Annotated in this window: 212 protein-coding genes, 4 tRNA genes, 6 rRNA genes and 2 pseudogenes (1 of these 224 running past the window's edge); 96 read left to right on the top strand and 128 right to left on the bottom strand. The window is 62.3% G+C overall.

Annotation, left to right across the window (positions count from 1 at the left end):
- On the bottom strand, window positions 1-571 hold the 5' portion of the coding sequence (locus tag AC6I99_RS01120; RefSeq protein ID WP_497959838.1) for a helix-turn-helix transcriptional regulator. The gene continues 314 nt to the left of window position 1, outside the view; the window shows 571 of its 885 coding nt (coding positions 1-571); the start codon lies at window positions 569-571; its stop codon lies beyond the left edge, outside the window.
- 231 nt (window positions 572-802) lie between these two features.
- Between AC6I99_RS01120 and AC6I99_RS01115 the strand changes: the two genes are divergently transcribed.
- From AC6I99_RS01115 to AC6I99_RS01095, 5 genes are all read left to right on the top strand, one after another.
- A complete protein-coding gene (locus AC6I99_RS01115) occupies window positions 803-1,624 on the top strand; it encodes an aldo/keto reductase (RefSeq protein WP_497959836.1) in 822 nt (273 codons plus the stop codon).
- Between the two features lie 37 nt (window positions 1,625-1,661).
- Window positions 1,662-2,633, top strand: a complete 972-nt coding sequence (locus tag AC6I99_RS01110; RefSeq protein WP_497959833.1) for an aldo/keto reductase — start codon at window positions 1,662-1,664, stop codon at window positions 2,631-2,633.
- Window positions 2,630-3,664 carry an NAD-dependent epimerase/dehydratase family protein gene (locus AC6I99_RS01105; protein ID WP_497959831.1) on the top strand — a complete coding sequence of 345 codons (1,035 nt, stop codon included), beginning with the start codon at window positions 2,630-2,632 and terminating at the stop codon, window positions 3,662-3,664. The genes AC6I99_RS01110 and AC6I99_RS01105 overlap by 4 nt, the downstream gene beginning before the upstream one ends.
- A 131-nt stretch (window positions 3,665-3,795) precedes the next feature.
- Complete coding sequence (locus tag AC6I99_RS01100; RefSeq protein ID WP_497959829.1) at window positions 3,796-4,626, top strand: aldo/keto reductase; 831 nt, start codon at window positions 3,796-3,798, stop codon at window positions 4,624-4,626.
- Between the two features lie 33 nt (window positions 4,627-4,659).
- Window positions 4,660-5,709 (top strand): lactonase family protein, encoded by a 1,050-nt coding sequence (locus tag AC6I99_RS01095; RefSeq protein ID WP_497959825.1) that lies wholly within the window; start codon window positions 4,660-4,662, stop codon window positions 5,707-5,709.
- Here AC6I99_RS01095 and AC6I99_RS01090 read toward each other — a convergent pair.
- Window positions 5,706-5,936 (bottom strand): hypothetical protein, encoded by a 231-nt coding sequence (locus tag AC6I99_RS01090; protein ID WP_224166046.1) that lies wholly within the window; start codon window positions 5,934-5,936, stop codon window positions 5,706-5,708. The two genes, AC6I99_RS01095 and AC6I99_RS01090, sit on opposite strands and share 4 nt — an antisense overlap.
- Complete coding sequence (locus AC6I99_RS01085) at window positions 5,933-6,130, bottom strand: hypothetical protein (protein WP_497959821.1); 198 nt, start codon at window positions 6,128-6,130, stop codon at window positions 5,933-5,935. Before AC6I99_RS01085 ends, AC6I99_RS01090 begins: the two co-directional genes overlap by 4 nt.
- A gap of 321 nt (window positions 6,131-6,451) precedes the next feature.
- Between AC6I99_RS01085 and AC6I99_RS01080 the strand changes: the two genes are divergently transcribed.
- A complete protein-coding gene (locus AC6I99_RS01080) occupies window positions 6,452-9,217 on the top strand; it encodes an alpha-amylase family glycosyl hydrolase (RefSeq protein ID WP_497959819.1) in 2,766 nt (921 codons plus the stop codon).
- Window positions 9,218-9,284: 67 nt separating this feature from the next.
- Here AC6I99_RS01080 and AC6I99_RS01075 read toward each other — a convergent pair whose 3' ends face one another.
- Both AC6I99_RS01075 and AC6I99_RS01070 read right to left on the bottom strand, forming a co-directional pair.
- Window positions 9,285-10,283 carry a hypothetical protein gene (locus AC6I99_RS01075; protein ID WP_497959817.1) on the bottom strand — a complete coding sequence of 333 codons (999 nt, stop codon included), beginning with the start codon at window positions 10,281-10,283 and terminating at the stop codon, window positions 9,285-9,287.
- Window position 10,284: 1 nt separating this feature from the next.
- Window positions 10,285-10,794 (bottom strand): RNA polymerase sigma factor, encoded by a 510-nt coding sequence (locus AC6I99_RS01070; protein ID WP_309931705.1) that lies wholly within the window; start codon window positions 10,792-10,794, stop codon window positions 10,285-10,287.
- A 137-nt stretch (window positions 10,795-10,931) separates the two neighbouring features.
- Here AC6I99_RS01070 and AC6I99_RS01065 point away from each other — a divergent pair, with 137 nt between their 5' ends.
- Window positions 10,932-11,909: a serine hydrolase domain-containing protein gene (locus AC6I99_RS01065; protein WP_497959814.1), complete on the top strand. Its 978-nt coding sequence runs from the start codon at window positions 10,932-10,934 to the stop codon at window positions 11,907-11,909.
- Here the strand turns inward: AC6I99_RS01065 and AC6I99_RS01060 are convergent.
- The 9 genes from AC6I99_RS01060 to AC6I99_RS01020 form a co-directional block, all read right to left on the bottom strand.
- Entirely contained in the window at window positions 11,887-12,996 is a 1,110-nt protein-coding gene (locus AC6I99_RS01060; RefSeq protein WP_497943852.1) for a HoxN/HupN/NixA family nickel/cobalt transporter, read from the bottom strand. The two genes, AC6I99_RS01065 and AC6I99_RS01060, sit on opposite strands and share 23 nt — an antisense overlap.
- On the bottom strand, window positions 12,996-13,979 hold the full coding sequence (locus tag AC6I99_RS01055) for an urease accessory protein UreD (RefSeq protein WP_497943853.1): 984 nt from the start codon (window positions 13,977-13,979) through the stop codon (window positions 12,996-12,998). The genes AC6I99_RS01060 and AC6I99_RS01055 overlap by 1 nt, the downstream gene beginning before the upstream one ends.
- Window positions 13,976-14,593 carry an urease accessory protein UreG gene (ureG, locus tag AC6I99_RS01050; RefSeq protein WP_497943854.1) on the bottom strand — a complete coding sequence of 206 codons (618 nt, stop codon included), beginning with the start codon at window positions 14,591-14,593 and terminating at the stop codon, window positions 13,976-13,978. Before ureG ends, AC6I99_RS01055 begins: the two co-directional genes overlap by 4 nt.
- Before the next feature lie 12 nt (window positions 14,594-14,605).
- On the bottom strand, window positions 14,606-15,277 hold the full coding sequence (locus tag AC6I99_RS01045) for an urease accessory protein UreF (RefSeq protein ID WP_497943855.1): 672 nt from the start codon (window positions 15,275-15,277) through the stop codon (window positions 14,606-14,608).
- A gap of 141 nt (window positions 15,278-15,418) precedes the next feature.
- Complete coding sequence (ureE, locus tag AC6I99_RS01040) at window positions 15,419-15,892, bottom strand: urease accessory protein UreE (RefSeq protein WP_497943856.1); 474 nt, start codon at window positions 15,890-15,892, stop codon at window positions 15,419-15,421.
- A 7-nt stretch (window positions 15,893-15,899) separates the two neighbouring features.
- Window positions 15,900-17,630, bottom strand: coding sequence for an urease subunit alpha (ureC, locus tag AC6I99_RS01035; RefSeq protein ID WP_497943857.1), 1,731 nt, complete (start codon window positions 17,628-17,630; stop codon window positions 15,900-15,902).
- Entirely contained in the window at window positions 17,627-17,995 is a 369-nt protein-coding gene (locus AC6I99_RS01030) for an urease subunit beta (protein WP_224094672.1), read from the bottom strand. The genes ureC and AC6I99_RS01030 overlap by 4 nt, the downstream gene beginning before the upstream one ends.
- A gap of 9 nt (window positions 17,996-18,004) precedes the next feature.
- On the bottom strand, window positions 18,005-18,307 hold the full coding sequence (locus AC6I99_RS01025) for an urease subunit gamma (RefSeq protein ID WP_224094669.1): 303 nt from the start codon (window positions 18,305-18,307) through the stop codon (window positions 18,005-18,007).
- 95 nt (window positions 18,308-18,402) lie between these two features.
- Window positions 18,403-19,023, bottom strand: coding sequence for a DedA family protein (locus AC6I99_RS01020; protein ID WP_224094667.1), 621 nt, complete (start codon window positions 19,021-19,023; stop codon window positions 18,403-18,405).
- Window positions 19,024-19,180: 157 nt separating this feature from the next.
- Here AC6I99_RS01020 and AC6I99_RS01015 point away from each other — a divergent pair, with 157 nt between their 5' ends.
- On the top strand, window positions 19,181-20,380 hold the full coding sequence (locus tag AC6I99_RS01015) for a pyridoxal phosphate-dependent aminotransferase (protein WP_224094666.1): 1,200 nt from the start codon (window positions 19,181-19,183) through the stop codon (window positions 20,378-20,380).
- Window positions 20,377-21,336 carry a 2-hydroxyacid dehydrogenase gene (locus tag AC6I99_RS01010; RefSeq protein ID WP_497943858.1) on the top strand — a complete coding sequence of 320 codons (960 nt, stop codon included), beginning with the start codon at window positions 20,377-20,379 and terminating at the stop codon, window positions 21,334-21,336. Before AC6I99_RS01015 ends, AC6I99_RS01010 begins: the two co-directional genes overlap by 4 nt.
- A 66-nt stretch (window positions 21,337-21,402) precedes the next feature.
- On the opposite strand, the gene AC6I99_RS01005 is transcribed toward AC6I99_RS01010, so the two are convergent.
- Window positions 21,403-22,506, bottom strand: a complete 1,104-nt coding sequence (locus AC6I99_RS01005; RefSeq protein ID WP_497943859.1) for a D-TA family PLP-dependent enzyme — start codon at window positions 22,504-22,506, stop codon at window positions 21,403-21,405.
- Between the two features lie 229 nt (window positions 22,507-22,735).
- On the opposite strand from AC6I99_RS01005, the gene AC6I99_RS01000 reads away from it, so the two are divergent.
- The 6 genes from AC6I99_RS01000 (at window position 22,736) to AC6I99_RS00975 (ending at window position 26,257) form a co-directional block, all read left to right on the top strand.
- Window positions 22,736-23,455: a GAF and ANTAR domain-containing protein gene (locus AC6I99_RS01000; RefSeq protein WP_497943860.1), complete on the top strand. Its 720-nt coding sequence runs from the start codon at window positions 22,736-22,738 to the stop codon at window positions 23,453-23,455.
- A 5-nt stretch (window positions 23,456-23,460) separates the two neighbouring features.
- Window positions 23,461-23,757, top strand: coding sequence for a hypothetical protein (locus AC6I99_RS00995; protein WP_224166032.1), 297 nt, complete (start codon window positions 23,461-23,463; stop codon window positions 23,755-23,757).
- A complete protein-coding gene (locus tag AC6I99_RS00990; RefSeq protein ID WP_497943861.1) occupies window positions 23,750-24,544 on the top strand; it encodes an ANTAR domain-containing protein in 795 nt (264 codons plus the stop codon). The genes AC6I99_RS00995 and AC6I99_RS00990 overlap by 8 nt, the downstream gene beginning before the upstream one ends.
- A gap of 127 nt (window positions 24,545-24,671) precedes the next feature.
- A complete protein-coding gene (locus AC6I99_RS00985) occupies window positions 24,672-25,394 on the top strand; it encodes a GAF and ANTAR domain-containing protein (protein ID WP_497943862.1) in 723 nt (240 codons plus the stop codon).
- An 11-nt stretch (window positions 25,395-25,405) separates the two neighbouring features.
- Entirely contained in the window at window positions 25,406-25,756 is a 351-nt protein-coding gene (locus AC6I99_RS00980) for a hypothetical protein (protein ID WP_497943863.1), read from the top strand.
- 111 nt (window positions 25,757-25,867) lie between these two features.
- Window positions 25,868-26,257: a hypothetical protein gene (locus AC6I99_RS00975; RefSeq protein ID WP_224166028.1), complete on the top strand. Its 390-nt coding sequence runs from the start codon at window positions 25,868-25,870 to the stop codon at window positions 26,255-26,257.
- 88 nt (window positions 26,258-26,345) lie between these two features.
- On the opposite strand, the gene AC6I99_RS00970 is transcribed toward AC6I99_RS00975, so the two are convergent.
- Window positions 26,346-26,418 (bottom strand) — tRNA-Lys (locus AC6I99_RS00970).
- A 239-nt stretch (window positions 26,419-26,657) separates the two neighbouring features.
- Between AC6I99_RS00970 and AC6I99_RS00965 the strand changes: the two genes are divergently transcribed.
- The 3 genes from AC6I99_RS00965 to AC6I99_RS00955 all read left to right on the top strand — a co-directional run bounded on the left by AC6I99_RS00965 (window position 26,658) and on the right by AC6I99_RS00955 (window position 29,286).
- Window positions 26,658-27,317: a hypothetical protein gene (locus AC6I99_RS00965; protein WP_216922681.1), complete on the top strand. Its 660-nt coding sequence runs from the start codon at window positions 26,658-26,660 to the stop codon at window positions 27,315-27,317.
- Window positions 27,318-27,650: 333 nt separating this feature from the next.
- The gene (locus tag AC6I99_RS00960) at window positions 27,651-28,268 is read left to right on the top strand and encodes a DUF47 domain-containing protein (protein WP_224166027.1); all 618 of its coding nucleotides are present in this window, start codon (window positions 27,651-27,653) and stop codon (window positions 28,266-28,268) included.
- A gap of 1 nt (window position 28,269) precedes the next feature.
- Window positions 28,270-29,286 (top strand): inorganic phosphate transporter, encoded by a 1,017-nt coding sequence (locus AC6I99_RS00955; protein WP_497943864.1) that lies wholly within the window; start codon window positions 28,270-28,272, stop codon window positions 29,284-29,286.
- A 151-nt stretch (window positions 29,287-29,437) separates the two neighbouring features.
- Here AC6I99_RS00955 and pstB read toward each other — a convergent pair whose 3' ends face one another.
- The 4 genes from pstB to pstS all read right to left on the bottom strand — a co-directional run bounded on the left by pstB (window position 29,438) and on the right by pstS (window position 33,574).
- Entirely contained in the window at window positions 29,438-30,217 is a 780-nt protein-coding gene (gene pstB, locus AC6I99_RS00950) for a phosphate ABC transporter ATP-binding protein PstB (protein WP_224094655.1), read from the bottom strand.
- A gap of 62 nt (window positions 30,218-30,279) precedes the next feature.
- Window positions 30,280-31,383 carry a phosphate ABC transporter permease PstA gene (pstA, locus tag AC6I99_RS00945; protein ID WP_497943865.1) on the bottom strand — a complete coding sequence of 368 codons (1,104 nt, stop codon included), beginning with the start codon at window positions 31,381-31,383 and terminating at the stop codon, window positions 30,280-30,282.
- Complete coding sequence (gene pstC, locus AC6I99_RS00940; protein ID WP_497943866.1) at window positions 31,384-32,316, bottom strand: phosphate ABC transporter permease subunit PstC; 933 nt, start codon at window positions 32,314-32,316, stop codon at window positions 31,384-31,386. It lies immediately after the preceding gene.
- A gap of 136 nt (window positions 32,317-32,452) precedes the next feature.
- Window positions 32,453-33,574 (bottom strand): phosphate ABC transporter substrate-binding protein PstS, encoded by a 1,122-nt coding sequence (pstS, locus tag AC6I99_RS00935; RefSeq protein WP_497943867.1) that lies wholly within the window; start codon window positions 33,572-33,574, stop codon window positions 32,453-32,455.
- Between the two features lie 236 nt (window positions 33,575-33,810).
- Between pstS and AC6I99_RS00930 the strand changes: the two genes are divergently transcribed.
- The 4 genes from AC6I99_RS00930 (at window position 33,811) to disA (ending at window position 38,438) form a co-directional block, all read left to right on the top strand.
- Window positions 33,811-34,938: an FUSC family protein gene (locus tag AC6I99_RS00930; protein WP_224167431.1), complete on the top strand. Its 1,128-nt coding sequence runs from the start codon at window positions 33,811-33,813 to the stop codon at window positions 34,936-34,938.
- A 107-nt stretch (window positions 34,939-35,045) separates the two neighbouring features.
- Entirely contained in the window at window positions 35,046-36,419 is a 1,374-nt protein-coding gene (gene radA / locus AC6I99_RS00925) for a DNA repair protein RadA (protein ID WP_017197019.1), read from the top strand.
- A gap of 54 nt (window positions 36,420-36,473) precedes the next feature.
- Window positions 36,474-37,097 (top strand): Pr6Pr family membrane protein, encoded by a 624-nt coding sequence (locus tag AC6I99_RS00920; protein WP_497943868.1) that lies wholly within the window; start codon window positions 36,474-36,476, stop codon window positions 37,095-37,097.
- Between the two features lie 264 nt (window positions 37,098-37,361).
- Window positions 37,362-38,438 (top strand): DNA integrity scanning diadenylate cyclase DisA, encoded by a 1,077-nt coding sequence (gene disA / locus AC6I99_RS00915; RefSeq protein WP_216922711.1) that lies wholly within the window; start codon window positions 37,362-37,364, stop codon window positions 38,436-38,438.
- Between the two features lie 48 nt (window positions 38,439-38,486).
- On the opposite strand, the gene AC6I99_RS00910 is transcribed toward disA, so the two are convergent.
- Window positions 38,487-39,206 carry a hypothetical protein gene (locus AC6I99_RS00910; protein WP_497943869.1) on the bottom strand — a complete coding sequence of 240 codons (720 nt, stop codon included), beginning with the start codon at window positions 39,204-39,206 and terminating at the stop codon, window positions 38,487-38,489.
- Between the two features lie 179 nt (window positions 39,207-39,385).
- On the opposite strand from AC6I99_RS00910, the gene AC6I99_RS00905 reads away from it, so the two are divergent.
- Both AC6I99_RS00905 and AC6I99_RS00900 read left to right on the top strand, forming a co-directional pair.
- A complete protein-coding gene (locus tag AC6I99_RS00905) occupies window positions 39,386-40,372 on the top strand; it encodes an iron-sulfur binding domain-containing protein (protein ID WP_497959810.1) in 987 nt (328 codons plus the stop codon).
- A gap of 115 nt (window positions 40,373-40,487) precedes the next feature.
- Window positions 40,488-40,973: a hypothetical protein gene (locus tag AC6I99_RS00900; RefSeq protein WP_497943871.1), complete on the top strand. Its 486-nt coding sequence runs from the start codon at window positions 40,488-40,490 to the stop codon at window positions 40,971-40,973.
- 16 nt (window positions 40,974-40,989) lie between these two features.
- On the opposite strand, the gene AC6I99_RS00895 is transcribed toward AC6I99_RS00900, so the two are convergent.
- The 6 genes from AC6I99_RS00895 to AC6I99_RS00870 all read right to left on the bottom strand — a co-directional run bounded on the left by AC6I99_RS00895 (window position 40,990) and on the right by AC6I99_RS00870 (window position 47,649).
- The gene (locus AC6I99_RS00895; RefSeq protein WP_497943872.1) at window positions 40,990-41,976 is read right to left on the bottom strand and encodes a cyclase family protein; all 987 of its coding nucleotides are present in this window, start codon (window positions 41,974-41,976) and stop codon (window positions 40,990-40,992) included.
- Window positions 41,977-42,049: 73 nt separating this feature from the next.
- Entirely contained in the window at window positions 42,050-43,039 is a 990-nt protein-coding gene (locus AC6I99_RS00890) for an ABC transporter ATP-binding protein (protein WP_497943873.1), read from the bottom strand.
- A complete protein-coding gene (locus AC6I99_RS00885) occupies window positions 43,020-44,027 on the bottom strand; it encodes an ABC transporter ATP-binding protein (RefSeq protein ID WP_497943874.1) in 1,008 nt (335 codons plus the stop codon). The genes AC6I99_RS00890 and AC6I99_RS00885 overlap by 20 nt, the downstream gene beginning before the upstream one ends.
- A 76-nt stretch (window positions 44,028-44,103) precedes the next feature.
- Window positions 44,104-45,657, bottom strand: a complete 1,554-nt coding sequence (locus tag AC6I99_RS00880) for an ABC transporter substrate-binding protein (RefSeq protein ID WP_497943875.1) — start codon at window positions 45,655-45,657, stop codon at window positions 44,104-44,106.
- Between the two features lie 73 nt (window positions 45,658-45,730).
- The gene (locus AC6I99_RS00875) at window positions 45,731-46,645 is read right to left on the bottom strand and encodes an ABC transporter permease (protein WP_497943876.1); all 915 of its coding nucleotides are present in this window, start codon (window positions 46,643-46,645) and stop codon (window positions 45,731-45,733) included.
- Window positions 46,642-47,649: an ABC transporter permease gene (locus AC6I99_RS00870; RefSeq protein WP_309931541.1), complete on the bottom strand. Its 1,008-nt coding sequence runs from the start codon at window positions 47,647-47,649 to the stop codon at window positions 46,642-46,644. Before AC6I99_RS00870 ends, AC6I99_RS00875 begins: the two co-directional genes overlap by 4 nt.
- Before the next feature lie 331 nt (window positions 47,650-47,980).
- Between AC6I99_RS00870 and AC6I99_RS00865 the strand changes: the two genes are divergently transcribed.
- From AC6I99_RS00865 to AC6I99_RS00845, 5 genes are read left to right on the top strand one after another with little or no spacing between them, the layout of a single operon-like run.
- Window positions 47,981-49,270, top strand: coding sequence for a cytochrome P450 (locus tag AC6I99_RS00865; protein WP_497943877.1), 1,290 nt, complete (start codon window positions 47,981-47,983; stop codon window positions 49,268-49,270).
- A complete protein-coding gene (locus tag AC6I99_RS00860; RefSeq protein ID WP_497943878.1) occupies window positions 49,267-49,485 on the top strand; it encodes a ferredoxin in 219 nt (72 codons plus the stop codon). The genes AC6I99_RS00865 and AC6I99_RS00860 overlap by 4 nt, the downstream gene beginning before the upstream one ends.
- Complete coding sequence (locus AC6I99_RS00855; protein ID WP_497943879.1) at window positions 49,482-49,883, top strand: Zn-ribbon domain-containing OB-fold protein; 402 nt, start codon at window positions 49,482-49,484, stop codon at window positions 49,881-49,883. Before AC6I99_RS00860 ends, AC6I99_RS00855 begins: the two co-directional genes overlap by 4 nt.
- A 1-nt stretch (window position 49,884) precedes the next feature.
- On the top strand, window positions 49,885-51,033 hold the full coding sequence (locus AC6I99_RS00850; RefSeq protein ID WP_309931548.1) for a thiolase family protein: 1,149 nt from the start codon (window positions 49,885-49,887) through the stop codon (window positions 51,031-51,033).
- Window positions 51,030-52,247: a CaiB/BaiF CoA transferase family protein gene (locus tag AC6I99_RS00845; protein ID WP_497943880.1), complete on the top strand. Its 1,218-nt coding sequence runs from the start codon at window positions 51,030-51,032 to the stop codon at window positions 52,245-52,247. The genes AC6I99_RS00850 and AC6I99_RS00845 overlap by 4 nt, the downstream gene beginning before the upstream one ends.
- Window positions 52,248-52,295: 48 nt before the next feature.
- Here the strand turns inward: AC6I99_RS00845 and AC6I99_RS00840 are convergent, their stop codons facing one another.
- From AC6I99_RS00840 to AC6I99_RS00815, 6 genes are all read right to left on the bottom strand, one after another.
- Window positions 52,296-54,455, bottom strand: a complete 2,160-nt coding sequence (locus tag AC6I99_RS00840; protein WP_497943881.1) for an amylo-alpha-1,6-glucosidase — start codon at window positions 54,453-54,455, stop codon at window positions 52,296-52,298.
- Window positions 54,456-54,621: 166 nt separating this feature from the next.
- Window positions 54,622-55,785 carry an Mrp/NBP35 family ATP-binding protein gene (locus AC6I99_RS00835; RefSeq protein ID WP_497943882.1) on the bottom strand — a complete coding sequence of 388 codons (1,164 nt, stop codon included), beginning with the start codon at window positions 55,783-55,785 and terminating at the stop codon, window positions 54,622-54,624.
- Between the two features lie 14 nt (window positions 55,786-55,799).
- The gene (locus AC6I99_RS00830; RefSeq protein ID WP_309931556.1) at window positions 55,800-57,134 is read right to left on the bottom strand and encodes an FAD-dependent oxidoreductase; all 1,335 of its coding nucleotides are present in this window, start codon (window positions 57,132-57,134) and stop codon (window positions 55,800-55,802) included.
- Window positions 57,135-57,136: 2 nt separating this feature from the next.
- Window positions 57,137-57,460 carry a ferredoxin gene (fdxA, locus tag AC6I99_RS00825; RefSeq protein WP_309931559.1) on the bottom strand — a complete coding sequence of 108 codons (324 nt, stop codon included), beginning with the start codon at window positions 57,458-57,460 and terminating at the stop codon, window positions 57,137-57,139.
- A 36-nt stretch (window positions 57,461-57,496) separates the two neighbouring features.
- Entirely contained in the window at window positions 57,497-58,726 is a 1,230-nt protein-coding gene (locus AC6I99_RS00820) for an NAD(P)/FAD-dependent oxidoreductase (RefSeq protein ID WP_497943883.1), read from the bottom strand.
- A gap of 158 nt (window positions 58,727-58,884) precedes the next feature.
- Window positions 58,885-59,718, bottom strand: a complete 834-nt coding sequence (locus AC6I99_RS00815; protein ID WP_497943884.1) for an IclR family transcriptional regulator — start codon at window positions 59,716-59,718, stop codon at window positions 58,885-58,887.
- Between the two features lie 238 nt (window positions 59,719-59,956).
- Between AC6I99_RS00815 and AC6I99_RS00810 the strand changes: the two genes are divergently transcribed.
- The 4 genes from AC6I99_RS00810 to AC6I99_RS00795 are packed head-to-tail and all read left to right on the top strand — an operon-like array spanning window position 59,957 to window position 62,518.
- Window positions 59,957-60,712 (top strand): SDR family NAD(P)-dependent oxidoreductase, encoded by a 756-nt coding sequence (locus AC6I99_RS00810; RefSeq protein ID WP_309931564.1) that lies wholly within the window; start codon window positions 59,957-59,959, stop codon window positions 60,710-60,712.
- A gap of 17 nt (window positions 60,713-60,729) precedes the next feature.
- Window positions 60,730-61,353 carry a carboxymuconolactone decarboxylase family protein gene (locus tag AC6I99_RS00805; protein WP_497943885.1) on the top strand — a complete coding sequence of 208 codons (624 nt, stop codon included), beginning with the start codon at window positions 60,730-60,732 and terminating at the stop codon, window positions 61,351-61,353.
- A complete protein-coding gene (locus AC6I99_RS00800) occupies window positions 61,350-61,838 on the top strand; it encodes an HtaA domain-containing protein (RefSeq protein WP_497943886.1) in 489 nt (162 codons plus the stop codon). Before AC6I99_RS00805 ends, AC6I99_RS00800 begins: the two co-directional genes overlap by 4 nt.
- A gap of 2 nt (window positions 61,839-61,840) precedes the next feature.
- Entirely contained in the window at window positions 61,841-62,518 is a 678-nt protein-coding gene (locus tag AC6I99_RS00795; RefSeq protein ID WP_497943887.1) for a TetR/AcrR family transcriptional regulator, read from the top strand.
- Window positions 62,519-62,561: 43 nt separating this feature from the next.
- Here the strand turns inward: AC6I99_RS00795 and AC6I99_RS00790 are convergent, their stop codons facing one another.
- Window positions 62,562-63,503, bottom strand: coding sequence for an SDR family NAD(P)-dependent oxidoreductase (locus tag AC6I99_RS00790; protein WP_309931570.1), 942 nt, complete (start codon window positions 63,501-63,503; stop codon window positions 62,562-62,564).
- Window positions 63,504-63,681: 178 nt separating this feature from the next.
- Here AC6I99_RS00790 and AC6I99_RS00785 point away from each other — a divergent pair, with 178 nt between their 5' ends.
- The 6 genes from AC6I99_RS00785 to AC6I99_RS00760 all read left to right on the top strand — a co-directional run bounded on the left by AC6I99_RS00785 (window position 63,682) and on the right by AC6I99_RS00760 (window position 70,847).
- Window positions 63,682-65,325, top strand: coding sequence for a flavin-containing monooxygenase (locus tag AC6I99_RS00785; RefSeq protein ID WP_497943888.1), 1,644 nt, complete (start codon window positions 63,682-63,684; stop codon window positions 65,323-65,325).
- The gene (locus AC6I99_RS00780; RefSeq protein ID WP_497943889.1) at window positions 65,322-65,690 is read left to right on the top strand and encodes a hypothetical protein; all 369 of its coding nucleotides are present in this window, start codon (window positions 65,322-65,324) and stop codon (window positions 65,688-65,690) included. The genes AC6I99_RS00785 and AC6I99_RS00780 overlap by 4 nt, the downstream gene beginning before the upstream one ends.
- Window positions 65,691-65,868: 178 nt before the next feature.
- The gene (locus AC6I99_RS00775) at window positions 65,869-67,353 is read left to right on the top strand and encodes an MFS transporter (protein WP_497943890.1); all 1,485 of its coding nucleotides are present in this window, start codon (window positions 65,869-65,871) and stop codon (window positions 67,351-67,353) included.
- 133 nt (window positions 67,354-67,486) lie between these two features.
- Window positions 67,487-68,386 carry an IclR family transcriptional regulator gene (locus tag AC6I99_RS00770; protein ID WP_309931578.1) on the top strand — a complete coding sequence of 300 codons (900 nt, stop codon included), beginning with the start codon at window positions 67,487-67,489 and terminating at the stop codon, window positions 68,384-68,386.
- An 840-nt stretch (window positions 68,387-69,226) separates the two neighbouring features.
- Window positions 69,227-70,579, top strand: coding sequence for a cation:dicarboxylate symporter family transporter (locus AC6I99_RS00765; protein WP_497959806.1), 1,353 nt, complete (start codon window positions 69,227-69,229; stop codon window positions 70,577-70,579).
- Between the two features lie 112 nt (window positions 70,580-70,691).
- Window positions 70,692-70,847, top strand: coding sequence for a hypothetical protein (locus AC6I99_RS00760; RefSeq protein ID WP_309931582.1), 156 nt, complete (start codon window positions 70,692-70,694; stop codon window positions 70,845-70,847).
- Here the strand turns inward: AC6I99_RS00760 and AC6I99_RS00755 are convergent.
- On the bottom strand, window positions 70,844-71,629 hold the full coding sequence (locus AC6I99_RS00755) for a helix-turn-helix transcriptional regulator (protein ID WP_309931584.1): 786 nt from the start codon (window positions 71,627-71,629) through the stop codon (window positions 70,844-70,846). The genes AC6I99_RS00760 and AC6I99_RS00755 overlap by 4 nt on opposite strands.
- A gap of 73 nt (window positions 71,630-71,702) precedes the next feature.
- Here AC6I99_RS00755 and AC6I99_RS00750 point away from each other — a divergent pair, with 73 nt between their 5' ends.
- Window positions 71,703-72,215, top strand: a complete 513-nt coding sequence (locus tag AC6I99_RS00750) for a VOC family protein (RefSeq protein WP_497943892.1) — start codon at window positions 71,703-71,705, stop codon at window positions 72,213-72,215.
- 15 nt (window positions 72,216-72,230) lie between these two features.
- On the opposite strand, the gene AC6I99_RS00745 is transcribed toward AC6I99_RS00750, so the two are convergent.
- The 8 genes from AC6I99_RS00745 to AC6I99_RS00710 all read right to left on the bottom strand — a co-directional run bounded on the left by AC6I99_RS00745 (window position 72,231) and on the right by AC6I99_RS00710 (window position 78,079).
- A complete protein-coding gene (locus AC6I99_RS00745) occupies window positions 72,231-72,590 on the bottom strand; it encodes a VOC family protein (protein WP_309931589.1) in 360 nt (119 codons plus the stop codon).
- A 4-nt stretch (window positions 72,591-72,594) separates the two neighbouring features.
- Window positions 72,595-72,855 carry a DUF4235 domain-containing protein gene (locus AC6I99_RS00740; protein WP_224094636.1) on the bottom strand — a complete coding sequence of 87 codons (261 nt, stop codon included), beginning with the start codon at window positions 72,853-72,855 and terminating at the stop codon, window positions 72,595-72,597.
- Between the two features lie 91 nt (window positions 72,856-72,946).
- Window positions 72,947-73,123, bottom strand: a complete 177-nt coding sequence (locus AC6I99_RS00735; RefSeq protein WP_224094634.1) for a CsbD family protein — start codon at window positions 73,121-73,123, stop codon at window positions 72,947-72,949.
- A gap of 88 nt (window positions 73,124-73,211) precedes the next feature.
- Window positions 73,212-73,901 (bottom strand): dihydroxyacetone kinase phosphoryl donor subunit DhaM, encoded by a 690-nt coding sequence (dhaM, locus tag AC6I99_RS00730; RefSeq protein ID WP_497943893.1) that lies wholly within the window; start codon window positions 73,899-73,901, stop codon window positions 73,212-73,214.
- Window positions 73,898-74,560: a dihydroxyacetone kinase subunit DhaL gene (dhaL, locus tag AC6I99_RS00725; RefSeq protein WP_497943894.1), complete on the bottom strand. Its 663-nt coding sequence runs from the start codon at window positions 74,558-74,560 to the stop codon at window positions 73,898-73,900. Before dhaL ends, dhaM begins: the two co-directional genes overlap by 4 nt.
- Window positions 74,561-74,562: 2 nt before the next feature.
- A complete protein-coding gene (dhaK, locus tag AC6I99_RS00720; protein ID WP_497959804.1) occupies window positions 74,563-75,564 on the bottom strand; it encodes a dihydroxyacetone kinase subunit DhaK in 1,002 nt (333 codons plus the stop codon).
- Window positions 75,565-75,946: 382 nt separating this feature from the next.
- On the bottom strand, window positions 75,947-77,422 hold the full coding sequence (locus AC6I99_RS00715; protein ID WP_497943895.1) for an FAD-binding oxidoreductase: 1,476 nt from the start codon (window positions 77,420-77,422) through the stop codon (window positions 75,947-75,949).
- 147 nt (window positions 77,423-77,569) lie between these two features.
- Window positions 77,570-78,079, bottom strand: a complete 510-nt coding sequence (locus tag AC6I99_RS00710; protein ID WP_497943896.1) for an amino-acid N-acetyltransferase — start codon at window positions 78,077-78,079, stop codon at window positions 77,570-77,572.
- Window positions 78,080-78,262: 183 nt separating this feature from the next.
- Here AC6I99_RS00710 and AC6I99_RS00705 point away from each other — a divergent pair, with 183 nt between their 5' ends.
- The gene (locus tag AC6I99_RS00705; protein ID WP_497943897.1) at window positions 78,263-79,501 is read left to right on the top strand and encodes a Fic family protein; all 1,239 of its coding nucleotides are present in this window, start codon (window positions 78,263-78,265) and stop codon (window positions 79,499-79,501) included.
- A 23-nt stretch (window positions 79,502-79,524) separates the two neighbouring features.
- On the opposite strand, the gene AC6I99_RS00700 is transcribed toward AC6I99_RS00705, so the two are convergent.
- The 7 genes from AC6I99_RS00700 to lysS form a co-directional block, all read right to left on the bottom strand.
- The gene (locus AC6I99_RS00700; protein ID WP_497943898.1) at window positions 79,525-81,636 is read right to left on the bottom strand and encodes a S9 family peptidase; all 2,112 of its coding nucleotides are present in this window, start codon (window positions 81,634-81,636) and stop codon (window positions 79,525-79,527) included.
- A 182-nt stretch (window positions 81,637-81,818) separates the two neighbouring features.
- Window positions 81,819-83,108, bottom strand: a complete 1,290-nt coding sequence (locus tag AC6I99_RS00695; protein WP_497943955.1) for a DDE-type integrase/transposase/recombinase — start codon at window positions 83,106-83,108, stop codon at window positions 81,819-81,821.
- A 113-nt stretch (window positions 83,109-83,221) separates the two neighbouring features.
- Window positions 83,222-84,457, bottom strand: coding sequence for a glycosyltransferase (locus tag AC6I99_RS00690; protein WP_497959800.1), 1,236 nt, complete (start codon window positions 84,455-84,457; stop codon window positions 83,222-83,224).
- 186 nt (window positions 84,458-84,643) lie between these two features.
- The gene (locus tag AC6I99_RS00685) at window positions 84,644-87,136 is read right to left on the bottom strand and encodes an ATP-dependent Clp protease ATP-binding subunit (RefSeq protein ID WP_224094623.1); all 2,493 of its coding nucleotides are present in this window, start codon (window positions 87,134-87,136) and stop codon (window positions 84,644-84,646) included.
- Window positions 87,137-87,623: 487 nt separating this feature from the next.
- Entirely contained in the window at window positions 87,624-87,950 is a 327-nt protein-coding gene (locus AC6I99_RS00680; RefSeq protein ID WP_223947524.1) for a histone-like nucleoid-structuring protein Lsr2, read from the bottom strand.
- 129 nt (window positions 87,951-88,079) lie between these two features.
- The gene (locus AC6I99_RS00675; protein WP_497959797.1) at window positions 88,080-88,253 is read right to left on the bottom strand and encodes a hypothetical protein; all 174 of its coding nucleotides are present in this window, start codon (window positions 88,251-88,253) and stop codon (window positions 88,080-88,082) included.
- Window positions 88,254-88,255: 2 nt separating this feature from the next.
- Window positions 88,256-89,785 (bottom strand): lysine--tRNA ligase, encoded by a 1,530-nt coding sequence (lysS, locus tag AC6I99_RS00670; RefSeq protein ID WP_497959793.1) that lies wholly within the window; start codon window positions 89,783-89,785, stop codon window positions 88,256-88,258.
- Window positions 89,786-89,842: 57 nt separating this feature from the next.
- Here lysS and AC6I99_RS00665 point away from each other — a divergent pair, with 57 nt between their 5' ends.
- The 3 genes from AC6I99_RS00665 (at window position 89,843) to AC6I99_RS00655 (ending at window position 92,492) form a co-directional block, all read left to right on the top strand.
- Complete coding sequence (locus AC6I99_RS00665) at window positions 89,843-90,745, top strand: alpha/beta fold hydrolase (protein ID WP_497959790.1); 903 nt, start codon at window positions 89,843-89,845, stop codon at window positions 90,743-90,745.
- A complete protein-coding gene (locus AC6I99_RS00660) occupies window positions 90,742-91,596 on the top strand; it encodes an alpha/beta fold hydrolase (RefSeq protein ID WP_497959787.1) in 855 nt (284 codons plus the stop codon). Before AC6I99_RS00665 ends, AC6I99_RS00660 begins: the two co-directional genes overlap by 4 nt.
- A gap of 62 nt (window positions 91,597-91,658) precedes the next feature.
- A complete protein-coding gene (locus AC6I99_RS00655) occupies window positions 91,659-92,492 on the top strand; it encodes an alpha/beta fold hydrolase (RefSeq protein WP_224094620.1) in 834 nt (277 codons plus the stop codon).
- A gap of 101 nt (window positions 92,493-92,593) precedes the next feature.
- On the opposite strand, the gene rrf (AC6I99_RS00650) is transcribed toward AC6I99_RS00655, so the two are convergent.
- The 3 genes from rrf (AC6I99_RS00650) to AC6I99_RS00640 form a co-directional block, all read right to left on the bottom strand.
- Window positions 92,594-92,710: ribosomal RNA gene (rrf, locus tag AC6I99_RS00650) — 5S ribosomal RNA — on the bottom strand.
- A gap of 147 nt (window positions 92,711-92,857) precedes the next feature.
- Window positions 92,858-96,011, bottom strand: a 23S ribosomal RNA gene (locus tag AC6I99_RS00645).
- Window positions 96,012-96,571: 560 nt separating this feature from the next.
- Window positions 96,572-98,094 (bottom strand): 16S ribosomal RNA (locus AC6I99_RS00640).
- The 16S, 23S and 5S rRNA genes sit together here, the layout of an rRNA operon.
- A 497-nt stretch (window positions 98,095-98,591) precedes the next feature.
- On the opposite strand from AC6I99_RS00640, the gene AC6I99_RS00635 reads away from it, so the two are divergent.
- Both AC6I99_RS00635 and AC6I99_RS00630 read left to right on the top strand, forming a co-directional pair.
- Window positions 98,592-99,185, top strand: a complete 594-nt coding sequence (locus tag AC6I99_RS00635; protein WP_497943903.1) for an HhH-GPD-type base excision DNA repair protein — start codon at window positions 98,592-98,594, stop codon at window positions 99,183-99,185.
- Window positions 99,186-99,308: 123 nt separating this feature from the next.
- Window positions 99,309-99,723, top strand: a pseudogene (locus tag AC6I99_RS00630) (HNH endonuclease); the annotation flags it as partial.
- 406 nt (window positions 99,724-100,129) lie between these two features.
- On the opposite strand, the gene rrf (AC6I99_RS00625) reads toward AC6I99_RS00630, so the two are convergent.
- The 19 genes from rrf (AC6I99_RS00625) to dacB all read right to left on the bottom strand — a co-directional run bounded on the left by rrf (AC6I99_RS00625) (window position 100,130) and on the right by dacB (window position 122,718).
- Window positions 100,130-100,246, bottom strand: a 5S ribosomal RNA gene (gene rrf / locus AC6I99_RS00625).
- Between the two features lie 147 nt (window positions 100,247-100,393).
- A 23S ribosomal RNA gene (locus AC6I99_RS00620) occupies window positions 100,394-103,549 on the bottom strand.
- Window positions 103,550-104,124: 575 nt separating this feature from the next.
- Window positions 104,125-105,647 (bottom strand): 16S ribosomal RNA (locus AC6I99_RS00615).
- 916 nt (window positions 105,648-106,563) lie between these two features.
- Window positions 106,564-108,048, bottom strand: coding sequence for an MDR family MFS transporter (locus AC6I99_RS00610; protein WP_497943904.1), 1,485 nt, complete (start codon window positions 108,046-108,048; stop codon window positions 106,564-106,566).
- A gap of 116 nt (window positions 108,049-108,164) precedes the next feature.
- Window positions 108,165-109,067, bottom strand: a complete 903-nt coding sequence (gene panC / locus AC6I99_RS00605) for a pantoate--beta-alanine ligase (protein WP_497943905.1) — start codon at window positions 109,065-109,067, stop codon at window positions 108,165-108,167.
- Window positions 109,068-109,072: 5 nt separating this feature from the next.
- On the bottom strand, window positions 109,073-109,981 hold the full coding sequence (locus AC6I99_RS00600) for a Rossmann-like and DUF2520 domain-containing protein (RefSeq protein WP_224166001.1): 909 nt from the start codon (window positions 109,979-109,981) through the stop codon (window positions 109,073-109,075).
- Window positions 109,974-111,500: a PH domain-containing protein gene (locus AC6I99_RS00595; protein WP_497943906.1), complete on the bottom strand. Its 1,527-nt coding sequence runs from the start codon at window positions 111,498-111,500 to the stop codon at window positions 109,974-109,976. The genes AC6I99_RS00600 and AC6I99_RS00595 overlap by 8 nt, the downstream gene beginning before the upstream one ends.
- Window positions 111,497-112,009, bottom strand: coding sequence for a PH domain-containing protein (locus AC6I99_RS00590; protein ID WP_497943907.1), 513 nt, complete (start codon window positions 112,007-112,009; stop codon window positions 111,497-111,499). Before AC6I99_RS00590 ends, AC6I99_RS00595 begins: the two co-directional genes overlap by 4 nt.
- Window positions 111,990-112,511, bottom strand: coding sequence for a DUF3180 domain-containing protein (locus AC6I99_RS00585; RefSeq protein ID WP_224166000.1), 522 nt, complete (start codon window positions 112,509-112,511; stop codon window positions 111,990-111,992). The genes AC6I99_RS00590 and AC6I99_RS00585 overlap by 20 nt, the downstream gene beginning before the upstream one ends.
- A gap of 2 nt (window positions 112,512-112,513) precedes the next feature.
- Window positions 112,514-113,053, bottom strand: a complete 540-nt coding sequence (folK, locus tag AC6I99_RS00580) for a 2-amino-4-hydroxy-6-hydroxymethyldihydropteridine diphosphokinase (protein WP_497943908.1) — start codon at window positions 113,051-113,053, stop codon at window positions 112,514-112,516.
- The gene (gene folB, locus AC6I99_RS00575; protein ID WP_224094611.1) at window positions 113,050-113,409 is read right to left on the bottom strand and encodes a dihydroneopterin aldolase; all 360 of its coding nucleotides are present in this window, start codon (window positions 113,407-113,409) and stop codon (window positions 113,050-113,052) included. The genes folK and folB overlap by 4 nt, the downstream gene beginning before the upstream one ends.
- Before the next feature lie 12 nt (window positions 113,410-113,421).
- Window positions 113,422-114,327, bottom strand: coding sequence for a dihydropteroate synthase (folP, locus tag AC6I99_RS00570; RefSeq protein ID WP_224094609.1), 906 nt, complete (start codon window positions 114,325-114,327; stop codon window positions 113,422-113,424).
- A 7-nt stretch (window positions 114,328-114,334) separates the two neighbouring features.
- A complete protein-coding gene (gene folE, locus AC6I99_RS00565) occupies window positions 114,335-114,967 on the bottom strand; it encodes a GTP cyclohydrolase I FolE (protein ID WP_224094607.1) in 633 nt (210 codons plus the stop codon).
- 10 nt (window positions 114,968-114,977) lie between these two features.
- Window positions 114,978-117,047 (bottom strand): ATP-dependent zinc metalloprotease FtsH, encoded by a 2,070-nt coding sequence (gene ftsH / locus AC6I99_RS00560; RefSeq protein ID WP_224094605.1) that lies wholly within the window; start codon window positions 117,045-117,047, stop codon window positions 114,978-114,980.
- Window positions 117,048-117,213: 166 nt separating this feature from the next.
- Window positions 117,214-118,266 carry a LacI family DNA-binding transcriptional regulator gene (locus AC6I99_RS00555; protein WP_497943909.1) on the bottom strand — a complete coding sequence of 351 codons (1,053 nt, stop codon included), beginning with the start codon at window positions 118,264-118,266 and terminating at the stop codon, window positions 117,214-117,216.
- Window positions 118,267-118,314: 48 nt separating this feature from the next.
- Window positions 118,315-118,866: a hypoxanthine phosphoribosyltransferase gene (hpt, locus tag AC6I99_RS00550; protein ID WP_216924216.1), complete on the bottom strand. Its 552-nt coding sequence runs from the start codon at window positions 118,864-118,866 to the stop codon at window positions 118,315-118,317.
- 31 nt (window positions 118,867-118,897) lie between these two features.
- Window positions 118,898-119,968, bottom strand: coding sequence for a tRNA lysidine(34) synthetase TilS (gene tilS, locus AC6I99_RS00545; protein WP_497946864.1), 1,071 nt, complete (start codon window positions 119,966-119,968; stop codon window positions 118,898-118,900).
- A 92-nt stretch (window positions 119,969-120,060) separates the two neighbouring features.
- Window positions 120,061-121,182 carry a zinc-dependent metalloprotease gene (locus AC6I99_RS00540; protein WP_309930270.1) on the bottom strand — a complete coding sequence of 374 codons (1,122 nt, stop codon included), beginning with the start codon at window positions 121,180-121,182 and terminating at the stop codon, window positions 120,061-120,063.
- 87 nt (window positions 121,183-121,269) lie between these two features.
- The gene (gene dacB / locus AC6I99_RS00535) at window positions 121,270-122,718 is read right to left on the bottom strand and encodes a D-alanyl-D-alanine carboxypeptidase/D-alanyl-D-alanine endopeptidase (RefSeq protein ID WP_497946869.1); all 1,449 of its coding nucleotides are present in this window, start codon (window positions 122,716-122,718) and stop codon (window positions 121,270-121,272) included.
- A 148-nt stretch (window positions 122,719-122,866) separates the two neighbouring features.
- Here dacB and AC6I99_RS00530 point away from each other — a divergent pair, with 148 nt between their 5' ends.
- The 5 genes from AC6I99_RS00530 to AC6I99_RS00510 all read left to right on the top strand — a co-directional run bounded on the left by AC6I99_RS00530 (window position 122,867) and on the right by AC6I99_RS00510 (window position 126,575).
- The gene (locus AC6I99_RS00530; protein WP_144663396.1) at window positions 122,867-123,355 is read left to right on the top strand and encodes an inorganic diphosphatase; all 489 of its coding nucleotides are present in this window, start codon (window positions 122,867-122,869) and stop codon (window positions 123,353-123,355) included.
- Window positions 123,356-123,573: 218 nt separating this feature from the next.
- Window positions 123,574-124,554 carry a hypothetical protein gene (locus AC6I99_RS00525; protein WP_497943910.1) on the top strand — a complete coding sequence of 327 codons (981 nt, stop codon included), beginning with the start codon at window positions 123,574-123,576 and terminating at the stop codon, window positions 124,552-124,554.
- Window positions 124,551-125,327, top strand: a complete 777-nt coding sequence (locus AC6I99_RS00520; protein ID WP_224165998.1) for a hypothetical protein — start codon at window positions 124,551-124,553, stop codon at window positions 125,325-125,327. Before AC6I99_RS00525 ends, AC6I99_RS00520 begins: the two co-directional genes overlap by 4 nt.
- Window positions 125,328-125,330: 3 nt before the next feature.
- Window positions 125,331-125,924 (top strand): RDD family protein, encoded by a 594-nt coding sequence (locus AC6I99_RS00515; protein ID WP_497943911.1) that lies wholly within the window; start codon window positions 125,331-125,333, stop codon window positions 125,922-125,924.
- 51 nt (window positions 125,925-125,975) lie between these two features.
- The gene (locus AC6I99_RS00510; protein ID WP_224094599.1) at window positions 125,976-126,575 is read left to right on the top strand and encodes a hypothetical protein; all 600 of its coding nucleotides are present in this window, start codon (window positions 125,976-125,978) and stop codon (window positions 126,573-126,575) included.
- A gap of 4 nt (window positions 126,576-126,579) precedes the next feature.
- On the opposite strand, the gene AC6I99_RS00505 is transcribed toward AC6I99_RS00510, so the two are convergent.
- Entirely contained in the window at window positions 126,580-126,984 is a 405-nt protein-coding gene (locus tag AC6I99_RS00505; RefSeq protein ID WP_497943912.1) for a hypothetical protein, read from the bottom strand.
- A 142-nt stretch (window positions 126,985-127,126) separates the two neighbouring features.
- On the opposite strand from AC6I99_RS00505, the gene AC6I99_RS00500 reads away from it, so the two are divergent.
- A complete protein-coding gene (locus AC6I99_RS00500) occupies window positions 127,127-127,513 on the top strand; it encodes a hypothetical protein (protein ID WP_497943913.1) in 387 nt (128 codons plus the stop codon).
- 602 nt (window positions 127,514-128,115) lie between these two features.
- Here the strand turns inward: AC6I99_RS00500 and AC6I99_RS00495 are convergent.
- The 3 genes from AC6I99_RS00495 to AC6I99_RS00485 are packed head-to-tail and all read right to left on the bottom strand — an operon-like array spanning window position 128,116 to window position 130,147.
- Window positions 128,116-128,691 carry a DUF3618 domain-containing protein gene (locus AC6I99_RS00495; RefSeq protein ID WP_224094596.1) on the bottom strand — a complete coding sequence of 192 codons (576 nt, stop codon included), beginning with the start codon at window positions 128,689-128,691 and terminating at the stop codon, window positions 128,116-128,118.
- Window positions 128,688-129,119 carry a phage holin family protein gene (locus tag AC6I99_RS00490; RefSeq protein WP_224165994.1) on the bottom strand — a complete coding sequence of 144 codons (432 nt, stop codon included), beginning with the start codon at window positions 129,117-129,119 and terminating at the stop codon, window positions 128,688-128,690. The genes AC6I99_RS00495 and AC6I99_RS00490 overlap by 4 nt, the downstream gene beginning before the upstream one ends.
- Window positions 129,116-130,147 carry a hypothetical protein gene (locus tag AC6I99_RS00485; RefSeq protein WP_497943914.1) on the bottom strand — a complete coding sequence of 344 codons (1,032 nt, stop codon included), beginning with the start codon at window positions 130,145-130,147 and terminating at the stop codon, window positions 129,116-129,118. The genes AC6I99_RS00490 and AC6I99_RS00485 overlap by 4 nt, the downstream gene beginning before the upstream one ends.
- A 161-nt stretch (window positions 130,148-130,308) precedes the next feature.
- Here AC6I99_RS00485 and AC6I99_RS00480 point away from each other — a divergent pair, with 161 nt between their 5' ends.
- A complete protein-coding gene (locus tag AC6I99_RS00480; protein ID WP_497943915.1) occupies window positions 130,309-131,391 on the top strand; it encodes an FUSC family protein in 1,083 nt (360 codons plus the stop codon).
- Window positions 131,392-131,409: 18 nt separating this feature from the next.
- On the opposite strand, the gene AC6I99_RS00475 is transcribed toward AC6I99_RS00480, so the two are convergent.
- Both AC6I99_RS00475 and rfaE2 read right to left on the bottom strand, forming a co-directional pair.
- Window positions 131,410-132,444, bottom strand: coding sequence for an NAD-dependent epimerase/dehydratase family protein (locus AC6I99_RS00475; protein WP_497943916.1), 1,035 nt, complete (start codon window positions 132,442-132,444; stop codon window positions 131,410-131,412).
- Window positions 132,445-132,477: 33 nt separating this feature from the next.
- Complete coding sequence (rfaE2, locus tag AC6I99_RS00470; protein WP_497959784.1) at window positions 132,478-134,055, bottom strand: D-glycero-beta-D-manno-heptose 1-phosphate adenylyltransferase; 1,578 nt, start codon at window positions 134,053-134,055, stop codon at window positions 132,478-132,480.
- A 114-nt stretch (window positions 134,056-134,169) separates the two neighbouring features.
- On the opposite strand from rfaE2, the gene AC6I99_RS00465 reads away from it, so the two are divergent.
- Window positions 134,170-135,333, top strand: coding sequence for a glycosyltransferase family 9 protein (locus tag AC6I99_RS00465; protein WP_497959782.1), 1,164 nt, complete (start codon window positions 134,170-134,172; stop codon window positions 135,331-135,333).
- Here the strand turns inward: AC6I99_RS00465 and AC6I99_RS00460 are convergent.
- Genes AC6I99_RS00460 through AC6I99_RS00430 form a run of 7 tightly spaced genes read right to left on the bottom strand, consistent with a single transcriptional unit; the run spans window position 135,299 to window position 142,252 of the window.
- Window positions 135,299-135,994, bottom strand: a complete 696-nt coding sequence (locus AC6I99_RS00460) for an SDR family oxidoreductase (protein ID WP_223947500.1) — start codon at window positions 135,992-135,994, stop codon at window positions 135,299-135,301. The genes AC6I99_RS00465 and AC6I99_RS00460 overlap by 35 nt on opposite strands.
- A gap of 41 nt (window positions 135,995-136,035) precedes the next feature.
- Window positions 136,036-137,484, bottom strand: coding sequence for a PfkB family carbohydrate kinase (locus AC6I99_RS00455; protein WP_497959779.1), 1,449 nt, complete (start codon window positions 137,482-137,484; stop codon window positions 136,036-136,038).
- Window positions 137,481-138,200: a D-sedoheptulose-7-phosphate isomerase gene (locus tag AC6I99_RS00450; protein ID WP_497959777.1), complete on the bottom strand. Its 720-nt coding sequence runs from the start codon at window positions 138,198-138,200 to the stop codon at window positions 137,481-137,483. The genes AC6I99_RS00455 and AC6I99_RS00450 overlap by 4 nt, the downstream gene beginning before the upstream one ends.
- Window positions 138,197-139,465: a glycosyltransferase gene (locus AC6I99_RS00445; RefSeq protein WP_497943922.1), complete on the bottom strand. Its 1,269-nt coding sequence runs from the start codon at window positions 139,463-139,465 to the stop codon at window positions 138,197-138,199. The genes AC6I99_RS00450 and AC6I99_RS00445 overlap by 4 nt, the downstream gene beginning before the upstream one ends.
- Entirely contained in the window at window positions 139,462-140,583 is a 1,122-nt protein-coding gene (locus AC6I99_RS00440; protein ID WP_497959775.1) for a glycosyltransferase, read from the bottom strand. The genes AC6I99_RS00445 and AC6I99_RS00440 overlap by 4 nt, the downstream gene beginning before the upstream one ends.
- Window positions 140,580-141,668: a glycosyltransferase family 9 protein gene (locus tag AC6I99_RS00435; protein ID WP_497959772.1), complete on the bottom strand. Its 1,089-nt coding sequence runs from the start codon at window positions 141,666-141,668 to the stop codon at window positions 140,580-140,582. Before AC6I99_RS00435 ends, AC6I99_RS00440 begins: the two co-directional genes overlap by 4 nt.
- Window positions 141,665-142,252: a D-glycero-alpha-D-manno-heptose-1,7-bisphosphate 7-phosphatase gene (locus AC6I99_RS00430; protein WP_497959771.1), complete on the bottom strand. Its 588-nt coding sequence runs from the start codon at window positions 142,250-142,252 to the stop codon at window positions 141,665-141,667. The genes AC6I99_RS00435 and AC6I99_RS00430 overlap by 4 nt, the downstream gene beginning before the upstream one ends.
- A gap of 108 nt (window positions 142,253-142,360) precedes the next feature.
- Here AC6I99_RS00430 and AC6I99_RS00425 point away from each other — a divergent pair, with 108 nt between their 5' ends.
- A complete protein-coding gene (locus AC6I99_RS00425) occupies window positions 142,361-143,311 on the top strand; it encodes a glycosyltransferase family 9 protein (RefSeq protein WP_497959769.1) in 951 nt (316 codons plus the stop codon).
- 40 nt (window positions 143,312-143,351) lie between these two features.
- Here AC6I99_RS00425 and AC6I99_RS00420 read toward each other — a convergent pair whose 3' ends face one another.
- The gene (locus tag AC6I99_RS00420; RefSeq protein ID WP_224094577.1) at window positions 143,352-144,122 is read right to left on the bottom strand and encodes a sigma-70 family RNA polymerase sigma factor; all 771 of its coding nucleotides are present in this window, start codon (window positions 144,120-144,122) and stop codon (window positions 143,352-143,354) included.
- A gap of 142 nt (window positions 144,123-144,264) precedes the next feature.
- On the opposite strand from AC6I99_RS00420, the gene AC6I99_RS00415 reads away from it, so the two are divergent.
- Together AC6I99_RS00415 and AC6I99_RS00410 are read left to right on the top strand one after the other, a co-directional pair.
- Complete coding sequence (locus tag AC6I99_RS00415; protein WP_224165983.1) at window positions 144,265-145,005, top strand: GAF and ANTAR domain-containing protein; 741 nt, start codon at window positions 144,265-144,267, stop codon at window positions 145,003-145,005.
- Window positions 145,006-145,046: 41 nt separating this feature from the next.
- Window positions 145,047-145,496: an SRPBCC family protein gene (locus AC6I99_RS00410; RefSeq protein WP_224094576.1), complete on the top strand. Its 450-nt coding sequence runs from the start codon at window positions 145,047-145,049 to the stop codon at window positions 145,494-145,496.
- Between the two features lie 33 nt (window positions 145,497-145,529).
- Here the strand turns inward: AC6I99_RS00410 and AC6I99_RS00405 are convergent, their stop codons facing one another.
- Entirely contained in the window at window positions 145,530-146,375 is an 846-nt protein-coding gene (locus tag AC6I99_RS00405) for an HAD family hydrolase (protein WP_497959767.1), read from the bottom strand.
- 246 nt (window positions 146,376-146,621) lie between these two features.
- Here AC6I99_RS00405 and AC6I99_RS00400 point away from each other — a divergent pair, with 246 nt between their 5' ends.
- A complete protein-coding gene (locus AC6I99_RS00400; protein WP_497959765.1) occupies window positions 146,622-147,650 on the top strand; it encodes a hypothetical protein in 1,029 nt (342 codons plus the stop codon).
- A 32-nt stretch (window positions 147,651-147,682) separates the two neighbouring features.
- On the opposite strand, the gene serS is transcribed toward AC6I99_RS00400, so the two are convergent.
- A complete protein-coding gene (gene serS / locus AC6I99_RS00395) occupies window positions 147,683-148,963 on the bottom strand; it encodes a serine--tRNA ligase (RefSeq protein ID WP_497959763.1) in 1,281 nt (426 codons plus the stop codon).
- Window positions 148,964-149,018: 55 nt separating this feature from the next.
- On the opposite strand from serS, the gene AC6I99_RS00390 reads away from it, so the two are divergent.
- Window positions 149,019-150,080, top strand: a complete 1,062-nt coding sequence (locus AC6I99_RS00390) for a diacylglycerol/lipid kinase family protein (RefSeq protein WP_224094573.1) — start codon at window positions 149,019-149,021, stop codon at window positions 150,078-150,080.
- On the opposite strand, the gene AC6I99_RS00385 is transcribed toward AC6I99_RS00390, so the two are convergent.
- The 3 genes from AC6I99_RS00385 to AC6I99_RS00375 all read right to left on the bottom strand — a co-directional run bounded on the left by AC6I99_RS00385 (window position 150,077) and on the right by AC6I99_RS00375 (window position 151,728).
- On the bottom strand, window positions 150,077-150,307 hold the full coding sequence (locus AC6I99_RS00385; RefSeq protein ID WP_216924263.1) for a hypothetical protein: 231 nt from the start codon (window positions 150,305-150,307) through the stop codon (window positions 150,077-150,079). The genes AC6I99_RS00390 and AC6I99_RS00385 overlap by 4 nt on opposite strands.
- A gap of 119 nt (window positions 150,308-150,426) precedes the next feature.
- The gene (gene pheA, locus AC6I99_RS00380; RefSeq protein ID WP_224165981.1) at window positions 150,427-151,356 is read right to left on the bottom strand and encodes a prephenate dehydratase; all 930 of its coding nucleotides are present in this window, start codon (window positions 151,354-151,356) and stop codon (window positions 150,427-150,429) included.
- A gap of 45 nt (window positions 151,357-151,401) precedes the next feature.
- Complete coding sequence (locus AC6I99_RS00375) at window positions 151,402-151,728, bottom strand: rhodanese-like domain-containing protein (RefSeq protein ID WP_224094571.1); 327 nt, start codon at window positions 151,726-151,728, stop codon at window positions 151,402-151,404.
- A 141-nt stretch (window positions 151,729-151,869) separates the two neighbouring features.
- On the opposite strand from AC6I99_RS00375, the gene AC6I99_RS00370 reads away from it, so the two are divergent.
- The 3 genes from AC6I99_RS00370 to AC6I99_RS00360 all read left to right on the top strand — a co-directional run bounded on the left by AC6I99_RS00370 (window position 151,870) and on the right by AC6I99_RS00360 (window position 155,599).
- On the top strand, window positions 151,870-152,613 hold the full coding sequence (locus AC6I99_RS00370; RefSeq protein ID WP_497959761.1) for a Type 1 glutamine amidotransferase-like domain-containing protein: 744 nt from the start codon (window positions 151,870-151,872) through the stop codon (window positions 152,611-152,613).
- Window positions 152,606-154,036 carry an amidase gene (locus tag AC6I99_RS00365; protein WP_497959759.1) on the top strand — a complete coding sequence of 477 codons (1,431 nt, stop codon included), beginning with the start codon at window positions 152,606-152,608 and terminating at the stop codon, window positions 154,034-154,036. The genes AC6I99_RS00370 and AC6I99_RS00365 overlap by 8 nt, the downstream gene beginning before the upstream one ends.
- Before the next feature lie 63 nt (window positions 154,037-154,099).
- Complete coding sequence (locus tag AC6I99_RS00360) at window positions 154,100-155,599, top strand: peptide MFS transporter (RefSeq protein ID WP_224167605.1); 1,500 nt, start codon at window positions 154,100-154,102, stop codon at window positions 155,597-155,599.
- A 139-nt stretch (window positions 155,600-155,738) separates the two neighbouring features.
- Here the strand turns inward: AC6I99_RS00360 and AC6I99_RS00355 are convergent, their stop codons facing one another.
- Entirely contained in the window at window positions 155,739-156,407 is a 669-nt protein-coding gene (locus AC6I99_RS00355) for a DUF4190 domain-containing protein (RefSeq protein WP_497959758.1), read from the bottom strand.
- A 277-nt stretch (window positions 156,408-156,684) separates the two neighbouring features.
- Here AC6I99_RS00355 and pgm point away from each other — a divergent pair, with 277 nt between their 5' ends.
- Complete coding sequence (pgm, locus tag AC6I99_RS00350; protein ID WP_224094566.1) at window positions 156,685-158,346, top strand: phosphoglucomutase (alpha-D-glucose-1,6-bisphosphate-dependent); 1,662 nt, start codon at window positions 156,685-156,687, stop codon at window positions 158,344-158,346.
- Window positions 158,347-158,405: 59 nt separating this feature from the next.
- Here pgm and AC6I99_RS00345 read toward each other — a convergent pair whose 3' ends face one another.
- The 3 genes from AC6I99_RS00345 to AC6I99_RS00335 form a co-directional block, all read right to left on the bottom strand.
- Complete coding sequence (locus AC6I99_RS00345; RefSeq protein ID WP_497943933.1) at window positions 158,406-159,536, bottom strand: IS1249 family transposase; 1,131 nt, start codon at window positions 159,534-159,536, stop codon at window positions 158,406-158,408.
- A 124-nt stretch (window positions 159,537-159,660) separates the two neighbouring features.
- Window positions 159,661-160,179 carry a 2'-5' RNA ligase family protein gene (locus AC6I99_RS00340; RefSeq protein WP_224094564.1) on the bottom strand — a complete coding sequence of 173 codons (519 nt, stop codon included), beginning with the start codon at window positions 160,177-160,179 and terminating at the stop codon, window positions 159,661-159,663.
- A 181-nt stretch (window positions 160,180-160,360) separates the two neighbouring features.
- The gene (locus tag AC6I99_RS00335) at window positions 160,361-160,966 is read right to left on the bottom strand and encodes a malonic semialdehyde reductase (RefSeq protein WP_224094562.1); all 606 of its coding nucleotides are present in this window, start codon (window positions 160,964-160,966) and stop codon (window positions 160,361-160,363) included.
- Window positions 160,967-161,224: 258 nt separating this feature from the next.
- Here AC6I99_RS00335 and AC6I99_RS00330 point away from each other — a divergent pair, with 258 nt between their 5' ends.
- A complete protein-coding gene (locus tag AC6I99_RS00330; protein ID WP_497959755.1) occupies window positions 161,225-162,577 on the top strand; it encodes a uracil-xanthine permease family protein in 1,353 nt (450 codons plus the stop codon).
- A gap of 4 nt (window positions 162,578-162,581) precedes the next feature.
- Here AC6I99_RS00330 and AC6I99_RS00325 read toward each other — a convergent pair whose 3' ends face one another.
- Both AC6I99_RS00325 and AC6I99_RS00320 read right to left on the bottom strand, forming a co-directional pair.
- Entirely contained in the window at window positions 162,582-162,812 is a 231-nt protein-coding gene (locus AC6I99_RS00325; RefSeq protein WP_224165974.1) for a helix-turn-helix domain-containing protein, read from the bottom strand.
- Window positions 162,812-163,303: a DUF2975 domain-containing protein gene (locus tag AC6I99_RS00320; RefSeq protein ID WP_497959754.1), complete on the bottom strand. Its 492-nt coding sequence runs from the start codon at window positions 163,301-163,303 to the stop codon at window positions 162,812-162,814. Before AC6I99_RS00320 ends, AC6I99_RS00325 begins: the two co-directional genes overlap by 1 nt.
- Window positions 163,304-163,495: 192 nt before the next feature.
- Between AC6I99_RS00320 and AC6I99_RS00315 the strand changes: the two genes are divergently transcribed.
- Together AC6I99_RS00315 and AC6I99_RS00310 are read left to right on the top strand one after the other, a co-directional pair.
- The gene (locus AC6I99_RS00315) at window positions 163,496-164,062 is read left to right on the top strand and encodes a type 1 glutamine amidotransferase domain-containing protein (protein WP_224094558.1); all 567 of its coding nucleotides are present in this window, start codon (window positions 163,496-163,498) and stop codon (window positions 164,060-164,062) included.
- 75 nt (window positions 164,063-164,137) lie between these two features.
- Window positions 164,138-164,689, top strand: a complete 552-nt coding sequence (locus AC6I99_RS00310; protein ID WP_224165972.1) for a dihydrofolate reductase family protein — start codon at window positions 164,138-164,140, stop codon at window positions 164,687-164,689.
- A gap of 66 nt (window positions 164,690-164,755) precedes the next feature.
- On the opposite strand, the gene AC6I99_RS00305 is transcribed toward AC6I99_RS00310, so the two are convergent.
- The 4 genes from AC6I99_RS00305 to AC6I99_RS00290 all read right to left on the bottom strand — a co-directional run bounded on the left by AC6I99_RS00305 (window position 164,756) and on the right by AC6I99_RS00290 (window position 169,222).
- Window positions 164,756-166,066 (bottom strand): MFS transporter, encoded by a 1,311-nt coding sequence (locus tag AC6I99_RS00305; protein ID WP_497959752.1) that lies wholly within the window; start codon window positions 166,064-166,066, stop codon window positions 164,756-164,758.
- Window positions 166,063-167,148: a sugar phosphate isomerase/epimerase family protein gene (locus AC6I99_RS00300; RefSeq protein WP_497959751.1), complete on the bottom strand. Its 1,086-nt coding sequence runs from the start codon at window positions 167,146-167,148 to the stop codon at window positions 166,063-166,065. Before AC6I99_RS00300 ends, AC6I99_RS00305 begins: the two co-directional genes overlap by 4 nt.
- Before the next feature lie 111 nt (window positions 167,149-167,259).
- Window positions 167,260-168,756 carry a MocR-like pyridoxine biosynthesis transcription factor PdxR gene (gene pdxR / locus AC6I99_RS00295; protein WP_497943939.1) on the bottom strand — a complete coding sequence of 499 codons (1,497 nt, stop codon included), beginning with the start codon at window positions 168,754-168,756 and terminating at the stop codon, window positions 167,260-167,262.
- 22 nt (window positions 168,757-168,778) lie between these two features.
- Window positions 168,779-169,222 carry a YdeI/OmpD-associated family protein gene (locus AC6I99_RS00290; protein WP_497943940.1) on the bottom strand — a complete coding sequence of 148 codons (444 nt, stop codon included), beginning with the start codon at window positions 169,220-169,222 and terminating at the stop codon, window positions 168,779-168,781.
- 95 nt (window positions 169,223-169,317) lie between these two features.
- On the opposite strand from AC6I99_RS00290, the gene AC6I99_RS00285 reads away from it, so the two are divergent.
- A complete protein-coding gene (locus tag AC6I99_RS00285) occupies window positions 169,318-169,575 on the top strand; it encodes a DUF2630 family protein (protein WP_224094554.1) in 258 nt (85 codons plus the stop codon).
- A gap of 20 nt (window positions 169,576-169,595) precedes the next feature.
- On the opposite strand, the gene AC6I99_RS00280 is transcribed toward AC6I99_RS00285, so the two are convergent.
- Both AC6I99_RS00280 and AC6I99_RS00275 read right to left on the bottom strand, forming a co-directional pair.
- On the bottom strand, window positions 169,596-170,738 hold the full coding sequence (locus tag AC6I99_RS00280) for a glycerate kinase (protein WP_224094553.1): 1,143 nt from the start codon (window positions 170,736-170,738) through the stop codon (window positions 169,596-169,598).
- Window positions 170,739-170,792: 54 nt separating this feature from the next.
- Window positions 170,793-171,755 (bottom strand): D-2-hydroxyacid dehydrogenase family protein, encoded by a 963-nt coding sequence (locus tag AC6I99_RS00275; RefSeq protein WP_497959750.1) that lies wholly within the window; start codon window positions 171,753-171,755, stop codon window positions 170,793-170,795.
- Between the two features lie 140 nt (window positions 171,756-171,895).
- Between AC6I99_RS00275 and AC6I99_RS00270 the strand changes: the two genes are divergently transcribed.
- Window positions 171,896-173,734: a glycoside hydrolase family 2 protein gene (locus AC6I99_RS00270; RefSeq protein WP_497961905.1), complete on the top strand. Its 1,839-nt coding sequence runs from the start codon at window positions 171,896-171,898 to the stop codon at window positions 173,732-173,734.
- A gap of 57 nt (window positions 173,735-173,791) precedes the next feature.
- Here AC6I99_RS00270 and AC6I99_RS00265 read toward each other — a convergent pair whose 3' ends face one another.
- Window positions 173,792-174,589 (bottom strand): glycerophosphodiester phosphodiesterase family protein, encoded by a 798-nt coding sequence (locus AC6I99_RS00265; protein ID WP_497959748.1) that lies wholly within the window; start codon window positions 174,587-174,589, stop codon window positions 173,792-173,794.
- Between the two features lie 13 nt (window positions 174,590-174,602).
- Window positions 174,603-174,872 carry a hypothetical protein gene (locus AC6I99_RS00260; protein ID WP_224165965.1) on the bottom strand — a complete coding sequence of 90 codons (270 nt, stop codon included), beginning with the start codon at window positions 174,870-174,872 and terminating at the stop codon, window positions 174,603-174,605.
- A gap of 132 nt (window positions 174,873-175,004) precedes the next feature.
- Here AC6I99_RS00260 and AC6I99_RS00255 point away from each other — a divergent pair, with 132 nt between their 5' ends.
- A complete protein-coding gene (locus tag AC6I99_RS00255; RefSeq protein WP_497959746.1) occupies window positions 175,005-175,865 on the top strand; it encodes an SDR family oxidoreductase in 861 nt (286 codons plus the stop codon).
- A gap of 31 nt (window positions 175,866-175,896) precedes the next feature.
- On the opposite strand, the gene AC6I99_RS00250 is transcribed toward AC6I99_RS00255, so the two are convergent.
- Genes AC6I99_RS00250 through AC6I99_RS00235 form a run of 4 tightly spaced genes read right to left on the bottom strand, consistent with a single transcriptional unit; the run spans window position 175,897 to window position 179,107 of the window.
- A complete protein-coding gene (locus AC6I99_RS00250; protein WP_497959744.1) occupies window positions 175,897-176,706 on the bottom strand; it encodes an HAD family hydrolase in 810 nt (269 codons plus the stop codon).
- 41 nt (window positions 176,707-176,747) lie between these two features.
- Window positions 176,748-177,248, bottom strand: a complete 501-nt coding sequence (locus AC6I99_RS00245; RefSeq protein WP_497959742.1) for a YbhB/YbcL family Raf kinase inhibitor-like protein — start codon at window positions 177,246-177,248, stop codon at window positions 176,748-176,750.
- A gap of 54 nt (window positions 177,249-177,302) precedes the next feature.
- Window positions 177,303-178,244, bottom strand: coding sequence for a carbohydrate kinase family protein (locus tag AC6I99_RS00240; protein WP_309930349.1), 942 nt, complete (start codon window positions 178,242-178,244; stop codon window positions 177,303-177,305).
- 41 nt (window positions 178,245-178,285) lie between these two features.
- Window positions 178,286-179,107 carry an alpha/beta hydrolase gene (locus tag AC6I99_RS00235; protein ID WP_224094542.1) on the bottom strand — a complete coding sequence of 274 codons (822 nt, stop codon included), beginning with the start codon at window positions 179,105-179,107 and terminating at the stop codon, window positions 178,286-178,288.
- A gap of 109 nt (window positions 179,108-179,216) precedes the next feature.
- Here AC6I99_RS00235 and AC6I99_RS00230 point away from each other — a divergent pair, with 109 nt between their 5' ends.
- The 4 genes from AC6I99_RS00230 to AC6I99_RS00215 all read left to right on the top strand — a co-directional run bounded on the left by AC6I99_RS00230 (window position 179,217) and on the right by AC6I99_RS00215 (window position 184,318).
- Complete coding sequence (locus tag AC6I99_RS00230) at window positions 179,217-180,323, top strand: GTP pyrophosphokinase (protein WP_216924310.1); 1,107 nt, start codon at window positions 179,217-179,219, stop codon at window positions 180,321-180,323.
- 7 nt (window positions 180,324-180,330) lie between these two features.
- Entirely contained in the window at window positions 180,331-181,827 is a 1,497-nt protein-coding gene (locus tag AC6I99_RS00225) for a SulP family inorganic anion transporter (protein ID WP_497959739.1), read from the top strand.
- 94 nt (window positions 181,828-181,921) lie between these two features.
- Window positions 181,922-182,917: a bile acid:sodium symporter family protein gene (locus AC6I99_RS00220; protein WP_497959736.1), complete on the top strand. Its 996-nt coding sequence runs from the start codon at window positions 181,922-181,924 to the stop codon at window positions 182,915-182,917.
- A 144-nt stretch (window positions 182,918-183,061) separates the two neighbouring features.
- Window positions 183,062-184,318, top strand: a complete 1,257-nt coding sequence (locus AC6I99_RS00215; RefSeq protein ID WP_497959735.1) for a D-arabinono-1,4-lactone oxidase — start codon at window positions 183,062-183,064, stop codon at window positions 184,316-184,318.
- Window positions 184,319-184,446: 128 nt separating this feature from the next.
- On the opposite strand, the gene AC6I99_RS00210 is transcribed toward AC6I99_RS00215, so the two are convergent.
- The 4 genes from AC6I99_RS00210 to AC6I99_RS00195 are packed head-to-tail and all read right to left on the bottom strand — an operon-like array spanning window position 184,447 to window position 190,079.
- Window positions 184,447-186,222, bottom strand: coding sequence for an acetyl/propionyl/methylcrotonyl-CoA carboxylase subunit alpha (locus tag AC6I99_RS00210; protein WP_497959734.1), 1,776 nt, complete (start codon window positions 186,220-186,222; stop codon window positions 184,447-184,449).
- Between the two features lie 7 nt (window positions 186,223-186,229).
- A complete protein-coding gene (locus AC6I99_RS00205; RefSeq protein ID WP_497959733.1) occupies window positions 186,230-187,903 on the bottom strand; it encodes a 5-oxoprolinase subunit B/C family protein in 1,674 nt (557 codons plus the stop codon).
- Between the two features lie 30 nt (window positions 187,904-187,933).
- On the bottom strand, window positions 187,934-189,268 hold the full coding sequence (locus AC6I99_RS00200) for an MFS transporter (protein WP_497959732.1): 1,335 nt from the start codon (window positions 189,266-189,268) through the stop codon (window positions 187,934-187,936).
- A gap of 52 nt (window positions 189,269-189,320) precedes the next feature.
- Entirely contained in the window at window positions 189,321-190,079 is a 759-nt protein-coding gene (locus tag AC6I99_RS00195; RefSeq protein ID WP_497959730.1) for a LamB/YcsF family protein, read from the bottom strand.
- 109 nt (window positions 190,080-190,188) lie between these two features.
- Between AC6I99_RS00195 and AC6I99_RS00190 the strand changes: the two genes are divergently transcribed.
- The gene (locus tag AC6I99_RS00190) at window positions 190,189-190,887 is read left to right on the top strand and encodes a GntR family transcriptional regulator (RefSeq protein ID WP_497959729.1); all 699 of its coding nucleotides are present in this window, start codon (window positions 190,189-190,191) and stop codon (window positions 190,885-190,887) included.
- A gap of 105 nt (window positions 190,888-190,992) precedes the next feature.
- On the opposite strand, the gene AC6I99_RS00185 is transcribed toward AC6I99_RS00190, so the two are convergent.
- Entirely contained in the window at window positions 190,993-191,718 is a 726-nt protein-coding gene (locus AC6I99_RS00185) for a LysR family transcriptional regulator substrate-binding protein (protein ID WP_497959727.1), read from the bottom strand.
- Window positions 191,719-191,751: 33 nt separating this feature from the next.
- Here AC6I99_RS00185 and AC6I99_RS00180 point away from each other — a divergent pair, with 33 nt between their 5' ends.
- On the top strand, window positions 191,752-192,201 hold the full coding sequence (locus tag AC6I99_RS00180) for a DUF5997 family protein (RefSeq protein ID WP_497959726.1): 450 nt from the start codon (window positions 191,752-191,754) through the stop codon (window positions 192,199-192,201).
- A 50-nt stretch (window positions 192,202-192,251) separates the two neighbouring features.
- Here the strand turns inward: AC6I99_RS00180 and AC6I99_RS00175 are convergent, their stop codons facing one another.
- The gene (locus AC6I99_RS00175; RefSeq protein ID WP_224094531.1) at window positions 192,252-192,644 is read right to left on the bottom strand and encodes a VOC family protein; all 393 of its coding nucleotides are present in this window, start codon (window positions 192,642-192,644) and stop codon (window positions 192,252-192,254) included.
- Window positions 192,645-192,744: 100 nt separating this feature from the next.
- Here AC6I99_RS00175 and AC6I99_RS00170 point away from each other — a divergent pair, with 100 nt between their 5' ends.
- Window positions 192,745-193,308 carry a hypothetical protein gene (locus tag AC6I99_RS00170; RefSeq protein ID WP_309930366.1) on the top strand — a complete coding sequence of 188 codons (564 nt, stop codon included), beginning with the start codon at window positions 192,745-192,747 and terminating at the stop codon, window positions 193,306-193,308.
- Window positions 193,309-193,379: 71 nt separating this feature from the next.
- On the opposite strand, the gene AC6I99_RS00165 is transcribed toward AC6I99_RS00170, so the two are convergent.
- Window positions 193,380-194,756, bottom strand: coding sequence for a flavin monoamine oxidase family protein (locus AC6I99_RS00165; RefSeq protein WP_497961903.1), 1,377 nt, complete (start codon window positions 194,754-194,756; stop codon window positions 193,380-193,382).
- A gap of 107 nt (window positions 194,757-194,863) precedes the next feature.
- On the opposite strand from AC6I99_RS00165, the gene AC6I99_RS00160 reads away from it, so the two are divergent.
- The gene (locus AC6I99_RS00160; RefSeq protein ID WP_224094527.1) at window positions 194,864-195,598 is read left to right on the top strand and encodes a TetR/AcrR family transcriptional regulator; all 735 of its coding nucleotides are present in this window, start codon (window positions 194,864-194,866) and stop codon (window positions 195,596-195,598) included.
- 54 nt (window positions 195,599-195,652) lie between these two features.
- Here AC6I99_RS00160 and AC6I99_RS00155 read toward each other — a convergent pair whose 3' ends face one another.
- Window positions 195,653-196,645, bottom strand: coding sequence for an SMP-30/gluconolactonase/LRE family protein (locus AC6I99_RS00155; protein WP_497959719.1), 993 nt, complete (start codon window positions 196,643-196,645; stop codon window positions 195,653-195,655).
- A gap of 187 nt (window positions 196,646-196,832) precedes the next feature.
- Between AC6I99_RS00155 and AC6I99_RS00150 the strand changes: the two genes are divergently transcribed.
- Both AC6I99_RS00150 and AC6I99_RS00145 read left to right on the top strand, forming a co-directional pair.
- Window positions 196,833-197,960, top strand: coding sequence for an L-talarate/galactarate dehydratase (locus AC6I99_RS00150; RefSeq protein WP_497959718.1), 1,128 nt, complete (start codon window positions 196,833-196,835; stop codon window positions 197,958-197,960).
- Window positions 197,961-197,970: 10 nt separating this feature from the next.
- Window positions 197,971-198,669 (top strand): FadR/GntR family transcriptional regulator, encoded by a 699-nt coding sequence (locus AC6I99_RS00145; protein ID WP_497959716.1) that lies wholly within the window; start codon window positions 197,971-197,973, stop codon window positions 198,667-198,669.
- Between the two features lie 131 nt (window positions 198,670-198,800).
- On the opposite strand, the gene AC6I99_RS00140 is transcribed toward AC6I99_RS00145, so the two are convergent.
- Window positions 198,801-198,883, bottom strand: a tRNA-Leu gene (locus AC6I99_RS00140).
- 386 nt (window positions 198,884-199,269) lie between these two features.
- Here AC6I99_RS00140 and AC6I99_RS00135 point away from each other — a divergent pair.
- The 7 genes from AC6I99_RS00135 to pknB are packed head-to-tail and all read left to right on the top strand — an operon-like array spanning window position 199,270 to window position 208,874.
- Window positions 199,270-200,019 (top strand): FHA domain-containing protein, encoded by a 750-nt coding sequence (locus AC6I99_RS00135; RefSeq protein ID WP_216924342.1) that lies wholly within the window; start codon window positions 199,270-199,272, stop codon window positions 200,017-200,019.
- A 5-nt stretch (window positions 200,020-200,024) separates the two neighbouring features.
- On the top strand, window positions 200,025-200,504 hold the full coding sequence (locus tag AC6I99_RS00130; RefSeq protein WP_224095160.1) for an FHA domain-containing protein FhaB/FipA: 480 nt from the start codon (window positions 200,025-200,027) through the stop codon (window positions 200,502-200,504).
- 3 nt (window positions 200,505-200,507) lie between these two features.
- On the top strand, window positions 200,508-202,235 hold the full coding sequence (locus tag AC6I99_RS00125; protein ID WP_497959714.1) for a PP2C family protein-serine/threonine phosphatase: 1,728 nt from the start codon (window positions 200,508-200,510) through the stop codon (window positions 202,233-202,235).
- The gene (locus tag AC6I99_RS00120) at window positions 202,232-203,662 is read left to right on the top strand and encodes an FtsW/RodA/SpoVE family cell cycle protein (protein ID WP_224165946.1); all 1,431 of its coding nucleotides are present in this window, start codon (window positions 202,232-202,234) and stop codon (window positions 203,660-203,662) included. Before AC6I99_RS00125 ends, AC6I99_RS00120 begins: the two co-directional genes overlap by 4 nt.
- The gene (locus AC6I99_RS00115; RefSeq protein ID WP_497959712.1) at window positions 203,659-205,116 is read left to right on the top strand and encodes a penicillin-binding transpeptidase domain-containing protein; all 1,458 of its coding nucleotides are present in this window, start codon (window positions 203,659-203,661) and stop codon (window positions 205,114-205,116) included. The genes AC6I99_RS00120 and AC6I99_RS00115 overlap by 4 nt, the downstream gene beginning before the upstream one ends.
- A complete protein-coding gene (locus AC6I99_RS00110; protein WP_224094523.1) occupies window positions 205,113-206,963 on the top strand; it encodes a protein kinase domain-containing protein in 1,851 nt (616 codons plus the stop codon). Before AC6I99_RS00115 ends, AC6I99_RS00110 begins: the two co-directional genes overlap by 4 nt.
- A gap of 9 nt (window positions 206,964-206,972) precedes the next feature.
- Entirely contained in the window at window positions 206,973-208,874 is a 1,902-nt protein-coding gene (pknB, locus tag AC6I99_RS00105) for a Stk1 family PASTA domain-containing Ser/Thr kinase (protein ID WP_309930382.1), read from the top strand.
- Between the two features lie 31 nt (window positions 208,875-208,905).
- On the opposite strand, the gene AC6I99_RS00100 is transcribed toward pknB, so the two are convergent.
- Window positions 208,906-209,547 (bottom strand): aminodeoxychorismate/anthranilate synthase component II, encoded by a 642-nt coding sequence (locus AC6I99_RS00100; protein WP_224094520.1) that lies wholly within the window; start codon window positions 209,545-209,547, stop codon window positions 208,906-208,908.
- Between the two features lie 170 nt (window positions 209,548-209,717).
- Entirely contained in the window at window positions 209,718-210,527 is an 810-nt protein-coding gene (locus AC6I99_RS00095) for a class E sortase (protein ID WP_396133560.1), read from the bottom strand.
- Between the two features lie 173 nt (window positions 210,528-210,700).
- Here AC6I99_RS00095 and AC6I99_RS00090 point away from each other — a divergent pair, with 173 nt between their 5' ends.
- The 7 genes and pseudogenes from AC6I99_RS00090 to AC6I99_RS00060 all read left to right on the top strand — a co-directional run bounded on the left by AC6I99_RS00090 (window position 210,701) and on the right by AC6I99_RS00060 (window position 215,540).
- Window positions 210,701-210,955, top strand: a complete 255-nt coding sequence (locus AC6I99_RS00090) for a cell division protein CrgA (protein ID WP_224094519.1) — start codon at window positions 210,701-210,703, stop codon at window positions 210,953-210,955.
- A 45-nt stretch (window positions 210,956-211,000) separates the two neighbouring features.
- Complete coding sequence (locus AC6I99_RS00085; RefSeq protein WP_497959710.1) at window positions 211,001-211,510, top strand: methylated-DNA--[protein]-cysteine S-methyltransferase; 510 nt, start codon at window positions 211,001-211,003, stop codon at window positions 211,508-211,510.
- A complete protein-coding gene (locus AC6I99_RS00080; protein ID WP_497959709.1) occupies window positions 211,510-212,085 on the top strand; it encodes an RNA polymerase sigma factor in 576 nt (191 codons plus the stop codon). The genes AC6I99_RS00085 and AC6I99_RS00080 overlap by 1 nt, the downstream gene beginning before the upstream one ends.
- Window positions 212,082-212,711: a methylated-DNA--[protein]-cysteine S-methyltransferase gene (locus tag AC6I99_RS00075; protein ID WP_497959707.1), complete on the top strand. Its 630-nt coding sequence runs from the start codon at window positions 212,082-212,084 to the stop codon at window positions 212,709-212,711. The genes AC6I99_RS00080 and AC6I99_RS00075 overlap by 4 nt, the downstream gene beginning before the upstream one ends.
- On the top strand, window positions 212,708-213,424 hold the full coding sequence (locus AC6I99_RS00070; protein WP_497959706.1) for an alpha-ketoglutarate-dependent dioxygenase AlkB family protein: 717 nt from the start codon (window positions 212,708-212,710) through the stop codon (window positions 213,422-213,424). The genes AC6I99_RS00075 and AC6I99_RS00070 overlap by 4 nt, the downstream gene beginning before the upstream one ends.
- A 102-nt stretch (window positions 213,425-213,526) precedes the next feature.
- Window positions 213,527-214,144, top strand: coding sequence for a DNA-3-methyladenine glycosylase I (locus AC6I99_RS00065; protein ID WP_497959704.1), 618 nt, complete (start codon window positions 213,527-213,529; stop codon window positions 214,142-214,144).
- Between the two features lie 756 nt (window positions 214,145-214,900).
- Window positions 214,901-215,540, top strand: a pseudogene (locus AC6I99_RS00060) (GyrI-like domain-containing protein).
- On the opposite strand, the gene AC6I99_RS00055 reads toward AC6I99_RS00060, so the two are convergent.
- Both AC6I99_RS00055 and AC6I99_RS00050 read right to left on the bottom strand, forming a co-directional pair.
- Window positions 215,527-216,381: a rhomboid family intramembrane serine protease gene (locus tag AC6I99_RS00055; protein WP_497959703.1), complete on the bottom strand. Its 855-nt coding sequence runs from the start codon at window positions 216,379-216,381 to the stop codon at window positions 215,527-215,529. The pseudogene AC6I99_RS00060 and the gene AC6I99_RS00055 sit on opposite strands and share 14 nt — an antisense overlap.
- Window positions 216,382-216,390: 9 nt before the next feature.
- A complete protein-coding gene (locus AC6I99_RS00050) occupies window positions 216,391-216,933 on the bottom strand; it encodes a peptidylprolyl isomerase (protein WP_216924370.1) in 543 nt (180 codons plus the stop codon).
- Between the two features lie 153 nt (window positions 216,934-217,086).
- Here AC6I99_RS00050 and AC6I99_RS00045 point away from each other — a divergent pair, with 153 nt between their 5' ends.
- Both AC6I99_RS00045 and AC6I99_RS00040 read left to right on the top strand, forming a co-directional pair.
- Window positions 217,087-218,052, top strand: coding sequence for a hypothetical protein (locus AC6I99_RS00045; protein ID WP_497943957.1), 966 nt, complete (start codon window positions 217,087-217,089; stop codon window positions 218,050-218,052).
- Between the two features lie 144 nt (window positions 218,053-218,196).
- Window positions 218,197-219,072: a glycosyltransferase family 2 protein gene (locus tag AC6I99_RS00040; protein WP_224094509.1), complete on the top strand. Its 876-nt coding sequence runs from the start codon at window positions 218,197-218,199 to the stop codon at window positions 219,070-219,072.
- A gap of 95 nt (window positions 219,073-219,167) precedes the next feature.
- On the opposite strand, the gene AC6I99_RS00035 is transcribed toward AC6I99_RS00040, so the two are convergent.
- Window positions 219,168-220,076: a DMT family transporter gene (locus AC6I99_RS00035; RefSeq protein WP_224094507.1), complete on the bottom strand. Its 909-nt coding sequence runs from the start codon at window positions 220,074-220,076 to the stop codon at window positions 219,168-219,170.
- A 119-nt stretch (window positions 220,077-220,195) separates the two neighbouring features.
- On the opposite strand from AC6I99_RS00035, the gene AC6I99_RS00030 reads away from it, so the two are divergent.
- Window positions 220,196-222,196: a glycoside hydrolase family 84 protein gene (locus AC6I99_RS00030; RefSeq protein WP_497943958.1), complete on the top strand. Its 2,001-nt coding sequence runs from the start codon at window positions 220,196-220,198 to the stop codon at window positions 222,194-222,196.
- A 104-nt stretch (window positions 222,197-222,300) separates the two neighbouring features.
- Here the strand turns inward: AC6I99_RS00030 and AC6I99_RS00025 are convergent.
- The 5 genes from AC6I99_RS00025 to AC6I99_RS00005 form a co-directional block, all read right to left on the bottom strand.
- Window positions 222,301-222,376 (bottom strand) — tRNA-Ala (locus tag AC6I99_RS00025).
- A 71-nt stretch (window positions 222,377-222,447) separates the two neighbouring features.
- Window positions 222,448-222,567: a DLW-39 family protein gene (locus AC6I99_RS00020; protein WP_216924378.1), complete on the bottom strand. Its 120-nt coding sequence runs from the start codon at window positions 222,565-222,567 to the stop codon at window positions 222,448-222,450.
- 46 nt (window positions 222,568-222,613) lie between these two features.
- Window positions 222,614-222,687 (bottom strand) — tRNA-Ile (locus AC6I99_RS00015).
- A 113-nt stretch (window positions 222,688-222,800) separates the two neighbouring features.
- Window positions 222,801-223,460 carry a DUF3566 domain-containing protein gene (locus AC6I99_RS00010; RefSeq protein WP_497943959.1) on the bottom strand — a complete coding sequence of 220 codons (660 nt, stop codon included), beginning with the start codon at window positions 223,458-223,460 and terminating at the stop codon, window positions 222,801-222,803.
- Window positions 223,457-224,519: DNA gyrase C-terminal beta-propeller domain-containing protein (locus tag AC6I99_RS00005; RefSeq protein WP_497959701.1), on the bottom strand; the 1,063-nt coding region annotated here is incomplete at its 5' end. The genes AC6I99_RS00010 and AC6I99_RS00005, both read right to left, overlap by 4 nt.

The raw sequence follows: 224,519 nt of genomic DNA, 5'->3' as shown, positions 1-224,519 counted from the left end.
GGTGCCTGCCCACGTCCATCCGCAAGGCGCCCACTGCCTCGGCGGCAACGGTTTTCCAGTCCCTGAACAGGTCCTTGGCCGCAGGATCCAGAATGATCCAGCGGGTCAGGTTCCGTTCGGCCGCGGGCAGTGCTGTGAAATCCGTGAACAGCAGATGCGCCATCCGGTTTCCGGCCAAAACGTCAGCGCGTCGCCCCAGGACCATTGAGGGAACATCCCCGACGGCGTCCAGCAGCTGCCGCAAGGCAGGGCGCACCTTTTGGGCGGGGCCCGGATTGCCGGCCGAACTGGCGCAGTGCTCCAGCAGGTCCAACATGTGCGCATGCTCCCCCGCGTCCAGGCGCAACGCCCGTGCAACGGAATCGAGGACGGCCTTGGACGGATGGATGTTCCGGCCCTGCTCCAGGCGTGTGTAGTAGTCGGTGCTCACGCCGGAGAGCCTCGCCACCTCTTCGCGGCGGAGGCCCGGAACCCTGCGGGAGCCGTTGGACTGCGGAGCCCCGGCGTCCTCGGGCGAGAGGCGGGCACGCATGACTTTGAGGAATTTTCCGAACTCGGCGCTTTGACCCATCCGTCCATTCTGCCGTTATCGCAGCTGGCAGGACCAGAGCACGACCACCATTTTGGGTAGGACTACCAGACCTAGGAAAAACAGGATCAGTCTGGATTGCTGACTCTGCGACGAAAACTGAATAGGCTCGGTACAGAGCCTCCCGAAAACGCTTTCTGGCAACCGGCGCAGCAGCCGAACCCACAGGAAGCAGCGGCCAGGCCCAGAAATATCTACCTCGAAGGAGACCTCATGCCAGAGCTGACCCTAAACAACGGCGTCACCATTCCCCAGCTCGGATTCGGTGTTTTCCAGGTGCCTCCGGAAGAAACACAGAAGGTGGTGGAAGACGCCTTGGAGGCAGGGTACCGGCACATCGATACCGCAGCTGCCTACCGTAACGAGGCAGGCGTGGGTGCTGCCATCGCCGCCTCGGGCCTTCCCAGGGAAGACCTCTTCATCACCACCAAGCTCCGCAACGGCGAGCAGGGTGAAGCGTACGACGCCTTCCAGCGCAGCCGCGATGCCCTTGGCCTGGAAGCAGTTGACCTGTACCTGATCCACTGGCCAGTACCTTCGCAAGGGCTGTACACCCAGGCTTGGAAGGAGATGGAGAAGCTCTACCAGGACAAGCAGATCCGGGCCATCGGCGTCTCCAACTTCCTCACAGACCATCTGGATACCTTGCTGCGGGAAGCGGACATAGTGCCGGCCGTAAACCAGATCGAGCTGCACCCCACGTACCAGCAAGGCGATCTGGCAAACAAGTGCCGCGATCTCGGCATCGCAGTGGAGGCCTACAGCCCGCTGGGACAGGGCAAGGACCTGAACGCCGAGGTAGTGGCCTTGGTGGCCGCTGCACATGAAACAACTCCGGCACAGGTAATTCTGGCGTGGCACCTCGCGCAGGGAACCATCGTGATCCCCAAGTCCGCCGACTCTGCCAGGATGCGGGAAAACCTCGGCGCCGCCGATCTCGCCCTTACCCAATCCGAACTGGCTGCCATCACCGCCCTGGAGGCCGGAGCCCGCATAGGTTCCGATCCCGCCGTCGCGGCTTTTACCCAGTTCTAAACAGACACCGTAGTTCTAAACAAAAGGACACAACAGCATGCAGTACACCGACCTTGGCCGTTCCGGCCTGAAAGTTTCACGCCTCTGCCTCGGCACCATGAACTTCGGTCCCCAGACGGACGAAGCCACCGCGCACTCGATCATGGATTCCGCACTGGATTCCGGCATCAACTTCTTCGATACCGCCAACGTTTATGGCGGCTCGGGCCACCGGGGATGGACCGAAGAAATCATCGGGCGCTGGTTCGCAAAGGGCGGCGAGCGCCGGGAACGGACAGTGCTGGCTACCAAGCTGTACGGCACCATGACGGATCGCCCCAATGAGTCCAAGCTCTCCGCCCTGAACATCCGTCGCGCCCTGGATGCCAGCTTGAAGCGGTTGCAGACGGACTACATCGACATCTACCAGTTCCATCACATCGACCGCCAGACACCGTGGGATGAGATTTGGCAGGCAATCGAGGTTGCCGTGCAGCAGGGCAAGATCCTGTATTCGGGCAGCAGCAACTTTGCCGGCTGGCACATTGCCCAGGCCCAGGAAGCCGCCCGCAGGCGCAACTACACCGGCCTGGTCAGCGAGCAGTCCATCTACAACCTCTTCCGGCGCGAGCTGGAGCTTGAAGTCATTCCCGCGGCGCAACAGTACGGGCTCGGCTTGATCCCGTGGTCTCCGCTGCAGGGCGGCCTGCTGGGTGGCGTCCTGAAGAAGGAGGAGCAGGGCGTCCGCCGCACGGAAGGCCGTGCGCTGGAGACGCTGCGCAAGCATGAGGACCAGATCCGCCAGTACGAGGATTTCGCGGACGAACTCGGGCAGAAGCCCGGGGACGTTGCCCTGGCTTGGCTTCTTCATCAGCCTGCCGTGACGGCGCCCATCGTTGGGCCACGCACCCAGGAGCAACTGGACGCCGCAATCCGGGCGTTGGATGTGACCCTCAACGAGGATGCCCTCAAACGGCTGGATGACATTTTCCCGGGACACCGCCCCGCCCCGGAGGACTACGCCTGGTGAGCAGCCTCCTCCCCGTCGGTCCCGGAACGGCGGACACGGTCTCGCCGCGGAACATCCTGTTCATCGGCGGGACCGGGGTCATTAGTGCGGCGGCGGCTGACCGCGCCGTTGCGCTGGGCCACCGGCTGACCATCCTCAACAGGGGACGGTCAGCCGGTCGGCCGGTTCCCGAGGGCGCTGAGGTGCTCCATGCAGACATCCGTGACAGCGGGGCTGTGCGGGAGGTGCTTCGGGGAAAGGAGTACGACGCCGTAGCGGACTTCATCTCGTTCACTCCGGCTCATGCGCGGGCCGGCTTGCAGATGTTCCGGGGGAAAACGGGCCAGTACGTGTTCATTAGTTCCGCCTCGGCGTACCAAAAGCCACCCAGCACCCTGCCCATTAGGGAATCGACTCCTTTGAAGAACCCCTTTTGGAAGTACTCGCAGGACAAGATTGCCTGTGAAGAGTTGTTGTTTGAGGCCTACCGCGAGCAGGACTTCCCTGTGACTGTGGTCCGGCCGTCCCACACCTACGACCGGACCAAGATCGCGCTGGTGGGCGGTTGGACTGACATTCACCGGATGCGCGCCGGAATGCCCGTGTTGGTTCATGGGGACGGAACCTCCCTGTGGACGCTGACGCACAGCCGTGATTTCGCCAAGGCCTTCGTTGGGCTCTTGGGAAGGCCACAGGCTGTCGGTGAGAGCTACACCATTACTTCCGACGAGTTCCTGCCATGGAACCAGATCTACCGTCTCTTCGCCCGGGCAGCCGGGGTTCCTGAGCCCGAGCTGTTCCATGTTTCCTCCGACACCATCGCCGCCCACAGCAAAGAGCTTGGCCCCAACCTTTTGGGGGACCGCTCGCACTCCGTGGTGTTCGACAACTCCAAGATCAAGGCACTCGTGCCGGATTACCAGGCAACCATCCCTTTCGCGGACGGTGCGAGGGAGATCATCGACTGGCACGATCAGCATCCCGGGCTGCAGGTAGTTGCGGAAGACTTCATGGAACTGAGCGATCGGCTCTATGAGTGGACGGCAGGATGAGTGGTCTGCTCGATGAGTGGTCTGCTCGATGAGTGGTCTCGGCGGCAGCTGTTGCCAAGCAGCCAGTGGCCAGCGTAGAACAGCAAAGAGACCCGCCGGTCGAGATTCAAGCATAAGAGGAGATCATGCTCATGACACTTGCCCCGCTCATTGAACTCAACGACGGCTACAAGATCCCGCAACTGGGCTTGGGTACGTGGCCCCTGGATGATGCCCAGGTTGCCGATGCCGTGGTGGAAGCTGTTTCCTGCGGCTACCGACACATTGATACGGCGGTCAAATATGGGAATGAGGAAGGAGTCGGCAATGGTATCCGTGCCTGCGGTGTGGACCGGAGCGAGCTCTTCATCACTACCAAGCTCGACGGCGGGTTCCAAGGCTCGGGCAAGGCAGCCGCTGGGCTCGATGGCTCGCTGCAACGACTCGGGCTGGACTACGTTGACCTGCTGCTGATCCATTGGCCGCTCCCCCGCCGCGGCGAGTTCGTTTCCACGTGGAAGACGTTCGAGGAACTGCAGGCCTCGGGCAAGGTACGATCCATCGGCGTTTCCAATTTCAAGCCTTCGCACCTTGACCGGCTGTTCCGGGAAACGGATGTTGTTCCAGCGGTCAACCAGATCCAGGTCAATCCCGCCATCCCGCGTCCTGTTGCCATCGCGTTCAACGAGCAGCACGGGATTGTCACGGAATCGTACAGTCCACTGGGCGCCAGCAGCGACCTCCTGAATGCCCCGGTTCTGGCGAGCATCGGCAACAAGCATGGAAAGACGCCCGGCCAGGTGGTCCTGCGTTGGCATGTCCAGCAGGGCCTGGTTGCCATCCCGAAGACCGCCAACCCGCAAAGGATGCGGGAGAACCTTGACGTCTTCGGCTTCGAGCTGGACCAGGATGACCTTAGAAGGCTACAAACCCTCGACGCCGGTCCTGATGCCGGCGTCGACTCGGACGTTCAGGGACACTAGGGGACGGGAACACTAGACGTGGGGGAACTGAATATGGAAACAGCAAACGCAGAAACATTGATCTGGACCGGGTCCTACACTGCGGACCGGAATGGAAATGGCGAAGGTATCGGCGCCATCACCGTGGATGCGGACGGGAACCTTACTTCGCTTGGCTTGGCTGCGGCAGCGAACTCGCCGTCCTTCCTCGCCATTCATCCAACCCTCCCTGTGCTCTATGCCGTTGCCGAGGAAGGCAAGATGGTACGGGCGTACCGCCATACCGGCACCGCTGAGCTGGAAGAGATGGGTGAACCATGGCCGGCAGGGGAGGCTGCTTGCCACGTCGCAACGGATCCACAGGGACGTTTCATTGTGGTCACCTGCTGGGGTGATGGCCAGGTCATTCTCTACGAACTGGACCACGACGGCGCCATCACCTCGCGGACCAGCGCGGAAGCCGCCGTCGACCCCCATCAGACCGGACCCACCGATGAGCCGCGTCCAAGCCGCGCACATTCAAGCCTCATGCTTCCCGATGGTCGGGTGATGACCACGGACCTCGGGCACGATCTTGTGAGGGTTTGGCGGTACGAGCCGGGCCAGGGTCTGTTGCCCGACCACCACGTGATCCTGCCCAAGGACTCCGGCCCGCGTCATATGGTGCGGCATCCCAGCGGTACGGTTTTCATCGATACGGAATACTCGATTGAGGTTGCAGCTGTCAGGGCCGAACCCCAGGGGGTCTACGAACTCACGGCCGTGGTTCCCGCCAGTGTCAACAAAGCGTTCGACGGCGACTCCGCCGCGGAGATTGCAATGTCCGCTGACGGTCGGTTCGTCTATGTGGGCGTCCGGGGCTCCAACCGGATCTGCGTCCTGAAGGTGGGCGCCCAGGGCACGGACGTCACTCCCCTGGCCGATTTGCCAAGCGGGGGCGACTGGCCACGGCACCACCTGGTCCACGACGGCTGGCTCTTGGTGGCCCATGAAGGTTCCAATGACGTTCTGACTTTCAGGCTCGACCCCGAAACCGGCCTGCCCGACGGACCCGTAGGCCGGCTGGCGACAGGGTCCCCGAGCGTGCTGGTTCCGGCGGGTTAGGCCGCCCAGACCTGGACGTCGTCCGTTCCGCAGAACAGCTTGCGGCCCGTGGGTTCAAGGACCACCCACAGCAGTTCCTGATGGTGGGAAACGTCGTCGACACGGCCCGTGCCGGCACCCCAGGCGACGTCGTAGATCCAGACGCGATCGCCGACGCTGAGCTCAGTCCACTGCGCTGCCGGCACGTGCCGGTAGTCGCTGGGCCGGTTCAGAATGGAGCTGGTCATTTTGTGATGTCGCCAGCGGTCCGGCGCCGCCAGACAGTGGGCACTCCGTTGTGCGCCGGTAGGACGTGACCTTCCGCGAACACCTGGACGGCGTCAGGCTCAGAGTCCGGGCTCCACAAACCCGAGGCCGGGCAGTGGGAACCGGTGGGCATGACACGGGTGGCTCGTTCGCGCAGGAGGGCGATGCTCTTCATCGTTGAAACTCATCCTTGGGTAGTCCAGGGCGCTGCATGCTGTGAAGCAGGGCCTGGTGTGAAGCAGATCTCCTCAACCCTATGCAAGTCATGGACGGTTCGTTATAGGCAATTGCATAGCATTTCCGCACAGTGTCATGCAGGCGAACAATAGGATTTTGGCTCAATCTGGACTAAAAGTCCTGCAAGCGCTTCCAGTATTGAACCCGCAACAGTGCTTCACTCTCAGAAAAACATCTATTTCTATGGATCAAATCCGCGCAAGCGCTTACAGTTGTGAGTTGCCACACAGCAGAGTCGCTTAGCGGAAGGTTTCATCACTTGCTATCTCGCAGCTATAGATCCATTGTCCCCGCCGTCGTACTCGCCACCGCAGTGGTGACGGCTTCCACCGTTCTTCCCGCGAGCGCCGCCACCACCAAGAAAACGCCGCCTGATCCCGCCGGCCAACACTCAGTCCGCGGCGGCGTCAGTGATCAGAACTTCTACTTCGTCATGGCTGACCGCTTCAACAACGGCACAAAAGCCAACGACGACGGCGGGCTGGGTGCGGATCCGATGGTGTCCGGCTACGACCCCACCCGCAAGGGCTTCTACAACGGTGGTGACCTGAAAGGCCTCCAGGACCGTCTGGACTACATCCAGGGTTTGGGAACGAATGCCCTCTGGCTTACACCGAGCTTCAAGAACAAGGCCGTCCAAGGTGACGGGTCAGTGGAGAACAGCTCCGCGGGTTACCACGGGTACTGGGTCACGGATTTCACGCAGATCGATCCCCATCTGGGCACGAATGCTGAACTGAAGACGCTGATCGATGCCGCCCATGCACGCGGCATGAAGGTCTATTTCGACATCATCACCAACCACACGGCGGACGTGATCCAGTATCAGGAGTCCGAGTCAGCGCCGTACATTTCCAAGGAAACAGAGCCGTACCGCACGGCAGCGGGCGAGGCCTTCGATGACCACGACTACGCCGGCACACAGGACTTTCCTGCACTGGATCCATCAACGTCCTTCCCCTACACGCCGGTGGTCCCCGAAGCCGAGAAGGACGTCAAGGTTCCCGCGTGGCTCAACGACTCCACGCTGTATCACAACCGTGGCAACACCACCTTTTCCGGCGAGGACGCGCTCTACGGCGACTTCTTCGGCTTGGACGATCTGTTCACGGAGAATCCCCGCGTGGTCAACGGATTTGTTGATATCTACAAGAGTTGGATCCGCGACTTCGGGATCGACGGCTTCCGCATCGACACCATGAAGCACGTCAACGATGAATTCTGGCAGCAGTTTGGCCCGCAGGTCCTGAGCTACGCCAAGGAGCAGGGCAAGGACGAATTCTTCATGTTTGGCGAGGTCTTCGATACCTCCAAGAGCGTCACGTCCAAGTTCACCACCAAAAACAAGATGCAGGCTGTTCTCGACTTCGGTTTCCAGGGAGCTGCACGCAGCTTCGCTTCCCAGAGCAGCAAGGCCAGTGGTTTGGCCGAGTTCTTCAATGGAGATGACTGGTACACCGACGCCGACTCCAACGTGTACCAACTGCCCACCTTCCTGGGGAACCACGACATGGGCCGTATCGGAACGTTCATCGCCCAGGACAACGCCGGGGCGTCAGACGCCGAACTCGTCGAGCGTGATGAACTCGCCCACGAGCTGATGTACTTCTCGCGCGGCAACCCGGTTGTCTACTACGGCGACGAGCAAGGATTCACGGGGGCAGGTGGGGACCAGGACTCACGGCAATCCATGTTCGCCAGCCAGGTTCAGGAATACCTTGATGACGACCTTCTGGGCACAAGCGCGACGCATGCAGCAGACAACTTCGATACCGGGCACCCGCTGTACAGGAAGATCAGCGAACTTGCTGCACTCACCGCCGAGCACCCCACCCTCCGCAGCGGCGCGCAGCAGAACCGCTACGCCGCCGACGCCCCGGGGATTTACGCCTTCTCGCGTATCGACGCCAAAGAGCAACGTGAGTACGTGGTTGCCGTGAACAACAGCGAGAGTGCGCAAACAGCGGAGATCCCCACGTACGAAGCGAAGCAGCCGTTCAACCTCGTTTACGGCGACGCTGCAGCCGACGCAAAGACTGACACGCAGGCGAAACTGACCGTTTCAGTTCCGCCTCTTTCCACCGTGGTGTACCAGGCAGCGGGGCGACTCGCGCAATCCAAGGCGGCACCCGGCGTCGTTCTCAAGAAGCCGGTCACCGCTGCTGGTGACGCCACGCGCATGAAGGTAACGGCCGACGTCGACGGTAATTCTTTCTATGAAGTCACTTTCCAGGCGCGGACCGCGGGCGGGGAATGGGAGTCGATCGGCACAGACGATAACGCGCCGTACCAGGTCTTCCACGATGTGTCCGCGATGCAGTCCGGCGCGTCGGTGGAGTACCGTGCCGTGGTGCTGGACAACGCGGGCCACACGTCGGCGAGTGAGCCGCGCAGCGGTGTGGTGGGCGAGCCGGCCCAGCCCGAAACCGTCACCGTGGCCGGCAGCCTCAACACCGAGCTTGGCTGCACGGAAGACTGGCAGCCGTCGTGCGAGCAAGCGTCGATGACTTACGAACCAACGCACCGTCTGTGGCAGCTGAACGTCCCGAACCTGCCGGCCGGAACGTACGGGTTCAAGGCCGCGCTCAACGGCACGTGGGACGAGAACTACGGAGCGGATGGCGTTCCGAACGGTCCCAATGTGGTGTTCACTCACAGCGGCGGCGCCGTCACGTTCCTCTACGACCACACAACCAACGTGATCAGCGCCGTGACCGCCGGCACGCAACCCGCCGCCGTATCCGTTCCCGGTAGCCTGAACTCCGAGCTCGGTTGTGCCGGCGATTGGATGCCTGATTGCCCTCAGGCCCAGCTAGCCTTGGACCCTGTGGATGGTATCTGGAAGCTATCCGTGCCGGACCTGGCAGCGGGTAGCTACGAGTTCAAGGCCGCGATCAACGGCTCCTGGGCTGAGAACTACGGTTTGGGCGGCGCCCCGAACGGCAGCAACATAGCCCTGAACCACGACGGCGGACCGGTCACCTTCCGGTACGACCCCGCCAGCCATCTACTCACCACCCGCTAGCCCAAGTAGGTAGCAGCAGTGCGCGTTTTGAGCGCTCAAAACGCGCACTGCTGCTACTCAGATGGGCCTAGTTGTAGCTCACGCTCAGGAGCATGGCCTTCAGCTGTGAGTACTGTTCGCTACCCATCCACGCCTTCGCTGCTTCAGGGGTGGCGAACGTGGGCTGCTTGTCGAGATCAAATTTCACGTATGCGATCATGAACCCGTTGGGCATCCTGATCTGGTTTGTGCCGGATGAGGTCTGCCCGGATTGAAGCTCGGAGGACAGCCGGATGTCCATGACGTAGACCGGAGGAGAGTCGGAACGCCCACTAGCCGTGGGCATCCCCCCGTTACCGGAGTTGTAGTCGATGTTCATGATGTAGTTCAGGGAGAAACCGAATTCCACCTGGTTTCCTGCTGTATCCGTTACTCCAGGAACCACGGCACGGTCCAGAACTGTCCGGTCCACCAGCCCGGCAGTACCGTCGCCGTAGAAACCGCTGCTCATAAAGGCGACTTCAGCGCCCGTGCTGTCCAGAACGGTGACTCCGTCGGAAGGACCTTGTTCCGGTCGAACAGTCCAACCGGCGGGGTACCTGAACGAGACGTGCCCATCAGGGAAGGTGAATGTCTGGATCGTGGGCACCTGGACCGGCGGCGCCACGGGTGCAGTGGTGGTCGCAGCTGGTGCGGTGGGGGTCGGCGCCTGACTGGCATCCGGCGTCGGAGTCGCAGTTGGCGTTGCTATTGGCGAAGGAGTGGCGGACACGCTTGGCGTTGGCGTTGGCGTTGGCTCAGGGGTGGTGACGGTGACTGCCGGCGCCGGCGTTGAGCTTATTGGCCCGAAGTTGGCCGCCACGAGGACACCGGCAGTGACAGCGGCAGCTCCCAGCAACAACGCTCCGGCAATCCGGACCCTCCGGTTCCTGCGCTCTTGGAGCGAGCTGACTCCAGCCGGCACAGTGTCACTGAAAACCCGAGGACCTGTCAGCATACGGGCCAAGGCTTCTTCGCCGTTGATTTCGGCCTCTGGTTCGTGGGCAAGAGGGTCGATCGAGGAAATCTGGCTCTTGATCTGGTCCATCTCAGACTCCCATCTTGTGTGTAGTCGTTTCGACACCTGCAGGCATCTGTTTCCGGAAAGCACCACGTGCGCGGTGCAAGCGGACCTTCGCTGCGGATTCACTGCAGTTGAGTACGCGCGCAATTTCGGTGGAACCCAAACCGTCCCAATACGCCAGCTGGAGGATGTCCCGATCCTGTTCGCGGAGCCGGGCCATGGCATCCTGTACCACGACGTTCTCGGAGTCGTCCCCGAAACGCTCCACCGCCGTCGTGCGTAGCTTTTCCTGCAGTGCCTGTTGGCGGTCACGGCTCCTGTAGGCATTGCCGACGAGATTGCGCGCAACAGTGAGCAGGTACGGGACATCGGGTTGGGAGTTGTCGTCCCATTTTTGCCACACGACGCGGAAAACGTCCGCCGCGATTTCTTCGGCAATTTCCGCCGATTCCACCCTGCGGCGGACAAATCTGAAAACGGATGGATAGCTGTTTTTGTGAATGGCGATAAACGCCAGTTCGCGCTCGGAAAGCACGATTTTCCCCCTGAAAGTAGTGTCCTGAACTGCAGGATACTTCTATAGTTTCCGGCCGACGTCCCACGGTTACACGCGGCTTGGAGAATTTTCGATAGATTCGTCCCACCGAACCCGAGCGAAAGCGTGGAAGTCACATGGTGGAATCAGGTCCCGCAGCAGACTGGGCCCGCAAACAGGTGGATCAGGGGCGCGTGCCGGTGGCCGTGCTGGGAATTGGATCGAGCCACGGCATCTCCGACGTTGTCGCCTTTGGGCACGACGACGGCCGGAAGGCAACCACCGATGACCACTTTGCCCTGTTCTCAGTCACGAAACCCATCAGCGCACTGACGGTGATGCGCCAGGTGGAGCTGGGGAAATTGTCGCTCGGCAATTCATTGACGGACGCGCTCCCCGGCTTCGGCGCCGGCCGCACGGACACTGTGACCCTCGAACACCTGTTAAGTCACCGCTCGGGAATCATGGATACACAGCTCGACGGCGGCACTCGCCTCCGCGAAGACCTCACCACGGCGGAGCAAGCCTTCTATGCGGGATCGTTGGTCCAGTACTGCAATGTGGCTTTTGAGGGTGCTGCGGCGATGGCTGAATGGGCCGATGGTCGCCCGTTCGAAGAGCAGCTCAGTTCATTGGCCAACGACACCGGCGCGAAAGGCCTCACGTTCCACACGGACTGCAATCCGCACACAGTCCGTGGCGCAGAGGAGCAGGGGCTGGACGTTGAGGGGATGTACAAGAAGAAGCACCCCGGCGCCGGGCTGTTCGGCACCGCCACGGATCTGCTCAATCTCGGCACCGAGTTGCTGCGCAATTCCGGCAAGGCCGTGCGGCCCGCCACGCTTGCGGCCATGCGCCGGCCAAGAACCACCGGGGTTTCCCACATCAGTGTCCGGCCCAAGCCCTTGCGGCACACCGGCCTTGGTTTCCAGATGCCAGCCAACGAATCCGAGCTGCTTGCCCAGGGGATCTACGGTCACCCCGGGTGGTCGGGCACGGAATGGTGGATGTTCCCGGAGCAGGACCGGTGCGTCGTGTTCCTGACGAATGTCCTGGACACACCGGACCTTGGCGTGGACACCAATGAGCTTTTCAACGCGGTGGCTGCCTCCTGAGCCCTGGCTCCAACTGTCCTGGTTCCAAGCGCGCGCTTCGAGCTGAGCGGGCACGCCACGCGGAAACAGCCCATGCGATCAGGAACAGGCCCACAAGGAACAGGCCTGCGTCGCCAAGGTCGATCCCTCCAAGCCACGTAGTCAGCGGGTCTTCGAGTTCAAACGCCGCGTTGACGAATCTCCCGAGCGTGATCACGGAGATGAACAGCGCCGACACAGCCGAAATTCCGGTGATCACCACGTTGAAGCCGAGCTTGCGCTGGGGGTCGTTGATGGCGGAGTTGTACATTTTCATCATGGCCACGCCGTTGATGGAATCGCACAATGTCATGGCCGCGGCGAACGCGAACGGCAGCGCCATCAAGGCGAGCGGTGAGACTCCGGCGATTGACGCCGTCGTGGTGATAACCAGTAGTCCGATGGTGGTGGCCGTATCGAAGCCGAGCCCGAAGAGGAAACCGATCACGTAGATGTTCCGCGGCCGCTCCACCTTTGACAGGGGCTTGGCCAGCAAACGGGCAACAAATCCTTTGGCCTCGAGGTCTTCTGCACTGATCGCCGCACCGGCCTTGACGCTCCAGTACACCTGCGTGGCACGCATGAATGCCGAACCGTTGAAGAGCCCCATCCCCAGGAGGAACAAACCGGACACTCCGCTTCCGATCAGGCCCAGCACCTTGTTGCCCGCCGTGCCGTCCTCCATGAATTGGCCTATCAACGTTGCGCCCGCCACCACGAGGAGCCCCGCCAGGATCACCACGGAACTGTGGCCCAGGCTGAATGCGAAGCCGACGCTCACCGGATCCTTGTGCTGCGCGACGAACTTGCGCGTTGAGTTATCGATCGCAGCGATGTGGTCCCAGTCGTAGCTGTGCTTGATTCCGGCCACGTACGCGGTAATCACCAAGCCGAACGCAAGCGGCTGGGCCGCCACCAAACCCTGCGGTGAAAGCGAACCCAGCAGCAAAAGCACGACGGCGGCAATGTGTAGGGCGGCGACCGCGCCGAACGTGAAAAGCAGCCGGGTGCGCAATGGCAACTTCTCCCGGTCCCGGTACATGGCGGCGAACCCGGTCAGCGCAGTCATTAATACTTCCTCAGGTTCAAGGGCTCCTGCCCGTGCCAGCGTTTACGGAGAACGCCGGTGCAAGAGCCCAGCAGATGATTGAGTTCGTCGGTGCTGTTTGACAAGGATCTCAGCACAAGCCCCGTAGTGCCGCCAACACTTTTGGTCAGGGAAACGCCCGTGTAGGCGTCGAGGTGGCGGGTGAGCTCGTGCAGCTCATCGGCAAGCTCCTGATCCACTTTCTGATCCACCACGATCAACGACCCCAGGTGACTGAAGCCCTCCATGAACCCCATGCCTGCCACATCGTTGACGGGTGGGAGAATCAGGAGGTTGTCGAGAGCCAGCAGTTTCGCTCCGTTTTCGTCTTCGATCCAGATCTCGTTCCGCAGTCGCAGTTCTTCGTACTTGAAGGATGCGCCGTCCGGCGACCACCCTGGCGTGATGACCTCAGCCATGACAAGGCTCGACGTCGGGTGGAGGCTGATGCGCGAATTCTGCCGATAACTCGCCTCCCGATAAGCAATCAACTGGTCGGGCACGAACTCCAACCGCGCCCCCTCCCCCAGCCGCACACTCATCCGCTGCTCAGCAAACGAGCCCGGAGTCCGATAAACCTTGGTGGCAGACTGCGTAGTCAACAACAGCTCCGCCCCCTCTTGCACGTGAACATCTACGAGGAACAGATCGCCCCCAAGATAAGCCCCGCCAGGATTCACGATGACGTAGCAAACCTGCCCGGACCCATCCAAGTAATGAGGCCGCAAAACCCGCAAGGCGCCCTCATGAAACTGATGGATGGCAACGGATCGCCCAGCCCGCTCGGCGACGCGCAATTGGAGTTCGCCCCTCGGCGTCCTAAACGCTGAGGCGGCTGAGCCGGATTTGGGGGCCGCGGCGTGGTGGGCACCGCGGAGCGGGCACGGCCCCAAATCCGGCGAAGCCGCCGGACTCGACCCGGGCGCCGCCCCTGGTGAGATGAGAGTGGACTTGGGCGGGGTCATACGGCCAGGTCGAGCATCAGGACATCTCGGCGGATCCACTCCAGGACGGCGTCCAACCCTTCGTCGGTCTTCAGGTTGGTGAAGCAGAAGGGTTTGTTGCCGCGGAATTCCTTGGAGTCCCGCTCCATTACCGCGAGGTCCGCCCCCACAAACGGCGCGAGGTCCGTTTTGTTGATGATGAAGAGGTCGGATTTGATCATGCCTTGGCCGGCTTTGCGGGGGATCTTTTCGCCTTGGGCTACGTCGATGATGTAGATCGAGAAGTCTACGAGTTCGGGGCTGAATGTGGCTGAGAGGTTGTCGCCGCCGGATTCGACGAAGATGACCTGCAGGTCCGGATGGCGCCTCTTGAGTTCTTCGATGGCTGCTGTGTTCATGGAGGTGTCTTCACGGATGGCGGTGTGGGGGCAGCCGCCGGTTTCGACTCCGATGATGCGGTCTTCGGGCAGGATGCCGTTGGCTGCGAGGATTTTGGCGTCTTCGATGGTGTAGATGTCGTTGGTGATGGCGGCCATGGAAATGTCGCGGCTCATGTGGCGCGTGATGCGCTCGACGAGTTGCGTCTTGCCGGCGCCGACCGGCCCGCCGACGCCGATTTTGATGGGTTCAGACATGTGTCCTCCTGATTAGCTCATGAACATGCGGGCGCGTTGCCGTTCGTGCCGCATTTGTGAAATTTCAAGTCCGGGGCTGACGGCCCCAAAGTCGTCCCAGCACAGTTGTGCTATATCCCGGACGGCGGCAGCGACGGCGTCGTGCGCGTGCCGAAGTACCCGCTGCCCTGCGTTCTGCCCAAGCGGTATGGCGCGCACGGCGTTCTGGGTCAGGGACGTGACGGTGGCAAACAAATACGCAGAAACAGCCTCCTCGTACGGAACCTGCAGTGACCGAGCAATCACCCCAAAAGCCAACGGTTGGTGCCCCCCAGCGTCCCCCTCACGAACCAGCTCCCGATAAGCATCCAACTCCCCCGACGGGAACACCTCCCCGCCAATCTCGAGCAACCGCCCACCCATCTTCAAAGAAGCCTCCCGCACTTCCCGAGCCAACAACTGGGAAGAAAGAACAGCATCCAACAAGCCAACATCCACCCCCTCATACAAGAACCGCACGGCCAACCCATCCGAATAGGTCAACTGCTGCCCAACAAAAGCAGAAAGCCAAACCCCGAACGACCCCTCATCACCAACAAGCCCGCGGTGGATGTAGCTCTCAAACCCCAAAGAATGAGCAAACGCTCCCGTAGGCAACGCAGAGTCGACCAACTGCTGAAGAGCCAGCTGATATGTCGCACTCAAAGCGCACCGCCCGAGGTGAGGGCTGCGCGCTGGAGCGGAGCTGGGAAGGGGGCCGCGGCGTGGCGGGCATCGCGGAGCGGGCACGGCCCCCTTCCCAGTGGAGCGCAAGCGCGCGCACCCAACCTGACGCAGCGCAGCGCTTTAGTGCGAATGCTCAGCATGGCGGAAGGGCACCGGCATGACCCGCTCTTGCCTGTCGTAGGGAACACCGACGCTCTTCAGGTAGTCCTCGACCGTGTGGTCATACTGGCAGACCATGACGTCGGCCCCGTATTCGGATGAGGTGTCGAAGAATTGCGCCTGCAGATGCCGGTTGCCGAGGGAGTGTGCGACGACCCCCATTTCGTGGATGCTGCGCGGAGCTATGACGAGGACGTCTGTTGGCAGCACGGAGATGACGATGAGGTTGGTGTCGTCGGCGGCGAGGATGTCGCCGTCGCGCAGGTCGCCGGATCCGGTGGGGAGCCGTATGCCGAGTTCTTTGCCGTGGTCGGTGGTGACGCGTTGGATGCGTTTGACGAGCAGGGCGCTGGGTAGGATCACTTTTTCTTTGTGGCGGCCGGCGTAGGCGTCGGGCTGTTCGTGGAGGTTGCCCAGGATTTTTTCGATGATCATGTGGGTCCTAGAAGAGGTGGTAGCGCTGCGCCATGGGCAGCACGTCGGAGGGTTCGCAGGTGGCTTCGACGCCGTCAACTGTCACCTTGTAGGTTTCGGGGTCGACGACGATGTCGGGGGTTTCGCCGTTGAACTTGAGGTCGGCTTTGCGCAGGTTCCTGATGCCGGTGACGGGCCGGATGAGGCGTTCGAGGCCAAGCTCGGCCGGCACACCGGCGTCGATCGCGGCTTTGGAGAGGAACGTGATGGACGTGTGTTGGAGTGCTCTTCCGTAGGTGGCGAACATGGGCCGCATGGTGCGGGGCTGCGGCGTGGGAATGGAGGCGTTGGAGTCGCCCATGAGTGCGTAGGCGATCTGTCCGCCTTTGATGACGAGCTCGGGTTTCACTCCGAAGAAGGCGGGGTCCCACAACACCAGGTCCGCGAATTTTCCTTCTTCGACGGAGCCAATGACGTCTGCCATGCCCTGTGCGATGGCGGGGTTGATGGTGTATTTGGCTATGTAGCGTTTGAGCCGGAAGTTGTCGCTTTCTGCTGAGCCGTGCGGGGCACCGGTTGGGTCCTTCAGCATGCCGCGCTGCCGTTTCATGGCATCGGCCACTTGCCAGGTCCGGGTGATCACCTCGCCTACGCGGCCCATTGCCTGGGAGTCCGAGGACGTGATGGCGAAGATGCCGAGATCGTGCAGGACGTCCTCGGCGGCGATGGTTTCGGCACGGATGCGGGAGTCGGCGAAGGCCACGTCTTCCGGGATGTCCGGGTTGAGGTGGTGGCAGACCATGAGCATGTCCAGGTGCTCTTCTATGGTGTTTTTGGTGTACGGAAGCGTGGGGTTGGTGGAGGCGGGTAGCACGTTGGGCAGCCCGGCGATCTTGATGATGTCCGGGGCGTGACCGCCGCCGGCGCCCTCTGTGTGGAAGGTGTGGATGACCCGGCCGTCGATTGCGTTGATGGTGTCCTCCACGAAGCCGCATTCGTTGAGGGTGTCTGTGTGGATAGCGACCTGGATGTCGTATTCGTCGGCCACCCGCAGGGACATGTCTATGGAGGACGTGGTGGAGCCCCAGTCCTCATGGACTTTCAGGCCTACGGCACCGGCGCGGATCTGCTCCGCGAGGGGCTCGACGGCGGACGCGTGGCCTTTGCCCAGCAGGCCGATATTGATGGGGAGCCCTTCGGCAGCCTGGAGCATGCGGGAGATGTGCCAGGATCCGGGGGTGATGGTGGTGGCTTTGGTTCCTTCCGCAGGTCCCGTGCCCCCGCCCACCATTGTGGTCACGCCGCTGCAGAGTGCAGTGGGAACCTGTTCGGGGGAAATGAAATGGATGTGTGTGTCGACGCCACCGGCTGTGAGGATTTTGCGTTCCCCGGCGACTATCTCGGTGCTGGCGCCGATCACGATGTCCACGCCGTCCATGATCTGCGGGTTGCCGGCTTTGCCGATCTTGAAAATGTGCCCGTCCTTCAGGGCTACATCGGCCTTGTAGATGCCCGAGTAGTCCAGGACGATGACGTTGGTGATGACAGTGTCGGGGATGTCCTCGGAGCGCGTCGCCTGGCCGTTTTGGCCCATGCCGTCGCGGATGACTTTGCCGCCCCCGAAGACCACTTCTTCGCCGTAGACGGTGTAGTCGTTCTCAATTTCGAGGAACAGTTCCGTGTCCGCCAGGCGGATTGCGTCACCTGTCGTTGGGCCGTACAGCTCGGCGTATTGCCGGCGGGGAAGCTCGAAGCTCACTTCGCATCTCCTTCCATAGCAACACCCGGGCGAGCGGTCCCGCCGGGGCGGGTGCCGCCGTCGAGCATTCCATTGACGGCGTTACTCAGGCCGAAAACTTCGCGGGAACCTGCCAGCTCCACCAGGTGCACGGTCTTCTTGTCGCCCGGTTCAAAGCGGGCTGCTGTGCCGGCGGGGATGTCCAAGCGGCGGCCGTACGCGGCTTCACGGTCGAACTCCAGGGCACGGTTGGCCTCCGCGAAGTGGTAGTGCGAACCGATCTGGACTGGACGGTCGCCTCGATTGACAACCTCGACGGCGATCGCCTCACGGCCGTTGTTGCACGCGATTGGCTCGGGGCGCAGCCTGTATTCACCGGGGATCATGGGTGGCTCCTATCGGATGGGGTTGTGGACTGTGACGAGCTTTGTGCCATCGGTGAAGGTGGCTTCGATTTGGACGTCGTGGATCATCTCCGGCACGCCTTCCATCACGTCCTCGCGGCTCAGCAACGTGGTTCCGTAACTCATGAGCTCCGCGACGGATTTGCCGTCCCGCGCGCCCTCGATGAGCTCGTAGCTGATGATCGCTATGGCTTCCGGGTAGTTCAGCTTCAATCCGCGCGCCTGCCTTCGCCTGGCCAGATCGGCAGCCACCACGATCATGAGTTTTTCCTGCTCACGGGGCAAAAGATGCATCAATTCTCCTCAAAAGCCGCTACCTGGGTGCACACTAAGGGACAGTTTGTGATCAGCGTAAGGACTGGACGTTTCCGCCACGTTTCCAGAGGGTCTCAGTCAGCTGTGGGTTTTGCCGCCGTTCGATGCTTTCGGACCTGCCACACGCCGAGCATGACAACCACGACGACGCCCACCACCACTGCGGCACCGCGCCCCACTGCATGGGCTAGTTCTTCGTAGGAGTTCCCGGCGATGAATCCCAGGGTCACGAACAGTGCACCCCAGATGATGCCACCTGTGAAGTTCCAGATGGCGAAGCGGCGGTAGGGCATCCGGCTGAGCCCGGCGAGCGCCGGCATGACGGCGCGGAAAAAGGCGGTGAAGCGGCCGAGGAATACGGCGAGGCCGCCACGGCGGGCGAGGAAATCCTCGGCTTTCTGCAGCTGGGCCCGTCTCTTATCCAGGAGTTTCAGGGCCATAATCCGTGGACCCAGGTGTTTGCCGATCTCGTAGCCCACAGTGTCACCCAGGATGGCTGCCGAGATGACGATCATGATCATGCTCCACAGCGGAAGGTCACCACGGCTGGCAAAGACTCCCCCCACCACGGCCGCCGTTTCGCCTGGGATCACGAAGCCGATAAACAACGCGTCCTCGGCAAAGACCAGTGCGAACACGATGCACATCACTACCAGCGGGCTGGCGTGAAGGAGTCCGTCGAACAACGACTGCATGGGCTTGAGTGTGTCAGGTCAGCGGGTCCGGCGGGAGTCGTTTTCGCGCTCTGTTTTTAGTGACGGCTTATCCATAGACAGTCTAATACATCACTAATATACTAGTTGAGTACTTCACGTGAGACCGTGATCAGCTCGATGAGGAGTTAAACAGCAGATGCAGAAACTCGCACACCGGCTCGAACGTCTGGGCACCGAAACTGCTTTCAGCGTCGCGCAGGCCGCTGCCGCTTGGAAGTCGAAGGGAAACCTGGTGTATCCCTTCCACCTCGGCGATATCAATATCCCGACGGCCCCGCACATCGTTGAGGCCATGAACAAGGCCATTGCCGACGGGTACACGGGCTACTGCCCGGGTCCTGGCATCCCCCAGCTCCGGGAAGCCCTGGCCGAGGACCTAGGGTCACGGCGTGGCATGGAGTTCTCTCCGGAGAACGTTGTGGTGATGACCGGCGGCAAGCCAGTGATCACCAAGTTCCTGCAGGCGGTCATGAACCCCGGCCAGGAAGTGCTCTACCCCAATCCCGGCTTCCCGATCTACGAGTCGCAGATCGAATACCTCGGCGGGACGGCCGTCCCGTACCGTTACGTGCCCACGAGCAAGGGCTTCGCGATCGACCTTGACCAGGTCCGTGCGTCCATCACTCCGAACACGGCCGCGATCATCTACAACGACCTGCAGAACCCCATCTCTGCCGAGTCCACGGCGGCCGAACGTGAAGCCATCGCCCAAATCGCGATCGAGCACGACCTCTGGGTCCTATCCGACGAAGCGTATTTCGAAACCCGCTACGAAGGTGTCTCCAGCTCGATTGCTTCCCTTCCGGGCATGGCCGAACGCACCGTGATCCTGTACACGTTCAGCAAGAAGTTCGCCATGACCGGCTCACGCCTTGGCTGTGCTGTGGCCCCGCGCGAGATCGCGCAGGTGCTCAGCACCCTGAACACCAACGATGAATCGTGCACCACGCACTACGTGCAGTGGGCCGGCATCGAAGCACTCCGCGGCCCCCAGGAACCGGTGCAGCAGATGCTGGACATCCTGAAGGAACGCCGGGACGCCGCGTGCGACATTGTCAACGCCATCCCCGGCATGAGCGTGGCCGTGCCCCAGTCCACGTTCTACCTGTTCCCCGACGTCACCGAAGCCATGCAGCGGCTGGGCTACACCGCCGTCGGCGACTTCGCTTCCGACGCCCTATACAAGACGGGCGTTTCCTTCTGCACCCGTGAACACTTCGGCCGGCGACTGCCAGGCGAGGAACGGCAGTACATCCGCCTGGCCTACTCCGGCATCGAAGCGGACGCCATCCGTGAGGGCCTGGGCCGCCTGCGCGAATGGATCGAGGCAGCATGAGCCGCGTAGTCGTCACAGGACGCGTGCCCCAGCCGGCACTCGAAAAGCTCCGCGCTTCCCACGACGTTGACGCCTGGGAAGGCTCCGAATCAATCAGCCGCGAGGAACTCCTGCGGCGGGTGGCCGGAGCTGACGCGATCGTCAGCCTGCTCACCGAACGCATCGACGCTGAACTGCTCGACGCCGCCGGTCCGCAGCTGAAGGTCGTCTCCAACGTCGCCGTGGGTTACGACAACATCGACGTCCCTGCCTGCACGGAACGCGGCATCACCGCCACCAACACCCCGGGCGTGCTTACCGAAGCCACAGCCGACATCGCGTTCGGACTCATCCTCATGGCCACCCGTCGGCTCGGCGAGGGCGAACGGCTCATCCGGGCCGGTCAGCCATGGAAATGGGGCATGTTCTTCCTGCTCGGCTCCAGCCTGCAGGGCAAGACCCTGGGCATCGTCGGAATGGGTGGCATCGGACAAGCCACAGCCCGCCGGGCCAAGGCCTTCGGCATGGAGATCGTCTACCAGTCCCGCAGCGAAATCGACCCCGCCATCGCCGCAGAACTCGGCGCACGGCGGGTGGAGCTCGACGAACTGCTTGCGATCTCCGACGTCGTCTCACTGCACTGCCCGTACGGGCCGGGCACGCACCACCTGATCGGCGCCGAGCAACTCAGCACGATGAAGGACTCCGCCTACCTCGTCAACACGGCCCGCGGACCCATCATCGACGAATCCGCACTCGCCCTGGCCCTCCGCGAAGGACAGATCGCAGGCGCAGGCCTTGATGTGTTTGAACAAGAGCCCAAGGTGCACCCGTGGCTGCTGGAGCTGGAAAACGTGACGCTGGTGCCGCACCTCGGCTCCGCCACCGTAGAAACGCGCACTGCCATGGCAGTACTCGCGGCGGATAACACGCTCGCCGTGCTCGGGGGGAAACAACCGCCGACTCCCATCGGCTAAGGGACGCCGCGACAGTTGCTGTGACGGCGGGTAAATTTCCCCCGCCGTCACAGCCCCATACCCCAACTAGTTATTCTTGCCGCGCGCTGCGACCTTCCATGTGTCCACCACTGCCCCCTCACGAACCACAGCGACCTCGTCCACGAGGTTCATGGCCAGGCAAACGTGGTTGGGGATCAGCCTGAGCCGCGTGCCTAGCGCCGGAAGCTCCTCAGAGTCCGGCCAAACAACTGTGGCGTGGTGTTCGGAGAGCGCCGTAATCCTGGCCTCCCGGTATTCCGGCAGGCGCCCGTATCCGGTGGCCCAGTCGGGGCGGTCGCTGCCCAGGATCTTGCTGCCCGCGTCCACAACCACCCGCCGGACATTCCCGCCGTCGGACTCGTGGCGGCTGACCACAGTCGCAGCGACAGTCAGCGCAATGTCATCCCACGTGCTCCGTTCGAGTTCAAGCTGCTGGGCGTCTCCGAAAACATATACGCCCGGGCGGAGCTCAGTGGCCAGGGTTTCGGCGTCGAGCAATGCGGTCGGGGTAGAGCCGCCGCTGACGGTTCGGACCTCAAAACCGGCGTGCTCCAATGCGGCAGAAGCACGGCCAAGGGCCTCATTCTCGTTACTCGCTGCATCCCTTGGCATTCCCGGTTTGTAACTGTGTCCGGGGAATGTGAAGACGCCCGCAATGTTCAAGCCGTTTGCCGAAGCCGCCCGCGCAACCTCCACCACTTCTCCGGGCAGGACCCCGCTGCGGTGATGCCCGCTGTCCACTTCGATCAGGACATCGATGCTTCTGGCGTCGGCGCCCAACTGGCGTCCCATCGCCGTCGCGCTTTCCGCTGAATCGGTGCCGACCGCGATGCTGCACGTCCTGGCAAGCTTCCGCAGCCGCTCAGCGTGGTGCGCCTCAACCCACAGCGGGTAGGCGATGAAGATATCCGTGGCGCCGCCGGCTGCGAAGACTTCGGCTTCCCCGATCGTCGCAACCGTCAGCCCAACTGCTCCAGCCGCGAGCTGCTTGGCTGCGATCTCCAGGGTCTTGTGTGTCTTCACATGCGGGCGGAGCCTCAGTCCCCTGCTCAGCATGCTCGATGCCATGCGTTGAATATTCCGGTCGAGGATATCGACGTCGATCATGATGGCTGGTGTGACGATTCCGTCCGGGACTGCGTGATTCATTCTTAGAACAGTAACGTCCTACGGCCTGCATCCGCTCGCCGGGTTGCTGGAATACATCGTTGCAGACCATGCGGCACTGTTGCGCCGGATGGCCCAGGCGTAGTGTCGGTAGTAGGAGATTTCGGGTGTGGCAAATGGTCCGGAGTTAACTATCCGGGTTGTGCGCGAACTCGAGCGCACTGCCGCCAGCCGGAGTCAATCGCTCTGGCATTGCCTGGAATGAGGCCGAATGGCCCAGAACGATGCAGTACCCACAGCGGAACAGTTGCAGGACCTGCTGTTGGAGAGCCCCGGATTCACGGAATTCCTCCTTGGTTTGACCACTATTTCGGCTTCCTTGTTGGGCGGGGATGTCCCCATGCTGTGTGCCATTACCGTAGAACGGGACGCGGGCCCGTCCACGGTGGCGAGCAGCACAGAGGCGGCTCAGCGCCTGGACGAGAAACAGTACGAGTTCGACGACGGCCCATGCCTTACCGCGCTCCGGCAACGGCAGACCGTCTTGGTTGAGGACCTTCAGGCCAACGTCCGCTGGCAGCACTACGCCGACGCTGTTTCGCAGGAAGCTATCACGACCATGTTGGCGGTTCCGATCCCTACCGACGACGACTCAAGGGCCGCGCTGAACTGCTACTCCACCGAAGCAGGAACGTTCGATCCAGAGACCGTGGCATCCATTGTGAAGCACGCAGAATCCTTGTCCAGGATTCTCCGGCTCGCCCTGCGCCTGCACACACCGGATCCATATCCTGTGCACCTGCGTTCCGCGTTGGAATCGCGGGCGATAGTGGATGCGGCTATTTCCCTCATCATGATGCAGAACCGTTGCAGCCGGGACGCTGCCGTCAGGCTCATACAGTTGGCGTCGCGCAACAGCGATAAGCGGCTGCACGAAATTGCCGAAGACATCCTGAAACGGGCCGGTCACGAGGATAAGGAGGGTAGGTAGGCTCTATGAACTCCGAACCCTGGGGGGCACCGGAAAACGACAATGAATATGACCAGCGCATGCACGCCGCCGATAGATTCCGAAACGGAACAGTAAGCCTCAACAGTCTGTGGATCTACTATTTCGGGATTGGCGGGGATGCCGATGAGCTGGCGCTGGACGCTTACCTCAACGGACTTCTGGTTCTTGCCCCAGGCCAGATGGAACTCGTAGATACTGCTTTCAGGGAGCTCACATCAGACGGCCGGATAGAACCGGCGGGCAATAGTGCCGATGAATATCAAAGGAACGGTAATGACTGAAACCCAGCCATCGCGCCACATCGCAAGTCCTCCCAGTTATCTTGGTCATTATGAGGACAGGCTGGATCTGACGGACTTCGTTGAACATCTGCAGGATCTCTTGGTGGAAAATGCCGATATCCGTGAATTCCTCCAGGACCTCGCTGAGTTGATCGCGCAGAAGCTCACAAGGAACGGAAACACGATTGCCTGCGGAGTCACCGTCATTCGGCAGAAGAAACCCGTGGCCGTGGCTGATAGCGATCCCCTGGCACGCAAACTGGACGAGATCCAGAACAGTTTCGGCGATGGCCCTTGCCTATCGGCCCTTCGCACACGAACGATCAGCCACGTCCCGAACGTTTATGAGGAAGATCGCTGGCCTGAGTACATGCGGGCCGCAGCGGCTTCCAACGTGGGCTCCATCCTGGCCTTTCCCATGGAATTGAACAGCACGGCGGAGGCCGTGGTGAATCTCTACTCCGAGCGCCCCCATGGCTTCTCCCACGAGGACTTATTGTCGGCAGAGCGCGTTACTGCAACTGCGGCCAAAGCCCTCCATCTGGCCTTGAAGATCGCCCAGTTGCGGGACGCGCGCGAGAACCTCACCGCCGCTCTCGAATCCCGCACGACCATAGACACCGCCGTCGGAATCATCATGGCGCAGAACCGCTGCAGCCGGGACGCGGCCTTCCAAATCCTCGTCAGCGCGTCCAGCCACCGCAACATCAAACTCCGGGCAGTGGCCCAGGGGATCATCGCCCAGATTGCCGGGGATCGGAGGATCTCAGCACCTTTTGAGGAATAGGAAGCAGCCTGACTACATGCGGTTTTTCTGGTCCAAAACCCATTAGGCTGGATTTGGAACACGGGAGTCCAGCGATTCAAAGATTGTTTCAGTCGGCCAGCCGACCTGAACGGCCGGGAAGAAGATCATGACCAAGAAGCACCTTCCTCTGGACGAACTCTCGGGCGCCATCGGCCGGATTCTTGGCCTCCTGTTGACCGAGGAAAAGGTTGACCAAGCCGTTCAAAGCCTGTCGCTGGCCATCAAGGAGTCCGTACCCGGCACACTTGGCGCAGGCGTCTCCATCCTGGATTCGCAGGCACGGAGGACCAGCACTGGATTCACCGACAACATCGTGGAGCAGGCGGACTTCCTACAATATGATCTGGGCCAGGGTCCCTGCCTGACGGCGTGGGCCTCGGAAGAAAGCGTGCTGATCGAAGACCTAGGCACGGACACGCGCTGGCCGGAATGGCGTACTGCCGTCAGCTCCCTTCCCATCAGGTCAGTGGTCAGCGCACCCCTGATAGCAAACGGACGCAGCATTGGCGCTATTAAGATCTACGCGCCGGAACCTGCCGTCTTTGATGCAGGCACAGTCACGCTGATGGAGCTCTTCGCTTCCCCTGCTGCCACCCTTCTTTCCCACATTCAAAGCACTGAGACACCCAAGCGCATCAGTGAGGGACTGCAGGCCGCCCTGCACAGCCGCGATTTGGTCAACCGGGCCTGCGGGATATTGATGGAACGCCACAAGATCACTCACGAACGGGCACTGCAGCAACTGATAGGGAACGCCCGCGACCAAAGCAGAACCCTGCAGGAAGTCAGCGCCGAGCTTGTAGCCGGGATCCCGGCAGACAACAACTAAGGCCGCAGGATATGGGCTTCGAACGTAAAGAACCCGAGCAACGCCGAAGGCTCCTGGAAGCCCTCTCCGCTGCGCGGATCAGCACGGGCGCGCTGTGGCTGCAGTACTTCAGCATCGGCGGGTCCGTGGGTGAGTACGAGGTGGAGGCGTACCTGCAGGGAATGCTGTCCGTTCCGGAACTGGAAAGGGACCTCCTGGCAATGGCGGCAAACGAGCTCCTGAATAACCAACCCGGTCCCCACGCACCGTACGCTGACGAGCTTCCCAACTCGGATTCGAACGGTTCCGAGCCTGGCTCCGACCCGGCTCCAGGGACGGGTTCCGGCATGGACGCTCCAGGCGACGAAGCCGATCCCCACTAGCTGTCACACAGCGCTCATCCGCCTGCAACGCCCCTGCAACATGAATGCGAAAGGCTGGAGCCACAAGGCCAACCGGCCAAAGATGGCAACAGCCGGCTGAGGGGAGCAAACATGAGCACTGCAAACAGGGATCTATTCCAGGCGCTGAAAACGCAGGCCAGCCTGGCGCAGGCCTTTGGCACCTTGCCGGGCAGCAAGGAGGAGCCACACGCTCTCAGCCCAGGCGAATACATAGAGGCGTGGCACAACGGCCGCCTTTACCACCGGGGCACGGTGCTCAAGACAATCGCGGGTACCGATCTGTTCTGGCTCCAGGATGCAGAAACCGGGAGCCGACGACTGCTGGATATGGAATCACTGGAAATCGTCGCCGCCGGGCAACCGGCTCCTACGCCAGCAACAAAGGCGCCAGAGCCTTTCCACGACGCTCCGTCAGAGGAGACGGTCACACCTATTTCGCTGTATCCGATCTTCCAGGACGGATCACAGGCAATCGCCTAGGAAGCCCGGCATCGTGGGCTCAACACGGAACCCCACGCCGGGAACAAAAACAGGCCGGAGACTCAACGTCTCCGGCCTGCAGAAAGGGTGGGCCCTGTGGGGATCGAACCCACGACCCACGGATTAAAAGTCCGATGCTCTACCAACTGAGCTAAAGGCCCCTCCAGCTGTTGAAACAGCCATGAATACTGTACCTCAACGTCAAGCCAGTCGAGGAACGGGGCCTGCAACGCGGCGTCGTGACCTCTTTTGAGCGAAGAGCCGACGACGGCGCGCGGCGGCAGCGGCGCGTCGGCCCACCTCCAGCGGCAAAGTAGGTCGGGAAGGCGCACAGGCAGCAAGAAAGCAGCCAAAGAAACCGTTACTCGACCCCATCAGGGCACAGGAGTACGGTGAACTCATGAGCGAACAGCCAGGATCACGTGCGTACGGCGGAGCGAACAGGCACCACAAGCCCAAGCCCTTCGCGCCCATCGACTTCGAACCGTTCGCCGGTGGGGCAGATCCCGCCCGCGTCTCCGAGGCTGCCCACCTGGCCGCCCAGGCGCTCGTAAAACGTGGCCGTGACAGCGACGACCCCAAAGTCACCCGTCGCCTGGTGAAGCTGGCCGACGAGCAGGGCCTCGAAGCCATCGCCGAGATGTGGGCCGAAAGCCCCGCCCGTTCCCTGCCCGGTGCTTTGTGGAGGCTCTACGCCCTCCGCGCCGCCACCATCCAGAACCCCGAGCGCATTTCTGTTTACTTCAGGGCAGGCCGCGACACCGCCCAGGTATCCAACGTGGTTGCAGGGGCAGCGGAGCCACCCGGAGCCGACGAAATGAAGACCATGGCAGATGCCATTTTGTCCGGAGCGTTCGACGGCGATTTCGACGTCGCGCTGGAACGTTCCGCTGCGTTCTGCCGGGTTGTGGCGCTCGGCCAGGCAACCCTGGCGGACGGGGCGGAGCACAGCAATGAAAGCCATGCAAGCAAGCTCACACGCAACTCGCACCAGCTGGTAAAGACCGCCGAGGACCTCGAGCACGCAGCCAATGCATGGCGCTTGGGGGAGCTGGATTAGGGCCCAAAAACCCCTGAATTTACCCACGTCGGGCCTTGCCTGTCAATGTTGACTTAGCCGCACCGACGTAGAACACTGAAACTGGTGCCGAACCGCGAAACCCCCGGGCTTCAACTTATAGCCGCTCCGAGCGGCCTACCGCCGAGAGGCGTATCCGGTTCGGCACCATTTTTATGCCCAGGCCCGGATCAGGGCTAGCCACCCCTGAATGTGAGCCGCTGCCACACCCGCAGACTTAGCGGTGGCCGTCGTCGTACAGGTAAAGTTGGGGCCGAAGCGGGAAGCGTCAAGTCAAGCGGCCCGCAGCCCATCCGTCCCCGGCCCGGAAGCGAAATGAAGCTGCGCCTTTTCCCCCAGGAACCTGCCGGGCTCGTACTGCTCGCGCAGATGGCAGGCGTCATTGTGGCCGCCACCGGAACGCTCTCAGAGATCCTCGGCGCCCAGGCCAGTGAGCACGCACGCCTGACCGAGGAACTCCACGAGCACGAGTCGAAATCCCTGGACCTGCACTTTGCGCTCCTGACGCACATGCGCACCAGCTTCGTGAACCCGCTCCCCCGCGAGGACATGTACACGCTGTCCCGGCACCTCAACGAGGCCATGGAGAAGCTCGACGCCGCGGGCGAGTTGGTTGCGCTCTACAAGCTGGAACGCCTGCCCAAGCGCGCGGCCGACCAACTGGAGATCATCAGCCGCCAAGCCGAACTGACGGTGGACGCCATGCGAAAGCTTGAGGACCTCGACGAACTCGAAGACTACTGGATTGAGATCCTCAGGCTGGCGAAACGTGCAGAGCGAACCCACCGCACATGGGTGGCCGAGATGCTGAAGGATATGAAATCCACGCAGTACGCCCGGCACAGGGACATCGCCAACCAGTTGGTGGAAGTCACCAAGGACATGCGGAAGATCGCCACGCAGGTAGGCAGCATCATCGTCAAGGAATCATGACGTGATCGTTGCATTCCTGGTCCTCGTGGTGGGTTTGGCTTCAGGATTCGCTTTCCTCAACGGCTTCCGTGACGTCTCCAATGCCGTAGCACTTTCCACGAGGACACGAGCCCTCACGCCATCCGTGGCGGTCCTCCTGGCTGCTGTTTTCAACTTCATCGGCGCCATGCTCAGCGGCAGCTTCGTCCTGGCATTTACGCAGTCCTGGATCATCCTGCCCAACGGCATTGGCGGGCTAACAATGCTGACGTCTGCCCTCGCCGCATCCATCATCTGGGGCGTATACGCGTGGTGGCGGGGCATCCCGTTGTCTTCCACCAACTCACTCGTGGGCGGATTGATCGGCGCAGGCGCTGCGAGCGTGCTGGTGGGCGGGCACTCGATCAACGGGGTGGACAACGTCCTCCTGACCCAGGTCGCTTTGCCCTTGGTCCTGTCACCTGTGATCGCTTTTGTGGCTGCCTATTTGCTCGTTTGGCCGGTGACCTGGGCTGCGCGCTATACGCAGCCGAATGTCATCAACAGGCGTTTCCGCCGGGCGCAAGCTGTCTCTGCTGCGGCCGTGGCTTTTGGCCATGGGCTCCAGGATGGGCAGCGTACCGCGGCCGTTCTCCTGTTGGCGTTGGTAGCGGCGGGACTGTCCAGTGGGGGCGAATTGCCCCTGTGGATCCTCATTCTGACCGCGATCATGCTCACAGCGGGCACCATGTTTGGTGGCTGGAGGATCTCGCACACGCTGGGTCACAAGTTGATCCGCGTTGACCCTCTGCGAGGGTTTGTGGCCCAAACCCTGACTTCCATGATGCTCTTCATTGGCGCCATCGGCCTGCAGCTACCACTGTCCACAACCCATACGCTGACCGCATCCGTACTGGGAGCAGGCACCAACCAGCGCTTCGCCATCACCAACAGGCGTCTTGTTCGCAGGATTCTCCTGTTTTGGGTTGCCACGCCGCTCGTCACGGCCGCAATGGCCTTCGTCCTTGAGTTGGCATTCTCGCCCCTGGCAGACCTCTGACCCGTCTGAGTCGCACTTAAGAGCGTTTTGAGGGCTCAAAACGCGCACAATTGCGACTTACTTGGGTACAAAAAGTGACGGCGGCCGTACCCCCAAGGCGACGGCCGCCGTCGTTCATTGCCGGCTCCCCAAAGCCGGAACCTGCAAACCCTTATCCGAAGCGGCCGGAGACGTAGTCTTCCGTGGCCTTCTGGGATGGGTTGTTGAAGATGCTGGTGGTGTCAGCGAACTCGATGAGCTTGCCGGGCTTGCCGGTGCCGGCGATGTTGAAGAACGCAGTCTTGTCGGACACACGGGCAGCCTGCTGCATGTTGTGGGTAACGATCACCACGGTGTACTGGTCCTTGAGCTCATTGATGAGGTCCTCGACCGCCAGCGTGGAGATGGGGTCCAGAGCCGAGCAAGGCTCGTCCATGAGGATCACCTGGGGCTCAACAGCAATTGCGCGGGCGATGCAGAGGCGCTGCTGCTGGCCGCCCGAAAGGCCGGAACCTGGCTTGTCCAAGCGGTCCTTGACCTCATTCCACAGGTTGGCTCCGATCAAGGACTTCTCCACCAGGGCATCTGCTTCGCCCTTGGAGATCTTCTTGTTGTTCAGCTTCACGCCGGCCAGGACATTGTCCCGGATCGACATCGTGGGGAACGGGTTGGGGCGCTGGAAAACCATGCCGACCTGCGTGCGGACGGTCACCGGGTCAACGCCGGGGTCGTAGAGGTTGTCGCCGTCGAGCAGGACCTCACCCTCGACGCGAGCACCGGGAAGGACCTCGTGCATGCGGTTCAGCGTTCGGAGGAAGGTGGACTTGCCACAACCGGACGGGCCAATGAAGGCCGTGACGGACTTGGCTTCAATGTTGATGTTGACGTCCTCGACAGCCAGGAAGCTGCCGTAGTAGACATTCAAGTCTTTGACGTCGATGCGCTTGGACATGGTGTTCCTTATTCCTTGGGGGTTTATGGAAGTGTTGGTTGGGGCCGAAAAACCGTCGCGGCCTAGCGTCCCGTTTTGGGAGCGAACAGGCGGGCGATGAGGCGGGCTCCGAAGTTCAGGAGCATCACCAGGATGATCAGCACCAAAGCGGCGCCCCATGCCCGCTGGTCCGAGGGGCCAGGGTTGGACGGCGACGTCGGGTTCAGGATCTGGGTGTAGATGAACGTGGGCAGCGAGGCCATCCAACCGCCAAAGACGTTGTTGTTGATGGTGGTCGCGAAGCCTGCAGTGACCAGGATGGGAGCGGTCTCGCCGATAACCCGGGCGATCGCCAGGGTAACGCCGGACGCAATGCCGGAGATCGCCGTCGGAATAACCACCTTGGTGATGGTGCGCCATTTACGCACGCCGAGGGCGTAGGAGGCTTCGCGGAGCTCGTTCGGGACGATCTTGAGCATTTCCTCGCTGGAGCGGACCACTACCGGGATCATCAGGACGGAAAGCGCGACGGCGGCTACCGCACCGGTCTTGGTGCCGGGGCCGACAACCGCGAAGAAAAATGCTGCCGCGAAGAGGCCGGCAACGATGGAGGGAATGCCGGTCATGACATCCACGAAGAACGTAATGGCGCGGGCAAGGGGACGGTCATTGCCGTATTCCACCAGGTAGATGGCGGTCAGCAGGCCGACCGGCACGGAGATGACCGTGGCAAGGAGCGTGATCTGGAGGGTGCCCAGCAGTGCGTGGTAAATGCCGCCGAGGACTTTGCCGCCTTCTTCCGCAGCCTTGTTGTCGAACGCACCGGTGACGCCGTTCATGGACGTACCCAGGAATCCGGGAGTTACCAGGCCGGGAATGCCGTTCACCAGCACAGTCCAGATGACGGAGATCAGCGGCAGGAGGGCAATCAGGAAAGCCCCGACAATCAGGCAGGTTGCCAGCTTGTCCTTGGCCTTGCGGGCGCCTTCAACGGCTCCACTCCATGCCACCAGGCCGAGGGTGAACAGGACCGCGCTGACAAGTCCCCAGCCGAAGGCGTTGAAGCCGATGAGGGCCAGGATGGCTGCGCCCACGATCAGCGCGACTGCCAGGACGATGTAGGGCGCGAACTTGGGCAGTTGGCCCTTGGTGAGCGCCGAGCGCTTGCGGACTACGGTGGCGGTCATTTAGTTGGCTCCCGAGAATTCTTTGTGCTTGGTGATGATCCAGCGGGCAATCATGTTCACGCCAAGGGTGATGACGAACAGCACCAGGCCTGCGGCGATCAACGTATTGACCTTGAGCCCGCTGGCTTCCGGGAAGTTCAGCGCAATTTCGGCGGCGATGGTCTGATTGCCGGACTGGATGAGGCTTGCAGTCAAGACTCCCGAGGACAGCACCAGTGCAACCGCCATTGTCTCGCCAAGGGCACGGCCCAGGCCCAGCATGATGGCGCTCACGATTCCCGGACGACCAAACGGAAGTACGGCCATGCGGATCATTTCCCAGCGGGTGGCTCCCAATGCGAGCGCAGCTTCTTCGTGCAGCTTGGGGGTCTGCAGGAAGATTTCGCGGGACAGGGAGGTGATGATGGGCAGGACCATGACGGACAGGACGATGCCGGCGGTGAGGATGGTCTTGCCGGTGGCGGATGCCGGTCCCTGGAAGATCGGGATCCAGCCGAGGTTGTTGGCGAGCCAGTCGTAGGCCGGGGAAATTTCCTTGGCCAGGATAGCCGCGCCCCACGCACCGTAGACGACGGAGGGGATGGCGGCCAGCAGGTCCACAACGTAGCCGAGCCCCGAAGCCAGCCGGCGCGGGGCGTAGTGCGAGATGAACAGGGCCACCCCGATTGCCACGGGGGTCGCGATGACGAGTGCGATCACGGCGGCGATGAGCGTGCCCACCACGATCGGGGCGATGTAGGCGAAGAAGCCGTGGCCGCCCTGGATGTCCGCAGGCGGTGCGACGAGTGCGGGGATTGCCTGCACCACGAGGAACAGGGCGACTCCGAAGAGAACCGCGAGAATCAGGCACCCTGCGGCCATGGCGGCACCGGAGAAAACCTTGTCCCCTGCGCGTCCTGCGCCTTGGGAGGTTGTCAGGGAGTTGGTGGTCACTTCACGATCCTTCAGTCTCAGTGAACTGGTCTTACATGGCTAAGTTCCCTATCCCGCGCGAACGGCCTTTCAGCCACTCCGCGCAGGACAGGGAACTTCAGTGTTTAGCCGGGTTCAGGCAAACCCGCCGGAAATCCTAGGCCTTGGCCTTGATGGTTTCGATGGCGGCCTTGGCCTTGTCCTGCAGCGTCTTGGAGAGCGGTGCGGACTTGGCAGCGTCAGCGGCGGTCTTCTGTCCTTCGTCTGAAACTACGTAGTTTTCGAAGGCCTTGACCAGGTCAGCGACTGCCTTGGTCTCGTACGTGGTGCATACGACGTGGTAGGAAACGAGCACTACCGGGTAGGCGCCGGAGACGGTGGTCTTGCGGTCCAGCTTGATGGCAACGTCGTTGGCGGCGCGGCCGTCAACGGGCTTGCCGGCTTCGACGGCCTTGGAAGCAGCGTCAGCGGAGATCTTGACGAATTCCTCGCCGACCTTGATGGATGCGGTGCCCAGCTTGCCGGAGACAGCGGAGTCATCGGCGTAGGTCACGGCGCCCGGGGTGTCGGTGACGGTCTTGACGACGCCGGAGGTGCCCTTGGCGTTCTCGCCCTTCAGGCTTGCCGGCCAGATGCCTGCGGCCTTGTCCGTCCAGACCTCGGGAGCAGCAGCTGCGAGGTAGTCGGTGAAGTTGGTGGTGGTTCCGGAATCGTCAGAGCGGTTCACCGGGGTGACTTTGAGGTCCGGCAGGGTAACGCCGGCGTTCAGGGCCGCGATTGCGGGGTCATTCCAGTTGGCGATTTCGCCGCGGAAAATCTTGGCGACAGTCGCGGCGTCGAGCTTAAGGTCAGTGACGCCCGGAACGTTGAAAGCGACGGCGATCGGGGAGATGTACACCGGGATGTTGATGGCGCCTTCAGGGCCGCACTTGGCCTTGGAGCTCTCGAGCTCTTCGTCCTTCAGGTAAGCGTCCGAGCCGGCGAACTGTGCCGAGCCGTCGATGATGGCCTTGCGGCCTGCGCCGGAACCGTCCGGGGAGTACTGCACGGTCGCGCCCTGGTTTGCACTGGCGAAGCCGGCCTTCCAGGCGTCCATGGCTGCGCCGGTGGAGGATGCGCCGATGCCGGTGAGGGTGCCGGTGACCTTGGTGCCCGATGCTGCTGACGGCGTGCCAGCGGCGGTGCCCGTTGCGTTGTCTGAACCGCAAGCGGTGAGCGCGAGAGCGCCAGCTGCGATGACCGCGATTGCCGCGTTGCGGCCGAAGCGAGTTGCCTTCACTTGGATGTACCCCTTCCAGGGATTCTCTGATGCGGGCCGAACGGAGATTTCGGCGTGCGTGAGCTATGGACCTTTTGTGCCTTTACTGAAGGTAAGCAGCGCAGGTAACGGGATCTGACGTGGAAGGTGAACGCAAAGTGAACGACGGCGGACCATTGGGTTATGTGGCGCGTGCCACCTTGAGTGGGGGCTGGGTTCCCGTCTTTGGCGGCCGTTGGGCAAATAGACTGGAGGACATGGCTGCCGCGAAGGGATTTTCTGCAAGCAAGAGGTTCCTGCGTGCCAGAGTCCGGACGGGATTGGTCCGTAGCCGGAACTCGCTGACGCCCGCTATTCAAATGACGGTGTGCGCAGTGGGGGCCTATGCTTTCGCGGAATACGTACTGGGTCACCAGGGGCCCTTGTTCGCGGCCACTTCTTCGCTGATTGCGCTCGGCTTCTCCCGTGATCCGCGCTTGCGCCGTGTTATTGAGGTCGGTCTGGGCTGCACGCTCGGCATCGTGGTGGGTGACCTGCTGCTCCACTGGCTGGGCGCTGGGATCCTGCAGGCCGCCGTCGTGCTTCTTTTCTCTATCCTGCTGGCCAGGTTCCTGGACAGCGGGACTATTTTCACCACCCAGCTGGGGCTCCAGTCGCTGCTGGTGGTGCTGCTGCCTGCGCCGGCCGGCGGGCCGTTCACGCGAAGCCTGGATGCGGTGGTGGGTGGGGTGTTCGCTCTGCTGGTGACCATTTTGGTGCCGAAGGACCCGCGCCGGGAGCCGCGAAAGGATGTCCAAAAAATCCTGCACGAACTCGCCGAAGTGCTGCGCGAGTGCGCCAAGGCCATGGTCGAAAGTGACTCCACCATCGCCTGGCACGCGCTGATTCGCGGCCGTAACTGCCAGCCACTGGTGGACCGGATGCGGCAGACCCTGCGGGCGTCCGGCGAAGTTGCAACGCTCGCCCCGGCGCACCGGAGGCACCGCGACGAGCTAGCCAGCCTGGAGCACTCGCTGGAATACATCGACCTCGCGCTCCGTAACAGCCGCGTTTTTGCCCGCAGGCTCACCAGCGCAATCAACCATGCTGCGCTGTCCGACGAAGCAATTGAAAGCATTTCCGAGGTGCTGCAGGAAACTGCCGCCGCAATCGATGAACTGACCATCGGCCTGGCGGAGCAGAGCGAAGGAACCCGCCGCGTTCATCTGCGTCACGCACGCAACGAGCTGACCGACATCGCCTCGCGCCTGCACCCCAAAATGCTGGACGTTCAGAAGCTTGAGGGCGAAACCGTGGTGATGTTGTTCCGCCCCCTCATGGTGGATTTGCTGGAAGCGAGCGGTTTGGAACCCGACGAGGCCCGGGACGTGCTGCCGGCTCTGTAGGCCGCTCCCGCCGAGATGGCATTTAATGACAATCCGCCGGCCGAACATTGGCATCAAATGCCATCTCGCGGCTAATACTGTCAGCCCCCGCGGCTAACCTTGAACCCATGGCTTCCAAGACCTCCCGCGCATCCAAGACACCCGCCTACAAATGCGCCGAATGCGGCTGGACGGCCATCAAGTGGGTGGGCAGGTGCGGTGAGTGCCAGGCGTGGGGAACCGTTGAGGAGTACGGCGCCACTGTTGCGCGTACGACGGCGGCCGCAACAGTTTTGGAGCCGGCCCGCCGGATCGCTGAGGTGGATGGGACAACGGCGGCATTCCTGCCCACGGGTGTGGACGAGTTGGACCGCGTCCTTGGAGGAGGGCTCGTTCCCGGTGCCGTCATCCTGCTGGCTGGGGAACCCGGCGTCGGGAAGTCCACCCTGCTGCTGGACGTCGCCGCGAAATTCGCCCGCACAGGGCAGGATGTCCTGTACATTACCGGCGAGGAATCCGCAGCACAGGTGAAACTCCGGGCGGAGCGGATCGACGCCGTCGCGCACACTTTGTATCTGTCCGCCGAGACCGACCTTGGGCAGGCATTGGGCCAAGTAGAGAAGCTCGAGCCCAAGCTGCTGATCGTGGACTCTGTGCAGACGCTCAGCAGCGCCGACGTCGAAGGAAGCGCCGGTGGTGTCTCGCAGGTACGCGAGGTTGCGGCGTCCATCATCTCTGCGGCCAAGCGACGCAACATGACAACGTTGCTGGTTGGCCATGTGACCAAGGAAGGCACCATCGCAGGGCCGCGTTTGCTGGAACACCTTGTGGATGTCGTATGCCAGTTCGAAGGCGAGCGCCACTCCCGTCTGCGGCTGCTGCGGGCCGTAAAAAACCGCTATGGCGCCACGGACGACGTCGGTTGCTTTGATCTTAACGAGGCCGGCATCGAGGGGTTGGCCGATCCCAGCGGGTTGTTCGTTTCGCGGACCCGGGAGCCCGTCTCCGGAACCTGCATCACAGTGACCATGGAGGGTCGCAGGCCGCTGCTGGCGGAGGTTCAGTCCCTTCTCGCCGAGAGCGCCAATTCCCAGCCCCGGCGTGCCACCAGCGGGTTGGAAAGTTCCAGGGTGGCCATGTTGCTCGCAGTGCTTCAGCAGCGTGCCGGCTGCATGCTCCATAAGGACGATTCCTATGTGGCAACCGTGGGCGGAGTGAAACTCACGGAGCCGGCCACAGACTTGGCAGTTGCGTTGGCCGTCGCATCGGCCAAATCCCGCAAGGCACTACCCCAACGGCTCATTGCGTTCGGCGAAGTGGGCCTGGCTGGCGAAGTACGTCCCGTTCCCGGGATTAACCAGCGCATCCAGGAAGCCCACCGGCTAGGGTTCACGCACGCGATCGTTCCAGCTAGCCCGGCAGGCGCCGGCGTCATCCCGGACGGCTTCTCGGTGCGGGAAGTTGGCCACCTGGCCGAAGCGCTGGAACTGCTGATCACGTAATTCCGCCGGGGTGTCGGGAGCCCGCTGAGCTGCGGTTTCGGCAAGGATTGGGCCATGACCAAAAGAACTGTGCTTATTGGGGGACGCTTTTTCTTTGGCCTTTTGACCCTGGTGGCAGTGGGAACGCAGCTGACGGTTCATTTAGGCATGGGGTACGACGTCTGGAACTTCTTCAGCTACTTCACCAACTTGTCCAATATCTTCGCGGCCGTGGTGCTGCTCATCAGCGGATACAGGGTCCTGGTCCGGAAACGACCCAGTGAGATCGATGACGCCACCCGCGGCACGGCGACCATCGCCATGGCCGTAGTTGGACTGGTATTCGGAGCTTTGCTTGCCGGCGAGGACCTTGGCTCCCTGCTTCCGTGGGTCAACTTTGTGGTCCACTACCTGATCCCTGTGGTGATGGTGGTGGACTGGCTGTTCCAACCGCCGCGGGCAACGTTGACTGCCCGCCATATCTGGTACTGGCTGCTCTACCCGGTGGGCTACCTGGTCTATAGCCTGATACGCGGCGCTTTCCTGAACTGGTATCCGTACTGGTTCATCGATCCCGCCCGGGCAGGTGGCTGGGGCGGTGTGGTGGTTTTTGCCGCAGCGATTTCCGTCGGCTTCCTCCTGGTGAGCCTGGCGATGCTGTGGCTCGGTAACAAGCTGAAGCGGCAGGTGGATTACTAGAATATCTACACCAATTTGTTATATCGAAGCACGTCAACCGCCCAATAGGCCCAAACCGCCCTTGCCGGTGCGGCAAGAAAACGCACCTTCCAGCCATCCCCGCACATAACGAAATGACCCACTTTGGGGCTTGCTGGTGCGGTTAACGGTGCCCGGAAGCCATATCATGGTGCTAGTCGTCATCAGGGCATTTTTCGAAGCGCCCGCAGATGCCGGATTCAGCTTGTCTGTGAGCCATGGCTTGCACCTTCGAAGGGAAACCCTATGGCCCGGAGCCCGGAAGAGTCGCTCAAGGCGACTCTGGCCAGAGTCGCACCCGGAACTCCTTTACGGGACGGCTTGGAGCGCATCCTTCGCGGACGCACCGGCGCCTTGATCGTGTTGGGCTCGGACCGCACCATCGACTCCATCTGTTCCGGCGGATTCGATATCGGCATCGAGTTCTCGCCCACGCGCCTGCGTGAGCTCGCCAAGATGGACGGCGCCATCATCTGCGACAAGGACGCCAGCAACATCGTCCGTGCCGCTGTGCAGCTCGTTCCGGACTCAAGCATCGAGACTCAGGAATCCGGGACCCGGCACCGCACAGCCGAGCGCGTCGCCATCCAGACCGGTGTTCCCGTTATTTCCGTCAGCCAGTCGATGCAGATCATCGCGCTGTACGTGAACGGCCTGCGGCACGTCCTGGAGGGCTCGGAGAAGGTCCTCGCGCGGGCCAACCAGGCCCTGGCAACGTTGGAGCGTTACAGTGCCAGGCTGGACCAAGTCACCAGTTCCCTTTCAGCACTGGAGATTGAAGCACTGGTCACGGTCAGGGATGTGGCCGTCACCCTGCAACGCCAGGAAATGGTCCGGCGGATTTCCGAGGAGATCGCTCAGTACGTGCTGGAACTTGGTGAAGACGGCCGCCTGCTGTCCCTCCAGGTGGAGGAGCTCACCATGGGCCGCGGCCCGGGCAGCGATGTCATCATCCGCGACTACGCAGACCCCGACGCCACTCCCGAGGATATTGAAGAAGCCGTCCAGGCGCTCCTCAACCTCGGCCCCACTGAACTGATTGACTTGAGCAGGATTGCCGGAATCATCGGCTTCGCGGGTGGCGTTGAGCAGCTGGACGCTGTGGTCCAGCCCCGCGGCTACCGACTCCTGTCCGGCCTTAAGTCCGTGCCGAAGGCCGTCGCCGATCGCCTGGTGGACTACTTCGGCGGCTTGCAGAACCTCATGGCAGCCACCATCGATGACCTCATGACTGTTGACGGCATCGGCGACCAGCGCGCACGCACGGTCCGCGAGGGTTTGAGCCGCATGGCCGAAGCAAGCTTGCTGGACCGTTTCCTCTAGAAGTCGATTGCCGACGTCGGACGCTTTCCGGCCACTCTCCTCCGGCCATCAGTTCAGCTGAAACACTGCCTTGGTGCTGGACTTGTTCCCCAGCCGGGCCTCGAACGTGTAGTAGGCGCCGCCCGCGCCGGGCTTGGCGTCGATCGCAGCGCAGCCCTCCAGCGTCCGGTTGCGTTGCCAGGGGAAATTGGCGGTCTCGCTCTTGCCTGGCTGGATGGTCTTGACCATGTCTTCACTTCCGGCCTGGCAATCCTTGGAGGAAAAGATCCTGTCCGAGCCACTCATCACCACGTACTCCATCTGCGACGTGCCAACGTTGACCTCGCAAGGCGCCGTCCCGCCATTGGTGATGGTCATGGTGAGCAGCGGCTTCTCCTCAGCCGAGTAGGCCGGCTTGTCAGTAGCCGCGGCGACGGTCACCAGGTTCAGGTCGCACACGGGCGTGGGCTTTGCGGACGGGGAAGCAGTGGCCGCTGTGGGCGCATTCCCTTGCGTGGGCACCAGGGACGCTTCCGGCGTGCTGACAGCTTGCGGCTCCGACTTACTTGCGAGCGCGCCGGTGATTGCCACGACGCCAGCCACTACGAGGGCGATCACCAGCAGCAAAGCACCGAAAACAAACTGCCGACGACGGCGGAAGACGGCCGGGCTTGGACGTCGCCTGGGCGTCGGGGTGCCAGGGCGGGCGGAACCACCTGAACTACGGGCAGCACCCTTCGCCGGCGCTGATGTGCGCGCGGACGACTGGTTCTTACCCTGATTGGCCATGTTTCTAGGCTAGGCGGGCCCACTCCGCAGCACGCCACCACCACGCCGCCGGACGCCAAACCCGCCCTGTGTGACGTGCACCGCACGAGCATTGCCGTTCCGGTTTCCACTACAGTAGAGGGCAGAATTCCAGCGCTTCGGCGCAAGCCTAAACTTCAACAGTCCGGGAGATCTGACGCATGGCACTTCCCGGTACGGACCACAGTACGGACCACAGTACGGACCCCGGTGCCCACCACCTCGATGGCCTCCATCACGCCCTGGACCAGTGGTTCGGCGAGACGGCAAGGGACCTTCCGTGGCGCGAGCCCGACTGCAGCGCCTGGGGGATCCTGGTCAGCGAAGTCATGCTCCAGCAGACGCCGGTGGTGCGCGTGCTGCCGGTCTGGCGGGAATGGATGGAACGCTGGCCCACTCCCGCCCACCTTGCCGACGAGCCTTCAGGGGAAGCCGTGCGCCATTGGGGGCGTCTGGGCTATCCGCGCCGGGCGCTGCGACTGCACGCGGCCGCCGTCGCAATCCGGGACGAGCACGGAGGCGACGTCCCGGACACCTATCCCGAGCTCTTGAGCCTGCCGGGCGTCGGCAGTTACACAGCTGCCGCCGTCGCCGCCTTTGCTTTCGGGCGCCGCGAAACAGTGGTGGACACCAACATCCGCCGCGTCCATGCGCGCCTCATCTCCGGTCTCGCCCTGCCCGCTCCGACGCTCACCGCAGCCGAGATGCGCCTTGCCGACGCCTTGCTGCCCGAAGACCGGCACCTGTCCGTGCGGTGGAACGCCTCCGTCATGGAACTGGGTGCGATGGTGTGCACGGCGCGCACCCCCAAGTGCGTCGAGTGTCCTGTGCGCTCAAGCTGCGCCTGGCTCGCGGCAGGTGAGCCACCGCCGTCGTACACGCCCAAGGGCCAGTCCTGGCACGGCACGGACCGGCAAGTCCGCGGCGCCGTGATGGCCGTCCTCCGCGAAGCTGCTGCCCCGGTTCCGCGCGAAATGTTTGAACAGGCTCCCGCCGACCTCGGGTTCGTGCCCTCCGGCGTCGGGATTCCGCTGGCAGCACTGCACCGGCTCAACTCAGCCCCCGAGCAGCTGGAACGGGCACTCGACGGGCTGCTGCTCGACGGCCTGGCGGAATTGCACGACGGCGGATTGCGGCTCCCAGCGTAAGCGGCAATTGGGGCGTGATGTCGGTTCGGCAACGGGCCAGTGTGAGCCGTAACGATGCGGGTGCCTTTTGCCTGGGCTCCGGGTGCAGGAACCCGGGCCCGGCTTACGCTGAATCATGGGCAAGATCGGATTGGCTTGGACCCTCGCGGCGATGACCTCGCTGATTCCGGGTTGCTATCCGGAATCGCCACCCCCGTGCCCAGCCATCGCGATGGCGCCGGTGGTGTCCCTGACCATTCAGGCCAGCTACGTGCACGAGGTTAAGTCCATTCGCATGAAGGCGTGCCAAGACGGCGCCTGCACAGAAGCGGACCTGGAGCTGTTTCCCGGAAGCATCTCCGTAGATCAGGGCTGCGCACCCGAGGGCGTTTGCTCGGCAACGTCCTCCCCGGACGGCACCCTGCACGGCAACCTCTTCCTGCCCAACCTGACGGAATCCCCCATCGAGGCAACCGTGTCCGGCACGTCCCCATCCGGGACCGCTTTGCCTGTTCGGACGCTGACGTTCACGCCCAAGGCCGACTACCCGTTTGGCGAGCAGTGCGGTCGGTTCATCACCGCCAATCTGGTGTTGGACGCCGACGGGCTTCGGCAAGAGTGAAGCTGGCGGTCGCGAGCTAGTACAAGAGAAGCGGGTTGATCAGAACACCAGTCGACCGGTGGATGGCAGGGGGTGCGGCGACGAGCAGGCCCGTGGATGTGCCTGCTTGCTTGAGCGCTGCTGCTGCAGGGCCGAGCAGGCAGTTGTCAACGAGACAGAGCCCGATCGCCCAGATGAGGCTGTGTACTTCCAGCGATCCGGTCGGGGTGTTCCGGGCGTCGTGGAAGTCCCACAAGACGAGTCCAGGGTCCTTCCCGGCGATCCACTTCGCGCCGTCCTCACCAATCCCGGGCCGTTTTACCGCAGCGGCCCCGCTGGGGTAGATGTGCCCGGCGGCCTCGTACCTGTCGCGGCCTTGGTAGATGATGAGCGCGTCACCGGGTTCAGGGTCGACGCCGGTTGCCTCAAGGGCCGCGTCGAGCTCAGCTGCGGTGACGGGCTCCTCTGCCGTGACCCACTCAGTACCGCGTACGGCGGGGATGTCGAGCAACACGCCACGCGTCGCGATGCCGTGCTGTGCCCAGTTGACCATCGTGTCTTCATCGGTTTCAGAGGACCGCGCGGGGATCGGGCCGTGCCATGTGGCATCCGCTCCGATGTGGGCAAGCCCGTCGAGGTGGGTGTTATGGACACCGTGAGCGTCATATTTAATGACGTCGCCTCCGTGGGCGGAACGGCCGTGAATGCCGATCTGCACCTCAAGTTCGACGCCGCCGTGGCCGTGGGGCATTTCGGACAAACCCAGTTTCTGCCATTGCTCTTTCTCACTCTCGGCAGCTTCCTGGCTGGCCATGAGGCGCTCGGGCCGGGTCTCGATCTCCTTTTCGAGTGAGATCGCTTTGCCCAGCATCACCTCTCCGGCGCCACGCAACCGGGCCGCCTGGTCAATGAGTGCAACTGAGCCGCGGCATTGCACGCCTTCGATGTGGCGGGCCGCGTCGTGTTTGGCCGCTATTTCCCGCACCCAAGGTGCGAGGGGGTCGGGTCCGAGTTCTTCAGACATCTGAGACTCCATTTCTCCGGGGACGTGCCCGGGTTTCCTAGATAAGATTTGGCTCGTGCGTTTGCAAAGTTTGCTAATCGAGCGGGAAGTGGCAGGCGGCGTATTGGCCCGGCCTCACCTCGCGCATCTCCGGTTCTTCCACTGCGCAGCGTGCCTGGGCAGCCGGGCAACGGGCACGGAAGCGACAACCTGACGGAGGGTTGAGCGGGGACGGGATGTCGCCCTTCAGCGAGGGGCCGGCGAAGCCGCCCTCTGAATCCGGTGAGGGAACCGAGTCCAGAAGCGCGCGGGTGTAAGGGTGCGCCGGCCTGTCGTACACCTCCACAGAGTCGCCGAATTCACAGGTCTTGCCGAGATACATCACGAGGACTTTGTCACTGAAGCTCCGTACGACACCGAGGTCGTGGGCGATGAACACGATCGTGAGATCGTATTTGGTCTTCAGGTCTTCGAGCAGGTTGAGGATCTGGGCCTGCACCGATACGTCGAGGGCCGAGACCGGTTCGTCGCAGATGAGCAGCCCAGGGCGGACGGCCAGGGCGCGGCCAATCGCCACCCGCTGGGCCTGGCCGCCCGAGAGCTGCCGTGGCATCATTTCGGCGAAGCGCTCGCTCGGAAGCCCTACTTGCGTCAGCATTTCGGGGGCTTGGTCATCGCGTTCCTTCTGGGAAACGCCCTGAATCGCAAGCCCCTCCATCACCAGGTCCTTGACCTGGCGCCTCGGGTTCAGGGAACTGATCGGATCCTGGAAGATCATCTGCATGTCCCTCCGAAGCTCGCGCAGCCGTTGCGGCGAAGCCGACTCGATCGGTTCCTCCCTGTAGCGGATGTTTCCGCCCGCGATATGGTCCAGCCGCAGCACGGCGCGCCCAGTGGTGGACTTGCCGCACCCGGACTCTCCGACGATGCCGAGGGACTCGCCCTTCAGCAGGTCGAAGCTCACTCCTGCCACCGCTTTGAAGCTTCCCCGCGACGTGTGGTACTCGACCTCAAGATCCCGGACGGAGAGGACCGCCTCGTCTCCGCGTAGATGCGCGCTTCCACTACCGGCCAACGAGCTCACCTTCCTTTGCATTCGTGGTCACAGGGTGGAAGCACGCGACTGCATGATCCCGCCCGATATTCGTAATTGGCGGCTGCGCCTCGCCGCAGCCAGGCGTCGCCGCGGAGCAACGTGGCGCGAACCGGCAGCCACTGGGCGGATCCGTCGGGGACGGAAGCGAACCGGGAATGACATTGAGCGGAGCATGCCGCTCGTGCTCAATAGTGGGTGTCGCGGCGAGCAGGGCGTTGGTGTACTGGTGCTGGGGATCGTCAAACACTTCGCGGCTCGCTCCGACCTCGGCGAGGCGTCCGGCGTACATCACGGCCACCCTGTCGGTATTACCCGCTACGACGTGCAGGTCATGCGAGATCAGCATCAGCGACATCTTGCGCTCAATCTGGATACGGCGAAGCAGATCCAGCACTTGACGCTGGATCGTCACGTCGAGCGCGGTGGTGGGCTCGTCTGCGATGAGCAGGTCTGGTTCACAGGCAAGCGCGACGGCGAGCATCACCCGTTGGCGCATGCCGCCGGACAGCTCGTGGGGGTAGGCCCTCAGACGGCGTTCGGGGTCGGGCACGCCGACTTCCTTGAGAAGCCCGAGCGCGCGGCTGTGTGCCTCTGACTTCGAGACTCCCAAGTGTTTCCGCATGCCCTCGGTGAGCTGCCGCTCAATGCGCACCACCGGGTTCAGCGATCGCCCGGGATCCTGGAAAACCATGGCGATCTTGTTGCCCCAAATCTCCTGCAGGTCCTTGCGCCCCAGTGAAAGCAGGTCCCGCCCTTCGAACCATACCTCTCCGGTACGGGCAGATCTTGGGGGCATCAGGCCCATGACCGCGCGGGCAGTAATGGACTTGCCGGAGCCTGACTCGCCCACGATGCCGAGGGCCTCGCCGCGGCGCAGGTTGAAGCTGACACCATCAACAGCTTTGACAATGCCCCGGGGAGAGCCGATGTATGCGTGAAGATCCCGGATCTCCAGCAGCATTTCTTCGCCGCTCATGTGTTTCGCCTTCCTTCGATGCTTTGAAACGGGGTTGTGTGGTGCTGCACGGTGTCGGCCTGCAGCACCACCTTTCTCAGGGCTGAAGCCAGAGAGTGTCCGGGGCGAGCGAGCCCATCCCGTACAAGTGGATTCCGTGGACTTTGCTGCTCTCTACGGTGCCGAAGTACGCAACATTCGTAAGGATCATTGGAACGAGCTCTTGGAACCTCTCCGCGACCTTCTTGTAGGCGGCCGCGCGCTCTTCGACAGTCTTTCCGTCCCGCCCAGCGTTGAGTGCTGCGTTCATCCCGGCGTCATTGAGCCGGCTGTAGTTCGAGCTTCCGGCCTCCCCGTTAAGGGCGAGCCAGATGCGTGGATCGGGATCATTGAACACGATCGCCGAGTTGAGAAGCTGGAAATCACCCTTGGCAGGAAGGGAGCCCTGTTCGGACTGGTCGCGCTGGTTGGCCGTGATCGTGACGTTGTCGTACTGGCTCAACTGGGCCTGCACAGCCTCAAACATGGCGGTCGAACCAGGGAAGACGGCCATGGTGAAGTTCAAGGGCTTGCCCTCGGCAGCGAGCTCATTGAACAGTTTCTGAGCCTTGTCCTTATCAAAGGTATGAACGGGCACGTCGGCGAAGAGCGGCGAGTCGGACTTGAACAGTGTCTTGGGGAGTTCACCAAATCCGCCATAGACCGATTCGTTGAGCTTCTCCATGTCCAGCGCATATGACACTGCTTGGCGGGCGCGCACGTCATCGAACGGCGCCTTGGACGTGTTCATGATCAGGCCGTTGCCGCCGCCAAGTATGTAGGGCGTAGCGGCCTGTCCGGAGTCCTGGGCGTTGGCCGCATTCTCCTGGGTGGAGGTCGCAATAACGTCGGCTTGGCCGCTCGCAAGCGCGTTGTAGGCAAGGGACGGATCGGCGATGCCGCGAACCTCAACACCGTCCAGATACGGCAGCTCGGGAACGTAGTAGTTTTGGTTCTTTTTGAGTTTCAGCACGTCTCCCTGCGTCCACTTCTCAAGCACAAACGGGCCGGCCCCGATCGGGTTGGCATTGAACGCCGCGGCTCCGGCCTGAAGCGCAGCTGGTGAGCCGATCCAGTTCATCTGGGTGAAGAGCACCGCGCTGGGAAAGTGGGGTGTCGGCTTCGTCATGGTGACCGTTGCCGTCAGTTCATCCACTACCTTGATGTTGTCGATCAACGCGGCCGTACCGATCACCGAGGAGGCCGTCGCGGGAAGCTTGATGCGGTCCCAGCCGAACTTGACGGCATCCGCGGTGAAGGGTGTCCCGTCGGAGAACTTGACTCCTTCCCGAACACGAACGGCGAACGTCTTTCCGCCGTCGCTGGTGGCGAACTCCTCAAGGAGCCCCATCTTGATCTCGCCTGTTACAGGATCGTCCGTGACCAGCTGGCCGTAGAGCGAATTGCCCGTGACAGGCATGCGTGGGCCGGTGTTCTGCAGCAGCGCCGGGTCCAGGCTGGTGGGCGTACCTGCCTCGACGACTCTGGCGATGCCCCCTGAAACCGGGTCTGCGGCGGGCGCTGAGTCTGACGATGTCCCTCCGCCTGCGCAGCCGCTGAGGGCAAGTGCGGCGGCCACCACGAGGGCGGCTGCCGTTGTGGACTTCTTCATTGAAATCACGATGGCCTTTCTGATTTTTCCGGAGATTGGAAATTCGTGTGGGTTGGATCTTCTGGTGGGTGCCTTAGCCCTGCATGCTGCGATCGAACTTGCCGCGCAGGTGGTCCCCCACTTGGTTCAGTGAGAACACCGTCAGGAAAAGCGCGATCGCGGGGACGAACACGATGTGGGGGGCTCGTTGCAGCACTTCGCTTGCGCCGTTGATCATTCCTCCCCAGCTGGGAGTGGGTGGTGGCACGCCGAGGCCAAGGAAACTGAGTGACCCCTCCGCCACGATGAGTCCGGCAACGACGATGGGGAGGAACGAGGAAAGCGTCGGCAAAAGGTTTGGAAGGATTTCCCGCGTGAGGATGCGAAAGTCTCCCGCCCCCATGTTTTTGGCGGCCCGTACGAACTCCCGGCTCGCCCAGGACATCGTGCTTGCCCTGGCCAGGCGCATGAAGGTTGGAATGCTTGCCACGGTCAGCCCGATGACAAGGGTCGGGATGCTCGGGGAGAAGATCGCAGTGATGGCGAGGAGCAGGATCAGCACCGGGAACGCAAGCAGAACATCTGCGACCAACGTGATGACCCAGTCCACTTTCTTGCGGTAATACCCGGCAATCAAGCCCAGGACTGTGCCAAGGAATGCTCCCGAGAGACCTGCCACTGTGCCCACCACAAGCGAGATCTGGGCGCCCCAGATGGTTCGCGCAAGGATCGAACGGCCCGCCTTGTCCGTGCCGAGGAGAAGATCGAGATCTCCTGGCTTCGGCGGCGTCCGCGGGCTGCCAACGGGGGCGTCGTAGGGCGCGAGAGGGAGAACCCAAGCGAAAGTTGCCAACAGGATGATGATTGCCAGCCAGAAGTAAGCGAACCAGACGGTAACTGACCTCTGCTTCTTTACTGGTGGGACATGGGGGATTCCCGGGCCGCCAGAGCCCGGGCGGGTGGTGTTTGGTGTCTTCACCGTGGACTTGGTCGTCGTCGTAATACTCATGCCTGAACGGCCTTCCTTGGGATCCTCGATGCGGCCGTGGTCTTCTTCTTCGCCGCCCGCTCAGCCTTCCGGACCCGCGGGTCGATCAAGCCGTAGCTGATGTCAACGAGCATGTTCACGATCACGAACACGACCGCGATGAACGTCACCACGCCCTGAACTGTGATCACATCGCGCTGCATGATCGCGTTGGAGACAAGCTGCCCAAGCCCCGGGAGGCCGAAAAGCGTCTCCACCACGATCGTTCCTCCGATGAGCCGGGCGAGATTGATGCCGGCAACGGTCAGCAGCGAGAACGAGGACGGGCGAAATGCGTGACGGAACATCACATATGCCTTGCCCATGCCCTTTGCACGCGCTGCAGCCACGTAGTCCTCCCGCAGGGTGCTGACGAGGTCAGTGCGCAGCACCCGCTGGAACGAGGCAATCTCCATGAAAGCCACCGAGAGCGCGGGAAGGAACGCGTTTCTCAGGTTCGGGCCGAGCCCTGCTTCCAAGGGTGACCAGCCCACCGATGGGAAGGCATGCATACCCACCGCGAAAATGAAGATGAGCAGTGGTCCTGAGACGAACGGCGGAACGGAGATAAACACCGACGTGAGGACGTTGATGCCCCGGTCCACAGCGCTGCCGGGCATGGCCGCCGAGATAACGCCGAGAATGACGGCGATGGCGAGCGCGATTGCCAAACCCAGAAATGCGATTTCCAGGGTGACCGGCAGCCTTTGCATGATTGCCGTCATCACCGGGACGTGGGTGATGGGGGATGCGCCCAGGTCACCTTGGAGAGCATGACCCAACCAGTTGAGATACTGCTGCCACATCGGCAGGTCAAGCCCAAGCTGCGCCTTGAGCGTGGCGATGTTCTCCGGAGTGGCGCCTTCGCCAAGAATGACCTCGGCAACGGAGCCTGGAGCAAAGCTGAGGAGCAGAGTGGTGCCCACTGTGACCAGGACGATCACAAGGAGGGCGTATCCCACACGCTGCAAGATGTTTAACGGCATGACGCCCGCTCCCGCCTCAAATTAGGGGATTGATGATGCATCAAGGGACCTGGCTGCACTCGCCGACTCCTTCGTCGTGGGTTTATTCGTAAGAGACTGGCCTGACGCCGTGTTCCTTCAACGGAACAGCTGAACCTTTCAACGAATCTCGACTAAATGTGGCATGACTCACCATTCGGTGTCAAGGACGGCGCATTCTTTGGTTTTGAAGCTTCCGCGATAAGCGGGCTTGACATTGCCCCATACGAGATCCATGCTTTGAAAAGCGCCTAACAGGACATCTGTTCTGTTGAATAAAACAAACGCATGAGCCGAAGGGAAAGGGACTCAGATGACCACCGTCGATATCGATCCCACCAGGATTGACTTCTTCACCGATCCGGAAACAGCGAAGACGGCAGAGCCGTACTTCGACCACATGCTTGCCAACCATCCGGTGTGGCGGGAGCCAAAGTACGGCGTAGTGATCGTCACGGGATATGAAGAAGCACTGCAGGTGTACCACCAGCCTGAGGTCTATTCTTCGATCAACCGCACGGGCGGGCCTGTTCTCGACATCCCCGTCGAACTCGTTGGAGATGACCTGAGTGATCTTCTCGAGAAGCACCGGGAGTACTTCCCGAACAATGACCAGATCGTCACCTTCGATCCACCGGTTCACACAGACCATCGCACGCTCCTGATGGGCCTCATAACGCCGAAGCGACTCAAGGAGAACGAGGACTTCCTCAAGCGCACGGCAGACCACTTCCTGGACCGGATCATCCAGCGAGGCCACTGCGACTTCATCTGGGACTACGCCAAGGGCTACACCATCCTGGCCGTCGCGGACTTGCTCGGCGTGCCCGAGGAGGACCACCCGATGCTCCTTGAGCTGCTCGCCTCGGCTCCAGGTCCCGTGCTTGGCAACCTTGAGCTCCAGGCCAACCATCACAGCAGCATTGAGCGGCTCTACGACTACTTCGTCGCGAAGATCGAGGAGCGCCGCAATGATCCGAAGGACGACGTGATCACCGGCATGGCACTGGCCACCTTCCCCGACGGCTCCCTGCCCGAGCCACTTGAGGTCGCCCGGATCGCTTCCAATATGTTTGCTGCCGGCCAGGAGACCACCGTGCAGCTGATGGGCATCGCCCTGCAGCGAATCGCCGAAGACCAGGACCTGCAGGACCTGCTGCGCCGTGAGCCCTCGCTGATTCCCAAGTTCATCGAGGAAACGCTCCGCATCGAAGCGCCCATCAAGGGCTCTTTCCGGCTCACCAAAGTCGCCACCAGCATCGGCGGCCTCGACCTCGCCCCCGGCACCGTCGTGATGTTGCTGCACGGCGCTTCGGGCCGCGATCCCCGCCTCTTCGATAATCCGGCCGAGTTCGACATCCAACGTGCGAACGCCAGGCAGCACCTCGCCTTCGGCCGTGGCATCCACACATGCCCTGGCGCCCCGCTGGCACGCGCCGAAGCGGTCTTCTCGATCCAGCGCTTCCTCGAACGCACCGACCGCATGTGGATCAGCGAGGAGCACCACGGTTCAAATGGCGCCCGCGAGTGGGATCTGATCCGCAGCTACAAGTTCCGTGGCCACAACCAGCTCTACCTTGAGTACACGCCGAAGGGGGCATGATGTCTGAAAACCTCACCGTCGACCGCGACCGCTGCATGGGATCCGGGCAGTGTACGTTCTACGCCCCGAACACCTTTGATCTCGACGATCTCAGCATCGCAATCGTCACCGACGAACTCGGTGACCCCGAAGACAAGATCCAGATGGCCATCAATGTTTGCCCCACGCGGGCCATCGCCTTGGCGGCCGCAGCCAACAAGGAAGGCGCGCAATGACTGCGACTACCGAGGCCCCAGCCTCCCTGCCCATTGCAGACATGGAGGCAGACAGCCTCATCGGTAGCTTTCCCGAAGGGCAGCGCCTGGTCGGCAGCCAGTGCAACGCATGTGGCTGCACGATGATCGGCAGCCGGGTGGTCTGCAGTTCCTGCATCAGCCGCGATGTAAGCCGTGTGGCCCTGCCAACTACCGGTGTGCTCTACTCCTTCACCCGCATTCATGTCGGCAACGAAGGCATCCGCCCCCTTGGCTACGTCGACCTGGACAACGGCGTACGCACCCTGGCCGACATCCACGAGGGCGACATTCCGCTTCGCCCCGACATGCGGGTGGAGCTTGGTGTCGATGACGACTGGTTCTTCGTGCCGGCGACCGGCGAAAAACGAAAGGTTTAACATGAGTGAGAACGTCTTTGTGATTTCGGCGGCGATGATCCCGTTCGGGAAGTACCGCACGTCGTCGTACGTCGGCCTCGCTGTCTCTCCGCTCATCGATGCGATCCGCGACGCTGGAATTGAAAAGTCGGACGTCGACGCCGTTTATGTCGGCCACTCCTACGGTGGCATGATGACCGGGCAGCGCATCTGCAAAGAGATCGGGCTCGGCACTGTTCCCACAGTCAACGTCGACAACGCCTGCTCAAGCGGCGCCACCGCCGTACACGAAGCGTGGCAGGCCATCTCGCAGGGCCTCATCGATGTCGCAGTAGTCATCGGCGTCGAGAAACTGACGCAGTTCGGCGGCGGCACGCTGCCGCTTTCTCCAGAGGATCGCGAAGTCAAACAGGGCATCATCATGCCTGCCGTCTACGCCATGCGCGCCACCCGCTACCTGCACGACACCGAGGCGACGCCGGAGGACCTCGCGCTGGTCAGCGTCAAGGCCCGCAAACACGGCGCACTGAACCCCTTCGCACAGTTCCGCAAGGAAATCACCGTCGAAGAGGTTCTCAACGCCCGCCCCATTGCGGACCCGCTGACCCTGCCCATGTGCTGTCCCACAGGTGACGGTGCCGCCGTCGTCGTTCTTGCCTCCGAGCGCGCACGCAAGCGGCTCGAATCCAAGCCGGCCATCCGCGTGGCCGCCTCAGTGCTGCACTCCGGCCACGTTGCCGAGGGCTTCCGCGACATGACCAAGCCCGACATTACCTACGACTCGGCCCGTGACGCCTATGCCTTGGCCGGCATCGGTCCCAAGGACCTGGACATGATCGAACTGCACGACGCATTCTCGATCGCCGAACTCATCTACTACGAGGCCTTCGGCCTCGCCGAGCCTGGGCACGCAGTCGATCTTCTTCGCGACGGCAAGACCACCTTTGGTGGCGACGTCGTAGTGAATCCCAGCGGAGGCCTGCTCGCAAAGGGCCACCCGGTCGGCGCCAGCGGTGTAGCGCAGATCGCCGAGGCATTCTGGCAGCTCACCGATCAGGCCGGGGCACGGCAGATCGATGACGCTCGCTGGGCGATGACGCACGTCACCGGCGGCGGCACCGCCGGACTCGACCACGGTGCCTGCACCATCCACATCTTCGAGGCGGCATGACCGGGATCCAGCGCCCACCACTGGAGGGTATCCGCGTCATCGATCTCACCACCTTCCTCTCAGGCCCTTCGGCAACGCAGTTGCTCGGCGACCTCGGCGCAGACGTCATCAAGGTTGAATCGCTGAGTGGCGACTCAAGCCGCGCCATCGCTGGCCCCGAGATCGACGACGTCAGCGCGTACTACCTGGCGAACAACCGCAACAAGCGCAGCATCGCGATCGATCTGAAGGCTCCGCGGGGTATCGAGGTCATGAAGCGCCTGATCGCGGACGCCGACGTGGTCATCGAGAACTTCCGGCCCGGAGTGACCGCCCGGCTGGGACTCTCACCAGAGACAATTCTCGAGGCCCAGCCCTCGCTCATCTGGGCGTCCATCAGCGGCTTCGGCCAGGAGGGCCCGCTCCGCGACCGCCCGGCCTACGACATGGTGGTGCAGGCGCTCAGCGGGGTGATGAGCCTTACCGGCCACCCAAACGCCCCGGCTGCCCGGTTGGGTATCCCTGCCGGTGACGTCGTAGCTGGACTGTACGCCGTGATCGGGATCCTGGCTGCTCTTCGAGCACAGCGTGAGACGGGCCGGGGTCGCATCGTCGATGTCTCGATGCTGCGGGGCCAGCTGGCAATGCTGTCCTACCAAGCCCTGTACACCTCCGTTAATAACACCGCACCGCAGCCGCAAGGAGCGGGCCACGACTCCATCGCCACCTATCGTTCCTTCCGGGGAGGCGACGGCCGGGAATTCGTGGTCACCGCCAATACCCCCCGAATGTGGGAGGGCCTGTGCCAAGTACTCGGGGCCAACGAACTGGTCAGCGACCACCGCTTCATTGATGCCGCCAGTCGGCTGCTGAACAAAGAGGAACTATGGGAGATCCTCGAAAAGCGTTTCACCGAGAGGCCCGCCGGGGAATGGGTGAAGCTCCTGGCAGACGCGTCGGTTCCCGTCGCGCCGGTGAAGAACGTCCTCGAGGCCCTCGAGGACGCACGCGAAGCCCAGGATGGTTCACTGCTTACCCTCAGGAAAGGCGCCACCTCGTTCGAGAATGTGGCAACACCGATCCGCTTTGTCGACACCGTCGACGTCGAACCGGCCTACCCGCCGGCTCTCGGCGCAGACACGCTGGGCATCCTCACAGGCGAGCTTGGGATGTCCGGAGCAGAGGTCGCTGAATTGCTGGCCGACGGGGTAGTTCTTGCGGGCGAAGAGCAATAACTCGCTGCTGTGAAGGACTTCGCCACCCCGAAGCTGTTGGTCCCGGCACTACTTGTCCAGGGGCGGTTTGGGTTCTTCCATGAGTTCGGCCAGCCACGGACGGCGCCCTCGGTGGAACGTCATCCCCTCGGGCAAGCCACGGACAGATGCGCTTGAACCGGCAACATCGATGGTGATCCGTCCACCAGCCAAGGGGGCATTGGTGATGTGCAGGTCGCCGAAGGACTCCGGGAATTCAGGATCCATCCACAAGCTTCCGCGGGAAACATAGGCGTCATACCGCATCAGACTCGTTACCAGTCGGATTGGGGTGGTGGCCGCCCAGGCCTGCGGTGAGCAGGCGGTGGGGTACGGAACCGGCTTGGCCACCACCTCGTCCCTGGTAAAGCCGCAGAACAACTCCGGGAGCCGGCCATCGGAAAACCCGGCCGCCTCAAGCAGGGCCATGGCGATCCGCTGCGCCTCGACGACGAAGCCATAACGCACCAAGCCAGCGGCGATGATCGCATTATCGTGCGGCCAGACCGATCCGTTGTGGTAACTGGCGGGATTGTAGGCGCCCATGTCGCTGGCCAGCGTTCGCACGCCCCAGCCGCTGAACATTTCCGGGGACATCAGGCGCTCAGCCACGAGCGGCGCCTTGTCGTCATCGACGATGCCGGGCCATAGGCACTGGCCCATGTTGGACGCGCAGGCATCCACTTGGCGCTTCTTACCGTCCAGTGCGATGGCGTAGTAGCCGCGCTCAGGCATCCAGAACTGCTCGTTGAACTGTTTCTTCAATCGGGCGGCACGATCAATGAACTCGGTCGCCAAGTTCGCGTCGCCTGCTTCACTCGCCATCCATGCGCGCGCTATATAGGCGGCATAAACGTAAGCCTGGACCTCGCACAGTGCGATGGGGCCCTCGGCCATCGTGCCGTCCGCGAAGTTGATCCCGTCCCACGAGTCCTTCCAGCCCTGGTTGATCAGCCCGTGATCGTTGAGACGTTCATACTCGACGAATCCGTCGCCGTCCTTGTCACCATAATCCCGGATCCACTCCAACGCGCGGTCGGCGTGGGGCAGCAGGGCCGCAATGGCGTCCGCTGCGAATCCCCAGCGGCTAACAGACGCAAGCACAATCACGAACAGCGGAGTCGCGTCCACACTGCCGTAGTAGATGGATTTGCCTCCTAAAGACAGCCCGCTGGAGACATCGAGCCTGACTTCGTGCAGGATCTTGCCCGGTTCCTCCTCACTTATTGGATCCACTTCAGTGCCTTGGCGGTCAGCCAGTGTCTGCAAGGTGCCCAGTGCCAAGGACGGGTCCACCGGCAGGGACATTTCCGAGGCCCACAACGAGTCGCGACCGAACAGCGTCATGAACCAAGGAGCCCCCGCGGCGACTACGACGCGCTCGGGATAGTTGGGGTCTTCGATGCGAAGGGCGCCCAAGTCATCGTAACTTCGCCGCAACGTCCGTTCGATGGATCGGTTTCCCATCTCTACTACCGGGATCTTGGCCACCCACTCCTGGTGGCGCCGGTCCCGCAGGGACAATCCGTTTCCGTCACGATGGACGAACGGCCTCGCGGGGCCAGCCCCTTCGGTGACGGGTACTACGGTCAGGATCGTGCTCCAGTGACCATGTGGCGCGATGGACATACGGTATTCACAGGCCTCGGGCGATAAGTCGGCCCCGGGAGCCTGAACAAGAATGCCCTTCCGGACGTTTTGCCAAACAGCCTGGATAGTCAACGAATCACCGTCAGCTTGACGTGTTTGGTCCCACCGCCGCTGGATCCGCGCCTCCTTGACCTCAAAGAGGTCAGCGAAATCTGCTTCAATCCGCACGGATATGACACATGCGGCAGCTTCCGCTGAGTAGTTTCGAATGGTGACCTGTTCCTGGATCCCTGCACCCACTTCGCGTAGGCGCTCCACAATCAGCGTGCTGTCCGCATACCCGTCTGTTCGGGGAACGCGGCTCACAAATTGTGCCCGGTACGGTTCCTTCGTCTCTGCCGCCAACGGCTCCAAAGGCTGGCCGTTGACGGTGATGCTCCAGCCAGACAGGATGCGGGTGTCCTGAAAGAAAACACCGTGGGACAGTTCGGGATGGATGTTTCCGTTCGGCAGGGAGATGCAGAAGGACGATCCCTCAACCAAGGTGATAGTCCCGGTCCCTAGCGGCCCGGCCGCAGTGTCAGCATTCCATCCAGCCATCCCGGCCCCTGCTCGAATTGACCCGACAAGCCGCTGCCGGATACGTGTGCCAGCCCCAAGGTTCGTCGTTGAAACCGACACTACGCCGGCTGCTCTCCACCTGCCATAGCGCGCTTGCAGCCAGGAGGACCCCGCCTTGTGCGGAAGCAGCGAAATCCGCTCGATGTCAGGGAGTGGACGCGGGTGAGACCGGCAGCCTGCGTCCGGGCAGCCCGCGGGGACGCACGGCGAGCCTTTCGGCGAGTTCGGTGAAGGCACGTGCCGCGGGATCTTCGGGAGCGGCTGCGATTATTGGAACTCCCGTATCCCCGCCCGAGCGCAGGCCCGTGCTGAAGGGGATCGAGGCGAGCAGAGGCACGCTGGAGCCAACGGCGGAGAGCTTCGTCGCCGCCGCCGCCCCGCCGCCGGCTCCAAACGGCTCGAAGGAGCTGCCGTCGGCGAGCAGCATGGGAGACATTGTTTCGACCACCCCAATGACCCGCTGGTCGAACTCGCGGGCCAGGATGCCGCTCCGGACCGCAACCCCAGAGGCGGCCGGCTGCGGCGTCGTTACGACGATCACTTCCGCGTGTGGCAGGATCTGCCCCACCGAGATTGCGATGTCGCCGGTTCCGGGCGGCAAGTCGATGAGAAGCACGTCGAGGTCCCCAAAGTAGACATCATTGAGGAACTGCTCCATAGTGCGGTGCAGCATGGGACCACGCCATGACACAGCTGTGTCCTCGGCACCCTCGGGCAGGAACATGCCGATCGACACTGCCTTAATACCGTGCGCAACGGGCGGAAGCACAAGGTGGTCGATGCGGGTGGGCCTGATGACTTTGCCCTGACTGTCGAAAAGTCCCAGGAGCCCGGGGACCGAGAACCCGTAAACATCGGCGTCGATGATTCCGACGCTCAACCCGCGCGCAGCCATCGCGGCGGCCAGATTCGTGGTGACGGTTGACTTGCCCACGCCGCCCTTGCCGCTGGAGACGGCGATAACGCGGGTGAGCGATTCTTTGGTGAACGGCAGGCTTGACCGGCTGCGTCCCTCGCGAAGCTTGGCGGTGAGTGCCGCGCGCTGCTCCGGGGTCATGACGCCGACGTCGATGCGTACCTCTTTAACACCGTCGACGGCGGTTGCCGCCGCGTGGACGTCCCGCTCAATGCGGGCGGCGGCGGGGCATGTCGAGATGGTCAGCGTGATGCCGACGACGGCGACACCGCCCGTGACCTCGACTCCCTTGATCATGTCGAGTTCAGCAAGGGGGCGCCGCAGTTCGGGATCGCTCACCCGCCCCACTGCCTCGCGGACCGCGGCTGCGATGCCCGCTGGGAAACCATCCATGGTGGCGTTGCTCCTCAGCCGACCACGACGCCTGCGGCGCGGAGCATCTCGGCACGGTCGTGCAGCTTGACGCGTTCGCGACCCACCGCCTCACCCGCCGCGTACTCAGCCTGCTCAAGAGACTGCCAGCCGGTCCAGTCGACCACCCGTACGCCGCGGGAGCGCAATAGCTCATCGACGGCGGCAGCAGGGGTGGCCGTCGACGTCCAGCCTGGCGCGGCGACGTCCGCGAGGATGGAAGTCACCGTCTCCAAGGCGCAGCGGCGGTTGGTGCCAACCACACCCGAGGGGCCGCGCTTGATCCAGCCGGCCACATACACGCCGGGCAATACTTTTCCGTCGTCGGCGACGCGCGAATCGAGGTGCGCGATGGTGCCGGACCTCTCGTCAAAGGGCAGGCCATCGATGGCTGCGCCCCGGTAACCGACCGAGCGGAGTACGAGCTCGGTTTCCATGATTTCCGTGACGTTGGGATCGCTTGTCCTTGCCAGACGAATGGCCGAAGCTGATTCCTCGCCCATCAATTCCATCGGCGTGCGGTCGAACAGGAAACGGATGGCCGTGTTGCGCCCCAGCACGCCCCGCTCGGCGGCCTTCGCGAAGGTGGCGAGCAACCGCCTGGCTGCCGGGTCGGCGTCAGCGTGTTCCTGCTGCTGGGCGTCGAGCTCCAAGTCTGCGGGATCGATGATGACGTCGCAGCTCTCCACTTCCAGCAGCTCGATGAACTCCTTGTTCGTGAACTTTGCGAATGCGGGGCCACGGCGGCCGATCACCACAACCTCGCGGTACGTGCTCGTCGCAAAGGTGTCAACGACGTGCTCGGGCACGTCCGTGGCGCGGAGTGCCTCGGGGGTGTGGGCGAGCATGCGTGCTGCGTCGAGCGCCACATTGCCGACGCCGATGATGACCGCGCGGTTTCCCTTGAGGGCGAAGGCATCGGTCTTGGTGTCAGGGTGGCCCTGGTACCAGGACACGAATTCGCGTACCCCGTGCACACCGGCCAGGTCCTCGCCCTGGATGCCGAGATTCCGGTCCACCTGTGCACCACTGGCGAACACCACGGCATCGTAATTCGTGCGGAGCTCATCGATTGTAATGTCGCTTCCCACCTGCACGTTGCCGAGGAAGCGCACACCCGGGGTCTCATCGAACACTTCGGCAAACGAGGTAGTTATCGACTTTACCCGGGGGTGGTCGGGCGCGACGCCGTAGCGAACCAGGCCGAACGGTGCCGGCAGGCGCTCAAAGACATCCACCTCCACCGGTGACCCGGACTCCTCCGTGAGAAGCTGGGCGCAATAGGCACCCGACGGACCGGAACCGACCACCGCGACGCGCAAGGCATTCATGCTCAGGCTCCTGTTCGCGGTGGAAGAGCGGCAATAACGTCGACGTCGTAGTCGATCTTGCCGGCCTTCCGGCCGCTCTTCGGCGTCTCTACCTCTTCGAAGAAGCGCTCGTTGATTCCGACGTACTCCTCCTTGTCGGCCGGAAGTTCGGCGTCGTAGAAGACAGCATCCACTGGACAGGCCGTCATGCAGGCCCCACAGTCAATGCAGAGGTCGGGGTTGATGTAGGTCATCCGTCCCCCCTCGAAGATGCAGTCGGCAGGGCACTCCTGCATGCAACTCTTGTCCTGAATGTCGACGCATGCGTCAGCGATTACATAGACCATGGTTCGTTTCCTCTCTACACTCTGGCAGCGCGGCCGTCAGGCCAGCTGCCCAAGTTTTTCGACGATTGTCTGTGCGGACTCCCCGGTGGCGAAGAGCCTGCGGGCCAGGTTGAGTCCGCGTACCCAGTTCACGGTGACCGCACCACACACGTCTCCCTTCGCGTCGCTGTGAATTACCGCGGTTTTCCCGCTCTCGGCCAGGTCGCCGACGATGGTGGAACTGCCTTCGGGGTGGCGCCAGCCGATGGTGTGGACCTTCCAGTCGTACTGGTGCGACCACACGTAATCGGTGGAGTCATAGGGCTCTTCGACCCCCTGGGTGATGGCGGCAGCAACATACCGCGCCTGGTCGCTGGCATTGGTCCAGTGCTCGGCGCGAACCTGCATGCCGCGGCCGGGGTGGGGCCAGCGTGCTACGTCGCCGATCGCGTAGACGTCATCGGCTCCTGTTGCGCGCAGGAAACCGTCGGTCATTACGCCGTTATCGAGCGTGAGACCGGAAGCCGCGAGCCATTCGGTCGATGCGATCGAGCCGATGCCGACTACCGCCGTCGAGGTCTCAAGGCGAGTGCCGTCGTCGAGGATAACTGTTAGTTGGCCGTCCTGGCCCTGGATGTCGGCGACGCCGACACCGAAGCGGGTTTGAGCCCCGTGCCGGTGATGCAGTTCGACGAGGCTGCGGGCGATCTCCGGGCCGACGATTCGCGCCATTGGCTCGGAAACGGGGTCCACCACTGTGACATCGCAGCCATAGCCGACGGCGGCCGCAGCGATCTCCGTGCCGATGAAGCCGCCACCAACCACGACGACGGGCTCGCCGAGCCTCAGGCGGGCGGCTATGGCGCGAGAGTCTTCAAGCGTTCTGAGTTGGTAAACGCCGGTCCCTGGACGCCAAGGTGAGGGCCGCGCGGCTGCCCCGGTCGCGATGACCACGACGTCGTAGGCGACGGTAGTGCCATCGGCGAGGATCACGCGGCGATTGGTGGTGTCCAGTCCCGTGGCGGCGACGCCGAGCTTGAGCTCGATACCGGCTCCTTCGAGGCCGGTTTTGGTGGCCAGGCGAAACGACTCGACTGACTCATCGGACCAGTCGGACGTGAGCAGTTCTTTGGACAGGGGCGGTCGGTCGTACGGCAACTCCGGCTCGGCCCCGATGAGCGTGATGCGGCCGGCGTGTCCAAGGTGCCGCAGCCCCTCGGCCGCGCGTGTTCCGGCCAACGACGCACCCACAATGACTACGTGGCGGTCGGCGCTTGCTTGGGTCATCGTTGATCCTCGGTGTAGTCAGGGATCGCGAAGGATTTTGGCTGGCCCTTCGCGGTACTTCTCGTAAAACTGAAATTCGTTGAACAGAACAGATGGTTCTTACAACGCAACAGGATCAGTATGAGCTCAGCTCTGAATCCATGTCAAGGCCGCCTTGACTACTTCCGCGCGATGCCGGTACGTGGGTCCCTGGCGCCAGTGAGATAGTCGGTGATCTGGCGCGCGGACTGCTTGACCAGGCCCGCGAGCGAGGACGTGTGCGCGGCGTTGAAGCGCGCTTCAGGCAGGGAGATGCCGGCCGAACCGACCACGTTGCCAGAGGGCCCGAAGACCGGCGAGGCTATTGCGATCGCCCCTTCAATACGCTCGCCGTGCGTAATCGCATACCCGTCGCTCCTGATAATGGCCAGCCTGTCGAGCAGGCTCTCCGGCCGAACCAAGGTGCGATCGGTGGCCGGGTGCAGCCTGCCATGCGCAATGCCGGCCTGGATCTGCGCTGGCAGAAACGCGAGGATCGCCAAACCGCTGGCGCCGGCGTGGAGCGGGAGTTGCTGACGCAAGGGAAGCGTGTAGCGCAGTGGATGCGATGACTCCACGACGAGCGCAAACATCATCCTCAGCCGCTGCTCGCCGAAGACGGCGAAGAATGACGACTCACCACTCTGCTCCGTCAACTCCTGCAGCGTATCCCTCGACACTTCCTGGATCGGATACCGTTCCGTCGTCGTCCAAGCAAGGCGCAGGTATTCAAGGCCCAGCCGATACGAGCCGTTGGCAGTGCGGCTGACAAGCCCCAGCTTTTCAAGGTCCGCAATGAGGCGGTGCGCGGTGCTTGGGCTTACCTCAAGCCGCCCCGCCAATTCCCGCACCCCATGAACATCCTGGTCGCTGTCAGTCATGAGCGTGAGCAATTCAATGCCACGGGCCAAAGGATGCCTGCGGCGCAGCCCGTCGTCGGCCTCTCGTTCGCTCTTCCCTGCCGCACTACCCATCGCTCACCATCCCTTTTCATGGCCACTTCCAGTGGCTTGACATCCATCTTCGGGCCGTGCAATTCTGAAATCTCCCGAGAACGGAACGTCTGTTCAGTTGTAGAAAACAGTAGCGCATGCGGAGCACCACACAAAGGCGTGGCGGCACGCCCGCCTCGGCTCAGCAGTCGGCTAGGCAAGGAATAGGGACAACCATGACCACACACGAAACCACTCGCCTCATCCGCCAGGAGATCCAATGAGCGGGGCAGGGCGCGTAGCAGTCGTCTCAGGAGGCGCGGCAGGCATCGGCCTGTCCATTGCGGAACGGCTTGCGAAAGATGGGTTCGCCGTCGCCATCCTCACGCGCACCGAAGGGGCGGCTGAGAAGGCCGCCGCCGGAATTGAAGAGACCGGCGGCGTCGCCCGCGGATACCAGGCCGATGTGAGTGACCGCGAGCAGGTGGATACCGCACTTGCAGCCATCCGGGCCGATCTTGGTCCACTGTCGGTGATCGTGGCCAACGCGGCCGTCGCGCCGCAGCAGCCGTTCCTTGACATGACACTGGAGCAGTGGAACCAGATCCTGACCATCAACCTCACCGGTACTTTCAACCTGGTGCAATCAGGCCTCCCGGACTTGCTTGAGGCTGGCAACGGCCGCGTAGTGCTGATCTCGTCCTCCAGCGCCCAGCGCGGTGCGCCGCGAATGGCGCACTACGCAGCATCCAAGGGCGGTCAACTGGCGTTGACCAAAGCGCTGGCCGTGGAATTCGCCAAATCCGGGGTGACCGTCAATACGGTAGTTCCATCGTCGATCGACACCCCAAGCGTCGAGAAGAAGCGGGCAGCCGGCAACATGCCATCAGTAGCGGACATGGCGAGGTACATCCCCGTGGGCCGCATGGGTACCGGGGCCGACATCGCTGCCGCAGTCTCTTACCTCGCCTCCGATGACGCCTCGTACGTTACCGGCCAGACCATCAGCGTCAATGGCGGATCTTTCATCGCATGAGAACAGGAGCACTAAAGATGACGCAGCTGACCCAGCCCAGAATCACCCCCCGCCCTACCGAAGATTGGGATGCCGAGGTCGATAACGCGCTGAGCGTGCTCGCCACGCATGGCGCCGGTGGCCAGGCCGCCCCGCAGCTCACCCCCGAAACCAGGCCGAAATCGAACATCCTCGGTATCTACGCGTGGCATCCAGAGCTGATGCGAGGCTGGATGCCGTACTCGAACCATCTTCGCAACTCGAGCCTTGGCGACCGCATCCGCGAGATCGCCATCATCCGCACTACCTGGCTCGGCTACGGCGAGTACGAGTGGGCGCAGCACGTGCGCATGAGCAGGGCCGCTGGTTGCCTCACGGACGATGAAATCGCCGCGTTGTCCGAGGGGCCTGATGCAGCCCTGTGGTCCGAGGATGATGCCTCGCTCGTCCGCGCCATCGATGAGATGTGCCGCGACAAGAACGTGAGTGACGAGACCTGGCAGGCGCTGGAAGCACGGTTCAACCGCCAGCAGCTTATCGATCTGCTCTTCACTGTGGGTACCTACGACTTCCACTGCATGGTGTTCCGAACCATGGGCCTCGAACTCGAGCCCGGTATGGAGAGCTTCCCTGAGAGCCACTCCCCCGAGCTGGCCAAGTGACGTCATTGCACGACGCCGTGAATCGCGGATCGCTCACATGGGCGGTCCGCGATTCATTGCTGCGCTACGTAACTGTTGTTGCCCGCGGCTCGTACACCGTGGAGGGTGGCGCCACCATCACCACCGACGGCGCGTTCGCGTTCCCCCTTCGCAGGGCCGTGCAAACTGACGGACAGTGGCACCTGTCTTTCGCGGGGTCTGTGCGACTTACGGCGCACCACGGTTTTCTCGACGTCCTTATCGCCGATCCTGAACTCGTCACCGGGCACGAGGGCGGAATGTTGTCCGCGCGCACCAATGTTGACGGCACCACCACCCTCATTGCCGCGACAGACGCGGGAGTGCCCCAGCACAGCGACGTGGATCTGGCCTGGACTGCGAACGATGTCCATCTCCTGGCAAGCGGCGTGGAGCTATTCGGCGGCGTCTACCCTGCCGGCACCGACTTTGCTCCGCTCAAGGTTCGCGTCTCACTAGACTCATAGGCATGTCCCAAACTTCAGTTGCCTCCAGGTCGTCTGGTGAGCGGAAAAACGTGCGAGGCCAGGCAACACGCCAGCGCATCCTCACGGAGGCAGAGCGGCTCTTCGCGCAGCACGGAATCTCGGCAGTGCCACTGCGGGACATCGGCAAGGCCGCGGGGCAACGCAACCACGCGGCCGTGCAGTACCACTTCGGCGAGCGTGAAGAGATCGTTAAGGCGATCATGGAATTCCGCGGGGCGGAGAGTGAGATCAGCCGGACCGAGATGGTGACCGGCCTCATGCTGAGCGAAACGACACCCACCGTAGCCGACGTCGTCAGCGCATTCGTGCGTCCGCTCGCCATCCACTTCCAGCCAGACAACCACTACCTCCCCTTCCTCTCCCTCTACATCACCGAAGAGGGCGGATATGAAGGGCTGGTCGGAGTGCGCGTTGGTGCCGCTGTCGTGACGCTGCGCACCCTGCTCGGCAAGCTGGTACCGGAAATACCCGAGGCCGTACTCGACGAACGCTGGTGGGTTACTCTAACCAGCGCCGTCCATGCGCTTGCCCGCTACCACACAGCCCAGCGCAAACGTGAACATCTCCCGGCAGCCATCGAGGCCCTCATCTCAGACCTCATTACCTTCCTCAGCGCGGGGCTTGTTGCAACGCCCGCCAACGACTACCCCAGAAAATAAGCACGGGACCCGCGCGAACGCAGATCCCGTGCCGGATTATCGCTTAGGCAAGGTGCGCCATGAACCTTGCGCCCCAGTCGTACGTGCCCGTAGGCACGTAGTAGCCGCTCTGGTCATTGATCTCATCCCAGTGCTCCACGATGTCTTCGATGGTGGGGACTCCGTCACCGCCGTCGAGCCAGCCCGGAGTAAAGCCCATGAACCAGCGGGCGAAGCGCTTGGCGCCAGCAACCAGGATCTCGCCATTCACTTCGCAGGATTCGTGCGCCAGGTAGGCGACCATCGGCGAGACGAGATCAGTCTGCATGGCCTGAACGCGGGCCGCGTCCATTTGGCTTGCTGAGACTATGTTCGGCTTGTCGGCCGAGAGGCTCGGCCTGGTCACGGAGTTCGGCGCCACGCAATTGACCAGGATTCCCTTCGGCGCCGCGGCTACGGCCAGGCTGCGGGTGAAGCCAATGAGGGCTCCTTTGGCCGTCGCGTAGGCGAGGTTGTCCGGAAGACCCAGCATGCCGGTTGATGTCGTCGTGATCACGCGGCCATACCCCTGCTGCTCCATGTAGGGCCAGGCGGCGCGCGTCGTGTGCCAGGTGCCGCGCAGGTGCACGTCGAGCGTGAGCTCAAGGTTCTCGGCATCAGCCTCGGGGAAGGTCGCCCAGCGCGAGATGCCCGCGTTGTTCACGACGACGTCGATTCGACCGAACTCACGGATCGCGGTCTCTACAAGGGCATGGCAGCCGTCCTCGCTGCCCACATTGTTCGTATCGGCGACGGCAATGCCACCCGCTGCGATGATTTCCGCGGCGGTCTCATTGGCGGGCCCGGCGTCGTTGCCTTCGCCCTCCTTTGAGCCCCCGAGGTCATTGACGATTACCTTGGCACCGCGCTCGGCGAGCAGCAGGGCGTGTGCGCGGCCGAGGCCGCGGCCAGCTCCCGTCACTATGGCAACACGTCCGTCGAATCGGAGGTCAGGGGTGGCGTTCATGGTTCTCCTTTGAAGTGTCCGTCATCAGATTTCATCACAACAGCTCAAAAATATCAATCAAAGAAATCCTTGAAATCATGCAGACCAATGGGCGATCTATTGTCGTTATTGAGCACTTGTGCTTGAATATTGATCCTGCGGTCGCCACAGTGGCGCCCACCGAGTAGGAGTGAAGTCAATGGCAGAACAGACCAGCAGCGACATTGATGTCGAAGTACTGGTGATCGGCGCGGGCGTCGTGGGCATCTACGCGCTGCAGCGTGCGCTTGAGGCCGGGTTCTCGGCCCGGACGCTGGAAGCGGGAGACGGCGTCGGAGGCGTCTGGTACTGGAACCGCTACCCCTCCGCGCGCTTCGATTCCGAGAGCTACACGTACGGATACATCCATTCCAAGGAGCTCTTCGAGAAGTGGCGCTGGGAGGAAGAGTTCGCCACCCAGCCCGAAATCGAGCGCTACCTCAACTTCGTGGTGGACCATTTCGACCTCCGCGGGCACATCCGCACTGGCCAGAAGGTCGTATCGGCACTCTGGAACGAGGCAGACACCGCGTGGACGGTGACCACGGAAAAGGGCGAAACCATCCGGGCGCGCTGGGTCATCTCAGCGACCGGCGGCCTCTCTGTGCCGAACTACCCTGACCTGAACGGCCTTGAGGACTTCAAGGGCCAGGCGTATCACACGGGCGCCTGGCCGCACACGCCGGTCGATTTCACAGGCAAGCGCGTCGCCATCATCGGCAACGGACCGAGCGGAGCCCAGATCCTGCCCGCGATCGTTGACTTGGTCGAGACCGTGGACCTCTACCAGCGCACGCCCACCTGGACCACCCCGCTGAACAACGGGGCCATCACCGATGAGCGCAACGCGTGGCTCCGGGACAACTTCGAGGAGATTGCTGCGAAGCTCGGCTCGGCGGCCAACCCGACCGGCTTTCTGCACGAGCCCGCCGGCAAGTTCTCCACCGCCGACTCATTCGAAGAACGGCAAGCCTTCTACGAGAAGATCTGGAACAGTCCGGGCTTCGCCAAGCTCACCTCCAACTATTACGACATGACCACCAACCGCGAGGTCAACCTTGAATTCTGCGAGTTCCTCGCGAACAAGGTCCGCAGCATCGTCAAGGATCCGGTCACGGCCGAAAGGCTGATCCCGAAGGACCACCTGTTCGGCGCGAAGCGCCCGCCATTCGTCACAAACTACTACGAGTCGTTCAACAATCCCGCGGCCTCGCTGATCGCGCTCAGCGAGACTCCGATCGTGCGGGTTGATGAATCGGGTATCGAAACAACCGGGGGTCACCGCGAATACGACATCATCGTTTTTGCCACGGGCTTCGACTTCGGCACCGGCGCGCTCACACGCATGGGCATCAAGGGTATTAACGGCCTGGACCTCAGCACGGACTGGGAAGAGGGCCCCACTGACTTCGGCGGGTTCAGCGCGCACCAGCTGCCGAACTTCTTTTTCCCCGGCGGGCCTCACGGCGCCGGCGGAGGCAACTATCCGCGCTACTCGCAGGACCAGATCGACTGGATCACCGGAACGCTGGTTCATGCCCGTGAGCACGGCTACGAACGCTTCGAGCCGACCGCCGAACAGCAGGAATCGTGGATGACCATGATTGAGACACTGGCGCCCAAATCCATCTTCTCGGCAGAGCACAGCCACTATTACGGCGCGAACGTCGAGGGTAAAGTTCGAAAATTCCTGCTCAACCCGGGCGGACGCGCCAAGCTGCACGAGATCCTGGACGAGATGACCGCAACCGGGGACTACAACGGTGCGCTGTCGACCGTGCGCGAGAGCGTCAGCGCGTCATGACCACCGTTCCGTCCGAAATGGAGACTGAATTGACCGAAGAACTGCTGCCACCACGCGAGATGCTGCTTGCACTCGTCAACCCCGTAGAGGGGCGGGACGAAGCGTTCCGCCCCTGGTACTGGGAGACACACATACCTGAGGTGCTCGGGCTTCCCGGCTTCGTCGCCGCCCAGCGGTACCGCGCCTCCACGGATGCGCCGGCTTCCGTCTCGCATCGGTACGCGACGATCTATGCAGTAGAGGGGTCTGCCTCCTCCGCCCGGGACCTGCTTTTCGGGGCTGGTCTCGGCATGAGCCCGGACCTCGATCTCAGCAGCATGGTCTTCGTGCCCTTCGTCGCTGAAGGAAAGCCCGTCCTGCCGTGAGAATCACCATGACTTCGCGGCCATCGGGGCCATGTTTCCCTCGACCGCGCTTAACCACCCCTGACGCAAGCGGGCTCTTGACAGGGGACTTTGACGGTGAAACCATTGAATCCTCACAACGAAACTCTTGTTCCACTAAAACGAACACATTCTCTCTAACAACGGAGTTAGGAACGAAATGACGTCGACCGACCCCACACGGTCAATCGCGGTGAGGCCTTTTGCCTTGATCATTGCGGTCTTCATGATCATCGAGCTCACCCCGATCTTTGAAGTGACCATGATGTATGTGGCCATCCCCACACTCATGGTTGCCTTCCAAGCCGATGCATCGGCGATCTCCTGGGTAGTTACCATCTTCCTGCTCGTTGGCGCGGGCACGGCTGCTATAGCGGGGCGGCTCGGTGACATCTATGGCCGGAAGAAAATCCTCATCATTCTCATGCTGATCTCCGCTGTTGGTCCCATCATCAGCGTCTTCATGGGCAACCTTGAAGGCGTGCTGATCGGACGCGCACTGCAGGGAACCAGCGCGGGCCTCTTTCCGCTTCTCATCGGCGTGGCCCGCGAGGTTGCCCCGCCTTCCCGAGTCTCGGTGCTCATCAGCCTGACATCGGGTATAGGCCTGATCGGCGGCTCAATAGGAGGCGTCGCCGCCGGCATCCTTCTCGCCGCGGGCGGTTGGCGCAGCCTGTTCATCGCCTCGGCCATCCTGGCGGTCGTGGCCATTCTGGTCGCACTCGCATTGCCCAAATCGGTGGGCACAGTGACTGAGCGTGGCCGGCTGGATGTGCTGGGCGGCATTTTGATGGCGCCAGCAATTGCAGCCATTCTTTACGGGTTCACGACGTCACGCACCCAGGGCGCCAGCCCGCTGGTGGTCGTCCTCATTGTTATCGGGGTGCTGCTCTTCACGTTCTGGATCATCTGGGAACTGCGGATAAAGAAGCCGATGTTCAACCTACGACTGTTCCGTGAGCGTTCATTGGTTCTTGCTCTCGTCGTCACTGCTTTTGTCTCGCTCGGCATCCTTGCGGCGCCCGGCCTGCTCACGCCCATCCTTCAGCAAAGCCCAGAGAATTTGCCTGTAGGACTCGGCCTGACTCCGACCCAAGCCGGCCTGTATGGGCTGATCTCGGGAGCGATCGCGTTCGCCCTGTCGCCGGTGGCAGGGAGAATCGCCGGAAGATTCGGCGGGAAGGTGATAGTCGCCGGCGGCGCCGCACTCGGAATACTGGGATACTCCGGCTTCTTCTTCTCGACCCATAACCTCCCGCTTTCGATCGTCGCAGTGGTGATCGGCTCGGTGGGAACAGTGCTCCTCACCATCAGCATTCCGATTGTCATCGTGGAGAATGTTTCCGCCCGCGACACAAGTGAAGCCGTCGGCCTGATCTTTACTGTAGGACGCACGCTCTTCAGCGCGATCGGCACCGCCATCATCGGCGTTGTGCTGGCGTCCGCTACAGTGCCCGGCACCACAGCACCGACCATTTCTTCATGGAACGCCGGCATCATTTTCATCGTCGTCACAGGCGCGGCCGCGTTCGCTGCAACCATGGCCATCAAGAAATCGACACCCATGAATCAGCGCGGGGCAATCATCGAGGCGGTCCAGAGCGAACAAGAAGCCCAAAAGCTGGAAGAACCCGCCCATCGCTGACGCACCCGCGCCCACCGCGTCGATTCTTCATCCCAAGGCGTGTCCTGTTGAATAGACTCATCCAGTACCACTTCGCGTTGCGACCATTTCAAGAAATGGTCGCAACGCGTCGTCGGAGAGTCTCGGAGGGGCAATGAGTACAAACGAAACGGCTGCTGGTTCAGAGCCGTCGCCAGACAGGCAGCGGCATCCGCTGGCGCGAGGGATCGAACTGCTGACCCTTATGGTCGACACTGGGGAGGACTCTTACGGCGTTCGCGAATTGGGCTCCCTTATGGGTGTCAGCGCGAGTACGGCCCACAGGCTGCTCGGGGACCTGGAGAAGCTCGGGATGGTCGGGCGGACACGCGACGGCGCCTATCGACTCGGACTCGAGTTTCTGCGGCTTGCCTGGGCCACGACTGCCCGCCTCCCACTCGAGGAGGCGGCCACGGACATCCTCGGTCAACTCACCGAGCGCACGGGCGAGTCTTCGTTCTTCGGCGTCTACAACGAACAGCGCCAGCAGATGATGTTCACCCACACAGTCGAATCTCCGCACCCCCTGCGCTATGTGCTGCCGATGCACACCTGGCTGCCTCTGCACGCAGGTGCCAGCGGACTCGCGATCCTCGCCTTCCTACCGGATGAGGCGCGGCAGGAGATCGTCCACGGCCCGCTCCCCGCCCTGACCACCCGCACCCGCGTTGACCCAGATAAGCTAAGCGCGCGACTGGACGAGATCCGCCGGGATGGCTACGCCATCTCGCACGGAGAGCGGATCGAGGGCGCGATCTCCATCGCCGCCCCGGTCTTCGGGCTCTCGGGCACCATCGTCGTCGGCGATGTCGGCATCACGATTCCCGAGAGCCGCTTCGATTTGGGCACTGAATCCGAACTGGTACGCGTGGTCAGGGACTCGGCCGCTGCCCTCACCGACCGTATCGCAAGCTCACGAGTGGCCATCCGGCCCCAACCCAACAGGGTGGAGTCCAACAGGGTGGAGTCCAACAGGATGCAGTCCAACAGCCAGTGGGAACGCCCGGCGCGGTAACCATTCTCTCCGGCTTTTAGATCAGGGTCGGGATAATCGAACGGTTCCTCTAGCGATTTGATTTTTGGGCGGGTATCCTCATCTCACCTGCCTGATGGTCAAGTCCTGGGGGTGTTGTGCACCGGTCTGAGCAGCCCATCCGTGACACGTTTTCTGTTACGGCACCCACCCGCGCCGCCGTCGGCGCCCCAGCGCCTGCCGCAGCAGAGGGAAACCTGGTCACGGACCTCAGCGCGAGGATCCGCCACAAACATGGCACTGAACTGAACGAACTTCGCGAGGCACTAAGTGGGTCCTCGCAACGCGGCTCACGCCACCGCGGCCGACGCCACTATCGAATGAGCCCCACCCCATCATTTGAGGACGAGACCGTCAATGTGACGATCGTCGTCGAAACCGTGGAATGGGGATGGTTCGCTACGGGCCCAGCGCCAGCAGGAACATGTGTCACTGTATCCATTGCTGCTCATCGCAGGGACAGTGGAATCCAAGCCCCGCTCTCGTTGACCGAGTGCGACTCGTGGCTTCGAGCCCTCCTGCCCGGTCCGTGGATGACGCACGTTTACCGATGCTGCTGCTCCACCGGGTCCGCAAATGCGGGGGTGGTCTCCTACAGGTTGTTTCTTGATGCGCTCCATAAGCCGGCTCCAAAGCCGCCGGAGGTGCTCGCGGAAGGCTGCCAACCCCTTCAACCGCAGTAGGCCTTTTCGTATCGTGAAATCTTGATTCCGATATTAAACACAAAGAGGCTTTGAAATTAGCATTTCCGAAACACGCCCCTCATAGCGTCATGTGTGATCCCCGGCCGTGACCCTGCATGGCCCCGCACAGATAGGCGCCATGAAGATTCCCGCACCCGCTATGGCTGTGAGCCCAGCGGCCAAGAAGCCACTCTATAGATCCCTGTTTTTCCAGATCCTGGTGGCCGTGGTGCTGGGGGTCGCCATTGGCTACTTCTGGCCGGGCGTCGGGTCCGCGCTTCGCCCCCTCGGCGATGGCTTCATCCAACTCATCAAGATGATCATTGCGCCCCTGATATTCCTGGTCATCGTCACCGGCATCTCGGCCGTGGGCGACGTGAGGTCCGTTGGCCGGGTGGGCGTCAAAGCCCTCATCTACTTCACCGCCGCCACACTGTTCGCGCTTGCGTTCGGGCTGCTCGTGGCCAACATCGTCCAGCCGGGAGCTGGCCTGAACATCGATCCCACCTCCCTGTCAGCGGAAGCTGTCAACGCCAAGACCACCACGGCGCCACCAAAGGATGCAGGACAGTTCCTGCTGGGCATCATTCCCACCAGCGTGGTTGGAGCCTTCGCATCCAACACGTTGCTGCAGGTCCTGTGTTTCGCGGTCTTCTTCGGGGCGGCCATCGTGGTGGTGGGACGGGAGAAGTGCAAGCCCGTCATCGACCTCATGGAGACCACCCTCGAACTCTTCTTCAAGATCATGTCCTGGGTGATGCGTGTTGCCCCTGTAGGCGCCTTCGGGGCCATGGCATTCATCATCGGCCAGTACGGGCTCAGCTCTTTGAGCACATACGCCTTGCTGGTGGCTGCGTGCTACGGTTCGGCACTGGTCTTCATCGGATTGCTGTTCATCGTGGCGTGGGTTTATCCACGCGTTCCACTGTGGCAGTTCATCAAGTACTCCCGCGAAGAGTTCATGCTGGCGCTGGGCACGGCATCCACAGAATCAGTGCTGCCACGGATCATGACCAAGCTGACCAACGCAGGCTGCTCCCGCGCAACCACGGGCTTGGTGGTTCCCACGGGCTACTCTTTCAACCTCGACGGCGCCGCCCTCTACCTTTCGATCTCGCTGCTGTTCCTTGCCCAGGCCTTCGGGCATAACCTCGATTTGGGCCAGCAGCTGGCCGCCCTCGGGATCCTGATGTTGACCTCCAAAGGGATGGCAGGCGTTCCGGGTTCGGCCTTCCTGGCCCTTTCCGCTACTGCCGGCGCTTTGGGAATCTTCCCCGTTGCGGGCGTTGCGTTGCTCCTCGGAGCCGACAGGCTGATGGACTCAATGCGCGTCGTGGTCAACCTGCTCGGCAACTGCGTTGCCACGTTTGTGGTGTCCAAATGGGAGGGGCAATTCGATCGGGAGGCGATGCTGGCCGCCTTCCGCGGGGAAACCACGACGCCGGAACCCACCAAAGAGGTTACGGAACCACCGGTGCCTGCTTCGGTGTAGTCAGCAGCTTTGTCCCTATTGGCGCCGGGCGCGAAAATACTAAGTAACCTGTCAGTTACAGTCTTCCTCCGGGCGCGCTTCGCGCTGGAATCTCCATAGCGAACCGAAAGGGATGATCGATGAGCCCACAGAGATGAAAGGTGAGGGAAACGTGCTGGGCGGCTCCTTGAAGTCCCGCCTCATGGGGCTCGGCAGCAACGTCATGCCGGACGCCGCAGGGGCGGAGTTCAACCGGCATTTGAGCGAGCCGGGATCGGCCGACGACTAACCCCCAACCACACGCCGATAGGTGCTCGGCGTGAACCCCAGGTATTTCTGGAAGTCGTTCGTCAAATGTGCGTGATCGGCATAGCCAAGTTCGGCCGCGATGCCCGCAAGATCAGCGGAAGGGTCCAGACGTGCCCTCTCCGCGGCATCCTGCAGTCGACGTCGACGTATGAGCGCCGACGGGCTGAGCCCGATGTATTTCCTGGCAATTCGCTGGAGCGTCCGCCCCGAGACAGCGAGCCGGGCCGCCACGTCCTCAATCCGTGTCACCTCCGGGTCGGCCCCAATAACGTCCATCATCCGGTTCGCCAGTAAGGCCTCTTCGGAAGGGAAGTAGTTCAGGGCACCCAGCCACGACGCAAAGGCGTCCACTGCCAGCCCGCGGCGGGCACCGCCGTCGGGAGCGTTCATGGCCCGTACGACAGAACGGTGAAGGTCCTCAAACGGCAACACCACCTCGGCATCACGCAAGCTGCCCGGATCGTCGGTGAACACCGGAACAGCCGCAGGGCGCAACAGCGCTCCCACTGCCCAGCCACGGCCATTCAAGTCTCGATAAGCGGCCCGGGTTGTGGGACCCGAGAAGACCACGTCATCCAACTGCACAACGAGATTGGACGCGGGGTAGGCGATCAGGTGTTGACGGGACATGCGGCCTGGCTCGATGTCCCATTCAGGAATCCAGAACCATTGGACCAGCTCCGCAACAGACTCCGGTGCCGCCAAACGGTTGAAAGTGGGAAGCCGTGCCGGGTACAGAATGCCCTTGAAGGAACTGTCCACGAGCCTCCTCCCCAACAAAGTCTGTCGCGAATCTCCAAGCGCCGGGGACAGCCCGGCCCGTAGCGTCAAGGACATGACAGATACTACAAGCACTGAGCCAACCATGGCCGCCCATGGAAAGTACACCACCCACGGAGTCCCTAACGGGCTGACCAGCCTCACGCCGTTCCTTGCCGTACCCAATGCCAAAGATGCGATCACGTTCTATACGGACGTTTTCGGCGCACGTGTTGTTGGCGTCACGGAGATGGGCGGGGTTGTGGTCCATGCCGAACTCGACCTCGGGAACGGTCACCTTCAACTCGGGGAACCCAACCCGGAATACCACTTGGTCCCGGCGCCCGACGGCGATGATGACTGCTATTCCCTGGGCTTTTACTGCCCGGACGCAGACGCACTCGTGCAACGGGCGGAACAAGCCGGGGCCCTCATCCGCGAACCACTGAACACGTTCGTTTCAGGGGACCGATATGCCAGCATCCGCGATCCGTTCGGTGTCCGCTGGTCCATCATGACGCGGGTGGAAGATCTATCCGAAGAGGAGAGCAACCGTCGAGTCGAGGAGTGGGCGGCCCAGCAGGGTTAGAGAGGCACAGGCAGGTTAGGAAAGACACAGGCAGAACGGATGTCCGGCCGGGTCAAGGAACACCCTGAAGGTGGTCCCCGGCTGGTGCTCCGCCTTGCTTGCACCCAACGAAAGAGCCACTTCCTCACCCTTGTCCAGATCTTCCACCATCAGATCAAGGTGCATCTGCTGGGGTACCGTTTGCCCCGGCCATTCCGGTGCGTGATACGACTGGACCTGTTGGAAAGCAATGCAGTTGTTCCCATCGCTGGGACGGATCTCGAACCAATCAGTTTCGCCTTTGACCTCCCAGCCCAGCAGTTCGCCATAAAAGGCGGCAAGGGCGGGCGCATCCGGACAATCGATAACAACACTCGGGTATCGGGCTATTGCCATTTTGCTAAACCTCGTCTGCCGTTTTCTTCATTCGGGCCAGCGCACTCTTGGTGCCCCTTTGGGTAAGAACGTGAACTACGGCGCCAACGCCCGCGGAAACCACAGCGAACATGAGCACTCCCGGCAAGGAATCGTTCAGATTGGTTCCGTCCTTGGGGGCAGGTTTGCCTGTCTTTTTCTCCCAGAGTCCTTCAAGCGTCTTGTTTGCCAGCACTCCAGCTCCAAGGCTGACTGCCAGGCCGAACAATTTCACCAGCAAATTCACGAAAGAATCCTCCATCTGATCGCGCGGGTTTGCCCTGCCAAACACAAAGGAAGGCAGGGCCGCTGCAACCGCAACGGCCCTGCCCGAATTCCTAGTCGTGCTTGAAAGCGTCCTTTACCTTTTCGCCGGCGCCCTTGAGGTCGCTCTTGACCTGCTCGCCCTTGCCTTCGGCTTCCAGGCGCTCGTTGTCAGTGAGCTTTCCGGCAGCTTCCTTGGCCTTGCCTGCGATCTTCTCGCCAGCGTTCTCCATCTTGTCGTCAGCACCCATGCCCGCACCTCTTCCTTGTAGTGAACCTGTACCTCTACAACATCACTAATCAGTGTACTTAGCAATATTTGCTCCTGACGAAGGCGGGTCAGATCTCCCCGAAACCTTCGCCCACCAACCGCCCAACATACTGAACTGCCTTTGCGGCGTCCTTGCCACGGGCCTCCACGCGCAGGGTTGCACCCTGGCCGGCGGCGAGCGCCATGAGCGCCATCATGGACGTTCCGTCGACGTCGTTGATCGTCACCTCAGCGTCAAGGCCGGACAGTCCACCGGCTATCTTGGCCGCAGGCCGCGCGTGGATGCCCATGGGATTAATGAGCTCGAAGTCGCCTGCAGCATCCGGTTCCCGGGACTCCGAAAGATTGTCCGGCGCTTCCGTGCCGGCAGAAGCCCGGAATCCCACCGCTTCGGCAGCCTTACGCACGTCTTCGGCGCCCGCCCCGCCCTGCGCCGCGACTGCCGCGGCCACAAGCCCTTCAACCAAAGGCGCGTCGGCGAGCAAGATAGCGTCGGGGTCGCTGGCGAACTCGATCGCAGACTCAGCTGTCATTACTGCCGAGCCCAGATCCGTCAGCACCACCACGCCCTCTCCTCCGGCATCAATCAGTGACTGCTCGACGGCGGCAAGCACCTTCTCGAGGCTGGTGCCAATGCGTTCGTCGTCAGTGCCCCCGGCGGCGACGAGTTCGACGTCGGGCGCCATCTGGGCGGCGAGTTCCACAGCGCCCTCAGCGATCTTGCTGCTGTGGGAGACAACCACAATCCCAACCGTCATACGGCGTCGGTTCCCGTGTTTCCTGCGGAGCCGGCCGCTGCTGCTGCCGCGGCGCGCAAGAGCAACGCCGTTGAGGCCGCTCCTGGATCACGATGCCCCGCGCTCCGCTCCCCGAGGTAACTTGCGCGGCCCTTGCGGGCCACCAACGGATCAGTGGCCACGGCCCCCACTTCGGCCGCCTCGGCAGCAGCCTGCAGGACGGCGAGTACATCGCCGCCATCGGACGCCGCGTTCTTGGCTGCCTCAACTGCGGGCGTCCACGCGTCAACCATGGTCTTGTCCCCTGTTTCGGCTTTGCCGCGCGCCACCACTCCGTCGCGGGCAGCCGCGAGCGCGGAAGCCAAAGCATCGGCGTCGATGTCAGTGGAATCGCCGAGCGATGTGGCCGCCCGCAGATATGCCGTCCCATACAGCGGCCCCGCAGCTCCGCCCACCTTGGACATCAAGGCCATCGCCGCCGCTTTGAGGGCAGCTCCCGCAGTTTCCGGCGGCGTCTCGTCCAGCTTCTGCAGGACGGCCTGGAATCCACGGTCCATGTTCTCGCCGTGGTCGGAGTCGCCGATTGCGCGGTCCAGTTCAATCAATTCCGTTCGGTGTTCTGCCATAGCCTTCGCCGAAAGCTTCAGCCAGTCCACTGCCCAATCGACGCCCAGTCTCATGCTCACGCTCCCCAACGGAGGGCAGCCGTGTGGACGGGAGCATCCCACAACTGCACCAGCTCGTCGTCCAGGCGCAGCACGGACACCGAGCACCCCTGCATTTCAAGTGAAGTCACGTAGTTCCCCACGAGTGAGCGTTCCACGGATGCCCCGCGCTCCGCGAGCACCTGGGCGGCCCTTCGGTAGACGATGTAGAGCTCGCTCTGCGGCGTGCCGCCCATGCCGTTGACGAACAGCAGCACCCTGTCCCCGGACGAGATGGCGAGATCCTCAAGCACGGGTTCCAAGAGACGGTCGGTGATCGCGTCGGCGCTTTCCATGGTGATCCTGTGGCGTCCAGGCTCGCCATGGATGCCGATACCGATCTCGATCTCGTCCTCCGCCAGCTCGAAGCTCGGCGTACCCGCGTGCGGAACCGTGCAGCCGGAAAGCGCCACTCCCATGGTCCTCACGTTGGCAGCGACCCGCTCCGCGATGGCGGCGACGGCTTCAAGACCGTCTCCGCGTTCAGCGGCGGCACCGGCAATCTTCTCCACGAGGACCGTCCCGCCCACTCCACGGCGGCCCGCCGTATACAGCGAGTCCTCCACGGCGACGTCGTCGTTGACCAGCACCGAACGCACGTGCACGCCTTCTACCTGTGCCATCTCCGCGGCAGTCTCAAAGTTCAGGACGTCCCCGGTGTAGTTCTTGACGATATGCACGACGCCGGCACCTGAGTCCACGGCGACGGTCGCCGGTATGATCTGGTCGGGCGTGGGCGAGGTAAAGACGGCACCGGGCACCGCGGCGTCGAGCATGCCGAGGCCCACGAAACCAGCGTGCAGTGGCTCGTGGCCGCTGCCCCCGCCGGATACCAGGGCAACCTTGCCCGCAACAGGTGCACCTTTCCGGATGACGTACTTGGGCTCGGGATGGACGTCCACGATGTCGGCATGGGCCATGCCGAACCCCTCGACGGACTCGTCCACCACGGCGCGTGGATCATTTATGAGCTTTTTCATGGGATGCTCCTGGGCGTGCTGTGGCTGGTGCTCTGACCCTACTACCGGCGCCCGGGCACACGGTAGGCCTCGGCGGCGCGAGGACGCCCACACCTGTTAGCCGACACCCATTAAAAGACAGGCAGGGACGGCACCAAAGGCCCGTCCCTGCCGGAATGTCATGCTTGATCCGGGTGATGCCCAGGCTCCGCGCTGGTGGATGGAGGACTGATCTCCGCCTCGCCCCGGGCGTGGAAATCGAGCCAAAATGCCGAGTACAGGTCCGGGTTGGAATGGGCTGTCCCCGGCCAGAAGGATTCATTCGGCCAGGAGCCGTGGGGGATGTCTATCTGGAAAGCTGAAAAGTCCGGAAACGTGACACGATCTTGCACGGTCCGCCCCCTCAACTGTTCAGTACGGCGTCGCCGCCGGCCGTGACGACGTCGTCGAGCAGCACGGCCTGATCCATAACCACCGGCTGCTCCGCGACGGGAAGCCCGACTACGTGCCCAAAGCTGAACATGTTCTTCGGATCCAGTTCCGCCTTCGCCTTCTTCAGCCGCTCCCGTGCGCTGGGACCCCATGCCCGCTCCCTGTCCTCGGCATCCACAAAGTGCCCATGGAGGTTTACAAATGTGCCTGCATTGGCAGCCGGACGAAGGTCTGCGTGCACGGCATCGAAAACTGCCGGCAGCACCCCGACAACAGGAGGCGCGGCAATGGCAACCATGTAGAAGCTGAACGCCGCGTCACGGCCGCCCACAATATCCTCGCCCTCCGAGCTCTTGGCAAGGGCGCCGCCCAGCAGTCGTAGTTCGGCCAGCAACACCGGACTCTCAACGCCCGGACCGAAGTGCCGCAGAATTGCCTCGGACGCCTCCTCGTCCAAACGGTCAAGCAGGAAGCCACGCTCGCGAACGGGGACTGGCTGGTCCGGATCCTGGTGGACTGTGTCGAACTGGCTTGCTTCCAAAGGGCCGGTGGCGTCCATCATGAACGGCGCGCTTCGGCGCATGGGCTCCAGCAGCTCCGCCGCAGCAGCCAGGTCACCCTGGTAGGCGTAGCGGAGGTGGATCACAAACTTTCCCCTCAACGGCTCCGGAATCATTTCCATCTCCGGGAGACGCAAAAACGCCAATGACGCCGATGCCTCCGCCGGCAGCGATGGCACCCACTCCCTAAACGCCTCCAGGACTTCCGGGGCGTGCCCGCCGTCGAAGTACACACCGCCTGCGTAGAGATCGGCGGCTGGGAAGAGGTGGAATTCCATGGCCGTCACAATGCCCAGGTTGCCCTTGCCGCCTCGCAGGAGGAAGAACAGCTCAGGATTCTCGTCCTTGGTAACCCGTAGCTGGGTGCCATCCGATGTGACCAGCTCGAAAGCGATGACATGATCCGAGGCGAAGCCGTACTTACGGCCCAGGATGGGCAGGCCACCGCCCAAGGTGTATCCCACCACGCCGACGTCAGTGGTTGAACCACAGAGGCCCATCAAACCGAAGGTTGCAGCAAGCTCAACCACAGCCTTCCATCGAACACCGGCACCCACCCTGGCAGTCTTCTCAAGGGGGTCGATGCTGAGTTCCAGCATGCGGCGGGTACTGATGAGCATCCCGCCTTCTATCGCGTTTGTTGCACCATGCCCGGTGGACTGGACGGCCACGGGCATTCCCCGTTCCGCAGCCCATCTGATAGCCGCCGAAACGTCCTCTGCGTCGAGGGCGCCGAAGGCAAGATCCGGTTTGTGTTCAGTGGAGAGATTGAAGGCCGCTACCTCGGATTGGAAGCCGGGATCGTCAGGCGTGAACACGGGACCGCGCACGCTGAGTTGGAGTTCTGAAATGCTTGCATTACCTGAAAAGGACGCGTGGGACTGCATGATCTTCTCTCGATTGACCGAATGGCGGAAGCTCCCCAGCAAGCCTCGATCAGTTTATCCATCAACTTTAGATAAGAGAAGGGTTTTAAATCACGCATAATCCGGGCAGGGTTGAACCCCGCATCAGTCGGGTCTTGTTGTGGGTTCTCAGAGGTGCTTGATCATGCGTGTATTGCCCAGGGTGTTGGGCTTTACGCGGGCCAGATCCAGGAATTCCGCCACGCCTTCGTCATGCGAGCGCAGCAGCTCCGAGTACACCTGCGGATCCACGGCCGACTGGTCCTCCATGACCTCGAAGCCATGGCGCTTGAAGAAGTCCACCTCAAACGTCAGGCAGAAGACGCGGCTAACGCCAAGCTCCTTGGCCTTTTCAAGGAGATCCTCCACCAGCACGTGCCCCACACCGCGCCCCCGCCACGTGTCCGCAGCCGCGAGGGTACGAATCTCGGCCAGGTCTTCCCACATAACGTGCAGGGCGCCGCAGCCAATCACGTCGCCATCCTGGGATTCGGCAATCCGGAATTCCTGGAGGCTCTCGTAGTACGCCACAGTTTCCTTGGCCATCAAAATCCGCTGCTCCGCCAAGGGCGCGACCAGCCTCTTAATCGCCGCCACATCACTGGTGCGGGCAGGACGAAGGCTAAAGGTCGAATTCACTCCCCCATCCTAGCCACGTGGGACCTGGCCGCGGATTCGTGACCGAGAAAGAGGGGCGGTTACCAACATTTATGGGTCCATCTGTTGGCAAAGGGCTGTCGTGGCCAAGCTTCAGGAGGCCTATCTGGTGGACTGGAAGCCCTTACCAACACTTAGTATGTTAAGTGTTGGTAAGCTGGGTGCATGGCAACACATCCGCGCGTTGGTATTCCGGTCGATCCGGTCTCCTTCGAGACCTTCGACTGGAAGCCGCGAGCGCCGGAGATGTACTCCCGCGCGGAGGTGGAGCGCCAAACCGGTCCTTACCAGGCTGCCGTCACGGCGCCGATAGCCGACTGGACTCCCATCATCTCCAGCGAAGATTCCGCCGATATCGAGGACGCCACTCGACAGCTGGTCGGGTTCGACAAGCACGCGCAGCGGCTCCTTGGTAGAGAGAATCCCGCGCTCGGGCCAATGACGGCGATCCTGCTGCGCACGGAGTCTGCCTCCAGCTCGCAGATAGAACAGTTGACGACGTCCGCCAAGCAGCTCGCTCTTGCCGAGATCGACGAGGGCGGCAAATCCAACGCCCTCACCGTCATCGGCAACGTTCGAGCCATGGAGGCGGCCCTCCAACTGGCCGACGACATCAGCGAGGAGTCCATCCTCGCAATGCACAAGGCACTGATGCTCCACAAGCGCGGCTTCGATCCTCCCGGCGCCGGCCGTTTCCGGGACGAGCAGGTATGGATCGGCCCGGGTCAGGCAGGGCCACGGGTGGCCGAGTTCGTCGCTCCGCACCACGACCGCATTCCCGGTGCGATCACGGACCTGGTTAAGTTCATCGATCGCCATGATGTCTCCGTACTCGTCCAAGTGGCGATCAGCCATGCCCAGTTCGAAACGATCCACCCCTTCCCGGACGGGAACGGCCGCACAGGGCGCGCACTGGCGCAGTCGGTTCTCCGTAACAAGGGCCTGGTGGACTCAACCGCCGTGCCGATCTCCGCGGGCCTCCTGGTGGATACCGCACGCTACTTCGCAGCACTGGGCGCATTTCGGGAGGGCGATGCCGGCCCGATCGTCCGCGAGTTCGCCATGGCGAGCCGGATCGCCGCAACTACCGGATCGCGGCTGGTCGACGACCTTGTCGCACAACTCGAGGAGTCCCGCGCGAAGATGACGGGGCTGCGCGCGGACGCGGCGGCCTGGCGGGTGTTGCCCGCACTGATCGGCCAGCCTGCAGTGAACACGAAGTACCTTGTGACCGAGCTCGGACTTGGCGGGATGGCGGCGTTGCGCGCACTCGATGCCCTGACGGACCGCGGCGTACTGACGGAAGCGTCAGGCCGCCGCCGCAACCGCGTGTGGCAGCACCGCGGGATATTCGAAGTCCTCGACGCCTACGCCGCCGGAATTAGCCGTATGTCCGCAGGCTGATCCGCCGCCGCCCGTTCCGGTCTCTAGATCCCCAACTCCTCCGGCAGCGCCACGTCCTCGCCCAGCACCTGCTTTGCCAGGAAGTGCTCCACGACTCCGTACCAAACCTTCGCGTGCTGCGGCTGCAGTACCCAGTGGTTTTCGTCGGGGAAGTAAAGGAACCGGTGCGGGCTCTGGCCGTTGTCGTCCGCGGGCAACTGCGACGAGGACAGCAGTTCGTACCAAAGCCGCAAGCCCTCGCCGATCGGGACGCGATAATCCTTGTCTCCATGGATCACGAGCATTGGTGTCTTGATGTTGCGTACGTTGAGGTGTGGCGAGTTCTCCATCGCCATCTCCACCGTCATTTCCTTCAGCCAGTATTGTGCGGCGTCGGTGGTGGGGCCGAACTGGTCCAGGGCCCACAAACTCGCGTGGGTCACGATGGCCTTGAAACGGTCGGTCTGGCCGGCAACCCAGTTTGCCATATAGCCGCCGAAGGACCCGCCCATCGCCGCAGTCCTTGACCCGTCGATGTCCGCCCGCTCAACTACGGCATCGGTGATGGCCATGAGGTCCGAGAAGGGCTTCTTGCCCCATTCACCCCAGCCGCGCTGGATGAACTCCTGGCCGTAACCTGTGGACAGCGCAGGGTCAGGCAGCAGCACGGCATAGCCCTTTGCGACCAGCAGCCAGGGATTCCAACGCCAGGTCCAGGCGTTCCATGAGCCCAGCGGTCCACCGTGGATCCACAGCAGGAGGGGAGCCGGCTTGTCATCGGAAGCCCCTTCAGGGAGCGCCAGGTACGCTGGCACGCGGGAGCCATCCTCCGCCGTCGTTTCCACGCGTTCGAGGCGCCCCTTGTACCTTGGCCGTTCCGCGGGTGCCTGCAACCTCACCACTTCTCCGGAAGCGAGGTCGATCCGTACAGCTTCAGGGGGAAACCCGTAGGAGCTCCGCAGCGCGTAGGCTGTGGTTCCGTCCGGCGAAACCACGACGTCGGAATACGCTGCAGCGTCTTTCGTCACCCGTGTGACCCGCCCGTCGGCGACGTCGATCCGGAAAAGCGGCGACGCGCCGTCGTCGTCCGCTTTCGCCAGGATGGCACTGCCGTCCGGCAGCCAGGCCAAGGCAGAAGGCCAACGGTCCCACTGGTGCGCGAGCGGCTCCAGGTCAGTCGTTTCACTGCCTGATACGTCCAGCAGGTGCAGCTTGACCTGCGGCGCTTGCGTGGGCGTGGTGTCACTCTCACTCTCCACTACCAGCGTGCGGTTGTCCGGGCTGACGGGACCAGGGAAGTAGCTCATTCCCTCGCGGTCCAGGAGCACCTTTACTGTTCCCGTGGCAACGTCGACGGCGGCCAGCACCTCACGGCTGTTGGCCTTGGCGAGGGCTTTCGTGAGGCTCGTGTAGATGGTCTTGCCGTCCGGACTCACCACAGTTTTGGCTTCCCGCAGCGAGCCTCCGACGCCGGGCGTCAGGTTCCTCAGTTTGAGCGGCGTTGGCGCGTCAATGGTTGTTGGCTTGCCGTGCTCCTTCGCCTCGCCCGGCTCCACGGCGAACAAACGCGGTTCGGCAGGACCCAGGTCCGCGTCCCAATAGCGGATCGGGTAGCCACTGTGCAGGATGGCGGACACTTTGTTGTCTTTGCGGGCCTTGCGGCGCTCCTCGTCGTTCTCCTCATTGCTGGAGCCTGCCAAAACCTCGGCGTTGACGAATATGGCATCCGCATTCTTTGCGGCCATGACGGAACTGATCCCGCCGGCGCGCGAGTGCACAACCCGGGCCTCGCCGCCATCGGCGGGGAGCAACCACAATGCGTTCACCGGATCGGCGTCGGGATCTGCGCTCTCGGGGTCGGGGCGGGAGGACGTGAAGTAGAGGTCGCCGTTCGCGGCGAAGGCGGCACCGGCCTCACCCTTGGCACTCCGGGTGATCCGACGGGCATGGCCCTGACCGGTGGGGTCCATCTCCCATAATGCGGTGACGAACTCAGTGCCTTTGCCATTGAGGGTTGAAACGGTAGTGACCAGGCGCTTGCCGTCCGGGCTGAGCGTGAGACCACTGACCCGGGGGATGGAGAGGTAGTGATCGATGTCGTGGAATGGAGTTTCAGGTGATGCCGTGCCTGGGCTTGGGGTGTCAGTGGAATCCATGCTCCGATTCAACACGCATTGTGTCGCGGATCACAGGGTAGTTCACTCTTAGTGAAACACTACTTTCAGATATTCGCCCGCCGCTCCCAACTAGGTCGCATTTAAGCGCGTTATGGGGGCTTGTGATGTCTCAGGACTTCGTAGACACTTCATGTCTCATGACACTGTGGACACTTCATGTCTCAGGACTTCGTGGACACTTCGTGGTTGAGCGGTTTCCGGCGGTCTTTTAGTGGCGGGTATTTGGTTCGTTTGCTTCGTGTGCCTCGAGGGTCAGCAGCGACTCCTGAGGGTTTGCCGTTGCCGACGTAGAGCGTGCCTTTGACGGGGATGGGGTGCGTGATGATCTCGGTGCCGTGGGCATCGAAGAACATCACCGTGGTGCTGTCGTAGATGATGTGCACGGCGGTGCCGGCTAGTTCCTTGCCCATGTTGAAGGCCGTCCCGAACACGGTGACACGGCCGCCCTTGGTGACGCGGCGTTGTTCGCTTTGACGTTGCTCATGGATGGTCACCGCAGGCTCGGGCAGGGCGGGAGCAGGAGTCTTCGGGGTCGCGTGCCAGGCTTCCTCCGGGGTCTGTTTCCCTGGCAGTGCCTGGTGTTCGCGTTCGGTGTTGTAGTACTGGTCGAAGGTGTCGATCTGGGCTTGCAGGATGGCCATGGTCGTGGCCGGTGGCTGCTTACGCAGGTAGCGGTGCAGGGTGAAGTGGAAGCGTTCGTTCTTGCCTTGGGTGGTCGGCTTCCCAGGTTTGCCGGTGATGGGTTCGACCCCATGGGATTTGAGGTATTCCACGAGCGCTCCGGTGCGTCCGCGGCGGGTTGGATTCAGCGCTGCACCGTTGTCGGAGAGGAATTTCTCCGGCACGCCGTGACGTTCGATGGCCAGGGACACGACGGCGATGGCGGCCTCGCTCGTTTCCCCGGTCGCGACCAGAGATGCCAAGGCCAAGCGGGAGTGGTCATCGATGAGTTGAAAGATCGCCACCTTCTTCCCGTTCGCGAGCGGCCACTCGGTTGCGTCGATCTGCCAGCATGCGTTCGGCTGCGGGTAGACGAACCGTTTCTGAGCGTTGTGTGGCTTCTTCCGCGGCTCGGGGATGACGACACCGGCGCGGCTGAAGATCCTGGCCACGGTCGCTCTGGATGGTGGCGCGAAGCCTTTGCGGGACAGGGTCGCGATCACCGACAAAGGGCCGTGATCGTAGCCTCCTTTTTCCAACGCTGCCCGTGTGGCCAAGAGGAGTTCGATCATCGCCGGGGCCGTCGCCGTGGGGCTCGTGAACGGAACTGGCCGCTTCGTTGCCAAGGCCTCCACCGGGCCCGCAATTTCGGCTTCTGCCCGGACTTTGTAAAACCAAGCCCGTGAGACCCCGTGCTTCTTGCAGAACTTGCTGACTTCACCCCGAGGGGCATCAGTCGGCCACAACGCGACTGCTTGACGGACGCTCAACTTCGGTGCGGGTTTGCTCATGAAACCGAGCAAACCCGCACCGAGTGTCTACGAAGTCCTGAGACACACTGTCCACGAAGTCATGAGACATAAGTGTCCATTAAGTCTTGAGACTTCACACGCGTTATGGGGGCTCATAACGCGCTTAACTGCGACCCAGTTGGGAGGTTGCGGAGCGTGTGGAGCACGGCGGCGGTCCCGTCTTCGTTCCCGATCCGCGCTGCGAGGATTTTTGCCCGGGCTGCGTAGGACGGGGTGCTGATAGCTTCCCGCATGGCGTACGCCAATCGCTCAACGGTGAGCCCCTTGTAGGGAACCGGCCGGGGCCCTGCGCCGAGGGCAGCAACCCGGGCAGCCCACAGCGGTTGGTCCGTATACACCGGGACGCAGACCGTGGGCACACCAGCGCGGAGGCCGGCAGCGGTGGTGCCGGAGCCCGCATGGTGCGCGACTGCCGCCATCCTCGGAAACAACCATTCGTGCGGGACCGCACCGACGCCGATCGCATCATCGTCCGAGAGGTCCCCCGCACCCTGCAGCACCGCCCTGACGCCCGCCCGCCTGATGGCCTCAAGAACGAAACCGGCCTCCATCGCAGGGCTGCTTCCAAACCCGACGAACACCGGCGGTGGCCCTGCGGACAGAAAGTCCTCCAGTTCCGCGGACGGACTCCATTCCGGCTCGGGCGCCGGCCACCAGTACCCCGCCATGACCAACCCAGGACGCCAGTCCGCCGGTCGCGGTAGAACTGTGGGGCTGATCCCATGGAGGACCGTGCTGCTCGCCCTGGCTCGACGTCGCTCGGCAGCTTGGCGTGACAGCTTCGGCAGGCCCAACTCGAGGCGAAGCCTTGCACACGGGGCATCATAGGGGGCAGGTCCGGCCAGGACCCGCTCGCCAATAATCCGGTTGCCCAGCCCGCCCAGGTTCCGGGCGGACCCCAGCAGCACAGGAGGGTAGTCTGCGCTGGGTTCCACCGGCTGCAGATGCGCGCCCACCGCTGGAATTCCAACCGCTTCAGCGACGTCGTAGGCATATGGCGCCACGGAATTGGCCAGGATGACGTCCGCACCCGCTTCAACCGCAGCCAGGGTCCCGGTGGCCGCTTGATCCATGTACTCGCTCAGCTCCCGCCAGGTGGTGAGCATGCCGGCGGACGACTTTGCTCCACCCGGTGTGGCACGCTTGATGATCCTGGCAAGGTCGCCGGGAAGAGGACGATACTCACACCCGGACCTGACCACGAGGTGCGCGTACGCGGGGTTGGCAGCGATGGACACCTCGTAGCCCAGCTTTTGCAGACGACTGCCGAGCCCTGCCATGGGGGCGACATCTCCCCGCGTCCCCGGACAAATCATCAATACTCGCATGCACCCCTCCATTGCAGTTCTTGACTCTCCATAGCCACCCTAAGGGCACACCGGCACACAAAACTCCGGGGACCAACGCACCCGGGCCAACGCACCCGGGGCACCAACGCACCCGGGGCGCCAACGCAAATGCCCCGCCCACTCCTTTCGGAATGGACGGGGCAGTTGGCTTACGTTGCGTACGCCTTATGCGGTAGGAGCGATTTCCGGGATCCGCGGCTTGGCGTTGCCTGCAAACGTGAACTTGGCGTCGTCACCTTCGCCGTCCACATCCACCACAACGATGTCACCGGAGTGCAATTCGCCGAAGAGGATCTTCTCGGAGAGCTGGTCCTCGATCTCGCGCTGGATGGTGCGGCGCAGCGGCCGGGCACCCATTGCGGGATCGTAGCCACGGGTGGCCAGAAGAACCTTTGCTGCCGTGGTGAGCTCGATGCCCATGTCCTTGTCCTTGAGGCGGCGCTCCAGGCGGGTAACGAACATGTCCACGATCTCGATGATCTCGTCCTGGGTGAGCTGCGGGAACACCACGACGTCGTCAACACGGTTGAGGAACTCGGGGCGGAAGTGCTGCTTGAGCTCCTCCGTGACCCGGGCGCGCATCCGGTTGTAGCCAGTCTGGGTATCCGTGCCGGACTGGAAGCCCGTAGCGACGCTCTTTGAGATATCGCGGGTACCCAGGTTGGTGGTCATGATGATCACGGTGTTCTTGAAGTCCACCACGCGGCCCTGGGAGTCGGTCAGTCGGCCATCTTCCAGGATCTGCAGGAGCGAGTTGAAGAGGTCCGCGTGGGCCTTCTCAACTTCGTCGAACAGGACCACCGAGAATGGACGGCGACGAACCTTCTCGGTCAGCTGGCCGCCTTCTTCGTAGCCAACATAGCCCGGAGGTGCACCGAAGAGGCGCGAAACCGTGTGCTTCTCGGAGTACTCGGACATGTCCAGCGTGATGAGGGCATCCTCTTCACCGAACAGGAACTCGGCAAGGGCCTTGGCGAGCTCGGTCTTGCCGACACCCGTAGGCCCGGCGAAGATGAACGAGCCACCGGGACGCTTGGGGTCCTTCAGGCCTGCACGTGTGCGGCGGATAGCCTGCGACAGGGCCTTGATGGCCTCGTCCTGGCCGACGACGCGCTTGTGCAGTTCGTCTTCCATCTTGAGGAGGCGCGAAGACTCTTCCTCGGTGAGCTTGAAGACGGGAATGCCGGTGGAGTTCGCGAGGACCTCGGCGATCAGGTCTTCATCAACCTCGGAGATGTCATCCATGCCGCCGGACTTCCAGTTGCGTTCCTTCTCAGCGCGTTCGGCAATGAGCTTCTGCTCTTTGTCGCGCAGCGAAGCGGCACCCTCAAAGTCCTGGGCGTCGATGGCGGATTCCTTCTCCATCTTGACGTCGGCAATGCGCTCGTCCATGGCCTTGAGCTCCGGCGGAGCGGTCATGCGGCGGATACGCAGGCGTGCACCGGCTTCATCGATGAGGTCGATCGCCTTGTCCGGCAGGAAGCGGTCCGAGATGTAGCGTTCGGCCAGCTGCGCGGCTGAGGCGAGGGCGCCGTCGGTAATCGTTACGCGGTGGTGTGCCTCGTAGCGGTCCCGCAGGCCCTTGAGGATCTCGATCGCGTGAGCGACGGAAGGCTCCTTGACCTGGATCGGCTGGAAGCGGCGCTCAAGGGCAGCGTCCTTCTCAATGTGCTTGCGGTACTCATCCAGCGTGGTGGCACCAATGGTCTGGAGTTCACCACGGGCAAGCATCGGCTTCAGAATGGACGCAGCATCGATGGCGCCTTCAGCAGCACCGGCACCAACGAGGGTGTGGATCTCGTCAATGAAGAGGATGATGTCGCCGCGCGTGCGGATCTCCTTGAGGACCTTCTTCAGGCGCTCTTCGAAGTCACCACGGTAACGGGAACCGGCAACCAGTGAACCAAGGTCCAGCGTGTACAGCTGCTTGTCCTTGATGGTCTCCGGGACGTCGCCGCGGACAATCGCCTGGGCAAGGCCCTCGACGACGGCCGTCTTACCGACGCCGGGCTCACCGATGAGCACTGGGTTGTTCTTGGTGCGGCGGGAGAGGACCTGCATGACGCGTTCCATCTCCTGCTCACGGCCGATCACGGGATCGAGCTTGTTCTCGCGGGCAGCCTGGGTGAGGTTGCGTCCGAACTGGTCCAGAACCACCGAACCTGCCGGGGTTCCCTCCGGCTGGCCCTGGCTGGAACCCGAACCCGCGGTTTCCTTGCCCTGGTAGCCGGAAAGCAGCTGGATGACCTGCTGGCGGACCCTGTTGAGGTCCGCGCCAAGCTTGACCAGTACCTGGGCAGCAACGCCTTCGCCCTCGCGGATGAGGCCGAGCAGGATGTGCTCGGTACCAATGTAATTGTGGCCGAGCTGCAGTGCTTCGCGGAGCGAAAGCTCAAGCACCTTCTTGGCGCGCGGGGTGAAGGGGATGTGCCCGGACGGAGCCTGCTGGCCCTGGCCGATGATCTCCTGCACCTGTTCGCGGACGCCATCGAGCGAAATGCTCAGGGATTCAAGCGCCTTTGCGGCAACGCCTTCACCCTCGTGGATCAGACCCAAGAGGATGTGCTCGGTACCAATGTAATTGTGGTTGAGCATCCGTGCCTCTTCTTGGGCAAGGACAACCACGCGACGGGCACGGTCCGTAAATCTCTCAAACATTTCGCCACACTCCTAGCTACGACGTACTTTGATGCTACGTGCCGAAGCCCGACTTTTGGAGCGTGTTCGCCACAGGGGAAACATGACGCCCAGTGGAATAAACCCGGCACCCCCTTCGCGGCACCGAGGCCTGCCCGGCGGAACGCCTGTCCCACGCCCGTGCCGGCCTCGGGGAGGACGTGGTCAGCCATCCAGGACAGCGGTTGGCCGGAGAACGCCTGCCGCCCGCTGACGAGGCGCATTGGCGAGGGCGCTTTGACCTGTCACTTTGAGCAGGGCGCTTTGACCTGTCACTTTGACGAGGCGGCTTTGACCAGTCGTTTTGACCGGTTCCAAAAGGTCGCATAATGCCAACCGTGGGCCCCGGAACGATTCACGGAATATTCCAAGGCCCGGTCCAGGCACGCCCCGGAAGGCCTGACAACAAACTATGGGCTTAAAAGCCAATGCCCCGGCAGAAGCTGCCGGGGCATTGAAGGCGGGTGAATCAGGAATTGGCCTTCTGGTACGCTTCCTGAATTTCAGCCTGAATACGTCCGCGGCTGTTTACGGTGTAACCGTTGTCACGAGCCCATTGACGGATCTGTGCCGAATCCTGGTTTCGGGTTGCAGTCGCACGGCCACGTGTTGCACGGCCCGAAGAGGTCTTCCTGGCCTTGGCTACGTAGGGCTCCAGTGCTTTGCGCAGAGATTCTGCGTTAGCCGTGGACAAGTCCATCTCGTAGCTAACGCCGTCCAGCCCGAAACGGACAGTTTCGTCCGCTGACCCTTCATCCAGGTCATCGACGAGGATGATTTTAACTTTCTGTGCCATGAGTAGCCTCTCTTTTGGAGGGTTGGATAATCAGAAATTTGAGGGTTCCTATTCCTGATTATCGTTCACGCCAAGCACGCACGTCAAAGGCACTTTTGGGTTTCCTGCTAAGGCCACCCAATTTGCAGGCTATTTAGCTGCCGGGCCTTCACCCTCAGGGCCGGAATTCCGCAAATTGGCGTCGGCTTGGGCCCGGGCTTCCGCCTGCCGCTCGGATTTGTCCGCATTGAAGATCGACTTCATGGCAAACCAGAAGATCAACCCAACAACGATCGATGGCGCCAGGACTGCGATGTATTCCATGATCAGTGTCCTTCAGGCTTCAGCAAAGGGAACAGAATGGTTTCGCGGATACCTGCGCCAGTGAACAACATGACGAGGCGATCGATGCCGAGCCCGATACCACCCATGGGCGGGGCACCGTATTCAAGGGCGCGAAGGAAGTCTTCGTCCAGTTGCATGGCCTCTACGTCGCCGGCAGCAGAACGGCGTGACTGCTCCGTAAGCCGTTCGCGCTGGATAACGGGATCAATGAGTTCGGAGAAGGCCGTGCCACGCTCCATGCCCCCGATAATCAGGTCCCATGCCTCGATGAGCCGGCCGTCTTCGCGATGCGGACGCGCAAGCGGTTGAGCGGACGGAGGGTAGTTGTAAACGAACGTCGGGTTCAGCAGTGTGGGTTCCACAATCTCGCCAAAGAGCTCAACCACGATCTTCTCCGCGTCCCACTGCGGGTCCACCTTGATCTCGTGCTTGGCAGCGATGGCCAGCAGTTCATCCACCGTGGTGTCGGGAGTGACTTCAACGCCAACCGCTTCAGAAAGCCCCGGGTACACCGCAACCCAGGCCCATTCGCCGTCGAGGTTGATCTCGCCTGCATCCGTCTGGATGGTACGGGTGCCAACCACGTCCGCGACGTTCAGGATGATTTCCTTCATGCGCTCGGCCATGACGAACTGGTCAGCCCAGGCTTCGTAGCACTCAAGGGTGGTGAATTCGGGGCTGTGCGTGGAGTCCACGCCTTCGTTCCGGAACACGCGGCCCATGTCGTAGACACGGTCGATGCCACCCACTACCGCGCGCTTGAGGAAGAGTTCCGTGGCGATGCGCAGGGTCATCTTCTGATCGAACGCGTTCATGTGCGTCTCGAACGGACGGGCCGTTGCACCACCGTGGACCAGCTGCAGGATGGGGGTCTCCACCTCGACGTAGCCGTGGCGGTCAAGGGTCTCGCGGACAGACCGCGTGATGGCCGCACGCTTATAGACCATCTCGCGCGCTTCATCGCGGACGATGAGGTCCACGTAGCGCTGGCGAACACGGGTTTCTTCGTTAAGCTCCGCGTGCAGGACCGGGAGCGGGCGCAGGGCCTTGGAGGCCATGGACCAGGAATCGGCCATGACGGAGAGTTCACCACGGCGGGAGGAAATGACTTCACCCTTGATGAACACGTGGTCGCCAAGGTCAACCAGGGCTTTCCATTCGGCCAGCCCTTCCTCGCCCACATTGGCCAGGCTCAGCATCGCCTGGAGACGAACGCCCTTGCCGTCAACGCCACCTTCCTGGAGGGTGGCAAAGCAGAGCTTGCCGGTGTTTCGTACGAACACGACGCGGCCGGTGACGCCTACGATGTCGCCAGTGGTTTCGTCGGCTTCCAGATGCGCATACTTTTCGCGGATCTCGCTCAACGAATGCGTCCGCTCAACGCCCACAGGATAGGCCTCTGTGCCACGTTCGATCAGCTTGGCGCGCTTGTCCATCCGGATACGCATCTGCTCGCTGGCATCGATGGGCTCTGCGGAGGTGTTCAGGGCTGGGGTGTTTGCGGAAGTCACAGTCCTTAAGTTTACCGGTGATTACGGGCCTCTATTTCCGGGACATAGACTCGGGCTGTGGAGACGTGGACAGTTGAAACGGACGACGGCGGCGGGCAGCTTGAGGTGCACACGTTCCGGCCAGCGTCGGAGGCCTCGATTCCCGGTTCGCACGCACCTGCGGAACCGTCCGGCGTCGTCGTGGTCCATGGGACTTTGGTGACCGATTCCCTGTACTGGCCCTTCGCGCGGACCTTGGGCATCATGCTGGGACGGCCTGTCCATTGCTATAACCGCCGGGGCCGCGGCCGTTCGGCGCCACAGCCGCCGGGCTACTCCGCCAGCACTGAGATCGCGGACCTCCGGGCGGTGATGCGCAGGACCGGTTCAACGGATGTCGTGGCGCACAGTTATGGCGGTTTCGTAGCCCTTCAGGCTGCTCGCAGCACGGAGATCAACCGCTTGGTCACCTACGATGCTGCCGTCTCGTTATCAGGAAACCTCCATGGCCGGTGGCGTCCGGAATTGGAAGCCGCAGTCACCGCAGGCCAACTGGACCACGCGTGGGCCCATCTGGTGCAGGGTTTGGGAACCGCCGGCCCCATCTCATACCTGCCCATGGGGGCATTACGGATGCTGAGCATCCTCTCAGCGCAGACCCGGCTGGGTTCGGAGATGCGCTCCCTGTTGCCCACCGCCGTCGCCGAAATGCGCGCGGTCCTCGACGCCGACGCGCATCTTCACGATTTCACCTCGCTCGCGACCCCAACACTCATGCTTAGCGGCGGCTGGAGTCCGTCCTACTTCGCAGAAACCGGCCGCACCCTTGCCGGAGCGGTTCCAGCCATCGATTTCGCTATTGTCCCCCTGCAGTTCCATGAAGGTCCCCTGCGGCCCGGCAGGCGGCTTGCAGCCCGAATCGCCCGCTTCCTTTCAGGAGGCACCGCCCCGATGCCAGCGCGTCCCAGGATAAGCCGGTGAGGGAACGCACCATCAAAACGCACGACGGCGGCAAGCTCGCCTTGTACACCTACGGCGCGGAAGACGCACCCGGGGAGCGCCGCGTGGTCCTGATCGGCGGCGCATTCCTCACCGCCCTGATCTATCGGCCCTTTTCCATCGCCCTCGCGAAAGGCCTCGGCGAGGGGTGGGCCGTGGACGTCTACGATCGCAGGGGCCGCGGCAACTCAAGCGATCAACCACACAACTACTCCATGGTCACGGAAATTGCGGACGTGCGCACCATCATGGATGCTACCGATGCAAGGAACATCCTCGGCCACAGCCTGGGCGGGTCGGTGGCCCTCAACGCTGCGCAGGCGTTTGCCGGCACGCACCACCAACCGAACAGGCTCGCCGTTTACGACGCCGCCGTGAACATCGACGGAAGCATGGATACGGATTGGATGGCCGGTTTCGAAGACTCCGTGAACAAGGGCAATATCAACCTTGCACTGGCCCGCATGAGGCGGGGAATGCATCCCGGAAGTGCCTTGGCCCGGATCCCTGAACCTCTGCTCGTGGGCCTCATGGCCGTGGTTTCGCGAACCAAAGTCAATACGATGTTCCGCGAACTCATGCCATCCGGCGTCGGAGAACTCAAAGCTGCCTTCGACGCCACGGAAACTCCGCGTGACTTCTCCGCCCTTCCTCCCAACACCCACTTCATGGTGGGCAAGAAGAGCCCGCAGTACTACAAGGTGACCGCAGCGCGTTTGCACGCCGCTGTTCCCGGAAGCACCCTCGAGATATCGCCAAAGGGCTTCCACGGTTCCGTTCCAGCCGCTGTGAACGAACTCGTGATGGACATCTCCGACTACTTCAGAAGCTGATTGTTATCCACATAGCGTCCGGCATGCTGCCTGCGTTCAGGTGGCTCGGTTAGGCTCAAGACATGACGCGCGAGATCATCACCACAAAGGACGGCGGACACCTCGAGGTACTGACTACGGGCGGTGACCTGGCAGCTGCAGGCTCCGGTATCGTGGTGGTGCCTGCCTCAATGGTCACGGCCACCGATTACACACGTTTCGCGCAGAAACTTAGCGAGTCCCTGGGCCGGCCCGTCCATACCTTTAACCGCCGTGGACGCGGTGAATCCTCTCCGCAGCCCGAGGACTATACCCTCGAAGCCGACATCCGCGATCTTGACTCAGTCATGAAACACACATCCAGCACGGACGTATTCGGGCACAGCTTCGGCGGCGCCGTCGCACTGCATGCGGCACGCACTTTACCGGTTGAGCGACTCGCCGTTTACGATCCCGCCGTCTCGGTCAACCACAGCGTCAAAGCCGACTGGACGCCGGAATATGAACGCGCGACGGCGGCAGGAGACTACGATCGCGGCCTCGCCGTACTCATCAAGGGAGTAGAGACCGGTGGGGCCTTCGCGCGCATGCCCCTCTCCATGTTGACGCTCGCCACCAAGCTGACCGCCGGAACACCCATGGGCAAGCAGATGCGGGAACTGATGACGTGCGGAGTCCGTGAAATCAAGGCTGTGATAGCTGCGGACATGCCCGCCGAGCCGTTCCTGGAGCTGCCCCTTGAAACGCTGATCGTGGTGGGCGAGAAAAGCCCCGCTTACTTCGGGGTGGCGTGCGGCCAGATCCACGACGTCCTATCCGGCTCGAGCTACACCATCCTCCCCGGGTTCGGGCACGATGGCCCCAACAAAGCGCCCGACAAGCTCATCGCAGAATTGTCTGGGTTCTTCTCGGGCTAGGGAGTTTCACATCCGCGTGGGCGTTCCCACGCTCGCTGTGAATTGTGTGGTTAAAGTGGGGAAGCCCCGACCGTGGTGGTCGGGGCTTCCCGTTAATGTGTGTCCGGCGGTGTCCTACTCTCCCACACCCTCCCGGGTGCAGTACCATCGGCGCTGTGGGTCTTAGCTTCCGGGTTCGGAATGGGACCGGGCGTTTCCCCCACGCTATGACCGCCGTAACCTTGTTACCCGTCCCGCGCACCGGTTTTGTGGTGTGGGGTGGGAAGACTGTGTGGTTACAACTGTGGTGTTGTGTATTTAGTTGTTGGTTCCTGGAACGGTTGTTGTTCGGGAACCACATAGTGGACGCGTGCAGTGTGTTGTGTGTGGTGTAAGTTGTTGGCCTATTAGTACCGGTCAGCTTCACGAGTCTTTGGTCCTCGCTTCCACATCCGGCCTATCAACCCAGTGGTCTGGCTGGGGGCCTCTCACACGTATTGTGTATGGAAATCTCATCTTGAAGCGAGCTTCCCGCTTAGATGCTTTCAGCGGTTATCCCATCCGAACGTAGCTAATCAGCGGTGCACTTGGCAGTACAACTGACACACCAGAGGTTCGTCCGTCCCGGTCCTCTCGTACTAAGGACAGCCCTTCTCAAATTTCCTGCGCGCGCAGCGGATAGGGACCGAACTGTCTCACGACGTTCTAAACCCAGCTCGCGTACCGCTTTAATGGGCGAACAGCCCAACCCTTGGGACCTACTCCAGCCCCAGGATGCGACGAGCCGACATCGAGGTGCCAAACCATGCCGTCGATATGGACTCTTGGGCAAGATCAGCCTGTTATCCCCGAGGTACCTTTTATCCGTTGAGCGACGGCCATTCCACAATGTACCGCCGGATCACTAGTCCCGACTTTCGTCCCTGCTTGAGATGTCTCTCTCACAGTCAAGCTCCCTTGTGCACTTACACTCGACACCTGATTGCCAACCAGGCTGAGGGAACCTTTGGGCGCCTCCGTTACTTTTTAGGAGGCAACCGCCCCAGTTAAACTACCCATCAGGCACTGTCCCTGACCCGGATCACGGGCCGAAGTTAGATGTCCAAAGTGACCAGAGTGGTATTTCAACGATGACTCCACCCGAACTGGCGTCCGGGCTTCAACGTCTCCCACCTATCCTACACAAGCCACTCCGAACACCAATACCAAACTATAGTAAAGGTCTCGGGGTCTTTCCGTCCTGCTGCGCGTAACGAGCATCTTTACTCGTACTGCAATTTCGCCGAGTTTATGGTTGAGACAGCGGGGAAGTCGTTACTCCATTCGTGCAGGTCGGAACTTACCCGACAAGGAATTTCGCTACCTTAGGATGGTTATAGTTACCACCGCCGTTTACTGGGGCTTAAATTCTCAGCTTCGCCCACAAGGGGCTAACCGGTCCTCTTAACCTTCCAGCACCGGGCAGGAGTCAGTCCGTATACATCGTCTTGCGACTTCGCACGGACCTGTGTTTTTAGTAAACAGTCGCTTCCCCCTGGTCTCTGCGGCCCACACCCGCTCACGGAGAGCAAGTCTCCATCACGGGGCAGGCCCCCCTTCTCCCGAAGTTACGGGGGCATTTTGCCGAGTTCCTTAACCATAATTCTCTCGATCGCCTTGGTATTCTCTACCTGATCACCTGTGTCGGTTTGGGGTACGGGCGGCTAAAACCTCGCGTCGATGCTTTTCTAGGCAGCATAGGATCACCGGATCCCCCCGAACGGGAGTCCCATCAGATCTCAGGATCGTGCTCGAAACACACAGGAACGGATTTGCCTATCCCTGACCCTACATCCTTGGACCGGGGCAACCATCGCCCGGCCCGGCTACCTTCCTGCGTCACACCTGTTAATACGCTTACCTCCCGGGATCAGGTCCCGCGCTCGGCCAAAACCCACACACCACAAGGGTGGGCGGGCAGGCTCCGGGCGGTTAGTATCCCCCGCTTGGCATGGGCGGTTTTTCGCCGGTACGGGAATATCAACCCGTTGTCCATCGACTACGCCTGTCGGCCTCGCCTTAGGTCCCGACTTACCCAGGGCAGATTAGCTTGACCCTGGAACCCTTGATCATTCGGCGGACGGGTTTCTCACCCGTCTTTCGCTACTCATGCCTGCATTCTCACTCGTGTAGGCTCCACCGCTGGTTTCCACCGCGACTTCACTGCCCACACGACGCTCCCCTACCACTCCACACCCCTGAACCACGAAGGCTAGGGTACTGTGTGAAATCCACAACTTCGGCGGTGTACTTGAGCCCCGCTACATTGTCGGCGCGGAATCACTTGACCAGTGAGCTATTACGCACTCTTTCAAGGATGGCTGCTTCTAAGCCAACCTCCTGGTTGTCTTCGCAACTCCACATCCTTTCCCACTTAGCACACGCTTAGGGGCCTTAGTTGGTGGTCTGGGCTGTTTCCCTCTCGACTATGAAGCTTATCCCCCACAGTCTCACTGCTGCGCTCTCACTTACCGGCATTCGGAGTTTGGCTGACGTCAGTAACCTTGTAGGGCCCATCGGCCATCCAGTAGCTCTACCTCCGGCAAGAAACACGCAACGCTGCACCTAAATGCATTTCGGGGAGAACCAGCTATCACGGAGTTTGATTGGCCTTTCACCCCTACCCACAGCTCATCCCCTCCATTTTCAACTGAAGTGGGTTCGGTCCTCCACGACGTCTTACCGTCGCTTCAACCTGGCCATGGGTAGATCACTCCGCTTCGGGTCTAGATCACGCCACTACACTCGCCCTGTTCAGACTCGCTTTCGCTACGGCTACCCCACACGGGTTAACCTCGCGACGTAACACTAACTCGCAGGCTCATTCTTCAAAAGGCACGCCGTCACAGTTACTTGTGATTACTCACGACTGCTCCGACGGATTGTAAGCACACGGTTTCAGGTACTGTTTCACTCCCCTCCCGGGGTACTTTTCACCTTTCCCTCACGGTACTGGTCCGCTATCGGTCATTAGGAAGTATTTAGGCTTATCAGGTGGTCCTGACAGATTCGCACGGGATTTCTCGGGCCCCGTGCTACTTGGGATCCTCTCCAGGCGGTACACAACATTACGGTTACGGGGCTCACACCCTCTCTGGCCGGCCTTTCAAGACCGTTCACCTATGCCTGCACCTCACCCCACCGGTCCGGCAGAACCAGTACGGAAAGTCCCACAACCCCGCCCATGCAACGCCCGCCGGCTATCACACATGGAAACGGTTTAGCCTGATCCGCGTTCGCTCGCCACTACTAACGGAATCACTCTTGTTTTCTCTTCCTGCGGGTACTGAGATGTTTCACTTCCCCGCGTTCCCCCCACGCACCCTATGTGTTCAGATGCGGGTCACACAATCACCCAAAAGCGTTGTGCGGGGTTTCCCCATTCGGACATCCTGGGATCAACGCTCGGTTATCAACTCCCCCAGGCTTATCGCAGATTCCTACGTCCTTCTTCGGCTCCTAATGCCAAGGCATCCACCGTGTGCCCTTAAAAACTTGACCACACACAAACCAGCAAACCCACAACAAAGGGGCCCACCGGTTCACGATGCATCATCTATTCGAGAGAACCACGACCACAAAAGGCCAGGTTCATTCATAAGAAATTGCTGTAAGAACACACACAAACATGTGCGTGTTCTAGATGCTCGCGTCCACTATGTAGTTCTCAAACAACAACCCCGTCAACCAGACCCCCAACACCCACAAACACGGGTGCCGGTACGAACCGGAAGCAGGAACAAAAGAAACACCAGAACTGTGTCCCCCTGCATTGCTGCAAAAAGGTCCTGTTGCCTCAGGACCCAACAGTGCGCCAAACACAACCCACACAAACCACGCCCCGGCACGTTCCCAACAACACACACCCCCAAAAAAGGGGCACGCACTGCCGTACTAACACCAGGACACAACCGGTAAGGCCATGCCAAACAAACGTTTGATTCGTTGATATTCCACCCATGAGCACCCACCGCAGAACATACGCCTGCGCAATGGGCAACACTGACAACCACCAGCCCCCGCATGCACGGGAACCGACACGGTTGTTAGCAGCTCCTTAGAAAGGAGGTGATCCAGCCGCACCTTCCGGTACGGCTACCTTGTTACGACTTAGTCCCAATCGCCGGTCCCACCTTCGACGGCTCCCCCCACAAGGGTTAGGCCACCGGCTTCGGGTGTTACCAACTTTCGTGACTTGACGGGCGGTGTGTACAAGGCCCGGGAACGTATTCACCGCAGCGTTGCTGATCTGCGATTACTAGCGACTCCGACTTCATGGGGTCGAGTTGCAGACCCCAATCCGAACTGAGACCGGCTTTTTGGGATTAGCTCCACCTCACAGTATCGCAACCCTTTGTACCGGCCATTGTAGCATGCGTGAAGCCCAAGACATAAGGGGCATGATGATTTGACGTCGTCCCCACCTTCCTCCGAGTTGACCCCGGCAGTCTCCTATGAGTCCCCGCCATAACGCGCTGGCAACATAGAACGAGGGTTGCGCTCGTTGCGGGACTTAACCCAACATCTCACGACACGAGCTGACGACAACCATGCACCACCTGTAAACCGACCGCAAGCGGGGCACCTGTTTCCAGGTCTTTCCGGTTCATGTCAAGCCTTGGTAAGGTTCTTCGCGTTGCATCGAATTAATCCGCATGCTCCGCCGCTTGTGCGGGCCCCCGTCAATTCCTTTGAGTTTTAGCCTTGCGGCCGTACTCCCCAGGCGGGGCACTTAATGCGTTAGCTACGGCGCGGAAAACGTGGAATGTCCCCCACACCTAGTGCCCAACGTTTACGGCATGGACTACCAGGGTATCTAATCCTGTTCGCTCCCCATGCTTTCGCTCCTCAGCGTCAGTTACAGCCCAGAGACCTGCCTTCGCCATCGGTGTTCCTCCTGATATCTGCGCATTTCACCGCTACACCAGGAATTCCAGTCTCCCCTACTGCACTCTAGTCTGCCCGTACCCACTGCAGAACCGGAGTTGAGCCCCGGTCTTTCACAGCAGACGCGACAAACCGCCTACGAGCTCTTTACGCCCAATAATTCCGGATAACGCTTGCGCCCTACGTATTACCGCGGCTGCTGGCACGTAGTTAGCCGGCGCTTCTTCTGCAGGTACCGTCACTTTCGCTTCTTCCCTACTGAAAGAGGTTTACAACCCGAAGGCCGTCATCCCTCACGCGGCGTCGCTGCATCAGGCTTTCGCCCATTGTGCAATATTCCCCACTGCTGCCTCCCGTAGGAGTCTGGGCCGTGTCTCAGTCCCAGTGTGGCCGGTCACCCTCTCAGGCCGGCTACCCGTCGTCGCCTTGGTAGGCCATTACCCCACCAACAAGCTGATAGGCCGCGAGTCCATCCAAAACCACAAAAGCTTTCCACCACCATGACATGCGCCAGATGGTCATATCCGGTATTAGACCCAGTTTCCCAGGCTTATCCCAGAGTCAAGGGCAGGTTACTCACGTGTTACTCACCCGTTCGCCACTAATCCCCCCAGCAAGCCAGGGATCATCGTTCGACTTGCATGTGTTAAGCACGCCGCCAGCGTTCATCCTGAGCCAGGATCAAACTCTCCGTTGAAAACAAAAAAAATCAAACAGACACAACCACACCCACCGGAAATAACGGCGAACACGGCTGCACAAAATTCGAAACCAGCTGAAAACCAAACCACCACACACGGGGGTGCATGACGATCCGGCATATAATTTCAACCAATCAAAAAAACAATCGGCATCAACAAACTTGGCACACTATTGAGTTCTCAAACAACAGACCCTCCAAAACATCACCCCGGACAGCGCACCACAAAAGCAGCACACCCAACAGGGCCATTGGAAAAGAAGAGTTATTTTTGGCCGCCTACCGAACCGTACACACCTTCCGGCTTTCCGTTTCGCACCCGGCGACTCAGAAAACAATACACGCCCCACACCCCCAACGCAAATCCACCCCAACACACCCAAACACACCCCCAAAAACCCGCGCCAGCACCGCCGTCGAGCACTACTCCGGACGCGTCATCAGCCTGGCCAACGTGACCACTTCCGCTGACGACCGTGTGCACTAGTGGGAGGATGGGACGCATGGAACTGCACATCACAGGAGATGCCGCCGCCGACCAGCTATTGAGTGACGATGCCTTCGCATTGCTGACCGGAATGTTGCTCGATCAACAGGTGACCATGGAGTCGGCATTTGCCGGTCCAGAGAAGATCCGTGCCCGCCTTGGGTCACTGGATCCTGGCACGATCGCAGACTACGACCCCGCAGGCTTCGTGGAGGTATTCAAGGAACGCCCTGCCGTGCATCGTTTCCCAGGCTCCATGGCTGGCAGAGTCCAAGCCCTGGCCGAAACGGTACACCGGGATTGGAACGGAGACGCTGCGGCAATCTGGACCAGCGGCAATCCCGACGGCGCTGAGGTACTGCGCCGGCTTAAGGCATTGCCTGGATTCGGAGAGCAGAAAGCGAAAATCTTCCTGGCCCTGCTTGGTAAGCAATGCGGCCTTCAAGCCAATGGATGGCGGGAAGCAGCGGGGCACTACGGCGAAGAGGGCTCATACCTCTCTGTTGCTGACATCGTGGACCCCGACTCTTTGGTCAAAGTTCGCGCCAGCAAACAAGCGGCCAAGGCGGCTGCAAAGGCTTCCAAGGCAACGGGCGGCTAATCACTCCCGCGTCGACGGGCACCTGACGCATGGTCCCTCATGGCTTTCCGCACTTTCCAGCTTTATCCACATAGGCGCATGTAGGTCTGATGTGACATTGGTCGTGCTGGAAGAGTAGTTTCCATGGACGGCGTTCTGGAGCGGGCTGAGGCTACTGAGGTTTCGGGCGTGCCTGTGCCTGGGGGCTCTGGGGTTCAGGAGCTGCTGGCCGTGTTGTGCTCTTTCCGTGTCGGGGCGGACAGCTCCGGCGTGATCGATCAGATTCGGGGCCTGGAAGACGTAAAGTCAGCGATCGTGGCGTTGCAGGCGCGGGCAGCGGTAGCGTTTGACCTGGCCCAGCGCCGCGAACAAACCTCCACCGGCGTCCCCAACCCGGATCTCGGTCACGGTGTCGGCGCGCAGATCGCCCTCGCCCGGCGGGAATGACCCCAACCGCGGTTCCCGCCTCCTCGGACTCGCCAAGGCCCTCGTGTCCGAGATGCCCCGCACCATGGCCGCCCTGGAAACCGGACAACTGAACGAATGGCGGGCCACCATCCCGTGGCACAACGGCGGACCCACCAGCCTCGCAAACGGCGCAGGGCTCTGCGAAGCCTGCAACCACACCAAAGAAAACCCCGGCCGCAACGCCAAAACAATCCCCGGCAGCCGACATCACCTCGAAATCAGCACCCCCACCGGCCACACCTACCAATCCAAAGCCCCACCTTTACCGGCGAATGCGGCCGCTGCGACATGAAGTGCCGGACGGTCGAACGTCAGTTTCGGCATCGGCGGCAACGGGCTCGTCGCGATGATTTGGGGGCAGTTAACGAGTGAAGGCCTCCATGATGATGGAGGCCTTTGTCTTGGGTTCAGGGTTGGCAGGCGCCTGGTTCGGTTGTTAGGTGTGGTTAAAGTGGGGAAGCCCCGACCGTGGTGGTCGGGGCTTCCCGTTAATGTTTGTCCGGCGGTGTCCTACTCTCCCACACCCTCCCGGGTGCAGTACCATCGGCGCTGTGGGTCTTAGCTTCCGGGTTCGGAATGGGACCGGGCGTTTCCCCCACGCTATGACCGCCGTAACCTTGTTACCCGTCCCGCGCACCGGTTTTGTGGTGTGGGGTGGGAAGACTGTGTGGTTACAACTGTGGTGTTGTGTATTTAGTTGTTGGTTCCTGGAACGGTTGTTGTTCGGGAACCACATAGTGGACGCGTGCAGTGTGTTGTGTGTGGTGTAAGTTGTTGGCCTATTAGTACCGGTCAGCTTCACGAGTCTTTGGTCCTCGCTTCCACATCCGGCCTATCAACCCAGTGGTCTGGCTGGGGGCCTCTCACACGTATTGTGTATGGAAATCTCATCTTGAAGCGAGCTTCCCGCTTAGATGCTTTCAGCGGTTATCCCATCCGAACGTAGCTAATCAGCGGTGCACTTGGCAGTACAACTGACACACCAGAGGTTCGTCCGTCCCGGTCCTCTCGTACTAAGGACAGCCCTTCTCAAATTTCCTGCGCGCGCAGCGGATAGGGACCGAACTGTCTCACGACGTTCTAAACCCAGCTCGCGTACCGCTTTAATGGGCGAACAGCCCAACCCTTGGGACCTACTCCAGCCCCAGGATGCGACGAGCCGACATCGAGGTGCCAAACCATGCCGTCGATATGGACTCTTGGGCAAGATCAGCCTGTTATCCCCGAGGTACCTTTTATCCGTTGAGCGACGGCCATTCCACAATGTACCGCCGGATCACTAGTCCCGACTTTCGTCCCTGCTTGAGATGTCTCTCTCACAGTCAAGCTCCCTTGTGCACTTACACTCGACACCTGATTGCCAACCAGGCTGAGGGAACCTTTGGGCGCCTCCGTTACTTTTTAGGAGGCAACCGCCCCAGTTAAACTACCCATCAGGCACTGTCCCTGACCCGGATCACGGGCCGAAGTTAGATGTCCAAAGTGACCAGAGTGGTATTTCAACGATGACTCCACCCGAACTGGCGTCCGGGCTTCAACGTCTCCCACCTATCCTACACAAGCCACTCCGAACACCAATACCAAACTATAGTAAAGGTCTCGGGGTCTTTCCGTCCTGCTGCGCGTAACGAGCATCTTTACTCGTACTGCAATTTCGCCGAGTTTATGGTTGAGACAGCGGGGAAGTCGTTACTCCATTCGTGCAGGTCGGAACTTACCCGACAAGGAATTTCGCTACCTTAGGATGGTTATAGTTACCACCGCCGTTTACTGGGGCTTAAATTCTCAGCTTCGCCCACAAGGGGCTAACCGGTCCTCTTAACCTTCCAGCACCGGGCAGGAGTCAGTCCGTATACATCGTCTTGCGACTTCGCACGGACCTGTGTTTTTAGTAAACAGTCGCTTCCCCCTGGTCTCTGCGGCCCACACCCGCTCACGGAGAGCAAGTCTCCATCACGGGGCAGGCCCCCCTTCTCCCGAAGTTACGGGGGCATTTTGCCGAGTTCCTTAACCATAATTCTCTCGATCGCCTTGGTATTCTCTACCTGATCACCTGTGTCGGTTTGGGGTACGGGCGGCTAAAACCTCGCGTCGATGCTTTTCTAGGCAGCATAGGATCACCGGATCCCCCCGAACGGGAGTCCCATCAGATCTCAGGATCGTGCTCGAAACACACAGGAACGGATTTGCCTATCCCTGACCCTACATCCTTGGACCGGGGCAACCATCGCCCGGCCCGGCTACCTTCCTGCGTCACACCTGTTAATACGCTTACCTCCCGGGATCAGGTCCCGCGCTCGGCCAAAACCCACACACCACAAGGGTGGGCGGGCAGGCTCCGGGCGGTTAGTATCCCCCGCTTGGCATGGGCGGTTTTTCGCCGGTACGGGAATATCAACCCGTTGTCCATCGACTACGCCTGTCGGCCTCGCCTTAGGTCCCGACTTACCCAGGGCAGATTAGCTTGACCCTGGAACCCTTGATCATTCGGCGGACGGGTTTCTCACCCGTCTTTCGCTACTCATGCCTGCATTCTCACTCGTGTAGGCTCCACCGCTGGTTTCCACCGCGACTTCACTGCCCACACGACGCTCCCCTACCACTCCACACCCCTGAACCACGAAGGCTAGGGTACTGTGTGAAATCCACAACTTCGGCGGTGTACTTGAGCCCCGCTACATTGTCGGCGCGGAATCACTTGACCAGTGAGCTATTACGCACTCTTTCAAGGATGGCTGCTTCTAAGCCAACCTCCTGGTTGTCTTCGCAACTCCACATCCTTTCCCACTTAGCACACGCTTAGGGGCCTTAGTTGGTGGTCTGGGCTGTTTCCCTCTCGACTATGAAGCTTATCCCCCACAGTCTCACTGCTGCGCTCTCACTTACCGGCATTCGGAGTTTGGCTGACGTCAGTAACCTTGTAGGGCCCATCGGCCATCCAGTAGCTCTACCTCCGGCAAGAAACACGCAACGCTGCACCTAAATGCATTTCGGGGAGAACCAGCTATCACGGAGTTTGATTGGCCTTTCACCCCTACCCACAGCTCATCCCCTCCATTTTCAACTGAAGTGGGTTCGGTCCTCCACGACGTCTTACCGTCGCTTCAACCTGGCCATGGGTAGATCACTCCGCTTCGGGTCTAGATCACGCCACTACACTCGCCCTGTTCAGACTCGCTTTCGCTACGGCTACCCCACACGGGTTAACCTCGCGACGTAACACTAACTCGCAGGCTCATTCTTCAAAAGGCACGCCGTCACAGTTACTAGTGATTACTCACGACTGCTCCGACGGATTGTAAGCACACGGTTTCAGGTACTGTTTCACTCCCCTCCCGGGGTACTTTTCACCTTTCCCTCACGGTACTGGTCCGCTATCGGTCATTAGGAAGTATTTAGGCTTATCAGGTGGTCCTGACAGATTCGCACGGGATTTCTCGGGCCCCGTGCTACTTGGGATCCTCTCCAGGCGGTACACAACATTACGGTTACGGGGCTCACACCCTCTCTGGCCGGCCTTTCAAGACCGTTCACCTATGCCTGCACTACACACCCCACCGGTCCGGCAGAACCAGTACGGAAAGTCCCACAACCCCGCCCATGCAACGCCCGCCGGCTATCACACATGGAAACGGTTTAGCCTGATCCGCGTTCGCTCGCCACTACTAACGGAATCACTCTTGTTTTCTCTTCCTGCGGGTACTGAGATGTTTCACTTCCCCGCGTTCCCCCCACGCACCCTATGTGTTCAGATGCGGGTCACACAATCACCCAAAAGCGTTGTGCGGGGTTTCCCCATTCGGACATCCTGGGATCAACGCTCGGTTATCAACTCCCCCAGGCTTATCGCAGATTCCTACGTCCTTCTTCGGCTCCTAATGCCAAGGCATCCACCGTGTGCCCTTAAAAACTTGACCACACACAAACCAGCAAACCCACAACAAAGGGGCCCACCGGTTCACGATGCATCATCTATTCGAGAGAACCACGACCACAAAAGGCCAGGTTCATTCATAAGAAATTGCTGTAAGAACACACACCCACCAACCCCGAAGAGCCGGCACCATGCATGTTCTAGATGCTCGCGTCCACTATGTAGTTCTCAAACAACAACCCCGTCAACCAGACCCCCAACACCCACACGGGTGCCGGTACGAACCGGAAGCAGGAACAAAAGAAACACCAGAACTGTGTCCCCCTGCATTGCTGCAAAAAGGTCCTGTTGCCTCAGGACCCAACAGTGCGCCAAACACAACCCACACAAACCACGCCCCGGCACGTTCCCAACACCACACACCCCCAAAAAAGGGGCACGCACTGCCGTACTAACACCAGGACACAACCGGTAAGGCCATGCCAAACAAACGTTTGATTCGTTGATATTCCACCCATGAGCACCCACCGCAGAACATACGCCTGCGCAATGGGCAACACTGACAACCACCAGCCCCCGCATGCACGGGAACCGACACGGTTGTTAGCAGCTCCTTAGAAAGGAGGTGATCCAGCCGCACCTTCCGGTACGGCTACCTTGTTACGACTTAGTCCCAATCGCCGGTCCCACCTTCGACGGCTCCCCCCACAAGGGTTAGGCCACCGGCTTCGGGTGTTACCAACTTTCGTGACTTGACGGGCGGTGTGTACAAGGCCCGGGAACGTATTCACCGCAGCGTTGCTGATCTGCGATTACTAGCGACTCCGACTTCATGGGGTCGAGTTGCAGACCCCAATCCGAACTGAGACCGGCTTTTTGGGATTAGCTCCACCTCACAGTATCGCAACCCTTTGTACCGGCCATTGTAGCATGCGTGAAGCCCAAGACATAAGGGGCATGATGATTTGACGTCGTCCCCACCTTCCTCCGAGTTGACCCCGGCAGTCTCCTATGAGTCCCCGCCATAACGCGCTGGCAACATAGAACGAGGGTTGCGCTCGTTGCGGGACTTAACCCAACATCTCACGACACGAGCTGACGACAACCATGCACCACCTGTAAACCGACCGCAAGCGGGGCACCTGTTTCCAGGTCTTTCCGGTTCATGTCAAGCCTTGGTAAGGTTCTTCGCGTTGCATCGAATTAATCCGCATGCTCCGCCGCTTGTGCGGGCCCCCGTCAATTCCTTTGAGTTTTAGCCTTGCGGCCGTACTCCCCAGGCGGGGCACTTAATGCGTTAGCTACGGCGCGGAAAACGTGGAATGTCCCCCACACCTAGTGCCCAACGTTTACGGCATGGACTACCAGGGTATCTAATCCTGTTCGCTCCCCATGCTTTCGCTCCTCAGCGTCAGTTACAGCCCAGAGACCTGCCTTCGCCATCGGTGTTCCTCCTGATATCTGCGCATTTCACCGCTACACCAGGAATTCCAGTCTCCCCTACTGCACTCTAGTCTGCCCGTACCCACTGCAGAACCGGAGTTGAGCCCCGGTCTTTCACAGCAGACGCGACAAACCGCCTACGAGCTCTTTACGCCCAATAATTCCGGATAACGCTTGCGCCCTACGTATTACCGCGGCTGCTGGCACGTAGTTAGCCGGCGCTTCTTCTGCAGGTACCGTCACTTTCGCTTCTTCCCTACTGAAAGAGGTTTACAACCCGAAGGCCGTCATCCCTCACGCGGCGTCGCTGCATCAGGCTTTCGCCCATTGTGCAATATTCCCCACTGCTGCCTCCCGTAGGAGTCTGGGCCGTGTCTCAGTCCCAGTGTGGCCGGTCACCCTCTCAGGCCGGCTACCCGTCGTCGCCTTGGTAGGCCATTACCCCACCAACAAGCTGATAGGCCGCGAGTCCATCCAAAACCACAAAAGCTTTCCACCACCATGACATGCGCCAGATGGTCATATCCGGTATTAGACCCAGTTTCCCAGGCTTATCCCAGAGTCAAGGGCAGGTTACTCACGTGTTACTCACCCGTTCGCCACTAATCCCCCCAGCAAGCCAGGGATCATCGTTCGACTTGCATGTGTTAAGCACGCCGCCAGCGTTCATCCTGAGCCAGGATCAAACTCTCCGTTGAAAACAAAAAATCAAACAGACACAACCACACCCACCGGAAATAACGGCGAACACGGCTGCACAAAATTCGAAACCAGCTGAAAACCAAACCACCACACACGGGGGTGCGCAGCAACCTGGCCATAATTTCAACCAATCAAAAAACAATCGGCATCAACAAACTTGGCACACTATTGAGTTCTCAAACAACAGACACTTACCGGCACCACCCACAACCCCTACAGGGCCACAGGATCGCTCCGGAGCAACTTTTCAAACTTACCCGATTCGATCGCATGAAGCAAACCGCACTCAGGCCCCCAAGCCAGATCGGAGGCACAAAAAGCACCACCGGAAACCGGTAATTTGAAGGGGATTTCGTCACCATTATTTCCGCATCAGCGGCGGCGACTCAGATAACTTTACACGTGCCATACCGTCCGAACAAATCCGCCCAGACGCCGCCCAAATCCCCGTAAACACTGGGGAAACGGCCCAGAAACACCTCAATAACCGCAAAACCGTTGTTCGTGAAGCCCGTCACACGAAGAAGCAGCGGCAATAGCCGCTCTTTCAAGCGGCACCAAGGATCCGCCGTCGGGCCTCATCAGCGGTCGATATCGGCCAAGCCACCGGGCGATGAACTCAAGAGCAACCGGCACTACGCTTCAGGACGTGAGAGAACGACACGCCAAACGCGTCAGGATGTGAGAGAACGACGCTCGAAAACACCGATTATCTGAGAGAACATCCGAAGAAGGCGGCGCGCGTCCGAGCGGGGCACGAGCGAGCGCGTAGAGGATGAGCCGACAAACAGCCGAACCCCCCAAACAGCCGAACCCCAACGGCCCGCACCCAAACGGCCCGGCCGTGCCCGGTCAAGACTCAGCGCCCGGTCAAGGGTCAGTGCCCGGTCAAGGTCAGTGCCCGGTCAAGGGTCAGTGGCCGCCGTGGCCTGCGCCTTCGGTTTTGCGCATCATCGAACCGAGCACCACTGCAGCTCCGGCAATGATGGTTGCCGCCAGGAAGGCGGCTTGCATGCCGGCTACCAGGCCGGACGATGCGGACACCACGGCGAAGATGGACACGAGCAGCGCAGTGCCAGCGGCACCGGCCACTTGCTGGGCCGTGCTCATGATGGCCGATCCGTGGGAGTACAGGTGCGGAGGCAGCGGGTTCAGGCCAGTGGTGAAGGCGGGCGTAAAGAGTAGTGCCAGGCCGAGGCTCAACGTTACGTGCAGCGCAATGACCCATCCGAGGGCGCTGGCCTGATCGAGCCGCGAGAACTGCCAGAGGGTCAGGACCATGAGGACTGAACCGGATACGGTCAGGGGCAGCGGACCCACTTTGTCGAAGATCCGCCCGATCACGGGCCCCAACAGACCCATGGCCAAACCGCCGGGCAGGAGGGCAAGGCCGGTTTCCATCGGCTGGAGGTGCAGTGTGTTCTGCAGGTAGAGCGGGAGCAGGATGACTCCGCCGAACAGGGCCATCATCGCCACGACCATCAGCAGCGTGGACACTGTGAACATTCGGAAGTTGAAGGCCCGGAGATCCAGTAGTGGCGAGTCGGACTTCTGCAGTTTGAGCTGGCGGAAGACGAACAGCGCCAGGCACACGAGTCCCACTACGAGTGCGACGACCGGGACCACCCCGGCGTTTGCACCACCAATCTGGCTGAGGCCATAGACAAGGCCACCGAAGGCAGGCACCGTGAGGACCACCGAAGTGAAGTCCAAACCAGTCTTCCCGCGCTCCCCCACGTTGGTGAGGTACTTGGCACCAATCGCCAAGGCAGCCAGTGCTACAGGGAGGACGAACACAAACATGAAGCGCCACGAGAAGTGGTCCAGGATGATGCCTGAAACGGTGGGGCCCATTGCGGGAGCGACCGAGATGGCGATGCTGACGTTGCCCATGACGGCTCCGCGCCGGGACATCGGGACAAGGGTGAGGATTGTGGTCATCAGCAAGGGCAGCATGATCGCCGTGCCGCCGGCCTGGACGATTCGCGCAAGGAGCAGCACGGGAAAGCCGGGCGCCAGGGCGGCGAGCAGAGTTCCACCGCTGAAGAGTCCCATCGCCAGCATGAACGAGCCCCGGGTGGTCAATCGCTGCAGGATGAACCCGGTAGTGGGAATGACGACCGCCATGGTCAGCATGAACCCGGTGGCGAGCCACTGGACCGTGGGCGCGTCCACCTTGAGATCGGTCATCAGCCGCTGGAGCGCCACGTTCATGATGGTTTCGTTGAGGATCACCACAAAAGTGGCAACCAACAACGTGACAATGACCGTGACGGATTCACGGGACATCTTCCCGGATACAGGAGCCTGGGCGAGTACTTCCTCTGTGGAGGGCGCACTTGCGGACGCGCCGGAACCGGGCTCGCTGTTGGCGTCGGATGTGACGTCGGTAGACATGAGGATTCCTCAGGTTTGGGCTTGGAGTCCGGCGATCGGTGCCGGTAAAGACAGGAACAGTCTAGACGCCCAAGGGATTCCCGTCAGCAGAAAATCCAAACGTTGGGTATTCAACCTCAGGAATTAAGCGGAACGTTGTCTATCAACCGCACCGGACCTACCTTGGCGGCAATGATTGCCAGCCCTTCGCCGCGGAACGGAGTTTCCTTGCAGTTCTCCGCCAGCGGCTCAAGGGTGGCGGGATCCACGACGTCGAAATAGTCCAGTTCCACCAGTGGCTGGGACTGGACAAGCGCGACGGCGGAATCCAGGTCCAGCGGTTCATGTGCGTTCGCGCGGGACTCGATGAGGCGCAGAGCCCGTGAGAGCACCAGCGCTGCCCCGCGTTCTTCGTCCGAGAGGAAGCGGTTCCGGCTTGAAAGCGCCAGCCCGTCGTCATCACGGACGGTTGGCACAGGCACGATCTCCACGGGGAAGTTCAGATCCACGACCATCCGCTTCACGAGGGCAAGCTGCTGGGCGTCCTTCTGGCCAAAGTAGGCACGGTAGACGGGGATGGAACCGTCCGCAGCTGCCCCGCCCGGAAGTCCGTAGTGCAGCAACTTGGCTACCACGGTCAGGGCACCGTCGAAGTGTCCCGGACGTGAGGCACCTTCCCATTTCCCGCCCAGCGGACCGGCCGTGATACGGACCAGCGGCTGCCCGCCGGGATACACCTCGTCCACGGCGGGCGCGAAGACAAGGTCCACTCCTTCGGCATCAAGGATGGCCATATCGGCCTCAAGCGTGCGTGGATAGCGGTCGAGGTCCACGGCGTCGCCGAACTGGAGGGGATTCACGAAAATGGTGGCCACCACGACGTCGTTCTCTGCCACGGCGGTCCTCGCCAAGGCGGCATGGCCTGAGTGCAGGGCCCCCATTGTCGGCACCAGGCCCTGGGAAGTTCCTCGTTTTGAAGCCAGGAGCCGTGCGCTTTCAGTGCGCAGTTCGGCCGTGGTGGTCACGAGTTTGATGGCCATGCTGTTCAGATTCCTTCCGGCGCGGTGGGCTCTGTTCCCAAGGCCTCGCCAATGTCAGTCAGTTGTTCAGGACGCAGCAGTCCGCGGTTTCCGGCGCGCCGGGCCGTCGCCCGGGCCATGGCCTGGTAGGCCGCGAGCACGTCGCCGCCCGCTCCGCCGTCGTATTCTTTCAGCGCTTGGGCGTGCGCAGCAACGGTGCCTACGTCGCCTCGCGCGACGGGGCCGGTCAATGCGGATTCCCCGCTCGCAAGAGCGTTCTCGAGTGTGGCCCGCAGCAATGGGCCCAGCATGGACTCCGGTGATTCGACGCCGATTTCCCGCAGCAACTGCGACGCCTGCGCAACAAGCGTCACCATGTGGTTGGAACTGTGCGCGAGGGCCGCGTGGTACAGGGTGCGGTCTGCTTCGGCAATCGCTACCGGCTCGGCGCCCATCTCCACGACCAGTGCCTGGGCAATCGGCAGCATAGCGGCGTCGGCGGTGATTCCGAACGTGCAATCCATCAGGCGGGTCAGGTCAAGGCTCATACCTGTGAAAGTCATGGCAGGATGCAGTGCCAGCGGAATTGCACCGGCCGTGCGGATCGGCTGCAGGATCCCGACGCCGAAGCGGCCGGACGTGTGGGCCACCAGTTGGCCCGGTTGCCACGCACCGAGCTTCGCGAGTCCAGCAACAAGTTCGCCGAGGGCATCGTCAGGAACGGCAAGGAGCACCAGTTCCGAGCGCTCCACGATGTCCTGGATCCCAAGGATCGGGACTCCCGGAAGCAGCGTCTCTGCCCGCTCGCGGCTCGCTTCGGATACCGCAGAAACCCCGACGACGGCGTGCTCGGCCGCGCGCAAAGCGGCACCAAGGACGGCACCCACCTTGCCGGCGCCGATGATGCCGACTCCGAGTCTTCCTGGCCTAACCATGCTGGGGGTCCTCCTGAGTTGGTGCTTGGGGTAGAGATTGTGTTGGTGATTGGGGTGGAACCTGGCCGCTTACCTCCGCAAGCCATTGCTCGCTGGTCTGCCGCTTTCTCGCCTCGCGGGCACGGGCAGCCTGCTGGTCGAATAACTGCACCGCCACCTCGACGTCGGCCTGATAGAGGCGTGGCACCACAGGTCCCGCCGTCGTGTGGAGGACAAGGTCCGCGACACCGAAACGCCGCGCCAGCGGACCTTGCTGCAGGGCCATGGACTGCGTGCGCTGATGGGGAACCAGGACCAAAGTGCGCCACCATCGGCCGGATCGAATCAACAGTGCCGTTCGCGTGGCCAGGAACCCGTTGCGCCGCCATCCCAGCGGGGCCAGGAGCCGGGCGCGGCGCGGAGTAGTGACGAACGCATCCCCGGAGGTAAGCCCGGCCAACCCCTCCAGCCCGGACGTGAAAACCCGTTCCGGATACTCAACGCCCGGGTCCGGCAGCACGAGGGACAGCATCCGCATGACGTCCGGCTTCATGCCCACCGGTAGCAAGGTGGTCCGGGCAGCGTTCTCATTGCCTGCGGCACCACCGTAGCCGGCCACGTTGACTTGCATCCGGTACCAGCCGAAGATCCTCCAGATGGGCGGCTGGGTGACTTTCAGCGCCTGGATCCGGCCCGGGGGCAAGGTCTGGGCTTGGGTGTCCAGGAGCCCGTAGCGGAGCCGGATGCCATCAGGGGAGATCGCTGCGGTGAAGTTGTAGCCCTTGTTGAATGAGCTCCAATAAGCAGCACCAATGCCCAGCACGGCCGGGATCAGCGCCAGGAAGATGGCGCTGTTTTCGGTGTACACGGAGATGGCTATGGATGCCACGGCACCGAGCAGGATACCCACAGTTTGTTCGCTGAGCAGGAGCGAGCCAATAAGCCGGGAAGGTGGCACGGACAAGACAACGTGCTCGGGCGCTTCTGGGATTTCCTGTGGAGTCTCCGGTCCACTCACCACTCCGGCGGCACGGGCAAGGATAGTGGCGCGCAGCTGTTTGGCCTGGGCCAGCGGAAGGTAAGCGAGCCGCACGGCCGATTCGCCGGCGTCGGCGACTTCAAACTTGAGTTCAGCGAGGCCAAAAATCCTCGCCAAAAGGGGTTGCACGATGTCGATCGCCTGGACACGGTCCAACCGCGCCTGCCGCTGCTGCTTGAACACGAAACCGGTGTTGACCCGGACATAGCCCCCGGCCACCTGATAACGCGTGAAGTACCAACTCAGGATGAATCCACCCACGGTCAGGAGAAGCACAATGCCCCCGCCGGCCAGCAGCCAGGGCACCCTTCCATTGAGGTTGGGATCGAGGATGTCACGCCCCTGCAGTATCCGTTCAAAGGCGTCGCGACCGAAAAAGTAGCCGACGGCGGCAAGCGCCACCCAGCCGCGCACGAACGGCGATGCTGGATGCACGCGCCGCCAATCGCCGTCGTCGGCTTTAGCCGGGAGGCCTACGGGGGCGCTACCGTCCGGGCTCACAGCCCGGCCAGCCTGGCTTCTCCACGTGCCGAGAGCTGTTCACGCAGCCGTGCGCCTTCCCCGGCAGGAAGCCCGGGCAGGTATGCGCTGGTACCGGCGGACGCCGTGTGGAGCTTCAACGTACAGAGTCCCAGTCCACGTTCCACCGGACCGACAGACACATCCACGTACTGCATGCGTCCATACGGGACCACCATGGTGCGCTGGAAAAAGATGCCGCGGCGGATGAGGAGATCGTCATCGCGCTCCGCATAGCCGATTGCGCGGACCTGGCGCGGAATCAGCACGAGCCGCCACAACGCCAGGACGAGCATCACCGCAGGTACCGTGATGGCGAGCCACAGCGGAGGCCAACGCCACAATCCCAGCTGCACAAACACGAGGGGAAGGCTGAGGATTGCCACCATCAGCAGGTTTCCGATGGCCCACTCCACCAGGCGGACCGTGACGTACTTCGGGGAGACCCGCAGCCACTGGACGCCGGGAGGGTCAATCGCCTCGGTATGCATACTCGCCTTCGCCTTTTGCTTCCCCGCGGCGGGTTTCCGGTCCAGGAGTGCCACCTTCGAGGTCTTCGGGTGGGATCCGGCAGAACCTCTCCACCACCAGGCCGACGACGACCATCACCACGCCACCACCGCCCATCAGGACGGCGTTCCACAGGATGCCTTCACCACTGCGCAAGGTTCCGATTCGCAGAAGGTCAAAGGAGATGCCAGCATGCCAGCCCAGAAGGAGCGTCCCTGCATATGCGCAGGCCTGGGCAAGAATCAGTGTCCTGGCAGCCAGGATCGGGTTGAGCAGGTTCTTCTTCTTGCCGTTGCGCCACCGCAGCACCCGGATTCCCATGATCAGGGTGAGCACGGCGATGACGCCCATGGTGACCAGTGCGGAGACCGGAAGCACGGGAGTGGGCATGCTGAAGCGGTTCGTTGCCGCCGTGGCCAGCCAACCGATGGCGGCAGCGATGATGGCGATGATGACCAGGACCGCGGGGCGCATGGGCTTCACTGCTACTCCACCGCTCCCGTCGCAGGAACACCGGCGACGTCCCCGTAGCCGTCGAAGCGACGGATGCCGGGCATGTCATCAGCTGCGGCCGCCAACTCTGCCACGCTGTACCCGTTCAGTTGGGCGTTCGGCTCCAGCAGCGACCACGGGTACAGGACAAAGGCCCGTTCGGCCGCCCTCGGATGAGGCAGGGTCAGGACGGGGTCGTCGCTGACCACATCACCGAAAACGATGATGTCCACATCCAGCGTCCGCGGACCCCAACGCACTTCACGGGTGCGGTGGTGCTTCTGTTCGACGTCGTGGCAGTGCTGCAGCAGCTCAAGGGGACTGAGAGTTGTTTCGACTGCCATGACCATGTTCAGGAAATCCGGTTGGCCTTCCGGGCCGCCGACCGCCTTGGTCTGGACCACCGGCGACACTCCAAGGAGCCTTACTTCCGGTGGGTCCACGAGATCGGCGACGGCTGTGGACAGGGTGTCGTTCCGCTCACCAAGGTTGCTGCCGAGCGCCAGGATCGCTTTGGTGTATCCGGAGTTCATGACCGCTCCCTGTGGACACTCACGGTGACATCGCCAAACGGAACCTCGATGGGCGCCTTCGGCTTGTGGACGGTGACATCGACTGCCGCCACGTTGTAATTGGCGAGGATGCCTTCGGCGATCCTCACGGCCAGACCCTCAATCAGGTTCAGCGGCTCGCCCTCAATGTGCGAGGTAATAAGCTCAGCCACCTCGCCGTAGTGCGCGGTGTACTGGAGGTCATCCGTCTCCGCAGCCTTGCTGAAGTCAGTATGAAGGACGGCGTCCACGACGAACGGCTGGCCGTCCCGGCGCTCGAAATCGAACACTCCGTGATGGCCGACGGCGGTGACACCGGTCAGCGTGATCCTGTCCACAAGGTCCTCCGGTCAGCGGGCGATTCGAGCGGCAACCTTGACGGCGTCAAGGCTGGGACCGACGTCGTGGACGCGGACAGCCCAGGCGCCCTTCGCGGCGCTCAAGGCAGTGATGGCTGCCGTGGCGGCATCCCGCTCCAGCGGTGCGGCAGACTTGCCGGCAACAGTGAGGAGCGAGCCGAGGAACCGCTTGCGCGACGCAGCCACCATGACCTTGTGGCCGAGCGTGAACAGCTTGTCCAGGTTCTTGAGGATTTCCCAGTTCTGGTCCTCGTTCTTGGAGAAGCCGATCCCGGGGTCAACGATGATCTGGCCGGGAGCAACGCCCGCTGCATAGAGTTTGTCGCGAACACCGCTGAGCTCGGCCACGACGTCTTCCGTGACGTCGTTGTACTCGGTGAGGCTGTCCATGGTGCGGGCATCGCCACGACGATGCGTGAGGATGTACGGAACCTTGGTGCGCGCCACGAGTTCGGGCATGTCCGGCTCGATGGTCAAACCTGAGACGTCGTTGATGATCGCGGCGCCGGCTTCCACCGCAGCAGCCGCCGTTGACGTGTGCATCGTGTCGATGCTCACGAGTGCGCCAGCCTTGACCAGCGCCTGGATCACGGGGAGAACCCGGCGCTGCTCTTCTTCGGGGGAAACGGGTTCAGCGCCGGAGCGGGTGGACTCGCCACCGACGTCGATGATGTCCGCGCCGGCGTAGAACATACGCAGGCCAAGTGCGATTGCGGTGTCCGGCGTACGGTGGGTGCCGCCGTCGCTAAAGGAATCCGGGGTGACATTGAGAATTCCCATGACGAGCGTGCGGTCCGTTGGCAGGTCCTCGAACCTGGCCGCAGGCCGCGGCTTGCGGAGAATCGGCAGGGGGCTTGTGGCCGGGCCGGTTCCGGGTGCTGCAGCGAGGGAATCCATATATTGCTTACCTTCCGATGATGAGGCTCATGGCCTCGGCGCGGGTGGCCGGGTCATGGAGCTGACCGCGCACCGCACTGGTGACGGTCTTGGCGCCGGGCTTGCGGATGCCGCGCATGGACATGCACATGTGTTCGCATTCGACGACGACGATCGCCCCGCGGGGGTTGAGGTGCTTTACCAGTGCCTCGACGATCTGCGTGGTGAGCCGCTCCTGCACCTGCGGCCGGCGCGCATAGATATCCACCAAGCGGGCCAGCTTGCTCAGGCCTGTCACCTTGCCGTCATGTGACGGAATATAACCAACATGGGCCACACCGTGGAACGGGACCAGGTGGTGTTCGCACGTCGAATAGAAGGGAATATCCTTCACGAGGACAAGCTCTTCATGGTCGAGGTCAAACGTGGTTGAGAGGACATCCGCCGGGTGCTGGTGAAGGCCCGCGAAGACCTCCGCATATGCCTTGGCAACCCGCTTGGGTGTGTCCTGCAGGCCGCCGCGGTCAGGGTCTTCACCAATGGCGAGCAGGATTTCACGTACTGCTGCTTCAATGCGCGGGCGGTCCACTTTATTGCCCCGCTTGCCGTCCGTGGCTGAGCCGTGGGCGGCGGCGAGGTCGTCGTCGTCGAAATGAGTCACAGCAGAAAGCTTAGCCGTGAAGCGGAGAGTCGTTGCCGCCGTCGGGTCCCGGTGACTGGAATGACTCCTGGCTGCTGACGCCCTGGGAGTGCGGGGCTACGGCATCCAGCGGCTCGTCCAGACGGGCCTTCTTGGCCTCTTCCTGGGCCTCACGCTCGGCTTTCTCGGCGCGCGACTCAACAGGCGGAATCGACTGGACAGGACGGGACTCCTTGGACAGCCAGATCTCACGGAAATCACGCTTGCGGATGTCGTGGAAGATCTCGGCGATTTCGGCCTGGTTGAGGGTTTCGCGCTCAAGCAGTTCCAGTGCCAGCCGATCGAGGACATCGCGGTTTTCGGTGAGGATGGCGTAAGCCTCGTCGTGCGCCTGGTCGATCAGGCGACGCACTTCCTCGTCCACAACGTACGCGATCTGGTCCGAGAAGTTACGCTCCTGCGCGGCGTCGCGTCCAAGGAACGGCTCGCCGCCGCCCTGGCCGAGCTTCACTGCACCAACCCGTTCGCTCATGCCGTACTGCGTGACCATCTTCCGGGCCGTTGACGTGGCCTTCTCGATGTCGTTGGACGCGCCGGTGGAGGGGTCATGGAACACGATTTCCTCAGCAACACGGCCACCCATGGCGTAGGCCATCTGGTCCAGCAGTTCGTTGCGGGTTACCGAGTACTTGTCGTCCTCGGGAATCACCATGGTGTACCCAAGGGCGCGGCCACGGGGAAGGATGGTGATCTTGGTGACCGGAGCTGAATTCCGCAAGGCAGCTGCAACCAGCGCGTGGCCACCTTCGTGGTACGCGGTGATCTTGCGCTCGAGTTCCTTCATGACACGGCTGCGCTTCTGCGGGCCTGCCATGACGCGGTCGATTGCCTCGTCCAGTGCGCGGTCATCAATCAGGTTGGCGTTTGAACGTGCCGTCAGCAAGGCGGCCTCGTTGAGGACGTTGGCCAGGTCAGCACCGGTGTACCCCGGGGTCTTCTTGGCAACAGCCCGGAGGTCGATGCCCTGGGCCATCGGCTTGCCCTTGGCGTGGACGTTCAGGATTTGCTCGCGGCCCACCATATCCGGGGCCTCAACGGTGATCTGGCGGTCGAAACGGCCCGGGCGAAGGAGTGCCGGGTCCAGCACGTCCGGACGGTTGGTAGCTGCGATGAGGATGACGTTCGTCTTGACGTCGAAGCCGTCCATCTCCACCAGGAGCTGGTTCAAAGTCTGTTCGCGTTCATCGTTGCCGCCACCGATGCCTGCGCCACGATGGCGGCCTACGGCGTCGATTTCGTCCACGAAGATGATGGCGGGGGAACTCGCCTTGGCTTGTTCAAAAAGGTCGCGGACACGCGAAGCGCCAACGCCCACGAACATTTCAACGAAGTCCGAGCCGGAGATGGAGAAGAAGGGAACCCCTGCCTCACCCGCAACGGCGCGGGCCAGCAGTGTCTTACCAGTGCCTGGAGGGCCGTACAGCAGCACACCCTTGGGGATCTTGGCGCCAACCGCCTGGAACTTTGCCGGTTCCTGGAGGAATTCCTTGATTTCCTGGAGCTCTTCCACGGCTTCGTCAGCACCGGCGACGTCGGAGAAGGTCACCTGCGGCATGTCCTTGTTGACCAGCTTGGCCTTGGACTTGCCGAACTGCATCACCTTGGAGCCGCCACCCTGCATCCGGGAGAGCAGGAACCAGAACAGCACACCAAGCAACAGCACGGGGATGAGCAAGGAGAACAGTCCGGAGAACCAATTGTTCTCGATCGGCTGGTCAGTGAAGCCCTTGTCGGGGTTGGCGCTGGTGACAGCCTTGACGACGTCCGGGCCACGGTCCGTGACGTAGAAGAACTGGACGTTCTTGCCTTTGTCCTGGCCATCAATATTCAGGTTGTCTTTCAGTACCAAGTCAACGCGGTTCTCGGCGTCGAAAATCTTGGCCTGCTCCACCTTGCCGCTTTGCGCGAGGAGTTCCAGGCCGTCCTTGGTGTCAATACGTGTGGAACCGCCCGGAGCCAGCGTTGCGAATGCCACCAGGAGCAAGCCGACGACGACAACAATCCAGATGCCCGGGCCCTTGAAGAAACTCTTAGCTTTCATCTGATCGGGGTTTCGCCCCGTCCCTCCTGGTAGTGCTGCGAGGCGCAACTTCTGCGCGCGAATGGTGCTGCTTCAGTTTCTAGCTATACACCGTTCCCAGTTATTCACGCACTGGAATGCTCAAAAGTTCCCTCTGGGCGTACACAGGATACTCGCCTCCGTCGCGCTAGGACAGCCCTGCCTGGGGATTCGTAATGGATTCCCGGGTCACCAGGGGACACTCCAGAATCGTCGGTTTCGCTGCCAGGACGGCGAGGTCTGCCTTGCCCTCGATGGCATCGATCAGCCGTTCGGTGGCCCAGGCGCCCATCTCATAGTGGGGCAATGCCACTGTTGTCAGGCCAGGGTAGAGGTTGGCCGCGATGAGTTCCTGATCGTCGAAACCCACCACGGACAGTTCGTTGGGAATGCTGATTCCCAACTCAGCCGCTGCCCGGTAGGCGCCCATGGCCATGCGGTCGTTGTAGCAGAACAAGCCCGTGGGCCGGTCCTTCCGCTTGAACATCCGCAAGGCGGCAACATAGCCGCCCAGCACCTCCGAGAGTTCGGACTCCACCGGTGCAGCCGCGCCGTCGAGCCCTGCTTCGTCCAAGGCGTTCCGGAAGCCACGCAATCGGTCACGCGTAGCCGGGACGTCGTCGGTGTTGTTCAGGAAACCGATCCGGCGGTGGCCGGCATCTAGCAGGCTTTGCACGGCTACCCTGGCCCCGCCCTCTTCATCGGGGACTACCGAAGCGACGCTCCCGGCCAAGCTCTCGGAGTCCACGAGCACCGCTGGAATCGAACTCAGGTTTTCCGGCAAGGTGACCTCGCGGTGGTACATCGTGGCGTACAGGATGCCATCCACGCGCCGCTCCAGGAGGGCTTCGACATCGGCCTGCCTGGACTCGTCACTTGCTGCACCTGAGGTGTTGATGATCATCAGGTTGTAGCCCCGCGCCCTGGCGGCCTCATCCGCACCCAGGATAATCCGCCCTGCGTGTGGCGTGGTGGCGATTTCCTCACTGACGAGACCCAGCATCCCGGTCCGTTGCGTGCGCAGGGCCTGGGCCAGCCGGTTTGGGCCGTAGCCGAGACGTTCCGCCGTGGCTTTGACCTTTTCCCGTGTTTCCACGCTGATGCGAGCGTAAGCGACGTCATTCAGGACGTGGGAAACAGTGGTGACAGACACGCCGGCGGCAACTGCTACGTCCTTGATGCCAATGCTTTTGTTCGTCAACGGGTTCCCACGTCCTTATGGTCCGGTGAAGGGCGTAAGTAAGGGTGGTTACTCGTAAACGTGCGGGGCCAGGGTGCCCACGAAGTCCAGGTTGCGGTACTTCTCGGCGTAGTCCAGGCCATAGCCCACAACGAATTCGTTGGGGATGTCGTAGCCGACGTATTTGACGTCGATCTCCACCTTGGCGGCGGTCGGCTTACGGAAAGCGGTGCAGATCTCAACGCTGGCCGTACCGCGGGATTCAAGGTTGGACTTGAGCCATGACAGTGTCAGGCCGGAGTCGATGATGTCCTCCACGATCAGCACGTCCTTGCCCATGAGGTCGGTATCGAGGTCCTTGAGGATCCGTACAACACCCGAGGACTGGGTGCCGGAGCCGTAGGAAGAAACGGCCATCCAGTCCATGCTGACGTGGCTGTGCAAGGCACGGGCCAGGTCCGCCATGACCATCACGGCACCCTTGAGGACACCGACGATCAGCAGTTCGCGGCCTTCGTAGTCCTTGTCGATCTGCGCCGCCAGTTCAGCGATGCGCGTTTGGATTTGCTCTTTGGTGTAAAGAACGTGCTTGAGATCTGCCTGGACGTCGTTTGAATCCACCAATGGCTCCTGTTTTGATGCTCGGGTTCGGCTACTGTTGGGGCGATTTCTGATGCCGGAATACTAGCTTCCCACAGCGTGCGGCCTCCCGGGGACCGCCGGTGGCCGAATCACCCGTCCCGGCAGCAGCCGAGACAACGGAACCACCAGCCCGTTCCTGCTCCAAATCGCTGAGGGACAGGCGGTAGACACTCACGTGGCCAGGAAGTTCCACAGGGCCGGCAGAACCTTTGCGGCGAAGCAGCGCTTCCGCGGCTTGGAGCCGTCCGTACCCGGGTTGTTGGCCCCCGACGTCGGCAGCCGCCTTCGCGATGACCCGGAACCTCAGCGCTGCGGGAAGTCCGCGGACGGCATCCTCTGGCAGCCACGCGCCGTCGTCGGTTCGCTGCACGAGCGAGAGATACGTCTCGTTTGCAAGATTCTCAAGGAAATCGGCGTCCTGCTGCAGAATTGCGGCTGTCCGCGCCAAGGATTCAGCAACGCCGGGCCCCAGTTTTTCTTCGAGGACCGGCATGACCTCCACGCGTGTTCGCGAGCGCGCGAAGGCAGAGTCACTGTTGCTCGGATCATGCCACGGCTGCAGTTCCTCGACCTCGCAGATTTCCAGGGTCTCTTCTCGCCGCAGGCCAAGGAAGGGCCGGAGCAGGCGTCCCCGGACCGGCCTCATGCCCGCCAAAGAACGGGTACCCGAGCCACGGGCCAGGCCAAGGAGCACCTGTTCGGCTTGGTCATCCAAGGTGTGGCCCAGGAGGATTCGATCGCAACCAAGATCATCTGCTGCGGCTTCGAGTGCCGCGTGCCGGGCATCGCGGGCCGCAGCTTCGGGCCCGAATCCGGTGGACGCGACCTCAACCGTACGCACTTCCACAGGTGATAGGCCCAGTTCCCTCAAGACAGCTGCCGTTCGGGAAGCTACGTCTGCCGAGCCGGCCTGGAGCTGGTGGTCGACAACCACGCCGGCCACGGAAATGGGATGCCCGTCCACATGGCCGCGCCGGGCGAAGTATCCAGCCACCGCGGCCAGCGCAAGTGAATCCGGCCCTCCGCTGCAGGCTACGAGCACACGTTGCGGGTATCCCGCAGCGGCCAGGGCGTTCTGCAACTGTTTCCGTGCCTTGCCAACGACGGGCGCCAAACGGCCCGGCCGGCGTCGGCCCTTGCCTGGGGAAACGGATGCAGCGCTTGGGGAACTGCTCAAAGCCCCATCCGCTCGAGCCACATCCTGGAATTGTGGATCTCTTCCTCGGTGGGGAGGTTTTCGGCCGAGTTCCACACCCGGTTGAAGCCTTCCATGCCGCCCACCTCAACAACTTCGCGCACGAACTTTGCGCCGTCTGTGTACTGGCGCATCTTGGCGTCGAGACCGAGGAGGTTCCGGATGAACTTCTCGATGATGCCTCGGTCCTTGCCGCGATCATTGAAGCGCTGGCGAATCGTCTTAACGGACGGGACGATGCTGGAGTCCACGGCATCCATCACCACGTTGGCATGGCCTTCGAGGAGGCTCATGACGGCAGTGATGTGGGACAGGGAAGCCTTCTCCTCTGGATCCTGCAGCAGGTCCAGAATTGCGCCCCGGCTTGGCACGTTCCCGGATGCAGCGCGGTCCTTCAGGGACTTGGCTACGGCGGCTGCCCGCTCAACCAGGGAATCCATGTTGCCCAGAAGGTGACCGCTGAGCTTTTCGATTTCGGCGAGCATGTGGTCCCGCAGCCACGGTGCTGCGGCGAACTGGACGCGGTGCGTTTGCTCGTGGAGGCATACCCAGAGCCTGAAGTCGTCCGGGTGCACGTTGAGTTCGCGTTCAACGGAGATGATGTTGGGTGCAACAAGGAGTAGCCGCCCGCCCGAAGGAACGTGGGCTTCCGGGGCCAAGGCCGCGAACGGATCGTATTGGCCCAGGACTTTACTGGACAGGAAAGCAAGGATGGCGCCGAGTTGGCTGCCGGTGATGGCGCCGCTGGCCGCAGCGGCAGCAGGTGTCAGGGACAGGCTGTTGCGGGACTCCAGCATTTTCGCCAGAACAGGCTGGAGCATGACGGAGAAGCTCTGGGTGTTGGCCTTGGACCACGAGGCACGGTCCACCACGAGAACGTGCGAATCCCGCAGGTCCCGCGCCGCTTCAAGCCCCGTGATGTCGTGGACATGAGGCACGGAGATATCGGCATTGAAGCGCAGGTTCTCCACCGCCTTGCCGATTTCCCCAGCGCTCAGTGCCGGGCCGGGCGGGGTAAGCCGGGCAGCCGTCGAGGCGGCCAGGTCCCAATTGATCAGGGACGGGGCCCCTGCTGACGAATCTCGGGCAGATGACACCATACGGTCCATCACACCACATGACCCTGACAAAGGGCCCTTAAGTTCGCTCCGCGCGGAGCGGCGGGATTTTGCTGTTCCCCAGCGGTGCTAGCGGCAGCCGCACGAGGCCAGCACCGAGGCCGAACGGTCCATCGCCTCCTTGTTTCCAGCCGCGCCCGGGTCCAGCCCATTGCCGATGAACGAGAACACCAGCAGGCGTCCATCAGCATCCACCACGTACCCGCTCAGCGCGATGACAGTGTTCAGCGTCCCGGTTTTAGCGCGGACAAGGCCCGCACCCTGGGCTGTGCTCGGATCCACATACCTGTCATCCAGGGTGCCCGTCAGGCCCGCCACCGGGAATCCATCCAGGGCGGTCCGAAGGCTCAGGTCCGGTCCGCTGGTAATGGCACGGACTACCTCGGCAAACTGGCGGGCAGACACCTGGTTCTCCAAGGCAAGGCCGGAAACATCGGCCAACTGCAACTGCTTGGGATCAGTGGCGATTCCCAACTCCCCCAGCCGTTGGCGCACGGCTGAAGTGGCGCCGTCGTACGTCGCTTCCTGTCCGGACGCAATGGCGGTCATCCGCCCAAGCGCCTCTGCCAGGAAGTTGTCCGAGGTCTCCAGCATGAGGTCCACCTGCTCGCCCACAGTGGCGGACTCAGCTGCAGCCAACACTTTGGCCGGGACGCCCTTGCCACGTTCGACGCCGGGACTCACCTGGACGCCGGCAGCCACCAATTGTTCGGCGAAAGCCTGGGCGGTGGTGACGGCCGAATCCTGGGGGCGCGGCCCGGTGGTGACTGTTGGTGAGTAGCGCCCGGAGTTCAGGGCGAGGGAAAACAAGGGGGCGGTTTCGCCAGCCGCGACGTCGTCCAGGCTCCACGCAGGATTGAGGGGCGCGCCGCTGAACAGCGAATCATCAACCTGCACGGTCACAGGCCCTTTGACCCCGGCGGTAGCCAAGGAAGCGGCAGTATCGGAGGCCAGGGTTGCAAGTCCCGCCCGGCCCATCACGGCCTCTGGATCCGAGGCGCCTCCGCCGAGCAGCACGTCCCCTCCCCCCGTCAGCACAACGGTCGAGGGTTCACTACCGGCCAGCACACGGGTGGTAAAGCGTGATTCGGGACGGAGCGCCTTCAAGGCAGCGACGGCGGTCAAAAGCTTCATGTTCGACGCCGGGATTCGGTTGGCGTTGGCATCGCGGTCGAACAGGACCGTGCCTGTGGAGGCGTCCATGACAATGCCCGTAATGCTGCCGGCGCCGACGGGTTTCAGGGCGTCATTCACAAGGCGCGAAAGCTCAGCCGGGACGGGCACGGGGGCATCGGGGTCCAAAGGAAGCACGCCATTGGCCTCGGACAGCCGGTCCGGCTCCTGCTGCCATGATGGCGCGGAGGGTGACGGCTTGGGTGCGGTGAGGAGTCCCGGCACCATGCCGGCCACCACGATCGCCCCCAGGCAGAGCAGGACCAACGTCAACAGCATCGGCCACTTCAAGCGCCCCCACGCCGTGGACACCCACTTCCGGGCACCCCCGTTTTTAACGCCCATCATGGAAGTTGCTTGGTCCTGTCAGTCCTGAAAATGTCGCCGCCGGTTCAAGAAACCCGGGCCTCTCGCTATATCCTCAATAGTAGTCGGCGGCGCTGGCTGCACTTTCGCCTGCCGCGCCCCACCCACACCCGTCAAGGAGCACGCCATGAAGCACGACGTGACCATCGAGATCCCCAAGGGATCGCGCGTCAAGTACGAAGTTGACCACGAAACCGGCCGCGTCCGCCTGGACCGCGTCCTCTTCACCTCCATGCAGTACCCCACGCACTACGGTTTCTTCGAGAACACGCTGGGCGAAGACGGCGACCCCCTGGACGCACTGGTGCTCCTGCAGGACTTCGACCTCCACCCCGGCGTCATCGTTGAGTCCCGCCCCATCGGTGTTTTCAACATGACTGACGACGGCGGCGGAGACGCCAAGGTCCTCTGCGTCCCGGTGGATGCACGCTTCGACCACATCCAGGAAGTGAGCGACGTCAGCGAATTCCTGATCAAGGAAATCGAGCACTTCTTTACCCGTTACAAGGACCTGGAGCCCGGCAAGTGGGTCAAGGCTGAAGGCTGGGGCGACCGCGCCGCTGCCGAAGCCGAGCTGGAAGCCTCCATCAAGCGCTTCTCGGCCGAAGGCCACTAGCAACACTTACGACGGCGGCTGGTGCTGTTCCCTGTGAACAGCACCAGCCGCCGTCGTGCTTTAAGCAACGCGGGGTCAGATACGGCCCATTATTGGCTAAAGCATGGGCCCTAAGTGACCCCGCGTTGCTTTGATGGGCACTGCTCCCCATCGCGGCATCTTCGGGGTCCGCCTAGGCTGGGACGAGACTTTACGACGCATGTAACAGGGGGTACCACATGGCTGGGTTCTACGGCGCGGACATTGCGCAGCTTCGCAGTCTGGCCGGCGTCATGGGCAAGGCTGCCGATGCCATCAATCTGCAGAGCGCGCAGTTATCCAACGCCATCAACTCCGCAACGGCGTGGCAGGGCCGCGACGCCACGGTCTTCAAGAGCGATTGGAACAGCCAGCACAGGCAGAGCCTGGTGAAGGCCGCCAACATGCTCAGGGACAATGCGAGCCAGCTCAAGAAGCACGCCAACCAGCAGGAATTTGCCAGCCACAATGACGGTTCGGGTACGTCGGTGGGCGTCCTGACGGATGTCTACGAAACCGCAACGGGCGTCAAGGAACTGGGCGCGCAGCTCTGGACCGCCTACAAGTACGGGAAGCTCGGACATGCCGAATGGGTCAAGACCCGCGAGGTACTCACCAATTGGCGGGCTGGCGGTACGGTGCTGCGGGATGCTTTGAGCGCTTTGCGCAGCGGCGAGAAGGTCACTGATGTCATCACGGACCTGAAGGCCAACATTCCCTACAGCCAAGCGTTCCAGGATGCCAGCAAGTTCTCGAAAGGCCTGCGCGTCGCCGGGGCCCTGGCGGCCCCGCTGAACATTGTTGGCGGTATCAGCGACATGATCAGTCCGGAGCACGACGGCTGGCGCGGTACCGGAGACCGGGTAGCCGGCGGCCTGTCCGTAGTGGGCGGGGTGGGCAGCATCATGCTCATGACGGCCGGCGGCGCAGCTTTGCTGGGGCCCATTGGCGCGCCAATCGTGATCGGCGCGGGCATCGTTGCCGGCGCCTGGGCGCTGGGGAACCTGGTGGCGGACAACTGGGATTCCATCAGCAACTTCGCCCGGAACCCTGGCAGTTATATCGCCGACGGCGCCCGGGAAGTAGGCAATTTCGCCAAGGATGTAGGCAGTAAGGTGGCAGACGGGGTCGGTAATGCCGCCAAGTCAGTCGGAAACTTTGTCGGAGGGATATTCGGATGACCACCAGCACCATGAATTGGACCGAGCGGGACGTACAGGCTGCAGCGAAAGTCCTGGCCTCGGCAAGCGCCACCGGCAAGGCCTTGCCGACGCTGACAGATGAAGAGGTTGTTGCCTTGGACGGCGTCCAGCACGAGCAAATCGTGGCCCTTCCGTGGCTCACTTCGCAGGATGCCAGCAAGGAGCTGATGTGCGCCGTGGCCCTTCGTGGGCTGCTCGCCAAGGAACTCGTCTACCCTGTGATCTTTGAAGGCGAGACCGAACCCACCCGTCTGCACGCCACGGAGGAAATCACAGGCGCCCTGACACTGCGTCGCAGTGGCAGCAGCGTGGTCTCAGTGGAACGCACCGTTTCCACCGGCAAGCGCTGGCTCTACGGCTACATCCACGACGACGGCGTGCTGCTGGAAGAAGTGGATGAAGGCGGGCTGCACGGCTTCACTGTTGTCACCCGGGACCAGTTGGCTCCGCGCCTGGCGGAATTCGTTGACCCGAACACAGCGGCCAACCGCGACACCGATCCCACTGTTTACTCTGAGGCCGGGTTCGAAGAATATGCCGCAACGGCCCTGGCCGATACGCAGGCGGCCAGCAACGTGGTGGTCTTCAATTCTGATACGAACGACTTTCCAACTGTCACCGTCTACACCGGCCCCAGCAGCGTGCACGTGCTTACTCCGCGGGTGGAAGGCGAATCTGTCTCCCTTGAGCTGAAAGAGACATCCGCGCCGACGCTTGCCCGCGTCCTCGGTGGGCTGGCTGGGCTGGCCTGACGCATGAGCAATTCGAAGTCCCAGACCGCTACTGGCTTGGTTGATGCCCTCAACGGCCGCCCTGTACGCCGCCATCCCGGGACCGGCGCCTACTTCGTGAAAGCATCCGGAGGGGCCCACTTCTGGGGTCGCATCCTTGACGCGATCGTGTTCCTTGCAGGCTATGGCATCCTGGCTGCAATAGTGGCAGTTGCACGCAATGCCATGATGAACAGTGGCTCACTTCTGGCCTTCAACGACGGCTTCTGGTTGACGCTCTACGTTGTTCTCTGGTTCGTTGGTTTGTTCGTTTACGGCATGATCTGGGGTACTGCCGGCAGCGTCGGCGATGCTGCCGCGGGCATGCGCTCGGTACGTATCAAGGACGGCACGACGGCGGGTGCCTGGTTGGGCGGGTGGCGCGCTATCTGCTGGTCCTTCTTCCCGTTCTTCGTGGTGATGCTGATTCTTGCGGCGTTCAGCGGGAGCTCGGACGATACGTGGGATCCGAAGTTTGCTGCTCTTGATCGCCGATCCGGTGTGGCGGAGGGCCGGCAGCCGGTCCCGGACCCCAAAGTGGCGGCCGCAGAGCGGGCATCCTCGACAGAAAAATTTTAAGGAAAACAAGCCCTTGCAGAGCGGCTACCAGCCGGTAGCATGTGATCCACTATGTTCACTCTGACCATCAACCAACGCGACAGCCGCCGCGACGGCGACCTCGTGCCAGGGCTCCTCAAGGACCTGCGGCATATTCCGGCACGGCTCGACTTCGACCGTTCGGTTGAGGATGAGGTGCAAGGCATCGTCGAGTCCGGCCACCAAGCTGTTGACACAGCACTGATCGCCCTCCGGACCGGCCAATGGTATGTAGGAATCGGAGTGGGGCCCATCAACGAGCCCCTTCCCAACCTTGTCAAGGACGCTTCCGGGCACGGTCTTGTCTATGCCCGGCGGGCTGTTGACCGCCTCCGCAACGGGAAGGAACGTGTCCCTGTTGCCGTTGATGGTCCCTTCACAGCTTTGGCGGCAGAAGCCGAAGCAGTATTGCGACTTCTCGGGCATATTGTGCAGCACCGAAGCGCGGCGGAGTGGCGGGTGCTGGACCTCCTCACCCCCGGAGTGCGTGGCCAGCAAAAGGCCGTGGCCCAGGAACTCGGCATCACGACGCAGGCTGTCAGCAAAGCACTTGCCCGTGCGCAGTGGGTGGAGGAACACGCTGCCCGTCCGGCGGCAGCCCGTCTGCTGCAGATGATCCTCGAAGTGCGGTAACTGACTACAGCCCCGGCTTAGTGCTGCCTGTAAACAGCTCACCGATTGCGGCGACCGGCCTATTCGATGCCGGGCAGGTCCAGACACCCTGATCACTGACCACGCGGGGCGTTAGGGGGTGGTTATTTGGGTGTTGAGGGCACTGGGGCCAGTTGCTGCAAGTCGCTCTATTCTCTTCAATGACCCACTCCTGAATCTGATCGGCCACGGACGCGAGCTGACCAGCGCGCGAAAGTTCACCCAAGACTGAAATGCCTCGTCCTGTGGAATCACGGGCGCTGTAAATCATGACTGAAAGCACCCGCGGGTCGTCGTACCAATCCACGTCATGAATGCGGGGCGGCTCAAACCCGCTGGAGACAACGTCGCGCAAGACGTGATTAATAATTTCGACAATCTTGACCGTCATAAAAAGCCTCCTGGCGCCACTCCCTTGTGAACACTTCTGCCGTAACGGGGTGTTCTGTCATTAGATTACATCCGCGCGGTGTTACCTACTACGTCGGGTGATTCGAGTGACATCGGTGATAATCACTTAGTTTGGGGGAAATATGCGCTATCAAAGCACTAAGTTCAAGCAGACATTCTTTGGATTGGTCGCAGCAGTGCTCCTGCTGCTTCTAGGAGCCGTGCCCAGCGCCTCGGCGGACGACACTACGGTCTCACAGGTCGTCATCTTCAATGACACCAATGCGGCCGCCGACTCAACTCTGAGGATCGAGTTCGATGCGCCCCTCTCGGAGAATGCCGCCCGTCAGGTCAAGTCCACATTAGGTGATACGCAATTGATAGAGCCGCGAGGGGCCGTTACACCGCCGTTCGTGTACGGTCCGACCATTAATCAGAACATCAGCTGCAGGATGGGCAATTATCGGTTCTCAGATACAAACGACGCGTTCCAGATCAGGAATAACTGCTTTTACAACAATGCAAATTAGAGCTATCAGATCTCAAGAATGCTTGCCGGCAAGAGCACTAGCAACGTCAGGAACTATGAAACAGTTACCTATGGAGATCAGCTTTCCTTCAGGGTCCTCATCGGGGGTCGCGCCGGATCAGCTGTGCTAACCATCGGCGGCACGGTAAGAATGGTCCCCTGACGCACACACTAACCCAACTAATATGTAGTTCGTTTTGTCAACGGCGTGGGGAAGCGATCCCGGTTTGGTTTCCGGGGTCGCTTCCTTTTGGTCCGGGTCTCGGCCTCGGGAGGGGCGGCGTGTCGTTGGCGACGGCGTTGTCAGACTAATATGCGCGGGCTGGTTACCCCAGGACGAGGTGACCGGCTGGAGGCTATCGCTTCTCTAGGGTCGAGCATGGCCCTAAGAGGGTTGCTCATAGTTGGGTCGGCGTTCACCGAGACGGACAGTCCAATGATCTATCCGGAAGGCCAAAGCCCTCCAGAGCCCTGGCGAGCCAACCCCGCATACTTTCGCGGTCCCACGGCGCGCAGCAACGCGAACCCAACTGAGTCGCAGCTAATGCCCTTTTGGGCCCTCAAAACGGCATCTGCTGCGACTCAGTTGGGTGGGTAACGCGATTACTGGTTGCCGAGGTTGTCCTTGGCCATCGCGGCGCGGTCCTGCACATCTGCAGCAGCCGCCTGGCCCTCGTCCTTGACGTTGGCAGCAGCTTCCGTGGCGCTGTCTTTGACGTTCTGGACAGCGTCCTGCGCCGGCTCCTTGAGGTGTTCGGCCATCTCCTGGGCGGCGTGGCCCAGTTCCTCGGTCAGCGGCTGGGCTGCTTCCTTAACTGCCTGGGCAGCCTCGCGTTCCTTGTCCGACGGTGGGATGAGGGCCGAAACCAGCAGACCTGCGCCGAAGGCGATCAAGCCGGCAGCAATGGGGTTGCCTTGGGCTTTTCGTGTGATCACCTGCGGTGCGTCGCCAATGTCCGAGACCACACCGGAAACAGCGTCCTGGGCCTGATGGGCAACATGGCCCGCCCTGTCCTGAACATCGTCGCGGGCGCCAAACACGGCCGTCTTGATCCTGTCTACCCTCCGGTTGACGATGTGCGAGGGCGTGACCTTGTCAGCTACGGCGTCAACGTTGGTACTGAGCCGCCTGCGAGTTTGTTCGATGTCGGCGCGCAGGGCGTCGGGATTCTGCGTCATCGTGTCTCCTCAGTATTCGGTTTGAAGGTTGGAGGTATTTCCTTGACTGTCTCGGTGGTGCGCGGCATGCCTTTGATGGCGTTCAATTCCTTTCGCCCCATCGAGGCCAGCACCGCTGCGACTATGCCCCAGATGACCGCTACAACAACGGCGGACCATCCCAGGCCTATGAGCTGACCCAAGGCCCACCAAAGAGCCAGGGAAAGGAAAAGCACGGTCAGATGCCCGGCCCAAGCGGCTCCGGCCATCATCCCTGCACCCTTTCCGGCCTTGGTGGCCGATTCCTTGAGCTCTACCTTGGCCAGCTCAACTTCCTGCCGCATCAACGTGGAGACGTCGCGTGTCAGATCGCTCAGCAACTCGCCGAGGGGTACGGATTCGGCTTTGAGATGGGCTTCGGTGGGAGGAAGGTCGGCAGGACTACTCATCGGGGACCTCCATAGACGGGATCATCGGGATCGCTGGGAGCATCGGGACGTGCGAGCGGATCTCCTTGGGCCTTCACGCCACCGGCATCGGTTTCCGGGTAGGGCATGGTTGATCCTTCAAGGCCACCCGTGGTGCCCGCGCCGTATCCCGTGTCGGTTCCAGCTCCCGTTCCAGCAGCTGTCGTTCCGTATCCAGCACCCGTTCCAGCAGCTGTCGTTCCATACCCGGCACCCGTCGTTCCGTATCCAGCGGTTGTCGTCTGGGGCCCTGGCAGATCAACTGCCGGAGGTGACACAGCGCCACCCTGGGTTGGGTAGTACTGGGCGCGCGGGGTCCGGGTGGTGGTATCCGAGGTGCCCGTTCCCGTCATGGGCGAGTTGTCCGCCATTCCCCGGCCCAAACGTCCGGCGAGGACGCCGGCACCGGCAGCCAGCAGCAAGAACGTGCCGGGCTTACGCCGGGCAAAGCTCTTTACCTCATCCAGGAGTGAACCCGGATCCCGGTTTTCCAACCAGTGGGCAATCGAGGAGGAGCGCTGGGCCGCTTGCTGGACCAGGTCCGTGGCGACTCCGCCGTCCTGGCTGGCATTGGCCATGGTGGATAGCTCGTCGGAGATGGACCGCAAGCCCTCGGCGACCCTCTGTTGCTGGGTAGCGGCCTGATCGGTCAACTCGCCCTTGGTTTGCGTCAGCAATTGCCGGGCGTTCATTTTGACCTCTTGCGCCACGTTTCCGGCTTCGGCCTTGGCTGTTTCAACCACACCGCCAGCAGCATCGCGGGCTGTGCCGGCCACTTCGGCGGCTTCGTGCTTGGCCGATTCGACGCTTCCCGTGCCGGACGTCGTTCCGGATCCCGTGGTAGTGCTCCCGTAACCGGTAGTTCCGGCGCCGGCATCTGTTTCCATGCCGGTGGTGTCGGTTTCGACCGGTGAGTCCAGGTAACTTCCCGTGTAAGGCTCGGTCCCGGCGGGGACCCCAGTCCGTGGCGCCGCGAAGCTTCCGTCCTGCGGCGATTGGCTCTCAGTCATTGTCGCTCTCTTTCCACAGTTGGCAGGCTGCGGACAGCAGCCGGGATAGTAAGTATCGTTACTATCAATGTGTGTGTACCCGCTTGCCGGTGGTTCAATCGCCACATACTGATCGAAATCCCAGCTCGACACGCAGCGTATGACCCGCCTACCTTGGATCAATGAGCCACAAGCCCACCAGGCGGCGGCTGATTCCCGCGCTCCGAAAAACTGTGACCCGTCACCGACTCCTGTTTGCGGCCAAAACTGCCGCGGCGGCAGGCGTCGCTTGGTATCTCGCACCCTTCATGCCGGGTCCTGCTGCCTCCTACCCCTACTACGCACCGCTCGGCGCCCTCGTGAGCATGCATCCCACGGTGGCAGACTCCGCCAGACATGGCCTGCAGAGCCTCATGGGCTTGGCCTTGGGTATAGGCATGGCTTTTGCGGTGACCACGGTGGCAGCGCCCACTGCGTTGGCCGTTGCCGTGGTGGTGGGATTGGGCGTGATCATCGGCGGGCTCCCCCGGCTGGGCACCGCCTCCGAATGGGTTCCCATGGCTGCTTTGTTCGTACTCGTCCTCGGGGATTCCAATGCGGAGGGCTTCTCCTTTGCCTACGTCCTGCAGATGGCCATGGGCGTTGCCGTTGGCTTCGCCGTGAACTGGCTGGTGTTTCCGCCGCTGCATCTTGAGGGAATTGACCCCGCCTTGGCCGGACATCAACGGGCTTTGTCCCAACAGTTGAAAGACATGGCGCGCGCGATGGAGGAATCCTGGCCGCCCAACCACGAAGCCTGGGCGAGCCGCAGCGGCGAACTCTCAGCAACGGCCGCAGCCGTGCGTACTGCCGTTCATGAAGCGGAACTGAGTGCAAAAGCGAACCCCAGGTCCCGACGTCGTGCTGGCCGCCTACCAAGTGATTTGGCTGGTTTGCGGATAGTGGAACGGCTGACCTTCCATGTCCAGGACATCACCGACGTCCTGGCCAGCGTGATCTGGGAGGAGGACGCGGGAACCGTCATCCCGGACAGCGTCCTGACCAACCTGTCCGAGGCGCTGGAGGCCGTATCCCGCGTGATTGATCAGTGGCGTGATGGGGAAGCCGGGGAATTGGAGAGCCACTTGGCGGAAGCCAAGCACCGGGTCTCGGAACTCGGGGATGCAGTCACGGAAGCTGCAGCTGGCCAGGCTTCGGTGAACGCGGCGGCGTCTGTGGCCATGAGTTTGCGCAGGATCATCACGGTGGTATCCCCTGCCGACTAGTACCACAAACGTCAGGAATCAGCGTGGCGTCAACGGTGGCGAGGCCTTCTGCCCCTTGCCGGCACCGAGACCCTCCAGCACTTCCGTCAGCGCCTCCAATGATGAGCGGTGCGGCATCCACCCAAGCAGACTATGCGCACGGCTTGTGTCCATGATGGGTGCGCCCGCCGCCATGTCCACCCAGCCGCCGTCGGTTACCTGCAAGCGCAATCGCCAACTGACCTCGACGACGGCGCGCAGCACCGGGAGCGGTAGGGGCAACTGCCGCCGTGCGTTGAGGATCCAGGCGAGGGCGTTGGGATCCAGCACGGGCTCCGCGGCGATGTTGAATGCGCCTTCTGCCTGACGTTCCAGCACACGCCAGTAGGCATCGGCGACATCGTCGGCGTGAACGGCCTGAAATATCAGCTCATTGGGAATGGGGAGAATGGGCAACCATGGCTTGCGGGGAATGAGCCGTGGGAGAACGCTCCCCAGGAAGTAGCGGCCCACTTCACTGCCCGCCTCCGCGCTGAAGATCAGTGCCGGGCGTAGCCGAGCCACTACGATGTCCGGATTTTCCTTGGCAAAGCCATCCAGAAGCCGCTCTTGAGCTGCCTTGTCCACGCTGTAATGGGATCGCCTGATACCGCCTGCCGGCCAGTTTTCCTTGGTCCGTTGATCCTTGGGGGCTGGTGAATAGGCACCCACGGACGAGGCACAGACGACGTGCTTCACGGCGGCCTCCCGGGCGGCGCCAAGTACGTGCGCCGTTCCCGCCACGTTGGTCCGGCGCAGAAGTTCGCGATTGTGGTTTGGCTGGATCTGCCAGGCCAAATGGACCACGGCGTCGGCACCTGTGAACGCGTTCTCCAGTGCTTCCCGGTCCTTATAGTCCCCGACGTCCAGCGTGTGCCACTTCATTGCGTTGTACGGGGCTGCATTCTTGTCAGGTCCGCGTCGCGCTATCCCGACGAGGTCAAGATCCGCGCCCTCTTCCGAGCGCGCAGCCTGCAACCGCTTCAGCAATGCCGTACCTGCGTTGCCCGTGGCTCCCGTGATGACTATGCGCATGAGTTTCTCCCTTCCCCCTCCTGCAATTCCCCGTCAGGCATGGGGATTCTCCCCCGTGGACCGGATACGCTCCAGCACCGCCGTCGTGGAGTGTTCGGGAACGTAATCCAAAATCGTCACCGTGCCGCCGTAGCGTTCCACGGCCGCGGTCTCGGCCAGCATTTCCGGCGTGTAGTCACCGCCTTTGGCGTACACATCGGGCTGCAGCATCTCGATGAGCGGGATGGGAGTCGGGGTGTCGAATACAGTGACGTGATCGACGCAGCTGAGCGCGGCGATCACGGCGGCACGGTCCGCCTCTGGATTCACGGGCCGGTCCTGTCCCTTCAGCTGCCGCACCGAGGAATCGCTGTTGAGGGCCACCACCAGGACATCGCCCAGCTGCTTGGCTTGGTTCAGATAGCGGGTGTGGCCGCGATGCAGGACATCGAAGCACCCATTGGTCAGAACGATCCTCCGGCCCTCCCTGCGGTGCGCTTCCACCTGCCTGGCCAATTCATCGGCAGTCAACGCAGTATCGGCGAAGCCGCCCAGGTGGCGGGCAAGTTCCTCGGTGGTGCAGACGGAGGTGCCAGGCCGGTGGACCACCACGTCAGCCGCGGCCTGGGCAAGGTCAACGCTGGTAGTCAGGGGCAGCCCGGCCGCCCGGGCCAAGGTCAGCGCGGCAACGAACGTGTCGCCCGCACCTGAGGCCTGCTTCTCGGCTTCGGGCCTGGCCCAGGTTCGGTGGTTGGCGCGGGACCCGTTATTATCGTCACCGCTTGCGTCCGGATCGCTGGAACGCAGCGTCAGCGTCCCGTCACGGTCCAAAGTCACGACGACGGCGCCCGCACCTGAGGCGCGAATGAGCTGGTCCGCGTGGGCTTCCACGAACGGGCAACGTGCAGCGCCACCGGGAAGTTCAGTTCCCAGCAGCCCGGCAGCTTCCTGGGCGTTCGGGGTGGCAAGATCCGGCTTGAGTTCAGCCCACCGGGCAGGATGATGGGCATCGACCACCAAGAGGGTGCCTTGCCTGTGGCTGAAGTCAGGGTGAGAACCAGTCTGAGGACTAGGGGTGGGTCCAAGGGCATCCATCAGAGCGTCGCGGACCGGCCCCTCCAAAGCGCCGGCCTCGTAATCGCACAGCACTACGGCGTTGGAACCAGCGAGCGCTTCCGGGATGGCGGCCGCCAACTCCTGGAGGCCCTCCGGGGGAACGTCGGTGGCTGCGTCGTCCAGGCGAAGCATCACCTGGCCGGCGCTGCTTATCCGGAACTTCGTGGTGGTGATCATGCCGGGATGCTGCACCACGCCTGATATGTCGATGCCGGCAGCATTGAGTCTCCCAAGGAGCTCCTGTCCCGCAGAATCCTTGCCGACCAACGAGACAAACCTGACATCGGCCCCAAGGGCCGCCAGGTTCATGGCAGTATTGGCCGCTCCTCCGGGGGCGAAGTCGCGGCGCTTGACCTGGACCACTGGGGCGGGAGCTTCACGGCAAAAGCGCTCAATCAGCCCATCCCACCAACCGTCCAGGATTGCGTCGCCGACAACTGTCACAACGGGCCGTTCTTCGGCCAGGCGGCGCGGCAGCCATTCGGCCAAACCTTCTTGATTGGATAGGCGTGCCATTGGGTACCTTCCGGTAGAGGCGGCATGTTCCTGCTCCCCTCAGGTACCCCGCAGCCCGCGGTTCACACGCCGGGTCCGGTAGTTTTCCAGCACCTTTGACGAAGGGAAGTCCAGATGGCCGTTCAACCGAATTTGGGCGTTGGCCCGGTGCTGGAAAAGTTCCCTGACGTGGAAAGGATTGCGGTCTTGAGGGGTGGCGGCCTGGGCGATGTGATTTACGCATACCCGGCGCTCCATGCCCTGAAAGCGGCCTATCCTGAAGCCGCGATCACGCTCCTGGGCACGCCGATCCATGCGGCTTTGGCGGCCGGGACGGATGGGCCCATTGACGAGGTGGAAATTCTCCCGTTCGCCAAAGGCATCCGCGACCGCCACCACAAAGACGGCGATCAAAACGACGACACCGACGACAGACTTGCCCAGGAAGAATTCTGCTCAGCCATGCGCGCCCGCAAGTTCGACCTCGCGCTGCAAATGCATGGCGGTGGCCGGTACTCCAACCCTTTCCTGCTCCGTCTGGGGGCGCGGCACACGGTGGGCACCCGGACAAAGGACGCCGAGCCCCTGGAACGGAATCTCGATTACATCTACTACCAAAACGAGCCTGATCGATGGCTTGAGGTAGCGGGCTTGGCGGGGGTGCCAACCATCATTTCTCCACCCTTGCGGCCCCTGCCCGAACACCAACAAAGCGTCGAAAGCCTGCTCAGCCAACGGCGTCCCCTCCTGGTGGTCCACCCGGGTGCCACCGATCCGCGGCGGCGATGGCCGGCGTCGTACTTTGCTGAAGCTGCGGCGACCATCGCCCAGGAAGGCGCGCAGGTGTTGGTGGTGGGTGACCGCTCCGAAAAGGCGCTGGCCCAGGAAGTGGCAGAACTCGCGGCAAGGCAACTGACAGTCCAGGACAAAGATGCCGTGCGCTCAGTTGCCGGCGAACTGGAGATCGGCGAACTCGCCGCGCTCCTGGACGCGGCCACCGTAATGCTTGCCAGCGACAGCGGTCCACGGCATTTAGCGCAAGCCCTTGGAACACCAACCGTGGGGATCTTCTGGGTAGGCAACGTCTTCAACGCAGGGCCCCGGGGCCGGAGCCTGCACCGCGTCCACATGTCGTGGGTGACCGAGTGCCCGGTGTGTGGGGCCGATGTGACCCAGGTGGGCTGGTCTGCACAGCACTGCGGCCACGACGACACCCTGATCAGGGGTATCGCCGTGGCCGACGTTGTTCAGGACGTGCATGACCTTATGGCCACGAGCCTTCTTCTGCGGGGCAAATAAGAAGCTCGCGGACCTCGCTGCCAAACGGCTGCGACAACGCGAACACCACGGCTTGCGCCACATTCGCAGGATCGTTGAGTTTGGAGTCGTCCTGCGGCTTGTATTGTTCGTCGCGGTCATCAAAGAAGTGTGTCTTCATGCCTCCCGGGATGATGGTGGTGACACCAATGACTCCCCCGGTTTCGGCGGCCAATGCCCGGCTGAATCCGATGACGCCGAACTTGGAGGCACAGTACGCCGTGGCGTCCGGAAGTGCACGCAAGCCGAGGGTTGATGCGATGGTGATCGCCCGGCCCCGGGATTCCTTCAAGTAGGGCAACGCCGCACGGACCACGGAAACGGTGCCCAGGAGGTTCACTCCAATCACCTTTTCCCACTCGGCTGCGGGAACGTCCGCCAGTTTGCCACAGCGGTCGATGCCCGCGGCCGTCACCACCCCATCCAGGCCGCCGAGGCTTTCGGCTGCCTCCTTCACAGCCGCTTCAACTGATTCACGGTTGGAGACGTCGACTTCAAGGGCTTTCGCGCCGGATACGTTGCTGATGTTGCGGTCGAAGACGAAGGGAGTGCCTCCGGCGTCGCGGATGGCATCGACGATTGCAGCGCCGAGGCCGGAGCCACCTCCGGTGACGATGACGCGGCCGGGAGTTTGCGTGTTCATACGGTTCCTTTCGGTGGTCGATTCTTGGATGAGACTTGCGTTCAGCTGACTTTGGCGAGTGCTTCAGCCAGGCCGCTGGTGGAGCGTGCCGGATGGAAGGGCACCGTTACGCATCGCCCTCCCCACGCAGCCACGAGGCTGGCTTCCGGCAATTCATGGGGTTCGTAATCTCCGCCTTTGACCCAAATATCGGGCCTGAGTTGGCTCAGGCAGGCTTCGGGGGTGTCCTCGTCGAAGACCACCACGGCATCAACGCAGGACAACGCGAGCAAGAGCTCTGCCCGGTCCTCCATGCTGACGATCGGCCGGTGCGGGCCCTTCAGACGCCGGACGGACTCATCGGAATTCAGGCAAACGATGAGGCAATCCCCCATGTCCCGGGCCGCAGCCAGCGTGCGTGCGTGACCGGCATGGAGGAGGTCGAAGCAGCCGCCGGTCGCCACGACCGTCCCGCCATCCGCCCGGACTGTCCGCGCGAGTTGGATTCCCGGTTCCAGGCCTTGGATTCCCGGTTCCACGCCCGGAAAGCGGCCAAAAAGCTCGACGACGGGACTCCCCTTTGCCCGGCCAGGCTGGCTGCCCTCTCCTGCGTCGGGCGTACTTGTATCCATGGCCAGGGAGGAGGCTCCGCCCTTCGCGAGGAAAGCGGAGGCATCCTCGACAGCCCTGGCCGCAGCAGCAGGCAGCGCGAGTCCCAGGCCCAAATACACGGCAAGGCTCCCCGCCAGGCGGTCTCCGGCTCCGCAAGGATCGTCCACGATTGTCTTTGGGGCGGGGATGATCCTGCCCGGCCCCGCACCTTCCACCAAAACCGCGCCCTCTTCGCCGGTCGTGACCAGGACGGCACGGCTTCCCCAGCGATCCAGCAAATGATTCCCTGCGTCCTCCGCAGTGCTCTTGGACGGATGCCGCCCGCCCGCCTTCGCAGCGGCCCGCGCCTCTGCGAGGTTGGGCGTTACGACGGCGGTACCCGGGACCGGCTCCGAACCGGCAGGGTGCGGATCCCACACCACCGGGACGTGGCGGGCGGAGTCGGCGAGCGCAGTGCGGATGTCGGGGTTTGCCGTGATTCCGCGGCCGTAGTCGGCCACGATAACCGCTTCCGCGGAGGCAATGGCAGCGAGCATCTCCGCGGTGCATGACGGGGAAGGGGCAGGTGCGCATCCTTCATCGAACCGGACCACGGGGTGGGTCCCAATACGCACGCGGGTCTTGGTGGGCGTTGGGGCGAGCGGGGCTCCGGTGAGTATGGTGACACCGGCCAGGGCGCGCCTGAGGTGGCTGGCGCCGTCGTCGTCCGATACCGCGGTGACCAGGGCGACGTCGTGACCGTCGCGTGCAAGCAGGGTAGCCACGAGGCCCGCGCCACCTGCCCGACGCCGGATATGGGCAACGTCCACAACGGGTACGGGCGCGTCGGGGCTGAGCCGGGTGGCGGTGCCGTTGATGTCCACGTCCAGGAGGACGTCACCTACGACTGTCACTTTCATGGCTGGGCTCCGTCCCCGGCCGGGCGCGGACCCGTCCTCCTCGCGACCTCCGCATCGAAGGCGCGGCATACAGCGTGGACAGCAATGAGGTGGCCTTCCTGGGCGTTGGCGGCGATGGCGTCCACTGTGATGGCTTGGTCGCAGGCTTCGGCCAGGGGGTTGGGCCCGGCGCCGGTCAGCGCCCACGTGGTGATGCCGCGTTCTCCTGCTGCCCGAACGGCGGACAGGAGGTTGGGGCTGCGCCCGCTCGTGGAGAGCAGGATGAGGACGTCCCCTGCCCGGCCGTGTGCCCTGACCTGGCGGGCGAAGACTTCCTCGTAGCCGTAGTCGTTGGACAGTGCCGTGAGGGCGGAGGTTTCGGCGTGCAGGGAAATTGCGGAGAAGGGTGCGCGTTCCGCGTCGAACCTGCCTACGAGTTCTGCGGTGAGATGCTGGGCTTCGGCCGCTGATCCCCCATTGCCGGCGGCCAGCAGCCGTTGTCCGGACAGAAGACGGTGGGCGAGCTCGGTTCCCCATTCGGAAAGGCGGGCGGCCTGCGAGCGCAGGGACTCGAGCGCTGGCAGTACGTTGTCCAGGTGTGCGGCGACCTCTGAGGCGATCTGTGGTTCACGGGTGTTTGTTGAGCTTGTAGACCCGCTCCAGCCTGCGGGCACGGTATCCGGGACGGGCTGCGTGTTCCGCGTGATTCTCTTGGGAACTGTCGATTCTGTAGTCACAGCGCTGTTCCTTCCAGTGGTTCCAGGCCTTCTCCGGCCTGCCGGGACAACCCCGCGGCCAAGACGGACCGGTACGCTTTCTCGGTGTCTGCGGCGATGCGGTCCCAGGAGTAGCGCGAGCGGGCGCGGCGGTTTCCGGCCCGGCCCATTTCGGCACGCAAGGCGGGGTCGGCGAGGAGGCGCCCCACGGCGTCGGCGATTGCTTCCGGGTCCCGCGGCGGTACGTGCAGTCCGGTTTTCTGGTCGACGACGGTCTCCCGGAGTCCGCCGACGGCCGCGGCCACTACGGGCACTCCGCAGGCCATGGCTTCGAGGGGAACGATGCCGAACGGTTCGTACCACGGCGTGCAGACCACGGCGTCTGCGCTGCGGAAGATTCCGGGCATGGCGTCGCGCGGTACCTGTCCCCGCATGGTGACCTTGTCCTCCACGCCAAGTTCCTTGGTCAAAGCGCGAAGCCTCTGGGCTTCCGGATCCTCTTCCAGGTTCAGGGCGTCGCCCGAGCCTCCGACGATGAGGAGCTCGACGTCGTCGAAACCGGCTTCAGCAAGGAGGGGCAGTGCCTGGATCACCAGATCCACGCCCTTCCTGGGAACCAGGCGGCCGACACTGAGGATGCGGTGCGTGCGGGACTTATTCTCTGGTTCTCCAGTGCCCGGGAAAAGGTTGAGGTCCACCCCGCATGGTGCGATGGAAATCCTCGACCTGCCAATGCCCAGCGCTTTGAGCTCAAAGACCTCGTCAGGGCAGGTGGCGATCACCCAGTCCGCCGTGCGCCCTACCCACGGTTCCAGCCATGCACGCGCGGGTGGGCTGGTGTCCGCTGAACCTTGATGCCTTCGCTTGACCGAACCCAGTGCGTGGAAGGTCTGGACCACGGCAATGGGCTCGGCGGCACCGGCCCGCCTGGAAGCCTGGATCGCGGCCAGCCCGGACATCCAGAAATGCGCGTGGACAACGTCCGGGACCGAGCCCGCCCAGTCCCGGCAGATGCCGTCGGCGAGCTCACCCATGAAAGGAAGCAGCTCGTCCTTGGGGATGTGGCGGGCAGGGCCGGCGTCAACGTTGACCACGGTGAGTCCCGGCGCAACCTGCACCTTTGCAGGTAGATCCGGGTCATCCCGCCGCGTGTACACGGTGACTTGATGGCCACGGCTGGCAAGACTTGATGAAAGGGCCGCCACATGGACGTTTTGCCCCCCGGCGTCCACACCTCCCAAGGCGGCCAATGGACTGGCGTGTTCGGAAACCATGGAGATTTTCATGGGTGCGTCCTCTCTGTGTCATGGCTGACGGACTCCGAACCGGGTTGCGGGCGGCGTTCCGTGTCGGGGAGCTGTTTGTTTGGGACCTGCTTTTCAGGGATCTGCTTTTCGGGAAGAGCAGTATCGGCAAGCGAAGGGCGGGCCGTGGGGAGATCCGCCAGGAGTTCGTCCCAGGCCTGATGGAATTTCCCGAGCCCATAGCGTTCCAAGGCTGCGGCCCGGGCCACCATCCCCATCGCATAGGCGTCACCGGGCTCGTCCAGCAGGCACCGCGCAAACCGTTGGAGTTCGTCCACGTTGTTCGAAACAAGACCTGCTCCCGGCGGGATTGCGCGGGTCGCCTCAGTGGTCGCCAGTGCCAGGACCGGCATTCCCAGGTGCATGGCTTCGAGCAAGGCCAACCCGAGGGATGTCCAACGGAGGGGATGCAGGTAGAGCCGGCAGCGGGCGAGTTCCTGATGCAGCCGGGGCGCGGGTACGTCCCCGGAAATCCGCAGGCGCTCCTCGCTCAGGCCGAACCCCTTCAGGTTCAGTGCTTCGGGCAGGGCTTCCGTCCCCATCCCGAACACCCGCAGCGGGCCTACTCCGGCGAAGCCCGGGAGGAGGTCCGTGCCCGTCACCCGGCCGCGACGGACGGGTTCGTTGACCACCACCCCCATCTCTTCGCGTTCACCGGTATAAAGCTGGCCGGGATCCGGGATGCCGTGCTCGATGACCACTGTTGGCGTGGATCCGGTGTCCCAGAAGAGCTGGTTGAAGTGCGTCACATGAACCACGGGGATACCGTGCTGATCGGCCAGTGGATGGAGAGTGAACGGGACGTCGCCTTTGGGCGTGTTGTGTTCAACGTAGACGGCAGGCAGGTCCACTCCGGGCCTTCGACCCAGCTTCCGGGCAACCGCGGCGATCTCCTCCGGACGTTGCAGGACCACCACGTCCACGCTGTCCGGATCAATGGTGTCCAGGTCAATCTCCTGCGCGGCGACCGGCCACTCCCTGCCGCCCCGCCCCAAACCCCACGCACCGCCGTCGGGTTCTACCGGAAGGAGGTATTCGTGCCGCCCCCTGACGAAGGCCTCCATCCATCCTCCGTGGACATGCCAGACCAGGATCCTCATGGTTTCCACACCTTTCTTCGGGTGCTGAGCGAGGACACTCCCCCCAACAGCCGTTCCACCGCCTCAAGGACTTGTTCCGGGGTAACTGAGCTAAGGCACGGGTGCCCCGGTACGGGGCAGATGCGTGCCCGCGTGTTCCTGCAGGCTGCTTCCTGGTCGCCGAGCAATTCCATCGGAACGCCGTAGGGCGCCCAGCGGATCGCAGGAACCACAGGGGAAAACAGGCACACCACCGGAGTTCCGACAGCTGCCGCCAAGTGGGCGGGACCCGTGTTGCCGGTGACCACGACGGCGGCGCCCGCGAGTACCGCTGCCAGTGTCCGCAAGTCTGTGGTGCCGCCGAGATTGTGTGCCGAGGGACCTGCCACGGTTGCCGTCAGCGATGTTTCGCCCGGCCCTCCCGTGACCACCACCCGGTGTCCATACGCTTCAAGGAGTTCCACGGTGGCAGCGTGGTGGAGTGCAGGCCACGCCCTCGCCGGAGCAGCTGCGCCCGGGTGGACCACGATGTACGGGCCCTTTTGGGTGAGTTCGTCCACCAGCTCCCCGGGTTCGTCCAGCGGGTTGATGTGGAGCTTGCCGTCGTCGCCCCGGGGAAGCTGGAAGCCTGCTGCCTGCGCAATCCCCAGCGCCCGCACAACTTCGGGCTGGTCCTCGGCGAAGTCTTCCCCGGGTTTCAACCGGACGTCCAGCAGGGAGCCGGCGTAGTCAGTGGAGGCGCCCGTGATGCGCTTGACGCCTGCCAGCCGCAGCAACAGTGCCAACGGAAGCGGGGACTGATGGAAGGACGTGAGGATCACGGCTTCCTCAATCCTGGAGCTGCGGACGAACTCGATCAGGCCATTGGTCAGCTCAGGCGTCACAGCGGGCGCGGGATTGACGATCCATGGGCACGGCCACGTGTGGACCTGGGTGACTCCGGGCAGCATCTCCGCCGCGCCGGCGCCTTCGGGGCCGCAGAGGAGGACGACGTCGTTTTGTCTGCTTCCGTCCGGCCTGCTTCCATTCGCCACGGCACGCAGGGCGGGTCCAGCGAGGAGCACATCGCCCATGCTGTCCAGTCGGGCTACCAGGACGCGGCTCATACGGGTGAATCCTGTCTGGCGTCGGGTTTCTGGAATTCCCCTCCTGTCGTGCCTGTCGCGGCATCCAACAGCAGCCCGACGGCGGCCAACAGGTTCCCCGCGACCACCCCCGCCGCCTCAATTTCCTCGGACCGCGTCACGTGGGTGGGCACCAGTACGGACCGCGAGCCGGCTGCCGTCGCTGCTTCGACGTCGGCACCAATGTCCCCAACGAAGGCCACCTGGGACGGGTGCAGCCCCAACGTGCTGCATGCGGCGAGAATCATTCCCGGCGCAGGCTTACGGCAGGCACAGCCATCGGCCGGGCCATGCGGGCAGATTTCCCACACATCGAACGGGCCCAGAAGCTCCTCAACGCGCCGGTTCACGGCGTGGACCTGATTCAACGTCAGCAGGCCACGGGCAACACCCGACTGGTTGCTCAGCACCCCTGTTGCCAGTCCCGCCCGGCGTACCTGCCCAAGAGCCGAACGGGCACTATCCATGGGCCGCACCAGTTGCGGGTTGCCGTTATAGGGCACGTCAACGACGAGTGTTCCATCGCGGTCAAACAGGACCGCTTTCAACGTTCCAGTTCCTCCCATATCCGCAACGTTCCCCAGTTCTCCCGACACTAAACAGCGTGAAGACGAGAAGTTTCCCTGCGGGGCCAGCACCTGCGTTGGCCGCTAGACTCCTAGCGGGAGGCCACGATGGACACAGCCGAATTGAACGGACAACCCCTGCTGCTGGCCTTGCGCGCCTTGAAACTAGGGGACCTGCTTGTTGCCGTTCCGGCGCTTCGCGGCCTGCGCCGGGCATTCTCCGAGCACCGCATTTTGTACGCGGCGCCAGCCTGGATTGCGGAGGCCTTGGAACTGGTGGGCGGCATCGACCACCTCCCCACGCCGGGCCTTGATGATCCACTGAACATCGCCCCGGGCGCCGTGGACATCGCCGTTAACCTGCACGGAAACGGACCCGAAAGCCGGCAGCGCATCAATGAACTCCGGGCCAGGCGGGTGCTCGCGTACCAAGCTCCCGGGCTCGACGGACCTGAATGGACAACCGGCATCCCTGAACGCGAGCGCTGGACCCGCCTCCTGAACTGGCACGGCATCGACGCCGATCCCTTGGATTACCGGCTCAACAGGCCGAGCATTCCCTCGCCCCGGCCTGGCGCCACGGTCATCCATGTGGGCGCCGCCTATGGCAGCAGGCTCTGGCCCATAGAGCGGTTCGCCGAAGTGGCCGTCGAGCTCTCCCGGGCAGGGCACGACGTCGTGCTGACCGGGGGCACGTCCGAGCGCGGGCGGGCAGTGGAGACCGCCGCCTTGGCAAGACTCAAAGGAGCAAACCTCGACGGCGGCGTGCTGGCCGGGCGGCAGGGCCTCGCAGAGTTCGCGGCGACCATTGCGGATGCCCGGCTCGTCGTTTCGGCTGACACCGGCGCCGCACACCTGGCTTCCGCGTATGCCCGGCCCTCCGTGGTCCTGTTCGGCCCCGCTCCCCCTGAAGAATGGGGTCCGCCGCCGGGACCGCACGTGGTGCTTACCGCCGTCGAACTTCGCCGCGGTGACGTTTTCGCCGCCGATCCCGATCCTGCGCTCCTTGCCGTGACCGTCCGTGATGTGTTGGATGCGGTGGGCGGGTTGGGCTGCTGAATCCTGGGCTCTTGGTTGTTTCGGCTGTTGCTTTCGCTTGTTAAGGCGCCGTTCCGTCCTGGAGGCGTGCTTCCTCGTCCAGGAGCTGTGTCTGCAGGGACACCAGGATCTTGGAAAGCCGCCGCGAGACCTGCATTTGGGACATGCCCAGTGCCTCCGCGATGGTGGACTGGGTTTCCTCGCGGTAGTAGCGGCGATAGAGGAGGTGCCTGTCCTCCGCGCTCAGGCCCCGGATTGCGTTTCGAAGGGCGAGCACGTCCTCCAGCCGCTCCGTCGGAGATCCGAAAGCGGAAACGCATGCTTGCAGTCCGTCGCGGCCCTCCGCAGCGGGAGCGTCCAGGGAATCCGGCCGTTTGCTGGTGCCGGCCATCAAGGCTTCCCTGACTTGGCAAGGTTCCAGACGAAGGTCCGCTGCCACTTCTTCGGGCGTCGGAGTCCTCTGCAGGCTTTGCGTCAGTTCCTCGGTCCTGGCGAGCACTTGGCGCCGCACATCCTGGATGGGCCTCGGTGGCCGCACTACCCAGCAGTGATCGCGGAGATACCTCTTGACCTCGCCGGCGATGGTCGGTGCGGCGTAGGCGGGGAAGCTGACGCCTTTGCTTTCGTCAAATCCCCGCGCCGCTTTGATCAAGCCCATGTACGCAACCTGCCGGACGTCGTCGAGATCGTGCGTGTGGGCAGAATATCGGGCGGCAATTGATTTTGCGAGATTGAGATGGTCCAAAACCAAACCGTCCTGGAAGCTTTGACGGATGGTACTTTCCGGCGCAGGAGGCCGGATTTGGACGTCGTGTGGTCGGGTTTGTCGCATGTGGCTTCAATCCTTAGACCTGCTGAAGTGAGTGAGCCCACGGCAAGACTCCTTAAAAAGAGAAGCACACTTACTATTAGCTTTCAACGGGTATTCAGGACTACGCTCGAAGGGTAGCCTCCTCCAGGGATCGGAGATCCACGTGGAAAACCAACAACTCACCGAACCGCATCTTGTAGCAGCGGAAATCCAGGACCTGCTTCTGGATACACCGGACGTGGAGGCCTTCCTGGCCGAGCTGGCACGCCACTCAGCGGCCATGTTCACCAAGCCTGACAACGAAGTATTTTGTGGCATCACACTGCTTCGGCATCGGGCCGCGGCCACAGTGGCAAGCAGCAGCGAACGGGCGCAGATGCTCGACGAACTCCAGTACCAGTACGCCGACGGCCCATGTGTCCATTGCTGCAGGGAAGGCACACTGGTGCATGTTCCGGACTTCGAAAAAGACAACACCTGGCCTGAGTACAACGAGCTAGCCCTGGCGAACGGTGTTCATTCTGTCCTCGCCGTTCCTTTCCCGCTCACGGATGACACCGCACGGGCAGGCTTGAACCTCTACTCCGAACGCCCCAGCGGCTTCGACCAGGCCGCCGTTCAACGCGCCACCGATTACGTTCAGCAAGCATCCAAGGGCCTGCAACTGGCAGTGCTCATTGCCCAGCACAGCCAAACCGCCGCCAACCTTCGTGCCGCCATGGCATCCCGGACAGTCATCGACGTAGCCACAGGCATCATCATCGCCCAAAACAGGTGCAGCCAAGCTGAAGCGGTTGAGCTCATCAAAAAGGCCTCCAGTAACCGGAACGTCAAGCTCCGGGACGTTGCACAGGCAATTGTCGACTCAGCCGGTGGCGGCCCTGTTCAAACCCATTTCACTTAACCCCCACCAAAACCACAACAATCCACAGCGAGGTGTCACGGATGCAAACCGTCACGAAGGCCATCGAGGTAGAGGTACCGGTTTCGGTCGCCTACAACCAGTGGACCCAGTTCGAAAAGTTTCCCGAGTTCATGAGCGGCGTGGAGAATGTCCGCCAGATCAACGATTCAACGCTGCACTTCTCAACCAAGGTCGGCGGAGTCCGGCGCGAATACGATGCCCGCATCACCCAACAAGTTCCGGACACCGTCATTGCGTGGGAGAGCATCGACGCACCGCGCAACGCCGGCACAGTCCGCTTCGACAACCTCGGACCCCAGCACTGCGGCGTCAACGTGACACTGGAATGGGAGCCCGAAGGATTCGTGGAGAAGGCCGGCGCAGCGCTCTCCGCCGACGAAATGCAGGTGGCCGCGGACCTGGACAAATTCAAGGAATTCATCGAGGACCGCGGCCACGAAACCGGTGCCTGGCGGGGGCGGGTGGACTAGCCCGCGCCGCCTCCGGGCTTAGCCGTGCGGCTGCTACAGCAGGCTGCGCAGAACCAGGGCGGCGCCGTCGTCGAATACTGACGCGGTGACCTCATCCGCAACGGCGATCACTTCCTCGGGAGCCTGGCCCATGGCCACTCCCCTGCCGGCCCACGTGAGCATCTCGATGTCGTTGCGGCCATCTCCCACCGCCACCGTGTTGGCCTGTTCCGTGCCGATCCTCTTGCGCAGGGCCTCAAGCGCACTGGCCTTGGTCACGCCCTCCGCGGCAATGTCCAGCCACGCAGTCCAGCCAACCGAGTACGTCACGCCGGACAGGCCGATGTGGCGGATGGCGTGATTGAAGTCGTCCGAAGTGTTGTCGCTGCTGAAGACCACCACGCGTACCGCCGTGGCCTCCAACATGGTCTTGAAGTCCACGCCGATTGCCTCGACGCCAAAGCTGGCATCCTGGAAACGCTCCGTGGAGAGGAAGTTCCCGTCTTCATCCTCCAGCGCGTACTTCGCGTTGGGCAGGCGTTCGCGCAGGGCCTTCAGCGCCGGAGCGGGATCGAACGTTGCCTTGTGGATGATCTCATAGCCGGTTTCAAGGGTGGGATCCAGCCGGAGAGTAACGCCGCCGTTGCAGCACACGGCGTAGCCACGTTCCAAACCGATTTGCCCGATGATAGGCAAGGTGGCATTCAGCGACCGGCCGGTGGCGATCATGACGTCATGCCCGCTCGCGACCACCGCCTGCGCAGCCGCCCTAACCTCTGGGGACATGTGGCCATCGTGGTCCACGAGCGTACCGTCAACGTCCAATGCGATCATGAGTTTGTTGTTGTCATTTGGCTGGTCATCGATGCCAGCAACTGGAGTGTCAGTCAAAATAGTCATGGTTCCAGTAGAGCAGACACCTCTGACACCGCACTAGGACCGAGGACACAGCAAGGGATTAACGCCGCGTGAACACTCCGGGCCACCCCATGGGCGCCACCCTTCCTCGCGAGACCCCGCCTTACGGACAATTCACCCTCGCGCGCGTGGGTGAATTGTCCGGTGGAGGGTGAAACGCGATGAGCTTTTCCACATAGCCCCACCTGTCAGGCCCACTCACCCCCTGCGCCGTCAAAAGTTGTTTCCATGAAAGAAACAACCGAGTTCCTGGTGTCCGCCCAACAAAGAGCCAACACGGGAGATATCCGTTCCCTCAGCAGGCGATTTACGAAGGGTGAACTGGTGAGAGTGCGCAAAGGGGTCTATATGGACAAGAGCCGATGGATCTCCCTGAAGCCTTGGGAGCGCTACTCCGCGACTGCCAGGGCAGTAGCTTTGGAACTCCCTTCTGCCCATTTCTGCTATGAGACAGCAGCCGTACTTTGGGGCTTACAAGTCGTCGGAATCCCAACGCACATCCACGTGGCCAATTCGGCGTCCAGCCACGCTGGTTCCAGACGACCCACCACCAAGGCCGCCGCAGACGCGAAGTCTGGCAGCACAGGATTGGAAGGCATCAGGAGCTATGGACTCTATCGCCATGCCTACCGGGTAGGCGTAGTGCAATTGAAAGGACTAACCGTCGCGGACCTTCACTCAACAGCGGCTGACGTCATGGCCCGGCTTCCCTTCGCACGGGCGGTGGTTCTAGCGGATCATGCCATCAGCCAAGCAAGGTTCGGAACTTCGGCCGCCAGCGTCGAAGAGCTGCATCATGCAGGGGGAAGGCTGGCATCCGGCGCCAAGAGAAGGTGGGTCAGCTCAGTACTGGACTTCGCCGACGCTCGCTCGGGCTCAGCCGGTGAGTCCCTGAGCCGTGCCCAGATGCATCTACTTGGTTTTCCAGCCCCCGAGCTTCAGACCGAATTCCATGACGCCCTGGGATTCGTTGCCCGGCCCGATTTTTACTGGCGGAAGCTGAAGATTATTGGCGAGTTCGACGGGGATGCAAAGTACCTCAATGACGAGTACCTCAACGGTGGAACTGCACGTGAAGCCGTGCTCAAAGAGAAGAAACGAGAAGACAGGCTCCGTGCCATGGGTTTCCAGGTGGTGCGGTGGGACTGGGCAACAGCAATCAGGCCGGAGAAGATCCTCGCAAAACTCGAAGCAGCGGGTCTTCCTCGGACAAGAAACCCCGCCTTACGGACAATTCACCCTCGCGCGCGTGGGTGAATTGTCCGTAAGACGGGGATCCGCGCCGAAACCTACAGGACCGGCAAAACCTCAAGCCCGCCAAGGTACTTCTGCAGGGCCTTGGGAACGTTGACCGAGCCGTCCGGGTTCTGGTGGTGCTCCAGCAGGGCCACGATCCAGCGGGTGGTGGCCAGGGTGCCGTTCAGGGTCGCCACGGCACGGGTGCCCTTGGCCACGCCGTCCTCGTTGATCACGCGTTCGCGGATGTTGAGGCGGCGGGCCTGGAACGTGGTGCAGTTGGAGGTGGACGTGAGCTCACGGTAGGCATTCTGGGTGGGAACCCAGGCTTCGCAATCGAACTTGCGGGCAGCGGACATGCCGAGGTCGCCCGCAGCTGTGTCGATCACCCGGTAGGGAAGCTCGCACTTGGCCAGCATTTCCTCTTCCCAAGCGAGCAGGCGTTCGTGTTCCGCGGCTGCTTCTTCAACCGTGGTGTAGATGAACATCTCCACTTTGTTGAACTGGTGTACGCGGATGATGCCACGGGTGTCCTTGCCGTGCGAACCGGCCTCGCGGCGGTAGCAGGAGCTTTGGCCGGCGTAGCGGATGGGACCGGAAGAGAGGTCCAGGATCTCGTCCGCGTGGTAGCCGGCGAGGGCCACCTCCGAGGTTCCCACAAGGTAAAGGTCGTCTTCAGCGAGACGGTAGATCTCGGCGTCGTGCTTTACATCGAACCCGGTACCCTGCATGGTCTCCGGACGCACCAAGGTGGGGGTGATCATCGGGACGAAGCCAGCCTCGATCGCCTGGTCCATGGCCATCTGCAGCAGCGCCATTTCCAAGCGGGCACCCACGCCACGCAGGAAGTAGAAGCGCGCGCCAGAGACCTTGGCGCCGCGTTCCATGTCGATCGCGCCGATCAGTTCGCCGATTTCCAAGTGGTCCTTCGGCTCGAAATCCGTGAATTCGCGCGGCGTGCCCACCGTCTTGACCACGACGTAGTCGTCCTCGCCGCCCTCGGGAACGCCATCGACGATCAGGTTGGGGATGGCGCGGAGCAGTTCTTCCTGCTTGGCCTGGGCAGCAGCAGCTTCAGCGGAAGCGGCCTTCACCGAGTTGGCCAGTTCCTTGACCTCGGCCAGCAGGGCCTGCTTTTCCTCGCCCTTTGCCTGGGCAACCTTCTTGCCGAAGGCGTTCTGCTCGGCCCGGAGGGTTTCATGGCGGATCAGCGCGGCGCGGCGGTCGGAGTCTGCGGAGATGATCGCGTCCACAACGGACTCGTCGGCGCCACGGGCGCGCTGGCTGGCACGGAACTTGTCCGGATTTTCGCTGAGGTCTTTTACGTCGATCACCACACAAGAGTATCGAATCTGCGGTGCACGCCCAGGACGATAGTGTTGGAGCACCATGAGCGACTGGATCCTGTACGTGATTCTCGCTGGGGGCGTGGCCTTTGCCGTCTCCAGTTGGTGGGGTGTGCGCCGGTTGAGAGCCCGTCACATCAGGAGCGCGGTTCGGGAGGACACCCACAAGCCGGAGCCAGGGCACCAGAAGGTTGCGGTGATTCTCAACCCGGTGAAAAACAAGTCTCTCGAGGCCCGCCAAGCGATTATCGATGCCTGCGACCTCGCCGGTTGGGACAGCCCGAAGTTCTTTGAAACCACTGTGGAGGACCCTGGTTACGGGCAGTCGCGCCAAGCGCTGGAGTACGGGGCCGACGTCGTTCTTGCGTGCGGCGGCGACGGTACAGTGCGTGTGGTGGCTGAGTCGCTGGCGCATAAGGGCGTGGCGATGGGCCTCATTCCGCTGGGCACCGGCAACCTCCTGGCTCGCAACGTCGAACTGGACGTCACCGACATCGCCGACTGCATCCAGATCGCCCTCTTTGGGCACCAGCGTTTTATTGATACCGCAAGCATGGCCATAGACAACGGCATTACCGGAGAATCGTCCACCCACACGTTCCTTGTGATCGCCGGTATGGGCCTGGATGCCGAGGTTGTGGGCGATACCAAGGAAGACCTGAAGAAGACCGTGGGTTGGCTGGCCTATACAGAGGCCGGAGTCCGGCATCTGCCCGGCCGCCGCAAGCGTGTCACCATCACCATGGATGACCAGCCGGAACAGGCCCGGAAAATCCGGAGTGTGCTTTTCGCCAATTGCGGCCTGATTCCTGGCGGCATCGATTTCATTCCGGAAGCCATGATCGACGACGGCATGCTGGACATCGTCGTCATGAGCCCGCGCAGCGCGTTCGGATGGATCGCGATGTACGCGAAGATCCTGTTCAAGCACAAACGGAATTTGCCGGTGATGAATTTCTATCGCTCCGGCAAGGTCACCATCCGCAGCCAGGAACCCATGGCGACGCAACTCGACGGCGACCCCGCGGGCGAGGCCACGGAGGTCACCGTCCAGGTCCAGCCGGGTTCGCTATTGGTGCGGGTACCGAAAGCTCAAACCCTCTAGACTGCACCCTTTTCGGGTTGGGCCGCATTTGCTGCGGCTGCTTCGGCCGCCGCCTTCGCCGCGGCCCGGGCCTCGGCCTGCTCACGGATCATCGCTTGTTCTTCTTCAAAACGGAGTCGATCCGCGCGGTCAGCTTCGTCGCCGTCCCAGTCGTCCTTGTTCTCGCCGGAAGGCTTGGGATTGACGATCATGCCTTGGCCGTCTTTGTCGTCCCGGTGGACAGACATGACCGCTCCCTTCTTTTGGGCATTCATCCATCGTTTATGGATCAGGCAAGCATACGCACAGTTGCATCAACGCGAAAGGGGTTGAAGGTTCAATAATTTAGCGCCGGACCCAGCGCAGCCTAGCCCTTAAGAATCGATTGAACCCACGCATGAGCGGAGGCAAAGGCAGCGTCCGAAGTATGTGGGGCAACCACCGCAGCCTGCTTGTCGGCGCGCGCATATGAGCCAAGGAAACGGGTTGCCGGGCTGATTCTGTGGAGACCTGCCAAAGCATCAGCAACACGGGAATCCGACGCATGACCGTCGGCATCGATGCTGAAGAAATAGTGGCCAAGGTACTGGCCGGTGGGGCGCGATTCGATCCGGCTCAGGTTGACCCCCCGCGAAGCGAACTGGTCAAGGATTTCCATGAGGGCACCGGGGTGGTCCTCCGGCAGCGGGACAACAACCGTCGTCTTATCCGCACCCGTGCGTTCGGGCAAGGGACCCGGACGGCTCACCAGGATAAAGCGGGTGACTGCATCCGGGTTGTCGCCGATGTTTTCGGCCAGAACGTTAAGCCCAGGCTGCTCCCCCGCAATCAACGGTGCGCAAATGGCGGCGTCGTAATGGGCGTCTCCTTCCAGGAGTCCCATGGCCGCTGCCGCGGTAGAGGAACCGGGGACGTAATCCGCGTTCGGAATATTTTCCTCCACCCAGAGGCGGCATTGGGCCCATGCGTGGCCGTGTGTGGAGATGCGCTTTATGTTGGCAAGCACGACGCCGGGCCTCGCCACCAGCACGAACGTAATAGGCACCAGGGCCTCGCGGATGATCCGGAGTTCGGGGCCGGTGGCAATGGCATCCAGGGTCGCCGTCACGCCACCCTCCACCGAGTTTTCGATGGGAACCATGGCGGCGTCCGCCTCACCGTTGCGAACCCGCTCGAGCGCCGTGTTCACGTTGGTGCAAGGAATGCGGGAGGCATCAGCGGCGCCAGGGACCTGCATGAGGGCGGTCTCCGTGAACGTTCCCTCAGGGCCCAGGAACGTATAGGTCGGTGCTGACATTGAATATTCCTTGCTGGTTATATGCGCGGGTCGGGCTGCCGAAGGTTAGAGAACCACTGGCTTGAGACCGTTGTCCGACACCATTGGCCGGCCGGCTTCGAACCACATGTCCATCCCACCGGCCACGTTCACGGCTGAGTAGCCCTGGCCCACCAGCCACTGGACCACGCGGAAGGAACGGCCACCGGTACGGCAGATGACGAAGAGGTCGTCATCGGGATCAAGTTCATCCAAGCGGGCCGGCAGTTGGTCCATAGGGATATGCCGTGCGCCCTCAACGTGTCCGGCAACCCATTCATAGTCCTCGCGAACGTCCAGGATGCTGGCATCAGCCGGAATATCGCCCACAGGCACGGTTTCGAAGTCGCTCATGGCGGTTCCTTCCCATCGATTCAGATCATCATCCAGCCTAGTCGCAGCAGCCGCGAAGCGGGACGTCGCTTGCGCCCCGCGGTTGCGGCACTAAGACTGGGACGCAGAGACTCCCTTGAATCGGCTGTTAGGAGCAGGACCATGGCGGCTGGCCAACCCACCATCCTCGCAACATCCGGCGGTTACAAGCCTGGCAGCCGGACCCGCATCGAGTTCGACCACCTCATGCACTACGCCGTGGAGTTGTCCGGGGTAAGTGGGCGCGCACCCCGCGTGACCCATATCGGTACTGCATCAGGTGACCAACGCTGGTGGGCGGCAGAGATGGATCAGGCAGCCCGCATTGCCGGGTTTGATTTCGCTCATCTCAACCTCTTCACCATGCCCAATATTGAGGACCCTGAAGCGCATCTTCTGGAGCAGGACGTGGTGTGGGTCCACGGTGGTTCGGTGGTCAACCTGCTTGCCGTATGGCGGGCACACGGCCTGGATGGCATTTTGCGGAAGGCCTGGGAAAGCGGCGTGGTCCTGGCCGGGGTTTCCGCGGGTTCCATCTGTTGGTTCAAGGGCGGCGTGACGGATTCCTTCGGCCCTGAATTGCAGCCGGTGACCAATGCGCTTGGCTTCCTTCCCTACGCCAACGGCGTCCACTATGACTCCGAACCCCGCCGCGCTCCTGCCATCCACAAGCTCGTGGCCAACGGCACGCTGGGAGAGGCGCATTGCACGGACGACGGTGTGGGGCTGGTTTACCAGGGCACCGAGCTCGTGGAGGTAGTGTCCGAAGTAAAGAACAAGGCCGCTTTCCGGGTCACTGCAGGTGCTGGCGAGAGCGTGGACGCCATCGCTGTGGAGGAACGGTTGGAGTCTCGTTTCCTTGGTTGATCTTTCCCTGCAAGCCCTCAACGCTGTGGCGCTTCGGGATGCCCTCGCAACCGGCGAGCTGTCGGCAAGGGATGCCATCGGCCATTTCCTGTCCGTCATCGAGGCCCGCAACAGGCACTTGGGCGCCTTCATTACCATTACCGCAGAGCAAGCGATGGCCGACGCCGGCACGGCGGACAACCTGCATGCGCAGCTCTCCCGCGCGCACCGCCTTTCCGAGTTGCCCCTCCTGCACGGCATGCCCCTCGCTTTCAAAGACCTTACGGACGTAGCCGGCGTTCCCACCACCCACGGCAGCGCCGCCCTGGAGCACAAACCCGCACCTGAGGATGGCGCCCTCGCAGCCACCCTGAAGGGCCAAGGCGTCATCTCGCTGGGCAAAACCCAGGTTCCGGAGTTCGGGCTCACCGCGTACAGCGAAAACCGCATCGCACCGCCGTCGCGCAATCCCCACTCCTTAAGCCGAAGTTCCGGAGGGTCTTCGGGCGGAAGCGCAGCGGCCGTGGCGGCTGGCATGGTTCCTTTCGCTCCCGGGACGGACGGCGGCGGTTCCATTCGGATTCCGGCAGGCGCCTGTGGCCTGGTGGGGCTCAAGCCGGGGCGCGGCATGGTGCCATCCGGAGCAAACGCGGGTGACGCAGCTAAATTGGTGGTCGCCGGACCGCTGGCACGTACGGCGGCGGACGCTGCCCTGCTGATGGACGCGCTGGTCCCCCGCGAACAAGCGCCCGACGGCGGTTATCTCGCCAACGTTGGCCAGGCGCCAACGCCACTGAAAGTGGGCGTGAGCCTGGATAGCCCGTGGGCCGGAGTCTTCCCTTTCGAGGTGGAACAGGAAGCATTGGACGGCCTTGCGCGGGGAATCAAGCTGCTTGAAGAGGCCGGCCACCGCGTCGCGGAAGCGGAGATCCGCTACGACAACCGCTACCCGGAGGCGTTCACCGCAGCCTGGACTGCCGGCGTCGGGAGTGCCCGGATAGCACCCCAGCGCGAGGCGCTCCTGACCCCGCTCACCCGGACGTTCCGTCGTCGTGCGCAGCAGCGCAGCGCGTTGAAGGTCAATGAGGCCCTCGTTTTCCTGCGGCAGTTCGAGCACGACACGATCGCACAATATGCGCAGTGGGACGTCATCCTCATGCCCACGCTGGCTCAGACACCACGCCCGATCGGCTGGTTCACGGGCGGCGGCCACAGCAGTGAGCCCTGGCCCAGCGAATGGGCGGGCGACGCAGACGAGGATTACAGAAGACAATGCGAGTACGCGCCTTGGTCCTCCATGGTCAATGTGTGTGGATTGCCGGCGATCAGCATCCCCGTCCATGTGACAACCAGTGGCCTTCCGATGGGCATCCAGGTGATCGGTAAACCTGGATCTGAGCTGCAGCTTCTTCAGCTCGCGGCGGTTTTGGAGGCCTTTCAGTAAGCGGGCTTGGATGGTTGTCTACCATATGGAAAGTGGTTGCCATGGGCATCCATCGATGTGACAATGCCCGCAGTCAATGCCAGCATTGAGGAAATGAGCACACCTCTAACCACGGCTACGCCCCAAAAACCATCGGGCGATACGTCATTCTTCGGCCACCCAAAGATGCTGGCCAGCCTCTTCTCCGTGGAGATGTGGGAGCGATTCTCCTTCTACGGCATGCAGGGCATCCTGCTTTACTACATGTACTTCAGCGCCGAGCAGGGCGGGTTGTCGATCGACAAGGGCCTCGCCGCTGGCTTGGTTGGCGCTTATGGTGGTGGCGTCTACCTGTCCACCATCCTGGGCGCATGGCTCGCAGACCGTATCTTCGGTTCCGAAAAGGTCCTCTTCGGCTCGGCCCTCATGATCATGGCGGGCCACATTGCCTTGGCTCTCCTGCCCGGTATTCCCGGACTGATCGCCGGCCTTGTTTTGGTGGGCATCGGATCCGGCGGCCTGAAAGCCAATGCCACCGCGCTGGTTGGCAGCCTGTACGGCGAGAAGGACGAACGCCGCGACGCCGGCTTCTCCATCTTCTACATGGGCATCAACATTGGAGGACTCATCGGCCCCCTGGTCACAGGCTGGCTCCAGGAGAGCAACGGCTTCCACTGGGGCTTCGGCGCAGCAGCCGTGGGCATGGCGATCGGGCTTGTCATCTACTCGCTGGGCCGCAGCAAGCTCCCCGAGGAAGCCCACCGGGTTCCCAACCCGCTCCCGGCTGCTGACCGCACACGGTATGGGCTGATTTTCCTGGGCATCCTCGTGATCATAGGAGTACTGCTCGGCACGGGCACGGTTAACGCCGACAACCTGGCTCGCAGCATGGCTTACGCTGCCATCGGCGCCTCAGTGATCTACCTTTTCCTGATCTTCCGCAGCGCCAAAGTCACAGGCCTGGAGCGCAAACGCGTGCTGGCGTTCATCCCGCTGTACATCGCATCGGCCGCCTTCTGGGCGCTGTTCCAGCAGCAGTTCACCTTCATTGCGGTGTACTCCGAAGAGAAACTGGATCGCAACCTGTTCGGCTGGGAAATGCCGGCGGCCTGGGTCCAGTCCATCAACCCGGTGTTCATCATCATCTTCGCCGGCGTCATGGCTGCCCTGTGGACCAAGTTGGGCACCAAACAGCCAAGTTCCCCGCTGAAATTCTCGGCAGGCCTGCTCATCATGGGGCTGGCCTTCCTCTGCTTCATCCCGCTGGCTGGCGACGGCAAGACCCCGCTGCTGGCGCTTGTGGGAATCCTGTTCCTCTTTACCCTGGCTGAACTCTTCCTCTCCCCCATTGGCCTGTCCGTGAGCACCAAGCTCGCCCCGCAGGCCTTCCACACCCAAATGGTGGCGCTGTTCTTCCTGTCCGTCTCACTGGGCACCACGCTGGCAGGCATCCTTGCCGGCCTCTACAACCCCGACGACGAACTCCCGTACTTCCTGGGCATTGGCGGCGTGGCTGTGGTGTTGGCTATGGCACTCGCTGCTGGATCCCCGGCTATCAAGAAGCTGATGGGCGGCGTGCGGTAGCTGGCGGCGGGTGACCGATCCAGTTTGCGCTTAACAACGACGGCGGCCCTTACCTTCGGTGGGAATCCCACCTAACGTAAGGGTCGCCGTCGTACGCGTTTGCTTGGTAGCGGCAGCTGCTGCCTAGTAGTTATACCTGCTAGTAGTTGTACCTGCTGGAAGCCCCGATCGCAGCAAAGAAGAAGATCAAGACGACCACCGTGATCGCCACGCCGACGTAACCCATGATCAGGCCGGCAATCGCCATGCCCTTGCCCGCCGGTTCGCGGTTGAGGGCAAGGTGGCCAAGGATCACAGCTGCGATCTGCGGCAGGATGAAGAACCCAAAGCCAACAAACGTGGCAATGCCGCAGCACATGCTAGCGATGCTCAGGCCCTTGGGCTGCGTGGGCATGGCGTAATACGCGGGCTGGCCGTAAGGGTTCTGCTGGCCATAGGGCTGCTGCTGGTACGGGCTCTGGTTGTACTGGCCTTGGTTGTATTGGCTCTGGTTATAGGGGCTGGGGGGCTGGCCATACGGCGATGGGCCCGGCTGGCTGTAATCACCGGGCGTGTACGAGCCCTGGCTGGCTGCGCCCTGATTGGCGCCGCTCTGGCCGCCGCCGCTCTGGCTTGTGGGCGGCAGCGGCTGCGTGTAGAAGTCGTCCTGGCCCTGGGCGTTCTGCGTGTAGGCGCCCTGATCGTACGGCGGAAGCGGCTGCGTCTGTGAGGTCTGCTCCGGCGCGCTGAATTCGGCCGGCGGGATGTACTGCGGCGGTTCGTAGCCCGCCGGTTTGTCCTCGTTGCCCTTGGATGGTTGATCTGACATGGGAATCCCCCTCGCTAAGTCCTTGTTTCCCACCCTACCGCCGCCACGTGCGCCGCATAAGGCGACCCGCTTTCCGGTTCCGCCCAGTGTCGGGGCAGGCGTCCCAGGGTGTGGGACGGGCGACCGGGGCGGAATCCTCCCACTAAAGCCGCCGCTCGTAAACGCGAGGTAAATCTTTGGCTCATCCGGCGCCACATCGCCGCCATTCTGCGTCACAGGGGCCGGATCGCGGGACATTTCCTGTCAGGGGGCGCGGTGGTCTGGCATGCTGGACGACATGGCTAGCCGAGCGGGCACAGTTGCCCTTCCCCAGGACCTTGTTGACATCACAGCCCTGCTGGACGCGTACTTCGACGTCACCCCTGATTTGGGCGATCCCGCGCAACGCGTAGCGTTTGGAACGTCGGGCCACCGCGGATCCAGCTTGAAGTCGTCGTTTAACGAGCCGCACATCCTCGCGATCACGCAGGCAATCGTTGAATACCGTGGCCGCCAGGGCATCACCGGGCCGCTATTCATCGGGCGCGACACCCACGCCCTGAGCGAGCCCGCGCAGAACTCCGCGCTGGAGGTACTGGCCGCCAACGGCGTGACCGTCCTGGTGGACGCCCGCCACGGTTACACCCCGACGCCGGCGCTGAGCCACGCAATCCTCAAGTACAACCGCGAAGCCGCGCCGGGCACACCCCAGGCTGATGGCATCGTGGTCACTCCGAGCCACAACCCGCCCGGCGACGGTGGTTTCAAGTACAACCCCCCGCACGGCGGACCGGCCGACACCGACGCCACAGGATGGATCGCCGAGCGCGCCAACCAGCTCCTTGAGAACGGCCTCCGCGGCGTCAAGCGCATTCCGTTGAACGATGCTTTGAACGCAGAAACCACCGGAAAGTTCGACTTCCTCAGCAGCTATGTTGATGATCTCCCATCCGTCCTGGACCTTGACGCCATCCGCAACGCCGGTGTCCGCATCGGCGCCGATCCCATGGGCGGTGCGTCCGTTGACTACTGGGGCGAGATCGGTGAACGCCACCAGCTCAACCTGACGGTCGTGAACCCCACCGTCGACCCGCAGTGGGCTTTCATGACCCTGGACTGGGACGAGAAGATCCGCATGGACTGCTCCTCGCCTTCCGCGATGGCCTCACTCATCAAGCGCATGTCACTGGGTGCGGATGGTACCGCCGCCTACGACGTCGCCACGGGTAACGACGCCGACGCCGACCGCCACGGCATCGTCACGCCGGACGGTGGACTCATGAACCCGAACCACTACCTCGCCGTCGCCATCGATTACTTGTACCGCAACCGCAGCGGCTGGAATCCCGAATCCGTGGTCGGCAAGACGCTGGTTTCGTCCTCGATCATCGACCGCGTAGCTGCAGGGCTCGGCCGCAAGCTGGTTGAAGTTCCCGTCGGCTTCAAGTGGTTCGTGCCGGGCCTGCTCTCCGGCGAGGGCGCGTTCGGTGGCGAGGAATCGGCCGGCGCCTCCTTTAACAAGCGCGACGGCAGTGTGTGGACCACGGACAAAGACGGCATCCTCTTGGCCCTGCTGGCCTCGGAAATCACGGCTGTCACAGGTAAATCCCCGTCGCAGCTGTACAAGGGACTCACGGACCAGTTCGGCGCACCCGTCTACGCCCGAATCGATGCCGCTGCCACGCGCGAGCAGAAGGCCAAGCTGGGTAAGCTCTCCGCCGCGGACGTCACCGCTACTTCCCTTGCCGGCGAAGACATCACCGCCAAGCTCACGGAAGCCCCCGGCAATGGAGCTTCAATCGGCGGCCTGAAGGTTGTTACCGAGAACGCATGGTTTGCGGCCCGCCCCTCCGGCACCGAGGACGTCTACAAGATCTACGCCGAGTCCTTCAAGGGCGCAGATCACCTGGCCAAGGTGCAGGAGGAAGCCAAGGCTTTGGTGGATGGGGTAATTGCGTAGCCTCTGATTCACGTCCTTAGGCGGGTTATAGGACAAAACGTGTGTAAATCCCGGGTGTGTCATGTGCGTCCGGCCCAGCCTTTGCGGTCCCAGAGGCCTTCCTCGGCGCTGAGTCCGGTGCTGTAGAGCTCGGGCCCGGGTTCCTGCTCGATCGGGGTCCTGGTTTCGGTCTTGGCCGGGTGGTGGTGCTGGGCTTTGATGAGTTTCGCCGGTGGCAGGGGCTGTTCGCTGTGGAGGTAGAGGTACCACTCGATCGCCCGTTTGCGGTGCTCTTCGCTCATGCCCCGGTGGGCCCGCAGCAGTAACCGGAGTTGGGCGTTGGTGCCGCCTTCAATGCGGTTGGTGGTCGAGGCGATCTGGAGGCCGGCGAACTCGGCGCGCAGGTAGGTGAAAAGTGTCCCGGCCTGGCTGAGCCGTTCCAACAGCCGGTAGGCCTTACGGAGCCTGTCGTGGGTGTACCACCAGGTTTGATTCGCCCTGACCCACCCGGGCACAACGGCGCTGCCGTTGCGATAGGTGCGGGCTTTGACCAGGTTCCCGTAGCTCTGGTGCCAGTCATGGAGCCCGCCCAGCCACGCGGCGGCTTCGGCCGCGGTGGTGATCCTCGTTAGGGCGCGCCCGAGCCGCAGCAACGCCTTGCCCGCCTCAGTCCTGGGCCGGCCGGTCAGGTAGGTGCGGACGTTGCGTTGGACGTGGACCAGGCACCGCTGAACCGCGGTCTCACTCCAGCACTCGGACAGGGCCGCTGCGATGCCGGAGCCACCATCGGTGACCACGACGGTGGGGGCGGGGAACCGTGCGAGCAGGGCAGCCCACGCGGCCTTCTTCTCGGTATCGCACCACTGCCAACCCAGCACGTAATCCCCGGCCACAGCGATCAAACAGCACCACGAGCCCACATAAATCCCGTCGACCTGGACCTGGTCATGGACCTCGCCCGTGGCCGGAATCTTCGGGGCGATGTTCCAGCACCACCCTGTTCGGCGCCGGAAGGAACGGGCGGTGCCGAACGAGGTTGCCGCGGACTGGTTTGACGTGCCCAGCAGCCAGCCCAGGAACGCATCCAATTCAGCCCGGCGGCTCACATCGGGACGTTCACCCGAGCGGCTCGCCCCGCACTCCAGGCACCGGTACCGCTGCTTCCCGGCAGCTGTTTTCCCGTTCCGAACCAGCCCGCGACCACAAATCAAACACTCCGGAGATATGCAAGCACCCCAGCCACCCTAAGCTTCAAAAGCTTAGCTAACCCGGATTTCCCCCGCGATCACTGGAATGCAAGCCCCTCCCATACACACGTTTTGTCCTATAACCCCCTTAGGCGGTTTGCGAGTCCTCAGCTTCTGCGGCGTCCTGCGTCCAGAGCCTGAGGATGCGTCGGATGGTGTGGTTGCCTTCCGGCGCCATGTCCACCAGTGCCACTTGGTCAAGCACGACGACGTCTCCCGGCTTTGGGCGCTTGCCGTCGTGATGCGAGATGTGCGGCCGGTAGCGTTCGAGGACGTAGTTCGGCGTAGCGATGCGCCCGCCCACGCTGACCACGGCGTCGAAAAGTTCCTCGTGCAGGCCCTGGAGCAGCGGGTTTTGTTCCACCAAGCTCACGGGAATCGACCCCATGTGGCCGAAGCCCGCTTCTTCGCCAATGATCAGTGGCGTTCCGAGCGCTCCCTGGACGGGTGCTTCGGCCAAGTCAGCGAGGACATTGGCGACGTCGGCACTCACGTCAGTTCCGACGTCGAACCTTAACAACGTGATGTGAAGCGGCCAGTCGCTGCGCGGAAATACCAGCCCTGGCCGCACGGGCTCCGTAAATGCCACCCAGATGAGGTTCCGCATAGGCATAGTTTGCCACTCAGCGGGTCAGAACTGACGGGATCTGCGAGAGGGATGCCGAAAAAGCCGCAGGAAGTGAGAGAACATCCAAACCCCCCGGATCCTCGCTCACATCGTGGCCATTAAACGCCGATGCTCTCGCACATCACAGCCTGCGAGAGCATCGGCGGAACAGCAGGAAAGACTAAACGGTACGAACAACCTCTTCGTATGCGAACTTCGGCTTTGCTTCGCCCCAGGCGTCCGGGCCGGGCTGGCCGATGTTGACCACCAGGAAGCTCTTCTGGTCGCCGGCAGGGAAGAACTCGGCGTCAATGGCAGCGAAATCAGCGCCGGTCATCGGGCCGGCCGCAAAACCGAGCGAGCGCACGGCGAGAATGAAGTAGCCGGCCTGCAGGTGGGCGTTGTTGTTGCCAGTGGTTGCGGCGAAGGCGGGGTCGGCATCGTACATGGCCTTGGGGGCGCCGTAGGCGGGGAGGAACTTGTCCCACTGACCCTGCCAATCGGTGTCGTAGGACAGGATGGCGACCAGCGGAGCCGAGGCGGTCTTGGCCTGGTTGCCCTTGGAGAGCGCGTCAACCAGTTTGGCGCGGGCCTCGTCCGAGCGGACGTAGGTCACGCGGAGGGGCTGGGAGTTGAAGGCGGTGGGGCCAAACTTGGTGAGCTCGTAGATGGCGCGGGCCTGCTCGTCGGTGACCTCACCGGCAAAGCTGTTCGCGGTACGGGCTTCGGCAAAAATGGCGTCGACTGCTGCGGCGTCAATGACTGCTTCTTCGTGGGCGATCGTCATTCGTGAACCTTTCGCTGGGCCCTTGCCTTGGGGGCGGCTGGGCACTTCTGCTTTCCATGGTTGCAACTTCAAGTTCCCTTGTCCTCTTCCCATGACGGCCCGTGACGTTGCGCACAGTGCATGACTCCGCGTGTCTGATTCATTGCGTTGCGAGGCCCGTTTTGCGCCCCATTTAGCGCGCGAGGCACGTAGAGCGGGCCCCACAATGGCGGTAATGTTGCACCGAATCCCAAATACTCTTCTGAGGAAGGCCCCGCCATGAGCATGCTCGGCACCAAATGGAAGCTCCACGGCAACGGGAAGTCCATCCGGCCCGGCCACGTAGTCTCCCCCGATGAGCGGCTTGCCTGGCCCCTCACTATTGGCATCGGCATGCAGCACGTCGTGGCGATGTTCGGCGCGACGTTCCTGGTTCCGATCATTACCGGCATGCCGCCCGCCACCACCTTGCTCTTCTCAGGCCTTGGCACGCTGCTTTTCCTCATCATCACCAAGGGCCGCGTGCCCAGCTACCTGGGTTCGAGCTTCGCGTTCATCGCACCGATCCTGGCGTCGCAGCAGCAGTACGGCGTTAGTGGCGCGCTGGGCGGCGTGGTGCTTGCCGGCGTCGTGCTGGCGCTTATTGGGGCGATCGTCCAGAAGTTTGGTGCCGAATGGATCAACCGGCTCATGCCGCCGATCGTCACCGGTGCGATTGTGGCGTTGATCGGCCTGAACCTCGCGCCTGCAGCGAAGAACAACTTCGACGCCGCGCCGGTCACCGCGCTGGTAACCCTGGTGACGATCATCCTGGTCAGCGTCCTCTTCCGCGGAATCCTGGGGCGCCTAAGCATCCTGGTGGGTGTTGTGGTGGGTTATCTCGTGGCGATGATGCGCGGCGAGGTCAGCTACGAAAAGATGGACGCGGCCGCGTGGGTGGGCCTGCCCCTGTTCCAGACGCCCGAGTTCCACATCGGCGTTGTGGGCTTGTTCGTGCCGGTGGTGCTGGTGCTGGTGGCCGAGAACGTGGGCCACGTAAAGTCGGTGGCCGCGATGACCGGTCGAAACCTCGACGGCGTCTCCGGCCGAGCGCTGATGGCTGACGGCGCCGCAACGGTACTTGCCGGCCTCGGCGGCGGTTCCGGTACGACAACCTACGCGGAGAACATTGGCGTCATGGCCGCGACCAAGGTCTACTCGACGGCGGCCTACTGGGTGGCGGGTATCTTCGCCATCCTGCTGAGCTTCTCCCCGAAATTCGGCGAACTGATCGCGACCGTCCCACCCGGCGTACTCGGCGGCGCCGCGACCATGCTGTACGGCATGATCGGCGTGCTCGGCGTGAAGATCTGGGTCCAGAACAAGGTCAACTTCTCCAATCCGATCAACCTGACGACCGCCGCTGTTGCCCTGATTATCGGTATTGCGGATTACACGTGGACTATTGGCGAGCTGAAGTTCACGGGCATTGCTTTGGGGTCTGCTGCGGCGCTGGTGATTTACCACGGCATGAAGGGCCTGGCCCGTTGGCGCGGGACCGTGGCTGAACCGGAAATGGAGACGGCGGGGCTGCCGCCTGCGGTCAAGTCGGCTATGAATGCGGCGGCTAAGAGGACGGGGAAGAAGAAATAGGGGGTTAGGCCGCCCCGGCGTCCTCCTCTACCTCAGCCTCCCACCGCAACAAGTCCCCCGGCTGGCATTCAAGGACTTCGCAGAGCGCTTCCAGGGTGGTAAACCGCACCGCCTTTGCCCGCCCGTTCTTCAGCACAGCGAGATTGGCCGGCGTAATCCCAACTTTCTCCGCAAGCACGCCCACGGGCATCTTCCGCTTGGCCAGCATGACGTCGATGTCCACGATGATGGGCATCAGATCACCTCGTCGAGCTCGGAGCGCAAGCGGGCAGCTTCGACGTCGCGGTCAACGGCCTGGGCAAGCAACGCCCGCAGCACCAGCACGAGAAGTGCCACGCCGCCAATCATCAGCGCAGCCCCGCAAATCAACAGCACAATCCCGGGGGCAATATCGCCCGGAGCCAAGATCACCGCGATGCCGAACATCAACACAGCAGCAACGGAAACAGCCCCGAAGATGACGTCCACGAACCGGAAGGCTGCATGGCAAAAGACCGTTCCGCGGCGCACCATCGTGAGCAGACGCCATACGCAGACGGCAACAACCTGCACACAGAGAATCCCCAGGACCACGATCACCAACAGCGCGATCCGTGGACCGTCAGGGGCGCCAGCCTCAACGAGGTCGGCCGAGAACAAGGGCACCATCCACACTTGAACGAAAAGTGAGCCCGCCAAAACCATCGCGATCACAACCCGCAGTGCAAGGATTGCCAGCTTTCCCATCGAGCCTCCTTTATCGATCAACAATATGATTCTATCGATATTCGATCATCAATCAATCGCTCCAGCGGCAAAATTAATACTCAGCTTGCTTACTAAAATGACCTTCCCTAGGCTTGAACAGGTCAGACAAACAACTCTCACAGCGGCGGCCCGCGCTCAAAAAGCAATCCGCCGCGCAATGGAGGAGGAACAATGTCAGAACACACCATCACAGGCAAGAAGGTCGCATTTCTGTTGACGGACGGCGTGGAGCAGGTCGAACTCACCAGCCCCTGGCAAGCCGTGAAGGACGCGGGCGGCCAGCCAACGCTCGTGGCACTTTCAAAGGGAAAGCTGCAGGGATTCAACGGCGTGGAAAAGGGTGACACCTTCGACGTCGATCTCGCAGTAGCCGATGCCAACGCATCGGACTTTGACGCCCTGGTACTCCCCGGCGGCGTGGTAAACGCCGATCACCTCCGCGTGGACAAGGATGCCCAGAACTTCACGCGGGCTTTCTTCGAGCAGCACAAGCCAGTGGCCTCCATCTGCCACGGACCGTGGATCCTGATCGATGCGGGCGTGGTCAAGGGCCGCAACGTCACCTCGTACCACACGCTACAAACCGACCTGAAGAACGCAGGCGCCAACTGGACCGATGAAGAAGTCGTCGTGGACCAAGGCCTTGTCACCAGCCGGAACCCGGACGACCTCCCGGCGTTCAACAGCAAGGTAGTAGAGGAAATCTCCGAGGGCCAGCACGCTGGCCAAACCGCTTAGCGCCACACTCCCGAGGACTTCCCAAGCACGACGTCACAACATAGCGTGATGCCTGACAACCCTTTGGAGGCACGTATGCGAAAAGTTACCGCCGGACTGTTCCACTCCGTGGATGGCGTAGTTCAGGACCCGTTCAAGTTCCAGTTCGACAGCTTCGACGACGAGCTGGGCAAGGGCCTGACCAAGATGATCAACACCGTGGATACGGTGGTTCTGGGCCGCGTCAGCTACCAGGAGTGGGCCGGATATTGGCCGAATGCGTCGCAGGACGAAGACTTTGCCGCCTTCATCAACCCCGTGGAGAAGTTCGTCGCATCCCGCACTCTCTCCGAGCCTCTCGAATGGGAAAACTCGCACCTCATCGATGGGCCGCTGGAGCAGTTCATCACTGACCTGAAAGGGCGAGACGGCGGAGAGATCGCAGTCTGCGGCAGCATCTCCGTGGTACGCCAACTGCTGTTCGCAGGGATCCTGGACGAGTTGACGCTCATGACACACCCCGTGGTGGCAGGCAGCGGCCGGCGGCTTTTCGAGGACGGCGACCCCCTGAACAGGCTCGTCCTCGAGGACCAGTACGCCACGAGCAAGGGCAACGTTGTGAGCACGTACAGCCTGCGAAGGGATTGACCCGCTGCTGTCGTAACGAGACGACGGAACCCCCGCGGCAGGCGGGGGTTCCGTCGTCGTGTGTGTTTAGGAAATTGTTTGCGTCTCGGAAAGTGAAGGGACCTCGACGGCGGCACGCCGGGCCCGCGCGGCCCGCACGAGTCCGCTGGAGACGATCGCCCCCACGACGGCAAGCGCCGCAAGGACTATGAACACGATGTGGTAACCGGCGGCTCCAGGGTTGGCATCCAGGATGGAGCCGTAGACGATGAAAGCGAACATCCCCGGCGCATAACCCACGAGGCATGCGATCCCGAAGGCGGTGCCGCTGGTCTCCTCGGGGATTCCAACCTCATCCATCGGGGCCCAGAACACGCCGCGCATGGTGAAGATGATGAGTGAGAACAGCAGGGTGACGATCATCGCCGGAATCTGGCTCCCCGGATCTGCCGGAAGGAGCAGCAGGACCCCTACTACCGGGATCAGGCTCAAGAACGCCAAGCGGATGTACCGGCTGGCACCCTTGAACACCTTGTCCGCCAGGACGCCGCCGATCGGGCCGCCGAGGATCTTCAGGCCGTACTGGTTGATGATGCCGTAAGCACCGACCAGCGCGACGGGAAGTCCGTAGACGTAGGTCAGATACGGGATGAAATACGTGAGTCCGCAGTAGACGACGTACACCATGAACACGGTGAAGCTCACCCACCAGAGCTGGGGCAGCTTCGCCGCGCGCCAGATTTCAGCGAGACCCGCCTTTTGTTTCCTGGGCGCTGGATTCTCACTTGTCTGGTTGCGAAGCAGCAGGAACAGAAGCACACCGACGGCGATATCAAGGATTGCGTAGAAGGCGATGGCGGCGCGGAAGCCACCAATCCCGGAACCGAGCCAAACGAAGATTCCCAGGGCGGAGAAGGCCACTGCAGTGTCCACTACGCCGCGCCCGCCCTCGAGCAGGCCGAAGAGCCGCCCCTGTTCTTTGGAACCACCGAGCTGGCGGATGCTCTTCAGCAGCGCCGGCCAGACCAGGCAGTCGGAACACACGGCGAGCAGCGCGAAGACCACCAGGAGCGTGCTGAATCCGGGGAAGGTGCTGAGGAACAGACCCAGCGCCCCGCAGCCAACGAGTCCGAGGGGGATGAGGACCCGCGTGGAGAAGCGGTCCGCGAGGTATCCGCCCACGACGAAAAGGGCTGTTGCGACGATCGAATTAACGCTCAGCAGCGTCCCGATCTCAGTATGGCTGAGGCCCATGGCTTCCTGCATGGGAACGTAGAACGCGTCCTTGAGGTTGGAGAGCTTATAGATCGTGCCGCCGGCCATGACGAGCAAGGCAAAGCGGACCCACTTGCTCCAGTCGGTGCTTTTCGTGGTCTTCCCGGGGGCTATCGCGCTCATCGTGCACCTTCCAAGGACTTGTTTGATTCCAGCTGCGACACAGCAACATCGCGCAATGAGGCGAGCAGGCCTTTCACATACTTCACCTGGTCATCGGCCCAGCCGGGTTCGGCAGCGAGCAGTTCCTCCTTGGTCCACCCGGCAGGGATTCCGGTGGTACTGAAATCGCGATATGGGATGAAGGGGTCCTCTCCCTCACCCGCGTGCCGGAATGCAGGCGCGTAGTACAGGTTCTCCTGCTCCAGAGCCAGGGCGATGACCTGCGGCTCGTCTTCGCCAAGCATCAAGAGCTCGAAGAGCATCCGCGCGCCGGGCAGGTCGTCGTCCGGACTTCCCTGGAGTACACCACGGTGGCCAAACCCGTCCCCCTCGGGGAGAATGTGAACACCTTTCAAGTGTGCCTGAAGAATGTGCGGTGCGAGCGTTGACAGGGCGTCCATCGGCCTCTCACAGGCGTTGATCATGTTCCCGAAATCGAACATTGCGTGAAGTCGCGGGTGCGAAATGCGGCGCAACAGCCCCGCAATCTCGGTAGATCGCAACTCCTCGTGCTGCTCAAAGGAGAAATGCAGGCCGTACTCGTCAGCCAGCTCAGCGAGCCAACGCAGGTCCTCCTCTATCCGGGTCAGGACATCGGAGAGTGCGCCTTCGAAGCGCGAGTAGATGCGGATATTCTCGACGCCGAGGATCCCGGCAATGCGGACTGCCTCCTCGACGTCCGCTCGCGCGGTGGTGCTGATCTCCAGGTGGGTACTGAGACGCAGGCTGCGGGCGCGGTCCGCGAACTGGCGCAACCGGTCATCGCTCATCCGGCCCAGGCTCCGCTCCTCGCCATCGAGGACGTGTATGCACACACCAGCCAGGCCATGGCGATGCGCGAAATCGAGCACGTCGTCGGGCGAAAAGTTTCCATAAGTCAGGTTGCCCAGGAGAGCGTACGCATGGCCGAACAGTCGGGCACCGTCGATTCGGTCGATCAGGGTTCGGGCGAGCTCGTCGGTCAGTCGCGGCAGGGAGTCGATCTCCTCTTCATTGAGGCGAGGTTTCAGGAGCGCCTGAAATCGAGTGTCGGCAGGGGGCATGGTTGGCTCCTTGGGGGGCGTGCGAGGGGCGGTGGGGATTGTCACACACCATTTGTACGTGGGTAATGGACGCCGAAAAAGATCCATTATGGACACTGCCGTTAAGTCCATTCAGGGCGTTGCGCCGAGCTTCTCCCAGCGATCCCACGCTGCGGCCATCCTGCCCGCCGCCTCAGCCATATGATCTTCAGCGGTCCCCGCGAACCCGATCAGCAGCGCCGGTGGCAGGCGCCGGGTTACCCGGTATTCGCCGAGGGGGTAGGTGTACACGCCACCCGCTGCGAGCCCTCGGGCCACCTCGATATCGTCCGAAGGTTCCCGAAGCCAGCCCATGACGTGAAGGCCCGCATCCACGCGTTCTGCTTGGATCCGGTGGCTTAATCGCTGATCGATCGCTTCGAGCAGGGCGTCCTGGCGAGCCGCATACAGACGCCGGGTCCGGCGCAGATGTGCATGCAAATGCCCTTCTGAGAGGAAGTCCGTAAGGGCCGCCTGGAGGACCGTCGCGGGCGGCCGGCCAATGATGGAAGATACGGAGGCGAACGGCTCCACCAGATCCTCCGGCAACACGCAGTAACCGAGCCGGATGGATGGCGCGAGTACCTTGCTGAACGAGCCCACAGTGATGACGTGCCTGCTCAGATCCAGTCCGAACAGCGTCGGAAGAGCCTTACCGCGGTAGCGAAGTTCGCTGTCGCAGTCATCCTCCACGATCCAGCTTCCGTTTCGTTCCGCCCAGGCGATCCACTCCGCCCGCCGTGCCGGACTCATTGCCGTGCCGAGCGGATGCTGCCGCGCTGGAGTCAGGCAGGCAAGACGAGCCGGGGACCCGCCGTCGAACTCGTCCGGAAGGACCGCCCCCTCCGCGTCAATGGGGACGCCCTGGACCGGGCAGCCTTGGGACTGGAAGGCGAGCCGTCCGGAAATATGGCCTGGGTCCTCGACGACGACGGTGTCGCCGGCGTCCAGGAGGAGCGCCGCGAGCACATTGAACGCCTGCTGGGCACCGGAGGTGACGATGACCTGTTCCGGCGTGCACCCCAGACCCCTGACATCGTTGACGTAGTCCGCGATCGCTTCCCGCAAGGGACGGTGGCCATGCGGATCGCCGTACCCGTTCATGAACTGCTCTGTGCTGCCGGCATGGCGCCCCAGGAGGCGCTTCCATGTAGCTGCGGGGAAGGCCGAGGCCGCCACCTGGCTGGCGACGAATGATTCCGACTCGGTGGGTGCCCAGGCGTGCGGCGCGTCCCCGGACAGACCGGCGCCCCGTGAAGAGGTGGCCGCTCCGCGTTCGGAGAGCGGTGGCCGGGTCAATGGCTGCCGCGGAGCGTGGTCACTCCATAAGGTGTCGACGTACGTGCCGTCGCCCGCGCGCGAGCGCAGGAAGCCCTCGGCGGTGAGTTGCTCGAACGCCGAGACCACCGTGATCCTGGAAACTCCCAGCTCAGCCACCAGCGTGCGGGTGGAGGGCAGGCGGGTTCCGCTTGGCAGCGATCCTGTCAGGATCTGGGTGCGCAATTGCCCGTAGAGTTGCCGATGCAGGGGCTGGGCCGCGTCGCGGTGGAGCTCGAGTCCGGCAAGGAGACGGCCGCCGGCGCTCTTCATCCCGCGGACCGCAAAGCTGATTTCACTTCTTCCGGGCCTTCAAGTCCGCAACAACCTTCGCGATCCGCCGAGCCCGCGTCTCCTCCGTCTTGGCGTCTCCAATTGGTTCCACGTACCGGCGTTGGGCACTGTAGTTCAGCGTTCCATAGAAGGCCTTGGCCTCGGGCTCAGCCTCAAGGGCCGCAGCAAGATCGTCCGGAACCTCGATCACACGTGGCTGCGTGTCCACTTCCAGGTCCACGTCCACGGTGTCGCCAGCGGACGCGCCGGTCAGGTCCCTGTTCGCGGAACTGACACCCACCATGTATTTCCCACCCATCACCGCGATGCTGCTGCGATAGCTCTGGCCGTTGATGGTCACAACCACTGGGGGCCGCTTGCCGGCATCAAGCGCACTAACTACGTCCTCAGGAACCTCAATGCCGGCCTTGTTGCCATCGCCGACGATGGTCGTGGTGAATTTCATGTCCCAAGTATGCCGTCGGCCACCCGTAGACGCACCCCGCCAGCCGGACTACGTTCGGTATAACCAACTACCAAGTGAACCGAGGAGCGCGAACCATGGACGAGCAGGATCTTCTGGAACGGATTCAGTCACTCGTGGAAGAGGAGCACCGGCTGCGTGACGCAGCGGTGGGCGGGGGAACTGAGGACGACGTGGACGGCGACGGCAGCCGCGCACGCCTGGCGCAGCTCGAGGCTCAACTCGACCAGTGCTGGGACTTGCTCCGCCAGCGCCGGGCCAAGAAGCGTGCTGGTGAGAATCCCGACGACGCCGAACCGCGTCCCATCAGCGAAGTCGAAGGCTACAGGCAGTAGTCCCGCCCGACGACAAGGAGCTACGCCCCCTCAAGCACCTGGCTGGTAGCCCACGCAACGTACTTGGCCGCGTTGGCAACGGCATCTGCGACATCCGGAACGCCATCCTTGCGCTGTGCGACGTCCAACAACTGGGCCGCAGCTACTATCCCGTGTTTGGCGAGATCCTCCGGCGTCACCGTGATTCGGCCTGCCACAGCCACCACGGGAATGCCATGGACGCTTGCGGCGTCGGCCAAGGCGATTGGAGCCTTGCCGGTGAGCGACTGCTCATCCATGGAACCCTCGCCCGTAATCACCAGGTCCGCCTCGCTAAGGTGCGAAGCCAAGCCGGTCAGCCCGGCCACCAGCGCGAAGCCGCCTTCAAGCGCCGAGTCCGTAAAGGCAAGGAACGACGCCGGGAACCCGCCGGCCGCTCCGGCTCCCGGAACGTTGACGTCCCGGCCCGTGGCTTCCCGTAGGAGCGATGCCCAGTTGCGGAGGCCGGCGTCGAGCCTTTCAACAGCATCTTCGTCGGCTCCCTTCTGGGGGCCGAAAACATGAGCGGCGCCTTCCGGCCCGAACAGCGGGTTTTGGACGTCGACGGCGATCCGGAACTTGGCTTGCGAAAGCCGCGGGTCCAGTCCGGAGACATCCAGGGCAACGACGTCGGCGAGCGAACCTCCGCCAAGAGGCACCACATTCCCGGCAGCGTCCAAGGGCTTGAGCCCCAGCGCACGCAAGGCGCCACTACCGGCGTCGGACATTGCCGAACCGCCAAGTCCCAGCACAATCTCGGTGGCCCCGGCGTCGAGCGCCGCAGCGATGAGCTGTCCACAGCCGTAACTGTGGGCCCGCAAAGAATTCTCGGGGGTGGGCTCCATGAAGGCAAGGCCGGAAGCTTGGGCGGTTTCGATGACGGCTGTGGCTCCACCGAAAGAATCTTTGCGGATGGCCCAGGAAGCTCCGACCGGCTTGAGAATTGGACCCACAACGGCGTGGTTCCGCTCATCGTAACCGGCGGCGATAGCGGCATCGAGTGTGCCTTCACCACCGTCAGCTACGGGAAATTGGGTGGTTACGGCGTCCGGATAGACTCGCAGTGCGCCCTCGGCCATGGCTGATGCGGCTTCCGCGGCGGTGAGGGATCCCTTGAACTTATCCGGGGCGATGAGGATACGCATGGGTCCATCTTGCCAGCTTTGCCCGGAAAGCGGTTGCCGGTTACGAAGATTGCGTCACTCGTTCAGCGCGCGAACTGGGGAACCCTCAAGCCACCCCTTGACGTCCTCGAATGCACCGCCATAAAACTGCCGGTAGCTCTCGTGCGTCACATATCCGATGTGCGGCGAGAGCACGGTTCGCGACGAATGAAGCAAGGCATGTCCGGCGGGCAGGGGCTCCTCGTCAAAGACATCCATGGCAGCGCCACGAATCCAGCCCTCTTCCAGCGCCCGGATCAGCGCTGCCTCGTCCACCAGCGGCCCCCGTGCGGTGTTGACCAGAACGCCCTCAGGTCCAAGCAGCCGCAATTCCTCCTCGCCAACAATGCCTTCCGTCCGCTCAGACAAACGCAGATGCAAGGTCACGACGTCGGACTCGCGGAACAGCTCCTCTTTGCCCACCCTTCGGGCACCGGCAGCCTCAGCCGCCTCCGCCGTCAGGTTCTGGCTCCACGCCAAAACATCCATGCCAAAGGCTTTCGCGTAGCCTGCAATCCGCTTCCCGATCTTGCCGAGGCCGACGATTCCCAGCGTCTTGCCTTCGAGTTCAAACCCGACGGCGGTCTGCCAGTCGCCTGCCCTCAGCGAGTTTTCCTCCACAACCAGGTTGCGGGCAAAAGCGAGCAGCAACGCCCATGTCATCTCCGGTGCCGCTGCCGGTGAACCGCCCGTTCCGCACACCAGGATGCCACGCTCCGACGCAGCCTCAAGGTCGATCGCAGCATTGGCCATGCCCGTGGTCACGAGCAGTTTCAGGTTGGTCAATGACTCGAGCACCCGGCGCGGGAAACGCGTCCGTTCGCGCATCGCCACAATGATGTCGAACGGCGCCAAAGCTGCCACAGCCTGCTCTTCGGAAACAAAAGGTGCGCTGAAAACGCTGACCTTCACGCCGTCGTCGAGCAGCGAATCCCAAGGGGCGTAGTCACTGGCAACCTGCTGATAGTCATCAATGATGGCCAAGCGGTAACTCGTCACGTCATTCTCCTCGCGCGGCGGCTGGTGGTAGAAACACCATCTCACGTGCACCGGCGGGTGGGTGCGCATTTTCCGGTAATGCGCTTGACTGGAAATTGAACCCTTCCCGTTCCGAAGGAGATGCGTTGACAGAGCCCAAGATGATGCCAGCCCTTCCCAAGCCCGAGCATCCCCGTCCCCAGCTTCTCCGCGCGAACTGGATGAACCTCAACGGAACCTGGGGTTTTGAGATCGACGCCGGCGACTCGGGTTTGGAGCGCGGACTCGCCAGGCGCGAGCTCACCAGTGAGATCCTGGTGCCGTTTGCCCCGGAATCGGTTCTTTCCGGAATTGAGCACGTGGATTTCATGGAAGCTGTTTGGTACCGACGTACGGTGACCATCCCCCAGGAGTGGGCCGGCCAGAACGTCCTCCTGCACTTCGGCGCCGTGGACCACGACGCGACTGTCTGGGTAAACGGCATTGAAGTGGCCCGCCACAGGGGTGGTTTCACCCCCTTCACCGCCGATCTTGGTGGAGTGGCCGAGCCCGGCACGGAAGCGGTCATCGTTGTCCGTGCACGTGACTCGCGGCACGAAATGCAGGCACGGGGCAAGCAGGCAACCTGGTACAACAACACTCATTGCCAGTACACCCGCACCACGGGAATCTGGCAGACGGTGTGGATGGAAGCTGTCCCGGAGGTCCACGTTAAGCGCCTCCGAATGACTCCCAATCTGGCCGGTTCCAGCATCACGATTGAGGTTCCGATCAGCCGGAACCGCGCAGGGCACACGGTGACTGCTGTCCTCAGCGATGAGGGCGGTACAAATGTGGAATCTACGGCCAGAGCCGACTTGGATCTCACGCCAACATTGCCGCTGCGCATTCCCGCTGGATCCCTGCGCCCTTGGTGCATAGAGGACCCCTTCCTTTACGACCTTGAGGTGACAGTCCGGGATGCTGCCGGAACAGTCGTTGACCGCGTCAGCAGCTACGCGGCCGTTCGTTCAGTAGCCCTTGACGGCAAAGTGGTTCGTCTAAATGGCAAGTCCGTGTTCCAGCGATTGGTGCTGGACCAGGGATATTGGCCGGAGTCACTCATGACCTCGCCGGATGACGCTGCGTTGGTCAAGGACATCGAGTTGTCCATGGCGGCAGGATTCAACGGTGCACGACTCCACCAGAAAGTGTTCGAAGAGCGCTTCCTCTACCACGCAGACCGGCTCGGTTACCTGGTCTGGGGCGAGTTCGGCGACTGGGGCGTCTCCGGAGGAGGAACCATTGGCCACAACCAGAAGCCAACAGCGAGTTTCGTAGCCCAATGGCTTGAGGTGCTACAACGCGACTTCAACCATCCCTCGATCATCGGATGGTGCCCGCTCAACGAAACGCACCAGATCCTGCACGATCGGCTCACGGTATTGGATGACGTCACGCAGGCCATGTTCCTTGCCACGAAATTGGCCGACCCCACACGGCCTGTCATCGACGCATCCGGATACTCCCACCGCATCCGCGAAAGCGACATCTACGATTCCCATTCCTACGAGCAGAATCCGGAGCAGTTCCGGATTGAGCAGCAGGGCCTTTCGGACGGGAAACCATTTGTAAACCGGAATCCACAGGGCGAAGAATACTCCGTGCCTTACGCTGGCCAGCCGTACTTCGTCTCCGAATTCGGCGGCATTTGGTGGAATGAAACGGAGGCTCGCCAAGCAGCGCCAGAAGCGGGCCTCGGAACGGATGTTTCGACGTCGTGGGGTTACGGCCAGCGCGTCAGCAGCGAGGAAGAGTTCTACGCCCGGTTCGACGGACTATGTGGCGTGCTCCTGGATAACCCGGACATGTTTGGTTACTGCTATACGCAGCTGACGGATGTCTTCCAGGAAAAGAATGGCATCTTCACTTTCGATCGCGGAGCCAAGTTCGATCTCGAGCGGATCCGGGCCAGCCAGGTCCGTAAGGCAGCCATCGAAGCCCGCCGAGATGGCATTTGATGACAATGTTGCAGCCTGGGACTGTCATCAAATGCCACTTCGACGCGAAGCGTCGCCCTAAACCCACTGCCCCCGGCGCACCATGACGTCCTTCAGCAAGTCCAGCCGGTCGGACACAATTCCGTCAACGCCAAGGTCCAGAAGTCGTTCCATCTCCGCGGAATCGTTGATGGTCCAGACGTGAACCTGCACGCCCACGCGGTGCGCGCGACGAACAAAACCGGCAGTTACCACCGGAAACCGGCCGTACCGGACCGGCACCTGGAAAGCGTCGACGCCGCTGAGCACCTTGCGGGCCAGGCCCGCCGGCAGCACGGATCCAAGAAGTACGAAAAGCGCCGTCAGGGTGCTTCCAGCCGAAGAAGCGGTCCGCTGGCTGAGGAGTTTCAACACTGCACGTCGACGCCGGTCGGAGAAACTCGTCACCAACACCCGGTCATGGATGCCGTGCTTCTCGATAGCTTCGGCCATCGATTTAACGGAATTCCAGTCCTTCACGTCCAGGTTCAGGCGGGCATCGGGAAACGCAGCTACGAGCTCGTCAAAAGTCGGCACAGGTTCCACTCCGCCGATGCGGGCCTTGGCTACCTCGTCTGCCGTTAATTCGGCGATCCGCCCGGATGAATCCGTGACCCGGTCCAGGGAAGCATCATGGAAAACGAGCAGGACGCCGTCTGAAGTGGTGTGTACGTCGGTTTCAAGGTGCAAAGTGCCCAGCTCAACCGCGGCCCTAAACGCAGTCAGGGAGTTCTCCATCCCATGCAGGGAGAATCCCCGGTGGGCAAAGGCCACCGGGCCCACAGTGCCATCCTTGCGGAGGAAATATGGCAGCGTCACACCCGAAGCGTAGCCCATCTCGCATAGGCGCCTACGCTTCCTCGGTGACCGTCACCTTCTCCAGTGGGACCACGGCCACCCCATCGCTGACGTGCACCAGCGTACGGCCGCGACCGCCGTCGAGCTCCACCCAAACTGCCGTTGCGTCGCCGGTAACGGCGTCCACTATGCCGGCCGATTCGTACCCGGGCGTTAGGGTCACGCTCACGCGGTCGCCTTGGCGAAGCGACCTCCAGTGGTGATCCGGTTCGATCCGCCGCAACGGAGCGGTGTTGAAGTCGTTGATCCTACGCTTGGCCATGATTCCCCTACATCCAACAAGCAAAACGTGTCTGTGGCTGAGAGCCTACGGGCGCAAGTTGAACGCGGGTTGTATGGAGACTGGGAAGTTGGTGACAGCTTTGCGGAGCATCAGGGCTGCCAAACTAGTGGCATGACTGTATTGATTGCCGGGTGCGGTGACCTTGGAACCGAAGCAGGACTGCGTTTCGCAGAGCTGGGCCATGACGTGATCGGGCTTCGCCGTTCCCCGGAAAAGCTCCCGGCGGGGATACAAGGCATGCGCGCGGACCTCGCACTTGGAGTCCCGGTCATCCCAGCAGATGTGAACATCGTTGTGGTCGCAATCGCCGCCGATTCTTCCACCGAGGAAGCATACCGGGCCGCGTACATAGACGGCCTCCGAAATATTCTGGATGCCTTGGATCGTGATTCTGTTGAACCGGAACGCATCTTGTTCGTCTCCTCCACAGCCGTCTATAAGGACTCCGACGGAGCGGTGGTGGACGAGACCACACCCACCGAGCCCACGCGCTTCAGTGGCAAAGTCCTGGTGGAGGCTGAAAATATGCTCCTTACCCGCACCCGGGAAACGGAAACTCAACCCATCGTCCTTCGGCTCGGCGGCATTTACGGTCCCGGGCGGACTCGACTGATCGACCAAGTCCGCTCAGGGCAAGCCGTGATTCCGGCGAGCCCCCGGCACACCAACCGTGTTCACAGGGACGACGCCGCGGCCATGATCGTGCACCTCACCACGATGGACCGGGACCCGGATCCGGTCTACGTAGGCGTGGACGACCACGCGGCCGAGATGGGTGACGTCATGCGGTTTCTTGCTTTGGAAATGGGAAACCCGGAACCACCAATGGCGTCGGAAGACCAACACGGCGGCCCCGGGGACAAGCGCTGCTCCAACCAGAGGCTTCGCGAAACTGGCTTCGAGTTCGCCTTCCCCACTTACGTTGAGGGCTACCGCGCCGTGCTGGCTGGCCAGGGTGTACGCCACCCGTGACGCAGCCACGTGTCTTTCGTGCCTGACGTTGCTAGACCGTTTGCTCCGTTAGTTTCGCCTCGAGGATCTGCGCCACTCCGTCGTCGTCGAAGTGGGGCGCCTGCTGCCCCGCAGCGAGGATCGCTTCCGGGTGGCCGCTGGCCATCGCGTAGCCGTGACCGGCCCAGCGGAGCATTTCGATGTCGTTGGGCATATCCCCGAATGCAACGACGTCGGCGGCGTCGATCCCCAGAGACTCGGCGTACTTCGCGAGGGTGACGGCCTTGTTGATGCCGGGCACTGACATCTCGAGCATTGCGGTGCGCGGTGCCGAGTGCGTCGTGCTGACCAGATGGGCCACGGCAGGCTGAACTTCGGCAAGGAATTCGTCCGGGGTGCCTTTGCGGGTTATGGCGAGGAACTTCACGACGGCGTCATCCGCCGTCAGCGTCTGGTCCAGCGGTGCGGGGGTGAACTCCGCAAGCAGCTCGCTTGTTTCGTTCTCGAGGAAGCCCGGCTCCAGTTGGAAACCAGTCAGCGTTTCCACGGCGAACAAAGCATCCGGCCGGAGGGACTTGATGATGCGGCGCGCCTCGAAGATGGATTCAATGTCCAATGTGCACGAGGAAATGGGCTTCTCAGTTTCGAGATCCCAGACCACTGCGCCGTTGGAACAGATCACGATACCGCTGTGCCCCAGTTGTTCCTGGAGCGGGTACAACCACCGCGGGGGGCGGCCCGTTACGAACACAAGCTCCACCCCGGCGTCTCGGCATGCTTTGAATGCCTTGACGGTCCGATCACTGATCTTGCCGTCATGACCGAGGATGGTGCCGTCAATATCACTTGCTACGAGACGCATCATGTCAGTCTACGTGGCTGTTGAGAACCCAAATGCCGCAGCTAACGCTCGAACATGCCAGTGATGGTTCCGCGCGCCAACGTATGCGCAGGAAGGACTGAGGCAAGTATGCGCGCCTCGGAATCCTTTGCGATGCCCAGGTCCTCCACGTCCAGCGCATGTACAGCCACTACGTAACGATGCGGTCCATGCCCTCTGGGAGGCGCCGCCCCAACATAGCCGCTGCGGCCGCCGTCGTTCTTTAACTGGAGCGCACCGGCAGGCAACGCGTGGCCGCCCTTGCCCCCGGAACCGGCCGGAAGACTTGATACCTCAGGAGGAATATTAAGTACGGCCCAATGCCAGTAGCCCCCAGGGCCGGGAGCGTCGGGATCCCACATGGTGACCGCGAAACTCCTGGTTCCGTCCGGAGCTCCGCTCCAGCTCAGCTGCGGAGATATGTCTTGGCCGCCCGCACCCAGAATCCCGCTCCGCTGATCGGGGCCGAGAGTATCGCCGTCGTTGAACGACTCGCTCGCAACCTGTAATTCGTGGTCTTGCATGCGCACCTCCTCTTGGCCGGACTACACCGGCAAATGTTCTGGCTGGCAACAGTTTTAGCTGGCAACAGCCCGGTGGTTGAGCTCAGCCCGTGTGGGCGGATTGGCGCCGGCGCGGGACACCGTGACCGCGGCGGCACGGGTCGCATGATCCATGATGGCGGCGAGGGTTTCAGCCGGCATGGCTCTGAGTGCCCCACGGTTTTGCGCACCGTCCAGCCCGCGGTCCACTATTGCTGACAGCAGCCCCGCCATGAACGAATCGCCGGCACCAACGGTATCCACCACCGTCACGTTAGGCGCCGGGACCTGGGTCTCGCCGATGGCCGTGATTCCCCACGGACCACGCGCACCCCGCGTCACCACCACCAGCGCGGGTCCTCCCGTACCTCCCAGCGACAACCAGCGGCGTGCCGATTCCAGCGGATCAACGCCCGGATAGAGCCATTCAAGATCTTCGTCGGAAGCCTTCACGACGTCGGAGAGCACCACAAAGCGTTCGGCCTGCCGCCGTGCGTAATCGCGATCGGTAATGATGCTGGGGCGGCAGTTGGGATCGAAGCTTATGGTGCTGCTCGGGTGGGCATGCTCGACGGCTGCAAGCACGTCCGCGGCACCGGGCTCCAAAGCCGTGGCTATTGAACCTGTATGCAGCAAGGTGGCTCCCTGCAGCATGAGCGGCAACCGCTCGCCGAGGCCCGGCAAATCCCAGGTGAGATCGAAGGCGTAGGTGGCGGCGCCGTCGTCGTCGATCACTGCGGTGGCTATGCTCGTGGGTTTGCCGTCGGGCGGAAGGGGGACCATCACGGAACTGGACCGCAGGTGCGCCGCAACGGAATCGCCGTACGCGTCCTGGCCAAAACGCCCGATGAACTGCACGGGGTGATCCAAACGCGCCAAGCCAACGGCGACGTTGAGCGGACTGCCGCCAACGTGCGCCTCGATTCCGCTGGGGCGCTGCACAACGTCAACCAAGGCCTCGCCAATCACAGTCAGCATGGGACCACTCTGCCAGAGGAAGGGCGGCCGCTACCAGTGATTCAGGAGAGCAGGCGTTGTACCAATTCGCGGCATTTCTTGTAAGCCACGGCCTTTGGATCTATGAGATCGAAGTGATCCCCTGGGACACGCAGCAATTGCGCTGCGCTGCCGGCTGCTGTTGCCGCGGCGACGTAGGCCTCGGACTGGCTGACCGGAACGTCCTCGTCGTCGGTAGCGTGGACGGCGAAAACCGGAACATCAATAGGCAGGGAACTCATGGGATCCGCGTATTTATGCCTTTTGGGGTATCTTGCAGAATCGCCGCCCATGAGGTTGCAGACGGCACCGTTGCTGAGGTTCAGTTTTTCGGCTGCAGCCAGGTTCAGCAAGCCGGACTGGCTGACGACGCCCGTCAGGTGGACGGCATTATCCTCCGGTGCACGCACCAGTTGACGGTCGGCGTCGGGCGTTCCGATGGCCGAGAGGCGCTGCCGTCCGGCGGCCCACACAGCCAGGTGACCGCCGGCGGAGTGACCCAAGGCCACTACCTTGCCAAGGTGGAGCTCGTGCTTTCCCGCGATTTCGGCGAGATGGTCAATGCCGGCCAGGATGTCTTCGAATGTATGGGGCCAACCACCGCCGTTGCCGGCCCGCCGGTATTCAAGGTTCCAGGCGGTAATTCCATGCGCCGCGAGGTCGCGGGCCAGGGGCTCGCCGAGCTCGGCGCCGTACTGTGAGCGCCAGTAGCCGCCATGGATCACCACCGCGACACCACCCTTGACGGCTGACGCGCCGCGATGGTTTCCGTTGTTCGGTTCAGGTATGAAGAGTTCGCCCCATTGACTGGGGTGTTCGCCGTAGCTGTACTTGTGCCGCAACATTGCGCCCTCCTTTGTACCGAGCCTATCGTGACGTCCCGCAACTTTGGCTAGGGCACCCCGACGGCGGGTGGCCCGCGCCAGTGTCGGACCCGCCCCGTAAGCTGGGGGCATGGCAAGCAATTGGGACAGCCTGGACCAGGACCAGCGCGATGCAGTGGACGCGAACGTGGCGCTCTATGAGCGTGTTCGCCCTGCCCTGAAGCGGGTCACGCGGGATGTGCTGCTGACCCTAAGGGACATGCTCAACGACGCCGAGGTCACTCCCCTGTTTGTTACCGGGCGGACCAAAACAGTGGAATCGTTCCGCGAAAAAATCTCACGCACGGATGATCCTCTGGAGCCGGGCGGCCCACGTGTACTCAAATTCCCGGACCCTTTCCGCACCTTGAATGACATGGTGGGCATCCGAGTCATCACCAAATTGCCTGCCGAGAACGCAGCCGTAGCCAACATCATCAAGAGGCAGCGCCAGCTCTTCGACTGCCGTGGAGACCGCGAGAAGGACATCGGTTCCATCGAATCGGGCACGTACGGTTACTCCAGCCGGCACCTCATCCTGCGAACCATCCAGAATGAGGCCGTCAAGGAGTATCAGCATGTCTTCAACCCGGACATGCCTGCCAACGGCAGCTACTTCTTCGAGTGCCAGATCCGCACGGTCTTTGCGCACGCCTGGAGCGAGATCGAGCACGATATCCGGTTCAAGGCGGAGGATCCGCGTGCATGGACCCCGCATTTCGACCGCCAGTTCACAGCCACTGCGGCCATGTTGGAAACCGTGGAAAGTGCCTTCGCGGACCTCCATGAGCGGTACGAAGAGGTCAGAAGCTATTGGGACCTGCACGGCGAGGGTGCTTCCCCGCTGACTCCCAACCGCGTGCGGGACGTCTGGCGTACGCTCCTGCCTCACGTTGACCGTAAAGTTGATGACGACTGGGGGTGGGCTGCCGAACTCCTGGCCGCCCACGGACTCACCAAAACCGTGGAACTCGCGGGGCTCCTTAGCGCCAACCGGATCACGGAGGTCCGCAAAGCCCTGGATCACCGCTACTCCCCGGGCCCCGACCGCCTCCTGGATGACCTCCTGCTGTGGCAGTACGGAACCGAACACATTGACCTCACCGCTGAGGCGCCCGACGTCGTTCCGCACCCGCGGCGCGATAGCCTCCAGCGGCGTCTGAAGCAGATTGAGCGTTACCGCCAGACTGCACTGTAAGGACGCCATGACTCCCGAGCAACTCATGTCATTGCGGGTGACTTTCCGCTCGCCCCGCCGCCTGCTGACGGAATCCCTGGCCGGACTGGTGGTTGCACTGGCGCTCATCCCGGAGGCCATCGCGTTCTCGATCATTGCGGGCGTCGATCCCAGGGTCGGGTTGTTCGCATCCTTCACCATGGGCGTCGTGACGGCCCTTGTTGGTGGTCGGCCAGCCATGATCTCTGCGGCGACAGGGGCTGTCGCCTTGGTCATCGCTCCCGTGATGAAGGAGTACGGACTCGACTACCTGATCGCCACGATCATCCTGGCGGGTATCTTCCAGATCATCCTCGCTGTCCTGGGTGTTACCCGGCTCATGCGCTTCATTCCGCGGTCGGTGATGATCGGCTTCGTGAACGCACTGGCTATTTTGGTGTTCATCTCGCAGATGCCCGAACTCTTCAATGTCCCTTGGATGGTGTATCCGATTGTTGCCGTGGGTCTCGTCATGGTCTTTGGCCTGCCTCGCCTGACCACGGCCATTCCCGCACCCCTCGTGGCGATCGTGGTCATCACCCTGGTTACCGTTCTGGGGCACATCGACGTTCCAACGGTTAGCGACAAAGGCGAGCTCCCACACAGCCTGCCCGGGTTCTTCCTGCCCAATGTCCCGCTGAATCTGGAAACGTTCCGGATCATTGCGCCTTTCGCATTGTCCATGGCCCTTGTTGGCCTGCTGGAATCACTCCTGACAGCCAAGCTCGTGGACGACATCACGGACACACGATCAAATAAGACCCGCGTTTCCTGGGGCCAGGGAGTGGCTAACATCGTCACAGGTTTCCTTGGTGGGCTGGGTGGTTGCGCCGTGATCGGACAGACCATGATCAACGTCAAAGGATCCGGCGCGCGGAGCCGGCTTTCCACTTTCTTGGCCGGAGTCTTCCTGCTGGTTCTGGTGGTTGTCCTGGGCGACGTTGTGGGGATGATTCCCATGGCGGCCCTTGTTGCCGTGATGATCTTCGTTTCCCTGATTACCTTCAACTGGCACTCTGTTCGGCCATCCACCTTGAAGCGCCTGCCCAAATCGGAGACCGCCGTCATGCTGATCACTGTTGCCGCTGTTGTGGCAACGCACAATTTGGCGGTGGGTGTCGGCGTCGGCGTCTTGACCGCGATGGTGTTGTTTGCGCGGCGGGTGGCGCACTTCGCTACCGTCGAGAGGACGGAACTGGAACTCAACGGTGAAACCGTGGCCACCTACACGGTGGATGGCGAGCTCTTCTTCGCTTCCTCCAATGATCTGTACACCCAGTTCGACTACGCAAAAGATTCCTCGGAAGGCATAGATCGCGTGGTGATCGATCTGCACGCTTCGCACCTCTGGGACGCATCAACTATTGCGGTACTGGATTCCGTCACCGAGAAGTACCGGAATCACGGCCGCGAGGTGGAGTTCATTGGTCTGAACGAGGCAAGCGTTCGGATGCGCGAACGGCTCGCGGGAAAGCTGAACGACTGACCCGACGCCTTCGAAACAGCGGTCATCTGACATATACGCCCCATTCAAAGTAACGAACTCGGTCATGCCCGCGGACCAATGTGAGCATGGATAAATGCTTGAGGCAACGAATTCCCAGACAGAGACTTCAGGGGCCGCGGCTCCCGTCAACCCGGCTCTCGCCGCAGAGGCCAGGATCGCGCGGATAGCCGTGACGGTTTTCCCACTCCTGGTTGTGCTGGCTGGCGTACTCGGATTCCTCCTTCCGGAACTCTTGAAGCCCATGGGCGTCGCCGTTCCTTATTTGCTGGGCGTCATCATGTTCTGCATGGGCCTCACGCTGACGCCGCCCGACTTCGCTTCTGTGGCGCGGCGTCCTTGGGCTGTTGCACTCGGCATCGTGGCGCACTACGTGATCATGCCCGGGGCCGGCTGGTTGATTGCCGTCCTGCTTCAGCTTCCGCCCGAGCTCGCCGTCGGCCTTATTCTTGTGGGCTGCGCACCGTCCGGTACGGCGTCCAACGTGATGGCGTTCCTGGCCAAAGGCGACGTCGCACTGTCGGTGGCTGTCGCCTCGGTTTCCACGTTGATCGCTCCCGTCGTCACGCCTGCCCTGACTCTCCTGCTGGCCGGTTCGTTCCTGCACATTGATGCTGGCGCCATGGTGCTGGATATCGTAAAGACCGTGTTGCTTCCGGTCATCGCAGGCCTGCTCGCCCGACTCTTCCTGTCCAGGCTCGTCGCGAAGGTGCTGCCGGCACTTCCGTGGGCGTCCGCCGTCGTGATTTCACTGATCGTGGCTATCGTCGTGGCCGGCAGCGCCAGCAAGATCGTTGCAGCCGGCGCCATCGTGTTCCTGGCGGTCGTCCTCCACAATGGCTTTGGGCTGGGCCTGGGTTATCTCGCCGGTAAACTGGGCCGCCTGGATGACAAAGCCCGCCGCGCTCTGGCATTCGAGGTTGGCATGCAGAACTCGGGCTTGGCCGCGACCCTTGCCACGGCGCACTTCAGTCCACTGGCTGCGCTGCCCTCCGCCGTCTTCTCGCTGTGGCACAACATCTCCGGCGCGATTGTGGCGGCATGGCTGGCCCGCCGCCCGCTGAAGGACTAGCGTCCCGCGGGCTCGCGTCCCCGGGCTCGCGTCCCGCAGCTCGACTTATACCTGCTTCAACCAGTTGGACACCCCTTGACGCAATTAGTTGTGAACGTTAACAATTACGGAAGCCAACAAGTAGCCAACCGGGAAGATCATTCAATGAAGAACTGGGCAGGAAACCTTGAGTATTCGTCCGCAGAAGTCCAGCGGCCCACCTCCGTGGACCAGCTGCGCGGGCTGGTGGCGAACGCGCCGCGGATCAAGGCCCTTGGTTCCCGTCACTCGTTCAACAACGTCGCAGACACCGATGGCATGCACCTTCTCCTGGATGCATTGCCCCAGGAAATCTCACTTGATCCCGGCAAGGGCACCGTCAAAGTCAGCGGCGGTATCAGCTATGGCGCACTGTGCCGGGCGGTCGAGGAACAGGGTTATGCCATCCACAACCTCGCTTCGCTCCCCCACATCTCGGTTGCGGGAGCAATCCAAACCGGAACGCACGGCAGTGGCGTCGGCAATCCCTCCTTGGCTGGCGCCGTCGAAAGCATTGACCTGGTGCGGGCAAATGGCGAGCTGGTGACGCTTAGGCCGGACGACGACGAATTCCTCGCCAGCGTTGTGGGACTCGGCGCCCTGGGGATCGTCACAGGACTGGAACTGGCCGTCCGGCCGAGCTACCAGATGCGGCAGCGCGTACTCACGGGCCTGCCGTGGGACCGGGCGCTGGCCGATTTCGTGAACATCGCGTCGGCCGCCTACAGCGTCAGCTTCTTCACGGACTACACCGGCGACGCCATCCCGCAGGTGTGGTTCAAAGCCCTGGATACCGAGCCAGCCCTGCCCGACCTCTTCGGTGCAAGCGCGGCTACTGCCGCTCTGCACCCGCTGCCCGGGATGTCGGCGGAGAACTGCACGGGTCAGCTGGACGAGCCCGGCAAATGGCTGGACCGCCTGCCGCACTTCCGCCACGAATTCACGCCGAGCAACGGTGAGGAACTGCAGAGCGAATTCCTCCTGCCCCTGGAGCATGCACCTGCGGCTCTTCAAGCTGTCCGAGAGCTCGCGGACAAGCTGGCACCCCTGCTGTTCATCTCCGAAATCCGTACAGTAGCGGCCGACGAATTCTGGCTCAGCCCGTTCTACCGGCAACAAAGCGTGGCCCTCCACTTCACATGGAAGCCACTGCAGGCCCAGGTGGAAGCGGTACTCCCGGAAGTTGAGGAAGCACTGCGTCCCTTCGGCGCGAGGCCACACTGGGGCAAGCTCTTCACGCCAAGCCTGTACGACTTCGCCACTCTCTACCCACGCTTCGAGGACTTCTGCAGCCTCGCCGCCACCAACGACCCCTCGGGCAAGTTCCGCAACGCCCAGTTGGACAGCATTTTGGGAGCCACAACCTCGTTGCTTGGCGGCTGATCCGTTGCTGTCCACCACGGAATAGCAGGTTAGCGACGTCCCACGGCCCTCCTGACCAAACGCGCACGACGACGGCGGCCCGGCTCCCCGCGAAGGGCTGGACCGCCGTCGTGGTTAAGTCGGCCGGACTACTGGATGTGCGCCAATACGGCTCCCGCGGTCACCACCCCGCCGGGTGCCGAGAGCACCGCGGAGAGCGTGCCTGCACGGTGGGCTGCCACCTGCGTTTCCATCTTCATGGCCTCGACTACCAGTAACGGATCGCCTGCAGAAACCTCGGTGCCGGGCTCCACGAGCCACTTCACCACGGTGCCGGCCATGCTGGAGACCAGGGCTGATTCCGCTGGCGCGGGTCCCCCGGAATCGGACGCTCCCGCGTCATCACCCTGCAACCCCGTGACCACCGAGCCTGACGGAAGTGCCTGCCCTGACCGGGCCCAACCCTCCAGCAGATCAGCCGGGAGTCCCACCGCGAGCCGCTTGCCGTCGACGTCCACGGTGATGGTCCGCCGCACGCCGCCAGGGGCAACCACGTTGTATTCGGGATCAACGGGGATCTGATCTGCAAAGTCCGTCTCGATCCACCGGGTGTGAACATTCAACCCGGCTACGGACGTAAAGTCATCGGACTCCACAACGGCGCGGTGGAACGGCAACACGGTGGGCAGTCCGGTGATCTCCATTTCCGCAAGTGCACGGCGTGCGCGGCGCAGCGCTTGCTGGCGGTCGGCGCCAGTAACAATCAATTTGGCCAGGAGCGAATCGAACTGCGGTGCAATAAACGAGCCCGCGCGGACGCCGGTGTCCAGGCGAATGCCGGGGCCGGTGGGCGCTTGGAACGATGCCACTGTCCCCGGGGAAGGCAGGAATCCGCGGCCAACGTCCTCTGCGTTGATGCGGAACTCGAAGGAATGGCCCCGTGCGATGGGATCCTCGGAAATGCTCAAGGGCAGGCCGGCTGCAACACGGAACTGCTCCTGAACAAGGTCAATCCCAGCCGTTTCCTCGGTAATAGGGTGCTCAACCTGCAGGCGCGTGTTTACCTCAAGGAAGGCCACGGCCCCATCCGCGGAGACGAGGAATTCGACCGTCCCGGCGCCGTAGTAGCCGGCCTCGCGGACGATTGCTTTGGCTGCGTCATAGATCTGTTGCTGCTGGGACTGGGTGAGGAACGGCGCAGGCGCCTCTTCCACGAGCTTTTGGTGACGGCGTTGAAGGGAGCAATCGCGCGTACCCACCACAACGACGTTGCCATGGGTATCCGCAATGACCTGCGCTTCCACGTGCCGAGGCCTGTCAAGGTACTGTTCAACGAAGCATTCCCCACGGCCGAACGCTGTGATGGCTTCTCGCACTGCGGAGTCGAAAGCCTCCTCCACTTCGGCGAGTTCGCGGACAACCTTGAGCCCGCGGCCACCGCCGCCAAAGGCCGCCTTGATGGCCACCGGCAGTCCGTGTTCCTCGGCAAAAGCCCGGGCTTCAGCAGCAGTGGCAACCGGCCCATCGCTGCCGGCCACAAGGGGGGCACCAGCACGGACAGCGATCTCGCGGGCCGTGATCTTGTTGCCCAACTGTCGGATCGACTCCGGTGACGGACCGATCCACTCGAGTCCGGCGTCGAGGACTGCTTGCGCGAAGTCGGCGTTCTCGGAAAGGAAACCGTACCCGGGGTGGACGGCGTCAGCACCCGACTGTTTGGCAACGGATAGCAGCTTCGCGACGTTGAGGTAGGTCTCAGCAGGGCTGTTTCCTACCAGGCTGTAGGCCTCATCCGCGGCACCCACATGCATTGCGTCGGCGTCGATGTCCGCATAGACGGCCACGGACGAAATGCCGGCGTCATCGCAGGCTCGGGCGACTCGAACAGCGATTTCTCCGCGGTTCGCAATCAGGACCTTTCGCATCAAATACTCACTTCTCTGGGGTCTTGGTGAAGTCGGGGGAATCGGGGACCATCCGGAACCGGATCCGTCCGCCAATGGGGACCTGCCCGGCAAGGTCAAGGTGTTCGTCGCGAACAACGCCGATCACGGGGTAACCACCGGTGATGGGGTGGTCGGCCAGGAACAGCACGGGGAGGCCGGCGGGCGGGATCTGGAGGGCACCGGCCATGGTCCCCTCACTGGGAAGTTCACCCTCGCGGGCGCGCTGGAGAGGAGTACCGTCCAGTCGCATGCCCACGCGGTTGGATTGTGGCGTGACCAGCCATTCCTGGCTTGTTAGGGACTCGATGGCGGACTGATCGAACCAATCAGCACGGGGTCCCGGAACCATATCGAGAACGGTGACATTGGCACCCGGAAATTCCGGTTGCAGCTCCGGGCTTCCAACCGCAGTAGACGCCGTGGCGTCGCCCGCCGGGAGCTCCTGCCCGACCACCAATGGCGCAGGACCGATCCCCGACATCGTATCGGCCGAACGACTCCCCAGGACTTCGGGAACCGCTATGCCACCGCGGATTGCAACATAGTTCCGGAAACCGGCCTCGGGCGGTCCAACAGTAAGGACTTCGCTGTCGAGCAACGCGAATGGAGCAGCCATGGGGACGCTGCGCACTGCGTCCTGGACGCCGCCGTCAGACTCTTCGAATTCAACCGACGACGGCGACTGGACCGTTAGGGTGGCGGGCGCACCTGTCACGGCAATCACTTGGTCGCCGACTGCCTCCAACGTAAGCCCGCCATTGACGGTTTCGATGGCTGCGGCCGACGAACTGTTGCCGACAAGACGGTTGGCCCGCCGGAGCGATGCCCGATCCAACGCGCCGGCCGCCGAGACCCCCAAAGCCCCGTAGCCTCTGCGGCCAAGGTCCTCGATAAGGCTTTGAGCGCCGGGGTTGAGTACCCGTAATCCGGAGTCCGTGTGGTGATCCGAGTCGGGTTCAGCTTGATGCGCCGCACTGGCCGTGACAACCTCCCGAACAGCCCGGTACTGCACCCTGTCACCGGGCCGAACCAGGGCCGGTTGCGGACGGTCGAGGTCCCACATCCGGGCTCCCGTTCGGCCAATCAGCTGCCAACCGCCGGGAGAGCGCCGGGGATAGACAGCCGAGTACTGGCCGCCGAGGGCCACGGATCCAGCGGGAACAGCCGTGCGGGGTGAAGGGCGGCGGGGAACCGTGAGGACTTCATTCTCGCCCACCATGTAGCCGAATCCGGGAGCGAAGCCAGCGAAGGCAACAGTCCAAATCTGGCCGGTGTGGGCCGCAATCACGCCCTCCACGCTCAGCCCGGTGAGCTCCGCGACATCGGCGAGGTCATCGCCGTCGTACACGGTATCGATGACGACCAGCCCGGAATCGGTAACGTCCGTTGCGACGAGTTCCAGTTCGAGCAACCGGGCGCCGATGGCCCGGGTTGCCGCTGCGGATTCGCCAACGACCATAACTGTTTCGGCTGCTGCCAGGACGTCTACCTGGCCAGGGAGCGGAGACTTGTAGAGCATGTCCTGCAAGGCCAGTACGTCCTGCAGCCCATCCAGCTCCGCAAGGACGGCACGTGTGCCGACGGGTCGCACGGACCGGACCCTCTTTGCGGTGGTCGTTTGCTTCGCGGTGGTCGTTTGCTTCGCGGTGGTCGTTTGCATCACGGTCTCCATCATCCGCTTCGTCGCCAATTAGGCGGCCGACTCCTGCAGCAGGCGAAGGTCTTCTTCAGGCTTCGGATCCCGGCCCAGGAGCATACCCACGATCGTGACTACGGCTGTCAGGACGAGGTACCCGGCGATCAAATACCAGCCGCCGGATGCCGCGCCGTAGAGGGCGGTGAAGATGATGGGCGCAACAGCTCCACCAATCACGCCGGCAAGGGTGTAGGCCAGGGAGCTGCCGGCATAGCGCAGGCGGGCTGGGAACTGCTCAGTGATGAAGGCGGCCTGCGGGCCATACATGAACGCGTGCAGCGCCAAACCGATCACCGTGCCGATGGTCAGCATAACCACTGACTTGCCCTGGATCATGAGGAAGAACAGGGGAATATAGACGGCTGTGGCGGCTGCTGTGACGCCGTAGACAAGGCGGCGGTTGAAGCGGTCGGTAAGAGCGCCGGCCAACGGAATGAGGAACAGCTGGAATGCGGATCCGATGAGGATGGCTGCCAGGACATTACCCGTGGTCATGCCAAGTTGCTTGGTGGCGTACACCGCAACAAACACGGTGAAAAGCGCGTAGAGGACGTCCGGGCAGACCCGGGAGAGCGCTGCTGAAACCAAGGCCTTGGGTTCAGTGGTGAAGACCTCTTTGATGGGTGCTTTGGGTCGTTCGCCGTGGGCCTGGATTGCCTTGAAGACCGGGGTTTCTTCGAGCTTGAGGCGGATGATCAGGCCAAAGACCACCAGGACTGCGGATGCCAGGAAGGCGACGCGCCAGCCCCAGGAAAGGAAGGCCTCGTTGCTGAGTGAAGCAGCCAAGATGGCGAGGACGCCATTGGCCATCAGGTTGCCCGCAGGCGGGCCGATCTGTGCAGCGGAGGACCAGAAGCCACGCTTGTTGGGGTCGCCGAATTCACTGGACAGCAGAACCGCTCCGCCCCATTCGCCGCCTACCCCGATGCCCTGGGCGAGGCGAAGAAGAACCAGAATGGTGGGCGCCGCCACGCCGATGACTGAGTAATCGGGCAGCGCACCTATGAGTACGGTCGCGACGCCGATAAGCACCAGCGTGAATACCAGGACGTACTTGCGGCCAATCTTGTCGCCCAAACGCCCGAAGATGACGCCGCCGATCGGGCGGGCCAAGTAGCCCACCGCGAAAGCTGAGAAGGAGAGCAACAGTGCAACGAACTCGTCGTTGCCGGGGAAGAAGATCTTGGGAAAGACGAGGGCCGAAGCCACGGAGTAGATAGCGAAGTCATAGTATTCAAGCGATGTGCCGGTGAGGCTGGCTATGTATGCCTTGAGGGCGCCGGCCGGTGGCTTCCTTGTCACGGCCTTGGCTGCGTTGGTGCTGGTCATGGTTTCCTCCGGGGGGATGAGGGGTGTGCTGCGGGGCCTGGTTCAAACAGGTCTAGAGGAACGAGCCGATGCTGACGCCGGCGTCGTCGAGAGCGGACTTCACTGCAGTGGCCATCGCGACGGCCCCCGGTGAGTCACCATGCACGCAGATGCTCTCTGCGCGGATCTTCAGGATGGAACCATCGATCGTCCTGACGGACTGTTCGGTGGCCATTCGCAAAACGTGTTCCGCCACTTCGGCGGGGTCATGCAGGACGGCGCCTGGCTGTGAGCGCGAGACGAGGGTTCCGTCCGGGCTGTAGGCGCGGTCCGCGAACGCTTCGGCAACGCCACGAAGGCCGGCTTCCTCAGCGAGGCGCAGGACTTCGGAACCGGGAAGGCCGAGAATCGGAAGGTTGGGGTCAACCGATTTCACGGCGTCGACGACGGCCTTTGCCTGCGCCGTGTGCTTGACGATGGCGTTGTAGAGGCCGCCATGGGGCTTCACGTACTGGACGCTCGCACCCGTCGTGGCAGCCAGCGCCTGCAGGGCCCCGATCTGGTAAACGACGTCGTCGGCCAGCTCCATGGGATCAACGTCCAGGAAGCGACGGCCGAATCCTGCAAGATCCCGGTAGCCTACGTGGGCGCCAATCACGACGCCGGCCTCAGCCGCCTTTTTGCAGGTGCTGCGAATAACGCTGGGGTCGCCAGCATGGAATCCGCACGCAACGTTGGCACTGGAAACGGATTCGAACATGGCTGAGTCGTCGCCCAGCGTCCAACGTCCGAAGGATTCTCCGACGTCGCTGTTCAGGTCGATGACTGCCATGGTGTGATTCCTGCCTCGTGATGTGCGTTACATCAAGGATGCACCAGATTTCTGGATTGTTCAACAATCCAGCGATCCTAATTTTTGGCAATCGTGTAATTTTGGTGTCATGGCCAGTGCAGATCAGGAACCACGGGGAAAAGCCGGCATCGACGGCGCTGGCGCCCGCATGCGCCTCCGACTGCCCTCGGTTGCCGAGAGGGTTGCCGAAGAACTGCGCTACCAACTGGCCGAGGGCTTCCTCGTGCCAGGTGCCAAGCTCACGGAAGCCACTATCGCCGAGGACCTGGGGGTTTCGCGCAACACCGTCCGTGAAGCATTCGCCGAACTGGCCAGCGAGCGTCTGCTGGTGCGGCAACCGAACCGGGGCGTCTATGTGGCCACGTTGGAAGCTGGCGACATTCACGATGTCTACACCGTGCGCAGGGCCATCGAGGTCAGCTCCATCCGGGCCGGCGGCTCTCCAGAGCGCATCGCCGCGGTGAGGGCCGCCGTCGAGGAGGGAAAGCGCGCAGCAGCGGCAGACGATAACGAAGGCCTCGGCAGCGCCAACCAGCATTTCCATGGGGCCATCGTTGCCTTGGCCGAAAGCGGGAGGCTGAACTCGATCATGGCCCAAGTGCTCGCTGAGATGCGTCTTTACTTCCACAAGGCCACCATGAACGCGCACTTCTACAGCGACTGGCTAAAGGAAAACGAGCAGATCTGCTCGGCACTCGAATCCGGCGACCTGGAGCGCGCCGGGGACCTTCTGCTCGCCTACCTCAACAGGTCAGAGCAGCAACAGGCGGCGATCCACGGCGAATAGCCGGGATTCGCTGCGCTCCCTCCCACTTGCCTCAGTCCGCACGGCGAATTTTCGCCGATTGCTGCGCTGCAGGACGCAAAATCGCGGAGCAACCGGACAGGAGCGTCAGCGCTTGCCCTTCTTGCGCGAACCCTTGCCACGGCCCTTGTCCGGATTCGGGGCGTAGCGCTGCGCCACGGCGGGCTTCTTGGCCCCGCTCCCACGACGATCCGGCTTGGGCGCCTTCTTCGGCTTCTCCTGCCGGGCCGACGGCTGGCGTGAACTCTGCGCCGTCCGGCCGCGCACGATCCCAATGAATTCCTCAATCACCGGGCTATCTGTTCCAGCAAGCCAAGCGAGGCCAATCTGCGTTCCAGGAGCGCCGGTCAGAAGCCGCATCACTGTCTGCTTGTTGTTCAGGTGCCGGGCCACTGACATGGGCAGGATGGCCAACCCGGCTCCGGAAGCCACCACCTGCAAGGCCATATCCGGCCCGCCCATTTCCTCCACGTCCAGGAAGTTCTCCTCGGACAGGTCCTCCAGCGCCACCTCTTCAAACACTGAGATCTCGTGCCCCTTGGGAGCGACCACCACCGGCTGCTCTTCATACAGGGGAATGACGTTCAGGCCTTCCCGGTCCACGGGCAGCCGAACAAAGCTAAGGTCAGCGGAACCGTCGTGCAAAACCGAAAGCTGCGCGCCGTCGTCGGACATGAACGCGTGCAACGGGACGTCCGGCATCCGCTCTTCCCACCGCCGGATCCATTTCCCAGGCGTCACACCCGCAACATAAGCGAAGCGAAGCTCGCTCGGGGGCTCGGCTATTTGGGCGGATTCTTCAGCGTCTGGCACACACTCACAGTACCGGCCAGATACCCTTGAAGCATGACGCCCTCGAACTCCCAGTCCATGAAACCGGCAACCGTTGCCAAGAAACTCGGCATCTACCTGCCCGCGACACCCCAGGAGTTCCAGGATTCGTCCATCTCCCGCGAAGAATTCGCCGAACTCCAGGCCAACCCGCCGGAGTGGCTCGCCGAGCTCCGCCGCAACGGCCCGCACCCGCGCCCGGTAGTGGCACAGAAGCTGAACGTCTCCATCAGCGGCCTGGCCCGCGGTGGCGTCGAAGAAGCACTCACGACGGCGGAAATCACCGAGCTGCTGCAGGCTCCGCCGCAGTGGCTGGTTGTGGAGCGCGCCACGCACGCCGCAGTCCGCGCCGAGGCCCAGCGGGTCAAGGAGGAAGCTGCAAAGAAAGCAGCCACCAAGGAAGCCAAGGACAACGCAGCAGCCAAGCGCGATGCCCCGAAGACGTCAAAACGCGATCACGCATAGTTTGAGCTGGCTATGGCCGGGACCAGTTGGTCCCGGCCACAGCTGTTTAACTAGTCCTGGTGTAGCTGCACGAAGTTGCCGCAGCCGTCGTCGAACACTGCGCTGACGCCGGAAGGATCCTCGGAGGGCTCGCCCTTGAACGTCACGCCGGCTGCAACCAAGCGCTCATACTCGGCCTGCACATCCGGTACGCCGAAGACGATGGCGGGGAGGCCGGCGTCGTGCACTGCGTTCATGTAGTTGGCGCCGATCGGGTTGTCGCTGGGTTCCAGCAGGAGTCCCACGGAATTGTTGTCTGCGCTGTTGTCCGCGCCGGGATCCTTAATGATGAAGAGGTTGTGCTCGGGCATGGCCATCAGGGTTTCGAAGCCCAACGTTTCCGTATAGAAAGCATGGGCCGTAGCGGGGTCCTTGACGTGGATGCTGCACATTTTCAGTCTCATGGGCCCTAGGCTACGCCCCTGGACCGAGAGAGTGGCAGCGTGGGAACACTCTGGCGCATACTGAAATCACAGCAGCGCGTACTCGCCTGGAGGTGGTCAAATGCCCGCCATGATGCTCCTGTGGGGCCTAGCCTTGGTGCTCGCAACAGCGGCAACAACGTTCGTCCTCCACAGAAAACTCACGCATGGGCGCGGCCCGGAACCGGACACGATCTTCTGGGATCTCTTCGCCGGCCTGGTCGTGATTCTTCCGGCCATCCTGGTTCCCGCAGTGGAATGGGCGCCGGCCGGACTGATCATGGTCTTCGTCGGGATGACCGCTGCAGCAGCAACGCTGGCGACCAGCCGCAAGGTTGACCGTCTCCACGCAGCCGAGCCCCGGCGTCGTCGTGGTTTTGCCGAAACTGCCGCACGCCACGCGAGCGTCCTCCAGCAGTGGCAGCGCTACGAACTCGATCCCGGGCAAGCAATAGATTTCCCGGCAATGACGGACGTCAGGATGGCCGAGACAGCTGCCCTTGCCCGCGCCATGCGGGAGGCTGAACGCTGCCGGGTGACACCCGGGACTGACTACCAGGCCGCCGTCGAGCGTCTGGCCCAAGCACTCATCGAAGCGGAGCGTGCGGCAGGGGTGCCGAGGGCCGGACAACCCGCGCCGAGGTGACACTTAACACCAATGCCAGGCGCGAACATGAGTGTTAAGTGCCATCTCGGCGCGTGTCCCAGTCGCTTTGCCTAACCGACCGGCAGCGCGCTCAACTTGTTGGCCTCGACGATCCGGGCAGCGGTTGCCTGGCCCATCCGGACCGCGCCGTCCACATGCTGGTAGCCCTCCGCGGCGAGGTCCGACGAGGACCAGTAGATCGGTCCGACGTTGGCGTGCTGGTCCTTGCCGTAACGGTGCAGGCCGCCGAGATCGTAGCTGGAGGCGTATGCGCCGCGGGTCCATTCCTCGGAGCCCCAGTCTGATTCGTAGTAGACCTCGGGGGTGAGGGCCTTGTCGCCGAGGAAGCCGGCGATGGACTCGAGGACGGCCTTCTTGCGGTCTTCGGCGCTGAGCTCGAACACGGCGTCGGCTTTTTCATCGGAAATGAAGCCCACCAACGTGCCGCGGGAGTCGCCGTGGTTGGTGTTGTCGTAGACCTCCTGCACCAAGGCGCCGGCGCTGAAACCGGTACCCGAGAGGCCTTCTTCGCGCCAGAACGGCGTGCTGTACACAGCGTGAACCTTGATGACCAGGCCCAATGACTGGTGCTGGTGCATCTGGTGCTGGCGGCGCGGCAGCGGCGGGTTGAAGGAAACACGCGAGTACAGGTTTGGCGGCACCGCCATGATGACGTACCGCGCGTTCACCGTGGCTCGCTCAGACCCAACCGTCACGCGGTCGACGTCCCAGTTGATGGTGCGAACCGGGCTGTTAAGCACGACGTCGGAACCCAGCTCGGCGGCCTGGAGCAGCGAAACCTGCTGCATGCCACCAATGACGCGCTTGTCCAGGATGAAGTCTTCGTCCGTCAGGTGTGTGAAGGACCCAGCGGAAGCGGCCATGAGGACGGCCTGCAGCGCAGAGAAGGCGTGGGCAGGCTTGGTCAGCATGCCGCCGGCGATGAAGAGGCCGATGTTGTTGCAGGCTTCTTCGTCGTTGGAGTTCTGGCGGAGCCAGTGGTGGAAGGAGATGGTGTCCAGTTCGCGGGCTTTGGGGTGCGCCCAGGGCTCGGTGGGACCGATCTCCGCGGCGAGCCCGTCCAGGATGGCAACGAGCTTGTCCATCTCGGCCTTGGTGTGCTCGTTAACGGGGAAGGTGTCACCCGTGTACTGGACGCGTTTGCCGTCTGCGCCGATGTAGACGGACTCGCCGTCGCGGTAGCGCGGGTACATTTTCAGTCCCAGCTCGTCCAGCAGGTCCATGAGGGCCGTCTGGTCCGGGGAAACCCACTGGCCGCCGATTTCCAGCATGGCGCCGTCAATGGTGTCGGTCCAGGTGCGGCCGCCCACGCGGTCGCGTGCTTCGAGCACTGCGACGCTGAGTCCCGCCTTCTTCAGTTCGCGTGCCGCCGTCAACCCTGACGGTCCGGCACCGACGATCACAACGTCGCGATCAAGATTCTGCATGATGTCCTCTCCGTGGCCGTCCTTGGTGGCTGACCAATAAATGAATGCCATTCATTTATATTTGATAATAGCCGCCAAGTCCGCGAGTGGGAAGACCCGATGGAATAATGCTGGAGATACAGGCAGCAGAAAGGCTTCCGATGCCCGCACCCACACCCGCTCCCGAACCCGAGCCGGGCGCTGCCCCAGCTTCCGCCAGCAAGTCGCGGCGGCGCGCCGGACGGCCCATGGCACGCATCCTGGACCAGAACGGCATCACGACGGCGGCCCTGGAGTTAATCAGCAGCAAGGGTTACGACGGACTCACAATGGCAGCCCTGGCACGTTCGCTGGGCGTGGCACCATCCGCCCTCTACAACCACGTAGCCTCCAAGGACGACGTGCTCTTGCTGGTGGAGGACCACTTGGCCGCGATGGTTGATGTGTCCGCTTTTGGTGTGGAGCCGTGGGATGTGGCCGTGCGCCGCTGGGCGTGGTCCTACCGGGATGTGTTTTCGCAGCATACGCCGCTGATCCCCGTTATTGCCGTGCTGCCGGTGGCTAACGCCCCGAAGACCCTGGCGATGTACGAGGCCGTGACCGCCGGATTCCGCGACGCCGGGTTCCCGGAAGAGAAGATCATTTCGGCGATTGTTGCGTTGGAGGCCTTCGTGTTCGGGGCCGCATACGACGTCACCGCGCCGGAGGACATTTTCGACGCCGGCTCGCTTGCGGACCAGGTGCCCAACTTCACGGCAGCCGTGGACAGGCTCGCCCTGGAGCGCCATCCACGGCCGACCGATGTTGCTTTTAGTTTGGGGCTTGAGGCGCTGATCACCGGGTTCGGCGCGCTGCGAGGGTAGTTTTGAGGGGGTCGTCTGCGGCCCCTTCCGCCGCGCCCTACCGGGTTAGTACATCTAGCGGGCGCCAACCACCACGACCTCGAACGTTGTGGACCCCGGCTGGAAGAACTTTGCGTTCACCACGGCGAGCGTGTCACCGAACAGGGCCGCCGTCGTTGGAGTCTTGAAGAGGTCACTGGTGATGACGCCCTTCAGCTTCCCGGATTCCTGGTCATCGTCCAACACGAACCTGCTGACCTGGTCGAACATGTTCTGCACTGCCCAAAGCTGGTTGCCCTTAAGTACGATGCCGTCGACGGCGGGAACGCTGACGCCTTCGATTATTTCGCTTGCACCTGTTGCAGGGTCGACCGTGTAGAGGGCGCCGTTTCCTGAATGGGCGACGATGAGGCTCTCGCCGTCCGGAGTTGCTGCGATGCCGTTGAGGTTGAACTGCGAGGTCGTGTCATTCGCGGGACCGGACAGAGAAAGTGTCCGGACACTGCCGAGTTCGCCGTCGCGCCCGACCGGAACAAGGTACAGTTCAGCGGCCACGGAATTCGTGAACCAGGCGCCTTCAGAAGTCAAAGTGACGTCGTTGATAAACGCTGGACCGGTGGTCAGTTGGAGCACGGCGACCGTCTGGCCCGTATCTGTGTTGTAGACGTAAGCTTGCCCGGTCCCACCCCCGGCAACAAACAACAGGCTGTTGCCCACATCCACGGTCATCCCGACGGCGGCCCTGCCATCAGGCACGTCGATGAAAAGTGACGCCGTTTGCTGGCGGATGTCGCCGCGGAAGATGTCTCCGTTTCCAAAGTCTCCGGCGTAGAACGTCGTTCCTGCGCCGGCGGCAATTCCTTCGGCCGATGAGGCTCCAGGCAGGGGGATGAGGTAATCCGCGGCCCGGGCGGCAGAGGCCAGCGGCGCGGGGCCGAAGACGGCCGCGAGCACAAGGGCGACTACGCCCGCGAAGACGCGGCGCACAGCCCTGGTTCGGGGCTGTGACGGGTCTCGGCGCAGGAATCTGCCCCGAGCTATGACAGTGCTGTGGTTTGAGTGACGCATGATGCTCCCTGGATCAGGTTCCGGCGGAGCACGTCCCCGCCATCTGCGGGAGCTCCGCCGATTGTGCTGTCAGTCTAGGCACCGGCCTGACGGCGTGCCAGAGCTTGCGGAACATAATCTCTTGTACTACAAGTTAATGACTTGTATCCTAAGTTTCAGGCAAAGATGCCCGCACCTTAGGAGAACCATGAGCCCTGTAGATCTCATTCGCCACATCAAACTGTCAACGGCCCGTTTGCCCCTCACCGTGCCCATCAGCGACGCCAAGGTGTTCACGGGCCGCCAGAAGCCGATGACCGAAGTAGTGTTCCTCTTCGCCGAGATCACCACGGAGCAAGGCCACAGCGGCATCGGGTTCAGCTACTCAAAACGCGCCGGCGGTCCCGCACAGTACGCCCACGCGAAGGAAGTTGCCGAGGGCATCATTGGCGAGGACCCCAACGACATCGGCAGGATCTACACCAAGCTTCTCTGGGCCGGAGCCTCTGTGGGCCGCTCGGGCGTTGCAACCCAGGCCCTGGCTGCCATCGACATCGCGCTCTACGACCTCAAAGCCAAACGCGCCGGACTCCCCCTTGCCAAACTGCTGGGCTCCTATCGCGACTCCGTGCAGACCTACAACACCTCCGGCGGCTTCCTCAACGCCACGTTGGAAGAGGTCAAGGCACGCGCGACACAGTCCATTGAAGAAGGCATTGGTGGCATCAAGATCAAGGTTGGCCTCCCGGATTCCAAGGAAGACCTCCGTCGCGTGGCCGGCGCCCGCGAGCACATCGGCTGGGACGTACCGCTCATGGTGGACGCCAACCAACAGTGGGACCGTGCGACTGCCCTGCGCATGGGCCGCCAGCTTGAGGAATTCAACCTCATTTGGATCGAAGAGCCGCTGGACGCCTACGATTTTGAGGGCCATGCGCACCTTGCCCAGGTTTTGGATACGCCCATCGCCACGGGCGAGATGCTGGCCTCCGTGGCGGAACACAAGGGCCTTATCAACGCCAACAGTTGCGACATCATCCAGCCCGATGCACCCCGCGTTGGCGGCATCACCCAGTTTCTGCGACTCGCTGCCCTTGCGGATGAGCGCGGTCTTGGCCTGGCTCCGCACTTTGCCATGGAGATCCACCTGCACTTGGCCGCTGCCTATCCGCGGGAACCCTGGGTTGAGCACTTCGATTGGCTGGATCCCCTCTTCGAGGAGCGCCTGGAGACCAAAAATGGCCGGATGATCGTTCCAGACCGCCCCGGACTGGGCGTTACGCTGAGCGGGCAGGCCCGCGCCTGGACCACCGAATCCGTGGAATTCGGCGCGTAATCTTGAATCCATGAGCCGAAACCTGACCGCGGATCTCGCCGCCGACCTTCGCACCCGCATCGTCGACGGCGTCATCCAGCCAGGTGAGAAACTCCCCAGCGAAAACACCCTCATCAGCGAATTCGGTGTCAGCCGGACAGTGGTCCGCTCCGCCCTGACCCGCCTGCAGGCTGAAGGACTTGTCGAAACTGAACGTGGGCGGGGCAGTTTCGCACTGACCCCGCCGGCCGACGGCCCTACGCAGGCCCCCGGAAGCCGTCAGGTATCCAGCATGGAAGAGCGGCTGCAGATGCTCGACTTCCGGATCGGCGTCGAGACCGAAGCAGCAGCCTTGGCGGCCCTGAACCACACGGGCCATCAATTGAAGGCAGTGCACGGTGCACTGGAGCAATTCACCGCGAGTTCGGGCCACCCGGCCCACTCCATGAAGGCTGACTTCGAATTCCACCGGGCCGTTGCTGCAGCGTCAGGCAATCCCTTTTATACGGACTGCATCACCGCCCTGGGTCAAACAATGATCACCATGCCACGCACGCGCCTCCTGGGCAGTGAAGAGCAGGACTCCCGGGAACGGTTCGAACAAGTGGTCCACGAGCACTCCTCTATATACGCAGCCATCGCCGACCGCGACCCAGCCGCTGCCGCCGCAGCGATGCGCCTTCACCTGAGCAATTCACGACGCCGGTTCAAGGGTTCGCCGCGCGGCTGACCTCCCGCTTCGCAGCCCAACTGAGTCGCATTAGTGCGCGTTTAGAGCCGCCTAAACGCGCACTAATGCGACCCAGTTGGGGGAAACAACAAAAGAGCCCCGATCCTAAGACCGGGGCTCTTTCAATTGCGTGCGCGAGGGGGGATTTGAACCCCCACACCCTTTCGGATACTGGCACCTGAAGCCAGCGCGTCTGCCGTTCCGCCACTCGCGCGCAACTTCTTTTTCAGGACTTCCACCGGTCTCCCAGCTTCGTTTCCTTCAAAAGCAGCGAGATCAAGCATAACGGACATTCCAGACAAAACACCAATCGAGTCCCTGCCGAGCTGTGGGCAACGCTGCTGGGAGGTGCCCAAGCCGTACAACTTTTGCTTAACGGCACGGAAATTTCACCCCCTGGCTCCCCCGGCAGAACGGGCCGGAATCGAACTTTTCCGCGTCGTAAGGCGTTGTGGATTAAGGCCATTCCCAGACACTCCCAGTAGTATCGGGAAGTGGAAGGGCCGTTCGGCGCTCACTTTGCTGTGTGCGTGGACGGGTCGAAGCACCGAGTATTGAACCAGGCACAGTGGGTGCCGCGGCGAGGAAAGGAGAAGGACCATGGGTTTGCTGGACAAAGTCGAGCGCGGCATTGAAAAGGCTGTCCGCAATGTCTTCTCCACGGGGTCGCGGGCACGTGTTGAGCCTGTGGAAATCGCGAGCAAGCTACGGCGCGAGCTGGACAATAAGTCCATCACCATCGCAGCCGGGCGCACTCTCGCCCCCAATGTGTTCGATGTCCTCCTCAGCGACGAAGATTTTGGACGTGCCCAGGAGTGGGGGACTCCACTGGCTGAGGAACTGTGCGATGTAGTCATCCAGCACGTTCGCAGCCAGGGCTACACTCTCCAGGGCGCGGTCCGGATTTCGTTCCGTCGAAATGAGGAGGAACGCGCCGGTCACTTCGAAATAACTTCCCGGACCGAGAAATCCTCCGACGACGCCGCTGCCGCACCACAAGCCCCGCGGCCGAATGTTCCAGCTGCACCCGCCCGGCAGCCCACCCGACTCCAGCCTGTCCTGGACATTGCCGGCCAGCGCTATTCCCTCAATGCCCAGTCGGTCGTGCTGGGCCGCTCTTCGGAAGCGGACATCCTGGTGGATGACACCGGAGTTTCCAGGAAGCACCTTGAGGTCCGCACCCAGAACGGCACTACGTGGGCCGTTGACCTTGGTTCCACCAATGGCAGTTACGTCAACGGTCACAAGGTGGACGGCAGCGTGGAGCTCACTGACGGCTCAACCATCACGATGGGACGTACCAAGATCATTTTCCGCCTCCTCCCCCAGACCCTGGGTGGCCACGCGTGAACGACATCAGCGAACTGACCATCACGGCACTTCGCTTCGGTTTCCTGCTGTTGCTGTGGGTCTTGATCTTCAGCATCGTGTCCACCATGCGCCGCGACTTCCAGATCGGCCGCAAGGCTGTGACCGGAGCCCCCACAGCACGCGAGGTCCGCAAGCACCCCGAATTGGCAGCTTCCCCGCCGCCCGCCATCCAGCATGCGCGCAATTTGGTGGTCACTGAGGGCCCCCTCAAGGGCACCACACTTCCCTTGGCGGCAAGCCCCATCCTGTTGGGCCGCGCGCAGGAAGCCACGCTGGTCCTGGAAGACGACTACGCTTCCGGCCGGCATGCGCGCTTGTTCCCGCAGGGCAGCCGCTGGTTCATTGAGGACCTTGGGTCCACCAACGGCACCTACCTGGCCGATCAGCAGCTCACCCGTGCCCTGCCGGTGGAGCTTGGCGTTCCCGTGAGAATCGGCAAGACGGTTATTGAATTGAGGCCGTAGTCCATGGCCTCTCCCGAGACCCCGGAAGGCAAGGAAACGCCTGCGGAGCGCCCACTCATCATGCGCTACGCCGCGCGATCCGACGTCGGACGGATCCGCTCCAAGAATGACGACTCCGCGTACGTGGGCCGCCATCTTGCAGTCGTTGCCGATGGAATGGGCGGACATGCAGGCGGAGACGTCGCCTCGGCCTCCACGGTGCTGGACATGATCCACCTCGATCATGATGACTACCCCGAGGGCGCCGATACGATCCTCGCCGATGAGATCCAGACCGCCAATTCGCTGCTGTCCGAGCTGGTTCATCAGAATCCCAAGCTTTCCGGCATGGGCACCACCGTCACCGCCCTGCTCCTCGAGGGCCGCAAACTCCATTTCGCCCACATCGGCGATTCCCGGGCCTACCGCCTGCGGAACAAGAAGTTCGAGCAAGTCAGCATTGACCACACGTTCGTTCAACGCCTTATTGATGAAGGCCGGCTCCGCCCCGAAGAAGCCGAAACACATCCCCACAAGAACGTCCTGATGCGCGTCCTGGGTGACGTCGACGCCAGCCCTGAGCTGGACTTGGATGCCCTCGACGTCGAACCGGGCGAACGCTGGTTGCTCTGCTCGGATGGCCTCAACTATGTGGCAGGGCACGTGGTGGAGCGGGTATTCCGGGAAACCAAGGACCTGCGGGAATGCGCGGAAATCCTCGTTAATCTCACGTTGGAAGCCGGCGCTCCGGACAACGTCACCGTGGTCGTGCTGGAAATCGTTGAGGAGACCGTCGACGACGTCAACACGGCCGCCGTCGACGTCGTTCCTCCCGCGGCGCTTGCCGCGGTGGACGGGCCGGAATCATCTGCTGCAGGCAAGCCGACGGAAGGCCCCTCCGCCACCAAGCCCGCAGACGCCAGTCCGGGCGAGCTTAAGGCAACAGCGCCCAATGCTGGCAAGGTTGCCGACGCCGGTTCATCTTCCGGCCCTGTCGACCCAACGGCGGAGGGCGGCCCAGCTACGGAGGGCGACTCATCTGCGGAGAAGGCTGAGTCCGCTGACGAAGACGGAACCTCCAAAGAACCGCCCACCACTACTGACCCGCATCTGGGTGAGCATCTTTCCGCCGAGGTCCTCCGAGAGGAACTCGCCAGCCGTCCCCACGAGCTCGTGGGTGCAGCGGCTACAGCGGCCGAGACCGGATCCATCCCCACTGTGGCAGGGCGTACCGTTGCTCGACGCGCGGCTACTGTGCTCACCCACAAAGCCGAACAGGATCGTCTGGAAGTCGAAGAACCGGCACGACGCCGCATCCGCTGGCTCATGCCCGCCGTCGCAGCTGTTGTTGTGCTCGGCGTCGTGGTGGGCCTATGGCTTGGCTACGCCTGGACGCAGACCCGCTATTACGTTGGAGAGTACGATTCCCGTGTAGCAATCTTCAACGGCATTTCGCAGCGGCTCGGCCCCATCCAGTTGTCCCGGCTCGAGGCTGTCACCGACCTCCGTGTTGAGTCCCTTCCCGAGTATGGTCAACAGAGTGTTCGGCAGACCGTTCCTGCGGGAGACCTTGATGATGCGCAACGTATTGTGGAGAACCTGAAGAACTACGGCAGTACGTCGGGAACCTGCCCCAGCACCACTCCTTCCCCGACTCCGTCAGCGACAACCAGTGTTCCAATTCCCAGTACAGCGGCCATTGCCAGCCCTACGCCTTCGCCCGTACCGACTCCCTGTGAGGCGGCAAAATGATCCAGACTGAGACCGCGGCCAAACCGCGCCGCAATGTTGAGCTGGTGCTCATCGTGCTTGCGCTTGCCGTTGGCATCGGCGCCAGTGCTCTGGTGAGCATCAATTCCGAAAGTGGACTCGACAGTGACTTCTGGTTCCAATCGAGCCTGCTTGCTGTCGCTGCCTTTGCCTTCCACGTAGTCCTGAGGTTGCGCGCTAAGTATGCCGATCCAGTAATACTTCCGATCGTTGTTGCCTTGAACGGGCTCGGACTCGCTTTGATCCACCGCATGGACGGGCCCGGGGACGATACCGGTAATAACCAGCTCCGTTGGACGCTTATTGCCATGGCGGTATCCATCGCTGTGATTTGGTTCCTCAAGGACCACCGCATCTTGCGGCGGTTTACCTACATTTCCTTGGCAGCGAGTGCTTTCCTTCTGATTTTGCCGCTCGTTCCGGGCATCTCTGCCGGTGAAGTACTAGGTGCGAGCGTGTGGATCAGGATCGGCCCGATGACGTTCCAGCCAGGCGAAATTGCCAAGATCACCCTGGCAATATTCTTCGCCGGGTATCTGTCCTCCAACCGGGACCTCATCCTGCTGGCCGGACGGAAAATCGGCCCCATGCAATTCCCGCGGTTCAAGGACCTGGGTCCCATGATCACTGCCTGGTTGGTGAGCATTGGCGTCCTCGTATTCCAGCGCGACCTCGGATCGTCAGTCCTGTTCTTCGGCCTCTTCATTGTGATGATCTACGTCGCTACGAGCCGCATCTCATGGGTGGTGATCGGCCTTGCCCTGATACTTGGGGGCGGATTCATTGCTTCCAGGATCTTCTCGCACGTTGCCTTCAGGATCGATAGCTGGATCAACGCGTTCACTCCCGAAGTCTTTGGCAGGTCACCCGGTGGCAGCGGACAGATCGTCCAAGGCCTGTTCGGTATGGCTGACGGCGGCCTTGTGGGCACGGGCCTTGGCCAGGGCCGGCCGGACCTGGTGCCCTTCGCCAACAGCGACATGATCGTGGCACTCATTGGCGAAGAACTCGGCCTCATCGGCCTGTTCGCTGTCGTGATGCTCTACCTGTTGCTTTTTACCCGCGGTTTCCGCGCCGCACTGGGCACCCGGGATGCGTTCGGCAAGTTGCTGGCGTGCGGGCTCTCCTTCGCAATCGCGCTCCAGTGCTTCGTGGTCATCGGCGGCGTCACCAGACTTATTCCGCTGACGGGCCTCACCACGCCGTTCCTGGCCGCCGGTGGATCCTCCCTCCTGGCCAACTGGATAATCGTCGGCCTCCTGCTCATGATCTCCAACACGGCCCGCGGGCCCATAGATACCACTCCGATGGTGAATAAACCTCCTGCAAGCAGCACCAACCCGGCCGCCCGCAAGTCAGCTTCCGTGCCCACGCCGGGTGCGCCCACGGAAGCGGTGAAGCATCCATGAACCAGGCAATTAGAAGTTCGTGGATGGCTGCCGTCGCCATGTTCGCCTTGATTTTCGGCGCCATCAGCTATGTCCAGGTCATTGGCGCTGACGATCTCAACGCCAATCCATGGAATCAGCGGGCAATCCTGGCAACGTTCTGCAACGACCGCGGGGCGATCATCGTCGCCGGTAAACCGATTGCAGAGTCCGTTCCTGGTAACGAGTCCTGCGCGTTCCAACGCAAGTACACCCAGCCGGAACTTTACGCGGGCATCACGGGATACTTCTCCAGGGGATTTGGTTCCACCGGGCTCGAGCAGTCCCTCAGCGACCAGTTGGCCGGCAACTCCGACCAACTGTTCCTGGATCGCGTCAGCCAGATGTTCCTTGGGAATGAGCCCAAGGGCGCCTCTGTGGAACTCACGCTCGATCCCGCCATCCAGCAGCTTGCCTACGACCTCATCCCCGAGGGCCAGCGTGGCTCGATCGTTGTGACCAACCCGAAAACCGGCGCCATCCTTGCCATGGTTTCCAAGCCGTCCTACGACCCCAACCTGATTGCTACACACGACACCGCTGCCGCAGCGGCCAACTACGCCGAGCTGAACAAGATTCCCGGCATCAACTTGAACCAGAACCTCAGCGGGCCCACGGGTAACTTGTTGTCCCCGGGCTCGGTGTTCAAGCTCGTAGATACCGCGGCCGCCCTGAATTCCGGCAAGTACAACAAGGACAGCGAGCTGCCGAACCCCAGCAGCCTGCCCTTGCCTGGATCCAGTGCGAGCCTGCCCAACTACGCCGGCGGCAACTGCAACGTCCGCGAAACGGCAACGTTCTCTTTCGCCCTGGAACAGTCATGCAACACTCCCTTTGCGAGCATCGCGCTGGACCTGGGCCAGGACGCCATCCGGGAGCAGGCAGAGAAGTTCGGCTTCGGGGACACCTTCGGCGAGCAGCTCAAGCTCCAGCAAGCCATCAGCGTCTTCCCGCAGGACCTGGACCAGGCCCAGCTTGCCCAGTCCTCAGTGGGGCAGCGCGACGTCAAGGCAACCCCGCTCCAGATCAACCTGATGACTGCGGCAATTGCCAACGGTGGTGTGCAGATGAAGCCCAACCTGGTCAAGACAGTCCGTGCGCCCGACCTCCGGGTGATCAGCGAGTTCAAGCCCGAGGCCCTGCGTACCAGCACGACCCAACCCATCGCGAACCAGATCACCCAGTGGATGAGCAGCGCGGTCTCCAACGGCATCGCCAGCGGCGCTGCTGTCCCGGGAGTCCAGGTAGCCGGTAAGACGGGTACAGCCGAGCTCGGCGATTCAGGTTTGAACAACTCTTGGTTCACCGGGTTCGCCCCGGCGAACGATCCGCAAGTGGCCGTCACCATCGTCATGGAAGGTGTGGATGTGCTCACAGGCGCCAAGCTAACCAGTCCGAACGCAAAGAAGATTTTTGAGGCGGTGTTGAATAAGTGAGACCTACTTCGGGAATCACACTCGGCGGCAGGTTCCAGCTGACCAGTCGCATTGCGATTGGCGGCATGGGCGAGGTCTGGAAGGCCAAGGACCAGATCCTTGGCAGGATCGTTGCCATCAAGGTGCTCAAGGAGGAATACACCGGGGACCCCGGCTTCCTCCAGCGCTTCCGCGCCGAAGCCCGCCACACAGCACTCCTTAACCACGTGGGTATTGCCAACGTCTTCGATTACGGCGAAGAAGCCGGCTCGGCGTACCTCGTCATGGAACTGGTGCCCGGCCACCCGTTGAGCGGCATCCTTGAGCGCGAGCAGGTCCTGTCACCTGACATGACCCTTTCGATCATCTCCCAGACGGCGCGCGCACTGGCAGTGGCACATGCCCAGGGCCTGGTTCACCGCGACATCAAACCGGGCAACCTCCTGATCACGCCTGACAACCGCGTCAAGGTCACCGACTTCGGCATCGCCCGCCTGGCCGACCAGGTGCCGCTGACCCAGACCGGCCAGGTCATGGGCACCGCCCAGTACCTTGCTCCCGAGCAGGCAACAGGACAAACTGCCACCGGCTCGTCTGACATCTACTCGCTGGGCGTCATTGGCTACGAATGCCTCACCGGCCACCGTCCGTTCTCCGGTGAATCCCAGATCGCCATTGCCCTTGCACAGGTTAACGACGCTCCGCCCCCACTTCCAGAGACGCTGCCTACGCCGGTGCGTGCCCTCCTGATGTCGATGCTCGCCAAGGATCCGAAGAACCGTCCAGCCAACGCCATCAAGCTGGCGGAGGCCGCCGAGGCTATCCGCAACGGCGATATCACCACTGCCCACGCCGCGGTGCCGGGAATGCTCCTCTTCGAAGCCGCTACCGGACCCATCACGGCACCGGTCAATACTGCTACGGCCCCCACCGGCGTCGTTACCTCGCCGTTTGGCAAGGAGCATTCCACGACGTCGACTTCCGCACTTCCGGTGCTCGGCGCAACCGCCGCCGTTGGAGGTGCAGCCGGTGCGGCTGTTGGAGCCGCCGGCGCTTCCGCGGACAACCATTTGGCGCGGGCGAATGCGCTGGAGGCAGAGCGGCAGCTGAACGACGAAGAAGAAGTCATCTACAGCGATGATGACAACTACGACGACGTCGAGCCGGAGCGCAAGAAGCGCAGCCCCTGGACCTGGCCACTCGTTGCCCTGATCCTGCTGGTGCTCTTCGCACTGGTTGGTTTCCTGATTTCACAGTCGGGCTTCTTCTCCCCGAATCCCGGTCCGGGCGAGTCCACCTCTGCAAGCGCAAGCCGGAGCGCAAGTCCAACGTCGCAATCGGCCACACCAACGCAGACGTCCCAGGCCCCCTCCCCGACACCGACGCAGTCCACACCCCAGAAGATCAACCTGATCCCTGAGGAGTATCTTGGACAACCGTTTGAGACTGTCCGCAGCCAGCTTGTTGGATTGGGCCTGCAGGTCAACGGGCAGGAAGTGTTCAACACTGCCCCCGCCGGCACGGTAACTGACCTTAACCCCACGGGTCCCGTGGATCCAGGGGAAGTTATCACTGTCCAGTACTCCAAGGGTCCGGAAATGGTGTCCGTGCCCAGCATCGGGGTCGGCCTCAGCGAGGAAGAGGTGCGGGGACTGATCGAAGCAGCGAACCTGCGGTGGGTCCCGGGCGATCCCGTCAATGGCGCCGTCGGCCAGAAACCAGGCACCTTCGTACGGTCCGAGCCGGCCCCTGGAACAAAGGTTGCGGCTGGTTCGGTAGTCACATACCACCTGTCCAAGTCGCTTGTACCGAGCAATCCGACGTCCCCGAGCGCCAGCCCCAGCGGCTCCGGCAGCCCGAGCAACTAAGTAGCCGCCATGTCTACGCCACGGCCCGGTCCAGCGCACCGAGAGGAGAGTACACCTGTCTCTTCGCAGCGCATCCTCAATGGTCGCTACGAACTCGGTGACCTTATCGGCCGTGGCGGCATGGCAGACGTCTACCGGGGGTCGGATACGCTCCTGGGACGCACCATTGCAGTCAAAGTCCTGCGTGCCGACCTCGCCCGCGATCCCCAGTTCCAGGCCCGCTTCAAACGCGAGGCCCAGGCTGTCGCAGCACTGAACCACCCTTCCATCGTGGCCATCTTCGATACCGGCGAGTACTCTGTCCCGGGCGGACCGGGTGAGGACGTGCGTGTCCCGTACATCGTGATGGAGTTCGTCGCAGGACGGACGCTGCGGGACATGATCAAAGCGCACGAACTCGGTGTTGAAGACTCCATCGGCTACACCCTTGGCGTCCTCGCGGCGCTGGAATACAGCCATCGGGCGGGCATTGTGCACCGCGATATCAAACCCGCCAACGTCATGGTCTGTGCGGATACCGGGGACGTCAAGGTCATGGACTTTGGCATTGCCCGGGCCATGGCTGACTCCGCTGCCACCATGACGCAGACGCAGGCTGTAGTGGGAACGGCACAATACCTTTCCCCCGAACAAGCACGGGGAGAGACCGTTGATGCCCGCAGCGATCTCTACTCTGCGGGCTGCCTCCTGTACGAACTGCTTACCAGCCGGCCACCATTCGTAGGCGACAGCCCGGTTTCAGTGGCCTACCAGCACGTCCGGGAGACGCCCGACCTCCCCAGCGTCCATAACCCCGAGGTTTCCGAGGCTTTGGATTCCGTGCTTGCCAAGGCCCTGCAAAAGAGCCGGTCGGACCGCTTCCAGGATGCGGCTGCCTTCCGGCGGGCACTCAGGGCCGCGAGCAATGGCATTGCCGTTCCCGTTCTTCCCGCCAGCGAGGCACCCACCGACCCCAACGACCTCATTTCGTCCGAAGACCCGGAAACGCAGCTCTTGAGCGCCACGGCCGTTGGATTCCTTGACGTCGAGCACTACAACGGCGTGACCCAGGACCCCATTGAGGAACCGCTGGACGAAGCGCTTCCCTTGGACCTCCCACCCGAACGTGAGCGGACCTCCCACCAGAAGTCCCGCCGTCGCACTTGGGCGGCGACGCTGGCAATCTTCACTATCCTTGTTCTCGCAGGCGCCGGATTCTGGATCTACAGCCTGGTCAACGCGCCCCCCGCGGCACCGGCCAAGGTGGCGGTTCCCTCGGTGACCAACATGTCGGAGTCCCAGGCGCTGCAAGAGCTCTACTCCGCAAAGCTGGTCCCCAAAACTGCCCGCGTGGCCAGTGACAAGGTTGCCAAGGACATGGCGATCGGCACTTCACCCAGTGCGGGCTCCATGCTTGAACAGAACGCCGAGGTCATCCTCAACATCTCCAGCGGTCCCAGCTCGGTAACTATCCCTGCAGACATTGTGGGCCGCACCGAGTCAGACGCCCGCGACACCCTTCGGCGCCTGGGAATCACGGGCAACATCTCCAGCGTGCGGACTCACAGCCCCACGGTTCCCATCGGACTCGTGATCACCACGGGTCCCGCCCCCGGGGCGCCCATAGCCGCAGCTTCCAACGTTGAGCTGCAGGTGTCGTCCGGCAAAGTGCTGATGCCCCAACTGATCGGTCTTGCCCAGTCGGAAGCCGAAGCGCTGCTGAAGGAGAACGGCCTCGTCATGGCCGTGGTGGAGCAGGAAAATTCCCAGGTGACCCCCGGCAAGGTCACGGCACAAAGCGAAACCTTCAATACTGAAGTGGATCAGGGCAAGACAGTGACGGTAACGGTAGCCAAGGCCCCGGTTCCGACGCCCACACCCACGCCCACAGATACCTCCAACCCCAAGCCGACCCCCACTAAGAAGGACTAACGGGTCACGTCCCCTCAGCTGCCGCTACAAGTCAGTGCTGGATCAGCGGACTCAGCTTCGAAGCACGTTCGGCAGCTCCGGTCATGCCGAGGGACTCCAGCCAGTTGCCCAGCATCTGGTAGCCGCCTTCGGTGAGGACTGATTCCGGGTGGAACTGCACACCGCAGAGGGGAGCGGTCTTGTGCTGCAGGCCCATGACCACACCGTTCGTGGTCTCGGCTGTGATCTCCAGGACGTCGGGGATCGAGTCGCGAACCGCGGCGAGTGAGTGGTAGCGCGTGGCCGTTACGGGCGACGGAAGCCCGACAAAGACACTCTTGCCTTCGTGCTGCACCGGCGAAGTTTTCCCGTGCATGAGCTCAGGAGCGTGGGTGACAACGCCCCCATAGGCTTCGGCAAGGGCCTGGTGGCCAAGGCACACCCCGAACATAGGCTTGGCGGCCTCGCCGCACCACTTGATGAGGTCAATGCAAACACCGGCTTCTGCCGGGGTTCCCGGACCGGGAGAGATAAGGACTCCATCACGGGCTGCGGCAAGCTCCTTGGCTTCTGCGAGTGTCACGTCGTCATTTCGGACCACGGTTGTCTCTGCGCCCAGTTCCTGCAGGTAGCCCACCAGGGTGTAAACGAAGCTGTCGTAGTTGTCCACGACGAGGATTTTTGTTGAGCTCATGGCTGCTGCACTAAACCAATCGTTGAGTCGGTCAAAGAAGTGAATTGGGAGAACCACGGGAAGAGGAACTCCACCATCAGGACGAGGGCTACGGCCACAAGCGCCACCGATGTCAGTATCCGCACCCACAAGGGGCCGGGCAAATTCCGAAAGATCCAGGCGTACATCCGTTACCCCTTTCCTTGGGCTTGGGCTACTTGGGCGGCTATTTCCGACGGCGGTCCGGCTGAGGCCGGTTGCCAACCCTCAAGGACGGAGTAGGCGATGATGCGTTCCTGGGATCCGAAGCGCGGGTTGCAACTGGTCATGGTCAGGATGCTTTCACGGGGCGTGACTCCGGGTTGGGTGGGGACCGGCATCAAGACGTCGGTTTGGCTGGGCAACACAATCTGGTTGTTGCGGAAGACATAGGTGTAATAGCCGTCTGGCGTCTGGACGTAAATCTTGTCCCCGGGGACCAGGGTGTGGATGTTATCCAGTACAGCGCCGTGTGTTTGCCGGTGCCCCGCGACGGCGAAATTGCCGAGGGCTCCGGGCATGCTGGTGTTTCCGTAGTGTCCCAGGCCCAGCGTGTCCAGGACATCCTGGTCTGTTCCTTCAATAATGGGCCGCGTGTAGTCCGGACCGAAGCGCGGGATGTACATGATCCCGATGGTTTTCCCATGGGCAGGTGCTGTCCCGACGACGGGCGGACCGTAGTCCGTGGCCTGGCTGGCGGCTGGCGTTACCGGCCCCGCAAATTCCTGTGCAAAACTCTTCACGGCTTCGGTCTGCTTGGCGTCGGCCTCCACGTTGGTCCACCACAGCTCCCAGCCCACAAAAAGCAAGAGGACAATGCCTGCGGTAATGAGCAACTCGCCCAGTACCTGGCTGATCTTGCGCATAACAGCCGAGGCTGTGAGCCGGTCGCGGGGAGGCTTCCCCTGGTTCCGGCGGGCGGACGGCACGGCGGCAGCCGCCGTCGTCTGCTGGTCCGCCACAGGGTCTCCTCATGTAGGGCGCGGGCGGCGCTGGCCTACCCCGGTTGCGGCTAGAATTGACAGCTAGTAACAACCCGGAGCACCGCGTGGCCGTTGACCGCTGGAATTTTTCCTTCCTGCAGGATACCAAGGCCGGCAGCATCGGGTTTCAATCGAACAGCCAAGGAGGATCCGTGCCCGAGTCCAAGCCCCGCAAGCGGCCTGCCCGTCAGGCCCAGCAGACTTCCGCCGCACAGCAGTACAAGCCGAATCCCGTTTGGTACAAGCCGGTCATGTTCGGCCTGATGATCCTGGGGCTGATCTGGATCATCACGTTCTACATCACCGAGGGCAAGTTCCCCGTGCAGGAATGGGCTTCGTGGAACATCGTTGCCGGGTTCGGCATCGCGATCGTCGGATTCCTCATGACTACGCGCTGGCGCGCCTAGGAATCCCGCACCTCACATTTCGGTGCCCGTGAACGTCTACAGGTTATGAACACCAGGCACACCACCATGGATTCCCCGCTGGGGCAGCTGACGCTGACTGCCCGCGGGGAGTTTTTGACGGGCATCTTTTACGAGGGCCATTGGCATATGCCTCCGCCGGAGTACTTTGGAGTCCCGGCAGTTATCCAGGAGCCGCTCTTTGAGCAGACCCGTGTCCAACTCGATGAGTATCTCGAAGGAAAGCGCACTCAATTCGACGTCGCTTTTGAGGCCCGGGGCAATGCCTTCCAAGAGAAGGTCTGGCAGCGGCTCCAACACATTCCTTTTGGGGAAACCATTAGCTATGGTGAACTTGCTCTCGAGATGGGGGACCCCCATCTGGCCCAGGCTGTTGGATCCGCAGTAGGCCGGAATCCCATTAGCATCATCATCCCGTGCCACCGCGTGGTGGGGCGCAAGGGGCAACTCACCGGCTACGCGGGCGGCCTGCGCAACAAGCGCTTCCTTCTTGAGCTCGAAGAGCCAGCCGTCGTGAAAGAGGGCAAGCTCTTCTGATGCAGCGCCCGCACCCGGCCCACAAGAGGCCGTTCGAAGCAGTCGTCCAGGAACACGGCGGCACTGTGCTCCGGGTGTGCCGTGCAGTGGTGGGCCTTCATGATGCTGACGACGCATGGTCCGAAACGTTTCTTTCGGCTTTGCAGGCTTATGGTGCCCTCCCTGAGGATGCCAACCTTGAGGCCTGGCTCGTCACTATTGCGCATCGGAAATGCATCGACCTCATCCGTTCCAGTAATCGCCGCCCCTTGCCTGTCGATCAGCCGCCCGAGCGGCCCTCGAAAATTGGCATTCCTGGTGACAACCAAGCGGAGCTGCTCAGCGCTGTCGGGCGATTGCCACCTAAACAACGCCAGGCAGTGGCCTTTCACTATTTGGCGGGCCTCCCATATCAGGACATAGCGTCACTTCTTGGCGGGACACCGGATGCCGCACGACGTGCGGGATCCGACGGTGTGAAAGCACTCCGTGCCATGCTCCGCGAAGAGCCCGAATCCGTGCGGGCGTTCCTGATTCATTCCACGTCCGTGACCACCTCATCCGTCCCTGCATCGGCGAAAGGAGAAATCCGATGACTCTTGAATCGCGCCCGGACCACGCCGACGTTGCCGTGCTCCTCAAGCCCCTCGACGCCGGCATCGAACCCGCCCTGTCCAGCCTCCACGCGAGACTTATCCGCGCTGCCCAGGAAAGCCATTCCCTGGATATCGCATACTCAGTGGTGGATTCACCTGTGGGCAAGCTCCTTTTGGCGGCTACGGAACATGGCCTTGTGCGGGTAGCGTTCGAGCGTGAGAACCATGAGGCCGTATTGGAATTGCTGGCCAGCACGGTGAGTCCCCGCATCCTGCACGCACCCTCACAACTTGAGGCCGCTGCCCGCCAATTGGACGAGTACTTCAACGGCACCCGTCAGGATTTCGACCTTCCCTTGGATTTCCAGCTCGCACGCGGGTTCCGCCTCAATGTCCTCCACCACTTGCCACAGATCGCCTACGGCAGGACCGAAAGTTACGCACAGGTGGCCCAGGCCGCCGGGAGCCCCAAAGCTGTGCGCGCCGTTGGAACCGCCTGCGCTACGAACCCGCTGCCGGTGATCGTACCCTGCCACCGCGTGGTGAAGTCCGACGGCACTTTCGGCGGTTACCTTGGCGGAACCGAGGCGAAACGAAGGCTCCTCACACTTGAGGCTGCGGCATGAGCGAGGACGCCCTGTTTCCGTTGACGCTTATCCAACCTGACACCCACGACGCCGGCCCCCGGGTGATAGCTCCAGGCGCCGTGCACGTGCCGGGCTGGCTCAGCCTGGAGCAGCAGAGGTGGATCGTGCAACGCTTTGGCGAATGGACACACGGGCCGGTGCCCCTGCGGGCAGCGACGTTGCCGGGAGGGCACCGGATGTCTGTCCGGACCCTTTGCCTGGGCTGGCATTGGCAGCCCTACCGTTACACGCGGGAAGCTACGGATGTGAACGGCAGTCCGGTACTCGAGTTCCCGGAGTGGATGGTTCGCTTGGGCAGGAAGGCCGTAGCCGATGCTTACTTGCCCGGGCCGGAAGGCAACGAGGCTCTCGCCGAACTCGCCGGCAATTACACACCCGATGCCGCACTGGTGAACTTCTACGATCGCGGGGCCACCATGGGCATGCATCAGGACAAGGATGAACGTTCCAATGCTCCGGTAGTGTCGCTGAGCATCGGGGAGACATGCCTCTTCCGTTTCGGCAACACCCAGACGCGCACCAAGCCGTATACGGACGTCGAACTCCGGTCGGGAGACCTTTTCGTTTTCGGCGGAGCCTCGAGGTTCTCGTATCACGGCATCCCAAAGGTCCTCCCCGGAACCTGCCCGGAAGGATGTGGACTCTCCCACGGACGAATCAACATCACCATGCGTGTCACGGGGTTGTCCTAGGGGCCAGATCCCAGCGATAAAAATGTCACAGGCAGGGGGCAGAATGTCCCTAGAGACAAGAGCAAGGGTTGGCGTCCGTGGGACGGCCGCAGAGGAGCATTCATGACCACGGAAGAAACCGGCATCATCATCGGCCAGGATGGCTTGGCGCGGCCACTGTGGGCTGCCTCGGATCCGCTGATGCAGGCTTACTACGATCACGAGTGGGGCATGCCGGTCCGGGACGAGCAAGGGATGTATGAGCGCATCAGTCTCGAGGCGTTCCAAGCCGGCCTGTCTTGGGCAACCATCCTTCGGAAACGGGAAGCCTTCAGGAAGGCTTTCCTGGATTTCCACCCTGAAAGCGTCGCTGCTTTCACGGACGCGGATGTCGAGCGGCTGATGCTGGACGCCGGCATCGTCAGGAACCGCCTTAAGATCCAGGCGGCAATCACCAACGCCAAGGCCACCATCGCCCTTAGGGCTGAGGGCGGGGTGGTGGACTTCGTGTGGTCCTTCAAACCGGATACTACGCCTGCCCCCCGAACCTACGCAGAAATCCCCACCACTTCGCCCGAATCGATAGCGCTGTCCAAGGCGCTCCGTAAGAAGGGCTTTGCGTTCGTTGGCCCCACCACCATGTATGCCCTCATGGAAGCCGTAGGGATCATCGACACACACTTGGTTGATAGCCACAGGCGGGGTACGTCGGGCGTTTGGCTGGAGCAAGGTCAGAAGTAGGGCTTCGGCCTTCCCCACAGGCCACCCTCGGCCATTTTCCACAGAAGTGCGTAACTTTATCCACAGGCGTGGATAAGTTCTGTGGACATCCACGTACTTTTCCCCAGAATCCCCGTCGCAGTGCTGATCCTGGACGCCGGACCCACACGAGGGAGTTATGCCCACTGTGCATCCCGCTGTGGATAGTGGCCGCATCTTCATTGAACGTTCATCAGTGGAGCATTGCTGGATTCACTCATTAGCGCTTTCGCCGACGATCCGAAGCCCAAGATCGTCCCGAAGCCGGCTTTCCTCCCTCGCCGGTCATCGTCGCGACCTTCGCATTCCGGCGGAGTTACCCACTTAACAACAACCCCCTACCCACAAGTTATCCACAGGTGGGGAAAACTTGTGGGTTTCCAGTGCTTGATCCGCGCGCTTGCGCCAAAAAAGCAACCGCAACGGCCCTGAACTACACAGGTGTAAGTTATTAACATTGTTGATAAGCCTGTTGATAGAGGCCCCTCCACACCACGATTAACAGCTTTATCCACAGCTCGCCTGGAAAGGGCTTGGTTGTCCACAAACGAGACAGGTTAGGGGACAAAGTTATCCACAGATGTGGATGAATCCATGCCTTTCCGGGGATATCTACTGCTCTGACAGGCCGCACGGGCACCAAACAAGCTAACTACACGGATGTAAGTTACTCACACTGTGGACAACAGCTGTGGATAACGTCCAACGCCGATAATAGGGGAGTGGGATTACTTGCCGATGAAAGTCGACCTTAAAAAGCAGATCGAAACGTACAACGCGTCGCACGGCAGGTTTTGCGTGGTGACGGTTCCAGCCCTGCAGTTCCTCATGATCGACGGCCATGGGGATCCAAACACCTCCCAGTGCTATAGGGATGCGCTGGCCACCATCTATCCGGTCGCTTATAAGATGAAGTTCTTCAGCAAGCAGGGGCTGGGCCGCGACTACACCGTGATGCCCTTGGAAGCGCTCTGGTGGGCAGAGGACATGGATACGTTTACAAGCGCCAGAGACAAGTCACGCTGGGACTGGACCTTGATGAATATGGTTCCCGGCTGGATGACCCAGGACCACTTCGAGGACGCACGTAAGATCGTCGCCCAAAAGGGCCAAGGCCCGGCAATTGACGCTCTTCGACTGGAAACACTCGATGAAGGGCAAAGCGTCCAGACCCTCCACATAGGGCCCTACGATGACGAGGGTCCAGTGCTCGCCGGAAATGCACAACAGCTTCATTCCCGGCGAGTCGCTGACGATGTCGGGGAAGCATCACGAGATCTACCTCAGCGACGCTCGCCGCACTGCACCGGAGAAACTCAGGACAATACTGCGGCAACCGGTCACAGTTGCGGGAAGTGTTGCAGCTAGCCTGCAGTGATGCGGAACCACGCGAGCACGGCCAAAAGGCCTGCCACGAGGATGAGGCCGCCCGCTTGGAGCAGGGCCTGGTTCTTGCCCCGCGGGGCATAGGCAATAGCGGCGGCAGCGAGGCCGCCGGTGATCAGGCCACCCAAATGGGCTTGCCAGGCGATGCTGGGTACAAAGAAGCCAATGGCACCATTGATCGCAATGAGGACCCAAAGTTGTTTGGTTTCGCCGCCGCGATGACGCTGCACTACGAGCATGGCACCGAACAGGCCGAAAATGGCGCCTGAAGCTCCCACCACGCCAACCACGGGAAAGGTGGGAGTCAACAAAAGGTAGCCCACGGATCCGCCAACGGCGGAGAGCAGGTACACGGCCAGGAACCGGATCCGCCCGAGCAAAGGCTCAAGGGCTTGTCCGAAAATCCACAGCGTGTACATGTTCAGGACGATGTGCAGCAGGAACCCTTGCGAATGAAGGAAGGCCGCCGTAAGCATCCGCCAAGGCTCGCTGGCAGCTGCATAATTTGCGAACGCAAAATTCTGGAATACGGCGTCGCCGGGAACAATCCATTGAAGGACGTAAACCAGCACGCACAACCCGATGATCGTAAACGTCACCAAAGGCCGGCCGGTTGCCAAGGCACCGCCATAAGGAGAGCGGTAGGTCGGCGTCGTACGTTTTTGTTCGTTGACGCAATCAACACATTGGAACCCGACGGCGGCCGCCCGCTGGCACTCGGGGCACGCGGGGCGCCCGCAGCGCTGGCAGCGCACGTAGGAGGGCCTGTCCGGGTGCCGTGGGCACACCGGGTTGGTGGCGGACGGCTCTGCCGACGGGATTCCGTAGCTCATGAATGCAGGCTAGAGCTGTTCGATGTCGATGCTGTTGATGACGACGTCCTCAACGGGGCGGTCGCCCATGCCGGTGCGGACGCCCTCAATGGCGTCAACAACCTTGCGGGATTCCTCGTCAGCTACTTCACCGAAGATGCTGTGCTTGCCGAACAGCCAGTCGGTGTTGACCGTAGTGATGAAGAACTGTGACCCGTTGGTGCCCTTGCCCATCTGGATACCAGCGTTGGCCATGGCCAGTTTGTAGGGGGCGTTGAAGGTCAGCTCGGGGTGGATTTCGTCGTCGAACTTGTAGCCCGGTCCGCCAACGCCGCGGCCCAGGGGATCGCCACCCTGGATCATGAAGTCCTTGATGATGCGGTGGAAGATGGTGCCGTCGTAAAGGGGCGTGCCGGTCTTGTCTTCGCCGGTTTCCGGGTGCGTCCAGGACTTTTCGCCCGTAGCGAGGCCAATGAAGTTGGCGACCGTCTTGGGAGCGTGGTTGCCGAAGAGGTCAACCTTGATGTCGCCGAGGCTCGTGTGGATCGTTGCTTTTGCGGTTGCGATGGTCATGGCCCCATTCTTTCATGCAGGGTCAACGGGGGCATGGCTGTAAAGCCGGTTCCGCGCTGGGTGAAATCCGGGAAGAATCCTGCAGATGAATAGCCGCTGTTCCTCAAGGCACGTAGGCTAGCTTCAAACGAGCATGTGTATCGGGAGGTAGTTGTGAAGAAATCAGACCGTATTGCCCGCGACCTTGAACACTCCGTTGCGGCTGGTGTGGATAACGCCCGCGACTGGGCGGCGCCCCGTGTGGAAGCAGCCGTCAATTGGGCTGTTCCCCGTATTCAGCACGGCATTGATACCGCTTCCCCCAAGATCCAGGAGGGACTGAAGTCGGCGGCGCACAACCTCGCCGACGGCGTGGCAACAGTTACGCCACGGCTTCAGGATGGACTGGCGCACCTCGCGCCGAAGATCCATGACGCTGTGGAGGACGCCACGCCCAAGATCCAGGAGACCCTTAATAAGGCAACTCCGGCCCTTGGACTCGCCCGGGACAAGGTAGTTGAGGAGTACCTGCCCAAGCTGTCCGAGCAGCTGGGCCAGGCTTCCGTAGTTGTCCATCACGTCCTTGAGAACGCGCCCGCCCAAGTGGATGCCGTTGCGCAGAAACTGGTGGACTCGGGTGTGGTCCACAGCGTGCAGGAGCAAGCTCAGGCCACCGGCAAGCAGATCAAGGCAGTGGCGGACCAGACCAGCAAGGCTGTTTCCCAGCAGTTGGCTGTCCAGCAGAAGCCGAAGAAACGCGGATGGCTGGTTGTCACAGTCATCGCGGCCGCGGTTGCTGCAGGTGTTGCTGCGTGGAAGGCCTCCAAGCCTGTGGAGGATCCTTGGAAGACGCCGGCCCCGGTCAATCCAACCCCTGCGCCAACGCCGGCCCCGGCTCCCGCAGACACTGCAGCATCAGCTACGGCGACGGCAACCGTGCCGGCCGAATCCAAAACTTCCGACATTACGCCCGAGGAAGCCGCTGCCGAAGTGGAGCAGGCAACCAAGGATGCGTTCGAGAAGGGCGAGGATTCCACGTCCAACGTCGCTACGGATGCCAAAACCGCGACCAGGAACATTGCGGCAAGCGGCCACAAGGACGACGACACCACGTCCACGTCCAAGGACTCCCAGCTCTAGGGTTCTGATTGGCCTGGTTCATAGAGGCCGCCATTGATACAAACACTGAAGGGATCCCGGCCAGACCGGGATCCCTTCAGTGTTTGCCAGCTTGTAACCCAACAGTCCGCTGGGGACGCTCTGCCGGGTGTTAGATTTGAAGTGATGTCAGCCGATAGACCCGTTGCGGGTGCCCTCAAGGAAGTCCCGGTGCCTCCGGGGGTTTCAATCGTCATCCCGGCGTATAACGAGGAAAGCGTCATTCGCCAGTGCCTCATCGCGGCCATCTACCAGTCTGTTCCTGCTGAAGAAATCATCGTGGTGGACAATCTCTCCACCGACCGCACCGCCAGGATAGTGCGTCAGATGCAGCAGGAATACCCGGAGAGCCCCATTATCCTTTTACGGCAGGACGCCACGCAGGGACTCATTCCCACCCGCAACTTTGGGCTCAACAGCGCCAACGGTGAAATCGTAGGGCGCATCGACGCCGATTCCGTCCTCGAGCCTGACTGGGTTGAGCAAGTCCAGAAGGCCTTCATGGATCAGTCCGTCCAGGCGGCTACCGGACCTGTGGTCTATTACGACATGCCAATGCGCCGGTTCGGGCTCAAAGCGGATGACAAAATGCGCCAGCTGATGCTGCGCCTTGCCAAGCACCAGTACCACTTCCTGTTCGGTTCCAACATGGCCCTTCGGCGTACCGCATGGGAAACCATACGGGACGAAACATGTCTGGATGAGAAGGATGAGATGCACGAGGACATCGACCTCTCACTGCACCTCGCCGAGCACGATCTCCATGTCCGGTATTGCCCGCAAATGGTGTCCGGCATGTCGGCCCGACGCCTTGAGGACTCTCCGCGGGACTACCGCTACTACGTCACGCGCTTCGACCGGACGTACAAGGCGCACAACGTCAAGAAGATGGCCCTGAAAGCGCCCATGGTGGTCTTCTTCTCGGTCTACTTCCCCGCCAAGCTCCTGCGGGCCATTCATACGGCCAACGCGGCGCAGGGCATTCGACGCAGCAGCCTGTAGGGCCTGGTCCAACAACTTCCTGCCCGGCCACTTCCTGCCCGGCAGCTTCCTTCCGGCAACAGCACGCATGGCAGTAGAAGCCTGACGGCGGAAGCTCAGTCAGTTCCCAGCTCGGCCTCCCGCCGGTCTGCTTCGCCTTTGTCGCGCCGTTGGCCGGCGACCACCACCGCAAGTCCAATGAGAATCAGCGCAAGACCGGCGTATGTCCCGGCTGGCAGTGTTTCGTTCAGGAAGATGGCCGCAAGGATCGCTGCCCCGGGAATTTCCAACAGGATGATCATGGAAACCAGCAAGGGGCTCATTGTGGCCAGCAGGTGGTTGAACGCGGTGTGTCCTACCAGCTGTGCACAAACGGTGATGGCGAGAATCCCAAGCCAACCTCCGGCGTCGAACCCTGCCAACGGTTGGCCACTGAGCAAAGCCAGCACAGCAACAATCGCGGCACACATTCCATAGCAGAGCGTGGTGTACGTGCCCGTTCCCATGGACTGGCGGGCCTTGCCGCCAGCCAGGGTGTACAGGCCGGCCAAAGCTCCACCAGCCAGCGCCAGGACGTCGCCCAGAAGGGCCTGCGGTGAAGAGCCCATATCGAATCCGGTAATGGCCACGACTCCGCCAAAGGCTATCCCCAAGCCCACCAGGACCGGCCAGCGATGGCGGGCGCCCCTGAACAACTGGAAGACCGCGATCCATGCTGACTGGAGGCAGACCAAGGCAGTGGCTGCAGCTACCGAGGTCAGCTGCAGTGCCGTGATGAAGCAAGCGAAGTGAAAGGCCAGGGCGACGGCGGCAACCGTGCACCAGCCAAACTCGCGGCGGTTGATCTTCCCAAACTGTTTGGGCTCCCGGATGGCCACCGGCGCCGCCATCACGACTGCTCCGATCGCGTTCCGCCAGAAGGCGATCGCCAACGCCGTCACTGACGTGGCACCCAAGGTGCCGGCGATCAATGGTCCTGACGAAGCCACGCCAAGGACTCCCAGCGCTGAAATGAGAAGGTTCACGGATCAACCTTAGTTTGGTGCGGCACCCGTCCCGCCCTCTATGTGCGGCGCGGACAGTGTGGTTGTCTTGATTCAACATTCCAGACAGTCGGCGACGGCTTTCCCAAGGGGACACCTGATTGAACACAACGCCCGTCCGTGGAGCCAGACGGAGACGATCAGTACTGCTGCTGATCGCAGTTGCGGCCCTGGCTGTCGCCCTGGTCGTTACGGGCTGGTTGGTGGTTTCCCGGGAACGGTCCGGTGGGCAAGGTACGGGCAAGACCGAAATCCCAAGTATCTTCCCCGTCCCACAACATCTCCAGGCCGGAGGGGGAGATCCCATCCCTCTGAACGGCCACGTTTACATTGTGGCTTCCCCCGGCACAGACCAAGCGTCCATCGCCGCCCTCCGAGACCTGGTGACAGGAGCCGGGGGTACCGCAGAAGCCGTGACAGCCCTGGACAGCCCAGCGGCCGGCAGTTCGGCCGTCTTCCTTGGCACCGCAGCAGATGCCACAGTAAGCCCGGTACTCAAAGAGCTGGGAAAGGAAAGCGCGGCGGACATCCAGAACGCAGTCGGCCGAGCTGAAGGCTACGCCATAGCCACTGGAAAAACTTCAGGGATTCCGACGGCGGTACTCGCCGGAACGGATGCCGACGGCGTTTTCCATGCCGTGCAAACCGCGCGCCAGTTGCTTAAGGATGGGGCCATGTCGGCGGCCCGGGTCAGTGATTGGCCGCTTATGGAAACCCGTGGCGTCATCGAAGGGTTTTACGGCACGCCATGGTCCCATCAGGCCCGTCTGGATGTCCTCAAATTTGCGGGACGCCAGAAAATGAATACCTACATCTATTCCCCAAAGGATGATCCATTGCTGCGGGAGAAGTGGCGGGCACTGTACTCGGACGAGGACCTCAAGCAACTACGGGAGCTGGTGGATACCGCCACTGCCAACCACATCCTCTTTACTTACGCGCTGTCCCCGGGCATCGATAGTTGCTATTCCGCCGAGGCGGATCTCAACTTTGCAGTGGCCAAGCTTGAATCCTTGTATTCGATCGGTGTCCGTTCGTTCGTGATTCCGCTTGATGACATTGCCACCAAAGTCCAGTGCGCAGAGGACCTCAAGGACTTTGGTGCAGGTCAAGCCAACCTGGCCAAAGCACAGGCATCATTCCTCAATGACGTCAATGACCGGTTCATTTCGACAAAGCCGGACATCGAACCCCTGCAAACGGTTCCCACCTTCTACAACGGTTCCGGGAGCAATCCTTACAAGCGGGAACTTGGCCGGTCCCTGAACCCCGGGATCGTTGTCCAGTGGACGGGTGAAGATGTGGTCTCCCACAGGATCAGCGCCAACTCAGCCGAGACCGCCCGGCTGACCTACGGGACCCCGGATTCTCCACGGGACCTTGTCATTTGGGATAACTACCCCGTGAACGACTTTTCCCAGGACCACCTCTTCATGGCCCCGGTCGTCGGGCGGGACCCGGATCTGTACAAGTCAGTCCGCGGAATCGTAACCAATCCAATGATTGAGCCCTATCTGTCTCTCCCCGCCATCTTTAACTACGCCGACCTCTCATGGAATGGACCAGCGTACAAGCCCGGCAAGTCCATGGACGCAGCCCTGCAACAGGTCTCGGGCCCGGATCCGCAGGTCCGCGCAGCCGTAAGGGCTTTCGTGGACCTCAACCAAGACTGGCAGGACGACAAGCTCACTCCGTCTGCTCCGGAGCTCCGGCGGGACATGGGGCAGTTCTGGTCGGATTACGACGCCGGCAAGTCGCCTTCGGGCGGTCTGAAGGCGCGGGCCGAGCTGCTCCAGAAGCTGCCGGAATTGTTGCCGAGGATGGCGGTGCCAGGCTTCGCGGAGGACGCCACCCATTGGGCAAAGGCGGCCGCCAATTACGGACGGGGTGTGGAAGAGGCCCTGATCATGCTCGAGGCTGCCAAGCGAGGGGATTCCCCGGCCGTGGCAGAAGCCCGCCGCAATGTCCAGGCTGCGTTGGCGGCGGCGGAAGCCAAGACCCAGCCGACACTGGAGCTTGGGGTGGTGACTCCTGTGCTGGGGGATGGTGAACTGAAGGCATTCCTGGAGCGGGCCCTTAACACCGTGGCCCAGGACAACTGAGTTTGCTCCAGCCCCCAAACTGGGTTGCGCAGTCAACTAAGTTGCTCAAGCCAAACTGGGTTAAACGCAAAAGTCCCGGTCATTTCTGACCGGGACTTTTCTTATGGTGGAGGCACGGGGACTCGAACCCCGAACCCCCTGCTTGCAAAGCAGGTGCGCTACCAATTGCGCCATGCCCCCATAAGAAGCAACCCGTCAATCATACCCCATGTCAGGACCGGCTTTTGCCAGTTCCAGACCGGGCTCCGTGGCTAGTCGACCTTGTCGGTTGACTTGCTCCAGAGATCCTTCCGGGCTTCGGATTCCTGCGCCTTTTTATAGACCAGGACGCCTGCGACCGCCGCTGCAACTACCACCAGCAACTTCTTCACAAGCACCTCATTCCGGTTCAGTGTTACCTGAACCTGTTAGGTTCCGTGGGCGTACCAGGACTTGAACCTGGGACCTCTTCGTTATCAGCGAAGCGCTCTAACCGCCTGAGCTATACGCCCCGATGCCTCATCGGGCCGAGATATGACTGTACAGCACATCCCGGCCCGATCTCAAATCGAGGCATTCCGGCCGCTGAATCCCACCGTTTTCGGCGTAAATCCGCGGCTTTTTGCTAGTCGTCCGTCAGGGTGACGCCGATGCCGCCAACCAACGTTGCCGAAATGTTATAGAGCACGGCAGAGAGCATCGACAGGGCGGTCAGCAGAACCACATTCACCACGGCAATAATCGTGGCAAAGGAAGCCACCTGGCCAAGTGAAGCGATTTTCTTCAGCTCGAAACCACTGCCTTCGGATCCGGCCAAGGTTCCAAGCAGGCTGTCCACCTGGTTGAAGATGCCTGTGAGATCCAACACAGTCCACAGCACGATCGCGGCGACAACGGTGACGATGCCCAGTGCCACGGACAGCAGGAACGCCATCTTCAACACCGACCACGGGTCAACCTTGCTGACAAGCAGGCGCGCACGACGCACCTTGGCCTTGGGGGCTGGCTTCACAAGTCCCGGGCCGCCCTGGGCAGGGCGTTGACCGGGGGCACCAGCCGGACGCTGCCCGGCTGAAGCGGGGCGTTGTCCAGGAGCTCCTGCTGGTCGCTGGGCCGAGTTGGTGGCAGTTGCCGGCCGGGCTCCGGCAGCTCCGGCACCGGCAGGGCCGGCTCCCGGGCGTTGCTGGGGCCTTGCAGGCGCTCCTGCCTGCGTGCTGCCCGAGGGCTGCCGGAGTCCGCCGGGGACACCTGTGCTCGGCTTGGGATATGAGTCGGAATTACTCACTCGTTACCTCCGGTGTTGTCTTCGTTCAGCTCCGCGCCCGATTCTGTATCCGGGTCCACGTCGTTTTCCGTTTCTGACGTGACGGTCGCCTCAATGGCTCCGTCTTCTGCAGCCAACGTTACGTCATCGTCCTGTCCGTCCTCGGACTCTTCGCCTTCCAAACCGCGTTCGCTGTTGCGGGCGACCTCAATAATGCGGTCGTTCTTGTCGGGCTTGGCAAAGATGACGCCCATGGTGTCACGGCCCTTTGCCGGGACGCCACTCACGGCAGAGCGGACCACCTTGCCGCCCTCCATGACCACCAGGACTTCGTCTTCTTCCTGCACAATCAAGGCGCCGACAAGGTCACCGCGATCCTCCGCGAGCTTGGCAACCTTGATCCCAAGGCCGCCACGGCCCTGCAGACGGTACTCATCCACGGCGGTGCGCTTCGCATAGCCGCCCTCGGTCACAATGAAGACGAAGGAGCCGTCCTGAACCACATCTGCGGCCAGCAGTTCGTCATCTTCACGGAACTTCATACCCGTCACACCGGACGTTGCCCGGCCCATCGGACGAAGGGCATCGTCCGTGGCGGTGAAGCGGATGGACTGGCCCTTGCGTGACACCAGCAGGAGGTCATCAGTTTCACTGACCAGCTGTGCGGAGACGAGTTCGTCACCGTCGCGCAGGTTGATGGCGATGACACCGGCGGTGCGGTTGGTGTCGTAGTCCTCAAGCCTGGTCTTCTTGACCAAACCGTTCTTTGTTGCAAGCACCAGGTAGGGAGCTTGCTGGTAATCGCGAAGATCCAGGACCTGTGCGATGTGCTCATCGGGCTGGAATGCCAGCAGATTTGCTACATGCTGTCCCTTGGCGTCGCGTCCCGCTTCTGCCAGTTCGTAGGCCTTGGCACGGTAAACCCGGCCCAGGTTGGTGAAGAACAACAGCCAGTGGTGCGTGGTGGTCACAAAGAAGTGCTCCACGACGTCGTCGCCGCGCAACTGGGCACCCTTGATGCCCTTACCGCCGCGCTGCTGCGAGCGGTAGTTGTCACTGCGTGTGCGCTTGACGTAACCA

It is taken from the genome of Arthrobacter sp. TmtSoilC77, from assembly GCF_059739415.1.
The sequence above is the reverse complement of the archived record's forward strand: the minus strand, read 5'-3'. Positions and strand labels throughout refer to the sequence as shown.

Excerpts from the sequence above, each read along its gene's own strand:
- AC6I99_RS00765 (WP_497959806.1), top strand. The coding sequence starts at position 69,227 with ATGAAGATTCCCGCACCCGCTATGGCTGTGAGCCCAGCGGCCAAGAAG.
- AC6I99_RS01005 (WP_497943859.1), bottom strand. The coding sequence starts at position 22,506 with ATGAATCACGCAGTCCCGGACGGAATCGTCACACCAGCCATCATGATC.
- AC6I99_RS00310 (WP_224165972.1), top strand. The coding sequence starts at position 164,138 with ATGCGAAAAGTTACCGCCGGACTGTTCCACTCCGTGGATGGCGTAGTT.
- AC6I99_RS01110 (WP_497959833.1), top strand. The coding sequence starts at position 1,662 with ATGCAGTACACCGACCTTGGCCGTTCCGGCCTGAAAGTTTCACGCCTC.
- AC6I99_RS00875 (WP_497943876.1), bottom strand. The coding sequence starts at position 46,645 with ATGAGTATTACGACGACGACCAAGTCCACGGTGAAGACACCAAACACC.
- dacB (WP_497946869.1), bottom strand. The coding sequence starts at position 122,718 with ATGGGCGTTAAAAACGGGGGTGCCCGGAAGTGGGTGTCCACGGCGTGG.
- AC6I99_RS00655 (WP_224094620.1), top strand. The coding sequence starts at position 91,659 with ATGACGCGCGAGATCATCACCACAAAGGACGGCGGACACCTCGAGGTA.
- AC6I99_RS00430 (WP_497959771.1), bottom strand. The coding sequence starts at position 142,252 with ATGGGAGGAACTGGAACGTTGAAAGCGGTCCTGTTTGACCGCGATGGA.
- AC6I99_RS00805 (WP_497943885.1), top strand. The coding sequence starts at position 60,730 with ATGACGCAGCTGACCCAGCCCAGAATCACCCCCCGCCCTACCGAAGAT.
- AC6I99_RS01010 (WP_497943858.1), top strand. The coding sequence starts at position 20,377 with ATGAGCCGCGTAGTCGTCACAGGACGCGTGCCCCAGCCGGCACTCGAA.
- AC6I99_RS01085 (WP_497959821.1), bottom strand. The coding sequence starts at position 6,130 with ATGAAGAGCATCGCCCTCCTGCGCGAACGAGCCACCCGTGTCATGCCC.
- folP (WP_224094609.1), bottom strand. The coding sequence starts at position 114,327 with ATGGATTCCCTCGCTGCAGCACCCGGAACCGGCCCGGCCACAAGCCCC.
- AC6I99_RS00990 (WP_497943861.1), top strand. The coding sequence starts at position 23,750 with ATGACTGAAACCCAGCCATCGCGCCACATCGCAAGTCCTCCCAGTTAT.
- AC6I99_RS00435 (WP_497959772.1), bottom strand. The coding sequence starts at position 141,668 with ATGAGCCGCGTCCTGGTAGCCCGACTGGACAGCATGGGCGATGTGCTC.
- AC6I99_RS00070 (WP_497959706.1), top strand. The coding sequence starts at position 212,708 with ATGAGCGAGGACGCCCTGTTTCCGTTGACGCTTATCCAACCTGACACC.
- AC6I99_RS01000 (WP_497943860.1), top strand. The coding sequence starts at position 22,736 with ATGGCCCAGAACGATGCAGTACCCACAGCGGAACAGTTGCAGGACCTG.
- AC6I99_RS00190 (WP_497959729.1), top strand. The coding sequence starts at position 190,189 with ATGGCCAGTGCAGATCAGGAACCACGGGGAAAAGCCGGCATCGACGGC.
- AC6I99_RS00965 (WP_216922681.1), top strand. The coding sequence starts at position 26,658 with ATGAGCGAACAGCCAGGATCACGTGCGTACGGCGGAGCGAACAGGCAC.
- AC6I99_RS00960 (WP_224166027.1), top strand. The coding sequence starts at position 27,651 with ATGAAGCTGCGCCTTTTCCCCCAGGAACCTGCCGGGCTCGTACTGCTC.
- AC6I99_RS00055 (WP_497959703.1), bottom strand. The coding sequence starts at position 216,381 with ATGAGCTACGGAATCCCGTCGGCAGAGCCGTCCGCCACCAACCCGGTG.
- AC6I99_RS00515 (WP_497943911.1), top strand. The coding sequence starts at position 125,331 with ATGAGCAATTCGAAGTCCCAGACCGCTACTGGCTTGGTTGATGCCCTC.
- AC6I99_RS00280 (WP_224094553.1), bottom strand. The coding sequence starts at position 170,738 with ATGCGTATCCTCATCGCCCCGGATAAGTTCAAGGGATCCCTCACCGCC.
- AC6I99_RS00240 (WP_309930349.1), bottom strand. The coding sequence starts at position 178,244 with ATGCTGACTGTGATTGGCGAGGCCTTGGTTGACGTTGTGCAGCGCCCC.
- pheA (WP_224165981.1), bottom strand. The coding sequence starts at position 151,356 with ATGTCAGCACCGACCTATACGTTCCTGGGCCCTGAGGGAACGTTCACG.
- AC6I99_RS00775 (WP_497943890.1), top strand. The coding sequence starts at position 65,869 with ATGACGTCGACCGACCCCACACGGTCAATCGCGGTGAGGCCTTTTGCC.
- AC6I99_RS00540 (WP_309930270.1), bottom strand. The coding sequence starts at position 121,182 with ATGGTGTCATCTGCCCGAGATTCGTCAGCAGGGGCCCCGTCCCTGATC.
- AC6I99_RS00830 (WP_309931556.1), bottom strand. The coding sequence starts at position 57,134 with ATGAATGCCTTGCGCGTCGCGGTGGTCGGTTCCGGTCCGTCGGGTGCC.
- AC6I99_RS00795 (WP_497943887.1), top strand. The coding sequence starts at position 61,841 with ATGTCCCAAACTTCAGTTGCCTCCAGGTCGTCTGGTGAGCGGAAAAAC.
- AC6I99_RS00225 (WP_497959739.1), top strand. The coding sequence starts at position 180,331 with ATGACTCCCGAGCAACTCATGTCATTGCGGGTGACTTTCCGCTCGCCC.
- AC6I99_RS00265 (WP_497959748.1), bottom strand. The coding sequence starts at position 174,589 with ATGGGCTACGCTTCGGGTGTGACGCTGCCATATTTCCTCCGCAAGGAT.
- radA (WP_017197019.1), top strand. The coding sequence starts at position 35,046 with ATGGCTTCCAAGACCTCCCGCGCATCCAAGACACCCGCCTACAAATGC.
- AC6I99_RS00245 (WP_497959742.1), bottom strand. The coding sequence starts at position 177,248 with ATGCAAGACCACGAATTACAGGTTGCGAGCGAGTCGTTCAACGACGGC.
- AC6I99_RS00495 (WP_224094596.1), bottom strand. The coding sequence starts at position 128,691 with ATGACGCAGAATCCCGACGCCCTGCGCGCCGACATCGAACAAACTCGC.
- AC6I99_RS00425 (WP_497959769.1), top strand. The coding sequence starts at position 142,361 with ATGGACACAGCCGAATTGAACGGACAACCCCTGCTGCTGGCCTTGCGC.
- AC6I99_RS00735 (WP_224094634.1), bottom strand. The coding sequence starts at position 73,123 with ATGGGTGCTGACGACAAGATGGAGAACGCTGGCGAGAAGATCGCAGGC.
- AC6I99_RS00180 (WP_497959726.1), top strand. The coding sequence starts at position 191,752 with ATGACGCCCTCGAACTCCCAGTCCATGAAACCGGCAACCGTTGCCAAG.
- AC6I99_RS00500 (WP_497943913.1), top strand. The coding sequence starts at position 127,127 with ATGCGCTATCAAAGCACTAAGTTCAAGCAGACATTCTTTGGATTGGTC.
- AC6I99_RS00980 (WP_497943863.1), top strand. The coding sequence starts at position 25,406 with ATGGGCTTCGAACGTAAAGAACCCGAGCAACGCCGAAGGCTCCTGGAA.
- AC6I99_RS01055 (WP_497943853.1), bottom strand. The coding sequence starts at position 13,979 with ATGACCCCGCCCAAGTCCACTCTCATCTCACCAGGGGCGGCGCCCGGG.
- AC6I99_RS00230 (WP_216924310.1), top strand. The coding sequence starts at position 179,217 with ATGGCAAGCAATTGGGACAGCCTGGACCAGGACCAGCGCGATGCAGTG.
- AC6I99_RS00210 (WP_497959734.1), bottom strand. The coding sequence starts at position 186,222 with ATGCGAAAGGTCCTGATTGCGAACCGCGGAGAAATCGCTGTTCGAGTC.
- AC6I99_RS00520 (WP_224165998.1), top strand. The coding sequence starts at position 124,551 with ATGACCACCAGCACCATGAATTGGACCGAGCGGGACGTACAGGCTGCA.
- AC6I99_RS01020 (WP_224094667.1), bottom strand. The coding sequence starts at position 19,023 with ATGCAGTCGTTGTTCGACGGACTCCTTCACGCCAGCCCGCTGGTAGTG.
- AC6I99_RS00820 (WP_497943883.1), bottom strand. The coding sequence starts at position 58,726 with ATGACCCAAGCAAGCGCCGACCGCCACGTAGTCATTGTGGGTGCGTCG.
- AC6I99_RS00175 (WP_224094531.1), bottom strand. The coding sequence starts at position 192,644 with ATGAGACTGAAAATGTGCAGCATCCACGTCAAGGACCCCGCTACGGCC.
- ureG (WP_497943854.1), bottom strand. The coding sequence starts at position 14,593 with ATGTCTGAACCCATCAAAATCGGCGTCGGCGGGCCGGTCGGCGCCGGC.
- ftsH (WP_224094605.1), bottom strand. The coding sequence starts at position 117,047 with ATGAAAGCTAAGAGTTTCTTCAAGGGCCCGGGCATCTGGATTGTTGTC.
- AC6I99_RS00145 (WP_497959716.1), top strand. The coding sequence starts at position 197,971 with ATGAGCCGAAACCTGACCGCGGATCTCGCCGCCGACCTTCGCACCCGC.
- AC6I99_RS00220 (WP_497959736.1), top strand. The coding sequence starts at position 181,922 with ATGCTTGAGGCAACGAATTCCCAGACAGAGACTTCAGGGGCCGCGGCT.
- AC6I99_RS00975 (WP_224166028.1), top strand. The coding sequence starts at position 25,868 with ATGAGCACTGCAAACAGGGATCTATTCCAGGCGCTGAAAACGCAGGCC.
- AC6I99_RS00355 (WP_497959758.1), bottom strand. The coding sequence starts at position 156,407 with ATGTCAGATCAACCATCCAAGGGCAACGAGGACAAACCGGCGGGCTAC.
- AC6I99_RS01060 (WP_497943852.1), bottom strand. The coding sequence starts at position 12,996 with ATGACTGCGCTGACCGGGTTCGCCGCCATGTACCGGGACCGGGAGAAG.
- AC6I99_RS00465 (WP_497959782.1), top strand. The coding sequence starts at position 134,170 with ATGGCCGTTCAACCGAATTTGGGCGTTGGCCCGGTGCTGGAAAAGTTC.
- AC6I99_RS00285 (WP_224094554.1), top strand. The coding sequence starts at position 169,318 with ATGGACGAGCAGGATCTTCTGGAACGGATTCAGTCACTCGTGGAAGAG.
- AC6I99_RS00260 (WP_224165965.1), bottom strand. The coding sequence starts at position 174,872 with ATGGCCAAGCGTAGGATCAACGACTTCAACACCGCTCCGTTGCGGCGG.
- AC6I99_RS00635 (WP_497943903.1), top strand. The coding sequence starts at position 98,592 with ATGGGACGCATGGAACTGCACATCACAGGAGATGCCGCCGCCGACCAG.
- AC6I99_RS00600 (WP_224166001.1), bottom strand. The coding sequence starts at position 109,981 with ATGGTTAGGCCAGGAAGACTCGGAGTCGGCATCATCGGCGCCGGCAAG.
- AC6I99_RS00315 (WP_224094558.1), top strand. The coding sequence starts at position 163,496 with ATGTCAGAACACACCATCACAGGCAAGAAGGTCGCATTTCTGTTGACG.
- AC6I99_RS00155 (WP_497959719.1), bottom strand. The coding sequence starts at position 196,645 with ATGCGTCACTCAAACCACAGCACTGTCATAGCTCGGGGCAGATTCCTG.
- AC6I99_RS00610 (WP_497943904.1), bottom strand. The coding sequence starts at position 108,048 with ATGTCTACCGACGTCACATCCGACGCCAACAGCGAGCCCGGTTCCGGC.
- AC6I99_RS01100 (WP_497959829.1), top strand. The coding sequence starts at position 3,796 with ATGACACTTGCCCCGCTCATTGAACTCAACGACGGCTACAAGATCCCG.
- AC6I99_RS00480 (WP_497943915.1), top strand. The coding sequence starts at position 130,309 with ATGAGCCACAAGCCCACCAGGCGGCGGCTGATTCCCGCGCTCCGAAAA.
- AC6I99_RS00705 (WP_497943897.1), top strand. The coding sequence starts at position 78,263 with ATGGCAACACATCCGCGCGTTGGTATTCCGGTCGATCCGGTCTCCTTC.
- AC6I99_RS00080 (WP_497959709.1), top strand. The coding sequence starts at position 211,510 with ATGCAGCGCCCGCACCCGGCCCACAAGAGGCCGTTCGAAGCAGTCGTC.
- AC6I99_RS00485 (WP_497943914.1), bottom strand. The coding sequence starts at position 130,147 with ATGACTGAGAGCCAATCGCCGCAGGACGGAAGCTTCGCGGCGCCACGG.
- AC6I99_RS00930 (WP_224167431.1), top strand. The coding sequence starts at position 33,811 with ATGGCTGCCGCGAAGGGATTTTCTGCAAGCAAGAGGTTCCTGCGTGCC.
- AC6I99_RS00400 (WP_497959765.1), top strand. The coding sequence starts at position 146,622 with ATGAAAGAAACAACCGAGTTCCTGGTGTCCGCCCAACAAAGAGCCAAC.
- AC6I99_RS01115 (WP_497959836.1), top strand. The coding sequence starts at position 803 with ATGCCAGAGCTGACCCTAAACAACGGCGTCACCATTCCCCAGCTCGGA.
- AC6I99_RS00525 (WP_497943910.1), top strand. The coding sequence starts at position 123,574 with ATGGCTGGGTTCTACGGCGCGGACATTGCGCAGCTTCGCAGTCTGGCC.
- ureE (WP_497943856.1), bottom strand. The coding sequence starts at position 15,892 with ATGATCATCGAAAAAATCCTGGGCAACCTCCACGAACAGCCCGACGCC.
- AC6I99_RS00405 (WP_497959767.1), bottom strand. The coding sequence starts at position 146,375 with ATGACTATTTTGACTGACACTCCAGTTGCTGGCATCGATGACCAGCCA.
- AC6I99_RS00785 (WP_497943888.1), top strand. The coding sequence starts at position 63,682 with ATGGCAGAACAGACCAGCAGCGACATTGATGTCGAAGTACTGGTGATC.
- AC6I99_RS00335 (WP_224094562.1), bottom strand. The coding sequence starts at position 160,966 with ATGACGATCGCCCACGAAGAAGCAGTCATTGACGCCGCAGCAGTCGAC.
- AC6I99_RS00905 (WP_497959810.1), top strand. The coding sequence starts at position 39,386 with ATGGCACTTCCCGGTACGGACCACAGTACGGACCACAGTACGGACCCC.
- AC6I99_RS00040 (WP_224094509.1), top strand. The coding sequence starts at position 218,197 with ATGTCAGCCGATAGACCCGTTGCGGGTGCCCTCAAGGAAGTCCCGGTG.
- AC6I99_RS00590 (WP_497943907.1), bottom strand. The coding sequence starts at position 112,009 with ATGCATACCGAGGCGATTGACCCTCCCGGCGTCCAGTGGCTGCGGGTC.
- AC6I99_RS00895 (WP_497943872.1), bottom strand. The coding sequence starts at position 41,976 with ATGTCTGAAGAACTCGGACCCGACCCCCTCGCACCTTGGGTGCGGGAA.
- AC6I99_RS00985 (WP_497943862.1), top strand. The coding sequence starts at position 24,672 with ATGACCAAGAAGCACCTTCCTCTGGACGAACTCTCGGGCGCCATCGGC.
- AC6I99_RS00065 (WP_497959704.1), top strand. The coding sequence starts at position 213,527 with ATGACCACGGAAGAAACCGGCATCATCATCGGCCAGGATGGCTTGGCG.
- pdxR (WP_497943939.1), bottom strand. The coding sequence starts at position 168,756 with ATGAAGAGCGCCGGCGGCCGTCTCCTTGCCGGACTCGAGCTCCACCGC.
- AC6I99_RS00150 (WP_497959718.1), top strand. The coding sequence starts at position 196,833 with ATGAGCCCTGTAGATCTCATTCGCCACATCAAACTGTCAACGGCCCGT.
- AC6I99_RS00410 (WP_224094576.1), top strand. The coding sequence starts at position 145,047 with ATGCAAACCGTCACGAAGGCCATCGAGGTAGAGGTACCGGTTTCGGTC.
- dhaK (WP_497959804.1), bottom strand. The coding sequence starts at position 75,564 with ATGAAAAAGCTCATAAATGATCCACGCGCCGTGGTGGACGAGTCCGTC.
- AC6I99_RS00815 (WP_497943884.1), bottom strand. The coding sequence starts at position 59,718 with ATGGGTAGTGCGGCAGGGAAGAGCGAACGAGAGGCCGACGACGGGCTG.
- AC6I99_RS00690 (WP_497959800.1), bottom strand. The coding sequence starts at position 84,457 with ATGCGAGTATTGATGATTTGTCCGGGGACGCGGGGAGATGTCGCCCCC.
- AC6I99_RS00385 (WP_216924263.1), bottom strand. The coding sequence starts at position 150,307 with ATGTCTGTCCACCGGGACGACAAAGACGGCCAAGGCATGATCGTCAAT.
- AC6I99_RS00780 (WP_497943889.1), top strand. The coding sequence starts at position 65,322 with ATGACCACCGTTCCGTCCGAAATGGAGACTGAATTGACCGAAGAACTG.
- AC6I99_RS00910 (WP_497943869.1), bottom strand. The coding sequence starts at position 39,206 with ATGGCCAATCAGGGTAAGAACCAGTCGTCCGCGCGCACATCAGCGCCG.
- AC6I99_RS00715 (WP_497943895.1), bottom strand. The coding sequence starts at position 77,422 with ATGCAGTCCCACGCGTCCTTTTCAGGTAATGCAAGCATTTCAGAACTC.
- AC6I99_RS00215 (WP_497959735.1), top strand. The coding sequence starts at position 183,062 with ATGAAGAACTGGGCAGGAAACCTTGAGTATTCGTCCGCAGAAGTCCAG.
- AC6I99_RS00340 (WP_224094564.1), bottom strand. The coding sequence starts at position 160,179 with ATGCGGAACCTCATCTGGGTGGCATTTACGGAGCCCGTGCGGCCAGGG.
- AC6I99_RS00320 (WP_497959754.1), bottom strand. The coding sequence starts at position 163,303 with ATGGGAAAGCTGGCAATCCTTGCACTGCGGGTTGTGATCGCGATGGTT.
- AC6I99_RS00850 (WP_309931548.1), top strand. The coding sequence starts at position 49,885 with ATGAGTGAGAACGTCTTTGTGATTTCGGCGGCGATGATCCCGTTCGGG.
- AC6I99_RS00075 (WP_497959707.1), top strand. The coding sequence starts at position 212,082 with ATGACTCTTGAATCGCGCCCGGACCACGCCGACGTTGCCGTGCTCCTC.
- pgm (WP_224094566.1), top strand. The coding sequence starts at position 156,685 with ATGGCTAGCCGAGCGGGCACAGTTGCCCTTCCCCAGGACCTTGTTGAC.
- dhaL (WP_497943894.1), bottom strand. The coding sequence starts at position 74,560 with ATGAGACTGGGCGTCGATTGGGCAGTGGACTGGCTGAAGCTTTCGGCG.
- AC6I99_RS00120 (WP_224165946.1), top strand. The coding sequence starts at position 202,232 with ATGATCCAGACTGAGACCGCGGCCAAACCGCGCCGCAATGTTGAGCTG.
- AC6I99_RS00135 (WP_216924342.1), top strand. The coding sequence starts at position 199,270 with ATGGGTTTGCTGGACAAAGTCGAGCGCGGCATTGAAAAGGCTGTCCGC.
- AC6I99_RS00165 (WP_497961903.1), bottom strand. The coding sequence starts at position 194,756 with ATGCAGAATCTTGATCGCGACGTTGTGATCGTCGGTGCCGGACCGTCA.
- AC6I99_RS00360 (WP_224167605.1), top strand. The coding sequence starts at position 154,100 with ATGCCCGCAGTCAATGCCAGCATTGAGGAAATGAGCACACCTCTAACC.
- AC6I99_RS00420 (WP_224094577.1), bottom strand. The coding sequence starts at position 144,122 with ATGCGACAAACCCGACCACACGACGTCCAAATCCGGCCTCCTGCGCCG.
- AC6I99_RS00880 (WP_497943875.1), bottom strand. The coding sequence starts at position 45,657 with ATGAAGAAGTCCACAACGGCAGCCGCCCTCGTGGTGGCCGCCGCACTT.
- AC6I99_RS00170 (WP_309930366.1), top strand. The coding sequence starts at position 192,745 with ATGCCCGCCATGATGCTCCTGTGGGGCCTAGCCTTGGTGCTCGCAACA.
- AC6I99_RS01090 (WP_224166046.1), bottom strand. The coding sequence starts at position 5,936 with ATGACCAGCTCCATTCTGAACCGGCCCAGCGACTACCGGCACGTGCCG.
- rfaE2 (WP_497959784.1), bottom strand. The coding sequence starts at position 134,055 with ATGGCACGCCTATCCAATCAAGAAGGTTTGGCCGAATGGCTGCCGCGC.
- AC6I99_RS00995 (WP_224166032.1), top strand. The coding sequence starts at position 23,461 with ATGAACTCCGAACCCTGGGGGGCACCGGAAAACGACAATGAATATGAC.
- AC6I99_RS00125 (WP_497959714.1), top strand. The coding sequence starts at position 200,508 with ATGGCCTCTCCCGAGACCCCGGAAGGCAAGGAAACGCCTGCGGAGCGC.
- AC6I99_RS00770 (WP_309931578.1), top strand. The coding sequence starts at position 67,487 with ATGAGTACAAACGAAACGGCTGCTGGTTCAGAGCCGTCGCCAGACAGG.
- pknB (WP_309930382.1), top strand. The coding sequence starts at position 206,973 with ATGTCTACGCCACGGCCCGGTCCAGCGCACCGAGAGGAGAGTACACCT.
- folK (WP_497943908.1), bottom strand. The coding sequence starts at position 113,053 with ATGAACTCCGGATACACCAAAGCGATCCTGGCGCTCGGCAGCAACCTT.
- AC6I99_RS00270 (WP_497961905.1), top strand. The coding sequence starts at position 171,896 with ATGATGCCAGCCCTTCCCAAGCCCGAGCATCCCCGTCCCCAGCTTCTC.
- AC6I99_RS00255 (WP_497959746.1), top strand. The coding sequence starts at position 175,005 with ATGACTGTATTGATTGCCGGGTGCGGTGACCTTGGAACCGAAGCAGGA.
- AC6I99_RS00370 (WP_497959761.1), top strand. The coding sequence starts at position 151,870 with ATGGCGGCTGGCCAACCCACCATCCTCGCAACATCCGGCGGTTACAAG.
- AC6I99_RS01030 (WP_224094672.1), bottom strand. The coding sequence starts at position 17,995 with ATGATCCCCGGTGAATACAGGCTGCGCCCCGAGCCAATCGCGTGCAAC.
- AC6I99_RS00375 (WP_224094571.1), bottom strand. The coding sequence starts at position 151,728 with ATGAGCGACTTCGAAACCGTGCCTGTGGGCGATATTCCGGCTGATGCC.
- AC6I99_RS00205 (WP_497959733.1), bottom strand. The coding sequence starts at position 187,903 with ATGCAAACGACCACCGCGAAGCAAACGACCACCGCGAAGCAAACGACC.
- AC6I99_RS00845 (WP_497943880.1), top strand. The coding sequence starts at position 51,030 with ATGACCGGGATCCAGCGCCCACCACTGGAGGGTATCCGCGTCATCGAT.
- disA (WP_216922711.1), top strand. The coding sequence starts at position 37,362 with ATGGCCCGGAGCCCGGAAGAGTCGCTCAAGGCGACTCTGGCCAGAGTC.
- AC6I99_RS00900 (WP_497943871.1), top strand. The coding sequence starts at position 40,488 with ATGGGCAAGATCGGATTGGCTTGGACCCTCGCGGCGATGACCTCGCTG.
- AC6I99_RS00235 (WP_224094542.1), bottom strand. The coding sequence starts at position 179,107 with ATGTTGCGGCACAAGTACAGCTACGGCGAACACCCCAGTCAATGGGGC.
- AC6I99_RS00760 (WP_309931582.1), top strand. The coding sequence starts at position 70,692 with ATGATCGATGAGCCCACAGAGATGAAAGGTGAGGGAAACGTGCTGGGC.
- AC6I99_RS00300 (WP_497959751.1), bottom strand. The coding sequence starts at position 167,148 with ATGCCCCCTGCCGACACTCGATTTCAGGCGCTCCTGAAACCTCGCCTC.
- AC6I99_RS00305 (WP_497959752.1), bottom strand. The coding sequence starts at position 166,066 with ATGAGCGCGATAGCCCCCGGGAAGACCACGAAAAGCACCGACTGGAGC.
- AC6I99_RS00680 (WP_223947524.1), bottom strand. The coding sequence starts at position 87,950 with ATGGCACAGAAAGTTAAAATCATCCTCGTCGATGACCTGGATGAAGGG.
- AC6I99_RS01075 (WP_497959817.1), bottom strand. The coding sequence starts at position 10,283 with ATGGACCAGATCAAGAGCCAGATTTCCTCGATCGACCCTCTTGCCCAC.
- AC6I99_RS00160 (WP_224094527.1), top strand. The coding sequence starts at position 194,864 with ATGCTGGAGATACAGGCAGCAGAAAGGCTTCCGATGCCCGCACCCACA.
- AC6I99_RS00510 (WP_224094599.1), top strand. The coding sequence starts at position 125,976 with ATGTTCACTCTGACCATCAACCAACGCGACAGCCGCCGCGACGGCGAC.
- AC6I99_RS00870 (WP_309931541.1), bottom strand. The coding sequence starts at position 47,649 with ATGCCGTTAAACATCTTGCAGCGTGTGGGATACGCCCTCCTTGTGATC.
- AC6I99_RS00675 (WP_497959797.1), bottom strand. The coding sequence starts at position 88,253 with ATGGAATACATCGCAGTCCTGGCGCCATCGATCGTTGTTGGGTTGATC.
- AC6I99_RS00860 (WP_497943878.1), top strand. The coding sequence starts at position 49,267 with ATGATGTCTGAAAACCTCACCGTCGACCGCGACCGCTGCATGGGATCC.
- AC6I99_RS00050 (WP_216924370.1), bottom strand. The coding sequence starts at position 216,933 with ATGACCATCGCAACCGCAAAAGCAACGATCCACACGAGCCTCGGCGAC.
- AC6I99_RS00885 (WP_497943874.1), bottom strand. The coding sequence starts at position 44,027 with ATGAGCGGCGAAGAAATGCTGCTGGAGATCCGGGATCTTCACGCATAC.
- AC6I99_RS00695 (WP_497943955.1), bottom strand. The coding sequence starts at position 83,108 with ATGAGCAAACCCGCACCGAAGTTGAGCGTCCGTCAAGCAGTCGCGTTG.
- AC6I99_RS00505 (WP_497943912.1), bottom strand. The coding sequence starts at position 126,984 with ATGACGGTCAAGATTGTCGAAATTATTAATCACGTCTTGCGCGACGTT.
- AC6I99_RS00810 (WP_309931564.1), top strand. The coding sequence starts at position 59,957 with ATGAGCGGGGCAGGGCGCGTAGCAGTCGTCTCAGGAGGCGCGGCAGGC.
- AC6I99_RS00085 (WP_497959710.1), top strand. The coding sequence starts at position 211,001 with ATGAACACCAGGCACACCACCATGGATTCCCCGCTGGGGCAGCTGACG.
- AC6I99_RS00460 (WP_223947500.1), bottom strand. The coding sequence starts at position 135,994 with ATGAACACGCAAACTCCCGGCCGCGTCATCGTCACCGGAGGTGGCTCC.
- AC6I99_RS00440 (WP_497959775.1), bottom strand. The coding sequence starts at position 140,583 with ATGAGGATCCTGGTCTGGCATGTCCACGGAGGATGGATGGAGGCCTTC.
- fdxA (WP_309931559.1), bottom strand. The coding sequence starts at position 57,460 with ATGGTCTATGTAATCGCTGACGCATGCGTCGACATTCAGGACAAGAGT.
- AC6I99_RS00855 (WP_497943879.1), top strand. The coding sequence starts at position 49,482 with ATGACTGCGACTACCGAGGCCCCAGCCTCCCTGCCCATTGCAGACATG.
- panC (WP_497943905.1), bottom strand. The coding sequence starts at position 109,067 with ATGGCCATCAAACTCGTGACCACCACGGCCGAACTGCGCACTGAAAGC.
- AC6I99_RS00445 (WP_497943922.1), bottom strand. The coding sequence starts at position 139,465 with ATGAAAATCTCCATGGTTTCCGAACACGCCAGTCCATTGGCCGCCTTG.
- AC6I99_RS00455 (WP_497959779.1), bottom strand. The coding sequence starts at position 137,484 with ATGAAAGTGACAGTCGTAGGTGACGTCCTCCTGGACGTGGACATCAAC.
- AC6I99_RS00835 (WP_497943882.1), bottom strand. The coding sequence starts at position 55,785 with ATGGATGGTTTCCCAGCGGGCATCGCAGCCGCGGTCCGCGAGGCAGTG.
- AC6I99_RS00250 (WP_497959744.1), bottom strand. The coding sequence starts at position 176,706 with ATGCGTCTCGTAGCAAGTGATATTGACGGCACCATCCTCGGTCATGAC.
- AC6I99_RS00390 (WP_224094573.1), top strand. The coding sequence starts at position 149,019 with ATGAGCGACTGGATCCTGTACGTGATTCTCGCTGGGGGCGTGGCCTTT.
- AC6I99_RS00865 (WP_497943877.1), top strand. The coding sequence starts at position 47,981 with ATGACCACCGTCGATATCGATCCCACCAGGATTGACTTCTTCACCGAT.
- AC6I99_RS00530 (WP_144663396.1), top strand. The coding sequence starts at position 122,867 with ATGAAGCACGACGTGACCATCGAGATCCCCAAGGGATCGCGCGTCAAG.
- AC6I99_RS00475 (WP_497943916.1), bottom strand. The coding sequence starts at position 132,444 with ATGCGCATAGTCATCACGGGAGCCACGGGCAACGCAGGTACGGCATTG.
- AC6I99_RS00790 (WP_309931570.1), bottom strand. The coding sequence starts at position 63,503 with ATGAACGCCACCCCTGACCTCCGATTCGACGGACGTGTTGCCATAGTG.
- AC6I99_RS01025 (WP_224094669.1), bottom strand. The coding sequence starts at position 18,307 with ATGCATCTTTTGCCCCGTGAGCAGGAAAAACTCATGATCGTGGTGGCT.
- AC6I99_RS01065 (WP_497959814.1), top strand. The coding sequence starts at position 10,932 with ATGGTGGAATCAGGTCCCGCAGCAGACTGGGCCCGCAAACAGGTGGAT.
- AC6I99_RS00920 (WP_497943868.1), top strand. The coding sequence starts at position 36,474 with ATGACCAAAAGAACTGTGCTTATTGGGGGACGCTTTTTCTTTGGCCTT.
- AC6I99_RS00100 (WP_224094520.1), bottom strand. The coding sequence starts at position 209,547 with ATGAGCTCAACAAAAATCCTCGTCGTGGACAACTACGACAGCTTCGTT.
- AC6I99_RS00840 (WP_497943881.1), bottom strand. The coding sequence starts at position 54,455 with ATGGCTGGATGGAATGCTGACACTGCGGCCGGGCCGCTAGGGACCGGG.
- AC6I99_RS00200 (WP_497959732.1), bottom strand. The coding sequence starts at position 189,268 with ATGACCAGCACCAACGCAGCCAAGGCCGTGACAAGGAAGCCACCGGCC.
- AC6I99_RS01095 (WP_497959825.1), top strand. The coding sequence starts at position 4,660 with ATGGAAACAGCAAACGCAGAAACATTGATCTGGACCGGGTCCTACACT.
- AC6I99_RS00685 (WP_224094623.1), bottom strand. The coding sequence starts at position 87,136 with ATGTTTGAGAGATTTACGGACCGTGCCCGTCGCGTGGTTGTCCTTGCC.
- AC6I99_RS00115 (WP_497959712.1), top strand. The coding sequence starts at position 203,659 with ATGAACCAGGCAATTAGAAGTTCGTGGATGGCTGCCGTCGCCATGTTC.
- pstA (WP_497943865.1), bottom strand. The coding sequence starts at position 31,383 with ATGACCGCCACCGTAGTCCGCAAGCGCTCGGCGCTCACCAAGGGCCAA.
- AC6I99_RS00700 (WP_497943898.1), bottom strand. The coding sequence starts at position 81,636 with ATGGATTCCACTGACACCCCAAGCCCAGGCACGGCATCACCTGAAACT.
- AC6I99_RS00325 (WP_224165974.1), bottom strand. The coding sequence starts at position 162,812 with ATGCCCATCATCGTGGACATCGACGTCATGCTGGCCAAGCGGAAGATG.
- AC6I99_RS00195 (WP_497959730.1), bottom strand. The coding sequence starts at position 190,079 with ATGGCAGTCATCGACCTGAACAGCGACGTCGGAGAATCCTTCGGACGT.
- AC6I99_RS00290 (WP_497943940.1), bottom strand. The coding sequence starts at position 169,222 with ATGAAATTCACCACGACCATCGTCGGCGATGGCAACAAGGCCGGCATT.
- AC6I99_RS00330 (WP_497959755.1), top strand. The coding sequence starts at position 161,225 with ATGAGCATGCTCGGCACCAAATGGAAGCTCCACGGCAACGGGAAGTCC.
- pstB (WP_224094655.1), bottom strand. The coding sequence starts at position 30,217 with ATGTCCAAGCGCATCGACGTCAAAGACTTGAATGTCTACTACGGCAGC.
- AC6I99_RS00750 (WP_497943892.1), top strand. The coding sequence starts at position 71,703 with ATGACAGATACTACAAGCACTGAGCCAACCATGGCCGCCCATGGAAAG.
- AC6I99_RS01015 (WP_224094666.1), top strand. The coding sequence starts at position 19,181 with ATGCAGAAACTCGCACACCGGCTCGAACGTCTGGGCACCGAAACTGCT.
- dhaM (WP_497943893.1), bottom strand. The coding sequence starts at position 73,901 with ATGACGGTTGGGATTGTGGTTGTCTCCCACAGCAGCAAGATCGCTGAG.
- AC6I99_RS00490 (WP_224165994.1), bottom strand. The coding sequence starts at position 129,119 with ATGAGTAGTCCTGCCGACCTTCCTCCCACCGAAGCCCATCTCAAAGCC.
- AC6I99_RS00745 (WP_309931589.1), bottom strand. The coding sequence starts at position 72,590 with ATGGCAATAGCCCGATACCCGAGTGTTGTTATCGATTGTCCGGATGCG.